Source organism: Curtobacterium sp. RM9, assembly GCF_054956955.1.
Genome location: NZ_CM143271.1, coordinates 3,058,248 through 3,283,105 on the forward strand (window position 1 = coordinate 3,058,248; position 224,858 = coordinate 3,283,105).

The 224,858-nt window shown below is 71.8% G+C and carries 218 protein-coding genes (1 of these 218 only partly in view); 53 read left to right on the forward strand and 165 right to left on the reverse strand.

Features of this window, described 5'->3' with window-relative positions; translation table 11 throughout:
* Positions 1-2,026, reverse strand: partial view of a GH92 family glycosyl hydrolase gene (locus ACY3FI_RS14530; RefSeq protein ID WP_462548320.1) — the 5' portion only. It extends 437 nt beyond the left edge of the window; 2,026 of the gene's 2,463 nt are visible here — the first part of the coding sequence; the start codon lies at positions 2,024-2,026; the stop codon falls past the left edge of the window.
* Positions 2,027-2,638: 612 nt separating this feature from the next.
* Here ACY3FI_RS14530 and ACY3FI_RS14535 point away from each other — a divergent pair.
* Positions 2,639-3,808, forward strand: a complete 1,170-nt coding sequence (locus tag ACY3FI_RS14535; RefSeq protein WP_462548321.1) for a MalY/PatB family protein — start codon at positions 2,639-2,641, stop codon at positions 3,806-3,808.
* 78 nt (positions 3,809-3,886) lie between these two features.
* Here the strand turns inward: ACY3FI_RS14535 and nagB are convergent, their stop codons facing one another.
* Positions 3,887-4,672 (reverse strand): glucosamine-6-phosphate deaminase, encoded by a 786-nt coding sequence (gene nagB / locus ACY3FI_RS14540; protein ID WP_462548322.1) that lies wholly within the window; start codon positions 4,670-4,672, stop codon positions 3,887-3,889.
* Between the two features lie 59 nt (positions 4,673-4,731).
* Here nagB and ACY3FI_RS14545 point away from each other — a divergent pair, with 59 nt between their 5' ends.
* Positions 4,732-5,211, forward strand: a complete 480-nt coding sequence (locus tag ACY3FI_RS14545) for an NUDIX hydrolase (RefSeq protein ID WP_462548323.1) — start codon at positions 4,732-4,734, stop codon at positions 5,209-5,211.
* 200 nt (positions 5,212-5,411) lie between these two features.
* Here the strand turns inward: ACY3FI_RS14545 and ACY3FI_RS14550 are convergent, their stop codons facing one another.
* From ACY3FI_RS14550 to ACY3FI_RS14565, 4 genes are read right to left on the reverse strand one after another with little or no spacing between them, the layout of a single operon-like run.
* Positions 5,412-6,503 (reverse strand): ABC transporter ATP-binding protein, encoded by a 1,092-nt coding sequence (locus ACY3FI_RS14550; RefSeq protein ID WP_462548324.1) that lies wholly within the window; start codon positions 6,501-6,503, stop codon positions 5,412-5,414.
* Positions 6,500-7,372 (reverse strand): ABC transporter permease, encoded by an 873-nt coding sequence (locus tag ACY3FI_RS14555; protein ID WP_462548325.1) that lies wholly within the window; start codon positions 7,370-7,372, stop codon positions 6,500-6,502. The genes ACY3FI_RS14550 and ACY3FI_RS14555 overlap by 4 nt, the downstream gene beginning before the upstream one ends.
* The gene (locus ACY3FI_RS14560; RefSeq protein WP_462548326.1) at positions 7,369-8,364 is read right to left on the reverse strand and encodes an ABC transporter permease; all 996 of its coding nucleotides are present in this window, start codon (positions 8,362-8,364) and stop codon (positions 7,369-7,371) included. Before ACY3FI_RS14560 ends, ACY3FI_RS14555 begins: the two co-directional genes overlap by 4 nt.
* 5 nt (positions 8,365-8,369) lie before the next feature.
* Positions 8,370-9,512 (reverse strand): ABC transporter substrate-binding protein, encoded by a 1,143-nt coding sequence (locus tag ACY3FI_RS14565; protein ID WP_462548327.1) that lies wholly within the window; start codon positions 9,510-9,512, stop codon positions 8,370-8,372.
* A gap of 170 nt (positions 9,513-9,682) precedes the next feature.
* On the opposite strand from ACY3FI_RS14565, the gene ACY3FI_RS14570 reads away from it, so the two are divergent.
* Positions 9,683-10,120: a YdeI/OmpD-associated family protein gene (locus tag ACY3FI_RS14570; RefSeq protein WP_462548328.1), complete on the forward strand. Its 438-nt coding sequence runs from the start codon at positions 9,683-9,685 to the stop codon at positions 10,118-10,120.
* 123 nt (positions 10,121-10,243) lie between these two features.
* On the opposite strand, the gene ACY3FI_RS14575 is transcribed toward ACY3FI_RS14570, so the two are convergent.
* The 8 genes from ACY3FI_RS14575 to ACY3FI_RS14610 form a co-directional block, all read right to left on the reverse strand.
* A complete protein-coding gene (locus ACY3FI_RS14575) occupies positions 10,244-11,107 on the reverse strand; it encodes an NAD(P)H-hydrate dehydratase (protein ID WP_462548329.1) in 864 nt (287 codons plus the stop codon).
* Positions 11,097-11,837, reverse strand: a complete 741-nt coding sequence (locus ACY3FI_RS14580; RefSeq protein WP_462548330.1) for a histidine phosphatase family protein — start codon at positions 11,835-11,837, stop codon at positions 11,097-11,099. The genes ACY3FI_RS14575 and ACY3FI_RS14580 overlap by 11 nt, the downstream gene beginning before the upstream one ends.
* A gap of 184 nt (positions 11,838-12,021) precedes the next feature.
* On the reverse strand, positions 12,022-15,144 hold the full coding sequence (locus ACY3FI_RS14585) for an alpha-mannosidase (protein ID WP_462548331.1): 3,123 nt from the start codon (positions 15,142-15,144) through the stop codon (positions 12,022-12,024).
* Between the two features lie 60 nt (positions 15,145-15,204).
* The gene (locus tag ACY3FI_RS14590; protein ID WP_462548332.1) at positions 15,205-16,104 is read right to left on the reverse strand and encodes a carbohydrate ABC transporter permease; all 900 of its coding nucleotides are present in this window, start codon (positions 16,102-16,104) and stop codon (positions 15,205-15,207) included.
* A 2-nt stretch (positions 16,105-16,106) separates the two neighbouring features.
* On the reverse strand, positions 16,107-17,057 hold the full coding sequence (locus tag ACY3FI_RS14595) for a carbohydrate ABC transporter permease (protein ID WP_462548333.1): 951 nt from the start codon (positions 17,055-17,057) through the stop codon (positions 16,107-16,109).
* A 108-nt stretch (positions 17,058-17,165) separates the two neighbouring features.
* Entirely contained in the window at positions 17,166-18,527 is a 1,362-nt protein-coding gene (locus ACY3FI_RS14600) for an extracellular solute-binding protein (RefSeq protein ID WP_462548334.1), read from the reverse strand.
* A gap of 334 nt (positions 18,528-18,861) precedes the next feature.
* A complete protein-coding gene (locus ACY3FI_RS14605) occupies positions 18,862-19,719 on the reverse strand; it encodes a PhzF family phenazine biosynthesis protein (RefSeq protein ID WP_462548335.1) in 858 nt (285 codons plus the stop codon).
* Positions 19,716-20,306, reverse strand: a complete 591-nt coding sequence (locus tag ACY3FI_RS14610; RefSeq protein WP_462548336.1) for a DUF805 domain-containing protein — start codon at positions 20,304-20,306, stop codon at positions 19,716-19,718. The genes ACY3FI_RS14605 and ACY3FI_RS14610 overlap by 4 nt, the downstream gene beginning before the upstream one ends.
* A 214-nt stretch (positions 20,307-20,520) precedes the next feature.
* On the opposite strand from ACY3FI_RS14610, the gene ACY3FI_RS14615 reads away from it, so the two are divergent.
* Complete coding sequence (locus ACY3FI_RS14615; RefSeq protein ID WP_462548337.1) at positions 20,521-20,949, forward strand: hypothetical protein; 429 nt, start codon at positions 20,521-20,523, stop codon at positions 20,947-20,949.
* 52 nt (positions 20,950-21,001) lie between these two features.
* Here ACY3FI_RS14615 and ACY3FI_RS14620 read toward each other — a convergent pair whose 3' ends face one another.
* On the reverse strand, positions 21,002-22,333 hold the full coding sequence (locus ACY3FI_RS14620; RefSeq protein WP_462548338.1) for an ROK family transcriptional regulator: 1,332 nt from the start codon (positions 22,331-22,333) through the stop codon (positions 21,002-21,004).
* A gap of 97 nt (positions 22,334-22,430) precedes the next feature.
* Here ACY3FI_RS14620 and ACY3FI_RS14625 point away from each other — a divergent pair, with 97 nt between their 5' ends.
* Positions 22,431-22,889 (forward strand): GNAT family N-acetyltransferase, encoded by a 459-nt coding sequence (locus ACY3FI_RS14625; protein ID WP_462548339.1) that lies wholly within the window; start codon positions 22,431-22,433, stop codon positions 22,887-22,889.
* A complete protein-coding gene (locus tag ACY3FI_RS14630; RefSeq protein ID WP_462548340.1) occupies positions 22,886-23,263 on the forward strand; it encodes an MGMT family protein in 378 nt (125 codons plus the stop codon). The genes ACY3FI_RS14625 and ACY3FI_RS14630 overlap by 4 nt, the downstream gene beginning before the upstream one ends.
* Before the next feature lie 24 nt (positions 23,264-23,287).
* On the opposite strand, the gene ACY3FI_RS14635 is transcribed toward ACY3FI_RS14630, so the two are convergent.
* The 9 genes from ACY3FI_RS14635 to sucC all read right to left on the reverse strand — a co-directional run bounded on the left by ACY3FI_RS14635 (position 23,288) and on the right by sucC (position 37,519).
* Positions 23,288-23,713, reverse strand: coding sequence for a DUF805 domain-containing protein (locus ACY3FI_RS14635; RefSeq protein WP_462548341.1), 426 nt, complete (start codon positions 23,711-23,713; stop codon positions 23,288-23,290).
* 37 nt (positions 23,714-23,750) lie between these two features.
* A complete protein-coding gene (locus tag ACY3FI_RS14640; protein ID WP_462550371.1) occupies positions 23,751-25,559 on the reverse strand; it encodes an ABC transporter ATP-binding protein in 1,809 nt (602 codons plus the stop codon).
* Positions 25,560-25,669: 110 nt separating this feature from the next.
* Entirely contained in the window at positions 25,670-27,493 is a 1,824-nt protein-coding gene (locus ACY3FI_RS14645; RefSeq protein ID WP_462548342.1) for an ABC transporter ATP-binding protein, read from the reverse strand.
* 498 nt (positions 27,494-27,991) lie between these two features.
* Positions 27,992-29,614: a bifunctional phosphoribosylaminoimidazolecarboxamide formyltransferase/IMP cyclohydrolase gene (gene purH / locus ACY3FI_RS14650; RefSeq protein ID WP_462548343.1), complete on the reverse strand. Its 1,623-nt coding sequence runs from the start codon at positions 29,612-29,614 to the stop codon at positions 27,992-27,994.
* Positions 29,611-30,204, reverse strand: coding sequence for a phosphoribosylglycinamide formyltransferase (gene purN / locus ACY3FI_RS14655; protein WP_462548344.1), 594 nt, complete (start codon positions 30,202-30,204; stop codon positions 29,611-29,613). The genes purH and purN overlap by 4 nt, the downstream gene beginning before the upstream one ends.
* 45 nt (positions 30,205-30,249) lie before the next feature.
* On the reverse strand, positions 30,250-32,241 hold the full coding sequence (locus ACY3FI_RS14660) for a cell division protein PerM (protein ID WP_462548345.1): 1,992 nt from the start codon (positions 32,239-32,241) through the stop codon (positions 30,250-30,252).
* Positions 32,242-32,380: 139 nt separating this feature from the next.
* Positions 32,381-35,242, reverse strand: a complete 2,862-nt coding sequence (locus ACY3FI_RS14665) for an IPT/TIG domain-containing protein (protein ID WP_462548346.1) — start codon at positions 35,240-35,242, stop codon at positions 32,381-32,383.
* A 205-nt stretch (positions 35,243-35,447) separates the two neighbouring features.
* Entirely contained in the window at positions 35,448-36,335 is an 888-nt protein-coding gene (sucD, locus tag ACY3FI_RS14670) for a succinate--CoA ligase subunit alpha (RefSeq protein WP_462548347.1), read from the reverse strand.
* Positions 36,336-36,349: 14 nt separating this feature from the next.
* Positions 36,350-37,519: an ADP-forming succinate--CoA ligase subunit beta gene (sucC, locus tag ACY3FI_RS14675; protein WP_462548348.1), complete on the reverse strand. Its 1,170-nt coding sequence runs from the start codon at positions 37,517-37,519 to the stop codon at positions 36,350-36,352.
* Between the two features lie 256 nt (positions 37,520-37,775).
* Here sucC and ACY3FI_RS14680 point away from each other — a divergent pair, with 256 nt between their 5' ends.
* The 4 genes from ACY3FI_RS14680 (at position 37,776) to ACY3FI_RS14695 (ending at position 41,220) form a co-directional block, all read left to right on the forward strand.
* Positions 37,776-39,407 (forward strand): RecQ family ATP-dependent DNA helicase, encoded by a 1,632-nt coding sequence (locus tag ACY3FI_RS14680; RefSeq protein ID WP_462548349.1) that lies wholly within the window; start codon positions 37,776-37,778, stop codon positions 39,405-39,407.
* 255 nt (positions 39,408-39,662) lie between these two features.
* The gene (locus ACY3FI_RS14685) at positions 39,663-39,956 is read left to right on the forward strand and encodes a hypothetical protein (RefSeq protein WP_462548350.1); all 294 of its coding nucleotides are present in this window, start codon (positions 39,663-39,665) and stop codon (positions 39,954-39,956) included.
* A 50-nt stretch (positions 39,957-40,006) separates the two neighbouring features.
* On the forward strand, positions 40,007-40,372 hold the full coding sequence (locus tag ACY3FI_RS14690; protein WP_462548351.1) for a hypothetical protein: 366 nt from the start codon (positions 40,007-40,009) through the stop codon (positions 40,370-40,372).
* A 23-nt stretch (positions 40,373-40,395) separates the two neighbouring features.
* On the forward strand, positions 40,396-41,220 hold the full coding sequence (locus tag ACY3FI_RS14695) for an oxygenase MpaB family protein (RefSeq protein ID WP_462548352.1): 825 nt from the start codon (positions 40,396-40,398) through the stop codon (positions 41,218-41,220).
* On the opposite strand, the gene ACY3FI_RS14700 is transcribed toward ACY3FI_RS14695, so the two are convergent.
* Positions 41,193-41,702 carry an FHA domain-containing protein gene (locus ACY3FI_RS14700; protein ID WP_462548353.1) on the reverse strand — a complete coding sequence of 170 codons (510 nt, stop codon included), beginning with the start codon at positions 41,700-41,702 and terminating at the stop codon, positions 41,193-41,195. The genes ACY3FI_RS14695 and ACY3FI_RS14700 overlap by 28 nt on opposite strands.
* Before the next feature lie 118 nt (positions 41,703-41,820).
* Between ACY3FI_RS14700 and ACY3FI_RS14705 the strand changes: the two genes are divergently transcribed.
* The 5 genes from ACY3FI_RS14705 (at position 41,821) to ACY3FI_RS14725 (ending at position 48,816) form a co-directional block, all read left to right on the forward strand.
* Positions 41,821-42,114, forward strand: a complete 294-nt coding sequence (locus tag ACY3FI_RS14705; protein WP_058725445.1) for a WXG100 family type VII secretion target — start codon at positions 41,821-41,823, stop codon at positions 42,112-42,114.
* A 56-nt stretch (positions 42,115-42,170) separates the two neighbouring features.
* Entirely contained in the window at positions 42,171-42,914 is a 744-nt protein-coding gene (locus ACY3FI_RS14710; RefSeq protein WP_462548354.1) for a hypothetical protein, read from the forward strand.
* Positions 42,915-43,157: 243 nt separating this feature from the next.
* Complete coding sequence (locus tag ACY3FI_RS14715) at positions 43,158-47,531, forward strand: type VII secretion EssC family protein (RefSeq protein WP_462548355.1); 4,374 nt, start codon at positions 43,158-43,160, stop codon at positions 47,529-47,531.
* 84 nt (positions 47,532-47,615) lie between these two features.
* Positions 47,616-48,254, forward strand: coding sequence for a pyridoxal 5'-phosphate synthase (locus tag ACY3FI_RS14720; RefSeq protein ID WP_462548356.1), 639 nt, complete (start codon positions 47,616-47,618; stop codon positions 48,252-48,254).
* A gap of 67 nt (positions 48,255-48,321) precedes the next feature.
* Positions 48,322-48,816 carry a GNAT family N-acetyltransferase gene (locus ACY3FI_RS14725; RefSeq protein ID WP_462548357.1) on the forward strand — a complete coding sequence of 165 codons (495 nt, stop codon included), beginning with the start codon at positions 48,322-48,324 and terminating at the stop codon, positions 48,814-48,816.
* On the opposite strand, the gene ACY3FI_RS14730 is transcribed toward ACY3FI_RS14725, so the two are convergent.
* Both ACY3FI_RS14730 and ACY3FI_RS14735 read right to left on the reverse strand, forming a co-directional pair.
* A complete protein-coding gene (locus ACY3FI_RS14730) occupies positions 48,813-51,263 on the reverse strand; it encodes an ATP-dependent helicase (protein WP_462548358.1) in 2,451 nt (816 codons plus the stop codon). The genes ACY3FI_RS14725 and ACY3FI_RS14730 overlap by 4 nt on opposite strands.
* Before the next feature lie 40 nt (positions 51,264-51,303).
* Positions 51,304-52,320: a glycerophosphodiester phosphodiesterase family protein gene (locus ACY3FI_RS14735; protein ID WP_462548359.1), complete on the reverse strand. Its 1,017-nt coding sequence runs from the start codon at positions 52,318-52,320 to the stop codon at positions 51,304-51,306.
* A 316-nt stretch (positions 52,321-52,636) separates the two neighbouring features.
* Here ACY3FI_RS14735 and ACY3FI_RS14740 point away from each other — a divergent pair, with 316 nt between their 5' ends.
* Complete coding sequence (locus tag ACY3FI_RS14740; RefSeq protein WP_462548360.1) at positions 52,637-53,509, forward strand: Bax inhibitor-1/YccA family protein; 873 nt, start codon at positions 52,637-52,639, stop codon at positions 53,507-53,509.
* 293 nt (positions 53,510-53,802) lie between these two features.
* Here ACY3FI_RS14740 and guaA read toward each other — a convergent pair whose 3' ends face one another.
* From guaA to ACY3FI_RS14765, 5 genes are read right to left on the reverse strand one after another with little or no spacing between them, the layout of a single operon-like run.
* On the reverse strand, positions 53,803-55,398 hold the full coding sequence (gene guaA / locus ACY3FI_RS14745) for a glutamine-hydrolyzing GMP synthase (protein ID WP_462548362.1): 1,596 nt from the start codon (positions 55,396-55,398) through the stop codon (positions 53,803-53,805).
* Positions 55,395-55,841 (reverse strand): DUF3817 domain-containing protein, encoded by a 447-nt coding sequence (locus ACY3FI_RS14750; RefSeq protein WP_071292490.1) that lies wholly within the window; start codon positions 55,839-55,841, stop codon positions 55,395-55,397. Before ACY3FI_RS14750 ends, guaA begins: the two co-directional genes overlap by 4 nt.
* A gap of 10 nt (positions 55,842-55,851) precedes the next feature.
* A complete protein-coding gene (locus ACY3FI_RS14755) occupies positions 55,852-56,631 on the reverse strand; it encodes an SURF1 family cytochrome oxidase biogenesis protein (RefSeq protein WP_462548364.1) in 780 nt (259 codons plus the stop codon).
* 5 nt (positions 56,632-56,636) lie between these two features.
* Positions 56,637-58,157, reverse strand: a complete 1,521-nt coding sequence (locus tag ACY3FI_RS14760; RefSeq protein WP_462548365.1) for a cation:proton antiporter — start codon at positions 58,155-58,157, stop codon at positions 56,637-56,639.
* A gap of 3 nt (positions 58,158-58,160) precedes the next feature.
* Complete coding sequence (locus ACY3FI_RS14765; RefSeq protein ID WP_462548366.1) at positions 58,161-58,691, reverse strand: cation:proton antiporter regulatory subunit; 531 nt, start codon at positions 58,689-58,691, stop codon at positions 58,161-58,163.
* Positions 58,692-58,803: 112 nt separating this feature from the next.
* Between ACY3FI_RS14765 and ACY3FI_RS14770 the strand changes: the two genes are divergently transcribed.
* Complete coding sequence (locus ACY3FI_RS14770) at positions 58,804-59,295, forward strand: hypothetical protein (protein WP_462548367.1); 492 nt, start codon at positions 58,804-58,806, stop codon at positions 59,293-59,295.
* Positions 59,296-59,349: 54 nt separating this feature from the next.
* Here the strand turns inward: ACY3FI_RS14770 and ACY3FI_RS14775 are convergent, their stop codons facing one another.
* From ACY3FI_RS14775 to ACY3FI_RS14805, 7 genes are all read right to left on the reverse strand, one after another.
* The gene (locus ACY3FI_RS14775) at positions 59,350-61,239 is read right to left on the reverse strand and encodes a glycerol-3-phosphate dehydrogenase/oxidase (RefSeq protein WP_462548368.1); all 1,890 of its coding nucleotides are present in this window, start codon (positions 61,237-61,239) and stop codon (positions 59,350-59,352) included.
* A gap of 60 nt (positions 61,240-61,299) precedes the next feature.
* Positions 61,300-62,421, reverse strand: a complete 1,122-nt coding sequence (locus ACY3FI_RS14780) for a GuaB3 family IMP dehydrogenase-related protein (RefSeq protein WP_462548369.1) — start codon at positions 62,419-62,421, stop codon at positions 61,300-61,302.
* A gap of 103 nt (positions 62,422-62,524) precedes the next feature.
* Entirely contained in the window at positions 62,525-62,707 is a 183-nt protein-coding gene (locus tag ACY3FI_RS14785) for a hypothetical protein (protein ID WP_462548370.1), read from the reverse strand.
* A 190-nt stretch (positions 62,708-62,897) separates the two neighbouring features.
* A complete protein-coding gene (locus ACY3FI_RS14790) occupies positions 62,898-63,722 on the reverse strand; it encodes an ABC transporter ATP-binding protein (protein WP_462548371.1) in 825 nt (274 codons plus the stop codon).
* Positions 63,719-64,606, reverse strand: coding sequence for an ABC transporter ATP-binding protein (locus tag ACY3FI_RS14795; RefSeq protein ID WP_462548372.1), 888 nt, complete (start codon positions 64,604-64,606; stop codon positions 63,719-63,721). Before ACY3FI_RS14795 ends, ACY3FI_RS14790 begins: the two co-directional genes overlap by 4 nt.
* Positions 64,599-65,585: a branched-chain amino acid ABC transporter permease gene (locus tag ACY3FI_RS14800; protein ID WP_462548373.1), complete on the reverse strand. Its 987-nt coding sequence runs from the start codon at positions 65,583-65,585 to the stop codon at positions 64,599-64,601. The genes ACY3FI_RS14795 and ACY3FI_RS14800 overlap by 8 nt, the downstream gene beginning before the upstream one ends.
* Positions 65,586-65,597: 12 nt before the next feature.
* On the reverse strand, positions 65,598-66,962 hold the full coding sequence (locus ACY3FI_RS14805) for a branched-chain amino acid ABC transporter permease (RefSeq protein WP_462548374.1): 1,365 nt from the start codon (positions 66,960-66,962) through the stop codon (positions 65,598-65,600).
* A gap of 338 nt (positions 66,963-67,300) precedes the next feature.
* On the opposite strand from ACY3FI_RS14805, the gene guaB reads away from it, so the two are divergent.
* Positions 67,301-68,803: an IMP dehydrogenase gene (gene guaB, locus ACY3FI_RS14810; RefSeq protein WP_462548375.1), complete on the forward strand. Its 1,503-nt coding sequence runs from the start codon at positions 67,301-67,303 to the stop codon at positions 68,801-68,803.
* Between the two features lie 74 nt (positions 68,804-68,877).
* Here the strand turns inward: guaB and ACY3FI_RS14815 are convergent, their stop codons facing one another.
* Entirely contained in the window at positions 68,878-69,696 is an 819-nt protein-coding gene (locus ACY3FI_RS14815; RefSeq protein WP_462548376.1) for an SDR family oxidoreductase, read from the reverse strand.
* Positions 69,697-69,957: 261 nt separating this feature from the next.
* Between ACY3FI_RS14815 and ACY3FI_RS14820 the strand changes: the two genes are divergently transcribed.
* Positions 69,958-71,292, forward strand: a complete 1,335-nt coding sequence (locus tag ACY3FI_RS14820; protein ID WP_462548377.1) for an ABC transporter substrate-binding protein — start codon at positions 69,958-69,960, stop codon at positions 71,290-71,292.
* 165 nt (positions 71,293-71,457) lie between these two features.
* On the opposite strand, the gene rarD is transcribed toward ACY3FI_RS14820, so the two are convergent.
* Both rarD and groES read right to left on the reverse strand, forming a co-directional pair.
* Entirely contained in the window at positions 71,458-72,420 is a 963-nt protein-coding gene (rarD, locus tag ACY3FI_RS14825; RefSeq protein WP_462548378.1) for an EamA family transporter RarD, read from the reverse strand.
* 140 nt (positions 72,421-72,560) lie between these two features.
* Positions 72,561-72,857 carry a co-chaperone GroES gene (gene groES / locus ACY3FI_RS14830; RefSeq protein ID WP_071260016.1) on the reverse strand — a complete coding sequence of 99 codons (297 nt, stop codon included), beginning with the start codon at positions 72,855-72,857 and terminating at the stop codon, positions 72,561-72,563.
* A 161-nt stretch (positions 72,858-73,018) separates the two neighbouring features.
* Here groES and ACY3FI_RS14835 point away from each other — a divergent pair, with 161 nt between their 5' ends.
* Positions 73,019-74,221, forward strand: coding sequence for a class I SAM-dependent methyltransferase (locus ACY3FI_RS14835; RefSeq protein ID WP_462548379.1), 1,203 nt, complete (start codon positions 73,019-73,021; stop codon positions 74,219-74,221).
* A gap of 100 nt (positions 74,222-74,321) precedes the next feature.
* Here the strand turns inward: ACY3FI_RS14835 and ACY3FI_RS14840 are convergent, their stop codons facing one another.
* The 9 genes from ACY3FI_RS14840 to glmS form a co-directional block, all read right to left on the reverse strand.
* A complete protein-coding gene (locus ACY3FI_RS14840; RefSeq protein ID WP_462548380.1) occupies positions 74,322-75,056 on the reverse strand; it encodes a DUF4190 domain-containing protein in 735 nt (244 codons plus the stop codon).
* 220 nt (positions 75,057-75,276) lie between these two features.
* Positions 75,277-76,332, reverse strand: coding sequence for a tRNA (adenosine(37)-N6)-threonylcarbamoyltransferase complex transferase subunit TsaD (tsaD, locus tag ACY3FI_RS14845; RefSeq protein WP_462548381.1), 1,056 nt, complete (start codon positions 76,330-76,332; stop codon positions 75,277-75,279).
* Positions 76,319-76,852 (reverse strand): ribosomal protein S18-alanine N-acetyltransferase, encoded by a 534-nt coding sequence (gene rimI / locus ACY3FI_RS14850; protein ID WP_462548382.1) that lies wholly within the window; start codon positions 76,850-76,852, stop codon positions 76,319-76,321. Before rimI ends, tsaD begins: the two co-directional genes overlap by 14 nt.
* Positions 76,849-77,475, reverse strand: coding sequence for a tRNA (adenosine(37)-N6)-threonylcarbamoyltransferase complex dimerization subunit type 1 TsaB (gene tsaB / locus ACY3FI_RS14855; protein WP_462548383.1), 627 nt, complete (start codon positions 77,473-77,475; stop codon positions 76,849-76,851). The genes rimI and tsaB overlap by 4 nt, the downstream gene beginning before the upstream one ends.
* Positions 77,476-77,493: 18 nt before the next feature.
* Positions 77,494-77,949, reverse strand: a complete 456-nt coding sequence (tsaE, locus tag ACY3FI_RS14860; protein ID WP_462550372.1) for a tRNA (adenosine(37)-N6)-threonylcarbamoyltransferase complex ATPase subunit type 1 TsaE — start codon at positions 77,947-77,949, stop codon at positions 77,494-77,496.
* 47 nt (positions 77,950-77,996) lie between these two features.
* A complete protein-coding gene (alr, locus tag ACY3FI_RS14865; protein WP_462548384.1) occupies positions 77,997-79,157 on the reverse strand; it encodes an alanine racemase in 1,161 nt (386 codons plus the stop codon).
* The gene (gene alr, locus ACY3FI_RS14870; RefSeq protein WP_462548385.1) at positions 79,154-80,257 is read right to left on the reverse strand and encodes an alanine racemase; all 1,104 of its coding nucleotides are present in this window, start codon (positions 80,255-80,257) and stop codon (positions 79,154-79,156) included. Before alr (ACY3FI_RS14870) ends, alr (ACY3FI_RS14865) begins: the two co-directional genes overlap by 4 nt.
* Positions 80,254-80,628, reverse strand: a complete 375-nt coding sequence (locus ACY3FI_RS14875) for a holo-ACP synthase (RefSeq protein WP_462548386.1) — start codon at positions 80,626-80,628, stop codon at positions 80,254-80,256. The genes alr (ACY3FI_RS14870) and ACY3FI_RS14875 overlap by 4 nt, the downstream gene beginning before the upstream one ends.
* A 7-nt stretch (positions 80,629-80,635) precedes the next feature.
* Complete coding sequence (glmS, locus tag ACY3FI_RS14880; protein WP_462548387.1) at positions 80,636-82,483, reverse strand: glutamine--fructose-6-phosphate transaminase (isomerizing); 1,848 nt, start codon at positions 82,481-82,483, stop codon at positions 80,636-80,638.
* A 70-nt stretch (positions 82,484-82,553) separates the two neighbouring features.
* Here glmS and ACY3FI_RS14885 point away from each other — a divergent pair, with 70 nt between their 5' ends.
* The gene (locus tag ACY3FI_RS14885; RefSeq protein WP_462548388.1) at positions 82,554-83,039 is read left to right on the forward strand and encodes a glutathione peroxidase; all 486 of its coding nucleotides are present in this window, start codon (positions 82,554-82,556) and stop codon (positions 83,037-83,039) included.
* Between the two features lie 121 nt (positions 83,040-83,160).
* On the forward strand, positions 83,161-84,105 hold the full coding sequence (coaA, locus tag ACY3FI_RS14890) for a type I pantothenate kinase (RefSeq protein WP_462548389.1): 945 nt from the start codon (positions 83,161-83,163) through the stop codon (positions 84,103-84,105).
* 110 nt (positions 84,106-84,215) lie between these two features.
* Here coaA and glmM read toward each other — a convergent pair whose 3' ends face one another.
* From glmM to ACY3FI_RS14940, 10 genes are all read right to left on the reverse strand, one after another.
* On the reverse strand, positions 84,216-85,592 hold the full coding sequence (gene glmM, locus ACY3FI_RS14895; RefSeq protein WP_462548390.1) for a phosphoglucosamine mutase: 1,377 nt from the start codon (positions 85,590-85,592) through the stop codon (positions 84,216-84,218).
* Positions 85,593-85,614: 22 nt separating this feature from the next.
* Complete coding sequence (rpsI, locus tag ACY3FI_RS14900; protein WP_462548391.1) at positions 85,615-86,100, reverse strand: 30S ribosomal protein S9; 486 nt, start codon at positions 86,098-86,100, stop codon at positions 85,615-85,617.
* A gap of 38 nt (positions 86,101-86,138) precedes the next feature.
* The gene (gene rplM, locus ACY3FI_RS14905; protein ID WP_462548392.1) at positions 86,139-86,585 is read right to left on the reverse strand and encodes a 50S ribosomal protein L13; all 447 of its coding nucleotides are present in this window, start codon (positions 86,583-86,585) and stop codon (positions 86,139-86,141) included.
* 239 nt (positions 86,586-86,824) lie between these two features.
* Complete coding sequence (locus ACY3FI_RS14910) at positions 86,825-89,515, reverse strand: ExeM/NucH family extracellular endonuclease (protein WP_462548393.1); 2,691 nt, start codon at positions 89,513-89,515, stop codon at positions 86,825-86,827.
* 157 nt (positions 89,516-89,672) lie between these two features.
* A complete protein-coding gene (locus tag ACY3FI_RS14915) occupies positions 89,673-89,867 on the reverse strand; it encodes a hypothetical protein (protein WP_462548394.1) in 195 nt (64 codons plus the stop codon).
* A gap of 56 nt (positions 89,868-89,923) precedes the next feature.
* On the reverse strand, positions 89,924-90,634 hold the full coding sequence (locus tag ACY3FI_RS14920; protein ID WP_462548395.1) for a hypothetical protein: 711 nt from the start codon (positions 90,632-90,634) through the stop codon (positions 89,924-89,926).
* Positions 90,628-91,440: an ABC transporter ATP-binding protein gene (locus tag ACY3FI_RS14925; protein WP_462548396.1), complete on the reverse strand. Its 813-nt coding sequence runs from the start codon at positions 91,438-91,440 to the stop codon at positions 90,628-90,630. Before ACY3FI_RS14925 ends, ACY3FI_RS14920 begins: the two co-directional genes overlap by 7 nt.
* Positions 91,441-91,559: 119 nt before the next feature.
* Entirely contained in the window at positions 91,560-92,000 is a 441-nt protein-coding gene (locus tag ACY3FI_RS14930) for a hypothetical protein (protein ID WP_462548397.1), read from the reverse strand.
* A gap of 80 nt (positions 92,001-92,080) precedes the next feature.
* A complete protein-coding gene (locus ACY3FI_RS14935) occupies positions 92,081-92,824 on the reverse strand; it encodes an MBL fold metallo-hydrolase (protein ID WP_462548399.1) in 744 nt (247 codons plus the stop codon).
* Positions 92,821-93,723 carry a tRNA pseudouridine synthase A gene (locus ACY3FI_RS14940; protein ID WP_462548400.1) on the reverse strand — a complete coding sequence of 301 codons (903 nt, stop codon included), beginning with the start codon at positions 93,721-93,723 and terminating at the stop codon, positions 92,821-92,823. Before ACY3FI_RS14940 ends, ACY3FI_RS14935 begins: the two co-directional genes overlap by 4 nt.
* An 89-nt stretch (positions 93,724-93,812) precedes the next feature.
* Between ACY3FI_RS14940 and ACY3FI_RS14945 the strand changes: the two genes are divergently transcribed.
* Together ACY3FI_RS14945 and ACY3FI_RS14950 are read left to right on the forward strand one after the other, a co-directional pair.
* A complete protein-coding gene (locus ACY3FI_RS14945; protein WP_462548401.1) occupies positions 93,813-94,805 on the forward strand; it encodes an ATP-binding cassette domain-containing protein in 993 nt (330 codons plus the stop codon).
* A complete protein-coding gene (locus tag ACY3FI_RS14950) occupies positions 94,802-95,626 on the forward strand; it encodes an ABC transporter permease (RefSeq protein WP_462548402.1) in 825 nt (274 codons plus the stop codon). The genes ACY3FI_RS14945 and ACY3FI_RS14950 overlap by 4 nt, the downstream gene beginning before the upstream one ends.
* Here the strand turns inward: ACY3FI_RS14950 and ACY3FI_RS14955 are convergent.
* Positions 95,608-98,811 (reverse strand): AfsR/SARP family transcriptional regulator, encoded by a 3,204-nt coding sequence (locus ACY3FI_RS14955; protein WP_462548404.1) that lies wholly within the window; start codon positions 98,809-98,811, stop codon positions 95,608-95,610. The two genes, ACY3FI_RS14950 and ACY3FI_RS14955, sit on opposite strands and share 19 nt — an antisense overlap.
* Before the next feature lie 81 nt (positions 98,812-98,892).
* On the opposite strand from ACY3FI_RS14955, the gene ACY3FI_RS14960 reads away from it, so the two are divergent.
* Complete coding sequence (locus ACY3FI_RS14960) at positions 98,893-100,044, forward strand: hypothetical protein (RefSeq protein ID WP_462548405.1); 1,152 nt, start codon at positions 98,893-98,895, stop codon at positions 100,042-100,044.
* Positions 100,045-100,144: 100 nt separating this feature from the next.
* On the opposite strand, the gene ACY3FI_RS14965 is transcribed toward ACY3FI_RS14960, so the two are convergent.
* The 7 genes from ACY3FI_RS14965 to infA form a co-directional block, all read right to left on the reverse strand.
* Positions 100,145-101,257: an FUSC family protein gene (locus ACY3FI_RS14965; RefSeq protein ID WP_462548406.1), complete on the reverse strand. Its 1,113-nt coding sequence runs from the start codon at positions 101,255-101,257 to the stop codon at positions 100,145-100,147.
* Positions 101,258-101,424: 167 nt separating this feature from the next.
* Complete coding sequence (gene rplQ / locus ACY3FI_RS14970) at positions 101,425-102,000, reverse strand: 50S ribosomal protein L17 (protein ID WP_462548407.1); 576 nt, start codon at positions 101,998-102,000, stop codon at positions 101,425-101,427.
* Between the two features lie 63 nt (positions 102,001-102,063).
* The gene (locus tag ACY3FI_RS14975; protein ID WP_462548408.1) at positions 102,064-103,059 is read right to left on the reverse strand and encodes a DNA-directed RNA polymerase subunit alpha; all 996 of its coding nucleotides are present in this window, start codon (positions 103,057-103,059) and stop codon (positions 102,064-102,066) included.
* Between the two features lie 208 nt (positions 103,060-103,267).
* The gene (rpsK, locus tag ACY3FI_RS14980; RefSeq protein ID WP_017885507.1) at positions 103,268-103,666 is read right to left on the reverse strand and encodes a 30S ribosomal protein S11; all 399 of its coding nucleotides are present in this window, start codon (positions 103,664-103,666) and stop codon (positions 103,268-103,270) included.
* Positions 103,667-103,675: 9 nt separating this feature from the next.
* Positions 103,676-104,050 carry a 30S ribosomal protein S13 gene (rpsM, locus tag ACY3FI_RS14985; protein ID WP_058728274.1) on the reverse strand — a complete coding sequence of 125 codons (375 nt, stop codon included), beginning with the start codon at positions 104,048-104,050 and terminating at the stop codon, positions 103,676-103,678.
* A gap of 148 nt (positions 104,051-104,198) precedes the next feature.
* A complete protein-coding gene (gene rpmJ / locus ACY3FI_RS14990; protein ID WP_022903266.1) occupies positions 104,199-104,315 on the reverse strand; it encodes a 50S ribosomal protein L36 in 117 nt (38 codons plus the stop codon).
* Between the two features lie 70 nt (positions 104,316-104,385).
* Positions 104,386-104,607 (reverse strand): translation initiation factor IF-1, encoded by a 222-nt coding sequence (infA, locus tag ACY3FI_RS14995; protein ID WP_017885509.1) that lies wholly within the window; start codon positions 104,605-104,607, stop codon positions 104,386-104,388.
* 297 nt (positions 104,608-104,904) lie between these two features.
* Between infA and ACY3FI_RS15000 the strand changes: the two genes are divergently transcribed.
* On the forward strand, positions 104,905-106,200 hold the full coding sequence (locus tag ACY3FI_RS15000) for an LCP family protein (protein ID WP_462548410.1): 1,296 nt from the start codon (positions 104,905-104,907) through the stop codon (positions 106,198-106,200).
* 434 nt (positions 106,201-106,634) lie between these two features.
* Here ACY3FI_RS15000 and map read toward each other — a convergent pair whose 3' ends face one another.
* From map to ACY3FI_RS15220, 44 genes are all read right to left on the reverse strand, one after another.
* A complete protein-coding gene (map, locus tag ACY3FI_RS15005; protein ID WP_462550373.1) occupies positions 106,635-107,414 on the reverse strand; it encodes a type I methionyl aminopeptidase in 780 nt (259 codons plus the stop codon).
* Positions 107,415-107,474: 60 nt separating this feature from the next.
* A complete protein-coding gene (locus tag ACY3FI_RS15010; RefSeq protein WP_462548411.1) occupies positions 107,475-108,065 on the reverse strand; it encodes an adenylate kinase in 591 nt (196 codons plus the stop codon).
* A complete protein-coding gene (gene secY, locus ACY3FI_RS15015) occupies positions 108,062-109,384 on the reverse strand; it encodes a preprotein translocase subunit SecY (RefSeq protein WP_462548412.1) in 1,323 nt (440 codons plus the stop codon). The genes ACY3FI_RS15010 and secY overlap by 4 nt, the downstream gene beginning before the upstream one ends.
* Positions 109,385-109,528: 144 nt before the next feature.
* A complete protein-coding gene (rplO, locus tag ACY3FI_RS15020; RefSeq protein ID WP_069712812.1) occupies positions 109,529-109,993 on the reverse strand; it encodes a 50S ribosomal protein L15 in 465 nt (154 codons plus the stop codon).
* Positions 109,990-110,175 (reverse strand): 50S ribosomal protein L30, encoded by a 186-nt coding sequence (gene rpmD / locus ACY3FI_RS15025; RefSeq protein WP_031273241.1) that lies wholly within the window; start codon positions 110,173-110,175, stop codon positions 109,990-109,992. The genes rplO and rpmD overlap by 4 nt, the downstream gene beginning before the upstream one ends.
* A complete protein-coding gene (rpsE, locus tag ACY3FI_RS15030; RefSeq protein WP_462548413.1) occupies positions 110,175-110,960 on the reverse strand; it encodes a 30S ribosomal protein S5 in 786 nt (261 codons plus the stop codon). Before rpsE ends, rpmD begins: the two co-directional genes overlap by 1 nt.
* Positions 110,957-111,328, reverse strand: a complete 372-nt coding sequence (gene rplR, locus ACY3FI_RS15035; protein ID WP_462548414.1) for a 50S ribosomal protein L18 — start codon at positions 111,326-111,328, stop codon at positions 110,957-110,959. The genes rpsE and rplR overlap by 4 nt, the downstream gene beginning before the upstream one ends.
* 2 nt (positions 111,329-111,330) lie before the next feature.
* The gene (gene rplF, locus ACY3FI_RS15040; RefSeq protein WP_462548415.1) at positions 111,331-111,867 is read right to left on the reverse strand and encodes a 50S ribosomal protein L6; all 537 of its coding nucleotides are present in this window, start codon (positions 111,865-111,867) and stop codon (positions 111,331-111,333) included.
* A 6-nt stretch (positions 111,868-111,873) separates the two neighbouring features.
* Positions 111,874-112,272, reverse strand: a complete 399-nt coding sequence (rpsH, locus tag ACY3FI_RS15045; protein WP_065960021.1) for a 30S ribosomal protein S8 — start codon at positions 112,270-112,272, stop codon at positions 111,874-111,876.
* A gap of 153 nt (positions 112,273-112,425) precedes the next feature.
* Positions 112,426-113,016 carry a 50S ribosomal protein L5 gene (gene rplE, locus ACY3FI_RS15050; RefSeq protein WP_462548416.1) on the reverse strand — a complete coding sequence of 197 codons (591 nt, stop codon included), beginning with the start codon at positions 113,014-113,016 and terminating at the stop codon, positions 112,426-112,428.
* On the reverse strand, positions 113,016-113,375 hold the full coding sequence (rplX, locus tag ACY3FI_RS15055; protein WP_462548417.1) for a 50S ribosomal protein L24: 360 nt from the start codon (positions 113,373-113,375) through the stop codon (positions 113,016-113,018). The genes rplE and rplX overlap by 1 nt, the downstream gene beginning before the upstream one ends.
* Positions 113,376-113,378: 3 nt before the next feature.
* Positions 113,379-113,747 (reverse strand): 50S ribosomal protein L14, encoded by a 369-nt coding sequence (rplN, locus tag ACY3FI_RS15060; RefSeq protein ID WP_017885523.1) that lies wholly within the window; start codon positions 113,745-113,747, stop codon positions 113,379-113,381.
* A 31-nt stretch (positions 113,748-113,778) separates the two neighbouring features.
* Complete coding sequence (gene rpsQ, locus ACY3FI_RS15065; protein ID WP_066657023.1) at positions 113,779-114,063, reverse strand: 30S ribosomal protein S17; 285 nt, start codon at positions 114,061-114,063, stop codon at positions 113,779-113,781.
* On the reverse strand, positions 114,063-114,383 hold the full coding sequence (rpmC, locus tag ACY3FI_RS15070) for a 50S ribosomal protein L29 (protein ID WP_065960029.1): 321 nt from the start codon (positions 114,381-114,383) through the stop codon (positions 114,063-114,065). The genes rpsQ and rpmC overlap by 1 nt, the downstream gene beginning before the upstream one ends.
* A complete protein-coding gene (gene rplP, locus ACY3FI_RS15075) occupies positions 114,383-114,802 on the reverse strand; it encodes a 50S ribosomal protein L16 (protein WP_065960031.1) in 420 nt (139 codons plus the stop codon). The genes rpmC and rplP overlap by 1 nt, the downstream gene beginning before the upstream one ends.
* 2 nt (positions 114,803-114,804) lie before the next feature.
* Positions 114,805-115,611 (reverse strand): 30S ribosomal protein S3, encoded by an 807-nt coding sequence (gene rpsC / locus ACY3FI_RS15080; RefSeq protein WP_462548418.1) that lies wholly within the window; start codon positions 115,609-115,611, stop codon positions 114,805-114,807.
* A complete protein-coding gene (gene rplV / locus ACY3FI_RS15085) occupies positions 115,611-116,003 on the reverse strand; it encodes a 50S ribosomal protein L22 (protein WP_198656993.1) in 393 nt (130 codons plus the stop codon). Before rplV ends, rpsC begins: the two co-directional genes overlap by 1 nt.
* A 26-nt stretch (positions 116,004-116,029) precedes the next feature.
* Positions 116,030-116,311: a 30S ribosomal protein S19 gene (gene rpsS / locus ACY3FI_RS15090; RefSeq protein ID WP_017885529.1), complete on the reverse strand. Its 282-nt coding sequence runs from the start codon at positions 116,309-116,311 to the stop codon at positions 116,030-116,032.
* 11 nt (positions 116,312-116,322) lie between these two features.
* Complete coding sequence (rplB, locus tag ACY3FI_RS15095) at positions 116,323-117,162, reverse strand: 50S ribosomal protein L2 (RefSeq protein ID WP_058728264.1); 840 nt, start codon at positions 117,160-117,162, stop codon at positions 116,323-116,325.
* Between the two features lie 18 nt (positions 117,163-117,180).
* Positions 117,181-117,480, reverse strand: a complete 300-nt coding sequence (gene rplW, locus ACY3FI_RS15100) for a 50S ribosomal protein L23 (RefSeq protein WP_065960036.1) — start codon at positions 117,478-117,480, stop codon at positions 117,181-117,183.
* Positions 117,477-118,136, reverse strand: a complete 660-nt coding sequence (rplD, locus tag ACY3FI_RS15105; protein WP_462548419.1) for a 50S ribosomal protein L4 — start codon at positions 118,134-118,136, stop codon at positions 117,477-117,479. Before rplD ends, rplW begins: the two co-directional genes overlap by 4 nt.
* Positions 118,137-118,138: 2 nt before the next feature.
* Positions 118,139-118,792 (reverse strand): 50S ribosomal protein L3, encoded by a 654-nt coding sequence (gene rplC, locus ACY3FI_RS15110; protein ID WP_022906340.1) that lies wholly within the window; start codon positions 118,790-118,792, stop codon positions 118,139-118,141.
* 13 nt (positions 118,793-118,805) lie between these two features.
* Positions 118,806-119,114: a 30S ribosomal protein S10 gene (gene rpsJ, locus ACY3FI_RS15115; protein ID WP_022903286.1), complete on the reverse strand. Its 309-nt coding sequence runs from the start codon at positions 119,112-119,114 to the stop codon at positions 118,806-118,808.
* A 519-nt stretch (positions 119,115-119,633) separates the two neighbouring features.
* Positions 119,634-120,446, reverse strand: a complete 813-nt coding sequence (locus ACY3FI_RS15120) for a DarT ssDNA thymidine ADP-ribosyltransferase family protein (protein ID WP_462548420.1) — start codon at positions 120,444-120,446, stop codon at positions 119,634-119,636.
* Between the two features lie 82 nt (positions 120,447-120,528).
* Complete coding sequence (locus ACY3FI_RS15125) at positions 120,529-121,506, reverse strand: DNA topoisomerase IB (RefSeq protein ID WP_462548421.1); 978 nt, start codon at positions 121,504-121,506, stop codon at positions 120,529-120,531.
* A 135-nt stretch (positions 121,507-121,641) separates the two neighbouring features.
* Positions 121,642-122,829 carry an elongation factor Tu gene (gene tuf, locus ACY3FI_RS15130; protein ID WP_462548422.1) on the reverse strand — a complete coding sequence of 396 codons (1,188 nt, stop codon included), beginning with the start codon at positions 122,827-122,829 and terminating at the stop codon, positions 121,642-121,644.
* Between the two features lie 134 nt (positions 122,830-122,963).
* Positions 122,964-125,078, reverse strand: a complete 2,115-nt coding sequence (gene fusA, locus ACY3FI_RS15135) for an elongation factor G (protein ID WP_462548423.1) — start codon at positions 125,076-125,078, stop codon at positions 122,964-122,966.
* Positions 125,079-125,178: 100 nt separating this feature from the next.
* Positions 125,179-125,649 carry a 30S ribosomal protein S7 gene (gene rpsG, locus ACY3FI_RS15140; RefSeq protein WP_022903294.1) on the reverse strand — a complete coding sequence of 157 codons (471 nt, stop codon included), beginning with the start codon at positions 125,647-125,649 and terminating at the stop codon, positions 125,179-125,181.
* Between the two features lie 4 nt (positions 125,650-125,653).
* Entirely contained in the window at positions 125,654-126,022 is a 369-nt protein-coding gene (gene rpsL / locus ACY3FI_RS15145) for a 30S ribosomal protein S12 (RefSeq protein WP_071292552.1), read from the reverse strand.
* Between the two features lie 382 nt (positions 126,023-126,404).
* The gene (locus ACY3FI_RS15150; protein ID WP_462548424.1) at positions 126,405-127,544 is read right to left on the reverse strand and encodes a hypothetical protein; all 1,140 of its coding nucleotides are present in this window, start codon (positions 127,542-127,544) and stop codon (positions 126,405-126,407) included.
* Between the two features lie 35 nt (positions 127,545-127,579).
* Positions 127,580-128,122, reverse strand: coding sequence for a DUF6121 family protein (locus ACY3FI_RS15155; RefSeq protein ID WP_462548425.1), 543 nt, complete (start codon positions 128,120-128,122; stop codon positions 127,580-127,582).
* 24 nt (positions 128,123-128,146) lie between these two features.
* Complete coding sequence (locus ACY3FI_RS15160) at positions 128,147-128,797, reverse strand: CBU_0592 family membrane protein (RefSeq protein WP_462548426.1); 651 nt, start codon at positions 128,795-128,797, stop codon at positions 128,147-128,149.
* A gap of 164 nt (positions 128,798-128,961) precedes the next feature.
* On the reverse strand, positions 128,962-129,774 hold the full coding sequence (locus tag ACY3FI_RS15165) for a hypothetical protein (RefSeq protein WP_462548427.1): 813 nt from the start codon (positions 129,772-129,774) through the stop codon (positions 128,962-128,964).
* Positions 129,771-130,517 (reverse strand): PilN family protein, encoded by a 747-nt coding sequence (locus tag ACY3FI_RS15170; protein WP_462548428.1) that lies wholly within the window; start codon positions 130,515-130,517, stop codon positions 129,771-129,773. The genes ACY3FI_RS15165 and ACY3FI_RS15170 overlap by 4 nt, the downstream gene beginning before the upstream one ends.
* The gene (gene pilM, locus ACY3FI_RS15175; RefSeq protein WP_462548429.1) at positions 130,514-131,569 is read right to left on the reverse strand and encodes a type IV pilus assembly protein PilM; all 1,056 of its coding nucleotides are present in this window, start codon (positions 131,567-131,569) and stop codon (positions 130,514-130,516) included. Before pilM ends, ACY3FI_RS15170 begins: the two co-directional genes overlap by 4 nt.
* A 21-nt stretch (positions 131,570-131,590) precedes the next feature.
* On the reverse strand, positions 131,591-132,436 hold the full coding sequence (locus ACY3FI_RS15180; protein WP_462548430.1) for a prepilin peptidase: 846 nt from the start codon (positions 132,434-132,436) through the stop codon (positions 131,591-131,593).
* The gene (locus ACY3FI_RS15185; protein ID WP_462548431.1) at positions 132,427-134,226 is read right to left on the reverse strand and encodes a hypothetical protein; all 1,800 of its coding nucleotides are present in this window, start codon (positions 134,224-134,226) and stop codon (positions 132,427-132,429) included. The genes ACY3FI_RS15180 and ACY3FI_RS15185 overlap by 10 nt, the downstream gene beginning before the upstream one ends.
* The gene (locus ACY3FI_RS15190) at positions 134,223-134,915 is read right to left on the reverse strand and encodes a PulJ/GspJ family protein (protein ID WP_462548432.1); all 693 of its coding nucleotides are present in this window, start codon (positions 134,913-134,915) and stop codon (positions 134,223-134,225) included. Before ACY3FI_RS15190 ends, ACY3FI_RS15185 begins: the two co-directional genes overlap by 4 nt.
* Positions 134,912-136,297, reverse strand: a complete 1,386-nt coding sequence (locus ACY3FI_RS15195) for a type IV pilus modification PilV family protein (RefSeq protein ID WP_462548433.1) — start codon at positions 136,295-136,297, stop codon at positions 134,912-134,914. Before ACY3FI_RS15195 ends, ACY3FI_RS15190 begins: the two co-directional genes overlap by 4 nt.
* Positions 136,298-136,365: 68 nt before the next feature.
* On the reverse strand, positions 136,366-136,860 hold the full coding sequence (locus ACY3FI_RS15200) for a prepilin-type N-terminal cleavage/methylation domain-containing protein (RefSeq protein WP_462548434.1): 495 nt from the start codon (positions 136,858-136,860) through the stop codon (positions 136,366-136,368).
* Positions 136,861-137,052: 192 nt separating this feature from the next.
* Positions 137,053-138,276 carry a type II secretion system F family protein gene (locus ACY3FI_RS15205; protein ID WP_462548435.1) on the reverse strand — a complete coding sequence of 408 codons (1,224 nt, stop codon included), beginning with the start codon at positions 138,274-138,276 and terminating at the stop codon, positions 137,053-137,055.
* Complete coding sequence (locus tag ACY3FI_RS15210) at positions 138,276-139,979, reverse strand: type IV pilus twitching motility protein PilT (protein WP_462548436.1); 1,704 nt, start codon at positions 139,977-139,979, stop codon at positions 138,276-138,278. The genes ACY3FI_RS15205 and ACY3FI_RS15210 overlap by 1 nt, the downstream gene beginning before the upstream one ends.
* A 17-nt stretch (positions 139,980-139,996) precedes the next feature.
* Positions 139,997-141,667 carry a GspE/PulE family protein gene (locus tag ACY3FI_RS15215; RefSeq protein WP_462548437.1) on the reverse strand — a complete coding sequence of 557 codons (1,671 nt, stop codon included), beginning with the start codon at positions 141,665-141,667 and terminating at the stop codon, positions 139,997-139,999.
* Between the two features lie 181 nt (positions 141,668-141,848).
* Positions 141,849-142,874 carry a GNAT family N-acetyltransferase gene (locus tag ACY3FI_RS15220; protein ID WP_462548438.1) on the reverse strand — a complete coding sequence of 342 codons (1,026 nt, stop codon included), beginning with the start codon at positions 142,872-142,874 and terminating at the stop codon, positions 141,849-141,851.
* Positions 142,875-142,975: 101 nt separating this feature from the next.
* On the opposite strand from ACY3FI_RS15220, the gene ACY3FI_RS15225 reads away from it, so the two are divergent.
* Entirely contained in the window at positions 142,976-143,371 is a 396-nt protein-coding gene (locus tag ACY3FI_RS15225; protein WP_462548439.1) for a VOC family protein, read from the forward strand.
* 128 nt (positions 143,372-143,499) lie between these two features.
* Here the strand turns inward: ACY3FI_RS15225 and ACY3FI_RS15230 are convergent, their stop codons facing one another.
* The 6 genes from ACY3FI_RS15230 to ACY3FI_RS15255 form a co-directional block, all read right to left on the reverse strand.
* Positions 143,500-147,381 (reverse strand): DNA-directed RNA polymerase subunit beta', encoded by a 3,882-nt coding sequence (locus tag ACY3FI_RS15230; protein ID WP_462548440.1) that lies wholly within the window; start codon positions 147,379-147,381, stop codon positions 143,500-143,502.
* 47 nt (positions 147,382-147,428) lie between these two features.
* Positions 147,429-150,917: a DNA-directed RNA polymerase subunit beta gene (gene rpoB / locus ACY3FI_RS15235; protein WP_462548441.1), complete on the reverse strand. Its 3,489-nt coding sequence runs from the start codon at positions 150,915-150,917 to the stop codon at positions 147,429-147,431.
* Positions 150,918-151,283: 366 nt separating this feature from the next.
* Positions 151,284-151,802: a hypothetical protein gene (locus tag ACY3FI_RS15240; protein ID WP_462548442.1), complete on the reverse strand. Its 519-nt coding sequence runs from the start codon at positions 151,800-151,802 to the stop codon at positions 151,284-151,286.
* A 307-nt stretch (positions 151,803-152,109) separates the two neighbouring features.
* Positions 152,110-152,787 (reverse strand): response regulator transcription factor, encoded by a 678-nt coding sequence (locus ACY3FI_RS15245; RefSeq protein WP_462548443.1) that lies wholly within the window; start codon positions 152,785-152,787, stop codon positions 152,110-152,112.
* Positions 152,784-154,001: a sensor histidine kinase gene (locus tag ACY3FI_RS15250; RefSeq protein ID WP_462548444.1), complete on the reverse strand. Its 1,218-nt coding sequence runs from the start codon at positions 153,999-154,001 to the stop codon at positions 152,784-152,786. Before ACY3FI_RS15250 ends, ACY3FI_RS15245 begins: the two co-directional genes overlap by 4 nt.
* Complete coding sequence (locus tag ACY3FI_RS15255) at positions 153,998-154,513, reverse strand: hypothetical protein (RefSeq protein ID WP_462548445.1); 516 nt, start codon at positions 154,511-154,513, stop codon at positions 153,998-154,000. The genes ACY3FI_RS15250 and ACY3FI_RS15255 overlap by 4 nt, the downstream gene beginning before the upstream one ends.
* A 133-nt stretch (positions 154,514-154,646) precedes the next feature.
* Here ACY3FI_RS15255 and ACY3FI_RS15260 point away from each other — a divergent pair, with 133 nt between their 5' ends.
* From ACY3FI_RS15260 to ACY3FI_RS15285, 6 genes are all read left to right on the forward strand, one after another.
* Positions 154,647-155,489 carry a spermidine synthase gene (locus tag ACY3FI_RS15260; protein WP_462548446.1) on the forward strand — a complete coding sequence of 281 codons (843 nt, stop codon included), beginning with the start codon at positions 154,647-154,649 and terminating at the stop codon, positions 155,487-155,489.
* A 189-nt stretch (positions 155,490-155,678) separates the two neighbouring features.
* Positions 155,679-156,476: a DUF5336 domain-containing protein gene (locus ACY3FI_RS15265; protein WP_462548447.1), complete on the forward strand. Its 798-nt coding sequence runs from the start codon at positions 155,679-155,681 to the stop codon at positions 156,474-156,476.
* 122 nt (positions 156,477-156,598) lie between these two features.
* Positions 156,599-157,444, forward strand: a complete 846-nt coding sequence (locus ACY3FI_RS15270) for a hypothetical protein (RefSeq protein WP_462548448.1) — start codon at positions 156,599-156,601, stop codon at positions 157,442-157,444.
* On the forward strand, positions 157,441-157,914 hold the full coding sequence (locus ACY3FI_RS15275; RefSeq protein WP_462548449.1) for a SprT-like domain-containing protein: 474 nt from the start codon (positions 157,441-157,443) through the stop codon (positions 157,912-157,914). The genes ACY3FI_RS15270 and ACY3FI_RS15275 overlap by 4 nt, the downstream gene beginning before the upstream one ends.
* Positions 157,915-157,961: 47 nt before the next feature.
* On the forward strand, positions 157,962-158,669 hold the full coding sequence (locus tag ACY3FI_RS15280; RefSeq protein ID WP_462548450.1) for a CGNR zinc finger domain-containing protein: 708 nt from the start codon (positions 157,962-157,964) through the stop codon (positions 158,667-158,669).
* 64 nt (positions 158,670-158,733) lie between these two features.
* Entirely contained in the window at positions 158,734-159,987 is a 1,254-nt protein-coding gene (locus ACY3FI_RS15285; protein ID WP_462548451.1) for an Nramp family divalent metal transporter, read from the forward strand.
* A gap of 51 nt (positions 159,988-160,038) precedes the next feature.
* Here ACY3FI_RS15285 and ACY3FI_RS15290 read toward each other — a convergent pair whose 3' ends face one another.
* Together ACY3FI_RS15290 and ACY3FI_RS15295 are read right to left on the reverse strand one after the other, a co-directional pair.
* Positions 160,039-160,341, reverse strand: coding sequence for a DUF427 domain-containing protein (locus ACY3FI_RS15290; protein WP_462548452.1), 303 nt, complete (start codon positions 160,339-160,341; stop codon positions 160,039-160,041).
* 73 nt (positions 160,342-160,414) lie between these two features.
* On the reverse strand, positions 160,415-161,023 hold the full coding sequence (locus ACY3FI_RS15295; RefSeq protein WP_462548453.1) for a 2-phosphosulfolactate phosphatase: 609 nt from the start codon (positions 161,021-161,023) through the stop codon (positions 160,415-160,417).
* A 97-nt stretch (positions 161,024-161,120) separates the two neighbouring features.
* Between ACY3FI_RS15295 and ACY3FI_RS15300 the strand changes: the two genes are divergently transcribed.
* The 4 genes from ACY3FI_RS15300 to ACY3FI_RS15315 all read left to right on the forward strand — a co-directional run bounded on the left by ACY3FI_RS15300 (position 161,121) and on the right by ACY3FI_RS15315 (position 163,457).
* Positions 161,121-161,753: a GNAT family N-acetyltransferase gene (locus ACY3FI_RS15300; RefSeq protein WP_462548454.1), complete on the forward strand. Its 633-nt coding sequence runs from the start codon at positions 161,121-161,123 to the stop codon at positions 161,751-161,753.
* Positions 161,754-161,835: 82 nt separating this feature from the next.
* The gene (locus tag ACY3FI_RS15305; protein WP_462548455.1) at positions 161,836-162,318 is read left to right on the forward strand and encodes a hypothetical protein; all 483 of its coding nucleotides are present in this window, start codon (positions 161,836-161,838) and stop codon (positions 162,316-162,318) included.
* A gap of 139 nt (positions 162,319-162,457) precedes the next feature.
* Complete coding sequence (locus ACY3FI_RS15310) at positions 162,458-163,027, forward strand: DUF1684 domain-containing protein (RefSeq protein WP_462550374.1); 570 nt, start codon at positions 162,458-162,460, stop codon at positions 163,025-163,027.
* Between the two features lie 64 nt (positions 163,028-163,091).
* Positions 163,092-163,457, forward strand: coding sequence for a GntR family transcriptional regulator (locus ACY3FI_RS15315; protein ID WP_462548457.1), 366 nt, complete (start codon positions 163,092-163,094; stop codon positions 163,455-163,457).
* Positions 163,458-163,624: 167 nt separating this feature from the next.
* Here ACY3FI_RS15315 and ACY3FI_RS15320 read toward each other — a convergent pair whose 3' ends face one another.
* Positions 163,625-164,572, reverse strand: a complete 948-nt coding sequence (locus ACY3FI_RS15320) for an endo alpha-1,4 polygalactosaminidase (protein ID WP_462548458.1) — start codon at positions 164,570-164,572, stop codon at positions 163,625-163,627.
* Positions 164,573-164,844: 272 nt separating this feature from the next.
* On the opposite strand from ACY3FI_RS15320, the gene ACY3FI_RS15325 reads away from it, so the two are divergent.
* Positions 164,845-166,512: a DEAD/DEAH box helicase gene (locus ACY3FI_RS15325; RefSeq protein ID WP_462548459.1), complete on the forward strand. Its 1,668-nt coding sequence runs from the start codon at positions 164,845-164,847 to the stop codon at positions 166,510-166,512.
* A 216-nt stretch (positions 166,513-166,728) separates the two neighbouring features.
* Positions 166,729-166,929, forward strand: coding sequence for a CsbD family protein (locus tag ACY3FI_RS15330; protein ID WP_289473467.1), 201 nt, complete (start codon positions 166,729-166,731; stop codon positions 166,927-166,929).
* 110 nt (positions 166,930-167,039) lie between these two features.
* Here the strand turns inward: ACY3FI_RS15330 and ACY3FI_RS15335 are convergent, their stop codons facing one another.
* Positions 167,040-167,582, reverse strand: coding sequence for an NUDIX hydrolase family protein (locus ACY3FI_RS15335; protein ID WP_462548460.1), 543 nt, complete (start codon positions 167,580-167,582; stop codon positions 167,040-167,042).
* A gap of 73 nt (positions 167,583-167,655) precedes the next feature.
* On the opposite strand from ACY3FI_RS15335, the gene ACY3FI_RS15340 reads away from it, so the two are divergent.
* On the forward strand, positions 167,656-168,276 hold the full coding sequence (locus ACY3FI_RS15340) for an alpha/beta hydrolase (protein WP_462548461.1): 621 nt from the start codon (positions 167,656-167,658) through the stop codon (positions 168,274-168,276).
* Positions 168,277-168,458: 182 nt separating this feature from the next.
* Here ACY3FI_RS15340 and ACY3FI_RS15345 read toward each other — a convergent pair whose 3' ends face one another.
* Complete coding sequence (locus ACY3FI_RS15345; RefSeq protein WP_462548463.1) at positions 168,459-169,106, reverse strand: PadR family transcriptional regulator; 648 nt, start codon at positions 169,104-169,106, stop codon at positions 168,459-168,461.
* Positions 169,107-169,257: 151 nt separating this feature from the next.
* Between ACY3FI_RS15345 and ACY3FI_RS15350 the strand changes: the two genes are divergently transcribed.
* Both ACY3FI_RS15350 and ACY3FI_RS15355 read left to right on the forward strand, forming a co-directional pair.
* Positions 169,258-174,006, forward strand: a complete 4,749-nt coding sequence (locus ACY3FI_RS15350) for an ATP-dependent helicase (RefSeq protein ID WP_462548464.1) — start codon at positions 169,258-169,260, stop codon at positions 174,004-174,006.
* Positions 173,999-174,778 carry an Fpg/Nei family DNA glycosylase gene (locus ACY3FI_RS15355; RefSeq protein WP_462548465.1) on the forward strand — a complete coding sequence of 260 codons (780 nt, stop codon included), beginning with the start codon at positions 173,999-174,001 and terminating at the stop codon, positions 174,776-174,778. The genes ACY3FI_RS15350 and ACY3FI_RS15355 overlap by 8 nt, the downstream gene beginning before the upstream one ends.
* Positions 174,779-174,803: 25 nt before the next feature.
* Here ACY3FI_RS15355 and ACY3FI_RS15360 read toward each other — a convergent pair whose 3' ends face one another.
* Both ACY3FI_RS15360 and ACY3FI_RS15365 read right to left on the reverse strand, forming a co-directional pair.
* The gene (locus tag ACY3FI_RS15360; RefSeq protein WP_462548466.1) at positions 174,804-175,301 is read right to left on the reverse strand and encodes a hypothetical protein; all 498 of its coding nucleotides are present in this window, start codon (positions 175,299-175,301) and stop codon (positions 174,804-174,806) included.
* Between the two features lie 150 nt (positions 175,302-175,451).
* Positions 175,452-176,498, reverse strand: a complete 1,047-nt coding sequence (locus tag ACY3FI_RS15365) for an aldo/keto reductase (protein ID WP_462548467.1) — start codon at positions 176,496-176,498, stop codon at positions 175,452-175,454.
* A 122-nt stretch (positions 176,499-176,620) separates the two neighbouring features.
* On the opposite strand from ACY3FI_RS15365, the gene ACY3FI_RS15370 reads away from it, so the two are divergent.
* Positions 176,621-177,184: a TetR/AcrR family transcriptional regulator gene (locus ACY3FI_RS15370; RefSeq protein ID WP_462548468.1), complete on the forward strand. Its 564-nt coding sequence runs from the start codon at positions 176,621-176,623 to the stop codon at positions 177,182-177,184.
* Between the two features lie 11 nt (positions 177,185-177,195).
* Here ACY3FI_RS15370 and ACY3FI_RS15375 read toward each other — a convergent pair whose 3' ends face one another.
* A complete protein-coding gene (locus ACY3FI_RS15375) occupies positions 177,196-178,116 on the reverse strand; it encodes a LysR family transcriptional regulator ArgP (RefSeq protein ID WP_462548469.1) in 921 nt (306 codons plus the stop codon).
* A gap of 70 nt (positions 178,117-178,186) precedes the next feature.
* Here ACY3FI_RS15375 and ACY3FI_RS15380 point away from each other — a divergent pair, with 70 nt between their 5' ends.
* A complete protein-coding gene (locus ACY3FI_RS15380; protein ID WP_462548470.1) occupies positions 178,187-179,098 on the forward strand; it encodes a LysE/ArgO family amino acid transporter in 912 nt (303 codons plus the stop codon).
* A 125-nt stretch (positions 179,099-179,223) separates the two neighbouring features.
* Here ACY3FI_RS15380 and ACY3FI_RS15385 read toward each other — a convergent pair whose 3' ends face one another.
* The 3 genes from ACY3FI_RS15385 to ACY3FI_RS15395 all read right to left on the reverse strand — a co-directional run bounded on the left by ACY3FI_RS15385 (position 179,224) and on the right by ACY3FI_RS15395 (position 182,617).
* Entirely contained in the window at positions 179,224-180,699 is a 1,476-nt protein-coding gene (locus ACY3FI_RS15385; RefSeq protein WP_462548471.1) for an APC family permease, read from the reverse strand.
* A 194-nt stretch (positions 180,700-180,893) separates the two neighbouring features.
* The gene (locus tag ACY3FI_RS15390; protein ID WP_462548472.1) at positions 180,894-181,766 is read right to left on the reverse strand and encodes an HAD family hydrolase; all 873 of its coding nucleotides are present in this window, start codon (positions 181,764-181,766) and stop codon (positions 180,894-180,896) included.
* A gap of 35 nt (positions 181,767-181,801) precedes the next feature.
* Positions 181,802-182,617, reverse strand: coding sequence for an alpha/beta fold hydrolase (locus tag ACY3FI_RS15395; RefSeq protein WP_462548473.1), 816 nt, complete (start codon positions 182,615-182,617; stop codon positions 181,802-181,804).
* A gap of 173 nt (positions 182,618-182,790) precedes the next feature.
* Between ACY3FI_RS15395 and ACY3FI_RS15400 the strand changes: the two genes are divergently transcribed.
* On the forward strand, positions 182,791-183,339 hold the full coding sequence (locus tag ACY3FI_RS15400) for a hypothetical protein (protein WP_462548474.1): 549 nt from the start codon (positions 182,791-182,793) through the stop codon (positions 183,337-183,339).
* A gap of 9 nt (positions 183,340-183,348) precedes the next feature.
* The gene (locus tag ACY3FI_RS15405; RefSeq protein WP_462548475.1) at positions 183,349-183,942 is read left to right on the forward strand and encodes a TetR/AcrR family transcriptional regulator; all 594 of its coding nucleotides are present in this window, start codon (positions 183,349-183,351) and stop codon (positions 183,940-183,942) included.
* Between the two features lie 57 nt (positions 183,943-183,999).
* Here ACY3FI_RS15405 and ACY3FI_RS15410 read toward each other — a convergent pair whose 3' ends face one another.
* Together ACY3FI_RS15410 and ACY3FI_RS15415 are read right to left on the reverse strand one after the other, a co-directional pair.
* Complete coding sequence (locus ACY3FI_RS15410; RefSeq protein ID WP_462548476.1) at positions 184,000-184,512, reverse strand: methylated-DNA--[protein]-cysteine S-methyltransferase; 513 nt, start codon at positions 184,510-184,512, stop codon at positions 184,000-184,002.
* 21 nt (positions 184,513-184,533) lie between these two features.
* The gene (locus tag ACY3FI_RS15415) at positions 184,534-186,135 is read right to left on the reverse strand and encodes a DNA-3-methyladenine glycosylase 2 family protein (protein ID WP_462548477.1); all 1,602 of its coding nucleotides are present in this window, start codon (positions 186,133-186,135) and stop codon (positions 184,534-184,536) included.
* A gap of 152 nt (positions 186,136-186,287) precedes the next feature.
* On the opposite strand from ACY3FI_RS15415, the gene ACY3FI_RS15420 reads away from it, so the two are divergent.
* Positions 186,288-186,833 carry a molybdenum cofactor biosysynthesis protein gene (locus tag ACY3FI_RS15420; RefSeq protein WP_462550375.1) on the forward strand — a complete coding sequence of 182 codons (546 nt, stop codon included), beginning with the start codon at positions 186,288-186,290 and terminating at the stop codon, positions 186,831-186,833.
* 41 nt (positions 186,834-186,874) lie between these two features.
* Here the strand turns inward: ACY3FI_RS15420 and ACY3FI_RS15425 are convergent, their stop codons facing one another.
* The 7 genes from ACY3FI_RS15425 to folE form a co-directional block, all read right to left on the reverse strand.
* Positions 186,875-187,420, reverse strand: coding sequence for a type 1 glutamine amidotransferase domain-containing protein (locus ACY3FI_RS15425; protein ID WP_462548479.1), 546 nt, complete (start codon positions 187,418-187,420; stop codon positions 186,875-186,877).
* 109 nt (positions 187,421-187,529) lie between these two features.
* Complete coding sequence (locus ACY3FI_RS15430; protein ID WP_462548481.1) at positions 187,530-188,183, reverse strand: HAD-IA family hydrolase; 654 nt, start codon at positions 188,181-188,183, stop codon at positions 187,530-187,532.
* A 10-nt stretch (positions 188,184-188,193) separates the two neighbouring features.
* Positions 188,194-188,391 carry a hypothetical protein gene (locus ACY3FI_RS15435; protein ID WP_462548482.1) on the reverse strand — a complete coding sequence of 66 codons (198 nt, stop codon included), beginning with the start codon at positions 188,389-188,391 and terminating at the stop codon, positions 188,194-188,196.
* Positions 188,388-189,101 carry a hypothetical protein gene (locus ACY3FI_RS15440; RefSeq protein ID WP_462548483.1) on the reverse strand — a complete coding sequence of 238 codons (714 nt, stop codon included), beginning with the start codon at positions 189,099-189,101 and terminating at the stop codon, positions 188,388-188,390. Before ACY3FI_RS15440 ends, ACY3FI_RS15435 begins: the two co-directional genes overlap by 4 nt.
* A 44-nt stretch (positions 189,102-189,145) precedes the next feature.
* The gene (locus ACY3FI_RS15445; RefSeq protein ID WP_462548484.1) at positions 189,146-189,895 is read right to left on the reverse strand and encodes a pyrimidine reductase family protein; all 750 of its coding nucleotides are present in this window, start codon (positions 189,893-189,895) and stop codon (positions 189,146-189,148) included.
* Positions 189,892-190,830, reverse strand: a complete 939-nt coding sequence (folP, locus tag ACY3FI_RS15450) for a dihydropteroate synthase (RefSeq protein WP_462548485.1) — start codon at positions 190,828-190,830, stop codon at positions 189,892-189,894. Before folP ends, ACY3FI_RS15445 begins: the two co-directional genes overlap by 4 nt.
* A complete protein-coding gene (folE, locus tag ACY3FI_RS15455) occupies positions 190,827-191,450 on the reverse strand; it encodes a GTP cyclohydrolase I (protein ID WP_462548486.1) in 624 nt (207 codons plus the stop codon). Before folE ends, folP begins: the two co-directional genes overlap by 4 nt.
* Before the next feature lie 146 nt (positions 191,451-191,596).
* On the opposite strand from folE, the gene ACY3FI_RS15460 reads away from it, so the two are divergent.
* On the forward strand, positions 191,597-193,069 hold the full coding sequence (locus ACY3FI_RS15460; RefSeq protein ID WP_462548487.1) for an NCS2 family permease: 1,473 nt from the start codon (positions 191,597-191,599) through the stop codon (positions 193,067-193,069).
* A gap of 130 nt (positions 193,070-193,199) precedes the next feature.
* Here the strand turns inward: ACY3FI_RS15460 and ACY3FI_RS15465 are convergent, their stop codons facing one another.
* The 3 genes from ACY3FI_RS15465 to ACY3FI_RS15475 are packed head-to-tail and all read right to left on the reverse strand — an operon-like array spanning position 193,200 to position 195,556.
* Positions 193,200-193,664 (reverse strand): hypothetical protein, encoded by a 465-nt coding sequence (locus tag ACY3FI_RS15465; RefSeq protein WP_462548488.1) that lies wholly within the window; start codon positions 193,662-193,664, stop codon positions 193,200-193,202.
* A 39-nt stretch (positions 193,665-193,703) separates the two neighbouring features.
* Entirely contained in the window at positions 193,704-194,987 is a 1,284-nt protein-coding gene (locus tag ACY3FI_RS15470) for an MFS transporter (protein ID WP_462548489.1), read from the reverse strand.
* Complete coding sequence (locus tag ACY3FI_RS15475; RefSeq protein WP_462548490.1) at positions 194,984-195,556, reverse strand: ArsR/SmtB family transcription factor; 573 nt, start codon at positions 195,554-195,556, stop codon at positions 194,984-194,986. The genes ACY3FI_RS15470 and ACY3FI_RS15475 overlap by 4 nt, the downstream gene beginning before the upstream one ends.
* Before the next feature lie 97 nt (positions 195,557-195,653).
* Here ACY3FI_RS15475 and ACY3FI_RS15480 point away from each other — a divergent pair, with 97 nt between their 5' ends.
* The gene (locus tag ACY3FI_RS15480) at positions 195,654-196,169 is read left to right on the forward strand and encodes a DUF1697 domain-containing protein (RefSeq protein ID WP_462548491.1); all 516 of its coding nucleotides are present in this window, start codon (positions 195,654-195,656) and stop codon (positions 196,167-196,169) included.
* Between the two features lie 9 nt (positions 196,170-196,178).
* Here the strand turns inward: ACY3FI_RS15480 and budC are convergent, their stop codons facing one another.
* The 3 genes from budC to ACY3FI_RS15495 form a co-directional block, all read right to left on the reverse strand.
* On the reverse strand, positions 196,179-196,946 hold the full coding sequence (budC, locus tag ACY3FI_RS15485; RefSeq protein ID WP_462548492.1) for a meso-2,3-butanediol dehydrogenase: 768 nt from the start codon (positions 196,944-196,946) through the stop codon (positions 196,179-196,181).
* A gap of 182 nt (positions 196,947-197,128) precedes the next feature.
* Positions 197,129-199,639: a glycoside hydrolase family 65 protein gene (locus tag ACY3FI_RS15490; RefSeq protein WP_462548493.1), complete on the reverse strand. Its 2,511-nt coding sequence runs from the start codon at positions 199,637-199,639 to the stop codon at positions 197,129-197,131.
* Positions 199,636-200,397 carry an HAD family hydrolase gene (locus ACY3FI_RS15495; RefSeq protein WP_462548495.1) on the reverse strand — a complete coding sequence of 254 codons (762 nt, stop codon included), beginning with the start codon at positions 200,395-200,397 and terminating at the stop codon, positions 199,636-199,638. The genes ACY3FI_RS15490 and ACY3FI_RS15495 overlap by 4 nt, the downstream gene beginning before the upstream one ends.
* 199 nt (positions 200,398-200,596) lie before the next feature.
* Between ACY3FI_RS15495 and ACY3FI_RS15500 the strand changes: the two genes are divergently transcribed.
* On the forward strand, positions 200,597-201,952 hold the full coding sequence (locus tag ACY3FI_RS15500; RefSeq protein ID WP_462548496.1) for an APC family permease: 1,356 nt from the start codon (positions 200,597-200,599) through the stop codon (positions 201,950-201,952).
* 76 nt (positions 201,953-202,028) lie between these two features.
* On the opposite strand, the gene ACY3FI_RS15505 is transcribed toward ACY3FI_RS15500, so the two are convergent.
* The 13 genes from ACY3FI_RS15505 to ACY3FI_RS15565 all read right to left on the reverse strand — a co-directional run bounded on the left by ACY3FI_RS15505 (position 202,029) and on the right by ACY3FI_RS15565 (position 216,032).
* On the reverse strand, positions 202,029-202,751 hold the full coding sequence (locus ACY3FI_RS15505) for an alpha/beta hydrolase (protein ID WP_462548497.1): 723 nt from the start codon (positions 202,749-202,751) through the stop codon (positions 202,029-202,031).
* Positions 202,748-203,833 carry a GNAT family N-acetyltransferase gene (locus ACY3FI_RS15510; protein WP_462548498.1) on the reverse strand — a complete coding sequence of 362 codons (1,086 nt, stop codon included), beginning with the start codon at positions 203,831-203,833 and terminating at the stop codon, positions 202,748-202,750. Before ACY3FI_RS15510 ends, ACY3FI_RS15505 begins: the two co-directional genes overlap by 4 nt.
* Positions 203,834-203,871: 38 nt before the next feature.
* Entirely contained in the window at positions 203,872-206,010 is a 2,139-nt protein-coding gene (locus ACY3FI_RS15515) for an ArnT family glycosyltransferase (RefSeq protein WP_462548499.1), read from the reverse strand.
* Positions 206,011-206,141: 131 nt separating this feature from the next.
* The gene (locus tag ACY3FI_RS15520) at positions 206,142-206,663 is read right to left on the reverse strand and encodes a helix-turn-helix domain-containing protein (RefSeq protein ID WP_462548500.1); all 522 of its coding nucleotides are present in this window, start codon (positions 206,661-206,663) and stop codon (positions 206,142-206,144) included.
* A gap of 96 nt (positions 206,664-206,759) precedes the next feature.
* On the reverse strand, positions 206,760-207,461 hold the full coding sequence (locus ACY3FI_RS15525) for a response regulator (RefSeq protein ID WP_462548501.1): 702 nt from the start codon (positions 207,459-207,461) through the stop codon (positions 206,760-206,762).
* The gene (locus ACY3FI_RS15530; RefSeq protein WP_462548502.1) at positions 207,458-209,950 is read right to left on the reverse strand and encodes an ATP-binding protein; all 2,493 of its coding nucleotides are present in this window, start codon (positions 209,948-209,950) and stop codon (positions 207,458-207,460) included. The genes ACY3FI_RS15525 and ACY3FI_RS15530 overlap by 4 nt, the downstream gene beginning before the upstream one ends.
* A 53-nt stretch (positions 209,951-210,003) precedes the next feature.
* Positions 210,004-210,606 carry a potassium-transporting ATPase subunit KdpC gene (gene kdpC, locus ACY3FI_RS15535; RefSeq protein ID WP_462548503.1) on the reverse strand — a complete coding sequence of 201 codons (603 nt, stop codon included), beginning with the start codon at positions 210,604-210,606 and terminating at the stop codon, positions 210,004-210,006.
* Between the two features lie 2 nt (positions 210,607-210,608).
* Positions 210,609-212,729 carry a potassium-transporting ATPase subunit KdpB gene (gene kdpB, locus ACY3FI_RS15540; RefSeq protein WP_462548504.1) on the reverse strand — a complete coding sequence of 707 codons (2,121 nt, stop codon included), beginning with the start codon at positions 212,727-212,729 and terminating at the stop codon, positions 210,609-210,611.
* Positions 212,726-214,408 (reverse strand): potassium-transporting ATPase subunit KdpA, encoded by a 1,683-nt coding sequence (gene kdpA / locus ACY3FI_RS15545; RefSeq protein ID WP_462548505.1) that lies wholly within the window; start codon positions 214,406-214,408, stop codon positions 212,726-212,728. Before kdpA ends, kdpB begins: the two co-directional genes overlap by 4 nt.
* Positions 214,408-214,497 carry a potassium-transporting ATPase subunit F gene (locus tag ACY3FI_RS15550; protein WP_462548506.1) on the reverse strand — a complete coding sequence of 30 codons (90 nt, stop codon included), beginning with the start codon at positions 214,495-214,497 and terminating at the stop codon, positions 214,408-214,410. The genes kdpA and ACY3FI_RS15550 overlap by 1 nt, the downstream gene beginning before the upstream one ends.
* A complete protein-coding gene (locus tag ACY3FI_RS15555) occupies positions 214,494-214,631 on the reverse strand; it encodes a hypothetical protein (RefSeq protein WP_462548507.1) in 138 nt (45 codons plus the stop codon). Before ACY3FI_RS15555 ends, ACY3FI_RS15550 begins: the two co-directional genes overlap by 4 nt.
* A 139-nt stretch (positions 214,632-214,770) precedes the next feature.
* Positions 214,771-215,193, reverse strand: coding sequence for a hypothetical protein (locus tag ACY3FI_RS15560; RefSeq protein ID WP_462548508.1), 423 nt, complete (start codon positions 215,191-215,193; stop codon positions 214,771-214,773).
* A gap of 29 nt (positions 215,194-215,222) precedes the next feature.
* The gene (locus ACY3FI_RS15565) at positions 215,223-216,032 is read right to left on the reverse strand and encodes a putative RNA methyltransferase (protein ID WP_462548509.1); all 810 of its coding nucleotides are present in this window, start codon (positions 216,030-216,032) and stop codon (positions 215,223-215,225) included.
* Between the two features lie 34 nt (positions 216,033-216,066).
* Between ACY3FI_RS15565 and ACY3FI_RS15570 the strand changes: the two genes are divergently transcribed.
* Positions 216,067-216,822 (forward strand): SDR family NAD(P)-dependent oxidoreductase, encoded by a 756-nt coding sequence (locus ACY3FI_RS15570; protein ID WP_462548510.1) that lies wholly within the window; start codon positions 216,067-216,069, stop codon positions 216,820-216,822.
* A gap of 5 nt (positions 216,823-216,827) precedes the next feature.
* On the opposite strand, the gene ACY3FI_RS15575 is transcribed toward ACY3FI_RS15570, so the two are convergent.
* From ACY3FI_RS15575 to ACY3FI_RS15590, 4 genes are all read right to left on the reverse strand, one after another.
* A complete protein-coding gene (locus ACY3FI_RS15575; RefSeq protein WP_462548511.1) occupies positions 216,828-217,481 on the reverse strand; it encodes a hypothetical protein in 654 nt (217 codons plus the stop codon).
* Between the two features lie 85 nt (positions 217,482-217,566).
* Positions 217,567-218,559: an alpha/beta hydrolase gene (locus ACY3FI_RS15580; RefSeq protein ID WP_462548512.1), complete on the reverse strand. Its 993-nt coding sequence runs from the start codon at positions 218,557-218,559 to the stop codon at positions 217,567-217,569.
* Between the two features lie 43 nt (positions 218,560-218,602).
* Positions 218,603-219,328: an alpha/beta fold hydrolase gene (locus ACY3FI_RS15585; RefSeq protein ID WP_462548513.1), complete on the reverse strand. Its 726-nt coding sequence runs from the start codon at positions 219,326-219,328 to the stop codon at positions 218,603-218,605.
* A 150-nt stretch (positions 219,329-219,478) separates the two neighbouring features.
* Entirely contained in the window at positions 219,479-220,201 is a 723-nt protein-coding gene (locus ACY3FI_RS15590) for an alpha/beta fold hydrolase (protein ID WP_462548514.1), read from the reverse strand.
* Positions 220,202-220,381: 180 nt separating this feature from the next.
* Between ACY3FI_RS15590 and ACY3FI_RS15595 the strand changes: the two genes are divergently transcribed.
* Positions 220,382-221,320, forward strand: a complete 939-nt coding sequence (locus ACY3FI_RS15595) for an aldo/keto reductase (RefSeq protein WP_462548515.1) — start codon at positions 220,382-220,384, stop codon at positions 221,318-221,320.
* A gap of 79 nt (positions 221,321-221,399) precedes the next feature.
* Complete coding sequence (locus ACY3FI_RS15600) at positions 221,400-222,500, forward strand: acyltransferase family protein (RefSeq protein ID WP_462548516.1); 1,101 nt, start codon at positions 221,400-221,402, stop codon at positions 222,498-222,500.
* Positions 222,501-222,503: 3 nt separating this feature from the next.
* On the opposite strand, the gene ACY3FI_RS15605 is transcribed toward ACY3FI_RS15600, so the two are convergent.
* The 3 genes from ACY3FI_RS15605 to ACY3FI_RS15615 all read right to left on the reverse strand — a co-directional run bounded on the left by ACY3FI_RS15605 (position 222,504) and on the right by ACY3FI_RS15615 (position 224,795).
* The gene (locus ACY3FI_RS15605; protein ID WP_462548517.1) at positions 222,504-222,707 is read right to left on the reverse strand and encodes a hypothetical protein; all 204 of its coding nucleotides are present in this window, start codon (positions 222,705-222,707) and stop codon (positions 222,504-222,506) included.
* A gap of 98 nt (positions 222,708-222,805) precedes the next feature.
* A complete protein-coding gene (locus ACY3FI_RS15610; RefSeq protein ID WP_462548518.1) occupies positions 222,806-223,039 on the reverse strand; it encodes a hypothetical protein in 234 nt (77 codons plus the stop codon).
* A gap of 64 nt (positions 223,040-223,103) precedes the next feature.
* A complete protein-coding gene (locus tag ACY3FI_RS15615; RefSeq protein ID WP_462548519.1) occupies positions 223,104-224,795 on the reverse strand; it encodes a serine/threonine-protein kinase in 1,692 nt (563 codons plus the stop codon).
* Positions 224,796-224,858 lie beyond the last annotated feature (63 nt).

The window sequence follows — 224,858 nt, forward strand, 5'->3', positions numbered from 1 at the left end:
TGTCCGGCTCGTTCGTCGGGTCGAACTTCGTGGCGTCACCGCCGGTCACGGCCCAGTTGCCGGAAGCGTCGTGGAAGAAGGCGTCGAGCCGGGCGACCGCCTGCTCGTCCCCACCGAGTGCCGTCGACAGGCCGCTGACGTCCTGCGGGACGAGCCACGTGTACTGCGCGCTCGTGCCCTGTGCGAAGCCGGTCCCCGTCGAGGGTGACCATCCCGGCGTCCACGTGCCGTCGGCCTGCCGCGCGGCCTGGTACCCGACGGCAGCGTTGAACGTGTTCCGCCAGTACGTGCCGCGCTCGGCGAACATCCGGGCGTCGCGGCTCTTGCCGAGCGCGGTCGCCCAGTACCCGAGGGCGCTGTCCGCGATCGAGTCCTCGAGGGTCTCGGCCGCACCGCCCCAGCACGAGCAGTCGTCGTTCGCCGCGTAGTGCCGCTGCAGGTACTCGTCGAGCGCCGGGCGCTGCGCCAGGCACTGCCCCGGACAGCCGATGTCGCTCTCGGCGTCGGCGTTCTGCACCGTCGCCTGCTTCCGGAGCGAGGCGTACGCCGCCTGCACGTCGAAGTTGCGGACGCCCATCGCGTACCAGGTGGCGAGCGTCGCCGCGGAGGGGTCGCCCGTCATCACGTGCGTCGGGGCGCCGAGGTGCAGCCACCGGTCCCAGATGCCGCCGTTCTGCTCGGCGAACCGGAGCATCGACTGCGCCATGTCGCCGGCGACGTCCGGCCGGAGCAGGGCGAGCAGCTGGACCTGCGCCCGGTACTGGTCCCAGCCGGAGTACGTCCCGTAGACGGCGCCCTGCCCGCGGTCCATCCGGTGCACGCGGAGGTCCGGACCGAGGTACCGGCCGTCGCGGTCGTTCAGCGTGTTCGGCTGCATGAGCGCGTGGTAGACGGACGTGTAGAGCTGCGTGGTCCGGTCCGCGGTGCCGCCTCCGACGCTGATGCGGGAGAGCTCACGGTTCCAGGAGGCGCGGGTCGCCGCCGCCACGCCGGCGACGGTCGCGCGCTTGCCCACCTCGGCATCGCGGTTGGCCACCGCGCCGGCGGCGCTCACGTACGAGATGCCGATGCGCGCGTGCACCGTCGCGCCGCGACGCGCGTCGAACCCGACCCACGCGCCGGAGCCGCGTCCGGCACGGTCGGCGCCGGTGAGGTACCCCTCCCCGCCGGATGAGGACGTGCCTCCAGGGCGGACCGTGCCGTCCTGCCAGGTGCCGGTGCTCGCGAACGGCCGGTCGAAGGTGGCTGTGAAGTACAGGCGGTAGTAGCTGCGGCGGTCCGGGTTCGTCGCGCCCCCGCCGTTGGCGCGGCGGCTGCAGAAGCCGCCGGTCAGCACGCTGCCGCTCACCGTCCGGGTGCGAGCGTCGACGGTGGTGGTCGCGGCCTCGCTGCCGTTGATCGAGTTCGACGTGCGGAAGAGCAGGTTCGCGGCCGAGCCCGCGGGGAACACGAACTCGCCGACACCGGCCCGGGTCGTCACCGCGAGGTCCGTGCGGACGCCGTTGTCGAGCTGGACGGCGTACCGGCCGGGGCTCGCGGACTCCCGGTCGTGCGAGTAGCCCGAGGCGTAGACCGCGTCGGTCGTGTCCGCGGAGGGCGAGGTCGTGACGGGCGTCGTGATCGGCATGATCGGGACGTCACCGGCGGCACCGGGCGCGCATCCGGCGCCGTTGAGGTGCGTCAGGCTGAAGCCGCGGAGTCGGTCCACGTCGTACGAGTAGCCGTTCGCGACCGGGGTCGACGTCTGATCCCCCGCCGTGCCCGTCGGGCTCCACTGCATCATGCCGAAGGGCGCCGTCGCTCCCGGCCAGGTGTTGCCGTCGCCGCTCGTGCCGATGAACGGGTCGACGTACCGAGCGGGGTCGGCCGTCGGTCGGCCCGGCGGCGTGGCCTCGGCCGGGGTGGCGACGACCGCGGTGCCGAGGAGCGCGGCGACCGCGGCGGCCGCGGCGATCGGGACCGGCCAGCGTCGCGACGGGGAGACGGGCTGGCGGAGCGGGCGACGGTGCACGCGGAGTCGGTTCACGAGGGCGACGGTAGCCCCCTCGGACGGGGGACGTGCGCCGGGTCGCCGAGCGCTCCCGTGCTGTTCACCCGGGGTTCGGATCGACGCCGGTCCTGCGATGCTGGAGGCATGGACCTTCCGGAGCTGGTTCGCCGCTGGCGCGGACGATCGACCCGTCCCAGGCGGTCGCGGCTCCTCGACGCGCAGTGTCCGACGTGCGGGCACCCGTGGACGGAGCACGCGGGCAGCGGGTTGGACGCCGACCGGGCCGGCACGTGCGGGGAGTGCGTGTACGAGGTCGAACACGGCGAAGCCGACCCCGGGCGCGGGTGCAGGTCGCCGGCACCGGAGGAGTTGCGCGACCGCTCCTGAGCCGAGCGGCCGAGCGCGGACCCGACGTCAGAGGGAGTCGAGGACGCCGGCGAGCGGCCGCACGCCCCATCGCCACACCCAGAGGAGACGCACGGGCCACCACGCTGGCGCCTCCGCGTCAGCGCGGCGGCGGAGGACCCGGCGGCGCTCGTGACGAGACCACCTGGTCGCGACGTGGTGTCCGCCCTGCCCCTGCTGCCGTCGTCCGGTCACGACTCCGGACCGTAGCAGCCACCGGAGCGTGCTGCGAGGATGGGGCGCATGAGCGTCATGGTCTCCGCGTTCGATGCCGCACGCAGCCGCACGAGCGAGAAGTACACCGCCTACCCTGCCGACGTCCTGCCGATGTTCGTCGCCGAGATGGACTGCTCGCTCGCCGAGCCGGTGCGCGACGCCCTCGTGGCCGCGGTCACGAACGGCGACACCGGGTACGTCGGCCACGGCCGGGCCCTCCCCGACGCCTTCGCCGACTTCGCGGCCGACCGGTGGGGGTGGCACGTCGACCCGGACCTCGTGCGGACCACCACGGACGTGTCCGTCGCCGCGGTGGAGGTCCTGCGCCGGGTGATCGAGCCCGGCGACCAGGTCGTCATCATGCCGCCGGTGTACCCGCCGTTCTGGGAGTACGTGACCGAGGCCGGTGGCGCCGTCACCGAGGTCCCGCTGGTCGCGCCCGACGGCCCTGCCGACCCGTACGACACGACGGCGGGGTGGCGGATCGACCTCGACGGCGTCCGCGCCGCCTTCGCCGAGGGCGCCCGGACCGTCCTGCTCTGCAACCCGCACAACCCGCTCGGCCTCGTGCACGCACGCGAGGACCTCGTGGCCCTCGCCCGGCTCGCCGAGGAGTGGGGCGCGGTCGTGGTGTCCGACGAGATCCACGGGCCACTCGTGCACGCGGATGCGGTGTTCACGCCGTTCCTCGACTCCTGCCCAGAGGCTGCGGCGGTCGGCGTCGCGCTGACGAGTGCGAGCAAGGCGTGGAACCTGGCGGGGACGAAGTGCGCGCTGATGGTCGGCGCATCCGAGCGGGCCCGCGGGTGGTTCGACGGGCTGCCGGGCGAGGTCGTCGAGCGGACCGGGATCCTCGGCTACACGGCGAGCGTCGCGGCGTTCCGTGAGGGCGGCCCCTGGCTCGCGTCGCTCCTCACCGAGCTCGCGGAGAACCGACGGACCCTGGCGGAGCGGCTCGGCGACGTGCTGCCCGGTGCGGGGTACCGGCAGCCGCATGCCTCGTACCTGGCGTGGCTCGACCTGCGTGCGCTGCCGTTCGGCGACGACCCGGCACCGCTGCTGGTGGACCGGGCGAAGGTCGCACTGTCGAACGGGCGGGACTTCGGTCGGCAGGGCGTCGGGCACGTGCGGCTCAACTTCGGGTGCTCGGCGGAGACCCTCGACGAGGCACTCGGGCGCCTGGCGACCGCCCGCTGACGGGACGCAGCAGCCCTGCACCGACCGCGCGCCGCCGGAGGCCGCGGGGCGGACCCGCCCCGCGCCTCCAGACCGGACCTACTCGAACCGCTGCCACTCCGGCTTGTTGGCGTAGGTGTACCGGTAGTAGTCGGCGAGCCGGAGGCCGGCGGCGGCCTCCTCGTCGACGACGACCGTCGCGTGCTGGTGCAGCTGCAGGGCCGATCCGGGCACGAAGGACGACAGCGGCCCCTCGACGGCGGCGGCGACGGCGTCGGCCTTCGCGGACCCCTGGGCGACGAGGACGAGCTCGCCTGCTTCGAGGATCGTGCCGAGCCCCTGCGTCATGCAGTGCGTCGGCACCTGGTCGGGCGAGTCGAAGAACCGGGCGTTGGCCTCGCGCGTCGAGGGGGCGAGCGTCTTGATGCGCGTGCGCGAGGCGAACGACGACGTCGGCTCGTTGAACCCGATGTGCCCGTTCGCGCCGATGCCGAGGATCTGCACGTCGACACCGCCGGCGGCACGGATCGCGGCGTCGTACTCCTTCGCGGCGAACTCGAGGTCACCGGCGCGGCCGTCCGGCACCCGGACCCGGGACGGGTCGAACCCGAGCGGCGCGACGACGTCGCGGGCGATGACGCTCGCGTACGACTCGGGGTGCTCCAGCGGGATGCCGACGTACTCGTCGAGGGCGAACCCGCGGGCCTGCGCGAACGAGATCTCACCCGCCTCGACACGACGGCGCAGGTCGGCGTAGATGCCCTGCGGGCTGGACCCGGTGGCGAGCCCGATGACGGCGGACGGCTTCTTCGCGACGACGGAGGCGATCTTGGCCGCGGCGACGCGACCGACCTCGTCCGGCGTGGGCAGGATGATGATCTCCACGCGCACAGCCTACTGGTCATGACCACTTCCCGACAGGCGGGGATCGGTACCGTTGGGGCATGCCGACGCCAGACTTCGTCCTGTCCCTCCGCGAGGCGATCGGGCACGACCCGATCTGGATGACCGGCATCACCGCCGTCGTCACGCGCGGCTCGGGAGCCGACCGCGAGCTGCTCGTCGTCCGCCGGTCGGACACGGGCGCACTGACCCCGGTCACGGGCATCGTCGACCCGGGCGAGGAGCCGGCGGTCGCGGCCGAGCGCGAGGTCCTCGAGGAAGCCGACGTCGTCGCGGTCGCGGAGCGCCTGGCGTGGGTGCACGTCCTGCCGGCGATGACCTACCCGAACGGCGACCAGGCGCAGTACCTCGACCTGGTGTTCGCCTGCCGGTACGTGTCCGGGGAGCCGTTCCCGGCCGACGGGGAGAACACGGAGGCGTTCTGGGCCCGGCTCGACGCGCTGCCCGAGATGGGTGCCGACATGCGCGCACGGGTCGAGGCGGCCCTGTCCGACGAGGCGGGCGCGCGCTTCGAGCGCTGACCCGCTGCGCGGCGGTCGGGAGGCGCGGGGCGGGGCCGCCACGCACCTCCCGTCCGGCGGGCGGGCGCGTCCACTTCCCCGCGGCGGCTGTGGTGGCGGCGTCTTCACGGCCTCAGCGACACTTCACGGGACCTGCGGCCCGTGAACTGTCGCTGAGCGCGTGAAGTGGGTCGACCCGCGGCGCGCGCGGCACCGGCCCGCTACGCGAGCGGTGCGACCGCGACGGGCGCGCCGCGCAGGCGCACGGCGACCGCCTCGCCCGCGGCACGCCGGTCGCCGATCTCGTGCTGCACGGTCACGACGGTGTCGTCGTCGAGCCGGACCGTGGTGCGTCGGATCGAGCCGAGGAAGCTCGAGGACACCACCGTGCCGGTGATGCCCTCCGGCGCGAACACGACGTCCTCGGGGCGGACGTAGGCGAGCACCGGCCCGTCGGGCACCGCGCACGCGAGGGCCGGCACGCGGAACCCGTACACGAAGACGTCGTCGCCACGCAGGTCCCCCCGGAGGCGGTTCGACTGCCCGACGAAGTCCGCGGTGAAGGCGGACGACGGGGAGCGGTAGAGCTCCTCGGGGGTGCCGATCTGCTCGATGTCCCCGTCGTGCATCACGGCGATGCGGTCGGAGACGGCGAGCGCTTCCTCCTGGTCGTGGGTGACGAACACCGTCGTGATGCCGAGGTCGCTTTGGATGCGCCGGATCTCGTCGCGCAGGGACACCCGCACCTTGGCGTCGAGGGCGGACAGCGGTTCGTCGAGCAGGAGCACGCGCGGCCGGGTGACGAGCGCCCGGGCCAGTGCGACGCGCTGCTGCTGGCCACCGGAGAGCTGGTGCGGGTACCGGTCCGCGAAGTCGGCGAGGTGCACCATGTCCAGCGCGTCCACCACCCGCTCGCGTCGGGCGGCGGCGGGGACCTTCCGCATCTCGAGGCCGAAGGCGACGTTCTGCCGCACGGTCATGTGCGGGAACAGTGAGTACTGCTGGAACACCATGCCGATGTCGCGGCGGTTCACCGGGACGGCGCTGACGTCCGACCCGTCGATGCGGATCGTGCCGGCGTCGATGGCCTCGAGGCCGGCGAGCGCCCGGAGCGCGGTGGTCTTGCCGCAGCCGGACGGCCCGAGGAGCGAGACGAACTCGCCGGGCTCGACCCGGAGAGTCAGGCCGGCGAGGGCGCGGTGGGGGCCGTAGTGCTTCTCGACGCCGACGAGCTCGACGGTCGCGCCCTCGGTGGCTCCATCGGTGGCGCCCTCGGTGGCGAGTGAGGCTGAGGCGGAAGTGGTGACGGTCATGCGGACTCCTTGGTGCGGCCGCGGCGGGCGACGCCGACGCGACCGATGACGACGAGCAGCAGGAAGCCGAACACGAGGGCCGCGAGCGAGAAGATCGCGGCGACGTACGGGTCGGTCCCCTGCACGAGCACGAGCGCCGTCTGGAACGTCGTGCGCGAGAGGAACGAGGCGAGGGTGTACTCGCCGAGGACCACCGTGATGGTCAGGAAGCACGCCGCCGTGATCCCCCGGCGGAGGTTCGGCAGGAGCACCCGCCACGTGACGGTCCACCACGAGGCACCGAGCGACCGGGCGGCCTCGGACAGCACCGTGACGTCCACCGACGTCAGCGCGGCGGCGATCGGCCGGAACGCGAAGGGCAGCGACACGATGCCGATCGCGAAGGCCAGCGTCCACGATCCCGAGCCGAGCAGCTGCGCGACGACCTGGTACACCGGGATGAACCCGACGACGAGGACGACCAGGGGCACGGTGATCGGCACGAGACAGACGAACTCGAGCACCCGGCGCAGGCGGGGGTAGCGCAGTGCCGTGATGACCTGCGCGGGCAGGAGCACGAGCAGCACGATCGCGACGGTGAGGACCGCGATCACGAGCGAGGCGCCGAGGCCGTCGAACACCGGCTGGTAGGTCGCCGCGTTCACCGGGTCCCCGAGCGCGGTGTAGTGCGCGAGCGTCAGGCCGCCGTCCGTGCCCTGGCGGAAGGTGAACTGTGCGAGGGCGACGAGCGGGACGGCGAACACGAGGCCGACCAGCGTGAGCACGATCGCGGCGGTGACCCGGGACGGGGCCGCGCCGAACCGGGGGACGCGCCCCGTGCCTCCAGGCCGTCGCGACCGGACCGCGGCCGCACCGCTCACGGCGGTCATCGCTGCCACCGCGCTGCCCGGCGCTGCAGGAGCGAGTACGCCCCCATCACGACCGCCATCACCACGACCATGCCGAGGGCGAGCACCCCGGCGACGTTCTGCAGGCCGATGATCGTCTCGCTCGTGAGCTGCGCGCGGATCGTGAGCGGGACGATGCCGCCCTGCGAGATGAGTGCCGCGGCCGTGGCGAACGACGAGAAGCCGTTCGCGAAGAGCAGGAGCAGCGACCCCCAGAACGCCGGGGCGAGCACGGGCAACGCGATCCGACGCCAGTACGTGGCGCGGGAGGCGCCGAGCGTGGCGGCGGCTTCGCCCCACTGGGCCTTCACGCCCTCGAGTGCGGGCATGAACGTGAGGACCATGAGCGGCACCTGGAAGTAGACGTAGGGGATGACGAGCCCGGGGACCGTGTAGAGGAACGCCCCGTTCGCGTTGAGGTCGACGTGGAAGGTCGAGACGAGCCACGTCGTGACGAGCCCCTGCACGCCGATCGTCGCGATGAACGCGAAGGCGAGCATGACGCCGCCGAACTGGGCGAGCACGCTCGCGGCCGAGTCGATCATCGAGCGGACGAGCCCGTCCGGACGGAGCGCGGCGAGGGCCCAGCACACGACGGCCCCGACCACCGCGCCGATCACGGCGGAGACGGCGGAGAGCCCGAACGACCCGACGAAGGCGCTGCGCACCGACGGGTCGGCGAAGGCGGCGAGGTTGGCCAGGGTGAACACGCCGTCGCCGGTCGTGAAGCCGCTGCCGACGGCGATCACGGCGGGGACGGCGAGGAAGAGCAGGACGTACGCGGCGAAGGGCGTGAGGCCGAGCCACGCCAGGCCGGTGCGGCGGCGCCGGACACGGGGTCCGGCGCCGCGGCTGACGGCGGCATCGACGGCGGGCGGCGCGACGGGTGCCGCGCTGGTGGCTGCGGGGACCGGCGCCGCGGTGCCCGCGCCGGGGGCGAGTGCGCTGCCGCCCGGTGCCGATGCTGTGGTCATGCTGCTCAGGACCCCATCGTCGAGGACCACTTGGACGCCAGCACCTTCGCGGCCTCGGTCACCTGCGCGTCGGTGAGCTCGACGGTGTCCTTCGGCATGCCGCCGGCCGCCTCGAGGGCGCTCTTGTCGACCTTCCCCGACTGCTGCATCGCCGCGAGGGTGGACGGGAAGGCGCCGGCCTGCAGGTACAGGTTCTGTGCGTCCGGGCTGGCGATGTACTCCTGCCAGAGGCGCGCGGCCGCCGGGTGCGGAGCGTCCTTGTTGATCGCCTGCGAGTAGTAGGAGCCGAGCGCCTGCCCCTCGGGGACGACGGTCTTCCAGTGCTTGTTCCCGGAGGCTCCGGCTGCGGGACCCCACGCCAGGTTGTTGTAGGACCACTGGACGACGACCGGGGTCTCACCGGAGGCGACCGTCGCCTGCGACGGCAGGACATTCTGGAAGTTGCCCGCCTCCTTGAGCTTGCCGAAGAACGTCACGCCGGGGGTGATGTCGTCCGCCGAGCCGCCGTTCTCCAGCGCCGCGAGGTACACCGCGGACGCGGCCTGGTTCGCCTGCGTCGGGTCGCCGGCGATCGAGACCTTGCCCTTGTACTCGCTGCCGAGCAGGTCGTTCAGGTCCTTCGGGGCGTCGGTGATCTTCGACGAGTCGTAGCCGATCGACATGAGGCCCGTGTAGTCGCGGGTCCATGCGCCCTTCTCGTCCTTCAGGGTGTCGGGGATGTCCGACCAGTTCGCCACCTTGTAGTCGGTGAGCAGATCGAGGTTCTGCTGCATGACCGCGTTGCCGAGGTCGAGGACGTCGGGCGCGGTCGACTGGCCCTTCTGCGACTTCACGGCGGCGACCTCGTCGGCGCTCGAACCGTTCGGGTTCGCCGAGTTGATCGTGATGCCGTACTTCTTCGTGAAGCCGTCGATGATCTTGCCGTAGTTCGCCCACGTCGGCGGGAGCGCGATGACGTTGAGCTGACCCTCGGCCTTCGCGGCCTGCACGAGGGCGTCCATGCCGCCGGCGGACTCGGCGCTGGTGGCGGTCTTCCAGTCGGTGTCGCCCTTCGTGGTGCTCGCCGAGCTGGTGGCGGAGCACCCGGCGAGGGTGACGACGGCGGCGGCGGCGAGGGCGATGCCGGCCAGGGAGCGCTTGTGCTGCACGGGGTGTGCCTTTCGGGGAGGACGGCCCGGAGTTCCGGTTCGGGACGATCGTGGACGCGGTCGGTTTCCCGTTCGTGCTGCATCGGTGAACGCTGGCGGAACAGCGGGTGCGGCTGTACGGTTTCGCTGTCTACGGGCGCGTGGTCGCGTCCGCCGGTCTGGAGGCACGCATGCGGTTCACGACGACGGTGTTGCAAGCGCGGAAGACGGCCACCGGACTGCCGGTCCCGTCTGAGGTCGTCGAGGCGCTCGGCTCCGGGAAGCGCCCCGCGGTGGTCGTCACGATCGACGGCGGCTACACCTACCGGTCCACGGTCGGGGTGATGGGAGAGCAGTTCCTCGTCCCGCTGTCAGCAGCGCACCGCGAGGCATCGGGCGTGGGAGCCGGGGACACAGTCGAGGTCACGCTCGAGGTCGATGCCCTGCCGAGGACGGTCGAGCTGCCCCCGGACGTCGAGGCGGCGTTCGACGCGGCCGGGGTCCGCGCGGCGTTCGACACGCTGTCGGGCTCACGGCAGCGGGCGCTGGTCGAGCCGGTGGAGCAGGCGAAGGCCCCGGAGACCCGCGCCCGCCGCATCGAGAAGGCCGTCGCGACGCTGCGCGGGTAGCGCGGGCGCGCGGGCGCGTCGCGGGCTCTTCCGGGCGTACCGAGTCGGATCGGGCGTACTCGGTCGAGTCTTCCGACCAGGCACGCCCGATCTCGCTTGCCAGCGCGGTCGTTCCGGGAAGGATCAGCCGCCGAGTTCGACGAGCACGCGCGGGATCTCGGTGAGCAGCTCGCTCGCCAGGTACCCCAGCGGCCCCACCTGCACCGCCAACCGGTCCCCGGCCGCGGCGTGCACGTACGACGCCCACGCCGCCGCCTGCGCCGGCTCGGCCCCGCGTGCGAGGAGTCCCACCACCACGCCCGAGAGCACGTCCCCGCTGCCGCTCGTCCCGAGCCCACCGGCTCCGGTGCCCTTCACCCACACCCTGCCGTCCGGCGCAGCGATGACGTCGGACAGAGCGACCACGGCACCGAAGCGTTCGGCGATCTCCCGCGCGTCCGCGACGTCGTCGTCACCGCACTCGCGGCCGAGCAGTCGCTCCGCTTCACCGCTGTTCGGCGTCATCACGAGGCGTCCGCGCAACGGCGCAAGACGGTCCTCGACGTCGGCGGCGACCCCGAGCGCGAACGCGTCCAGCACCACGAGGGTGTCCTCCCCGACGACGTCGGCGAGCCGTGCGACGAGGTCTCGCGCGCCGTCGGGTTCGTCGAGCCCCGGGCCGACGAGGACGGCGTCCGACGACCGGGCGACGTCGGCGATGGCTTCGAGTGCGCCGACCGCGACGTGCCCGTCGGCGTCCTCGTCGAGCGGTTCGACGCCGGACTCCGGTACCGCGACCGCGACCTCGTGTGCGACGCTCCGGGCCACCGCGAGCGTCAGCCGCCCGGCGCCGACGCGGAGTGCGGCGAGGGCCGAGAGCATCGCGGCCCCCGGGGTGCGGGCGGCACCGCCGATGACGAGCACCTGCCCGCGGCCGTACTTGCCAGCTCCGGGCTCGGGGAGCGCCCACTCGCGGAGGACGTTCGGGGTGATCGGTTCAGCTGACACGGGCGTCGTCCTTCCGGCCGCTGTGCTCGGTGATCTCGCTGTCGTCGAGGTGGCCCACCGCGGAGAACTCCTCGAGCGTCCACGGCTGACCGGCTCCGGCTCGTCGGAGCCGCGTGAGCGAGGCGTTCGCGACGGTGTGCGTCGCGGCGAAGTCCATCAGCGCCGGTTCGTCGAGGTCGGTGCAGACCGCCATCATGAGCATCACGACCGCGTCGTGCGCGGCCACCACGAGCCGCTCGGTGTCGTCGAGGCGGTCGACGTCGACGAGCAGCGACCGGAGCCGGAGCATGACGTCCGCCCAGGACTCGCCGCCCGCGGGCCGGTGGTAGTACTTGCCGAGCCACTGCCGGCGCCGTTCCTCGTCCGGGTACCGTTGCTGCACGCCGCGGCGGGTGAGGAGGTCGAGCACGCCGAGTTCGCGGTCGCGGAGCCGCTCGTCGACACGCTTCGACGGCTCGACGATGCCGCCCGTCTCGAGGGCGATGCCGATCGTCTGCTGCGCCCGCAGGTACGGCGACACCCACAGCGCGACGGGCACGTCGGTCATGCCACGGTCGGCGAGCTCCCGGCCGAGGGCGCGGGACTGCTCCTCGCCGAGGGGGCTCAACGGGACGTCCGCGTCGCGGTGCCCGGCGTCGATCACCTCGGCACCCTCGGCGTCGGCGCGAGCCGCCGCGACGTTCGCTTCGGACTCCCCGTGGCGGACCAGCCAGATCTCCGTGACAGCCATTGCGCCACGCTAACGTCCGGAGCCTGGACCGGTTCACCGTCAGGCCACCCGGGCCCGCCACCCGGGCCCGCCACCCGGGCCCGCCGCCCGCCGCCGAGCACGCGCACCCGCACCCGGCACCGGCACCCGAGCGGCACCGGCCGGGACGCACCCGAGTCCCGACTGGCACCGCGGTCTCCGCCCGCTACGCCCGCCGCACGCGCAACGTCACGATCTCGAACGGCCGCAACGTCAGCACGACCGGCTCCCCCGTCTCCCACGAGCCGCCCTCGACGGGCCGCTCGAGCAGGTCGACGGTCTGCACCGACGCGACGTCGAACCCGAGGTTGACGCCGACGTCCGACGCCCGTCCGCCCGAGGCCTCGTAGAGCCGCACGACGACGTCGCCGGAGCGGTCCTCCGCGAGCTTGACGGCCTCGACGAACACCTGCGGCGACGACACCGTGACGATCGGCTCCACGATGGCCGAGCCCGGCACCGTCCGCACCGGCAGGTTGAGTCGGTAGCCGGAGTCCGCCGCGTCGAGCACCGAGGCGCCGGTCCGGAGCACGGTGTGGAACACGTGGTGCCCCTGGTCGGCGTCCGGGTCCGGGAACGTCGGCGCCCGCAGCAGCGACTCGCGCACGAGGGTGGTCGTCCCGCCGTCCTCCCGTGTCGAGCGCGTGATGTCGTGCCCGTACGTGGAGTCGTTCGCGACGGCGACACCGAAGCCGGGCTCCGCGACGTGCACCCATCGATGTGCGCTCGTCTCGAAGCGAGCCATGTCCCACGAGGTGTTCTGGTGCGTCGGCCGGTCGATGTGGCCGAACTGGATCTCGCTCGACGCCGACGCCGCGCGGACGTCGAGCGGGAACGCGAGCTTGAGGAGCTTCTGGTGCTCGTGCCACTCGACCTCGGTCTCGATGTGCAGCTCGGGCTGCCCGGCGACCGCGGAGTAGCGGGTCGTGATCGACGAGTCCCCGAACGGCCGTGTCACCACCACCGAGGAACCGTCCGCCTCGACGCTCGTCGCGGCCAGGACCGTCCCGTTCCGCTGGTACGCACGGTCGATGTCCCACGCCTCCCACTGGTTCGGGGTGTCCCGGAAGACCGTGTACTGGGCGGCGACGAGTCCCGGCGCGACGGCGTCGCGGCCGCTGGCGTGGTCGACGAACGAGACGACGTGGCCGTCCGCGTCGATCGTCGCGGTGACGACGCCGGTGTCGAGGACGAAGCGGTCGCCCCGCCGCTCGGGAGGCACGGCACCAGCAGACGAGGCCGGCGAACCACCCAGGGCGGTCACCCCTCCAGCCGCGACCGGCGCCGCGTTGAAGCGCACGACCGTCCCGACCTCGGCGCTGCCGCCGGTCCCGAGCGCACCCGGGTCCCGCGGGGCGTCGAGCACGCTGCCGGAATCCCCGGCGAGCGCGGTCGCGGACGCGCCGACCCCGGCGAGCGCCGGCGCCCCACCGCTCGCGAGCGCACGCGTCGAGGACCCGATCAGCCCCTCCAGGACCCCCGCCACGCGGGCGTACTCGGCCTCGGCGTTCTCGTACACCCAGGCGATCGACGACCCCGGCAGGATGTCGTGGAACTGCTGCAGGAGCACGGTGTGCCACACGGACTCGAGCTCGTCGTAGGGGTACTCGACGCCGAGTCGGACGGCGGCGGTCGCCGCCCAGAGCTCGGCCTCACGGAGCAGGTGCTCGGAGCGTCGGTTGCCCTGCTTCGTGCGGATCTGCGACGTGTACGTGCCGCGGTGGAACTCGAGGTACATCTCGCCGGACCACACGGCCGGCGTGGGCAGCGCTGCCTCGAGCTCCTCGAACACCTCGGCGGGGGTGCCGAGGTCGACCCGGGGCGACCCGTCGAGGTCGTGCTGGCGTCGGGCGGCGGCGACCATCTCACGGGTGGGACCGCCACCGCCGTCACCGAAGCCGTAGAGCAGCATCGAGGTGTTCGCGACGCCGCGCTCCTTGTTCTGCCGCTCCCCGCGGTGCAGGTCGGCCGGCGAGACGTCGGAGTTGTAGGTGTCCGCCGGGGGCAGGTGCGTCAGGACCCGGGAGCCGTCGATGCCCTCCCAGAGGAACGAGGTGTGCGGGATGACGTTCGTCTCGTTCCACGAGGGCTTCTGTGTGACGAACCACTTCGAGCCCGCCGCGCGCACGATCTGCGGCAGGGCGCCGGTGTAGCCGAACGAGTCGGGCAGCCAGGCCTCGGTGGTGTCGATGCCGAACTCCTCGAGGAACAGCCGCTTGCCGGCGACGAACTGCCGTGCGAGGGCCTCGCCACCGGGCAGGTTCGTGTCCGACTCGACCCACATGCCGCCGACCGGGATCCACCGGCCCTCGGCCACGCGCTGCTTGATGCGTGCCCAGATCGACGGGTAGCCGTCACGGATCCACGCGTACTGCTGCGCGGACGAGCAGGCGAAGGTGAAGTCCGGGTCCTGGTCCATCAGGTCGAGGACGTTCGAGAACGTCCTGGCGCACTTGCGGATGGTCTCGCGCACCGGCCAGAGCCAGGCGGAGTCGATGTGCGCGTGCCCGACGGCGACGGCCCGGTGTGCGGCGGCGCTCGCGGGGACGGCGAGCGCCGGGGCGAGGACCGCGCGCGCGGCGGCCGCGGTTCCGGCGACGTCGTCGGGGTCGAGCGCGTCGGCCGCCCGTTCGAGCACACGGAGGACGTCCGCTCCGCGGGTGCCGTCGGTGGGCAGCTCGGCCATCAGCCCCCGGAGCACCCAGACGTCCTGCTGCAGCTCCCACACGGTGTCGTCGCGCTCGACGATCTCGAGGGCACGGAGCCGGTAGATCGGGGTGTCGCCCGCGGTGGAGCGGGACCCGAGCGGGGTCTTCCCCTGGAAGTCGTCGCCGCCGATGTCCGGGTTCGCCGCGGCCTCGACGTAGACCTCGAACGAGCCGCCGGGGCCGACTTCGAGGGGGATGGTGTCGTTGCGCGGCTCGATGCCCTTGATCGTCGAGCCGTCCGGCCGCCAGGCGAGCCCTTCGGCCTGGAAACCGGGCTGGCGCTTCGAGAAGCCGAGGTCGACCCGGAGTTCGACGGTCGTGTCCGGCGCCGTCCCGAAGTCGGACGGCACGGTGCCGCGGACCCGGAACCAGGTGGTCCCCCACGGGCGGCCGCCCCAGGCGCTGCCGACCGCGAACGGCGTGTACTCGGCGACGACGGCCACGTCGAAGGGCACGGGCTCGTCCGGCACCTCCCACGCGTCGATCGTGACGGGCGCGGAGCGGCGGAGGACGGCCGGGTCGATGCGGTCCCGTACGAGACGGGCGATCCGGGCTTCGACGAGGGGTTCGTCGTGGTGCATGGAGGTGGTTCCTTTCCAGCAGGGACGGTCGGGCGCAGGGCCCGGGGAGCGTGGTCGGGATCAGCCCTTGATGCCGCCGGCGAGGGCGTTGCCGCCGCCGAGGCCACGGGAGACGATGACGTAGAGGGCGATGACGGGCACGGAGTAGACGATCGAGAACGCGGCGAGCTGCCCGTACGCGACCGCTCCGTTCTGCCCGAAGAAGTTGAAGATGCTCACGGCGGCGGGCACCTTGTCCGGCGAGAGGAGCAGCACGAAGGGGACGAAGAAGTTCCCCCAGGCCTGGATGAACACGAAGATGAAGACGACGGCGATGCCCGGACGCATGAGCGGGACGACGATCCGGGTCAGCGTCGTGAACATCGAGGCGCCGTCGGTCCACGCCGCCTCCTCCAACGAGATCGGCACCGAGTCCATGAAGTTCTTGGCCATCCAGATCGCCATCGGCAGGCTCGTCGCGGCGAGGAAGAAGATGCACCCCCAGATGTTGTCGATGAGGTTCAGCGAGACGAAGAGCGCGTAGACGGGCACCATCATCGCCGTGATGGGCAGGCCGGTGCCGAACAGGATGCTGTACAGGAACGGCTTGTTCACGCGCATCTTGTAGCGGGACAGCGGGTACGCCGCGAGCAGTGCGAACACCACCGTGACCACGGCGGTGCCACCGGAGAGCAGCAGGCTGTTCGCGAGGGGGATGAAGGACAGCTCCGGTGTCAGCACCTTCGCGAAGTTGTCGAGCGTGAACTGCGTCGGGACCTTCACGGACAGCGAGGCCTGCGTGTCGAACGAGGCGAGCACGAGCCAGAGCAGCGGCACCGCGAAGCACACGGCGATCACGAGCAGCACGACGTTCGAGACCCAGCGCATCGTGCGGCCACGGGGTGACGTCATGTGCATCGAACCCGGTGCGGTCACCGAGCGGGTGGCGTTGGCGACGGGTCGGTCAGCGGTGAGGGCCATGGTCAGTCCACCTCCGGCTTGAGTGCCTTGATGTAGATGATCGAGAAGACCGCACCGACCACGAGCAGGATCGTCGCGATCGCCGTGCCGAAGCCGAGCTGCGAGAACTTGAACGCCTCCTGGTACGCCAGGATCGGCAGGGTCGACGAGTTCGTGCCGGGCCCACCGCCCGTCATCACGAAGATGAGCGTGAAGACCGACAGCGTCTGCAGCGTGGTGAGCATGAGGTTCGTCGAGATCGAGCGGCGGATGACGGGCAGCGTGATGTACACGAGCCGCTGCCAGCCGGTGGCGCCGTCGACCTCGGCGGACTCGGTGATCTCCTCGGGCACCTCCTGCACGGCGGCGGAGTACACGAGCATCGAGAACGCGGTGCCGCGCCAGATGTTCGCGAGGATCACGGCGAGCATCGGGTACGTGTACAACCAGTTCGCCCCGGTGATGCCGATGGACGCCAGGAACGTGTTGAGCGTGCCCTCGTCGTTGAAGAAGGCGTAGGCGGCGAACGAGGCGACGATCTCCGGCAGCACCCAGGCCGCCACGACGAAGGTGCCGACGATCGCCCGGACGGCTTTGTTCGCGCTGCGCATCAGGAGCGCGAGGCCGAGGCCGAGCACGTTCTGCCCCACCACCGCCGAGGCGAAGAGGAACACGATCGTCAGGATGACGGACTTCGGGAAGTCCGGGTCGCCGAACAGCTCGACGTAGTTCTGGAAGCCGACGAACTGCTGGTTGGCCGCGTCGACGCCGGTCAGGGCCGAGTTGGTGAACGACCCGTAGAACGAGGACAGGACGGGGCCGAGCAGGAAGACGATGAGCAGGACGACCGCGGGGAGCAGCGGGACGACGCGCGTCGCGTTCCGCGGTCGGCGCCGCTTGCGCGGCACGGGAGGGTCGGTGCGCTTCGGCGCACCGGGCGCCGACAGCGTCGGCGCGAGGGGGGTGCTGGACACGGGTGGTCGCCTTCCGGGTGCGGCAGGGGTTCCGAAGGTGGGGAGGAACGGTCAGGAGGCGCGGTGCGGTGTGGCACCGCGCCTCCAGTCCGTCAGGTGGTCGCGCCGCTAGCCGGCGTCGACCGTCTTGTCCTTGCCGACCACGCCCTCGACGGCCTGGTCGTAGACCTTCGCGGCTTCCTTGGGCGACTGCTGCCCGGTCATCACCGACTCCATCGCGACCTGGATCGCGTTCGAGACCTGCGAGTAGTCACTCGTCGCCGGACGGAAGTTGGTGTGTTCCACCAGCCCCGAGAAGAACTTGAAGGTCGGGTTGGCGTCCGTGTAGGCCGGGTCCTCCGCGACGTCCTTGCGCACGGCGATCTGGCTGTTCTCGGTGTCGTACTTCAGCGAGCCGTCCTTGTTCAGGAACGTCGTGATGAAGTCGAACGCCGCCTTCGGGTTCTTCGACTTCGCGCCGACCGCGAGCGTCCACCCGCCGGACATCGAGTTGTAGCCGGGCGCCTGGCCGTTCTGCGTGGGCATCGGTGCCTGACCCATCACGTCGTTCCACTCGGGCCACGGTGCGGTGCCGGACTTCAGCCAGGTGCCGGACTGCCACGAGCCGTCGAGGTCGATCGCGAGCTTGCCCTCGGGCAGCCACGTCTGCGCGATCGTCGTGCCGACGTTGGTGTCGAGCGCCTGCTGCGGTGTCGGGCCGAGGCCGCCCTGGTAGACGTCCTTCACGAACTGCAGCGAGTCCTGGAACTGCTTCGAGCCCACCACCCACTTCTTGTCCTTGTAGAGGGTGTTGCCGTCGCCGTCCGCGCCGTAGAGCAGCATCTCGAAGCCCTGCATGGTCGAGGCCTCGCCCTGCGCCTTGCCGGAGTAGATGTTGAACGGGATGACGTTCGGGTCCTTCTCCTTGATGGACTTGGCCGCGGAGAGCACGTCGTCCCAGGTCTTCGGCTCCCACGGAACGGGCAGACCGACCTTCTTGAAGACGTCCTTGTTGTACCAGAGGGCCCGGGTGTCGGTCCCCATCGGGACGCCGTAGATCTTGCCGTCGTCACCCTGTCCGGCCTGCTTGGCGTTGTCGTAGAACTGGTCCCACTCGCTCCACTTGTCGGTGTACGCGTCGAGCGGCAGCAGGTAGCCGGCTTCGGCGTCCGCCTTGACGAGGAAGGTGTCCTCGTACATGACGTCCGGCGCGGTGGCCGGCGCCTTGTTCATCAGCGCGAGCTTCGTGTAGTAGTCGTTGCCCTGCGCCTGGATCGGGACGAGGGTGACGTTCTTGCCGGGGTTCGCCTTCTCGTACTCCTTCTTGACGACCTTCATCTGGGCGTCGAGCTGCTGGAAGGCGCCGAACTTCTGGTAGGCGATCTTGATCGTGTCGCTCGAGGCAGAGCCCGAGCTGGAACAACCCGCCAGCCCGACCGCGGCGACTGCCACGGCTGCGAGGCCGGCGATGATTCGGGTGCGGCGTTTCATCGGTGCTCCTTTGCACGGGATGTCCGCGGACTCCGACGCCCGCGCGCAGGATTAGTCCACCGTATGGACTTATCCGTGTCAAGAGTTTTCCGTCACGGATCGGCCACGGTGCGCCGGGGGCGGCGGGGGCCGGGCACGGGCCCGCGCCCGCGCCCGGCGGGACGCTCGCCGGCGCGGTGCGGCGGGCACGATCGGGACGCTCGCCGGGGCGGTGCGGCGGGCACGATCGGGCGTACCCGGCCAGAACGGGCGTACCTGGCCGTTCCGGACCACCAGGTACGCCCGGAACACCTTCCGATCGCGCCCGTTCTGGGAAGGAACGAGCGCCCGGACCTCAGGCGATGCGGGTCGCTCCGCCGCGCACCGTCACGCCGCCGGACGCCGGGACGTCGACGAGCAGCACGCTCGGCCGCCCGACGTGCCGCCCCTGCCGGATCACCACGCGGTCCCCCGCTGACACCGCGCCGACCTCGCGGAGGTACGCGCCCGTCGCGGCCGCGGCCGACCCGGTCGCCGGGTCCTCGGTGATCCGCCCGGCCGGGAACAGGTTCCGCGCCTCGTACTCCAGCGCGCCCGTCCGGTGCAGCACCGTGACCGTCCCGGCCCATCCCGCCTCCCGCTTGAGTTCGGCGAGCCGCACCGGATCGAACCGGAACTGGTGGAACAGGTCCTCGTCCTCGAGCACGACGACCGGGTGCCGGTTGCCGGCAGAGCTCTCGAGCACGGGGAACCCCGGCGCGACGTCTTCGTCGACCAACCCGAGCAACGCGGACAGCTGCGCACGGAGCTCCGGCGCGAGGGGCCGCACCGAGGGCTCGACGCTCGTCATCGCGACCTGCACGACGCCGTCGGCGTCGAGGGTCGTCACGAGCGGCACGGCACCTGCGGCGGTCGTGACCATCGACGCGCCGATGCCGTCCCGCTCGGCGAGGGCGACCGCGGTAGCGACGGTCGCGTGCCCGCAGAACGGCACCTCGGCCGCGGGCGAGAAGTACCGGAGGTGCACGCCGGCCGGGGTCCGACCGACGACGAACGCCGTCTCCGGGTAGGCCACCCGCTGCGCGACCGCGAGCATCTCCGCGTCGGTCATCGCACCGGCGTCGAGGACCACCCCGGCGGGGTTGCCGCCGCCGGGCGCCGCGGCGAACGCGGTGTAGCGGAGGATCTCGGGACCGGGCTGCTCGGTGCTCACCCTCCGACGGTAGCGCGCGGCTCCCCCGGGTCGAGCGGGCCGCCCGGCGTCGCGTGGCCTGCATCGGCGTCGGCGTCCGCGTCCGCGTCCGCGTCGAAGCGTGCGCCCCGCTCGTCGGACGGCAGCGCGAGGAACACCACCAGCGCCACGTTGCCGATCGGCACCGCGGACAGCAGCGTCCACCACCCCGAGCGGTTCGTGTCGTGCAGCCGACGCACGGCGAGCGCGATCCACGGCAGTGCGGTCACGACGAGGACCGCGGTCGCGAGGCCGAGCCCGACCTTCGCCACGGGCGGCAGCGACCCGAGCAGGTACCCCCACACCGGGAAGGGGTTGAACGACGTGAACGCCCGCTCGAGGGTCGCCTGCTCGGACGGGCTCGGCACCTCGGGACGGAACGTCAGGAGCCCGATCGCCCAGGGGATCTGCGCCGCCTGGCCGAGGATGAACGACCACAGCGCCCACCACCAGAACTCGGCTCGGGCCGCTCGTCCGCGGAAGACGACCGCGCCGCGCCAGAAGCGGCCGAACGACGCGGTGAAGGTGGCCTGGTGCCACGGGACGCCGACGGGAGGCTGAGGCTGCATCCGTCCTGTCTACCGGACGGCGCTGAGGAGTCCTCACGCGAACGGCGACCGACGGCGACCGCCCGGCCGCCGCTCGGCGGCCGCTCGCGGGGACCTGGAGGCACGTGGCGGTCCGGCACCGCGCCTCCTGTCCGCCGTCCGGTCCCGACTCCTCCCAGTGGCGGTCGGCAGGATGGTCCGGACCACGCGACCGCGTTCGGTCGGAGAGGACACCGTGTCGGACACCACCAACCACGAGGGCCTGCGAGCCATGATCGACCGTGCCGGGCGGATCACGGCCGAGGAGGCCGAGGCGCTCGACGTCACCTGGAAGGCCGACGAGGCCATCCTGCTGCCGGAGCCGAGTGCGTCGCTCGCCATCCAGGGCGGCGCGGACGGCCGGATGGTGACGAACGCCGAACTCGTCGCAGCCTGGCAGCACGCGCTCGATGCCGCCGGCGCAGCAGGACGGGTCGAGGAGATCGAGGCGGCGCAGGAGGCCGGGCGCGCGGTGCGGCACGGGCACGCACACCTGCGGGACCGCGCCGGTGCGGAGGAGGCCGTCCGCTCGGCGGTCCTCGCGACCGGCGTGCGGGACCTCGTGTCGGACGACGAGTACGCGACGCTCACGGCAGCGTGGCGGAAGGTGCTCGGCGACGCCTGACCCTCAGCGCCGAGGCCGGGTTCGGGACCGGACGACCCGTCCCGGGCCGGCCTCAGTGGCGGATGAGCAGCGCGCTGGCCCGGGGCGAGAGCGCGGCGTCGAGCACGAGGCAGGCCGCCCCGACCGCTGCCACGTCGGCCCCGCGACCGCTGTCCTCGACCGCGATCGGGTGCTTCGGCACGAGGAGCGGCGAACCGACGATCGCCTCGCGCGCGGCGGGCAGCGCGGCAGTCGCGATCCGTGACCAGAACGGGCCGCCGAACACGACGCGGTCGATGTCGAGCAGGTTGACGATGAGCACGACGGCGTTGCCCATCACGGTGCCTGCATCGCGCGCGAGCCCGACGGCCGCGTGGTCCCCGGCCTCGATCGCGGCGCCGAGGGCGTCCCAGGCACGATCCACCCCGGCGAGACCGTCGACGTCGGCGGTCCCCGCGGCGCCCGCGCTGCCCGGCGCACGAGCGGCAGCCTGCGCACCGGCACCGGCACCCGCGTCCGAGTGGACGTCCGCCCCGCCGAGCACCAGCCCCCGCCCCCGCGCCGTCTGCACGAGCCGGTCCGGTGCGACGGCCGCGCCGACCTCGCCGCGGGTGCCCGCGCCGTCCGGTGTCCCCGCGAGCGCCCCCTGCTCGACCATGATGTGCCCCGCGTCGCCCGCGTTGGACCCGACCCCGCGCACGGGCTCGTGGTCGACGACCAGGCCGACGCCGAAGCCGGTCCCGTAGTAGACGAACGCGAAGTTCCGCGTCGAGGACTCCCCCGCCAGGAACATCTCGCCGACGACCGCGGCCGTGACGTCCTTCTCGAGGAGCACCGGGTAGCCGGTCGCCTCGGCGAGCGCGTCGCGCAACGGCACGTCCCGCCAGCGGGGCAGGAAGGGCGGGTCGAGCACGACGCCGGCATCGACGTCGATCGGCCCGGGGCTGGCGATCCCGACCCCGAGCACCGCCTCGACGTCCACCCCGGCGTCCACGACGAGGCCGTCGATCGCGGTCGCGATGGTGCGGACGACCTCCGACGGGTCGACGGCGGAGGGTGTCGACGTCGTCGTCTCCGCGACGACGGTGCCGGCGAGGTCGAGCAGCACGTAGGTGACGACCGCGGGGTCGACGTGCACGCCGACGGCGTACCGGCTGGCGGCCTCGAGTCGGAGGATGGTGCGCGGCTTCCCCCTGCCGGCGACGACCGTGCCGGACTCGACGATCATCCCCGCCTCGATGAGGAACCGCGTGACGTTCGAGACGGTCTGCGCGCTGAGGCCGGTGCGCGCGGCGAGCTCGACACGACTCAGGCCGTCGGGCGAGCGGCGGACGGCGTCGAGCACCACGGTTCGGTTGAACCCGCCGATCGACGGCAGGTTCGCCCCCCGCCGATGGTCCGCCATGCCGCGACACTACCGCGGTCGACGACTCGGCAACGGTGCGGTGACGTTCTCGCCGCGCGCTGGCCCCCGGACGGGTCGCACCGTTAGCCTGAGCGACATGACGGACCTCCGCCTCGAACCACTCTCCGCGTCGACCGCCGCCGCGGCCAACTCGCTGACGCTCAAGCCGGGCCAGGAGCAGTTCGTGCAGCCGACCACCTACGCCGTGGCCGAGTCGGACGTGAAGCCGAGCTCGGCGTGGACCCGGGTGGTCCTCGACGGTGACGAGGTCGTCGGCATGATCATCGGCACGTTCGACGCCGACAACGCGGAGGAAGAGCTCCGGAGCGCGATCTGGCGGGTCAACGTCTCCGCGTCGGCGCAGGGGCGAGGCGTCGGACGCTTCGCGGTGCACGGCCTGGCGGAGGAAGCCCGGAGCCGCGGGTTCGAGCGGCTGACCGTCGTGTACGAGCCCGGCGGCGACGACAGCCCCGAGGCGTTCTTCCGGGCGGTCGGCTTCGAGGTCGTGCGCGAGACGCAGTACGGCGACCACTACGCGGTGCTGACCCTGGCGTGACCGACGCCGAGGACCCCGGCGCACCCGACGCCGAGGACTCCGACCCACCCGACGCCGAGGACTTCGGCGCCGCCGTCGCCGAGGTGGTCCGGAGCATCCCGTCCGGTCGCGTGATGACCTACGGCGACGTCGCCGCGGTGCTCGGCTCCCGGGCGTCCCGCGCGGTCGGCAAGGTGATGGCCCACGAGGGCTCGGACCTGCCGTGGTGGCGCGTGGTCCGGTCCGGTGGGCTGCCACCGGTCCGGCACGAGGCGCGGGCGCTCGAGATGTACCGGGTCGAGGGGACGCCCGTCGTGCAGGGGCGCTCGGCCTGGAGGCTCGACATGCGTCGAGCGCGCTGGTCACCGCTCACGGACGCGGACGACCCGACCTGAGGCGCCCGACCCGACGACCAGCGGTCACGCGTCGAAGCGTGCGCCCTTCGGGTTCGAGGGCAGCAGTGCCATCACGAACAGCACGAGCGAGCCGATCCCGACCACCACGTGCAGGAACTGCCAGAAGCCGGAGAGGTTCGCGTCGTGCAGGCGGCGGGCACCGAGTGCGAGCGAGCCGATCAGCGTGACGAGTCCCCACAGCACGAAGAGGTAGGACCCGACCGGGTTCTCGAGCACCGGGGCGTCCGGCGTGAAGACCTGCGGCACGAGCTGCAGCACGAGCCCGATCGCGAACGACGTGATCCACCACCACCAGTACTCGGAGCGCGACGCCCGCCCGGTGAACACGGTGTACTTGCGCCAGAAGCGCCGCAGGGCCTCGGCGAAGGGGGCGCCGGGGAAGGGTGCGCGCAGCGGCACGCCGCCGGGCTGCACGTCGTCGTTGGTCATGACCCAAGCCAACCACGAGCGTGCAGCCCGTCCGGCGCTACACGAGCGAGTCGCGCCAGGCCGCGTGCAGTTGGGCGAACCGTCCGGTGCCGGCGATGAGGTCCGACGGCGTGCCGTCCTCGACGATCCGTCCGTACTCCATCACGAGCACGCGGTGGGCGATCGCGACCGTCGACAACCGGTGCGCGATGATCACCGCGGTGCGGTCGGCGAGCAGGGTCTCGAGGCCCTCCTGCACGAGCCGCTCGGACGGGATGTCGAGCGACGCCGTCGCCTCGTCGAGGATGAGCACCTTCGGGTCCGCGATGAACGCCCGGGCGAAGGACAGCAGCTGCCGCTGCCCCGCCGACACCCGGCCGCCGCGCTTGTTCACGTCGGTGTCGTACCCGTCCGGCAGCGCCGCGATGAACTCGTGCGCGCCGACCGCACGTGCCGCCGCCTCGATCTCGGCACGGGACGCCCCGGGCTTGCCGAGCGCGATGTTGTCCGCCACGGTGCCGGAGAACAGGTAGGCCTCCTGCGTCACCATGACGATCGCGCGTCGCATGTCCTTCGGGTCGAGGTCGCGCAGGTCCACGCCGTCGAGCTGCACCGACCCGGTCGTCGGGTCGTAGAAGCGCGCCATGAGCTTGGCGAGCGTCGACTTGCCGGCGCCGGTCGACCCGACGAGGGCGATGGTCTGCCCCGCGGGGATGTGCAGGTCGAACTCCGGGAGCACGACCTTGCCGGCGTTGTACGAGAACTCGACCCCGTCGAAGTCCATCCGTCCGGTGGCGTCCGGCAGCCGCACGGGCTTCACCGGGTCCGGCACGCTCGGCCGCTCCTCGAGGACGCCGGAGATCTTCTCCATGGCCGCCGAGGCCGACTGGTACCCGTTGTAGAACATCGCGAGTTCCTGCGCCGGGTCGAAGAACCGCTTGGCGTACAGCGCGACCGCGAGCAGCGCACCGACCTCGAGCGACCCGCCGACGATCCGGAAGCCGCCGACGATGACGACCGCCGCGAGCGTCGCGTTGCCGATGAGCACGAGCACGGGGTCGAAGGTCCCGAACAGGTTGAACACCTTCGTGTTCGCCACCCGGTACTGCTCGACGTAGCCGCCGTACTCGTCGCGGTTGCGGGACTCCTTCCGGAACGCCTGCACGGCGCGGATGCCGGTCATCGTCTCGACGAAGTGCACGATGACCCGCGCCGACGTGGTGCGGGTGGCGCGGAACAGCGTCTGCGACCGCGTCTGGAACCAGCGGATCAGGAACCACAGCGGCACGAGGGACAGCGCGAGCACGAGACCGGACGTCGGGTCGAGCACCACGAGGGCGATCGCCGTGAACACCATGTAGAGCACGCCCTGGATGAGCTGGTTCAGCCCGGAGTCGAGCAGCTCGCGGATCGAGTCGAGGTCGCTCGTCTGGCGGGAGATGATCCGGCCGGACGTGTACGTCTCGTGGAACTCGAGCGAGAGCCGCTGCGTGTGCAGGAACACCCGCTTCCGCAGGTCGAACAGGATGGCCTGGCTGATCCGCGCCGCGAGCACGGTGTACCACGCCGTGAGCACGGCACCGAGGATCGCCACCACGACGTAGGTGGCGACGACGCCGAACGCGGGCACCCAGTCGTTCTCGTCGAGCACCGCGGGCAGGGCGTTGTCGATGCCCCAGGCGATCAGTGCCGGGCCGGCGACGGTGCCGGCGGTGGAGACCACCACGACGACACCGAGCCAGACGAGGCGCAGCTTGAGCGGCGCCGCGAGCGAACCGAGCAGGGCGAGGGAGCGGCGCCGCAGGCGCTTGCTCTCCGCCTTCGTGTAGTCCTGGCGCTCCTCGCCGCGCACGCCCAGGGTGGTGATCGACGCGGTGATCGGCGCGGCAGCCTGCGCGTCCGCAGCCTCGTCGAGGACGGCATCCGCGCCTCCCGGGCCGGCTGCCGTGTCGACGGGCGGGTACTGGTCCTGCTGGCTCATGCCATCGCCTCCTCTCGGGCGGGTGCGTCGTCCTCGTCGAGCGAGGAGATGACGTAGCGGTAGTGCTCGTTGGTGGCCATCAGCTCCGAGTGGGTGCCGACGGCGGTGATCCGGCCGTTCTCCATGAGCGCCACGCGGTCGGCGAGCGTCACGGTGGACGGACGGTGGGCGACGATCAACGACGTCGTGTCCGCGAGGACACGACGCAGACCGGCCTCGACGCGTGCCTCGGTGTCGACGTCGAGCGCGGACAGCGGGTCGTCGAGCACGAGCACCGCCGGCCGCGCGGCGATCGCCCGGGCGAGCGCCAGGCGCTGCCGCTGACCACCGGAGAGCGACAGGCCCTCCTCACCGACCCGGGTGTCGACGCCCTCGGGCAGGTCGTCGACGAACGACGCCTGCGCGATGTCGAGCGCCTCGCGCATGATCCGCTCCGCCTCGTCGCCGGACAGGTCCGGACGCCCGAGCAGCACGTTGTCACGGACCGACGTCGAGAACAGCGTGGCGTCCTCGAAGGCGACCGCGACGTGCCGACGCAGCTCCGCGCGGGTGAGCCGCCGGATGTCGACGCCGTCGATCGTGACCGATCCCCCGGTCACGTCGTACAGGCGCGGGACGAGCGCGAGCAGCGTCGTCTTGCCGCTGCCGGTCAGCCCGACGAGCGCCATCGTCTCGCCCGGTTCGAGCCGCAGCTCGACGCCGTTCACCAGGTCCGGGTACTGCGCCGGGGAGTCCTGGTACCGGAAGTGCACGTCGTTGAACGCGAGTGCACCGTGCGGCTCGGCGATGGTCTCCGGCTCGGTCGGCTCCTGGATGGTGTTCTCGGAGTCCATCACCTCGAAGAAGCGGTCGACCGCCGTGCGGGTGTCGAACGTCATCGACAGGAAGAAGCCGATCGACTCGATCGGGAACCGCAGCACCGTCGCGGTCGCGAAGAACGCGAAGAGCTGGCCGACCGTCATCTCGCCCTGCGAGGCGAGCCAGATGCCGGCGAGCAGGCAGAGCGCGAAGGCGACGTCGGGCACGAGCAGCAGCCACAGCCAGATGCTCGCGATGGCCTTCGCCTTCTCGATCTCGGTGCCGCGCAGCGCCTCGGCCTGCTCGCTGAACTCCTCGAGCTTGCTGCGGCCGCGACCGAACGCCTTGAGCACGCGGATGCCGTGCACCGACTGCTCGACGCTCGTCGCGAGGTCGCCGACCTGGTCCTGGCTGCGCCGTGCGACGACGGAGTACTTCCGCTCGAACAGCAGCGCGGTCACCCAGATCGGGATGCAGGCCACCAGGAAGATGAGCCCGAGCAGCCACCCGAAGGTGAACAGGACCACGAAGCCGACCGCGATCGTGACGATGTTCACCACGAGCAGGACGACACCGAAGGCCAGCCACCGTCGGATCAGCGACAGGTCGGACACCGAGCGGGAGAGCAGCTGCCCGGACTCCCAGCGGTCGTGGAACGACACCGGCAGGTCCTGCAGCTTGGCGTACAGCGCGTTGCGCATGCTCGACTCGATGCGGGTCGAGGGGCGCATCACGAGCCGACGGCGCGAGGCGATGAAGAACGCCTCGAGCGCCCCGAGCGCGAGCACGGCGAGGCCGGCCGGCCAGATCTGCGAGGCGTCGCGCGACGACAGCGGGCCGTCGACGAGCCACTGCAGCACGTAGGGGATGGCGAGCGCCACGAGGGAGGCGCCCATCGCCGCCGCCACACCGCTGAGCAGGCGCCAGCGGTAGGGCTTGACGTACGGCGAGATGCGCGCGATCGCGCGCAGGGTCGAGGGTCGGTCGGTGGACGGGCGCGCCTGGTCTGGCGTCTTGGACATGCGTGCGTCCTCGTGCGTCGTGCCGGGTCCCCCGGGTCGGCTCTGGGCCGGTCTGGAGGCTCGGTGTCCGTTGCGTGGTGGTCGTCGGCCGAGCGGGCGGCCGGGTCCGGACCCGTCCTCACCCCTGGCGGGGCGGGTGCGGCCGGTCGGCGGCTCGCCGCCGCTGAGGCGGCGTCGGTTCGGTCGGAGTGCTCCCGGCGGACGGCTCGTCCTCCGGGGTCTGCGTGGTCGGGCTGTGGGAGCAGCCCTACGCGGCCAGCGGTGCCGGGACCGTCGCCGGTCGTGCGTCGGGAGCGGTCCCCACGACGGCTCCGACGTCCGCACGGCCGATCGTCGCCGCGGTCATGGTCGTCGTGTCCATCGTCACTCCAGTCGTCGTCGTCGTCACCGTTGTGTCCGCGGTGCCGCCGGTCCGGAGGGATCGTCGGTGTCTGCCGCGGAGCCTTACAGACTATTCACGGTCCTCCGTGCCGCGCAACGGGTCCGAGGTAGATCGACTCAGTGGAAGAAGTGTCGCTCGCCCGTGAGGTACATCGTCACGCCGGCAGCCTGGGCCGCCGCGATCACCTCGTCGTCGCGGACGCTGCCCCCGGGCTGCGCCACGGCGCGGACCCCGGCGTCGAGCAGCACCTGCAGCCCGTCGGCGAACGGGAAGAACGCGTCCGACGCCGCGACGCTGCCCGCGGCACGCTCGCCCGCTCGCTGCACCGCGAGGTGGCACGAGTCGACGCGGTTGACCTGGCCCATGCCCACGCCGACGCTCGCCCCCTGGTTCGCCAGCAGGATGCCGTTCGACTTCACCGCGCGGCTCGCCTTCCACGCGAACGCCAGGTCGGCCAGGGTCTGCTCGTCCGCCGGCTCGCCCGCCACCAGGGTCCAGGTGGACTGGTCGAAGGCGGTGAAGCGGTCGGCGTCCTGCACGAGGAAGCCGCCGGAGATCTGCTTGACCTCGCGCTCGGCGAGGGCGAAGTCGGCCGGCAGCGTGAGCAGGCGGATGTTCTTCTTGCGGGACAGGATCTCGACCGCCTCGGGGTCGAAGCCCGGCGCGACGACCACCTCGGTGAAGATGTCGGCGACGGTCTCGGCCATCGTCCTGGTGACCGGACGGTTCGCGGCGATCACCCCGCCGAACGCCGACAGCGGGTCGCAGGCGTGGGCGGCCGCGTGCGCCGACGCGATCGGGTCGGCGGCGTCCACCGGGGCGACCGCGATGCCGCACGGGTTCGCGTGCTTGATGATCGCCACGGCCGGTTCGTCGAAGTCGTAGGCGGCACGGACCGCCGCGTCGGCGTCGACGTAGTTGTTGTACGACATCTCCTTGCCGTGCAGCTGCGTCGCCTGTGCGATGCCGGTCCCCCCGGCCTGTGTGTAGAGCGCAGCGGCCTGGTGGGCGTTCTCGCCGTAGCGGAGCGTCGCCGCGAGGTCGGCGCGGAACGCGAGCGTCGCGTCGAAGGAGCCGGGGGTCTCGACGTCGCTCGCCGCGGTCTGCTCGACGACGTCGGTCGCGAAGTAGCTCGCCACCGCGGTGTCGTACGCGGCGGTGTGCGCGAAGGCCTGCGCCGCGAGCCGCTTGCGGAGCGCGAGGGTCGTGCCGCCGGCGCGGACGGCCTCGACGACCTCGGCGTAGGCGGACGGCGAGACGACGATCGCCACGTTCGGGTGGTTCTTCGCCGACGCGCGGACCATGGCCGGGCCGCCGATGTCGACGTTCTCGACGACGGTCGCGGCGTCGGCGCCCGAGGCCACCGTCTCGACGAACGGGTAGAGGTTCACGACCACGAGCTCGAACGGCGCGATGCCCAGGTCGGCGAGCTGCTGCTCGTGCGACTCGAGACGCAGGTCGGCGAGCAGGCCCGCGTGCACGGACGGGTGCAGCGTCTTCACGCGACCGTCGAGCGACTCCGGGAAGCCGGTCACACTCGCGACGTCGGTCACCTGGTACCCGGCGTCGCGGATCGTCTGCGCCGTGGAGCCCGTCGAGACGAGCTCGACGCCCGCGTCGGCGAGCGCTCCGGCGAGCTCGAGCAGGCCGGACTTGTCGCTCACCGAGATGAGCGCGCGACGCACGGGCACGACGTCCCGGTCGCGGTACAGGCTGGGGTCGGCTGCGTGCACGCTCATGCGCTCGGGGTGCCCTTCAGGTCGGTGGTGCCGTTGGCGATGTCGAGGATGGTCTGGATGAGGAGCCGTCGCTCGACGGGCTTGATGCGGTCGTGGAGCGTCGACTCGGAGTCGCCCGGCAGCACCGGCACACGCTCCTGCGCGAGGATCGGGCCGCTGTCGACGCCGTCGTCGACCTGGATGACGCTCGCGCCGGTCTCGGTGACGCCGGCCGCGAGGGCGTCCCGCACGCCGTGCGCGCCGGGGAACTCGGGCAGGTACGCCGGGTGGGTGTTGATGATCGCGGGGCCGAACTCCGAAACCACGGCAGGCGGCAGCAGGCGCATGAGGCCGGACAGCACGAGCAGGTCCGGGGTCCACGTGCGGATCTGCGCGGCGAGCTCGGCACCCCACTCCGCACGCGTGGCGAAGCGCGAGAACGGCACCGTGAAGGTGGGGATCCCGTACTCCTCGCCGAGACCGAGGCCCTCGGCGTCGCGGTCGGCTCCGATGGCGACGACCCGTGCCGGGTACTCGGCGTCGAGGGTCGCGTCGAGGAGGGCCCGGAGGTTCGAGCCGGTACCGGAGATCAGGACGACCAGTTCGAGCACGGTGACAACCCTACCGGCGACCGGGTGGTGTGCGACGGCCGTGCGTCAGCGTCGGTCGGACGGCTTCCGCCACCAGGGCAGCTCGTCCTCGGGGATCTGGTCGGTGCGGTCCCACGTCGGGGCCCCCTGGGCACCCGACGGCCGAGGTGCGGGAGCGTCGGCGTCGGCGTCGGCGTCGTCCCGCCCGGCGACGAACTCCTCGGTGCTCCACGGGAACGCGGGCTGTGCGTCGGTGTGCTCCGGGTCGGAGTCCGTCGGAGCGGAGGTCGCCGCCGGTGCCCCCTCGTCGTGGACGGCGTCAGCACCGGTCACGCGGTCGCGGAGCCCCTCCGCACGGTCGCGGAGACCGTCGGCGGCACCGCGCAGCCGGTCCCGGAGGGCTCCGCCACGCCCCGCACCGGCGCGGGGAACGGGGGCGTCGGCGAGCCGGTCGGCGGCGACCACGTCGGTGCGCGCCCACTCGGGCAGCGGGACGTCCGTCTCGGCGTGCACCGGTGCGGGGACGACGGACGGGGCGCTGCCCGGGGCGGCGTCGGCGGTGGTCGGGCTGCCGGTAGCGAGGGGCCCACCGGCGGGAGACCCGTCCGGATCGCCGGGGTGGACGCCCGCGCTGGTCGGCTCCCCGTGCGCCTCCTCGACCACGAAGCGGTGCACCTCGGTGGTGCGCCCGGCCCCGGCCTCGTCGAGCGCGGCGAGCAGCGATCCCGTCCGGAGATCGTCGGCGTCCGACCGGGCGTCGGCGTCGGACCGGGCGTCGGCGTCCGCCGAGCCCTCGTCCTCGTCCCCGTGCCAGCGCTCGCGACCGAAGCCACCAGCGGGCAGCCGGACGAGGTCGCTCCCGATCGCCAGGGCCACCGCTGCCGGCAGGCCGACCTCGAGCGCCGCGAACGCGCCGACGACGAACGCGTGCGGTCCGACGTCGGCGAGCCGTCCGGGGCCGAACGACCCCGACGTGAGCCAGGCGGTCCCGCCCGCGAGCAGCCCGGCGACGACACCCGCGGCGATGCCGCCGAGTGCCCGGTGCAGCGCGGTGTCGGCGCTGCCCAGCGCGCGGACGAGCCGCGGGCGGAGGAGACCGCCGACCACGAACCCGGCGATCACCGGCACGAGGACCCAGACGAGCCCGAAGGTGTGCCCCGAGGCGGGCAGCGCGCCGAACACCGGCAGCCCGGGGATCGGGCCGAGGACGGTGCCGACCGGCGAGACGCTCGACCCGGTGCCGATCGCGAACCCGGGGCCGACGATCCAGGCGACCGCCCAGCCCACGAAGTCCGGCAGGAAGGCGAGCTGTCCGACGGTGAGCGCGATGCCGCCGACGACCCCCGCGTGCGAGCGCTCGTAGAGCGCGATGACCTCGGCGAACGAGGTGAACAGCAGGAGGGTGACGACGATCCCGGCGACCGCGACCACCGCGGCGGTGGCGGCGGTCCCGGCACGGAGTCCGAACCCGACGACGGCGCGCCAGACGGCGGGGACGCGGTCGACCTGGTCGAGCACGCGCTGCGTGAGGGCGTCGGCGGGCAGGCCGCGACGGCGTCGGCACACCTCGGAGGTGACGAGGGCGGGGACGCCGAACCAGAGTGCGGGCAACACGACGGCCTGCCAGACGACGGCGTCGACCGCGGCGGTCCTCGTCGACAACGCGACGGCGAGTCCGAGGACCGCGACCGCGGCGGTACCGACGACCAGGCCGGTCGTGCGGTGCTCGGTCTCCGCGAACCGTCGTCCGGCGCGTCCGCCGAGCCAGGCGGTGACCATCGCGAACCCGAGGGCGGCGAGCGTGACGTGGATCGGGTCCGCGGCGCCGCTCACCCCGGACGACTTCGCGAGGGCCGAGCCGAGCACGAAGGACACGTCCACGCCGTGCCCGACGAGCCAGACGCTGCCCGCGGCGGTCCAGAAGACGTCCCAGTCGACCTGGAGTCCGTACTCGAACCCCCAGAGCAGCGTCAGCGGCACGACGGCGATCCCGAGGCCGACACCGACCGTCACGACCGCCTCGATCGCGGCGAGCAGTGCGGTTCCCAGGCGGTTCATCGCAGCGAGGATACGTCCCGCCGTCGCCGCCGCGACCTCGCCGCGCGGCCGGCCCGGAGACTCAGGCCGGGCGCAGACGGACGGGAGGCGCGGTGCCAGCCGGCACCGCGCCTCCCGTCCGACCCGTGGTCGCGTCCTGTCAGCGAGCCGTCCGACGGCGGCGAGCGGCCACCAGCACCCCGAAACCGAGGAACAGCAGGAGCCCGCCCGCGGCGAGCGGTCCGCTGACGTCTGCGCCGGTGAACGCGAGGGCGCCAGGCGCCGTCGGTCCGGACGCGCTGCCCGGCGCCGACGCAGGCGGCATCGACCCGATGACGGGCTGCACCGGCCCCACTGCCGACAGGCCGGTGACGACGCCGGAGCGGTCGACGGCGAACCAGAGGTGCGCCGCACGGTCGCCGGCGGTGACGACGAGCTCGTGGCTCCCTGCCTCGAGTGCGGGCAGCGTGACCTCCTGGTCGAGGGACCCGGTGGCGTCGGTGGTCCCGGTGAACAGCGTGGTCGGCGTCGAGTGCACGACGGCCGTGACGGCCTCGCCCGCTGCGAAGCCGGACGCCACGATCCGCACCCGGGCACCCACGACGCGGTCGCCCTGGTCGAAGGCCGGGTCGAGCACGAGGGCGGGGGTGGTCTCGTAGGTGAACGACTGCGCGGCCGTCGCCGAGCCCCAGCGGTTCGTGACGGTGACGTCCACCGCGTCACCCGCGGCACGCGCGGCGGCGACGGGCACGACCACGGACAGGGAGCCGGCGGTGTTCGTCGCCGTCGTGTCGACCGATGCGTCCACGCCGCCGACGGTCACGGTGGCCCCGGTGAGGTCGGTGCCGGTGACCGTGACGGTCTGGCCGGCATGGCCCGACGCCGGGGATACTGCGGTCACGGTCGGCGCGGACGACGCGACCACCAGGCCGACCTCGACCGAACCGCGGTAGCCGTCGGCTCCGGTCGCGGTCACCGTGACGTCGAAGGTGCCCTGCTCGGTCGGCGTGCCGGCGAGCGTGCCGTTCTCGGCGAGTGTCAACCCGTCCGGCAGCGAGCCGGCGGTGATCGAGAAGCGGTGCGTGGCGCTCTGGTCACCGGACGCCGCGAACTCCTGCGAGTACGGCTCCCCCTGCTTGCCGTCGGGCAGCGTCCCGGGCGTGACGGTGACGACCGGGGCCGAGTAGGTGAACCGGGCAGCTGCGGAGGTGGCGCTCGGCCCGCCGGCCGACGTGACCACCACGTCGACCGGGCCCGGCTCGGTCGCACGGGGGCTGGTCGCGGTGATCGAGGTCGGGGAGTCGACGACGGCGGTGACCGTGGTGTCCCCGAACGAGACCGTCGTGGGTCCGGAGAACCCCGTCCCGGTGATGGTCACGTCGGTGCCGCCGGAGACGGAGCCCGACGCCGGCGTGATGCTGCTGACGGTCGGCACGGGTTCGGCCACCACGAGGGCGTAGCTCCGTGATCCCCGTGTGCCGTCGACGTCCGAGGAGTTGGCCGTGGCGGTGAACGTGAACGCCCCCGCCACGGTGGGCGTCCCGATCAGTCTGCCGAGCGGCGAGAGCGTCACACCCGGCGGCAGGGTTCCGGCCGTGACGGAGAAGGCGTACGGCGAGGTGCTCCCACTCGCAGTGAGCGTCTGGTCGTACGCCACACCGGACGTCGCCGAGGCGAGGGTCGCCGGACTGACGACGACCGTCGCCGGCTGGACGGTGACCTGGTCACCCGGACCGGTCGCGCTCGTGCCGCTCGGGTTCGTGACGCGGACGTCGACGGTGCTCGCGGGCAGGGCGGCGGAGATCGACGCCGTGATCGAGGTGTCGGACACGACCGTGAAGGAGCCGGCCGGGTAGCTGCCGAAGGAGACGCCGGTCGTGCCGGTGAACCCGTTGCCCGCGATCGTGACGGGGTACCCCCGCTGCACCGTTCCGGGGCTGACCGAGGAGACCGTCGGCGCCGGCGTGTACGTGAAGGCCCCGACCACCGGGTAGGAGAGACCGCTGACCATCCGGACGTCGACCCGCTGCGCGCCGTACAGAGGCTGCGGCTGCGCCGGGACCGTGGCCACGATCTCGGTCTCCGAGGACGACTGCACCGGCGCGCGGACGCCGGCCACGGACACGGAGGCTCCCTGGAGACCCGACCCGGTGATGGTGATCCGGTCTCCCGGGAAGCCCGAGGCGGGCGACACGAGGGTGAGCTTGGACGGCCAGGAGAACGTGACGGAGCCGTTGCCACCGTGGTTCGCAACGGCACCGCTGAGGGCGCCCGCGAAGTACGACCCGCCGCCACCGCCACCGCCGGCGCCGCCGTTCGCGAACTGTCCGGCACCGCCACCGCTGTAGCCGCCGCCGCCGCCGCCAGCGACCGAGCTGGACGCCCCGCCACCGCCGAACCCGCCGGCCCGTCCACCGGCACCACCGGCGCCACCGGCGGCGAGGGAGGCGCCCGCGCCCTGTCCGGTCCCGCCGCTGAGCAGACCGCCGCCGCCGGCGCTGGACGCGCCCGAGCCGCCGGACCCGCCGGTCCCACCGGCGCCGCCGCCGTTGTCGCCGGTCACGCCCGCCGTGGTGGTCGAGGCGGCGAAGCCGTACCGGTTCGAGCCGGTGCCGCCGCCGCCACCGGCGACCGCGAGGATGCCGGCCTGGTCGGGGGTCGTGTAGATGAACGAACCGCCACCACCGCCGCCACCGCTCGAGTACTGCTGTCCGTTGGCACCCATGGTGCCGACGAGGATGTTCAGCTGCTGACCCGGGATGACCGACAGCGTGCCCGTCAGTTCGGCACCAGCGGCACCGGCGCCGTAGCCGGCGCCACCCTGCGCACCCGCGATGTCGACGTAGATCTCGGAGACACCGGGAGGGACCGTGAAGGTCTGCACATTGCCGGAGGCCGGGAAGCCCTGTGAGTCGTCCTGCGACGCGGCGGACGCCGGGATGGCCGTGCCGACGAGTGCGGCCCCGGCGATGGTGCCGAGGGCGATGCCGGCCGCGAGCGCGCGTGAACGGAGTGCGTGCATGGAGTTCGGGTCTCTCGTTCTGTGGACGATGCGCGCTCATCCTGGCAGTCGGGGACGGCGCACCCAGCGGCCCGCGTACCCCCAGAACGAGGCGACTGCGGACAGTGGACAGCGCCAGGAGTAACGGCGGGAGGAAGACGGACGGGAGGCGCGGTGCCAGCCGGCACCGCGCCTCCCGTCCGACCCGTGGTCGCGTCGTGTGCCGCTAGCGCGCGGCGACCACCTCGCGAAGCAGCGCGGCCGTCTCGGACGGCGTCTTGCCGACCTTCACGCCCGCCGCTTCGAGCGCCTGCTTCTTCGCCTCTGCGGTACCGGCGGATCCGGAGACGATCGCACCGGCGTGGCCCATGGTCTTGCCCTCGGGGGCGGTGAAGCCCGCGACGTACCCGACGACCGGCTTCGTGACGTGCGCCTTGATGTAGTCGGCCGCGCGCTCCTCGGCGTCGCCGCCGATCTCGCCGATCATCACGATCGCCTCGGTCTCGGGGTCGGCCTCGAACGCGGCGAGCGCATCGATGTGCGTCGTCCCGATGACCGGGTCGCCGCCGATGCCGATGGCGGTCGAGAAGCCCAGGTCACGGAGCTCGTACATCATCTGGTAGGTCAGCGTGCCGGACTTCGAGACCAGGCCGATCGGGCCCTTGCCGGTGATCGTCGCCGGGGTGATGCCGACGAGCGACTCCCCCGGCGTGATGATGCCGGGGCAGTTCGGGCCGATGATGCGGGTCTTGCCGCCGAGGGCCTTCGCGTGCGCCCAGAAGGCGGCGGAGTCCTGCACGGGGATGCCCTCGGTGATCACGACGACGAGCGGGATCTCGGCGTCGATGGCCTCCATCACGGCGTCCTTCGCGAACGCCGGCGGGACGAAGACGATCGAGACGTCGGCACCGGTGGTGTCGATGGCCTCGCGCACCGAGCCGAACACCGGCAGCTCGACGTCACCGTGCGTGACGGTCGTACCCGCCTTGCGGGCGTTCACGCCACCGACGACCTGCGTGCCGGCCTTGAGCATGAGCGCGGTGTGCTTCGTGCCCTCGCCGCCGGTGATGCCCTGGACGATGACCTTCGAGTCCTTGTTGAGGAAGATCGACATTGCTCTGGTGCTCCTTACGCCGCGGCCGCGGCGAGCTCGGCGGCCTGCTCGGCCGCATCGTCCATGGTCTCGGCGACGGTGACGAGCGGGTGCGCCGCCTCCGCCAGGATCCGACGTCCCTCGTCCACGTTGTTGCCGTCGAGGCGGACGACGAGCGGCTTGGTGGCCGCGTCGCCGAGGATGCCGAGCGCGGCGACGATGCCGTTCGCGACGGCGTCGCAGGCGGTGATGCCGCCGAAGACGTTGACGAAGACGCTCTTCACCTGCGGGTCACCGAGGATGACGTCGAGGCCGTTCGCCATGACCTCGGCCGAGGCGCCGCCGCCGATGTCGAGGAAGTTCGCGGGCTTCACGCCGCCGTGGCGCTCACCGGCGTAGGCGACGACGTCGAGCGTCGACATGACGAGCCCAGCGCCGTTGCCGATCACGCCGACCTCGCCGTCGAGCTTCACGTAGTTCAGGCCGTGCTGCTTCGCCTTCGCCTCGAGCGGGTCCTCGCTCGCGGTGTCCTCGAGGTCCTTGTGCGCCTCGTGGCGGAAGTCGGCGTTCTCGTCGAGCGAGACCTTGCCGTCGAGCGCGAGGATCTGACCGTCGCCGGTCCGGACGAGCGGGTTCACCTCGACGAGGGTGGCGTCCTCGCCCGCGAAGACGTCGTACAGCTTCACGAAGACGTCAGCGACCTGGTCCTGGAGCCCGGAGGGGAAGCCCGCCTGACGTGCGATGTCGAGCGCCGCCTCCTTGTTGATGCCGGTGAGGGGGTTCACCTCGACGCGCGCGAGCGCCTCGGGCTTCTCGACCGCGAGCTGCTCGATCTCCATGCCGCCCTCGACGCTGACGAGCGACAGGTACGAGCGGTTCGCCCGGTCGAGCAGCACCGAGAAGTAGAACTCCTCGGCGATGTCGGCGCCCTGGGCGACCATCACGCGCTGCACCGTGTGTCCCTTGATGTCGAGGCCGAGGATCGCCTTCGCGTGCTCGTACGCCTCGTCCGGGGTCTTCGCGACCTTCACACCGCCGGCCTTGCCGCGACCGCCGACCTTCACCTGCGCCTTGACGACGACCACGCCGCCGATCCGCTCGGCGGCCGCCTTCGCCTCCTCGGGGGTGTCGGCGGTGATGCCCTGCAGCACAGGGACGCCGTAGGACTCGAAGAGGTCCCTGGCCTGGTACTCGAAAAGATCCACGCTGTTCTTCTTCCCGCACGGTTCGTGCGATCGGCATCGGTCATCGGGTCGCACTCACCATCGAGGGTCGCTCGATGTCGAGACAACGGCCGCGCCCACCATACCGCCGCCGGGTGGACGGCTCACCGGGCCGGACGACCGGCTCCCGGTCCGGGCGGCCGGCTCCCCCCGGTCCGGGCGACTGGTCCCTCGGTCCGGGTGGCCGGGGGACGCAGTGCCGAGCGACCCACCAGCGAGCGACGGGCACGGTCGACGGGTGGACAAGCAACTCCGTACCCGTACCGCCGACGTCTTCGGCTGGACCCTGCACCCCGAGCAGGAGCAGGTCGTCGACGCCGTGCTCGACGGCCGCGACGCCCTGGCGCTCATGCCGACGGGCTCCGGGAAGTCCGCGATCTACCAGGTCGCAGCCCTCGCCCTCGACGGCGCGGTCGTCGTCGTCTCGCCGCTCGTCGCCCTGCAGGAGGACCAGGTCGTCGGCATCGAGGACCACCCGGACGCACCCCGCGCGGTCACGATCAACGCCACCCGCGGCGCACGCGAACTCACCGACGCCTGGGACGCGGTCGCCTCCGGCGAGGCCCGCTACGTCTTCCTCGCCCCCGAGCAGCTCGCGAAGGACGAGGTCGTCGACCGCCTCCGCGAGGCCGGCGTCGCCCTCGTCACCGTCGACGAGGCGCACTGCGTGTCGAGCTGGGGCCACGACTTCCGCCCCGACTACCTCGTGCTCGGCGAGGTGATCGAACGGCTCGGGCGCCCCCCGGTCCTCGCGATGACCGCCACCGGGTCCGCGCCCGTGCGCGCCGAGATCGTCGAGCGGCTCGGCATGCGCGACCCGCTCGTCGTCGCCACCGGCTTCGACCGGCCGAACCTGCGCTTCGAGGTGGTCCGGCACGCGGACGACGAGTCGAAGCGCGAGGCCGTGGTGGAACAGGTCGTCGGGCTCGAGGGAGTCGGCATCGTCTACGTCGCCACCCGCGCCGAGACCCTGGTCTACGCGGACGAACTCGTGGAGAGCGGCCGCCGGGCGAAGGGCTACCACGCCGGTCTCCGTGTCCGCGACCGCGAGCAGGTGCACCACGAGTTCCTCGACGGCGACCTCGACGTGGTCGTCGCCACGAGCGCGTTCGGCATGGGGATCGACAAGCCCGACGTCCGGTTCGTCGTGCACGCCGACGTCCCCGAGTCCGTCGACGCCTACTACCAGGAGGTCGGTCGTGCCGGGCGCGACGGTGACGTCGGGCTCGCCACCATGCACTACCGCGCCGAGGACCTCGGACTCCGCCGCTTCTTCGCGTCCGGCTCGCCGCGACCCGCGTCGCTCCGTGCCGTGTTCGACGCCGTCCCCGCCGACGGATCCCTGGCCCGGTCGGAGCTCGCCGAGCGCTCCGGACTGGCCGCGCGCACCGCGGGACGGTCGGCCAACGCGCTCGTCGACGCCGGCGCGCTCGACGACGGCGAGGACGGCCTGCGCCGTCGACCGGACGGCCCGACCGACGCCGATGCGGCGGCCGACCTCGCGAAGGCGCAGGCGAAGGAGCGCGAGGAGATCGAGGAGTCCCGGATCGCGATGATGCGCCGGTTCGCCGAGACGTCCGGCTGCCGCCGGCAGTTCCTGCTGGGGTACTTCGGCGACGAGCTCGCCGAGCCCTGCGGCAACTGCGACACCTGCACGTCCGGGACCGCCTACGACGACGACGCCCACGGAGCGGACGGGGCGAACGACGACGCCTGGCCGCCGGAGTCGCCGGTCGAGCACGCACAGTGGGGCCGCGGCACCGTGATGAGCACCGAGGACGACCGCGTGACGGTGTTCTTCGAGTCCGCCGGGTACAAGACGCTCGGCCTGGCCGACGTCGAGGAGCGGCACCTGCTCGAGCGCGTCTGACCGGTGCCCGTGCAGGGGAAGGCGCGGTCGCTCGACCACCCGTCGGCGACCGCGCTCCACTCCCCCGAGCACGGGAAGTGTGCCTCGCTCCCGTGACCCGGAGGTGGCCCGCAGGTGAACACCGTGCGAAGCGGCCAGGCCCGGGCAGCACGGCGTCCGCGCCAAGCGCCCGGGGACCTGGCGGCCCGCGCACCGAGCCGAGGACGTCCGCAGCCACGAGGCGTACACAGGAAGCCCCCGACGGAAGGACACCGCATGAGCGACCCCGGCATCAGCCCGGTCGACGACTTCGACTCGCAGCAGCGCCGCGAGGACGACATCGACCGCGAACACGTGGGCCCGTACGAGGTCGACGAGTCCGAGGACTCCCTCGAGACAGTGACCAACGACGCGGTCGCCGGTGAGACGGTCGACCCGCAGCCGGGCGACGGCACCGACGACGGCCCCACCGGAGGCGCGCCGGTCGAGGGCTCGCCGGACCTGTGGGAGCACGACTCCGACGAGGACGGCCGCAACCTCGCGACCGAGGACGGCTCCGGCCCCCTCTGACGAGCACCTCGTCCCCACGACCGCGGAGCACGGCCCAGTACGATCGGGCCGTGCTCCGCGTCGTCCGTGACCGCCTCCGCCGCATGCCCGCGGTGGCCCGGCTGGTCGCCCTCGCGGCACTGCTCCTGGTCGCCGCCGCCGCGCACACCGGTGTGCAGTCCGGCGCGGGCGCCGTCTGGCTCCCGCTCCTCGTCGCCGGCGTCGCGCTCGCGGTGGTGTCCGGAGCCGTCGCACACGCCTGGCCGCTGCCCGCCGTGTGGCTGGTGGTCACGCTGCTCGCCGCGAGCGGCTCGCCGGAGGTCCGGCCCGGCTGGCTCGTCCCCGCCCTGGCCAGCGGCGGCCTCGCCCTCGCTGCCGCCCTCGCGTTCGACCTCGCACCCCGCCGACGGACGCGACGTCGCGGGGGTCGACGGTGACCCGCCGACGGTCTGGAGGCGCGGTGCCGGACGTGCCTCGCGCCTCCCGTCCGGTGGGCGGTCGCGTCCACGACCGCGCCCTCCGTCGACTGCTGGCCGACAGCACGCCGGTCGCGGCCGGTGGCCGCGCCATCCTGCTGCAGATCGCCGACCCGGTCGTGGCTGCCGGCGTCCGCCGGCACTCCGACTTCGCCCGGCGGCCGCAGCAGCGGCTCGCCCACACGCTGATGTTCGTCTACGCCGTCGTCATCGGCAGCGAGGCGGACGCCGCGACGGCCGCCGCGTTCGTGCACCGCGCGCACCGGCCGGTCGCGGGTGCCGACGACGTCGCCCGGCAGCGGTGGGTGGCCGCCACGCTGTTCGACTCCGCCCGCGCCACCCACGCCCTGCTCGCCGAGCCGCTCGCACCCGACGTCGCCGAGGCGGTCCTGCGGGCGTACGCACCCATCGCCACCGCACTGCGCGTGCCCGAGGACGGCTGGTTCGACTCCGTCGCCGACTTCGACCGGTACTGGGCGGCGACCCTGCCGACGCTCGACGTGACCGACGACGCCCGCGGGGTCGTGCGCGACCTGCTGCACCCGCGGTTCGCGCCGCTGTGGGTGCGCGCGGCGATGCCGCTCGTCCGGGTGGTGACCGTCGGCATGCTGCCCGAGCAACTGCGGACGGCGTACGGCTTCGCGTGGGGGCCGCGCGAACGGCGGCGCTTCCGGCGGGTCGTGCGTGCGGTCCGCGTCGCGCGCGCACTCGTCCCGGGGTGGGCGCTGCGCCTGCCCGGGCCGCTGCTGCTCCGTGCGATGCGGCGGGTCGGGCGACGTGCTCAGCCAGCGAGGACGCGGACGGCGTAGTCGCCCACCATCACCACGTCGCCGGGCCGTGCCACGACCTGCGCGCCGCCGATGCTCGCCTCCTGCGCCCCCGACGCCCGCACCACGACCGTGCCGTTCGCCGAGCCGAGGTCCTCGACGACCAGGCCGCCGTCGCCCGTCGGACGCAGGGCGGCGTGCTCACGCGACACCGAGCGCCCAGGGTCGTCCAGCAGCACGGCGCGCCGGCCGGGGACGGTGGGGACACGACGGCCGAGCACCACCGGGTGGTCCAACGGGACCACCTCGCCGGGACCGACCTCGAGCACGAGCCGCGGGACGACGCCGATCGTGGGGAGTGCGTACTCCGACCGCACCTCGGTGTCCGGTGTGCGGTCGGACGCCGGCGCAGACGGCAGCACCCACGCCCGGGACAGGTACCCGGCCTCGCGGTCCCGCGTGACCTCGGCGCTCGTCACCACGGGCCGGTGCGGCGTCTCCTCGTCCTTCCGACGTCGAGCCACGGCCTCCCCCTCGTCCACTTCCTCGTCCGAACCGGTGCGAGATGCAACCGGATCAAGTATGGTCGAAACGGCCGGGGGGCTCCCGGTACATCAGATACCGCATCGGGAGGGTATGCACATGGCAAACGTCAACGTCACCTACGACGATCTCCGCAACCAGGCTTCGCAGCTGCGCAACGGCCAGAAGGCCATCGAGGACCAGCTCAGCCAGCTCAAGAGCCAGATCGACAACCTCGTCTCGTCGGGGTACGTCACCGACAAGTCGTCGAAGGCCTTCGACGCCACCTACTCGGAGTTCAACTCCGGTGCCACGCAGACGATCCAGGCGATCGACGGCATGGCCGGCTTCCTCGAGAGCGCGGCGAACACGCTCGAGTCGACCGACGAGCAGCTCGCCTCCAGCATCGGCTGAGAGCGGGACTCGACGGTGATGGCCGGTGCCCACGGGCGCCGGCCATCGCTCTCGGTGTGACGGGACGGAACGCACTGCCGCGGCAGCCGCGGAGGCGAGCATCGACTCGTCGGCGTGCGGCGCTGCGAGCGAGGAGTTCGCCAACGACAGGAACATCCGGCGGCGTCGTCTCCAGGAGTCGATCGAGGCCGTGGCCGAGAAGGGGAGAACTCCTGGTGGGACTCGAGTTCGACTACGTCGATGCGTGGACGAAGTTCGTCGAGGGCGACCCGCTCGCGACCGCGCGCGCTGCGACCGCGAACGTGGTCAGCCACCTCCACGGGCCCGTTCCGAAGCGTCTCGAAGCATCACTGCAGAGGGCCATGACCGAACTGGCTCGACTCCGCGACGACGTCGATGCTCACGACTTCTTCGTCCTGACGACCGACACTCCGGTGGTCGAGCTGCTCGCGTACACGGTCGTCCAGTACTTCCCCGGACTCGATGCTGCCGGCCGAGCGGTCGACGACGCGCTCGTGCCGCTCGCCGAACGGACCATCGATCCCGATGTGACGACCGTCACGACGGCGCTCGGTCGCGCGACGCGGATCCTCGACCGGACGGAGACGCCCGCTCGCTCGATCCTGCGACGCGCGGTCCCCTCCACGACGATCCGCTGGGTCCAGCCCGTCGAGCAACTCCCGGATCCGCTGACCGCGGTTCTGACCACCTTCATCCCGAAGCGGGCGGACGAGGCGTTCACTGCGCCCTTGGTGGATCGGTTCGCACTCGGGCTGCTGGTCACTCCGGACCCAGCGTGACGAGGACGGAAGAGCACGGCACTGCGACCACCGTGTCTGCTCCGTGACCGCGTACCCGGCTGGACGAACAGGCGTTCCTGCACCGCGCCTCCAGTCCGTCCTCATTCCCACGAGCCGGACGCGACCAGGCCCGCTCGCCGCGGGAACCTGCGAGAATCGACGCATGAGCGGCAGCACGACGCTGCGGGGGGCCTCGTCGGGGCGCTCTGCGACGACCACGGACCACAGCACGGAGCACTCCGCGTGCGCGTGACCTTCACCGCCGCGCACCTGCCGTCCGGTGCCTCGGCCGACTTCGTCGTCGAGTGCGACGAGGACACGCTCCTCGGTGAGGTCGTCGAGGTCGTGGCCCGGCGTCTCGGACAGGGGGCCGCGCCGGTCGTCGACGTCGCGGTCGACGCCGTGCCGACGACCCCGCACGCCCGGGTCGGCGACGGTGTGCTCCTCGAGGGCGCACGCCTGACCTTCGGGGGCCCGGCTCCGGTGCTCCCGCTGCCGGACGACCTGCCGAGCGTCCGGATCGTCGGCGGCCCCGGTGCGGGCACCGTCGTGGTGCTCGACGCGGGCATCGCGCACGTGGGGTCGGCCCCGGACGCCACGGTCCGGCTGCCAGACCGATCCGCGCCCGACTACGCCGCGGTGCTGCGGCTCGACCTCAACCGGCACTTCACGGTGGTCCCGACCCAGGGGTCGCGGGTCCTCGTCGACCGCACCGAGATCGACACCGAGACGCCGGTCGGACCGGGCAGCATCGTCACCATCGGCGACACGCTGCTCTCCGTCGCGGTGCCGGACGCGGACCGCGCAGCGATCACCCTGACGCCGGGGGGCGGTTCCCTCGACTACACGCGACCGCCGCGCCTGCTGCCGGAGGAGAACCCGACGGTCTTCAAGCTGCCGGCCGCTCCCGGACAGCAGAGCCGTCGCTCCATCCCCATCATCGCCGCGCTCGCCCCGCTCGGCATGGCGGCCGTGATGATCTCGATCTTCCACAACGTCGCGTACCTCGCGTTCGGGCTGATGTCGCCGATCATCATGTTCGGCAACGCCTGGTGGGACCGTCGGAACGGCAAGAAGACGCACCGGCAGCGCGTCGCAGAGTACGAGGAGACCAAGAAGGCGGTCGAGGCGGACGCCCTGGAGGCAGTGGTGCGGTACCAGCGCGAGCTGCGGACGAGCGCCCCCGACCCGGCGACCGTCCTCGACGTCGCGGTGCGACGTCGCGCCCGGCTGTGGGAGCGCCGTCGCACCGACCCCGACTACCTGACGCTCCGCGTCGGCACCGCGGACGTCCCGTCCGGGGTGGTGCTGGAGGACCTCTCCGCGTTGGAACACCGACGCGCGGTCGACAAGCTGGCAGAGGACGTGCCGGTGGTCGTCGACCTCGCCGAACGAGGCGTGGTCGGCGTCGCCGGTCGCGAGGAACACACCCGACACCTGACGTCGTGGTTCGTCGCGCAGCTCGCGGTGCTGCAGAGTCCCCGCGACACGCAGTTCGTGGTGCTGACCGACGCGCAGTCGGCGGAGGAGTGGGCGTGGACCCGCTGGGTCCCGCAGGCACGTCCGGGCTTCGGGCAGGACGCGGTCATCGCGATCGGCAACGACGCGGAGTCCCTCGGAGCACGCGTGGCGGAGCTCGGGCAGCTCATCGACGTGCGGCAGCGGGCGATGCGCGAGTCGAACATGCGAGGCGTCCCGGGTCCCGACGTCGTCGTGGTGCTGGACGGTGCCCGGAGACTCCGCGCGCTCCCCGGCCTCATCCGGATCCTCAAGGAGGGACCGGGCGTCGGCGTCCGCGCGATCTGCATCGAGGGCGAGGCGCGGCTCCTTCCCGAGGAGTGCTCGGTCGTCGTGACCGTCGGTGCCGAACGCATCCGGGTCGCGGCCCAGCGGCAGGCGACCATCGCGGACGTGCGCCCCGACCGGATCCCGGACGGCTGGTTCGAGACCGTCGCCCGGGCCCTGGCACCGATGGTCGACGCCGACGACGAGAGCGACGCCGGTGGGCTCCCGACGGCATCCCGCCTGCTGGACGTCATGCTGCTCGAACCGCCGACGGCGAGGGCGATCACCGGCAAGTGGAGTGCCCGGCCGCGCACCACCGAGGTGGTCGTCGGTGAGAGTCTCGACGGCCCGTTCGCGTTCGACCTCCGGCGGGACGGTCCACACGGGCTGGTCGCCGGCACGACCGGCTCTGGCAAGTCCGAGTTGCTGCAGACGATCGTCGCGTCGCTCGCGGCGACCAACACGCCCGAGGGGATGAACTTCGTCCTCATCGACTACAAGGGCGGCGCAGCCTTCCGCGACTTCGCGCCCCTGCCGCACACCGTCGGGATGGTGACCGACCTCGACACCCACCTCGTCGAGCGCGCCCTCGAGTCGCTCGGCGCCGAGCTCCGTCGCCGCGAGCACCTGCTCGCCGATGCCGCGGCAAAGGACATCGAGGACTACGTCGAACGGCTCGGCCGGGGTGAGCCGCTCCCGCCGATGCCGCGGCTGCTCATCGTGATCGACGAGTTCGCGAGTCTCGTGCGCGAGCTCCCGGACTTCGTCACCGGTCTCGTGAACATCGCGCAGCGCGGTCGCTCGCTCGGCATCCACCTGATCCTCGCCACGCAGCGCCCGACGGGCGTGGTGTCGAACGACATCCGGGCGAACACCAACCTCCGCATCGCGCTGCGCGTGACGGACTCCAGCGAGAGCACCGACGTCATCGACGCCGGCGACGCGGCGCAGATCCAGAAGAGCACGCCGGGCCGCGGCTACATCCGCCTCGGCGCGGGCGCGCTGCTGCCGTTCCAGTCCGGCCGGGTCGGCGGTCGCCGACCGGGCCTGACGTCGGACCGCCGCCGTTCCGTCTGGGTCGGCTCCGTCGCGTGGTCCTCGCTCGGGACGACACCGCCGACGCCGCCTCGGTCCGAGGAACAGCGCGCCGACGACCGCACCGACCTGCAGGAGCTCGTTGCGGCCGTGACCGAGGCGTCCTCGACGCTCGGCGGTCCGGCACCGTACCGACCGTGGCTCGACGCGCTGCCGGAGACGCTGCTCTTCACCGACGTCAACGACACGGCGTGGGAACTCGACCAGGGCGGTTCGGCGGACGCACGGGTCAGTCCGCTCCCGTTCGCCCTCCAGGACTTCCCCGCGGAGCAGGCACAGCGCGTGCGGAGCCTCGACCTCGACTCCGACGGACACCTGTCCGTCATCGGGGCACCCCGGAGCGGCCGGTCGCAGGTGCTCAGGACGATCGCCGCGGCGATCGCGCGCAACACGTCCACCGCTGACGTGCACCTGTACGCGCTCGACTGCGGCAACGGCGCGCTGTTGCCGATGCAGGCACTCCCGCACACGGGTGCCGTGGTGCAGCGCGTGCAGACGGAGCGCGCGCAACGGCTCCTCACGAAGCTGACCCAGGAGCTGGCGCGGCGGCAGCAGGTACTCGCCGACGGTGGGTTCGCGAGCATCGTCGAGCAGCGTGCGGCGGCGGTCTCGCCGACCGGCCGGCTCCCCCACGTCGTCTTCATGCTCGACCGGTGGGAGGGCTTCGTCGGGTCGCTCGGTGAGCTCGACCACGGCGCACCGACCGACCAGGTGATGACCCTGCTGCGCGAGGGCGCGAGCGTCGGCATCCACGTGGTCATGACGGGCGACCGGCAGCTGCTGTCCAGCCGCATGGCCACCCTGGTGGAGGACAAGCTGGTCCTGCGCCTGTCGGACCGGGCCGACTACGGGCTGGCGTCCCTCAACCCGCGGAAGCTACCGGAACAGGTCCCGGACGGTCGGGCCTTCGCGTCCGAGACGGGTACCGAGACGCAGGTGGCGCTGCTCGCGGCTGCCGGCACCGGCCAGTCGCAGGCGGCGGCGATCACCGCCCTCGCGACCTTCGCGACCGAGCGCGACCGCGGCGTCGAACGTGCTCGTCGACCGTTCCGCGTCGATCAGCTCTCCGGGCCCGTGCCCTTCGACCGGGCGTGGGAGATGCGGACGGACGATGCCGCCCTGTTCGCCCTCGTCGGCGTCGGTGGCGACGACCTCGCCGCCGTCGGCCCCGACCTGGCGGCCGCCGGCTCGTTCGTCGTCGGTGGGCCGCCGAAGTCCGGCCGGAGCAGCGTGCTGCTGTCGATCACCCGCTCGGTGCTGCGTGGGGGCGGCGAGGTCGTGCTCGTCACCCCGCGCCAGTCACCGCTCCGGTCCCTCGCGGACGAGCCCGGCGTGCTCGCATCCCACGAGGGGGCCGACCTCACAGAGGACCTCCTCGCCCCGTGGTTCGACGGGCAGCCCGGTCGGCGCGTGCTCGTGATCGACGATGCCGAGCTCGTCAAGGACGCACCGGCGAAGTCGTGGCTGCAGGGCTTCGTCAAGCGTGCGGCAGACCGCGGGCAGGCGATCGTGGCGGGTGGCTCGACCGCCGAGTTCGGGGTCGGCTTCACCGGCTGGCAGGTCGACATGAAGCGTGCGCGCTCGGGTGCGCTGCTCAGCCCGCAGGCGATCACCGAGGGAGACCTGCTCGGGTTGCGGCTGCCCCGGAGCAGCATCGTGGACCGCGTGCAGGTGGGTTCAGCGATCGTGCACCTCGGCGACGGCGAGCTGGTTTCGGTGCAGGTCCCGACGCCCTGACGACCGGTCGTCCGTACGCCGTCGCGCGTCCGGCGTCCCCCGCCGACCTGGACGTGGACCGGCCGAGCGCGGTTGGCTGGGGGCATGTCCGCTTCGCTGTCCGGTGACGACTCCCTGCTCCTGCCCGAGTTCGACGCCCCGCCCGCCTCGCCGATCGACCTCGCCCGGAAGTGGCTCGACGACGCCGCCGAGCGAGAGGTGTCCGAGCCCATGTCGATGACGTTCGCGACCGCGGGATCCGACGGCCGGGTCAGCGCGCGCACCGTCGACGTCAAGCGCCTCGACGACCGTGGGCTCGTGTTCGGCACCTCGACACTCAGCCCGAAGGGGCGGCAGCTCGGGGAGAACCCGCACGCCGCACTGCAGGTCTACTGGCGCGAGACGATGCAGCAGCTCCGGTTCGAGGGCCGCGCCGTGCAGCTCTCCGACGCCGAGTCCGATGCCCTCTTCGCCGACCGGTCCCCGAAGTCCCGCGCGGCGACCGCGATCGCCGACCAGTCCGCGGTGCTCGAGCCCCGGACGCTGCAGGACCTCATCGACGACGCGAACGTGCTCCTCGACGAGTCCGACGACGACGTGCCCCGCCCCGACGGGTGGGTGGCGTGGCGGTTGGAGCCGGACGTGGTGGAGTTCTGGCACGGCAGCCGCGACCGGATGCACCGGCGCCTGCAGTACGCGCACGCCGCCGGCGGCGCCTGGGACGTCGCGCGGTTGCAGCCGTAGGACGACGCGCGGGCCCCGCCGGGCCTCGTCGCGTGGCCGGCCGTCGACACCGCGGTAGCGTCGACGGATGGGGACCACACCCGCGCTCACCGTCCGGCCGGCCGACGTGCAGGACGCCGACGCGATCGCCGCCGTGCACGTGCAGGCCTGGCGCGAGGCGTACGCGCACCTGCTGCCGCCGGCGTTCCTCGCAGCACTCGACGTCGATGCAAGGGCCGCTCGGTGGCGCGGGATCATCGCCGAACCGGACGTCGACGTGCTGGTGGCGACGGTCGACGACGCGGTCGTCGGCTGGACGTCTGCCGGCCCCGGACGCGACGTTCCGCTCGTCCGGGACCGCGAGCTGGAGGGCATCTACGTCCTCGCCGCGCACCACGGTTCCGGCGCCGGACAGGCGTTGCTCGATGCCGTGCTCGGCACCGCGCCCGCGTTCCTCTGGGTCGCCGAGGGCAATCCCCGTGCCGAGGCGTTCTACCGACGCAACGGCTTCGCGCGTGACGGCGCGGTCAAGCACGAACCGATCGGACCGCACGGCCTCGACGCGGTCCGGATGGTCCGCTAGAGCTTGTCGATCGGCGCGATCTTGATGAGTAGCTTCTTGCGTCCCGCCGAGTCGAACGCGATCTCGGCGATCCGCTTCGCGCCCTGACCGGTGACCGCCGACACCGTCCCCTCGCCGAAGTCGACGTGCTTGATCCGGTCGCCGGCCACGAGTTCCATGTCACCGTTGTCGCGGACCTGTCCGGACACCCGGTTCGCCCACTCGGTCTTGGGTCGGGTCTTCGCCGCCGCGGCCGCTCGGTCGTAGGAGCCGCCGCCGAAGCCGCCGCCTCCGCGGTACCCACCGCCGCCCGATCCACCACCGAGACCACCCCGGCGGGCGTTCAACGCGCGGGGCTCGGTGCCGCCGCGGCTGTTCGCCATGCCCGGCGACTGCTTCCACTCGATGAGCCCCTCGGGGATCTCCTGCAGGAAGCGGGAGGGCATCGCCACGTTCACGTCGCCGAACTGCGCGCGGGTCATCGCCAGCGACAGGAAGAGCGACTTCTTCGCCCGGGTGATGCCGACGTAGAACAGCCGGCGCTCCTCGGCCGGGCCGCCCGGTTCGTTCGCGGACATCCGGTGCGGCAGCAGGTCCTCCTCGACGCCGGTGAGGAACACCGCGTCGTACTCGAGGCCCTTCGCCGTGTGCAGCGTCATGAGCGACACCGTGCCGGACGAGTCGTCGAGCTCGTCCGCCGCCGCGACGAGGGAGACCTCGGTCAGGAAGTCGGACAGCGTGCCCTCGGGGTTGTTCTTCTGGAACTCGCGCGTCACCGCGACGAGCTCGTCGATGTTGTCCGCGCGGGCGGCGTCCTGCGCGTCGGGCGACTTCCGCAGGTTCTCGAGCAGGCCCGACCCGTCGAGCAGCTGCGTGAGGGTGTCGACCACGGGCTGCGTCTGCGCCCGCGAGGCGACGTCGTCGAGCAGGGCCGCGAACGCCGTGATCGCGTTCCGTACCTTCGGGCCGAAGCCGAGCTCCTCCGCATGCCGGAGCGCGTCGCGCATCGTCGTGTCGTGCTCGTCGGCGAACCGCTGCAGGGTGGTCTCGGTCACGGCACCGATGCCGCGCTTCGGCACGTTGAGGATGCGGCGCAGGGCCAGCGGGTCGGCCGGGTTGGCGACGGTGATCAGGTACGCCATCGCGTCCTTGATCTCGGCGCGCTCGTAGAACTTCGTGCCGCCGAGCACCCGGTACGGGATCGCCGACCGGATGAAGATCTCCTCGAGCGCACGGGTCTGCGAGTTCGTCCGGTAGAAGACGGCCATGTCGCGGTAGGACATGCCGTCCTCGTGCAGCCGCTGGATCTCGTCCGCGACGAACTGTGCCTCGTCGTGGCCGGTGTACCCGGTGAAGCCGACGATCTTGTCCCCGGCCCCGACGTCGGTGAACAGGTTCTTCGCCTGCCGGTCGAAGTTGTTCGCGATCACCGCGTTGGCGGCGTCGAGGATCGTCTGGGTCGACCGGTAGTTCTGCTCGAGCAGGATCACCTTCGAGTTCGGGAAGTCCCGCTCGAACTCGACGATGTTCCGGATGTCGGCACCGCGGAAGGCGTAGATCGACTGGTCCGAGTCGCCGACGACGGTGAGCGACGCCGGGGCGATCGACCCGTCGGCCTCACGCATCCGGGCGACGTGCTGCCCGGCGTCCTCGAGCCTGTCGACCTGCTCGACGGGGACCGGGCGCGTGAGCTCGCGGATGAGCGAGTACTGCGCGTGGTTCGTGTCCTGGTACTCGTCGACCAGGATGAACCGGAAGCGACGCTGGTACAGCGCCGCCACCTCGGGGAAGGCACGGAACAGGAAGACCGTCTGCCCGATCAGGTCGTCGAAGTCGAAGGCGTTCGCCCGGCGCAGCTCGTTCGTGTACCGCCGGAAGACCTCCGTGAACATGACCTCTTGTGGGTCGTTCGCGTTGATGTTCCGGGCGTAGGTGTCGATGTCCTGCAGCTCGTTCTTGAGCTTCGAGATCTTCGAGGCCGCCGCACCGACGGTCAGCCCGAGCGAGTCGGCCTCGAGCTCCTTGATGATCCGCTTGAGCAGGGCCCTCGAGTCGGCGGAGTCGTAGATCGTGAACGACTGCGCGAACCCGAAGCGCTCGGCCTCGCGCCGGAGGATGCGCACGCACGCCGAGTGGAACGTGGAGATCCACATGCCCTCGGCCGCCTGCCCGACGAGGGCCTGCACGCGCTCGCGCATCTCGGCCGCGGCCTTGTTCGTGAACGTGATCGCCAGGATCTGCGACGGCCAGGCCTCGCGGTTGGCGAGCAGCAGTGCGATGCGGCGGGTGAGGACGCTGGTCTTGCCTGATCCCGCGCCCGCGACGATGAGCAGGGACTCACCGCGGTACTCGACGGCTTCCTTCTGCTGGGGGTTGAGACCCACGGTGAAGGGGTCGTCGTACCCGCCGGCGCGGTTGCCCGCGCCCGGCTCGGGGGACTGGTCGAAGGGGTCGAGCACGATCGTCATGACCGGGCCAGTCTAGGCGCGCCCCCCGACACCCCGACCCTCAGTCGCCCTGCAGGCCGCCGACGACCGCCCGTGCCCGCAGCGCCAGGTCCGGGTGGTCCGCGAACACGCCGTCGACCCCGGTCCGCACGACCGAGGTGAACCACCGCTCCCAGTCCCCGTACGCAGCGACGTCGCCCCCGCGTCGCAGTGGTCCGGGCAGGAACCGGTTCTCCGGACGGAGCGTCCAGGTGTACACGGCGAGCCCGGCGGCGTGGGCTCTGTCGACGATCGCGCTCCGCACCGGCCGCGGGTCGTCGACGGCGCGGGTGTCGGTCCCGGCCATGAGCGTGCGCAGGTCGACGCTGACGCCGTGGAACTCGTCGGCGGACGCCGCGAGCGCAGCGTCGGTCCGCTCGTCGGCGTAGGTGGGAGCCGCCGATCCGTGGGCGGCGACCTCGTCTGCGGCGCTGCCCCGCGCCTCCTGGAGGTACACGAGCCGACCACCCGTGCCGAGTGCGGCGAGCTGCCGGAGCGGGGTCTTCTCGAACGACTCGATCGTGAGCCGCTCGTCCCCACGCCACCCGGCGGCACCGAGCACGTCGTCGAGCAGCCGCGGCATCGGGAAGCCGGCCTGCTCGAAGAAGGTGGCGTGCTTCACCTCGGCGACGAGGCCGACGGGTCGGGGCGCCGCGTCGAGGACGCCGAGCAGGTCCTCGAGCCGGAGCACGCCTTCTTCACCGTCGTGCGCAGCGGACTCCGGGCGGAGGGCGGGGAGTCGTTCACGGACCCGCAGGGTGCGGACCTCGTCCCACGTCATGTCCTCGGTGAACCACCCGGTGACGGCCTGCCCGTCGATCGTCTTCGTCGTCCGCAGGTGGGCGAACTCGGGCCGGTCGGCCACGTCCGTCGTGCCCGAGACCTCGTTCTCGTGCCGGAGGACGAGCACGCCGTCCTTCGTCGGTACGAGGTCCGGCTCGATCGCGTCCGCACCGAGCTGCACGGCCAGTTCGTACGCGCTCCGGGAGTGCTCGGGGCGGTGGCCGGAGGCGCCGCGGTGTGCGATCACGAGGGTCATGGGCCGTACCGTAGCGGTCCGGTCCTGCCGACCGGTGACCGGCCGGTGACGCTGTGGACACGTCTGGTCGGCTCGGTCGCGCTGGTCATGTGGTTCCCCCGAGCACCGCCTGGAGGTGCGGACCGCGCGGTCCCGTCGGCTCGCCGCCGACGGTCGGCTGGCTCCCGACCGGCTCGGGGCGCGCATGCAGCCCGCAGCCCTAGGCTCGGCGTGTCGGACCCCGTCGGGTCCGCTTCCGCTCGCCGCGAATCCTCAGCCTTCCGCGACCGAGCGCACCTAGGCTGAGAGGACTCGAATCTCCAAGGAAGAGGACACCATGGCCTTCAAGCCCGGTTTCGACCAGTCCCCCGCCTTCAACGACCAGGGCCGAGGCGCCTGGAGCGCCGGTGCCGGTCAGCAGCAGGCGGGCTGGGGTCAGACCCCGAAGCAGGGGCAGTACCCGCAGCAGGCCGGCATGACGCCCGAGCAGCTGCAGTACATGTACGACCGCCCGGCAGCCAGCACCGTCGACACCGACCGCATGTCGTACGAGGACACGATCGTCAAGACGCTCCTCGCGTTCGCCGTGCTCGTCGTCGGTGCCGTGGCCGGCTGGAACCTGCCCCCGATGGTGTGGATCGTCGGCGCGATCGTCGGTTTCGTGCTCGCGCTCGTGAACACGTTCAAGAAGAAGCCGTCGCCGGCCCTCGTGCTGGCCTACTCGTTCTTCGAGGGCCTCTTCGTCGGTGGCATCTCCGGCGCGTACAACTCCGCGTTCGACGGCATAGTCACGCAGGCCGTCTTCGGCACGCTCGGCGTCTTCGCGGTCACGCTGCTGCTCTTCCTCTCCGGCAAGGTCCGCGCGACGCCGAAGGCCACCCGGTTCTTCCTCGTCGCGATCGTCGGGTACATGGCGTTCTCGCTCGTGAACCTCGTCCTCATGTGGACCGGTGTGACGCAGAGCGCGTTCGGGCTCCTCGGCGTGACGCTGTTCGGCATCCCGCTCGGCGTCCTGATCGGCATCTTCGTGGTGGTCATGGCGGCGTACTCGCTGGTCCTCGACTTCGACCAGATCAAGACCGGCGTGCAGCGCGGCGCCCCGAAGATCTACGCGTGGACGGCGGCCTTCGGGCTCATCGTCACCCTCGTGTGGCTCTACCTCGAGATCCTGCGCATCCTCGCGATCATCGCGAGCAGCCAGCGCAACTAGCGGCTCCACATCGACGGCCCCGGCGGACTCCGCCGGGGCCGTCGTCGTTCCCGGAGTCCCCCGCGCCCATCCCGAGCGGGCAGGATCCGTCACGCTCGGCGCAAGCGAGCGACGGGAATCGCCCGGACAACGATCCGCACGCGGCGTGTTGTGCACACTCGACGGCCCGCAGGATCCGGCGCGACGCGAGCGGGCGGCAGGTGGGCGGACGCACGGTCGACGACCGGCACGGGGCAGGACGACGACGGGCCCGGCACGCCGTGCGTGCCGGGCCCGTCAGGGTCACCGGGAGGTCACTCCCACTCGATGGTCCCCGGCGGCTTGCTCGTGACGTCGAGCACCACACGGTTCACCTCGGGCACCTCGTTGGTGATCCGGTTCGAGATCTTCGCGAGGGTGTCGTACGGCAGGCGGGTCCAGTCGGCGGTCATGGCGTCCTCGGAGGACACCGGACGCAGCACGATCGGGTGGCCGTAGGTGCGGCCGTCACCCTGGACCCCCACCGACCGGACGTCGGCGAGCAGGACGACCGGGCACTGCCAGATCTCCTCGTCGAGCCCGGCGGCGGTGAGCTCCTCGCGCGCGATCGCGTCGGCTGCACGGAGCAGCTCGAGGCGGTCCTTCGTGACCTCGCCGACGATGCGGATGCCGAGACCCGGGCCCGGGAACGGCTGCCGGCCGACGATCACCTCGGGCAGGCCGAGCTCGCGGCCGACGGCGCGGACCTCGTCCTTGAACAGGGTGCGCAGCGGCTCGACGAGCTCGAACGTCATGTCCTCGGGCAGGCCGCCGACGTTGTGGTGCGACTTGATGTTGGCGGTGCCGGAACCCCCGCCGGACTCGACGACGTCGGGGTAGAGCGTGCCCTGGACGAGGAACTTCACCTCGCCCGAGTCGGAGTCCGACCCCGCGGCGTCCGCGCGGGCCTCGAGCACGAGGGCCTCGGCCGCCGCCTCGAACGTGCGGATGAACTCGCGACCGATGATCTTGCGCTTCTGCTCGGGGTCGCTCACGCCGGCGAGGGCGTCGAGGAACTGCTGCTCGGCGTCGACCGTGACGAGGCGGACGCCTGTCGAGGCGACGTAGTCCTCTTCGACCTGCTTCCGCTCGTCGGCACGGAGGAGTCCGTGGTCGACGAACACGCAGGTGAGCTGGTCGCCGACGGCCTTGTGCACGATGGCAGCGGCCACGGCGGAGTCGACGCCACCGGACAGGCCGGCGATGACCCGTGCGGAGCCGACCTGCGCGCGGATCCGCTCGACCTGCTCCTCGATGACGTTCGCGGAGTTCCAGTCGCCGGGCAGGCCGGCGGCACGGTGCAGGAAGTTCTCGAGCACGGCCTGGCCGTACACCGAGTGCTTGACCTCGGGGTGCCACTGCACGCCGTAGAGCTTGCGCTCGTCGGACGCGAACGCGGCGACCGGGGTCGAGGCGCTGGAGGCGAGGACCTCGAAGCCCTCGGGGGCCTTGGCCACCGAGTCGCCGTGCGACATCCAGGTGACCTGCGACTCGGGCTGGTCGCCGAGCAGGGTGCTCGTGCCGGAGGCGAGCGTGACGTCGGTCGCGCCGTACTCGCGCAGACCGGTGTGGGCGACCTCGCCACCGAGCGACTTCGCCATGGCCTGGAAGCCGTAGCAGATGCCCAGCACGGGGACGCCGAGGTCGAGGATGTCGCCGTCGAGTGACGGGGCGCCGTCCTCGTACACCGAGGAGGGACCGCCGGAGAGCACGATCGCCGCCGGGTCCTTCTCGCGGACCTCGTCCGCTGTGATGGAGTGCGGGACGATCTCGCTGTAGACGTTCGCCTCGCGGACCCGACGCGCGATGAGCTGCGCGTACTGGGCTCCGAAGTCGACGACGAGGACGGGACGCTGGTCGGTCTCGCTCACCGAGCGGCCTCCTTCTCACGCTGCTGGGCAGCGGTCAGCTCGTGGTAGGTGTCCATGGCCTTCTGCTGCATGCGGTGCTCGACCACGAAGGACATGAACGGGATGATGCCGCCGAGGGCGATGAGCAGGAAGCGCGACGGCCTCCAGCGCATGATGCTCCACAGGCGGAAGTCCGTGAACAGGTAGAGCACGTAGAGCCAGCCGTGCGCGATGAGGATCGCGATCGACAGGTTGAACGTGCCGGGGGCTTCACCGGCGGTGCCGTTCGGCACGAAGAACGGGCCGTTGCCGAGCTGCATCTCGAGCTGCAGCGGCGTGTACTTGATGATCACCTCGATGACGAGGGCGAGCAGCAGCACACCGGTGATGTAGGCCGAGACCCGGTACCACTTGACGGCTCCCGGGATCTTCGGGATGTCACGGGTGCGGACGGTCAGGGCCATGCGCCCCATCCTACCGTCGGTCGACGAGGGCCCCGTCGACGCTGCGAGCAGCTTCACGACGGTCCTCTTCCTCGCGCTCCCAGGCGTCCTTCACGAAGCGGTACCAGAGGAACACGGCGAACCCGGCGAACACGACCCACTCGATCGCGTAGAAGAGGTTCAGCCAGTCGAACTGGATGTCGCGCGTCGGCGCACGGTCGGCGATGGTGCCGAGGTCGGCGGCCTCCGCGGTGGACCCGTCGGCGACGACGTACCCGAGGTACATCCGGTCGTCGAACGCCTTCCAGGTGTTCACGAACCGCGCCGGAGCGACGGCCGAGTACTCGCCCTGGTCGTACTTGTCCTGGTCGGGCGACTCGGCCGGGTAGTACCGTCCCTGCACCGTGACCTCGTCACCGTCGGCCAGTCGGTCCCCGCCCGCCACGGCCTCGGCGCGCCGGTCGGACCAGCCGATCACGACGGGCAGGCTCGCCCCGCTGTCGGCGTCGACGAGGTGCCCCACGGTCTGGAAGGTGCCGCCTCCGGAGCGGCCGGTCAGGACGGTCGTGTCACCGGCGACGAACCGCCCGGTGACCGTGGTCTTCTGGCCGGCTATCTGCTCGGTCGCGGGCTGCTCGGGACCGGTGACCTGGTCGAGCGTCTTCCGGGTCTCGGTGGTCTCGGGGAGCGGCTTGCCGTTGGCGATGCTCCGTTCGAGCTGCCACTTGCCCAGTCCGGCGAACACCGCCGCGAGCACGAGCGCCAGCACGAGCAGCGCGATCCACTTCGGTCGTCGGGCAACGGCCCACATCTGTATCAGTACTCCGGGTCACGCTGGCGGACCGGGCGCTTCGGACGCTCGGCGGGGATCTCGACCGACGCCGTCACCGGGTCGTCGGTCGCGGCCTCCGTGCCCCCATTGTCGCGCTCTTCCCTGCCCGCCGCCTCCACGAGGGCGAACTCCTCCGCGAACTGCCGGTCGCGCTCGGCACGACGAGCCGCGGCTGCGGCGTCCTGGTCGGCGACCCCGGCCTCGGCGGCGGTGTCGATCGCCTCGTCGAGCGCCGGTCCGGCGGGGATCCCTCCCACGGTGCCGACGACGCCGACGCCGGAGCGGCCGGCACCGGAGCGGCCGAGCCGCGCGCGGAGGCGCTGGCGCAGCCGCGCCACCCGGGCCGGGCGCACCACGAGGCGGCCGATGCGGTCCGAGTTCACGGCGAGCAGCGGCCCCAGGACGGCCATGACGAGGACGTAGAGGCCCGCGAAGGCGGTGATCCGCGCCTCCAGACCGGCGGCTGCCGAGAGCGTCGCGAGGATCAGCGCGAACTCGCCGCGGTTCACCAGGATGACCGCGGTGTTGATGCCCTGCTGGACGTTGAAGCCGTTCATGCGGGCGACGATCTGCCCGGCGACGGCGTTCAGCACGACGGTCATGCCGATCGCGCCGAGGACCGGCCAGAGCACCTCACCGAAGGTCGACAGGTCGAGGCCGAGGCCGAAGTTCACGAAGAAGAACGCCGCGAACACGTCGCGCATCGGGAGCGCGAGCTGCTCGATCCGGTCACGGTAGCGGGTGGCTCCGCAGAGCAGGCCGATCACGAACGCGCCGATCGCGTCGGTCACGCCGAGCAGGTCACCGATGCCGCCGAACATCACCGCGAGCCCGAAGAACAGCACCGTGAAGAGCTCGTCGTCGCGGGTGGCGAAGATCTTCGAGACCCACTTGCCGGCGAACCGGGCGAGCGTGAACATCACGACAAGGAACCCGAACGCCAGTCCGAGCTTGCCGACCACGGCCCAGATGTTGGTGTCGCCGGACAGCACGACCGAGACGATCGCCAGGTAGATGGCGATGAAGACGTCCTCGATGACGGTGACGCCGAGGATCATCGGCGTCTCGTCGTTCGCCAGCCGCCGCAGCTCGATGAGGAGCTTCGTGACGATCGCGCTCGACGACGTCGCCGTCATGCCCGCGATGATCAGGGCCTCGCGCGTCCCCCAGCCGAGCGAGAACCCGAAGGCGAACCCGATGCCCATGTTGATGGCGACGTACGTGCCACCGGAGACCAGGAGCTTCCCGGCGTTGCCGTAGAACTCCTCCTGGTCGAACTCCAGCCCCAGGTTGAAGAGCAGGAGGATGAGTCCGAACGTCGCGATGAGCTCGATCGTGTGGGACTCGACGTTGAGGCCGATCCACGGGGTGTGCGGGCTCGCGATGAGCCCGACCACCATGTAGATCGGGATGGCGGGCAGACCGATGGTCTTGCCCAGGCGTCCGAGGACGTAGGCGATGATGAACAGGCCGCCGATGGTCAGCAGCTCACCACCCAGGTGCACCGGCTAGCTCCCGGGCGGCGCCTCGGCGGCCGTGGCCACCAGCTGTCCGCTGCGGTAGAAGGAGAACGCCTTGGCGACCTTCTCGGGAGCACCGGCGACCACGATGGTGTCTCCGGGGAACACGACGAAGTCCGGCGAGGGAGCGGGGTTGGCGCTGTCGCCGCGGACGACCGCGACGACCGTCAGACCGATGAAGCCCGAGTCGTGCAGGTCCCCGAGGGGCTTGCCGGCGATCGCGTCCTCGTAGTCGACGCTGAACCAGTCGATCGACAGTCCGGGGATCTCGTCGAGCTTGTCGAGGCCCTCGGTGATCCGGGTGCCGCCGAGCAGTTCGGCGAGGGTGTGCGCCTCGTCCTCGCTCAGGCGGAGCGAGACCTTCTCGGACTTGTCCGCGCCGTCGGAGACGTCCGCGAACGAGATGAGGTCGGAGTGCCCCGACCGGTGCGTGATGACACCACACTTGCCACCGTCGTCGGTGTAGAAGCTGTGCAGCACGCCGACTCCGGGGAGTTTGACGCGATGGACGTCGACCATGATGGCTCCCTTGATGAGTACCCCGATGATAACCACCGGGCCCGTCCGCGCATTCCGCTGGTCATCCCGCCGGTGGACGCGGTGGGCGTCGACGGCTCGGTACCGTCGCGGCATGCACGCTCGGATCGTGGTCTCCCTCGCCGGCCTCGCGGTCGTCACCGTCTACGCCGCGTTCCTGGCGCTGCGCGCACTGGTGCTCGACCCGCTCGCGGCCGTGCCCGGGCGGTCGCTCGCGCAGATCTACGCCCGCGTCGACGCGGCCGGCATGAGCACGGCGCAGGACGTCGCGGGCGTGCTCGTCACCGCGGGGATCGGTGTCACCCTCGCGGTCGGCGTCGCGGTGCTCGGCCTCCGGCAGCGGATGCCCGTGCCCGTCGTCGCCGTCTGCCACCTCGCCCTGCTCGCGTTCGGTGCGGCGGCGACGTTCCAGTCCGGCTTCTTCCTCGGCATGGACGTCGCGGATGCCTTCGGCATCGGCGGCGACGACCACGGGCCGTCCGGCCCGGTGCTGCTCGGCACGAGCCTGGTCGCGCTGGTCGCGATCCCGGTCGTGCTGCTGACCGCGATGGTGCAGACCCTGCGCCGGTCGCGCACCGCGGGCTGACGGCGGACGGGAGGCGCGTGACGGGCCCCGCCACGCGCCTCCTGTCCGTCTTCCCTACTTCGGTTCGCTCGTCTTCTCGCCGATGACCTGCTCATCGGAGGCCTTCGCGCCCTCGGCGCCGCTCGACCGTCCCCCGCCGACGACCACGTCGTCCTCGTCGAAGCCGAACGCGATGTCCGGCGCCTCGAGGCGCACGCGGTCCGCGGACTCGTCGTCGGGCTGGAGCTGGGACTCCCGCTCGGCCGCCACGCGCTTGAGGTAGTTCGCCACCTCGTGCTCGGTGGTCTCCTGGTCCCAGCCGAGCACGTCCGCCATCAGCCTCGCCGCGACGGGGGCGGCCGACTCGCCGCGGTCCCACGCCTCGATCGAGATCCGGGTGCGGCGGGCGAGCACGTCCTCCAGGTGCAGGGCGCCCTCGTGCGAGGCGGCGTAGACGACCTCGGCGCCGATGTAGTCGTCGGCCTGGGGCAGCGGCTCGGCGAGGGACGGGTCCTGCTTCACCAGCTGCAGGACCTCGGTGGCGAGGGTGCCGTACCGGTTCAGCAGGTGCTCGATCCGGACCTTGTGCAGGCCGAACGTCCGCGCGGTGCGCCCGCGGCGGTTCCAGGCGGCCGGGTACCCCTCCGCGCCGAGCAGCGGGATGTCCTCGGTCGTGGACGCCGGGATCTTGCCGTCCATCGCCGCGACGGCCTCGTCGATCGCGTCCTTGCCCATCACCCGGTAGGTGGTCCACTTGCCACCAGCGACGACGACCAGCCCCGGCACGGTGTGCGCGACGACGTGCTCGCGGCTGAGCTGCGACGTCTGGTCCGACTCCCCGGCGAGGAGCGGACGGAGTCCGGCGTAGACGCCCTCGACGTCCTCGCGGGTGAGCGGCACCGCGAGCACCTTGTTGACGTGCTCGAGGATGTAGTCGATGTCCGCCGCGGTCGCCGCCGGGTGCGCCTTGTCGAGGTACCAGTCGGTGTCCGTCGTGCCCACGAGCCAGTGCCGACCCCACGGGATGACGAACAGGACGCTCTTCTCGGTGCGCAGGATCATGCCGGTGTTCGACTGGAACCGGTCGCGGGGGATCACGAGGTGCACGCCCTTCGACGCGCGGACCTTGAACTGACCCCGGGTGCCGACCATCGCCTGGGTGTCGTCCGTCCACACGCCCGTCGCGTTCACGACCTGCTTCGCCCGGATGTCGAACCGCTCGCCGGTCTGGATGTCGTGCGCGTGTGCCCCGACCACCCGCTCGCCGACCTTGATGAAGCCCTCGATCCGGATCCGGGCGGCCGCGTGCGCCCCGTACGACGCCGCCGTGCGGACGAGCGACGCGACGTAGCGGGCGTCGTCGACCTGGGCGTCGTAGTACGTCATGCCGCCGACGAAGGCGTCCTTCTTGAGCCCCGGCATGTTCCGGAGGACCTGCTTGCGGCTGAGGTGCCGGTGGTGCGGCACGCCGGGCGGACGACCGCCGGACCAGCTGAAGACGTCGTACATCGCCATGCCGATGCCGATGTAGAAGCGCTCCCACACGCGGTGGTTGAGCGGGTAGAGGAAGCGCACGGGCTTCACCAGGTGCGGGGCGATGCGCTGCAGCAGCAGCCCGCGTTCGATCAGGGCCTCGCGCACGAGGGCGAAGTTGAGCTGCTCGAGGTAGCGGATGCCGCCGTGCACGAGCTTCGACGACCGGCTCGACGTACCGGAGCCCCAGTCGCGCGCCTCGACGATGCCGACGCTCAGGCCACGGGTGACGGCGTCGAGCGCGCTGCCCGCACCGACGATCCCGCCACCGACGACGAGGACGTCGAGCTCCTTCGTCTTCATGGTCTCGATCGCGGCCGCACGTTCGTCGGGGCCGAGCTTCGCCGACGGGTCGAACCCCACCCCCGGCCCGGCCGTCTCCGGCCGCGCTGGTCGGGTCGCGCTGGACGTGCTGCTGCTGGTCTTCGCCATGGTCGCCTCCGTGCACCGCGGCGCCGGGGCGTCACCCGGTTCGGTGCCCGGGTGCCAGCGTCAGTGCTGGTGGTACGGCGCCACGACCACTTCTACTCGCTGGAACTCCTTGACGTCGGAGTAACCGGTCGTCGCCATCGACCGACGCAGCGCGCCGACGATGTTCGCCCGGCCGTCCCAGCTCGGCGTCGGGCCGTTCAGGACGTCGGCGAGCGGCGCGATCGTGCCGACCTCGACCCGACGGCCACGCGGCAGCTCCGGGTGGTGCGCCTCGGCACCCCAGTGGAACCCGCCGCCGGGGGCCTCGGTCGCACGGGCCAGCGCCGTGCCGAGCATGACCGCGTCGGCGCCCATCGCGATGGCCTTCACGACGTCGCCCGCGGTGTCGAGCCCGCCGTCGGCGATGACGTGCACGTACCGGCCGCCGGACTCGTCCATGTAGTCGCGTCGGGCGCCGGCGACGTCGGCCACCGCGGTCGCCATCGGGGCGTGGATGCCGAGGGCCGCGCGGGTCGTGGAGGCTGCACCGCCACCGAACCCGACGAGCACGCCCGCGGCACCGGTCCGCATGAGGTGCAGCGCGGCGGTGTAGGTCGAGGCGCCGCCGACGATCACCGGGACGTCGAGCTCGTAGATGAACTTCTTGAGGTTGAGCGGCTCGGTCTCCTGCGAGACGTGCTCGGCCGAGACCGTCGTGCCGCGGATGACGAAGAGGTCGACCCCGGCGTCGACGACCGTCTGCGAGAACTCCTGCGTGCGCTGCGGGCTGAGCGAGCCGGCGACCGGCACCCCGGCCGCACGGATCTCGGCGAGGCGCGCGGTGATCAGCTCGGCCTTGACCGGCTCGGAGTAGATCTCCTGCATGCGCTTCGTGACGTTGCCGTCGGTGAGCGTCTTGATCTCGTCGTAGAAGGGCGTCGGGTCCTCGTAGCGGGTCCACAGGCCCTCGAGGTCGAGGACGCCCAGCACACCGAGCTTCCCCATCTGGATGACCGTCGCGGGGGATGCGACCGAGTCCATCGGCGCGGAGAGGATCGGCGCCGCGAACGTGAACGCGTCGATCGACCACTGCACGCTGACGTCCTGCGGGTCACGCGTCCGCCTGGAGGGGACCACCGCGATGTCGTCGAAGGCGTACGCCCGACGTCCGCGCTTGCCTGCACCGATCTCGACTTCGCTCACCCGGCAAGCCTAGCGGTCGTGCCCCCCGGGTGACCCGGGCGGTCGGTCCAGCGCGGCCGGTCCGACGGGGTCGCTCCAGCGTGTCCGGTGCAGCGTGGCCGGTTCAGCGCGGTCGACGACGGCGTCGCCGGAGCCCACGCAGCACGAGGCCGAGCAGGAGCGCCAGCACCACGAGGACGACCAGCAGCGCGGCGGCGACCTTCACGAGCAGTGCGGCACCGACGAAGAGCGCGGCGAACACGAGCCAGACGAGGGCGTCGAGCACGAGGGGGCCGGAGGTTCGCACGTGCGGAACGGTACCCGAACCGTTCGACGTGCACCGCGCCTCCAGACCGGACCAGGGCACGGGGCGGACGTGAGCCGCCCCGCTCCCCCGGGAAGAGGAGCGGGGCCGTGCGGCGCTGAGCGACCACGCACGACCCCGCTCGGTCGCGAGTACCACCCCCACAGCGGTACCCGCAGTCGACGTGGACCGCTCAGCGGTCCGCGTCGACGTCCTTGGCGAGCGTTCCCAGGTACAGCTCGATGACCTTCGGGTCGTCGGCGAGTTCCCGCCCGGTGCCCGAGTACGCGTTCCTCCCCTGGTCGAGCACGTACCCACGATCGCAGATCTGCAGACAGCGCCTGGCGTTCTGCTCGACCATGATGATCGACACCCCGGCCTTGTTGATCCGGCGCGTGCGGATGAAGGTCTCGTCCTGGCGCACCGGCGACAGCCCCGCGGAGGGCTCGTCGAGCAGCAGCACCTTCGGGTCCATCATCAGCGCCCGGGCCATCGCGACCGACTGCCGCTCACCGCCCGACAGCGAGCCCGCACGCTGGGTGCGGCGCTGCCCGAGGACGGGGAACAGGTCGTAGATGACCTCGAGCCGCTCCGCGAACTTCTTCGGCCGGAGGTACAGGCCCATCTGCAGGTTCTCCTCGATGGAGAGCGAGGGGAACACGTTGTTCGTCTGCGGGACGAAGCCGACGCCGGCCTGCACGAGCTTGTTCGCCTTGAGGTTCGTGATGTCCTCGCCCTGCAGGCGGACCGAGCCCTCGCGGATGGAGACCAGGCCGAACAGCGCCTTGAGGAGCGTCGACTTGCCGGCGCCGTTCGGGCCGATGATGCCGATGAGCTCGCCCGGGTAGCAGTCGAGGTCACAGCCGTTCAGGATGTTCACGCCGGGCAGGTAGCCCGCCACGAGGTTCTTCGCGGTGAGGACCGGTTCGCCGCGGTCGATCGTCGCGGTCGCGCCGGTCGCGCTCGTCACCGGACTGGAGGCGCGGGGCGCGTCCGCTGCGTTGGTTGCGTCGGTCATCGGGTCGCCTCCTGCTCGTCTTCTTCCGCTACTTCCTCGGCCAGCTCCTCGTAGGTCTCCTCGGTGAGGAGCGAGTCGTCGCCCAGGTCGGTGTCGTGGTGGGCGCCGAGGTACGCGTCGATGACGGCCTTGTCGTCCATCACGGTGTCGGCCGGTCCCTCGGCGACGACCTTGCCCTCCGCCATCACGACCACCCAGTCCGAGATGTGCCGGACCATGTGCATGTCGTGCTCGACGAAGAGGACGGTCATGCCGTCGTCGCGCAGCGACTTGATGTGCCCGAGCAGCGACTGGGTGAGCGCCGGGTTCACGCCCGCCATCGGCTCGTCGAGCATGATCATCGTCGGGTCGGACATGAGCGCCCGCGCCATCTCGAGGAGCTTGCGCTGCCCGCCGGACAGCGAGCCCGCGTAGTCGTCCTTCTTCTCGAGGAGCTTGAAGCGCTCGAGCAGGTCCTCGGCCTTCGCGGTGATCGCCTGCTCGCGCTTGGCCCAGACCGGCTTGACCAGGGCAGCGAAGAAGTTCTCCCCGGGCTGGTCCCGCGCGCCGAGGAGCATGTTCTGCATCACGGTGAGCCGGCTCAGCGCCTTGGTGAGCTGGAACGTGCGGACCATGCCCTTGTTCGCGATGTGCGTCGCACTCGTCTTCTGCAGCGTGTCGCCGTTGAAGCGGGTCGTCGCGCCGGGGCTCGGCTTGTCGAACCCGGTCAGCAGGTTGAAGAACGTCGTCTTGCCGGCGCCGTTCGGACCGATGAGGGCGGTGATGGTGCCGCGCTGCACCTCGAGGTGGTCCACGTCGACCGCGGTCATGCCGCCGAAGTGCCGGGTGACGCCGTCGACCGTCAGGATCGGGTTGGTCTTCGTGTGGGTGTAGGTGTCAGACACTGAACGACAGCTCCTTCTTGTTGCCCAGGAGTCCCTGTGGCCGGAACACGATGAGGAGCATGAGCGCGACGCCGACGAGCACGTAGGAGAACTGCTCCGCCTGCTGCGCGTTCATGATCGAGTCGGGGATGAAGTCCCCCGCGAGGGTGCGGATGAAGAGGCGGAGGACGAAGAACAGGATCGACCCGAGCACGGGGCCGAACACGGTCGCGGCGCCGCCGAGGATGAGCGCGGTCCAGATGAAGAACGTCATCGAACGGCCCATCGCGTCCGGCTGGACCGAACTCGGCAGGACGTAGATGATGCCGCCGAGGGCCCCGAGCGCACCGCCGAAGACGAGCGCCTGCATCTTGTACGAGTAGACGTTCTTGCCCAGGGAGCGGACGGCGTCCTCGTCCTCGCGGATGGCCTTCACGACACGACCCCACGGGCTGCGCATGAGCAGGAACAGCACCAGGGTGAAGAGCGCCACGAGGCCCCAGGCCGCGATGCGGATCCACCAGCCGTTGACGCCGTTGTTCGAGTACGAGAACCACAGGATGCTCGTGGTGCCGTCGGGCAGCGGGCTGAGGGCGTTGAACGGGTCGCGGTAGGCCGACCCGGCGATGCCGTTCGAACCGCCGGTCGTGGTCGTGAGCAGCGACGACCGCCCGACCATGCGGATGATCTCCGCGCCGGAGATCGTGACGATCGCCAGGTAGTCGCCGCGCAACCGCAGTGTCGGGATGCCGAGGATGATCGCGAAGACGATCGCGACGGCGAGGGCGACGAGCACCGCGACGACGAACGGCAGGCCGTTCGTGATCGAGATGGCGAAGCCGTAGGCGCCGAGCAGCAGGAAGGCCGCCTGCCCCATGTTGATGAGGCCGGTGAGCCCGAAGTGCACGTTGAGGCCGATCGCGGCGAGGGCGAACGCCGCCGTGGTCGGGGCGAGGGCCTCCTGCGTCAACGACGACAGCAGGTTCAGGATGTAGTCCATGTCGGTGCTCCCTTAGCCGATGCGCTCGGCGCGGCCGAAGATGCCCTGCGGCCGGAACAGCAGGATCAGGATGAGGATGACGAGGGCCGTGGCGTACTTGAAGTCACCAGGCAGCACGAGGTTCGTGAGCTCGACGACGACGCCGATGATCATCGACCCGGCGAGGGCGCCGTAGGCGGTGCCCAGGCCACCGAGGGTGACCGAGGCGAACATGAGCAGGAGCAGCTGGAGGCCGGTCTGCCAGTTCACACCGTTGAGCACGAGCCCGAGCATCACGCCGGACAGGCCCGCGAGGCCGGCGGCGAGCGTCCACACGAACCGGATCACCCGGTCGACGTCGATGCCGGACGCCGCGGCGAGCGCCGGGTTGTCGGACACCGCGCGGGTGGCCCGGCCGAAGCGGGTCTTCGCGAGGAAGAGTCCGGTGCCCACGAGCACCACGAGGGCGATGGCCATCGCGACGTAGGACTGCACCGTCAGGGTGAGCCCGGCGAAGGTGACCGTCTCCGGATTGCCCTGCTGGATGCGGACCGTCGAGGCGCCGAAGAAGTACTGGAAGGCGTACTGGGCGGCGATCGAGAGGCCGATCGTCACGATCATGAGCTGCGTCAGACTGATCCGGCGGCGGCGCAGCGGCCGCCAGATCGCCGCATCCTGCAGGTACCCGGTCGCCGCGCACAGGAGCGTCACCACGATGCCGGTCAGCCAGATGTTCCACCCGAGCTGGTTCGCGAACGTGTACGCCAGCAGACCGCCGAGGGTGACCTGCTCGCCGTGCGAGAAGCTCGACAGGCCCGTGGTGCCGTAGATGAGCGAGAGGCCGACCGAGGCGAGGGCGATGAGCAGCCCGAGCCGGATGCCGGACGCGAACTGCTGCCAGGCCCGCGCCGCCGAGAAGCTCGACGTGTCGGCGGTGGTCGTGGCGCCCTTCTGGTCGGAGAGCTGGAAGATCTGCCCGACGTTGGCGTTGAGCGTCGCGTTCACCTTCCGCTCGGCGTCCGCGGCGTTGGTGAGGTACTGACCCTTCGGCAGCGAGCCCTGGTCGACGCTCACCGTGTACTGCCCGGCGGTCGTGACCGTGACGGCCCAGCGCCCGGCGTCGTCGGTCGTCGCGGTCTGGGCGAACCCGCCGGGACCGGCGACGTCGACGGCGATGCCCTCGGCCGGCTTCCGCTCGGAGTCGAGGATCGTGCCCCGGATGCACCCGTTGGTCGGGCTGACGGTGCAGGGTCCGCTGCTCGCCGGGGCGGTCGTCGCTCCCCCGCTCGGGCTGGCACTGCTGGTCGGGCTGGTCGTCGCCCCCTGGGCCGAGGGCGACACTGCCCAGTCGACCGCGAAGGTGGCGAGGAAAGCGAGGAAGAGTACTGCGGCGAGCACCAGGCGGCTGCGGCCTGGAGCTCCACGGCGGAATCTGCGCAGCAGCGCCGACCCCGGGGGAGTGATGGAACCCACGGATGAGCCTCTCGTTCGGATGTCCGTGACCATATGGATTTTTTGTGTCCCCCGTGTTTCCAGCACGTCTCGCGCACAAATCGTGCTGCAACCGTGACCGATCCGCACGAATTCGCCGTCCGGCCGGTACAGGACGCTCGACGGCCGGTGGACTGCCGACGCGCAGGAATGGCGCGCGTGACGCGCGCGTTACCATGGCCCATCGGGAACTCGCCGTCGCGTTGCCGGTTGCCACCACTTCACCTCGCCCACGAAGGGGACCCATGGACCAGCCGGATCCGTTCGGATTCATCGGACTCACGTACGACGACGTCATGCTCCTGCCCGGACACACCGACGTCATCCCGAGCGAGGCGTCCACGACGTCGCGGCTCACCAAGCGCATCCAGGTGCACGTCCCGCTGCTCTCCGCGGCGATGGACACCGTCACCGAGGCCCGGATGGCGATCGCCATGGCGCGCCAGGGCGGCATCGGCATCCTGCACCGCAACATGTCCATCGAGGACCAGGCGGCGTACGTCGACAAGGTGAAGCGCTCGGAGTCGGGCATGATCACCAACCCGGTCACCACCAGCCCCGACGCGACCGTCGCCGACGTGGACGCCGTCTGCGGCCAGTTCCGCGTGTCCGGCCTGCCGGTCGTCGAGGCGGACGGCACGCTCGTCGGCATCATCACGAACCGCGACATGCGCTTCGTCGCCCCGTTCGAGATGGCGACCACGCTCGTGCGCGACGTCATGACCAAGGCGCCGCTCATCACCGCGGCCGAGGGCATCGACCCCGAAGAGGCCGTCGCGATCTTCGCCCAGCACAAGATCGAGAAGCTGCCGCTCGTCGACCCGGACGGCAAGCTCCGCGGGCTCATCACCGTCAAGGACTTCGACAAGAGCGAGAAGTACCCGGACGCCACGAAGGACGACGAGGGCCGCCTGCGCGTCGGTGCCGCCATCGGGTTCTTCGGCGACGCGTGGCAGCGTGCCGAGGCCCTGCGCGACGCCGGTGTCGACGTGCTCGTCGTCGACACCGCCAACGGCGAGAGCGAGGGCGTGCTCGACATGGTCCGTCGCCTGAAGGCCGACCCGTCGTTCGCCGGCATCGACGTCATCGGCGGCAACGTCGCGACCCGCCAGGGTGCACAGGCACTCATCGACGCCGGTGTCGACGCCGTCAAGGTGGGCGTCGGCCCGGGTTCGATCTGCACCACGCGCGTCGTCGCCGGTGTCGGCGTCCCGCAGGTCACCGCCGTGTACGAGGCGTCGCTCGCCGCGCGCGAGGCGGGCGTGCCGGTCATCGCCGACGGCGGCCTGCAGTACTCGGGCGACATCGCGAAGGCGCTCGTCGCCGGGGCGGACACCGTCATGCTCGGCTCGCTCCTCGCCGGCACCGACGAGTCCCCCGGTGACCTGGTCTTCGTCGGCGGCAAGCAGTACAAGGCGTACCGCGGGATGGGCTCCCTCGGCGCACTGCAGACCCGCGGCGAGAAGACCTCGTACTCGAAGGACCGCTACTTCCAGGCCGACGTCCCCTCGGACGAGAAGCTCATCCCCGAGGGCATCGAGGGCCAGGTGCCCTACCGCGGCTCGGTGGCGAACGCCGTGTACCAGCTCGTCGGCGGCCTGCGGCAGTCGATGTTCTACGTCGGCGGTCGGACGGTGCCGGAGCTCAAGGCCCGCGGCAAGTTCGTCCGCATCACCGCCGCGGGGCTCAAGGAGTCGCACCCGCACGACATCAAGATGGTCGTCGAGGCACCGAACTACCGCGGCTAGCGCGCACCCGCACGACACGAGACGCCCCGTCCACTCCGGACGGGGCGTCTCGTCGTTCCGCGTGCTGGTCGGGTCTAGGCGCTGCGCCAGTCGTCGCTCGTGATGTGGCTGCCGCCGTGCGGGCCCATCTGGAGCATGCCGCCGTCCACGGGCAGGGACACCCCGGTGATGTACGACGACGCCGGCGAGGCCAGGAACGCCACCGCAGCGGCGATCTCCCACGCGTTCCCGGGCCGGCCGAGCGGCACCCCGGGGCGGGAGATGGTGTGTGGGTCCTCGTCCTCGGCGCCGGTCATCCGGGTCGCGATCTCCCCCGGTGCCACCGCGTTCGCCGTGATGCCGTGCTCCGCCAGCTCGATCGCGATCGTCTTGAGCAGACCGCCGAGGCCGTGCTTCGCGGCGTCGTACGCGCTCGACCCGTACCGGGGCTGGTGCTCGTGCACACTCGTGATGCCGATGATCCGGCCGCCGGTGCCCTGCGCGACCATGCGCCGAGCGGCTGCCTGGATCGTCACGAACGCCCCGTCGAGGTCGGTGGCGACGGTGTGCCGCCACTGCTCGAGCGTGATGTCGAGGAAGGGCGCGTTGTCCCCGGTCCCGGCGTCGGCCACGAACACGTCGACGCCGCCGAGCTGTCCGGCGAGGTCGTCGATCACCGCCGCTGCCTCGTCGAGACGGGTCACGTCGATCTGTGCCACGAACGCCTGGCGACCGGCGGCACGGATCTCGGCTGCGGTCTCCTCGGCGCGTTCGGGCTCGGACAGGTAGGTGATGCCGACGTCCATGCCGGCGGCCGCGAGGGCCACGGCGGTCGCCTTGCCGATGCCGGACTCGGCGCCGGTGACGATCGCGCGAGTGGGGCGGAAGGTGGTGGTCGAGGAGGGGTCGCTCATGTCCCGGGACGGTACGCCGCGCGCTCCTGCGGACCGACCAGCGTCCGCGCCCGACGACCACGACCGTCCGGACGGACTCCTCATCAGGGGTTCCGTGAGGTCCCTCAGCATTCGTCACAGGTGTGTAACGAAACGTTCCTGATCACATCTCGGACACACGGGCGAAACACATCGGCCCTAGTTTTCTCGCAATCCCACGCGGAGGAGACCGCGCTCGACCCGATGCGGTTCGCGCCTCCGCGCAGAGAAAGGGCTCCACGGATGATCAGAACCACCCGTGCCACCACGGCACTGGCAGTGGCGGGAGCGGCAGCGCTCCTCCTCGCCGCCTGTTCCACCACCAGCGGCGCCTCGCCGTCCTCCTCCGCCTCGAGCGGCGGCGGGAAGAAGGACCCCGCGGCGAGCTGCAAGGCGCCCGACAGCCCGGGCACCGACGCGCTCAAGATCGGCACGATCCTGCCGCTCACCGGCTCCCTCGCGTACCTGAACCCGCCCGCCGAGTCCGGTGTGGGCCTCGCGGTCAAGGACATCAACGCGGCCGGCGGCGTGCTCGACAAGGACGTCACGATCGACCCGGCCACCGACTCGGGCGACAGCAACGACATGACCGTTTCGAGCTCGGCCGCGACGAAGCTCGTCAACGCGAAGGTCCCGGTCGTCATCGGTGCGGAGTCCTCCAGCGTCACGCTGAACGTCATCGACCAGCTCACGAGCAACTGCATCGTCCAGATCTCCCCCGCCAACACGGCGACCGACCTCTCCGGCTACTCGTCGCACTACTTCCGCACCGCTCCGCCGGACTCCGTGCAGGGTTCCGCGCTCGGCCAGCTCGTCACCGGTGACGGCAACGCCAAGGTCGCGTTCCTCGTCTTCAACGACACGTACGGCACCGGCCTCCGGAACACCGTGCAGAAGGCCGTCGAGGACTCCGGCGGACAGGTCGTCTACGGCGGTAAGGGCAAGGGCCAGGAGTTCCCGCCCGGACAGACCACCTTCTCGTCCGAGGTGACCGCGGCACTCGCCGCCAAGCCCGACGCGATCGTGATCCTGGCGTTCGACGAGACGAAGTCGATCATCCCCGAGCTCAAGTCGCAGAACGCCGACATGAAGAAGATCTACATGTCGGACGGCAACACCGCCGACTACTCGAAGGACTTCGACAAGGGCACCCTGACCGGTGCGCAGGGCACCATCCCGGGCGCCTCGCCGAAGGACGACTTCAAGAAGCAGCTCGCCGACTTCTACAAGCAGTCGTCCGGCAAGGACCTCGCCGACTACTCGTACGCGGCGGAGTCCTACGACGCCACCGTGCTCGCCGCCCTCGCCGCGGTGAAGGGCAAGGGCACCGACTCGGGCACCATCCAGAAGAACATGGCTGCGGTGTCGGGCGCGGACGGCGGCACCGAGTGCGCCACGTTCAAGGCCTGCAAGGACATCCTCGACAAGGGCGAGGACATCCACTACACCGGCCCGTCGGGCATCGGTCCGTTCAACGCCAAGAACGACCCGTCGAGCGCCTACATCGGCATCTACAAGTTCGACGGTGACAACAAGCCCGTGTACCAGACCGCCATCCAGGGCTCGGTCGCGAAGTAACACCGCACGGTCGTCTGGGCCCGAGTCTCGTCTCCGTGGAGGCGAGACTCGGGCCCAGCGTCATGTCCCGGGGGCAGGAGCGCAAGGAGTGTCGCCCAGCGCGAGACTCGGGGCCCGCCACTTCGGCCCACCCCACCTCCGATCTGAAGGCGCGCCCCGCCTCCGTCAGGCCGGTTCGGCCGCCGCGGGTGCGAGCGTCCGGCGCCGCGCTGCCCGGGCCGCCGCGAACGAGTCGACCGTGAGCACCACGAGCGCGACCCACACGATCCCGAAGCCGATCCACCGAGCGGGCGGCATCGCCTCGTGTTGCACGACCACGCCGACCAGCAGCTGCATCACCGGGGCGAGGTACTGCGTCAGCCCGAGCGTCGACAGGCTCACCCGCCGCGCCGACGACGCGAAGAGCAGCAGCGGGACCGCCGTCGCCGGTCCGGTCAGCACCGTGACGAGCACGTGCGGCCACCCCTCGTGGGTGAAGGTCACCCCACCGCCGAGGCCCGTCACCCCGAGCACGACGAGCGCGCCGACCGCGATCGGCAGCAGCCAGACCGTCTCGAGCGTCAGGCCGCTCAGCGCGTCGACCGTGCCGCCGACGCGCTTCTTCACGAGGCCGTAGCAGCCGAACGAGAACGCCAGCACGAGTGCGATCCACGGCACCTGCCCGTAGCCGACCGCGATCACCACGACGGCGACGACGCTGATGCCGACCGCGGCCCACTGCGCCGGCCGGAGTCGTTCACGGAGCACCACGACGCCGAGGGCGATCGTGACGAGCGGGTTGATGAAGTACCCGAGGGCGGCCTCGACGGTGTGGCCGGTCGTCGTCGCCGCGACGTACACCGTCCAGTTCACCAGGATGAGCACCGCCGCGAGGCCCATCACGAGCATCACCCGACGCTGCGCCATCAGGGAGCGGGTGCGCAGCCACGAGCGGGTCACTGCGATCGCCACGGCGCAGAAGACCAGGCCGAAGACGATGCGCCACGCCACGATCTCGAACGCGCCGGCGGGGGCCATCGCGGCGAAGAGCAGGGGCATGAGGCCCCACAGCCCGTACGCGACGATCGCCTGCACGACGCCGACGGATGCCTCGCTGCGTGCCGGCCGTGCCGGAGTCGGTTCACTCACGGAACCATCCTAGGAAGGCGCGCCGACGCTGCGGGCGGGCACCGCGCCTCCCGTCCGGTCCGCGCACGCACGCGCGCTGCGGACGCGCGAACGCCCCGCCGGCCGGAGCCGAACGGGGCGTTCTCGTCAGGGAGCTGTGATCAGCTGACGACGACCGCGAGCACGTCGCGAGCCGAGAGGACCAGCAGGTCCTCGCCCGAGTACTTGACCTCGGTGCCGCCGTACTTCGAGTAGATGACCTTGTCGCCCACGGCGACGTCGAGCGGGACGCGGTTGCCGTTGTCGTCGATGCGACCCGGACCCACGGCGACGACCTCGCCCTCCTGGGGCTTCTCCTTCGCGGTGTCCGGGATGACCAGACCGGAAGCGGTGGTCTGCTCCGCCTCGACCTGGCGGATGACGATGCGATCCTCGAGCGGCTTGATGCTGACGGCCACGGTGACCTCTTCTTTCTCGGTACAGACTCGGTACAGATGAAAACCGGGTTGGCACTACGCACAGGAGAGTGCCAACGCCAACTCTAGGGGCTTCTCTGGCACTCGGTCAATCCGAGTGCCAGCACGCGTCGGCCCCGGCGACGACCTGCGAGGATCGTCGGGTGGAAGCCGCCGACCTCGCACAGCTGCTCACCCCCGCGGGGATGGCACTCCTCGACCGTACGCCAGCCGTCTCTGACGGTGGTGAGATCGTGCGCGTCGTCTCCCGGCTCCGCGCCGAGGGGCACGACCCGGCGCTCGTCGCCGCGGTGCTCACCCAGGCGAAGCTCCGACAGAAGGCCCGCGGGAAGTTCGGGGACTTCGCCGCCCGCATGCTCTTCACGGAGGCCGGACTCGAGCAGGCGACGCGCCTCCAGGTCGCCGCGCAGCACGCCGGGCGCTTCGCGGCCGCCGGCATCACGCGGGTCGCCGACCTCGGGTGCGGCATCGGTGGGGACGCCCTCGCGATGGCGGCGCTCGACCTCGAGGTCACCGCGGTCGACCGCGACGAGGTGACGGCGGCCGTCGCGACGCACAACCTCGCCCCGTGGCCGAACGCACGCGTGGAGCTCGGCGACGCCGCGTCGTTCGACCTCGCACGCGTCGACGGCGTCTGGATGGACCCGGCTCGCCGCACCGCCGGACACTCGGACACCCGCCGCATCGCCGACCCGGACGACTGGTCGCCCTCGCTCGACACCGTGTTCGCGGCCGCGACGACGACCCCGACGGGCGTCAAGCTCGGGCCCGGCGTCGACCGCGACCTCATCCCGGACACCGCCGAGGCGCAGTGGGTCTCCGTCGACCGCGAGGTCGTCGAGCTCGCCCTCTGGTTCGGCCCCCTCGCCCGCCCCGGCGTGCGCCGTGCCGCCACCGTCATCGGCGCCCACGGCATCGCCGAGCTGACCGGTGCCGCTGACGCTCCCGACGAGGAGGTCGGCCCGCTCGGCGCCTACCTCTACGAACCCGACGGGGCGGTCATCCGGGCGCGGCTCATCGGCGACCTCGCCCGGTCGCTCGACGGCACGATGCTGTCCGAGGGGATCGCCTACGTCACCTCGGACCGGGCCGTGCAGACGCCCTTCGCGCAGGGGTTCCGGGTGATCGACACGATGCCGCTCGACGTCAAGAAGCTGGCCGCACGCCTGGCCGCAGACGGCATCGGCACCGTCGAGATCAAGAAGCGCGGGGTCGACGTCGACCCGGCGCAGTTCCGGAAGCGGTTGCGGTTGCGGGGGACGGGTCGCGTCACGCTGGTGCTCACCCGCCTGGAGGGACGGCACACCGCGATCCTGTGCGAGCGGCTCACCGACGTGGCCGGGTGAGGCGCGGGGCGCTGCTTGCGGCGGTCAGTACCGCGGGAAGGACAGACCGCCGCGGAACACCCGCGGCGGTCTGTCGCTCCCGCGACCATGTCGCGGCGGCTCAGCCGATGAGGGCGCCGAGCGCTCCCGAGTCGGAACCGTAGTCGTAGTCGGAGTAGGAGGGGCCCGCGGCAGCGAACGCGAAGATGGCGATGATCCAGAGGATCCACACGCCGGTCATGACCCAGCCGGCGATGATGCCGGTCAGCGCCAGACCCCGGCCGGACTCCCCGGTCTGCTTGATCTTGCCGAGGGCGAGGTGCCCGAGGATCGCGCCGGCAGGGCCGAGCAGGATCGCCATGAAGAAGAAGGGCACCGCGGCGAGGCCGAACACGATCGACAGGACCGCCAACGTGTTCGTCTTCGGGCGCTGGGCGTACGGCTGGTAGCCGGCAGCGGCGTAGGCGTTGTACGGGGCCTGCTGCGGCTGCGCGTACGGGTTGCCCTGCTGCGGCTGGCCGTACGGGTTGCTCTGCTGCTGTCCGTAGGGGTTGCTCTGCTGCTGCTGCGCGTACGGGTTGCCCTGCTGGCCGTAGGGGTTGCTCTGCTGCGGCTGCGCGTACGGGTTGCCCTGCTGCTGGCCGTACGGGTCCTGCTGCTGGCCGGGCGCCGCGTACGGGTTGCCGGGGGCGCTGTGCCCGCCGGTCGCGCCCTGCGCTGCAGCCCCCTGACCGGACTGCGCCCACGGGTCGCTCGCCTGCTGCCCGGACTGCTGGGGCTGTTCCGGGGTCGACCCGCCACCGGATGCGCCTTCAGGCGTCTCGCCCGGCTTCGGCCACTGGTTCTGATCGGACACCGTCCACCCCTCTCGGCACCGGCTGGTCGATGCCCTGTGAATCCTCCCACACGCACCCACGCACCGACCGGCCAGCACTCGCTCGCGACTTCACGCCCTCTGCGACACCTCACGCGCCCGCTGCCCCGTGAACTGTCGCTGACGCCGTGAGCGCACCCGCGCCGACGGCACCACCGCTGGCGGCGGCGCTGGGGCGCGGCGGCGCGGCGCAGCCGGCGCGTCAGACCTGGACGGTCGTGACCGGCAGCGTCGAGTCCGCCGCGAGCCCGAGGTCGCTCGGCGCGTGCCCCTCCGCCACCAGCCGGGCCCCGATCGCCGCGATCATCGCCCCGTTGTCCGTGCACAGGTCGAGCGGCGGGATCCGCAGCTCGACCCCGGCCGCCGCACACCGCTCCTCCGCCACCGAGCGCAGTCGCGCGTTCGCGACCACCCCGCCGCCGAGCAGCAGCCGGTCCACGCCGGTGTCCCGGCAGGCGTTGAGCGCCTTCGTCAGGAGCACGTCGACCACGGCCTCGCGGAAGCTCGCGGCGACGTCGGCCACGGGGACGTCGCGCCCCTCGTCACGGCACTTCTCGACCCAGCGCGCCACGGCGGTCTTCAGCCCGGAGAACGAGAAGTCGTAGCGGTGCGCCGCCATGTCCTTCGGCAGCGTCAGCCCTCGGGGGAATCGGATCGCCCTCGGGTCGCCCTCGGCAGCAGCCCGGTCGATCTGCGGACCGCCGGGGTAGGGCAGACCGAGCAGCCGCGCGACCTTGTCGAACGCCTCCCCCGCCGCGTCGTCGATCGTCTCGCCGAGCAGCTCGACGTCACCCACGAGGTCCCGCACGAGCAACAGCGAGGTGTGCCCGCCGGAGACGAGGAGCGCGACCGTCGGCAGCTCGATGTCGCTGCCGTCCGCGCGCAGGACGTCCGCGCCGACGTGTCCGACGAGGTGGTTCACGCCGTACAGCGGCTTGCCGGTGGCCACGGCGAGCGCCTTCGCCGCGCCGACCCCGACCATGAGCGCGCCGGCGAGCCCGGGGCCCGCGGTGACGGCGACCGCGTCGAGCTCGTCGAGCGTCACGCCGGCGCGGTCGAGCGCCTCGTGCAGCGTCGGGGTCATCGCCTCGAGGTGGGCCCGCGCGGCGACCTCGGGCACGACGCCGCCGTAGCGGGCGTGCTCCTCCATGCTCGAGGCGATCACGTTCGCGAGCAGGGTGCCGCCGCGGACGATCCCCACACCGGTCTCGTCGCAGCTCGTCTCGATGCCGAGCACCAGGGGTTCAGTCGCGCTCACCGAGGGTCTCCTGTCCGATGGGTCCGGGGCCGGTCGACGAGGGCGCGAGCTCCGCCCGCATCACCCACGCGTCGACGCCGTCCGGCTGGTAGTAGCGGGGTCGGACGGCGATCCGCTCGAACCCGAACGCGACGTACATCGCCTGCGCGACGGGGTTGTCCGCGCGGACCTCGAGGAAGACCTCGTGCACGCTGCGACGACGGGCCTCGTCGAGCAGCTCGGTGAGCAGCACCCGGCCGAGCCCACGCCCCCGCTGGTCCGCTGCGACCGCGATGGTCTGGACGTCGGCGACCGGGTTGCCCGCGAGCGAGGACAGCCCGGCGTAGCCGACGACCGTCGGCGCCCCGTCCTCGGTGGTCTCCACGACGACGTAGTACCCGTGCGGCGACCACAGCTCGCCGGCCATCTGCGACGCCGACCATGCGTCCGTGGGGAACGACGCTTGCTCCAGCCACATGACGTCATCGAGGTCCTGCGGCACCGCACGGCGCAGCCGCAGCCCCTCCGGCAGTGCGCTCACCGGACGACCCGCTTCGGGGCTCCCGGCATCGTCACGTCGGGATCGCGCAGGTAGAGCGGGGTGTCGTCGGCGAAGGGCGCGCCGGAGGCGAGCCGGTCCGCGGCGAGCGCCCCGAGCCTCCAGGCCGGGATGGTCGCGACCGTCGCGCGGTCCCAGCCCACCGCCTCCGGACTGGAGGCGCGGATCGCCTCGTCGAGGTCCGCCGGCTTGGCGAGACCCGGACCCGCGACCCGCGTGCCGTCCGCCGCGTAGGCGCTCCAGTAGACCTCGCGCCGGCGCGCGTCCGTCAGGACGACGACCGGGCCGTCGTGCCCGAGGTCGGCCGCGACCGCGTCGTGGCTGACGAGGGGCAGGACGGGCACGCCGCGCGCAGCGGCGAAGGTACGGGCGGCGGCGATGCCGACGCGGAGTCCGGTGAAGGGGCCCGGGCCCATGCCCGCCACGACCCCCGTGACGCCGGCACCGGTGATGCCGGCCTCGGCGAGGACCTCGGCGAGGAACGGGCCGACCACCTCGGCGTGCCGGCGGCTGTCCTCGGTGCTGCGCTCGGCGACGGCCTGGCCGGTGGCGGGGTCGACGACGGCCACGGAGGTCCCGGCGGAGGTGTCGATGGCGAGCAGCACCCGTCCATCGTAGGCGCGCTAGACGACCGCGTCGGCCCAGCGCGGGCCCGTCCCCGTGACGACGACGCGGCGCGGCTCGTCCGGCACGTCGTCCGGGTCGAGGTCGTCGGCGACGTCCGCCCCTGCCCCGGTCGCACGGACGATCTCGACGTCGAGGATGCTGTCCGACACCCCGTCGACGAACCCTCGTCCCCACTCGACGACGACGATCGCACCGTCCCAGTCGAGGTCGAGGTCGTCGAGCTCCACCGGGTCGCTCAGGCGGTAGGCGTCGACGTGCACGAGGTCCGGCCCGGCCGTCGTCGGGTGGGTGCGGGCGAGCACGAACGTCGGGCTGGAGACCTGTCCCCGCGCCCCGAGCGCCGCACCGAGGCCGCGCGTCAGGGTCGTCTTGCCGGCCCCGAGCGGACCGGTGAGCACGACGAGGTCCCCGGCCCGCAGGACCGCGGCGAGCCGGGCCCCGAGCGCCGCCATCTCGTCGGTGGAGGCGACTGCGGTGTCGAGGAGCACGCGGCCCTCGGTCACGGCTCGCTCCGCAGGTACTCGCCGACCCGCCCTTCGACGCTGTGCCCCTGGTAGACGCGCGGCACGCGGGCGCCGATGCGGCAGACGATCTCCTCGCCGATGGTGCCGAGGGCATCGCCCCACTCGAGCACGGTGAGTTCGTCGCGCTCCCCGGTGCCGAAGAGCACGACGGTGTCGCCCACCTGCACCTCGTCGTCGCCGACGTCGACCAGGAACTGGTCCATCGCGACGCGGCCGGCGATCGGGTAGCGGGTGCCGCCGATCGTGACCTCGATCCGGCCCTGCGCGAGCCGGGGCACCCCGTCCGCGTAGCCGACTGGCACGAGCGCGAGGGTGGTCTCGGTGGCGGTCCGGTACGTGTAGTCGTACGAGACCCCGGTGCCGAGCGGCACGCGCTTCGTCTTGGCGACGGAGGCGGTGAGCGTCATCACGGGTTCGAGCCCGAGGTCCGCCGCGGAGACCCCGTCCGCGCCGGGGATGCCGAACAGGTTCGCGCCCATCCGGACCATGTCCTTGCGGAACTCCTTGCGCTCGAGCCCGGCGAGCGAGGCGGCGACGTGCTCCATCGGGACGTCGAGCCCGAGGTCCTCGGCCTGCTCCACCGCGGCGTCGAACACGGCCACCGCGGCGGAGTCGTCGGCGTCGGAGGCCTCGGCCAGGTGGGTGTACGCGGCGACGACCTCGATGCGGCCCGCACGCTGCGCCTCGACCGCCAGGGTCACCAGTTCGGGCCAGGTCTCCGCGGTCGCACCGTCGCGGTGCAGGCCGGAGTCGACGCCGAGGTGCACACGCGCCGGTCGCTGGTCGACGGCGTCGATCACCCGCTGCAGCTCGGCGGCGTTCGAGACGCCGAGGTCCACCGCCGAGTCCACGGCGTCGCGGAAGTCGAGCGCCGGGTCGTGCTGCCACGTGAAGAGGTGCACGTCCTCACCGACGCCGATCGACCGGAGGCGCAGGGCCGCGGGGACGGTCAGCACGCCGATCCACCGCACCCCGGCGTCGACCGCGGCGAGCGCGATGGGCTCGAGCCCGTGGCCGTAGGCATCGGCCTTCATGATCGCCATGACCTCGACCGGGTCCATCCAGTCGCGGACCAGGTCGAGGTTGGCCCGGTACGCGTCGAGGTCGATCTCGGCGCGGCGCAGCGGCGCGTTCACGTCGTCCTCCGTTCCACGCTGCGGCCGACCCGGGCGACCACCTCGTAGTTGATCGTGTCGATCGCGGCCGCCCACTCCTCGACCGCGGGGTCGCCCGCCGCAGGGTCGCCCCAGAGCACGGCCTCGTCGCCGACCCGGACGTCCGCGTCGCCGATGTCGACGTGCATGGCGTTCATCGCGACCCGCCCCACGACGGGGAAGCGGCGGTCGCCGATCCGGACCGAGACGTGGCCCCCGAGCCCGCGGTCGAAGCCGTCCGCGTACCCGAGCCCGATCACCGCGAGGCGGGTGTCGGCCTCGGCTCGCCAGGTGTAGCCGTAGCTGACGCCCTCGCCCGAACGGACCGGCACGGTGCGGAGGACGGCTGCCGTCACGCGCATCGCGGGCCGGAGTCCGAGATCGGCGGCGGTGCGGTCGGGGAAGGGGCTCAGCCCGTACAGCGCGAGTCCGACCCGGGCGACGTCGTGCCGGGTCTCCGGGACGGCGAGGCTCGCGGCGCTGGCGGCGAGGTGGACCATGTCGGGCACGATGCCGTTCACGGCGAGGCCGTCGAGCGCGCGCTGCAGTGCGGCGTCCTGGTCGAGGTCGTCCGAGCGCGAGGCGTTCGACAGGTGCGACATCACGCCCTCGACCCGGGTGCGCGCGCCGGACCGGACGAGCCGGCCGGCGGTGTCGAACAGCTCCGCCCACTCGGACTCGACGGCGCCGTTGCGGCTCAGGCCGGTGTCGACACAGACGTGCACGGCGGGGACGTCGGAGTCCGCTGCGGCGGCGAGCTGGGAGACGCTCGACACCGCGGGGGTGATGTCCCACTGCGCTGCACGGCGGAAGTCCTCGTCGGGCGCGTGCAGCCACGCGAGGATGCGGACGCCCTCGTCGATGCCGGCCCGTCGGAGCGCGATTCCCTCGTCGATGTCGGCGACGCCGAGCCACTCCGCGCCGGCGTCCACGAACGCCCGGGCCGCCTCGGCCGCGCCGTGCCCGTACCCGTTCGCCTTGACGACCGCGATGACCCCGGCCGGGGCGACCTGCTCGGCGACGGTCGCGTAGTTCGCGATCAAGGCCTCGCGGTCGACCGTGATCCCGGTGAACCCGCTCACGATTGCTTCCCTTCGATGACCACGAACGCCGTCGCGATCCCTCCATCGTGCGACAGCGACAGGTGCACGCTCGACACCCCGCGCCGGTCAGCGACGTCCTGCGCGCCGCGCCGGAGGGTGAGCGACGGGTTCCGCTGGTCGTCCGACACGACCTCGAGGTCCTGCCAGCTCAGCCCCGCGCTCGACCCGAAGGCCTTGATGAGCGCCTCCTTCGCGGCGAACCGGGCCGCCAGCGACGCGACCGGCCGCGGCTCCCCGTCGCGGAGGAGCTCCGACGGGGTGAACAGCCGCGTCCGCATCGCCGGCGTCCGGTCGAGCACCCGCTCGAACCGCGCCAGGTCGACCACGTCGACCCCGATGCCGATGATCACGGGACGCCTACTCGACGGTGACCGACTTCGCGAGGTTGCGCGGCTGGTCGACGTCGAGGCCCTTGGCCGCGGCGAGCTCCATGCCGAACATGTGCAGCGGCGCGACGGCGAGCAGCGGCTCGAACAGCGGCGTCGCGAGCGGGATGCGCAGGACCTCGTCCGCGAAGGGCAGCACGGCGGCGTCGCCCTCTTCGGCGATGGCGATGACGCGGGCACCGCGGGCGCGGATCTCCTGGATGTTCGAGACGACCTTCGGGTGCAGCGAACGCGGGTCGCGCGGGGACGGCACGATGACGAAGACGATCTGGCCCGGCTCGATCAGGGCGATCGGCCCGTGCTTGAGCTCACCGGCAGCGAAGCCCTCGGCGTGGATGTACGCGAGCTCCTTCAGCTTGAGCGCACCCTCGAGCGCGATCGGGTAGCCGACGTGGCGGCCGAGGAACAGCACGCTCCGGGTGTCCGCCATCCAGCGGGCGAGGTCCTTGATGCCGGACGCGTCGTCGATCGTCTGCTGCAGCTTCGGGGCGAGGCCCTCGAGCTCGGCGACCTGCTCGGCGATCTGCTCGGCCGTCAGCGTGCCACGGAGCATGGCGAGGTGGAGCCCGAGCAGGTAGAGCGCGACACCCTGGGCGATGAAGGCCTTCGTCGAGGCCACGGCGACCTCGGGCCCGGCGTGCGTGTAGATCACGGCGTCGGACTCGCGCGGGATCGTCGCGCCCTGGGTGTTGCAGATCGAGAGCACCTGGGCACCCTGCTCGCGGGCGTACTTGACGGCCATGAGCGTGTCCATCGTCTCGCCGGACTGGCTGATCGAGACGACGAGCGTGCGGTCGTCGAGCACCGGGTCGCGGTAGCGGAACTCGTGCGCGAGTTCGACCTCGACCGGCACGCGGGCCCACTGCTCGATGGCGTACTTGCCGAGGATGCCGGCGTACGCCGCCGTGCCACAGGCGATCACGATCACGCGGTCGACACGGGCGAGCCGGTCGGCGATCGGGTCGAGGTCGGTCAGCGTGACGGCGCCGTCGTGCACGCGGCCGAGGATCGTCTTCGCGACGGCCTCGGGCTCCTCGCTGATCTCCTTCGCCATGAAGGACGACCAGCCGCCCTTGTCGGCCGCCGAGGCGTCCCAGTTCACCTCGAACTCGCTCGGCGTCGCCGGGGTGCCGTCGAAGTGGATGACGTCGACGCCGTCGGGACGGATCGTGGCGATCTCGTCCTGCCCGATGGCGAGGGCGCGCTGCGTGTACGCCACGAACGCGGCGACGTCGGAACCCATGAAGTTCTCGCCGTCGCCGAGACCGACCACGAGCGGGGAGTTGCGCCGAGCACCGACCACGACGCCGGGCTGGTCGGCGTGCACGACGAGGAGCGTGAACGCGCCCTCGAGCCGCTGCACGGCCTGCTGCATGGCGGCCGTCAGGTCGCCGGTGGCGCGGAAGGCCTTCCCCACCAGGTGCGCGGCGACCTCGGAGTCGGTCTCGCTGGCGAACTCGACGCCCTCGGCCACCAGCTCGTCGCGCAGCGAGGAAAAGTTCTCGATGATGCCGTTGTGGATGAGGGCGAGCTTGCCGCCGTCGGCCAGGTGCGGGTGCGCGTTGCCGTCGGTCGGGCCGCCGTGCGTCGCCCAGCGGGTGTGCCCGATGCCGGTGCTGCCGTCCGCGATGGGGTTCGACTCGAGCTCGTCGACGAGGGCCTGGAGCTTGCCCGCCTTCTTCGCGGAGACGAGGTCACCCGGTCGGTCGACCACGGCGATGCCCGCCGAGTCGTAGCCGCGGTACTCGAGCCGACGGAGACCACCGAGGAGCACGTCCTGGCTGCTGTTGCTGCCGACGTAGCCGACGATTCCACACATGGCTCCGATCCTACGGTCTGCCTGGGGAGCAACCCTGCATGCCAGCAGAAGTGGGGATACCGTTTGGCACATGGGACGCTTCGACGACATCGGGATCACGACGCTGCACGGTGAGCAGACCACCTTCGGGCAGTACGCCGACAAGGCCGTGCTCGTGGTGAACGTCGCGTCGCGCTGTGGTCTCGCGCCCCAGTACGAGCAGCTCGAGGCGCTGCAGAAGGAGTACGGCCCCCGCGGCTTCACCGTCCTCGGGTTCCCGAGCAACCAGTTCCTGCAGGAGCTCGGCTCGTCCGAGGCCATCGACGAGTACTGCTCCACCACGTGGGGCGTCACGTTCCCGATGTCCGAGAAGGTCAAGGTCAACGGCAAGGGCGCGCACCCGCTCTACCAGGCGCTCAAGGAGACCCCCGACGCGTCCGGCAAGGCCGGCCGGGTGAGCTGGAACTTCGAGAAGTTCCTCGTCGCCCCCGACGGCACCGTCACCCGCTTCCGTCCCACCACGAAGCCGGACGCCCCCGAGGTCGTCGCCGCCATCGAGGCGGCCCTGCCCGCCTGACCCACCCGCCCGCACGACCGGTCGCGTCCTGTGGACACGCACCGTGCTCCGGACGGGAGGCGCGGATCACCGCAGCCGGTCGCCTCACCTGCGCCGCGCCTCCCGTCGGTACGCTCGTGCCATGCCGATCACGGAAGCCACCGTCGCGCACCCGACCCCGTTCGTGGAGATCCCGCGCGACGAGTGGTCCCAGCTCGCGCCGAAGGAGCACCTGTCGCTCACCGAGACCGAGATCGTGCAGCTGCGCGGTCTCGGCGACCGGCTCGACATGCAGGAGGTGCAGGAGGTCTACCTGCCCCTGTCCCGCCTCCTGACCCTCTACGCGGCCGGCGCGCGCAACCTTCACGCCGAGACCAGCCGGTTCCTCGGCGAACGGGCCGGTCGCACCCCGTTCGTGATCGGCGTCGCCGGCTCGGTGGCGGTCGGCAAGTCCACCGTCGCGCGTCTGCTCCGTGAGCTGACGAAGCGCTGGCCGGACACCCCGCGCGTGGAGCTCGTGACGACCGACGGGTTCCTCTACCCGAACGCCGAGCTCGAACGGCGCGGGATCATGGACCGCAAGGGCTTTCCGGAGTCCTACGACCGACGGGCGCTGCTGCGGTTCGTCAGCCAGGTGAAGAGCGGAGCCGCCGAGGTCCGGGCGCCGTTCTACTCGCACCTCGTCTACGACATCGTGCCCGACGCCGAGATCGTCGTGCGGCAGCCGGACGTCCTCATCGTCGAGGGGCTGAACGTGCTCGCGCCGCCGGTGCACGGGCGGTTGGCGCTGTCCGACCTGTTCGACTTCACCATCTACGTCGACGCGAAGACGAAGGACATCGAGTCCTGGTACGTCGACCGGTTCCTGGCCCTGCAGGAGGAGGCGTTCGCGAGCCCGGACTCCTTCTTCCACCGGTTCGCCTCGCTCTCCCGCGAGGACGCCGTGCAGACCGCGACCGAGGTCTGGCGAGCGATCAACGAGCCGAACCTCATCGAGAACGTGCTGCCCACGCGCTCCCGGGCGACCCTCGTGCTGAAGAAGGGCGCGAACCACAAGGTGAACTCGGTGCTGCTCCGCAAGATCTGACGCGGGCGCGTCGCAGGCCAGGTCGACGTCGCACCCCCAGACGAACGACGCACCCCGGTGGACCGGGGTGCGTCGTTCGTGACGGGGTGCGGAGCACCGGGCGGCTCGTCCTATGCGGCGTCCTCGGTCGTCAGCCGGTCGCGCACGACGTCGACGAGCTCGTCGGCGACGCGCTGGGCGTCCTCCTGCGAGGCCGCCTCGACCATCACACGGACGACGGGCTCGGTGCCGGACGGCCGGAGCAGCACACGGCCGGAGTCCCCCAGCGCGTCCGTCGCCGCGGCGATCGCGTCCTGCACGCCCTGGTCGTCGAGGCCGTGCCGGTCGACGCCGCGCACGTTCACGAGCACCTGCGGGAACACGGTCATGCACGAGGCGAGCTCCTGCAGGCTCCTGCCCGTGCGGGCCATCTCGGCGACGAGGTGCAGCCCGGTGAGGATGCCGTCGCCGGTGGTCGCGAACTCCTGGAAGATGATGTGGCCGGACTGCTCGCCGCCGAGCGAGAACCCGCCCTCGTTCATCTTCTCGAGCACGTAGCGGTCGCCGACGCCGGTCTCGAGCACCGTGATGCCCGCGTCCGCCATGGCCCGCTTCAGCCCGAGGTTCGACATGACCGTCGCGACGAGGGTGTCGTCGACGAGCTCCCCGCGCTCCTGCAGCGACAGCGCGAGGATCGCCATGATCTGGTCGCCGTCGATCGCGTTGCCGGCGGCGTCCACCGCGAGGCAACGGTCGGCGTCACCGTCGTGGGCGATCCCGACGTCGGCCCCGTGCTCGAGCACCGCGCGGGCGAGGTTGTCGATGTGCGTGGAGCCCACACCGTCGTTGATGTTCATGCCGTCCGGGTCGGCGCCGATCAGCGTGACCTGCGCACCGGCGTTGACGAACACCTCGGGTGAGACGCCCGCGGCGGCCCCGTTGGCGCAGTCGAGCACGACGTGGATCCCGTCGAGCCGGTTCGGCAGCGTGCCGAGCAGGTGGACGACGTAGCGGTCCTCGGCGTCGGCGAAGCGCGTGATGCGGCCGACGTCACCCCCGGTCGGCGTCGGCGCGGACTGGTCGTGCATGGCCGCTTCGATGCGGTCCTCGACCTCGTCGGGCAGCTTGCGGCCGCCCGTGGCGAAGAACTTGATCCCGTTGTCGGGTGCGGGGTTGTGCGACGCGGAGATCATCACGCCGAAGTCGGCGTCGACGTCCGCGACGAGGAACGCCGCAGCGGGGGTGGGGATGACCCCGGCGTCGAGCACGTCGACGCCGGCGGAGGCGAGCCCGGCCGCGACCGCGGCACCGAGGAACTCGCCGGAGACGCGCGGGTCGCGCGCCAGGACCGCACGGGGGCGCGGTCGACCGGACGCCCGGCGGGCGTCCGCATGGTGTCCGTGCGTGAGCACGGCCGCGCTGGCCTGGGCGAGACCCAGAGCCAGCGCGGCCGTCAGCTCGCCGTTGGCGAGGCCACGAACACCGTCGGTACCGAACAGACGCGGCATTGCGATCGGGTTCGTCGAGCGACTAGCGCTTCGAGAACTGCGACGCCTTGCGGGCCTTCTTGAGACCGGCCTTCTTGCGCTCGATGACGCGGGCGTCACGGGTGAGGAAGCCGGCCTTCTTGAGGGTGGCGCGGTTGTTCTCGCGGTCGATCTCGTTCAGCGCACGCGCGATGGCGAGGCGGAGCGCACCGGCCTGACCCGAGGGGCCGCCACCCGTGATGCGGGCGGTGACGTCGTAGGCGCCGAGGAGCTCGAGCACCTTGAACGGGTCGTTGATGAGCTGCTGGTGCAGCTTGTTCGGGAAGTAGTCCTCGAGGGTGCGACCGTTCACCTTGAACTCGCCGCCACCGGGGACGAGGCGCACGCGGGCGATGGCCTCCTTGCGGCGCCCGACGGCACCGCCCGAGACGTTGAGGATCTGACGGGGAGCGGCCTCGGCAGCGGCGGGTGCGCTCTCCGTGGTGAAGCTCTCCGGGGTCTGGTCGAGGGAATCAGCGATCTGAGCCATGAGTGTTTTCTGTGTCCTTGAAGTCGTCGTGGCCGGAACTACTGTGCGACCTGGTCGAAGGTGTACGCCTTGGGCTGCTGCGCGGCGTGCGGGTGCTCGGCGCCGGCGTAGACCTTCAGCTTCTTGAGCTGCTCACGGCCGAGGGTGTTCTTCGGCAGCATGCCGCGGATCGCCTTCTCGACGGCGCGGGTCGGGTGCTTCTCGAGCATCTCCGGGTAGGAGGTCGCCGTGAGGCCGCCCGGGTAGCCCGAGTGGCGGAAGTAGACCTTCTTGGCGAGCTTGGAGCCGGTGAGGGCGACCTTGTCCGCGTTCACGATGATGACGTAGTCACCCATGTCCATGTGCTGGGCGAAGGTGGCCTTGTGCTTGCCGCGCAGGAGCGCCGCGGCGTGGGTGGCGAGACGGCCGAGGACGACGTCGGTCGCGTCGATGACGATCCAGTCGTGCTGGACGTCTGCCGGCTTCGGGGAGAACGTACGAGTCACAGGAGTGCTGCTTTCGTGTCGAGGTGAGGAGTCCGTGAATCCCGCTCCGGTGGGTGTTCCGCTGGCGATGCCGGTGGAACGGCCCGGTGGAGGGCTCATCTGACTGTCCGGCGCACGGGGCGCACAGACCAAGGTGAGAGCCTACCCGACGCGACTCGCGTTGTCGAACGTGGTCCGGGACGGACTGGAGGCGCGGTGCCAGCCGGCACCGCGCCTCCAGTCCTCATCGGGTCACGCGGTCAGCCGAACAGGCCCCGCAACCACGCGACGAAGGCCAGCACGCTGGCGATCGCGTCCGCGATCGCACCGCCGGTGCCGTGCCCACCGCCGTGACCGCCGCCGTTGCCGTTGCCCGGCTTGCCGACGCCCGGCAGGTCGATGCCGACCAGGATCGGGTCGTGGTCGCTCGCGCGGTACACGTCGTCGCGGTAGAGGTCGGTGACGTTGTAGTCGTACCGGCTGTACTCCAGGCCCACCGACTCGACCGAGTTGATGTTCCAGATGTCCACGCCCGTCACGGTCGCGAGCGCGGCCTCGGAGGCGAAGACGTGGTCGAGCGACCCGCTCAGACCACCGAAGACGTACGACCACTCGGTCGGGTCCTGGGTCGGCCCGAGGTCGGTGTAGCCGGCCTGGTCGAGGGCGACCACCGGGTCCTCCTGGCTGTAGGCGTTGAAGTCACCGATCATGAACACCTTGTCGGTGCCGGCCTGCCGCTGCATCGCCGTCGAGAACGTGACGAGCGCCTTCGCCTGTGCGACGCGGGAGGCGTTCGAGCCGCCCTGGCCGTCACCCTGGTCGGCGTCCGCTCCCGTGCCGGACCCCTTCGACTTGAAGTGGTTCGCGATGACCAGGAAGGTGTCCTGCTTCTTCGGCTTGTCCGCGCCCTTCCCCTTGCCGGGCTTCTCGACGACCGGCGCGAAGGCCTGGGCGAGCGGCTGGCGGGCGTTCGCGAACGCGGCGGAGTCGGTCAGGATCGTCGACCCGCCGACCGGCTGCACGCGGTCCTTCTTGTAGATGATCGCGAGACGGATGACGTCCTCGCTCGCGGGGAGCTTCGCCGGGGACTTCGCGAACGCCCAGGTGTCCTTGCCGGTGGCCGCGTTCAGGGCGCCCACGAGCGTCGCCACGGCCGCGTCGCGGTCCTGACCGAAGCGCGCCGAGTTCTCGATCTCCTCGAGGGAGACGACGTCGGCGCCGAGCGCGTTGATCGCCTCGACGATCTTCACCTGCTGACGGGCGAGGTCGTCGGCGTTCGCGGCGCCGCGGGCATCGCAGCCGCCGCGGACCGTCACCGGGTCGCCGTCGCGGTCCGTGTAGTAGGTGCAGCCGGTGAGCTGGTCGCCGGTGGTCGGGAAGTAGTTGAGCACGTTGAACCCGGCGAGGCGGACGTCGCCGCCGACGTTCTCCGGGGCGGCGGTCCGCACCGCCGAGAACGACGCGGGCAGCTCGGCCGCCGGGGTCGCACCCGTGATCGGGGTGGTCGGCTGGAACTTCCACGAGTCGTTGCGGTGGTCGAGCACGACGGGCTTCGTGAACGTCGCCGTGGCGCCGACCGTGACCGGGCCCTGGGTGAGCCACGAGACCGGGATCGACTGGTTCGCGGCGCTGAGGAAGTTCGTGCTCGCGCCGTCGTCGAGCGTCACCGAGCGGCTCGCGTTGTCGGCCGCCACGGCTGCCGCCTCGGCGCTGCCCGGACGGGCGACCTCGGTCGGCTGGACGAGGCGCTGCTTCCCGCTCGCCAGCACGATCTCGCCGTACTGGTTCGTCGTGTAGTTGTCCGCGACGGTGTAGTCGCCCTGCGGTGCGACGAGCATGCTCTCGAGCGACTCGCGCTGCGCGTCGCTCCGCGGGAGCGTCAGCGTCGCCGGGACGGGCTGTACGACGCCGGCGGCCGGGAGCTTCGTGAGCCCCGCGGCCGTCGGGACGGTGAGCTCGGTCAGGCCGTTGTACTCCGAGACGGTGCCGGTGAGGCGGACGGCGTCGCCGATCGCGACGCTGCCGACCGTGGCCGACGAGAACACGAAGACGGCGTCCGATGCGGTGTGCGTGGCCAGGTCGATCGCCCCGCCGGTGCCCGCGGTCTGGATCGTGTAGCCGTTGAACCCGCCGGTCGGGTAGACCGCCGTGACGACGCCGTCGGTGGTCACGGTCCCACCGACGAACGGCGAAACGGCCCCGGTGCCCTGCAGCTGCGCAACGGTGACCTGCTCGGCCGGTGTCGCGGGCTCGGTCGGCTCGGACGGCTCCGTCGGTTCCGTCGGGTCGGTCGGCTGACCCGCGGTGTCGCCGGCTGCGTTCTCCGGGGTGACCGACGACCCGAGGCGGAAGTCCGCCGCGTTCGAGTCGGTGTCGGTCGTGCCCGCGCGGGTCAGGGCGTCCGGCACCGAGTTCGCCGTGCCGGTCGGTGCCGGGGCGGTCTCCGAGGTGTTCGAGGTGCCGTAGCCGAGCAGGTCCACCACGCCGGCGGTCCCGGTCGTGACCGATCCGGTCGGCAGCGTCAGCGCGGTGGCCTGGTCGGCGAGGACGAGGGTCCCGGCGGATCCGGACGGGTTGAGCCCGGTGACGGCGTCGGGCTCGGGCAGCGCGGCGCCGTTCGTGCCGTTCGATCCCATCTGCACGAGGTACGTGCCGTGGGCCGGGACGGATCCGGCGAGCCTGCCGACCGACGGGGCGCCGGTGCCGGTCGCCGAGCGGTACTGGACAGACCAGCCGTCGACGGTGACGGGGGCGTCGGTCGGGTTCGCGAGCTCGACGAACTTGTTCGTGAAGGGCTGGTTCGCGCTCCCGCCCTTGAGGTAGGCCTCGGCGATGACGAGGCCGGTGCCGGTGGGGTCCGCGCTGGCGGAGGAGACGGAGACGAGTGGTGCGGCGACGATGGACGCGGCGACCGTGGCGCACAACACGGTGCGCCCGACGAGCTTCGGCATGCTGACCTTCGGTGAGGGGTCGTGGACCCTCGAACGCTACCGACCTGCGGGGGTGCTCAGGTTTCGCGCAGGTGAACTCCTCGTTCCACCCCCGTCCGGGGTGCGCCGACAGGGCGACGCCGCGGCACGCGTGAGCCGCCTCGGCACACCCAGTCCGTCAGCGATCAGCCAGGACGCGGACGAGTGCGACGAGCGACGCGATCACGAGCCAACCTGCCACCTGCCCCCTCCGCTCGGCCAGGACCAGCCCACCGGCCCCCGCCGCCAGGGCGACCATGCACGCGACAGCTCGTACCGCCCCGCTCTGGCCGGTCACACCCACCGTGAGGACGGCGAGGGTTGCGACGATCACGAGGCAGACGCTGGCTCGGCGCCGGGCGCTCCGTCTCCGTTCATTGGTCCGCACCATCACTGCGCTCGTTTCGATCGGTACCAACCGAGTACGAACGGCAGGACGATCCACAGGACGGCAGCGGTCAGAGCGGGGCCGATGGGCCCCGAACCGGTCAGTGCCGACTGGACGGAACTGAACTGCAGGTACTGCCCGACCGGATCCACGAAGCTCAACGACGTGTCCACGACCAGCACGACGAGCACGCACCCGACGAGTCCGAGCGCCAGGGACCGCACACTCGCTCCGACCCCGAGCCCGAATGCACCAGAAGTGATCGCGAGGGTCGAGAGCTCTGCGACAGCGCTTCCAGCTCCGCCGAGGGTTGCGTGACCCCCGAGGACGAGACTCACGCCGGTACACGACAAGGCGATCACGACGGTGGCGAGCACGAGTCCGACGACGAAAAAGGCACCAGCGGCCGCGCGAGCAAGATAAGCCCTTCCTCGCGGGATTCCGGCGGTGATCGCGTCGCGCTCGCTGCCACCTTCGGGATCCCCGACCCCGACGACCACTCCGACGACGGCACACGCAAGCGCCGCCGGGAGACCCGTGGTGACGATGACCTCTCCGACTCCGAACTCCGCCGCCCGCGTCACGACGGAGGTGGCCAGAGCACCGGCCGCAGTCACCAGCGCCGCGAGCGCACTCCAGCCGACGATGGCCGCGCGGGTGTCGGTCCGCTTCCGGACTTCGATGACGGTGAGCCGCCCGAACCCGATCACCACGACACCTCCGCGAGGCACTCGCCGGTGACTGCGGTCTGGTACAGCGAGTGCAACGAGTCCGTGACCAGTTCTGCGTTGTCGACGTCCATACCGAGATGCACGGCGATCCGCACGACATCGGCGACGGCGGCCTCAGCCACCACCCGCCCCTGCTCGACTCGAGCTGCGATGCCCCGCTGCCGCAGAGCGTCGAGCAGCTGCCCCGGCGCGGCGACGACCACCCGGCTCAGGCGCTGCGAGGGCTCCCGCAGGGGACGCAGCTCCACCACGCTTCCCTGACTCATCACGATCGCCGCATCGACGAGCGGTTCGAGCTCTTCGAGGAAGTGACTCGAGACGACGACCGTGACACCGTCCTGCCTGAGAGCGCGGAGGACCGACCTCATGAACGCCATTCCATCGGGGTCGAGACCGTTCATCGGCTCGTCGAGCAAGACCAGCATGGGCTGTCCGATGAGCGCTGCAGCCAGCGAGAGCCGCACCTTCATCCCGAGCGAGAGCGCACCTACGCGACGCCGCATGATCGAACCGAGACCGACGCGAGCTGCGACCAGGGCGACATCGTCGATCGGGAGGCCGAGGTAGTCGGCGCGCAGTCGGAGTGTCTCTTCGACAGTGCGGCCAGGGTGCAGCTTCAGGTCGCTGAACACTGTCCCGACCGGCGACCCTCGTTGCCAAGGAGCTCCGGCCAGCTCTCCGCTGTCGAGCGTCAGCAGTCCGGCGAGGACGCTCAGGAGCGAGGACTTGCCGGCACCGTTCGGCCCGATCAGGCCGTAGACGTGCCCCGGCTCGAGCTGCAGTGTCACCGATCGCAGACGAGGGCGTGAGCGGCCGCGGACCCCGGCGTCGAGGAGTTCGACCATCGAGCACTTCCTTCCGTTGGAGGGAGCGGGCCGGTGGGCCGACCCGCTCCCTTGTCGATCGATCAACCGAAGAAGTAGTTCCAGAGCGCTGAGAAGATCTCGTTGATGCCCCCCTGAGCAACGAAGGAGATCCCGGCGCGGATCCAGCTGGCAAGGCCGTTCCACCAGTTCTTGAACGAGTTGAAGCCACCGCGGACGGCGTTCTTCATCGCAGGGACGATCGACGGTGCATTCTGCTTGATCCAGTCGATGATCGGTTTGATCGGGATACCACGCCGACCGTCTCCGGGAGCCTCCGTCGGCACCGGTGACGGCAGGACGGATCCGACGCTCGTGCCGAGAGCACGGTCGCCAGCGCTTGTCTGCACGACCAGCGCCGCCGATGTCGTGCGGACATCGGGTGTGGTGAGCGTCTGCGCGGAGGCGACCGTGCCTCCGACCGGCGCGAGCAGTGCCCCGACGACGATGCCGCTCGTGATCGCTGCGATCCGGATGGACTTCATGTGTTCCCCACTTCCTGTCAGGAGTTCTGACGGGAACACACTGGCACACAGTGTTTCAGTATTTCAAGACCTTGCACCGGTCAGGGAACGGGCACCCACTCGCTCCCCACCCGGTGCACCGCGGGGCCGTGCCCCGGCAGCACGATCTCCGGGATCGGCAGCGCCCGTGCCGACTCGAGCGCCGTCCGCTGGTCCGCGGTGAAGAACGGCGTGATCATCCGCGGACGCGGTGCCCACGACGCGGGCTGCGTGTCGTGGTGCGTGACCACCGCGTCCCCGGTGACGATCGCTCCGGCAGCGGGCAGCAGGTACGCCGTGGACCCGACGGTGTGCCCGACGGCGGGGAACGGCGTGATCGCCCGCCCGGCGAACGAGGCGCCGGTGAACGCCTGCGCCGTCGGCACGAGCACGGGCCGGAGCGCGTCGGAGCGGATCGCCCGCGCGAGCCACCGGAGGGTGCGCGGGGCCGCGAGCCGCCCGCCGATCTCCGCCGGGGTCACCTGCTGCCGGTGCGGCCCGCGCACGTTGTCGAGTTCGTCGGCGTGCGCGAGGACCTGGACGTCCGGGTGCTGGCGCAGGATGCCCGGGATCCCGCCGACGTGGTCGACGTGCCCGTGCGTGACGTAGACGCGACGCAGGTCGGCGACGTCGTGCCCGGCGTACCGCACGGTGTCGAGCACGAGGTCGGCGTCCGCGGGGTAGCCGGCGTCGATGAGCGCGACGCCGTCCTCCTCGGCGAGGACGACCCAGTTCGACACCGGTCCCTCGACGAAGACGACCCCGGGGGCGACGGAGACGACGGACCGGGGTTCGCGGGAGCTCATGCCCCGACGGTACCGGCGCCCGGCTCGTCGTCGGACCGGCGCGCGCGGGTCTGGGTCGCCCGCGCCGCGAGCTCGTCGTCCGCCGGGTAGCCGACCTCGGTGAGGGTCAGCCCGATCGCGGGCGCGACCTTGAAGGCGCTCGTGCGCTGCTGGGCGACGCGCAGCTCCTCGAGCTGCTCCGGCCCGAAGCGCCCCTCCCCCACCGCCATGGTCGCCCCGACCATCGCCCGCACCATCGAGTGGCAGAAGGCGTCGGCCTGGAGGCGCGCCACCAGCACACCGTCCGGCTCGCGGTCCCAGCGGAACTCCTGCAACGTCCGGATGGTCGTCGCCCCCTCGCGCGGCTTGCAGAACGTCGCGAAGTCGTGCAGCCCCAGCAACCGCAGCGCACCGCGCTCCATCGCCGCCGGGTCGAGCCGCGCCGGGTGCCAGAGCGTGTGCCCACGCCGTCGTGGATCGCGCGGGGCGTCGACGTCCGCGACCCGGTACTCGTAGCGCCGCCAGAGCGGGGAGAAGCGGGCGTCGAACCCGGCGGGCGCGACCGTCGCCCGCCGGACCACGACGTCTCCCTCGGGAGCGGCGATGCCGTTCACCCGCCGGACCAGCCCGTCGAGCGAGGTCCGCGGCGGCCCGTCCGGCGACGACCGGCGCGGTCGGGTGAGGGCGCCCCACTGGTCGGGCGTCAGGTCGAGGTGGGCGACCTGCCCGGTGGCGTGCACCCCGGCGTCGGTGCGCCCCGCGACGGTGAGCAGCGGCGGCTCCCCCCAGCGCGTGAAGACGGTGGCGAGGGCGGTCTCGAGCGCGCCCTGCACGGTGCGGAGCCCGGGCTGCCGGGCCCACCCGGCGAAGGCCGCGCCGTCGTAGGCGATGTCGAGCCGCAGGCGCACCGTCTCACTCACACCCCCACGCTACCGACGTCAGCGCCGCGTCAGTGCCGCGTGAGTGCCGGGCGGCAGCATCGTCCTCGACATCGACGAAAGGAACCGCGATGACCACTGCACCACTGGCGGTCGAGGCCGTCGGCCTCGTGAAGACCTTCGGCACGAACCGCGCCGTGGACGGCGTCGACCTCCGTGTGGAGGCCGGCACGGTGTACGGCGTGCTCGGCCCGAACGGCGCCGGCAAGACGACGACCATCTCCATGCTCGCGACGCTCCTCCGTCCGGACGGCGGCGAGGCCCGCGTGTTCGGCCACGACGTCCGGCGCGAACCCCAGCAGGTCCGGAGCCTGATCGGCGTGACCGGGCAGTACGCCAGCGTCGACGAGACCCTCAGCGCGACGGAGAACCTCGTCGTGTTCGCCCGGCTGCTCGGGCTGTCCCGCGCCGATTCGAAGCGGAAGGCGGGCGAGCTGCTCGAGCGCTTCGCCCTGACCGAGGCGGCGTCCCGTCCCCTCAAGGCCTTCTCCGGCGGCATGCGTCGTCGGCTCGACCTCGCCGCGAGCCTCATCGCGCAGCCGCCGCTCATCTTCCTCGACGAGCCGACGACGGGGCTCGATCCGCGGACACGTGCGCAGATGTGGGACACCATCCGGGAGCTCGTCGCGACCGGCTCGACCGTCGTGCTCACCACGCAGTACCTCGACGAGGCGGACCAGCTCGCGGACCGCATCGCCGTGATCGACCACGGCCGGGTGGTCGCCGAGGGCACCGCGGACGAGCTGAAGGCGTCGATCGGCACGGCGTCGCTGCAGCTCCGGCTCGTCGACCCGCTGCGACTCGACGCGGCGCGCACCCTCGTCCGCACCACCCTCGGCACCGAGGCCGTCGCGAGCCCGGAGGGCTCCCGCATCACCGCGCCGATGACCGACCCCGACCGCGTGACGGACCTCCTCGTGGCGTTCCGCGAGGCCGGCGTCTCCCTCGCCGAGATGAGCGTGCAGAAGCCCACGCTCGACGAGGTCTTCCTCACGATCACCGGCACGCCGACCGCCCACGCGGACGCCGCCGACCAGCACGCGCTCGAAGGGAGCGTCGCATGACCACCCTCACCACACCCGACCGCACGGCGGTCCACCCCCGCCCCGGTGTCGGTGGCACCGGCCTCGCGGCCACCGTCCGGCAGTCGTTCACGATGGCGTACCGCGGGTTGATCAAGGTCCGTCGCACGCCGGAGCAGCTGTTCGACGTCACGCTCATGCCGATCGTCTTCACCGTGATGTTCACGTACATCTTCGGCGGCGCGATCGCGGGGAACGTCGGCGCCTACCTGCCGATCATCATCCCCGGCATCCTCGTGCAGACGAACATCACCTCGTCGATCGTCACGGGCGTGCAGCTCCGCGAGGACATGGACAAGGGCGTGTTCGACCGCTTCCGGTCGCTGCCGATCGCCCGGATCGCCCCGCTCGCCGGCGCCCTGCTCGCCGACACCGTGCGGTACGCGATCGCGACGACGATCACCTTCACGGTGGGGATCATCATGGGGCTGCGACCCGCGGGCGGCGTCGGTTCGGTGCTCCTCGCCGGGCTGCTCGTCGTCGTCGTCGCCTGGGCGATCAGCTGGGTGTTCGCGTACTTCGGCGTGGTCGCCCGCACCGCGTCGAGCGTCTCGGGCATCTCGAACCTGGTGCTCTTCCCGCTGACGTTCCTGTCGAACGCGTTCGTCCCCGCGGACACGCTGCCGGACTGGCTGCGCTGGTTCTCCGAGGTGAACCCGATCTCGCACCTCATCACGGCCGTGCGCGACCTCGTGAACCACGGCACGGTGGGCGGCGACCTCTGGCTCAGCCTGCTCGGTGCCGCCGTGGTCGTGGCGGTCTTCGCCCCGCTGACGGTGCGCGCCTACATGCGGAAGGCGTAGCGCAGCTCCCCGAGCAGTGCGAGCGTCTGCGTGACGGCCTCGGCCCGGTCCCAGCCGGCCGAGGCCGTCTCGGCGTCCGCGAGCCGCTGTTCCCCGACGACCGCGGCGAGCACCGGACGGACCCGGGCGTGTGCCAGCACGGCGAAGTCCTGCCGCGAGCCGAACCGCGTCGCGACCGCCCAGCACCGGGCCGCCTCGTCCGTCAGTCCGACGCGTGCCGCGGCGATCGCGAGCCCGACCATGGCGGTCCCGACGACCGGCAGGTCCGGCCACGTCGTCTCCAGCCGGAGCTGCACGATCGTCCCGACACGGATGCGGTCCGCCACGGCGCGTTCGTCGTCCTGGAGGCGCGGCGCGCCCCCGTCGGACCGGCTCGCCGCCGCCTCGTCCACGGCAGCGATCAGGGTGGCGCCCGCCATCACCGTCCAGTGCGGCGTGCGCCGGCGCGCCCGCAGCGCGAGGTCCCACGCCGACCGGTAGACCGCGGCGGCTCGCTCCGGATCGCCCTCGGTCCGCGCACACTCGGCGGTGATCGCGGCGGCGAGGACGTCGATCTGGGCGCGGTCGTCGTCGAACGCACCCCTCGCCGCCGGCGGACGGTCGCGGAGGTCGGCGGCGACGGCACGCGCACGGGCGGTGTCCCCGGTCGCTGCCGCGGCGAGCCCGACCGTCCAGCTGATCTCCCAGAGGTCGTCGTCGGCGCCGAACCGTTCGAGCTGCACCCGGGCGGTCTCCGCCGCGGCGAGCGCCTCGGCGTACCGGCCGTTCTGCGCCGAGAGCTGCGTGGTGGTGACGGCGCCGGAGCCGGTCGTCCAGGCGTCGCCGGTCACCACCGAGAGCTCCTGCGCGCGGACCGCGTAGCGGAGGGCGGCCGCGGGCTCCCCGCCGTTCTCGGCGAGCGGGGCGCTGACCATGTTCGCCATGCCCGCGACCGCGGGGTCCGGGTCCGCGCGGAAGCGTTCGAGCAGCGCGGAGCCCTCCGCCGGCCGGCCGAGGGTGAGCAGCATCGCCCACTGCGCGTCGAGCGGCGGGTGGCCGCTTCCGCCGGAACGCCGGAGGCGCCGCAGCGTCGAGATCGCCCTGGCCGTGGTGCGCCGGTCGGTGAAGGCCGCCGAGGCGCCGCACACGACGAGCCCGGCGACGGTCGCCGCCCGGTCCGCCTCGGCCGGGACGCGCGACCGGAGGGCGTCGACCACGTCGGGCGCGATCGCCACGACCTCGCCGTGGGCGCCGCGGAGCGTCCAGTAGCCGCCGAGGGCGGCGAACACGTGCGCGACGGTCGGCACGTCGTCGTCGCGGAGCGCCCAGCGGAGGAGCGTGACGAGGTTGTCGGACTCGCGGCGGACGTCGTCGAACGCCGTGACCTGGCCCGGGCCGAACAGCGTGAAGAGGTTCCGCGTGCTGGCGGTCTCCCGACCCCAGACGGTCATCGCCGTGCGCACCTCGGCCGTCGCGCCGCGCTCGTCGAGCCGAGCGGCGCCGAACTCGCGGACGGTCTCGAGCAGCCGGTAGCGCACGGGCTGCCCCTCGGACTCGACGAGCTGCACGAGCGACTGCTCCACGAGTTCGGCGAGGTCGTCGAGCGCGTCCCCACGGCGCCCGGCCGGTGCGACGGCTTCGGCCGCATCCACCGCGACGCCGTCGGGGAAGAGTGCGAGCCGGGTCAGCAGGTCCTGCGCGCCGGCGTCGAGCAGTCGCCAGCTCCACTCGATCACCGCGAGCAGGGTGCGGTGCCGTTCGGGAGCGCTCCGGTCCCCGCCGCGGAGCAGGGCGAACCGGTCGTCGAGGCGTCGTTCCACCTCGTCCACGGACATCCCCCGGATGCGCGCGGCGGCGAGCTCGATCGCGAGCGGCGAGCCGTCCAGCCGCGTGCAGATGCGGCGGACGGCGTCCACCGGCAGGACCGCCCCCGGCCGCGCGGCCCGTGCCCGCTCGGTGAACAGCCGGACCGCGGCCCCGTCGGCCTCGACGGGCAGGGGTGCGAGCGGCGCGACGACCTCGCCGGCGATCGCGAGCGGTGCCCTCGAGGTCGTGAGCACCCGGAGCTCCGGGTCGGCGGCGAGCAGGTCGGCGGCGAGCGCGGCAACCCCGTCGACGAGGTGCTCGCAGTTGTCGAGCACGAGGACGGTGGGTCCGTCGCCGAGCGCCCGGACCACCCGGCCGGTCACGTCGGCGACCACCACGTCCCGGAGCGTGCGGGCCGACCGCACCTCGGCGATGCCGAGCAGCGCGGCGAGCGCGGGCACGACGTCCTCGGCCGCGCCGAGCGGGGCGAGCTCGACGACGACCACGGCCGTGGTGGGCGGCAGCCCGGCGGCGACCGCCTGCGCGAGGCGGGTCTTGCCGAGCCCACCCGCACCGAGGATCGTGACGAGGCGGTTCTGGGACAGCAGGTCGGTGACGGCGGCGAGGTCCGCCTCCCGTCCGACCAGCGTGTTCGGCGCGGCCCGCAGCCCGATCCGCCGGGCCGTCCCGACGGCCGGGACGGAGCGGCGGAGCAGCTCGGCGTTGAGCCGGACGAGGTCGGCCGAGGGGTCCGCGCCGAGCTCCTCGACGAGTCGGTCGCGGTGCGCGGCGAAGACCGCGAGCGCCTCGCTCGTCCGGCCGGCGGCGTCGAGCGCACGCATGCAGCCCGACACGGCGAGTTCGTCGAACGGGTCCGCCGTCGCCTCCGCGAGCCACACCGTCGCCGCGGCCTGCGCGTCGCCGGCGTCGAGGAGGAGGCCGGCGAGCCGTCGTCCGAGCGAGCGCCGCACCGCTGACGCCCGTTCGGCCAGCGCCGTGCCGGTCTCGCCGTCCACGTCCGCTCCCGGCTCACCCCGCCAGGCGTCGAGCGCGGCGCGGACCACCTCGACGTCGTCGCTCGTGGCGGCCCGTTCGGCGTGCAGGAGGTCGATCTCGTCGTCGCCGAGCGCGTACCCGGTGCTCGTCGAGACCACGAGGCCCGCGGCCGTGCTGCGCCGGAGCCGGGACACGAGCGTCTGCAGCGCCGCTCGGGCGCCCCGCGGCCGGTCGGTGGGCCAGAGCTCGTGGATGAGCGCATCGGTCGTCACGGCGTGACCGCGGGCGAGGACCAGCGCGACAACGAAGACCCGTGTGAGCGCTCCGGAGAGGGCGACGGAACCGCCGTCCGGGCCCGCGACCGTCACCGGTCCGAGCACGGCGATGCGGGAGGCGGGCGGCACGCTCGGAGTCTACGGACGACCGATGCCGGATCGTGACGAGCGGGGCGGTGCGGGCGCGGTCCACGACCGTAGCCTGAGCACATGCACACCATCACGAGGGGGGTCGTGACCGCGGGCATCGTCCTCGCCGCGGTCGTGTCGATCACGGGTTGCGGCGCCGGTGCGCCTGCTCCGGCGACGACCGACGATGCCGGCACGGCGACGAGCGACGCGACGACGACGAGCAGTCCCGAGGCCGGCGCTGGGACCGTCGACTTCGGCCCCGGGCCGGCCGGCTCCGGCGCCCTGGGGTGTGCCGCGCTCCTGCCGGCCGACCTCGTCGGTGCGGTCGTCCCCGGCTCCCGCGTGGTCGACGTGCTCACCGACACGGGGCACATCGCGGGGTCCGAGGCCTTCCTCCCCGCTGCCGGCGGCGTGACGTGTGACAGCTCGAACGGGGTCGCACCGCTCGACGACCACGTGCCCGGTCGCCGTGACGACCCGGTGTTCGAGGGCGTCCGGCTCACGGTCCTGCCTGCCGGTGCGGACGCCCTCGCCGAGCACCGGGAGTTCGACGGTGGCGGTACGGCCACCGCGTGTGCCGCGAGTGACGCCGCCCGGGTGTACTGCGGTGCCGAGGCCCTGGCCGGGTCCGCCTGGGTGAGCCTCAGCGCGACCCGCCTGCAGGACGACGACGCGGCCGTGCCCGAGCAGGTCCAGCCGGGCTTCGACGCGCTGCTCGCGGCGGTCGTCGCGCGGGTCGCCGCGTCCCCGGTCGGCACGGACCGCGGCGACGGCGCCGCCGCTGACGACGGATCGATCACGAAGTGCGACGCGACGAACGTCAACGCCTCGACGAGCACGACGCTCGAGGTCGGACCGTTCCCGAACAGCAGCACCGCCCCGGAGACGACCGACTTCGCGCGGAACCGGGTCGGTGGCGACTCCTGCGTCTTCGTCAGCGGTGACGATGCGACCGGGTACGTCAGGGCCGGCGCGCTCTACACCCACCTGCCCGACGGCGGGTGGATGGCCGAGCGGCGACTCGGGGCCGGGACGATCCAGCGCGGCCACCGACTCGACCTCGAGGGGCTCGGCACCGGCGACGCCGCGTGGCGGACCTGCGACGAGACGGCCTGCTCGGTGGACGTCGTGCACGACGGCGACTGGACCCACTGGCTGCTCTTCACCGACGTCGCGCCGAACACCTCGTCGGCGATCGAGCGGTGGGTCCGGGCGTCCTTCACCGCCTGACGGCGATGCACCGACCGCCGGGCGATGCACCGACCGCCGCGCGCGGGCCCGGGCCGGGCCGGCCCGGCGACGGCGAGCCGCCTCGTTGGCCGCTGCCGCCTCAGCGGCCCGAGCCGTCCGGTCCCGTCTCGGTGTCCACGTCCGCCGTCGCACGACGCTCGGACTCCAGGATGCCCCGGAGGGCCACGATCGCGCTGGCCGTGACGGCGACGTGCGACGGGTCCGACCTGCTCGCGTCGAGGGCGCGCTCCAGGTCCTCGAGCGCACGCCCGCCCTCGTCGTCCGCACACTCACCCCGCACGACGCACGCGACCTGGCGCAACGCGGCTGCCAGCGGCTCGGCGAACGAGGGGTCCGGGCGGCCGATGGCGTCGGCGACCGGTCCGGAGCGCGCGACGACCTCGGTGAGGTCGGTCGTGTACCAGGCGGCTCGTTCCAGGGCCCGGAACCGGGCGCCGTCCGTGGCGAGGCGCGCCCGCGATCCGCGGAGCACGCCGCGCGGGTTGAACCGACGGCTCTCCTGGGCGACGGACACCCGGTCGCGCACGTCCGCGATCGCCTTGTCGAGCCGCTCCTGCTGCCGGTCCCACGCCCGCGTGTCCGGCTCCCCCTCGTCGAGCACGGCGGCGAGGTCGTCGAGGTGCTGGGCCAGTACGGTGTTCACCTGGTCGATGCGGCGCTCGGCGTCCCAGAAGTGCAGCGGCGGGACGACGATGAAGTTCACCGCGAGGCCGATCGCGATGCCGATCGCCATCTGCACGACGTAGGCGAACGAGTACCCCTCGGCGTCGTGCCCGCCGACGAGCAGCACGAACAGCGCCGCCATCGGCACCCACGAGTACCCCTCGCCGAGGACCCGGAACCCGCTGACGAGCACCCCGAGGCCGACCGCGAGGGCGACGGCGATCACGCCCGGGTCTCCGACGAGCATCGTGACACCGGCGATCAGGATGCCGAGCGTGATCCCGACGAGGGTCTGCAGGCCGGCACGGAGCCCGGCGAACACGGTGGTCCGCATCGCGACGATCGCACCGAGCGGCGCGTAGTACGGGTACTCCGCGGCGACCCCGGGCACGTGCTGCGCCAGTGTCCACGCGATCGTGGCGGCCAGCGCCGCCTTCGCGGCGAGCAGCAGCCGCGGCTGGGTGCCGGAGTCACGGCTCCACTGCCAGACGCGGCGCCCTGCGCCCGTGATCCGCTCTGCTCGTGCCATCGCCGCGGTCACGGTACGCGGGTGGCGCTGGGAGGAGGGCCGGGAGGCGCGGGGCGGCGCCGCCACGCGCCTCCACGCCGACGGCCGGTCACCCCCACCGCGGCGCCCGGACGCAGGAGAAGCCCCCGCGACAGCGTCGCGGGGGCTTCTCCGTGGTGGTGCGGGACCTACTTGGCGTCGTCCGACTTCTCGGCGGCGTCGGCCTCGACCTCAGCAGCGGCGTCGGTCTCGGTCTCCTCGGCGACGGGAGCCGACTCCTCGGTGGTCTCGGTCTCCTCGACCGGGGCCTCCTCGGCGGTCTCGGTCTCCTCGACCGACACGGTCTCGACCGGCGCAGCCGCGGCCGGGGCCGCGTCGCGCTTCACCGACGCGGGCGTGCCCGAGACCGGCTCGAGCACGAGCTCGATCGACGCGAGGGGAGCGTTGTCGCCCTTGCGGAAACCGAGCTTCGTGATGCGGGTGTAACCGCCCTGGCGGTCCTCGACCTGCGGCGCGATCTCGGTGAACAGCGTGTGCACGACGGACTTGTCGCGCAGCTGGGCGATCACACGACGACGAGCGTGCAGGTCGCCACGCTTCGCGAACGTGATCAGACGCTCGGCGACGGGACGGAGGCGCTTGGCCTTCGTCTCGGTGGTCGTGATGCGACCGTGCGTGAAGAGGGCGTTGGCGAGGTTGCTCAGGAGCAGGCGCTCGTGGGCGGGGCCGCCACCGAGGCGGGGGCCCTTGGTGGGCTTCGGCATGTCAGTTCTCCAGTGGTGATGGTGGTGCGCGCTGACTCAGCGCGCTTGCGCGTCAGCGCGAGGTCAGTTGTTGGACTCGTCCTCGTCGTACCCGCTGTAGAAGTGGGCGCCGTCGAATCCGGGGACGGTGTCCTTGAGGGACAGGCCGAGCTCGGTGAGCTTGTCCTTGACCTCGTCCACCGACTTCTGACCGAAGTTGCGGATGTTCATGAGCTGCGTCTCCGACAGGGCGACGAGCTCGGACACCGTGTTGATGCCCTCCCGCTTGAGGCAGTTGTAGCTGCGCACCGACAGGTCGAGGTCCTCGATCGGGGTCTGCAGCTCGTTCGAGAGCACCGCGTCGACCGGCGCCGGGCCGATCTCGATGCCCTCGGCCGCCGTGTTCAGCTCGCGAGCGAGACCGAACAGCTCGACCAGCGTGCGACCAGCCGACGCGATGGCGTCGCGCGGCGAGATCGCCGGCTTCGACTCCACGTCGACGACCAGGCGGTCGAAGTCCGTGCGCTCACCGGCACGCGTCGCCTCGACGCGGTAGGTGACCTTGAGGACCGGCGAGTAGATCGAGTCGATCGGGATCTGACCGGCCTCGCTGAACTCGGAACGGTTCTGCGTCGCCGAGACGTAGCCACGGCCGCGCTCGATGGTGAGCTCGAGCTCGAAGCGCGCGGTGTCGTTCAGGGTCGCGATGACGAGGTCCGGGTTGTGGATCTCGACACCGGCCGGGGCGGAGATGTCCGCCGCGGTGACCTGACCGGCACCCTGCTTGCGCAGGTACGCGGTGATCGGCTCGTCGTGCTCGCTGGAGACGACGAGGCTCTTGATGTTGAGGATGATCTCGGTGACGTCTTCCTTGACACCGGGGACGGTGCTGAACTCGTGGAGGACGCCGTCGATGCGGATGCTGGTGACAGCCGCGCCGGGGATCGAGGAGAGGAGCGTGCGGCGCAGCGAGTTGCCGAGGGTGTAACCGAAGCCCGGCTCGAGCGGCTCGATGACGAAGCGCGAGCGGAACTCGGAGATCGGCTCCTCGGTCAGGGTGGGGCGCTGTGCAATGAGCACTGTGGGATTCCTTTCGGCGGAGTGTCCGCTATATGACACTCGGCGGTACGACGGGGCCGCTGGGGTCCCGACGGGTCTGTTGAGTTGTGATCACGCGCACAGGACGGCCGCGAGGGCCAGCGGTGCGCGATCGAACGACCAGGAATGGCCGCGGGCCCTGCCCGGCCCCGTCAGGGGACGAGCAGGGCGCGGCCGGTTGCTCCTCGCGTCAGACGCGGCGGCGCTTCGGCGGACGGCAGCCGTTGTGCGCCTGCGGCGTGACGTCGTTGATCGAGCCCACCTCGAGGCCGGCGGCCTGGAGCGAGCGGATCGCCGTCTCGCGGCCCGAGCCCGGACCCTTGACGAAGACGTCGACCTTCTTCACGCCGTGCTCCTGCGCCTGACGCGCGGCGGACTCGGCGGCGAGCTGCGCCGCGAACGGCGTCGACTTGCGCGAACCCTTGAAGCCCACGGCACCCGAGGACGCCCAGCTGAGGACGGCACCCGACGGGTCGGTGATGCTGACGATGGTGTTGTTGAACGTGCTCTTGATGTGGGCCTGGCCCACGGCGACGTTCTTCTTCTCCTTGCGGCGCGGCTTGCGCGCGGCAGTCTTGGGGGTAGCCATGATGATCTCCTATCGGGCCTTCTTCTTGCCTGCCACGGTGCGCTTCGGTCCCTTGCGGGTACGCGCGTTGGTCTTGGTGCGCTGACCACGCACCGGGAGACCACGACGGTGGCGGAGACCCTCGTAGCTACCGATCTCGACCTTGCGGCGGATGTCGGCGGCGACCTCGCGGCGGAGGTCACCCTCCACCTTGAAGTTGCCCTCGATGAAGTCACGGAGGGCGACGAGCTGGTCGTCGGTCAGGTCCTTGACGCGGATGTCACCGGAGATACCGGTCTCGGCGAGTGCCTGGACCGCGCGGGTACGGCCGACGCCGTAGATGTACGTGAGTGCGATCTCCACGCGCTTCTCGCGCGGGATGTCGACGCCTGCTAGACGTGCCATGTGCTGGCTGCTCCTGTTGTCGATGGAGGTGTGGCGCAGTGCCGGTGCCCGGGCCTCCGCCCCGAGGTGTCCCCCCGTTCACGGCGTGAGCCGGACCGGAGTTCTGGTACTGCGTGTTCGGTGTTGAGTTGTGGGTCCTGCTGGGAGCTCAGCCCTGGCGCTGCTTGTGGCGCGGGTTGCTCTTGCAGATCACCATGACGCGGCCCTTCCGGCGGATCACTCGGCAGTGCTCGCAGATGGGCTTGACGCTGGGGTTGACCTTCATGGTTGTTTCCTCGTGCTCGCTGGCTTCGTGCCCGGCGGGTTCGCCGAGCCGTTCCTTTCCAGCTCGCGGATCACTTGTAGCGGTAGACGATCCGGCCGCGGGTCAGGTCGTACGGGCTCAGCTCCACGATCACGCGGTCCTCGGGGAGGATGCGGATGTAGTGCTGGCGCATCTTCCCGGAGATGTGCGCGAGGACCTTGTGTCCGTTGGTCAGCTCAACGCGGAACATCGCGTTGGGCAGAGCTTCGAGCACCGAGCCCTCGATCTCGATGACGCCGTCTTTCTTGGCCATAGCCTCACTGTCGCTTGGTTGGATTACCGGTGTGATCCCCGAGCCGGTCTGCGGGTCGGGCGCCACGCCCGTAGGGGCACAGCACACCAAAGATCGATCCTATGTGGTAAACCCAGGATTGCCAAGTGGAGTCGACCGGTGCGCCCGTCGGAGTGCCCACGTCTGGGGCTTCTCAGCGGCGTCTGCACGTTCCACAGTGGTTTGTCGGCCCCTTGCGGGTCGGCTCCCGTCGCCGGCCCCTAGCGTGACCCGATCACCGTCCGAGCCGCCTGCGCCGGACCACCGAACGGAGACCACGTGCCCGACGCCACCCGACGACCCCTTGCCCGCCACGGACGCCTCCCCCGGCATCGCGGCTGGGGGACGCTCGCGGCGGTCGTCGCCTCGGCCGTCGCGGTCGTGCTCGTCAGCGGCACGAGCGTCGCCGCCATCGCCGGGGCCCAGCTCGCCGCCGCACCGCACACGGTGGCCCTCAGCGCCGACGACCAGAACACCGCGAAGACCGCCGACATCAGCGCCATCAAGGGCGGCGCGAACATCCTGCTCATCGGCAGCGACACCCGCGTCGGGCAGTTCGACTCCGACGAGGACGTCGAGGGCGCACGCAACGACGTCACCATGCTCATCCACCTCTCGGCCGACCACCAGCAGCTCACCGCGGTCAGCTTCCCGCGCGACCTGATGGTGCCGATCCCGGCGTGCACGAACCCGCAGACGCGGACCACGTACCCGGCATCCTCGTCGGCGCAGTTCAACACCGCGCTCGGCAACGGCGGGGTCTCCTGCGTGGTCGACACCGTCGAGAACCTGACCGGCCTGAGCATCCCGTACGCCGGGCTCATCACGTTCGACGGCGTCATCGAGATGTCGAACGCGCTCGGCGGCGTGGACGTCTGCGTCGCCCAGCCGATCAACGACACCTACACGGGCCTCCACCTCACCGCGGGGTCTCACACGCTCGAGGGGTCCGACGCCCTGGCCTTCCTCCGCACCCGGCACGGCGTCGGCGACGGGAGCGACCTCGCCCGGATCAGCTCGCAGCAGGTGTTCCTGTCCGCCCTGCTCCGCAAGGTCACCGCGGACGGCACGCTGTCCAACCCCCTCACGCTCTACAAGCTCGCGGGCGCCGCGCTGTCGAACATGACACTGTCGGACGGCCTGGCGCAGGCGAAGACCCTCGTGTCCCTCGCCAGCGCGCTGCGCGGGATGAGCACCTCGAACATGCTCTTCGTGCAGTACCCGGTCGCCGACGACCCGGCGGACAGCGCCCGTGTCGTCGTCGACCAGGAGGCAGCGCACACCCTGAACGTCGCGCTGCAGAACGACCAGCGGACCTCGCTCGGCGACTCGTCCACGGGGCGGGCGTCGAAGGAGGCGGCGGGGACGTCGTCGGGGACGGGCACCTCGTCCGGGACGTCCTCGGCGGGCACTGCCGCGGGCTCCGGATCGGCGTCGGCCACGCCGACCCGCGCTCCCGGCGCCACGTCCGGCAGCGGCACGGGTACCAGCGCGACCACGAGCACGCCGACCGCGCTCCCCTCGTCCATCACCGGGCAGAGCGCGTCCGAGCAGACCTGCTCGGTCGGCAACTGACCCGCTGCAACCGGAGCGCGTCTCAGCGCGCTCGAGTCTCGCCCCCTGCGACACCGTTCGCGGCCTGACACCCGAGGACCGTCGTGCAGCGCGAGTCTCGGCCCCGGCCGGCCGCCGCCTGCGCCCGACGGCCGTCGCGTGGCGCGAGACTCGGCCTCAGCGACACGACTGGCGGCCGGACGCGCGAGGACCGTCGCGTCGCGCGAGACTCGGCCCCGGGTGCCGGGTGCCGAGCGCGAGACTCGGCCACCGTGGATGCGAGGCGCGCACGCGGACCGCAGCCGGCGCGGACGACGGGTCACGCGCGGTGGGCGCGACCGGCGGACGGGTGTGCCCGGCGGGGCGGAGGGGACCCGTGCCTCCAGGCCGACGACGCCGGACGGAGGCGCCCGAGCGACCGTGCCCGGATCACCGGGCCGTCTGCCGGAGCCGCGCTATGGGATCGGTACGGGCGTCACGCCGAGCGGGACGAGGCCCGATGCCCCGCCGTCCGCGGCGGTGAGCACCCAGATGCCGCCGGCGTGCACGGCGACGCTGTGCTCCCAGTGCGCAGCATCCGAACCGTCGAGGGTCCGGACGGTCCAGTCGTCGTCGTCCGTCGAGCTGTCGATCGTCCCCGCGGTCACCATCGGCTCGATCGCGACGACCAGGCCGGGCCGGACCGCCGGGCCGGCACCGCGCACACGGTAGTTGAACACGGGCGGGTCCTCGTGCATGGAGCGACCGATGCCGTGTCCGGTGAAGTCCTCGACGATGCCCCATCGACCGGTCTCGTCGATGGCGTCCTCGACGGCCGAGCCCACCTCGTGCAGGTTCTTCGCGTGCGCCAACGCGGCGATCCCGTGCCAGAGTCCACGCTCGGTCGTGTCCGCGAGCGTCTGGCGTGCGGCGGACACCGCGGCGTCGCCGCCGGGCACCACCGTCGTGAAGGCGCTGTCGCCGTTCCAGCCGTCGACCTCGGCGCCGGCGTCCACCGAGACGACGTCGCCGGGCTGGAGGACACGCTCGCCGGGGATCCCGTGCACGATCTCGTCGTTCACCGAGACGCACAGCGTGTGCCGGTAGCCGGGCACGAGCTGGAAGTTCGGGATCCCGCCGCCGTCACGGATGGTCCGCTCGGCGATCGCGTCGAGCTCACCCGTGGTGATGCCGGGACGGATCGCCTTGCGGACGGCATCGAGTGCCGCAGCGGTGAGCAGACCGGGCCGGACCATCGCGCGGAGCTCGTCCGGCGTCTTGTAGATCGACGGCTTGCGGAAGCGGACCACGTCGGTTCAGACCGCTGCGGTGAGCCCGCGCGCGGTCAGGGCCGCCTGGATGCGGTCGCCGACCTCGTCGATCGAGCCGAGGCCGTCGACGTCGAGCACCAGGCCACGCTCACCGTAGGCGGCGACGATCGGTGCCGTCTGCTCGGTGTAGACCTCCTGGCGACGACGGATCGTCTCCTCGTTGTCGTCGCTGCGACCCTGGTCCTCGGCGCGCTTGAGCAGCCGGCCGACGAGCTCGTCCTGGTCGGCGACGAGCTGCACCACCGCGTCGATGCCCGTCCCCTGCTCCGCGAGCAGGCCGTCGAGGTACTCGACCTGGCCGACGGTGCGCGGGTAGCCGTCGAGCAGGAAGCCCTGCTCGGCGTCCGACTCGGCGAGGCGCGACTTCACGAGCTCGTTCGTCAGCGAGTCCGGCACGTAGTCGCCGGCGTCCATGATCGCCTTGGCCTGCACGCCGAGCGGCGTCCCCTCGGCCACGTTCTTGCGGAAGATGTCGCCCGTGGAGATCGCGGGGATGCCGAACGACTCGGCGATGCGACCGGCCTGGGTGCCCTTCCCCGCTCCGGGAGGTCCGACGATGATGAGACGTGCGCTCAACGGAGAAGCCCTTCGTAGTGACGTTGCTGCAGCTGCGAGTCGATCTGCTTCACGGTCTCGAGACCGACACCCACGATGATGAGGATGCTCGCGCCACCGAACGGGAAGTTCTGGTTCGCGCCGAACAGCGCCAGTGCTGCCAGCGGGATGAGCGCGATGAGACCGAGGTAGAGCGAGCCGGGCAACGTCACCCGGGTCAGGACGTAGTCGAGGTACTCGGCCGTCGGACGACCGGCCCGGATGCCCGGGATGAAGCCGCCGTACTTCTTCATGTTGTCGGCGACCTCTTCGGGGTTGAAGGTGATCGCGACGTAGAAGTAGGTGAACCCGACGATGAGCAGGAAGTACAGGACCATGTAGAACCAGTTGTCACCCGAGGTCAGGTTGTTCTGGATCCAGGTCACCCACGCCGCCGGCGCGGAGCCGTCGGAGGGCTGGTTGAACTGCGCGACCAGGGCCGGCAGGTAGAGCAGCGACGAGGCGAAGATGACGGGCACGACCCCGGCCATGTTCACCTTGATCGGGATGTACGTGTTGTTGCCGCCGTACGTGCGGCGTCCCACCATGCGCTTGGCGTACTGCACGGGGATCCGCCGCTGCGACTGCTCGACGAACACGACGGCCATCATGATGACCAGGCCGACGAGGATCACGAAGAGGAAGAGCTCGAAGGACTGCGACTGCTCGATGGCCCAGAGCGCCGACGGGAACTGCGCCGCGATCGACGTGAAGATGAGCAACGACATGCCGTTGCCGATGCCGCGCTCGGTGACGAGCTCGCCCATCCACATGATGAGACCGGTACCGGCGGTCAGCGTGACGACCATGAGCATGATCGCGTACCAGCTCGTGTTCGAGATGATCGACGAGCAGGAGGCCGAGGCGTTCGTGCCGAACAGGGCGCCGGAGCGGGCGACCGTGATGAGCGTCGTGGACTGCAGCACGCCGAGCGCGATGGTGAGGTAGCGCGTGTACTGCGTCAGCTTCGCCTGGCCGGACTGGCCCTCCTTGTAGAGGGCATCGAAGTGCGGGATCACGACGCGCAGGAGCTGCACGATGATCGACGACGTGATGTACGGCATGATGCCGAGCGCGAAGACCGAGAGCTTCAGCAGCGCGCCGCCGGAGAAGAGGTTGATGAGGTCGTAGAGCCCGCCGGAGGACGAAGCGCTCGCCAGGCAGGACTGGACCGCGGCGTAGTCGACGAACGGCGCGGGGATGTACGACCCGAGCCGGAACAGCGCGATGATCGCGAGGGTGAAGCCGATCTTCTTGCGAAGATCTGGGGTGCGCATGATGCGCGCGACCGCTCTGAACACGAGGACTCCGAACTTCTGGACCGGCGGCCTGCTCAGGCCGTCACGGTGTCGGTCGGCAGCGCCGACCAGACCGACGGACGCCGGCCACTGTCAAGGAAACCGTAACGGCGGCCCGTGCGCAAACGCACGGGCCGCCGACGGGGGTTACTGGGAGACGGTGCCGCCAGCAGCCGCGATCTTCTCGGCGGCGGACGCCGAGACCTTGTCGACCGAGACCGTGAGCTTCACGCTGATGTCACCCTGACCGAGAACCTTGACCTTCTCGTTCTTGCGGACGGCGCCCTTGGCGACCAGGTCCGCAACGGTGACGTCGCCACCGTTCGGATAGAGCTCCGCGATCTTGTCCAGGTTCACGACCTGGTACTCGACGCGGAACGGGTTCTTGAACCCGCGCAGCTTCGGGGTGCGCATGTGCAGCGGCATCTGCCCACCCTCGAAGCCGACCTTGACCTGGTAGCGGGCCTTCTGACCCTTGGTGCCACGGCCGGCCGTCTTGCCCTTCGAGCCCTCACCGCGACCCACACGGGTGCGGTCCTTCTTGGCGCCCGCTGCGGGGCGGAGGTGGTGCAGCTTCAGCACCTGCACGCGCTCGTTCTTCTCGTCGCTCATGCGTCGACCTCCTCGACCTTCACGAGGTGCGCCACCGTCGCGATGTACCCACGGTTCTGGGCGTTGTCCTCACGCAGGACCGTACGGCCGATGCGCTTGAGGCCCAGGCTGCGCAGGGTGTCGCGCTGGTACTGCTTCTCGCTGATAACGGACTTCGTCTGCGTGATCTTCAGCATCGCCATCACGCACCTGCCTTCTCGGTCGCGGCACGCAGGGCTGCGGCCTCGGCGTGGAGCAGGCGAGCCGGGACGACCCGGTCGACGTCGAGGCCACGACGGCTCGCGACCGCACGGGGCTCCTCGAGCTGCTGCAGCGCCTCGACGGTCGCGTGCACGATGTTGATGGTGTTCGACGAGCCGAGCGACTTGCTCAGGACGTCGTGGATGCCGGCGCACTCGAGCACGGCGCGGACCGGACCACCGGCGATGACACCGGTACCGGCAGCGGCCGGACGCAGGAGCACGACACCGGCAGCGGCCTCACCCTGCACCGGGTGCGGGATGGTGTTGCCGACGCGGGGGACGCGGAAGAAGTTCTTCTTCGCCTCCTCGACGCCCTTCGAGATCGCGGTCGGGACTTCCTTCGCCTTGCCGTAGCCGACACCGACGAGGCCGTTGCCGTCACCGACGACGACGAGCGCCGTGAAGCTGAAGCGACGACCACCCTTGACGACCTTCGAGACGCGGTTGATGGTCACCACGCGCTCGAGGAACTGGCTGTCGGCACCGCGGTTGTTGCGGTCGCGGCCCTGCTGACGGTCACGTCCACCACCACGACGGCCGCGCTGGTCGGCGTTGTCGCGGTTGTTCGACGCGGAGCCCGCGGCGGTCTCGACCGGGCGCTCGGCGACGGGAGCGGCTTCCGCTTCCTTGCCGGTCGCGGCCTTGGCCGCAGTCGCGGTCTCGGTCTCGGTCTCGGTCGCAGTCTCGGTCTCGGCCGCTTCGTTGTTGTTCGCGATGTCGCTCACAGGTTCAGCCCTCCTTCACGGGCACCATCGGCGATCGCGGCGACGCGACCGGCGTACTTGCTACCACCGCGGTCGAAGACCACGGCCTCGACGCCGGCGGCCTTCGCGCGCTCGGCGAGGAGCTCGCCGACGCGACGGGCCTTGGCCGTCTTGTCGCCGTCGAACGAACGGAGGTCGGCCTCCATCGTCGACGCGCTGGCCAGCGTGTGGCCCTTCGCGTCGTCGATGACCTGGACGAACACGTGACGCGACGACCGGGTGACAGCGAGACGCGGACGCGACTCGGTGCCGGTGATCTTCTTGCGGAGACGGTTGTGACGGCGCGCCTTGGCGGCCGACTTGCTCTTTCCTCGGATACCGAGAGCCATGATCACTTACCTGACTTTCCGGCCTTGCGGCGCACGATCTCGCCGGCGTAGCGGACACCCTTGCCCTTGTAGGGCTCGGGCTTGCGCAGCTTGCGGATGTTGGCAGCCACCTCGCCGACGGCCTGCTTGTCGATGCCCGACACGGTGAGCTTGTTGTTGCCCTCGACGGCGAAGCTGATGCCCGCCGGCGGCTCGACCGTGATGGGGTGGGAGTAGCCGAGCGCGAACTCGACGTTGCTGCCCTTCGCCTGCACGCGGTAACCGGTGCCGACGACCTCGAGGCCCTTGGAGTAGCCCTGGGTCACGCCGAGGATGTTGTTGGCGATGAGGGTGCGGGTCAGGCCGTGCAGCGCACGCGAGCTGCGCTCGTCGTCCGGACGGGTGACGAGGACCTGGTTCTCCTCGACCTTGGCCTGGATGGGCTCCGCGACGACGAGCGCGAGCTCGCCCTTCGGGCCCTTGACCGCGACGTTCTGGCCGTCGATGGAGACGGTCACACCCGCGGGGATGTCAATGGGGAGACGTCCGATACGAGACATTGTCGATCACCACACGTAGGCGAGGACTTCCCCACCCACGCCCTTCTGCTCGGCTTCACGGTCGGTGAGCAGTCCCGACGAGGTCGAGAGGATCGCCACGCCGAGGCCACCGAGGACCTGGGGGAGCTCCGTCGACTTCGCGTAGACCCGGAGACCGGGCTTCGAGACGCGCTTGATGCCGGCGATCGAACGCTCGCGCTCGGGGCCGTACTTGAGGTCGATCGTGAGGGTCTGCCCGACGCGGGCGTCCTCGATCTTCCACTCGCTGATGTAACCCTCGCGCTTGAGGATCTCGGCGATGTTCTTCTTCAGCTTGGAGCTGGGCAGCGAGACGGCGTCGTGGTGCGCCGAGTTCGCGTTCCGCAATCTGGTCAGCATGTCTGCGACCGGATCGGTCATCGTCATGATGGTCGTCCATTCTTCGCCTGGTTTCGACACCCGTTCCACGAATGCCGACCTGAGCGATCGGGTGACCCCGGGGCGGTTCCCCGGAGTCGGTGTGTTCGTGCGTGCGGGCCGGAGGACGTGAATCCTCCGGCCCGCAACGCCCGGACTAGCTTAGACCGTCTGGTCGGCCGAACGGAACGGGAAGCCGAGCTGGCGGAGCAGCGCGCGGCCCTCGTCGTCCGTCTTCGCGGTGGTCACGACGGTGATGTCGAAGCCACGCACGCGGTCGATGCGGTCCTGGTCGATCTCGTGGAACATCGACTGCTCCGTGAGACCGAACGTGTAGTTGCCGTTCCCGTCGAACTGCTTGTCGCTCAGACCGCGGAAGTCGCGGATGCGGGGCAGTGCGAGGGTGACGAGGCGGTCGATGAACTCCCACGCGCGGTCACCGCGGAGGGTGACGTGCGCGCCGATGGCCTGGCCCTCGCGCAGCTTGAACTGCGCGATGGACTTGCGGGCCTTGGTCACGACCGGCTTCTGACCCGTGATCGCCGTGAGGTCCTTGACGGCCCCGTCGATGATCTTCGAGTCGCGAGCGGCCTCACCGACACCGGTGTTCACGACGACCTTGACCAGGCCGGGGACCTGGTTGACGTTCGCGTAGCCGAACTGCTCGGTGAGGGCAGCCTTGATCTCGTTCTTGTACTTCTGCTTGAGGCGCGGCTCGACCTTGGTCTCCGGCGCGGCAGTCGTGTCGGTCATCAGAGCTTCTCACCCGACTTCTTGGCGTAGCGGACGCGGACGGTCTTGGTGACGCCGTCCTTCTCCACCTCTTCGTTGCGGAAACCGACGCGGGTCGGCTTCCCGGTCTTCGGGTCGACGATCGCGACGTTCGAGACGTGGATCGGAGCCTCGTGCTGCTCGATGCCACCGGTCTTCGAACCGCGCTGCGTCTGGCCGACGCGGACGTGCTTCGTGACGAAGTTCACGCCCTCGACGACGACCCGGTTCTTGTCCTTGAGGACCTCGATGACCTTGCCCTGCTTGCCACGGTCGCCGCCACGCTCCTGCTTGGCGCCCGTGATGACCTGGACGAGGTCACCCTTCTTGATGTTCGCCATGGCTTACAGCACCTCCGGCGCGAGCGAGATGATCTTCATGAACTTCTTGTCACGGAGCTCACGACCGACCGGACCGAAGATGCGCGTACCGCGCGGGTCGCCGTCGGCCTTGAGGATCACTGCCGCGTTCTCGTCGAACTTGATGTAGGAGCCGTCCTGACGACGGGTCTCCTTCTTGGTGCGAACGATGACCGCCTTGACGACGTCACCCTTCTTCACGTTGCCGCCGGGGATGGCGTCCTTCACCGTGGCGACGATGACGTCACCGAGACCGGCGTAGCGACGACCCGAGCCACCGAGCACGCGGATGGTCAAGATCTCCTTGGCACCCGTGTTGTCGGCGACCTTCAGGCGGGATTCCTGCTGAATCACTGCTGTCTCCTATTCCGAAGCAGGCCGGGGCCTACTTGGCCTTCTCGAGGATCTCGACCAGGCGCCAGCGCTTGGAGGCGCTGAGGGGACGGGTCTCGCTGATCACGACGAGGTCGCCGACACCGGCGGTGCCGAGCTCGTCGTGCGCCTTCACCTTGGACGTGCGGCGGATGATCTTGCCGTAGAGCGCGTGCTTCACGCGGTCCTCGACCTCGACCACGATGGTCTTGTCCATCTTGTCGCTCGTCACGTAGCCGCGACGGGTCTTGCGGTAGCCGCGGGTCGAGGCGGCGGAGTTGTTCTCTTCGTTCGCCATCAGTTCTCCTCGGCGGTAGCGGCCTCGGTCGACTCGGCGGGCTTGTCAGCCTTCTTCGTCGTCTTCTTGGCCTTGGTGGCGGTCTCGACGGGCGCGGGGGTGGCACGGATGCCGAGCTCGCGCTCACGGAGGACCGTGTAGATGCGTGCGATGTCGCGCTTGACGGCACGGAGACGACCGTGGCTCTCCAGCTGGCCGGTGGCCGACTGGAAGCGGAGGTTGAAGAGTTCCTCCTTGGCCTTCTTCAGCTCGTCAGCGAGACGCTCGTTCTCGAAGGTGTCGAGCTCCGTCGGACGGAGCTCCTTGGAACCGATCGCCATTATGCGTCGCCCTCCTCGCGCTTGATGATGCGTGCCTTGAGGGGCAGCTTGTGGATTGCACGGGTCAGCGCCTCGCGAGCGATGTCCTCGCTGACGCCGGAGAGCTCGAAGAGCACACGACCCGGCTTGACGTTGGCGACCCACCACTCGGGCGAGCCCTTACCGGAACCCATGCGGGTCTCAGCCGGCTTCTTGGTGAGCGGACGGTCCGGGTAGATGTTGATCCACACCTTGCCGCCACGCTTGATGTGACGCGTCATGGCGATACGAGCGGACTCGATCTGACGGTTGGTCACGTACGCCGGGGTGAGGGCCTGGATGCCGTAGTCGCCGAAGCTGACCTTGGTACCACCGGTGGCCTGACCCGAGCGCTTCGGGTGGTGCTGCTTGCGGTGCTTGACTCGACGGGGAATAAGCATGGTTACGCCTCAACTCCTGCGCCGGCCGGCGCGTCCTGCGGGGCCTGCTGCTGGCGGCCGCCGCGGTCGCCGCCACGGCGGTCCCCACGGTCGCCGCGCTCGCCACGCGGGCCGCCACGACGCTCGGGGCGCGACGAACGCTGGTTCGCCTGCTCGCGAGCGAGCTCCTTGTTCGTGATGTCGCCCTTGTAGATCCAGACCTTCACGCCGATGCGGCCGAACGTGGTCCGGGCCTCGTAGAAGCCGTAGTCGATGTTCGCGCGGAGCGTGTGCAGGGGCACACGGCCCTCGCGGTAGAACTCCGAGCGCGACATCTCGGCGCCGCCGAGACGACCCGACACCTGGATGCGGACACCCTTGGCGCCGGCGCGCTGTGCACCCTGCAGGCCCTTGCGCATGGCGCGACGGAACGCGACACGAGCGGAGAGCTGCTCGGCGATGCCCTGCGCGACGAGCTGGGCCTCGGTCTCGGGGTTCTTGACCTCGAGGATGTTGAGCTGGATCTGCTTCTTGGTGAGCTTCTCGAGCTCGCTGCGGACGCGCTCCGCCTCGGCGCCGCGGCGGCCGATGACGATGCCCGGACGCGCCGTGTGGATGTCCACGCGGACACGGTCACGGGTGCGCTCGAGCTCGATGCGGGCGACGCCGGCGCGGTCGAGGGTCTTCTTCAGGTACTCGCGCACCTTGATGTCCTCGGCCACGTAGTCGGCGTAGCGCTGACCGGCCTTCTTGCTGTCGGTGAACCAGTGCGAGACGTGGTCCGTCGTGATCCCGAGACGGAAGCCGTACGGGTTGACCTTCTGGCCCATTACTTGCTCGCCTTCTTGCTCGTCGCGGCGACCTCGGCCTCTTCCGGCGTCGCGAGGACGACCGTGATGTGGCTGGTGCGCTTGTTGATGCGGAAGGCGCGGCCCTGGGCACGCGGCTGGAACCGCTTCAGGGTCGTGCCCTCGTCGACGAAGACGCGGCTCACGTAGAGGTCGCGCTCGTCGAGGAAGCTGTTCGTCGAGTCCGCCTTGACACGTGCGTTCGCGATCGCCGAGGCGACCAGCTTGTACACGGGCTCCGAAGCGCCCTGGGGGGCGAACTTCAGGATGGCGAGCGCCTCGTGGGCCTGCTTGCCGCGGATCAGCTCGATGACGCGACGGGCCTTCTGAGGCGTGACGCGGATGTGTCGCACGCGTGCGATCGACTCCACCATTTCGTTCCTCCTTCAGCGTCCCCGCGTTAGCGGCGACGGCCCTTCTTGTCGTCCTTCACGTGACCACGGAAGGTGCGGGTCGGCGCGAACTCGCCGAGCTTGTGACCGACCATCGACTCGGTGACGAACACCGGGATGTGCTTGCGGCCGTCGTGCACGGCGATCGTGTGCCCGAGCATGTTCGGGACGATCATCGAGCGACGCGACCAGGTGCGGATCACGTTCTTGGTGTTGGCCTCGTTCTGCGTGACGACCTTGCGGAGCAGGTGCTCGTCGACGAAGGGGCCCTTCTTCAGACTGCGTGGCATCTTCTGAACTCCTACTTGCGCTTCTTGCCGGCGTTACGGCGACGGACGATGAGCTTGTCGCTCGGCTTGTTCGGCTTGCGCGTCCGGCCCTCGGCCTGACCCCACGGGCTGACCGGGTGACGACCACCGGAGGTCTTGCCCTCACCACCACCGTGCGGGTGGTCGACCGGGTTCATCGCGACACCACGCACGGTCGGGCGGACGCCCTTCCAGCGCATGCGGCCGGCCTTGCCCCAGTTGATGTTGGACTGCTCGGCGTTGCCGACCTCGCCGATGGTGGCGCGGCAGCGGGCGTCGACGTTGCGGACCTCGCCCGACGGCAGACGGAGCTGCGCGTAGGGGCCGTCCTTCGCGACGAGACGCACCGAGGCACCGGCGGAGCGGGCCATCTTGGCGCCGCCACCGGGGCGGAGCTCGATCGCGTGGATGACGGTACCGACCGGGATGTTGCGCAGCGGCAGGTTGTTGCCGGGCTTGATGTCGGCGCCGGGGCCCTGCTCGATGACGTCGCCCTGCTTGAGCTTGTTCGGCGCGATGATGTAACGCTTCGTGCCGTCCACGTAGTGCAGGAGCGCGATGCGCGCGGTGCGGTTCGGGTCGTACTCGATGTGTGCGACCTTGGCGTCCACGCCGTCCTTGTCGTGACGACGGAAGTCGATCACGCGGTACTGGCGCTTGTGGCCACCACCGATGTGACGGGTGGTGATGCGGCCCGAGCTGTTGCGGCCACCGGTCTTCGGCAGCGGACGAAGCAGCGACTTCTCCGGCGTCGAACGGGTGATCTCAGCGAAGTCGGCGACCGACGAGCCGCGACGACCGGGGGTCGTCGGCTTGTAGTTACGAATAGCCATGATTTATCCCTCTGGTCCTCAGCCGACAGCCGTGAAGATGTCGATCGAACCGGACTTGAGCGTCACGATGGCGCGCTTGGTGTCCTTGCGCTTGCCCATGCCGAACTTGGTGCGACGGGTCTTGCCCGGGCGGTTCAGCGTGTTGATGCTCGCGACCTTGACGTCGAAGATCTTCTCGATGGCGAGCTTGATCTCGGTCTTGTTCGAGCGGGGGTCCACGATGAACGTGTACTTGCCCTGGTCGATCAGGCCGTAGCTCTTCTCCGAGACGACCGGCGAGATGATGATGTCGCGCGGGTCCTTGTTGAAGCCGCTCATGCGGAGATCTCCTTCGCGGTCTTCGACGCGATGAAGGCGTCGAGTGCGCTCTTGCTGAAGACGAGGGCGTCGGACTTGAGCACGTCGTAGGCGTTGAGCTGGCCGTACGAGAGCGCGTGGACACCCGGCAGGTTGCGGATCGACTTGAGCGTGAGCTCGTCGTCCGACTCGAGCACGACGAGCACGTTCTTGACGGGCGCGACCTTCTCGATGAGCGTGCGAGCGGTCTTCGTCGAGGGCACCTCGGCCGTGACGAAGGACTCCACAGCGGAGATGCGGCCACCGCGGGCGCGGTCCGAGAGCGAGCCGAGCAGAGCCGCGGCGATCATCTTCTTCGGGGTGCGCTGCGAGTAGTCGCGCGGGGTCGGTCCGTGGACGACGCCACCGCCGGTGTGCTCCGGAGCGCGGACCGAACCCTGACGGGAACGGCCGGTGCCCTTCTGCTTGAACGGCTTGCGACCAGCACCGCGGACCTCGCCGCGGTTCTTGGTCTTGTGGGTGCCCTGACGCGCGGCGGCGAGCTGCGCGGTGACGACCTGGTGGATCAGCGGGACGTTCGTCTCGACGTCGAAGAGCTCGGCGGGCAGCTCGATGCTGCCGGCGACGGCTCCGGTCGCGTCGAGGACGTCGATCGTGGTTGCGGTCTCGGTGGCCATGATCACTTACCCTTCACGGCGGTGCGGACGAAGACGGAGCGGCCACGAGCACCGGGGACGGCGCCCTTGACGAGCAGCAGACCCTTCTCGGCGTCGACGGCGTGCACCGTGAGGTTGAGGACGGTCACGCGCTCGCCACCCATCCGACCGGCCATGCGCATGCCCTTGAAGACGCGCGACGGGGTCGACGAAGCACCGATCGAGCCGGGCTTGCGGTGGTTGCGGTGCGCACCGTGCGAAGCGGACACACCGGCGAAGCCGTGGCGCTTCATGACACCGGCGAAGCCCTTGCCCTTCGACGTCCCGACGACGTCGACCTTCTGGCCGGCCTCGAAGGTGTCGACGGTGAGCTCCTGGCCGAGCGAGTACTCGGCGGAGTCGTTCGTGCGGATCTCGGTGAGGGTGCGACGCGGGGTCACACCAGCAGCCTCGAAGTGGCCAGCGGCCGGCTTGTTGACCTTGCGCGGGTCGATCGCACCGGCGGCGATCTGGATCGCCTCGTAGCCGTCGCGCTCGACGTTGCGGATCTGGGTGACCACGTTCGGGCCGACCTCGATCACGGTGACGGGGATGAACTTGTTGTTCTCGTCCCACACCTGGGTCATCCCGAGCTTCTTGCCGAGGAGGCCCTTGACGGTCTTGGTTGAGTTCGCCATCAGTCCAGCCCCCTTACAGCTTGATCTCGATGTTGACGTCTGCCGGGAGGTCGAGTCGCATGAGCGAGTCGACGGCCTTCGGCGTCGGGTCGACGATGTCGATGACCCGCTTGTGCGTGCGCTTCTCGAAGTGCTCGCGCGAGTCCTTGTACTTGTGGGGAGAACGGATCACGGTGACCACGTTCTTCTCGGTGGGGAGCGGCACCGGGCCGACCACGGTCGCACCGGCACGGGTCACCGTGTCGACGATCTTCCGGGCCGACGTGTCGATGACCTCGTGGTCGTACGACTTGAGCCGGATGCGGATCTTCTGTCCCGCCATGTGTCTCTCTGTCCTCTCTGCGCCGCGCACCCTCGGGCCGCCTGACGCCGCCGTCACCGTGCATTCCTGCAGGGCTTGGCTGTTTTCCTGAACCAACCGGCCGCATCCACGGGGGATGACCGCTGTTCTCCTGTCAACCGCGCAGGGCGACCGTGGCCGTCCAGCGTGGGCATGTCGCTTCCCCCGCACCCGGACACAGCTGTGGCCAGGCGCTCACGAGGGACTCGATCGTGTTCTGCTGCCTGCGGCCCAACCCAGCTCCGCTGAACGGAGGGGTTGTGCACTGCCAGAGCAGTGATCCTGCGCGCGCGAACGCCCGCGGGATTTCGGAACCGGACAAGTCTCGCACAGGCACGGCGTTCCGTGCAACCCGGGCGTGTCGCGATCCCTCGGCGTGTCGGGACCGGCCCACTCCCCCGGAACGGCGGGGATCGGCGGCCTGGAGGCGCGGATCGCCCCCGACACGACAGCGCACCCTCCCGACGTGGTCGGGCGGGTGCGCTGACGGGTGCTCGGCGGCTACTCGGCGTCGGTCACCGGGGGCACGAACCACGGCGGGAAGACCGCGACCCGGGGTGCGTGTCCGCGGTGCTCGGCGAGCAGCGACTTGACCTGCTGGCGGACCCGGTCGTTCGGCACGCCGACGACCGCGACCGAGGTGAACGGCACACGCGGCCCGGCGAGCAGCTCGAGGCCGTGCATCTCCGGATCGGTGAAGTCCGTCCGCCGGATCAGGTTCGTCGCGGCCTCGGGACCGACGGCGAAGCGGACGTCCTCGGCCTCGGCGTCCTGGTCCGCCACGATCACGGACGCGCCGAACGCCGACACGGGGACCACGAGCACGACGTACTCGGTGGCCCGGGTGCGGCGCGCGGCGTCGGACCAGCGTTCACCCTCGGCACCGCGGCGCAGCTCGTCCCAACGGGTGGCGTCGGGCGAGAGGGTGAAGGGGACGTGTCCGGACACAGGCCCGCCGTCCGGCGCTGTGGCTTCGGCGCGGGCGGCACGGGTCGCCGTGGAGGCCACGTCGACCGCGGGAGTGGCGGTGTCGGCGGCGAGGATCGCACCCTCGGCGACGATCGCCGCGAGGTTGTCGACGTGGGTGGCGTGGTGGGCTCGGAGGGCACCGAAGTCACGCGGTTCGGGCAGCTCGGGCGCCGCCGGGGAGCGGAGCGAGGACGACGAGCCGACGGGGCCCGGGGTGCTGCGGAGGGAGGTGGTGATGCGGGTCCGGCGCGGGGCCGGGGTGGGAGCTGCCGGCGCCTCGCGCTGGCGGGGGGCGCAGATGTCGCAGAGTTCGGTGGGGAAACCGTGGATGCACTCGTCGGTCACGACTGGTGAGGGTCCTTCCGTGCCCGGGTGGGGGTGGTCGGGCACGAGGACCAACCGTACGTCATCGCCGCGTGCTGCGTGGTCACTGGCGGTACAGCAGCGCGCGGACCTCGGACTCAGCGGCGTGCAGCCGGTCCGGGTCGATCGTCTCGCCGTGGTCGTAGGCATCGAGCAGGCGCGGGTCGATGTAGCTCTGTCGACACACGGTCGGGGTGTTGCCGAGCTCCTCGCTGGCGGCCTTCACGGCGTGCGAGACGGCCTTCTTCCGCTTGGCCTGGGACGACAACGGGCCGGTCTTGGCGAGGTCGACGGCCGCCGCGACCGTGCCGTGCAGCGTCCGGAAGTCCTTCGCGGTGAACTCGTCCCCCGCGCGCTCCTTCACGTACTCGTTGATGTCCTCTGCCGCCAGGGGCTCCCACTCGGCACCGCGACGTTCGCGGAACGAGAGCAGCCGGGCGTTCGGCCCCCGCCGCTTCATGCCCGCGATGACCTTCGCGAGGTCGGCGTCGTGGATCGTGGACGACCATTCCTGCCCGCTCTTGCCCGGGAAGTCGAGCTCGATGTCGTCACCGGAGACGTGTGCGTGCGCGCAGAGCAGCGTCGACAGTCCGCGGCTGCCGTGCTCGGTCGCGTACCGCTCCGATCCGACCCGGAGCGACCCCTGGTCGAGCATGCGGAACGCGGCTGCGAGCGCTCGGCGGCGGTCCGGCTCAGGCCGTCGGAGGTCCTGCGTCACCATCCGACGCGCGGCGGGCAGGGACTCGGCGAGGGCGAGTGCACGGTCGTACTTGATCTTGTCCATCCGCTCGCGCCAGCCCGGGTGGTACATGTACTGACGGCGCCCCGCTCCGTCGATGCCGGTCGCGAGGATGTGCCCGTTCTCGTACGGCGAGATCCACACGTCGTCCCACGCCGGTGGGATGACGAGCTCGTCGAGTCGCTGGCGCACCTCGGGCTCGGTGACGGTGGCGCCGTCCGGGTCGCGGTATGAGTACCCGCGGCCACTCCGGACGCGGTGGTAGCCGCGACCGTTGGTCGCAGAGCGGCGGAGACGTGTCACGTCGACGATGCAACTCGCCCCCGCCTGGGACACGACCAGGGACGGGCGGCAGGACCGGGCCGTCGCGCTCGTCATGGGAACGCAGAAGCGGGGCCGGACCCGAAGGTCCGACCCCGCTGACGCAGGTAACCGGAGTTACTTGACGATCTCCTCGACCGTACCGGCGCCGACCGTACGACCACCCTCACGGATGGCGAAACGGAGGCCGGCCTCCATGGCGATCGGCTGGATCAGCTCGACGGCCATCGACACGGTGTCGCCGGGCATGACCATCTCGGTGCCCTCGGGCAGCGTGATGACGCCGGTGACGTCCGTGGTGCGGAAGTAGAACTGCGGGCGGTAGTTCGCGTAGAACGGGTTGTGACGCCCGCCCTCTTCCTTCGTCAGGATGTACGCGTTCGCCTTGAACTCGGTGTGCGGCGTGACCGAACCCGGCTTCACGACGACCTGGCCGCGCTCCACGTCCTCGCGCTTGAGGCCACGGATGAGCAGACCGGTGTTGTCACCAGCCTCGGCCTTGTCGAGCAGCTTGCGGAACATCTCGATGCCCGTGACCGTGGTCTTCTGCGTCGGGCGGATGCCGACGATCTCGACCTCGGAGTTCAGGTCGAGCGTGCCACGCTCGACACGGCCGGTGACGACCGTGCCACGACCGGTGATCGTGAAGACGTCCTCGATCGGCATCAGGAACGGCTGGTCGGTGGCGCGCACCGGGTCCGGAACGCTCTCGTCGACGGCGGACATGAGGTCCTGGACGGACTTGACCCACTTCTCGTCGCCCTCGAGCGCCTTGAGCGCCGAGACCTGCACGACGGGGGCGTCCTCGTCGAACTCCTGCGAGCCGAGGAGCTCACGGACCTCGAGCTCGACGAGCTCCAGGATCTCCTCGTCGTCCACCATGTCGGACTTGTTCAGCGCGACGACGATGTAGGGGACGCCGACCTGGCGGGCGAGCAGCACGTGCTCACGCGTCTGGGGCATCGGGCCGTCGGTGGCGGCGACCACGAGGATCGCGCCGTCCATCTGCGCCGCACCGGTGATCATGTTCTTCACGTAGTCAGCGTGACCAGGAGCGTCGACGTGCGCGTAGTGGCGCTTCTCGGTCTGGTACTCGACGTGGGAGATGTTGATCGTGATGCCGCGGTCGCGCTCCTCGGGAGCGCTGTCGATCTGTGCGAAGTCACGGGCCTCGTTGAGGTCCGGGTACTGGTCGTGCAGAACCTTGGTGATCGCCGCCGTGAGCGTGGTCTTGCCGTGGTCGACGTGACCGATGGTTCCGATGTTGACGTGCGGCTTGGTCCGCTCGAACTTGGCCTTGGCCACTGTGGGTCCTCCTCAGGACTCGGAGAGCATGCCCCCGGTCGAGACCGTTGGCGTGCAGGGTGTGTGTCTAACTGTACTTGGTGGCGAGGGGCCCGTCGCCGGGCACCCCCGCCTGTGGGGAGAACGCCGGAGCGTTACTCTCCGCTGTTCTTCGCGATGATCTCCTCGGCGACCTTGGCCGGGACCTGGCTGTAGGTCTCGAAGGTCATCGAGTAGACCGCACGACCAGAGGTCTTGGACCGCAGGTCCCCGACGTAGCCGAACATCTCGGACAGCGGCACGCTCGCGCGGACCACCTTGACGCCCGAGGCGTCCTCCATCGAGGCGATCTGGCCACGACGGGAGTTGAGGTCACCGATCACGTCGCCCATGTACTCCTCCGGAGTACGCACCTCGACGGCCATGATCGGCTCGAGGATGGCGGGGCCGGCCTTGCGGGCGGCCTCCTTGTAGGCGATGGAACCGGCGATCTTGAACGCCATCTCGGACGAGTCGACGTCGTGCGCCGCGCCGTCCTTGAGGATGGCCTTCACGCCGACGGTCGGGTACCCGGCGAGGATGCCGACCTGCATGGCGTCCTGGATACCGGCGTCGACCGACGGGATGTACTCACGCGGGACGCGACCACCGGTGACGGCGTTCTCGAACTCGTAGACCTTCTCGGCCGTGACTTCCATCGGCTCGAGGGCGATCTGCACCTTCGCGAACTGGCCGGAACCACCGGTCTGCTTCTTGTGCGTGTAGTCGTAGCGCTCGACGACCTTGGTCAGCGTCTCGCGGTAGGCCACCTGGGGCTTGCCGACGCTGGCCTCGACCTTGAACTCGCGCTTCATGCGGTCGACGAGGATGTCGAGGTGGAGCTCGCCCATGCCCTTGATCGTCGTCTGACCGGTCTCGGCGTTGAGCTCGACGCGGAACGTCGGGTCCTCTTCAGCGAGCTTCTGGATGGCCGTGGAGAGCTTCTCCTGGTCGGCCTTCGTGTTCGGCTCGATGGCGACCTCGATGACCGGCTCCGGGAACGTCATCGACTCGAGGACGACCTGGTTGGTCGGGTCGCACAGGGTGTCACCGGTGGTGGTGTCCTTGAGGCCGATGACCGCGTAGATGTGGCCGGCGGTCACGTTGTCGACCGGGTTCTCCTTGTTGGAGTGCATCTGGAAGATCTTGCCGATGCGCTCCTTCTTGCCCTTGGTCGAGTTGATGACCTGTGCACCGGACTCGATCGAGCCGGAGTACACGCGGACGTAGGTGAGGCGACCGAAGAAGGGGTGCACCGCGACCTTGAACGCCAGGGCCGAGAACGGCTCCGACGCGTCGGGCTTGCGGATGATCTCCTTCTCCTCGTCCTTGACGTCGTGGCCGATCATCGGCGGCACGTCGAGCGGGGACGGGAGGTAGTCGATGACCGCGTCGAGCATCGGCTGGACGCCGCGGTTCTTGAAGGCCGAGCCACAGAGGACGGGGTAGACCTCGGAAGCGATCGTGAGCTTGCGGATCGCGCCCTTGATCTCGTCCTTGGTGAGCTCCTCGCCGCCGAAGAACTTCTCGAGCAGGGCGTCGTCGGTCTCGGCGACGCGCTCGATCAGCTTGGCGCGGTACTCCTCGGCACGGGCCTGGAGGTCAGCGGGGATCTCCTGGACCTCGTACTGGGCGCCCATGGTCACGTCGCCCTTGGCGTCGCCGGGCCAGACCTTGGCGTGCATCTCGATCAGGTCGATGATGCCGACGAAGTCGTTCTCAGCGCCGATCGGGAGCTGGAGCACGAGCGGCTCCGCACCCAGGCGGTTGATGATGGTGTCGACGGTGAAGTAGAAGTCGGCACCGAGCTTGTCCATCTTGTTGACGAAGCAGATGCGCGGGACGTCGTACTTGTCCGCCTGGCGCCACACCGTCTCGGACTGGGGCTCGACGCCCTCCTTGCCGTCGAAGACGGCGACCGCACCGTCGAGGACGCGGAGCGAACGCTCCACCTCGACCGTGAAGTCCACGTGACCGGGGGTGTCGATGATGTTGATCTGGTTGTTGTCCCAGAAGCAGGTCGTCGCGGCCGACGTGATCGTGATGCCGCGCTCCTGCTCCTGCGCCATCCAGTCCATCGTCGCGGCGCCGTCGTGGACCTCACCGATCTTGTGCGTGATGCCCGTGTAGAACAGGATGCGCTCGGTCGTCGTGGTCTTGCCGGCATCGATGTGCGCCATGATGCCGATGTTGCGGACCTTGTTCAGGTCGGTGAGCACGTCCTGTGCCACAGGGTTCCTCCGGAAGAGTTGTAGGAGAGGTTGGCGTCCGTCCGGGCGCCGGGGTTCATGACCGCCGACGCCCGGACGGTACCGGGACTACCAGCCGGAATTACCAGCGGTAGTGGGCGAAGGCCTTGTTCGACTCGGCCATCTTGTGCGTGTCCTCACGGCGCTTGACCGCGGCACCGAGACCGTTCGACGCGTCGAGGATCTCGTTCATGAGACGCTCGGTCATCGTCTTCTCGCGGCGGGCCTTGGCGTACGAGGTCAGCCAGCGGAGCGCGAGGGTGTTCGCGCGGTGCGGCTTGACCTCGACGGGGACCTGGTAGGTCGAGCCACCGACGCGGCGGCTGCGGACCTCGAGGGTCGGACGGACGTTGTCGAGCGCCTTCTTGAGCGTCGCGACCGCATCCTGCTGGTTCTTGGCGGAGACGCCCTCGAGTGCACCGTAGACGATGCGCTCGGCGAGGCCCTTCTTGCCGTCCAGCAGGATCTTGTTCACGAGCTGCGAGACGATCGGCGCGCCGTAGACCGGGTCTGCGACGACGGGACGCTTGGGAGCGGGACCCTTACGAGGCATTGACTCAACCCTTCTTCGCGCCGTAGCGGCTACGTGCCTGCTTACGGTTCTTCACGGCCTGCGTGTCGAGCGCACCGCGGATGATCTTGTAGCGGACACCGGGCAGGTCCTTCACACGACCGCCGCGGACGAGCACCATCGAGTGCTCCTGGAGGTTGTGGCCCTCACCGGGGATGTAGGCCGTGACCTCGGTGCCGTTCGAGAGCTTGACACGAGCGACCTTGCGCAGTGCCGAGTTCGGCTTCTTGGGGGTGGTGGTGTAGACGCGGGTGCACACACCACGCTGCTGGGGGTTCGCCTTGAGGGCGGGTGCCTTGGTCTTGGTGACCTTCGGCGACCGACCCTTGCGAACGAGCTGCTGGATAGTAGGCAACTGTTCTCCTGGTTCTTCGCTCGTGCTCTCCGGCCGGCGCGTTCCGCCGGCTTCCTCGTCCCACGCTGACCACCGCCTGACGGCGGGGGTTCGATGGGGGACGGATGCCCGGCGAGGCAATCGGCCGCACCGGGTTTCGGGCGCGCCCGTGGGCGCACACCCGAAAGAGACTACCTCCGTGACGGGGCGAAATCAATCCGGGCGCGTCGCCCTGGAGGCTCGTCCCGACCGCCCTGAGCGAACGCGCCCAGGCGGGCGGTCCCGCTGCGCGCGGGGCGCGACGCGTGGCGCGCCGCGCCGACGGCGACCGGCCCGCACACGGTCGCCTGCGAGGCGGGCGGGCACCGCGCCTCCAGGTCGGTGGACCGGTCGGGGGCCGCCGTCAGGAACCGGTGTCGCTGGATCCGTTGCCGATCGCCGACCGGAACGTCGCTCCACGGTCGGTGAACCCGGTGATCGTGCCGCTCGCGTTCACGTTCATCGGACCGGCCGACGCGGTCCCGACCCCGCCGGGACCGGAGATGTCCGCCGTGAACGTCGCCCGACCCGCGGTGGTCGTCGTCACCGACCAGCCGTCCGACAGCCAGGCACCGACGGTCACCGTCGGCCGGGACTGCAGCGTCCACTTCTGGTTCGTGTACGTGTACGCCGGGTCCTCGCCGTAGGCATAGAAGCTGCATCCCGCCGGGGCCGCGTCGGAGGAGGCGATGCACCCGTCCACCCACGCGTCCACGGCGGCCTTCGCGGCCTGCTGCCCCGCTGCGGTCAGCGCCGCGGTGAGCTGCACCGGACTCGAGGACGTCCCGCCGAACCCGGTGACCGTCGCCGTCGTCGGCTCGGCCGCGTACCACTTGCCGCCGTCGAGGGCGACGGCGTAGGTGCCGGGCAGCGCGCGCAGGCGCAGCGAACCGTCCGTCGTGCTCGTGGCCGCACGTCCGCCCACCGTGACCGCCGCGGAGGCCGGGCCGCGGACGGCGACGTCGACGCTGCCGAGGGTCGGCGGCTCGAGCTCCCACACGGGCAGGACGCCCCAGTCCGACCCCGTGCGGTCGAGCGTGAAGGTCGAGGAGACGTCGCGGCCGTCCTGCCGGAGGTAGGCGGTCACCGTCGCGGTGTCGCCGTCCGTGCGGGTCGCGGCGATGCGGTACCCGGTCACGCGGCCCGTCGCGGCGGCGTACCCCGCGTCGGTCAGGAGCAGGTCGTCCTTGCCGTGCTCGATCCCCGCGGCGTCGAGGGCGTCGTCCACGTGTCCGGCCGTGAGGTCGTCGAGGAAGGCACGGACCGGACGGTCGGCGGCGTGCGTGGCCGAGCCGACCGACCAGGCGACCACACCGCCGACGAGGAGCAGCACCAGCGCGGCCCCGCCGGCGACCAGTCCGACGAGCGTGCGGCGCCGCAGCCTCCGGCGGGAGCGCGGCCCGGTCGCTACCGCGGCGGGCTCGTGCGTGCCGCTGATCGAGGTGACGTCCGGGACGGACCCCCACCCGTCACGGTGCTCGTCGGCCGGCTGCTGGTCGGTCATCGGTCCCCCGTCGTGCTGGTACGTGCCCGCCGATCCTACCGCCGGGCCCCGTCCTCACCCGGGCCGCGGCCGTGCGTCCCGGACGCCGAGGACGTGCCCGTGGAGCCGGCCGTGCGGGTCGGGCCCGTGGGCGGGGCGGGACTCGTCGGACCGGCGGCCGCCGCCCCGCGCGCCTGGTGCCTGGCCACGGCGATCGCGCCGATGACACTGAGGAGCGCCACGACCACCGAGCTCACCACGAACGGCCCCAGTGCCGAACCCGCGGGGAACACGAGCAGCTCGGTCGCGTCGCCCCGGACGAGGGCGTAGCCGACCGCGCCGACGCCGAGCATCACGAGGTACACCGCGGCCGCGGCGACGAGGGCCGTGACGCCGGGGTTGCCCTCACGGGCGCCGGTGACGGTCGCGAGGAACACCACGACCGCGGCGGCCACGACCATGGCAGGCCCCAGGTACGGCGTGGCGTCGGGCTGGCTGATCGGCTCGACGTCCGCGAGGAGCGCCTCGAACCCGGTCACGGCGATCACGAGCGCCACGAAGAGCACGGACGTCATCGTCGCGAGCAACCAGCGGGACATGAGGCGATCGTATCGCCGGGCGGGTCAGGCGGTGGCGGAGTCCGCGTGGTGAGGCCGGGACGGTGCGAGCGCGTCCGTGTGCTCGGCGTCGGCGGGCTCGCCGTCCGCGCGGTCCTGGTGCTCGGCGTCCGCGTGGTCTCGCTGCTCGGCGTCGGCATGCTCCCGCGCCGCGGCCACCAGGGCCAGCGCGATGGTCGCCGTGATGACCGGGAGGGACTCCGTCATCGGGGCGGCAGCGGTCGGGGCGGCGTCCGCCTCGGCGGTCGCGTGCGTCGCGGCGGTCTGGAGGCGCGGGGCCGCGTCCGTCTCGGCGGGTGCGTCGGTCTCGTGGTCGCGCAGCGCGGGCCCCACGACCGGCAGCACCGCGGTCGTCGCCGGCGGCTCGACGGAGCGTGTGGGTTCCTCGACGGCGACCGGGAGGCCCCGCGCGGCCCTGCGACGGGCACGGGCCATCTTGACGAGGACGACGACCGCGACGATCGCCCAGATGCCGTTCACGATCGTGGACGGGATCGCGTGGTGCGCCGCGACGTTGATCGCGACCGCCACGCCGCCGACGAGGTTGAACGACTGGTACACCGGGCCGTTCGGGAGCCTGCCGGTCGAGAACAAGATGTAACCAGCCAGGACAGTTACGGCTCCGAACCAGCCGAGGAACTCCACGATTCCGTTCAACACGCGCGACTCCGGGCACGACGATCGACGCCCGGTTCGTGCCGGTCGTCGGAGGGGGTGGTGAGCAGCCACGAGCGTGGCGTCGGGAGCATCGTAGGCACAGCGCCGGGCGACGCGGAAGCGGGGGCGGCGTGGCGCGGCACACCCACTTCGTGGGGGTCCGGTCAGCCCTGGGCGGAGGTGCTCGTGGCGGGGGTGGTGGGGGCGGTCGAAGCCGGTCCCGACCCCTGCGAGGCCTGTGCCGCCGCAGCGTCGGACAGGACGTAGATGTACCCGGACAGCGTCCAGGTCGTCGAGCCCGAGCCGGCCGTGGCAGCCGCACCATCGGCCGGTGTCGCGTCGTCAGCGGCAGTGTCATCGCGCGTCGACTTGATGTCGTCGACGAGGAACAGCCGGTCGCCGTCCTGCATGCCGGACGTGAACGCGAGCGCCTGCTCGAACGACCCGGTCACGCCGATGCTGATCGCGATCGTGGAGAAGTTCGAGGCGGTGATCTGCGCGTCCGTCGCCGGAGTGGCGGCGGCCGGGGCGGAGGGCGTGGCAGACGCCGTCGGTGCGGGCGTCGCCGCACCGGACGCGCCGGTGGCGGGCTCGGTCGACGCTGCTGCCGCAGGGGCGGCGGCCTCGGGCGGCGTGTACGCGGCGGCCCACGAGGTCGTGATGCCGCCGACCGTCACGCCCGCTGCCGCCGCAACGCGGTCGACCTCCTTGTAGAACGACGCGGTGTCCGCCGAGGACGGGATCGAGGTCGCGAGGGCATCCGCCTCCCGCTGCATCGCGGGGAGCTTCGCGGACTGGGCTGCGAGTCGCGCGAGCTCCGTGCGGTACCCGTCGTTCGTGGCGTCGATCGTGCGCTGCTGCTCGCGGTTCGCCGAGGCCGATGCGAGCTGCGGCTGGACACCGAGGAAGAATCCGCCGGCGAGCAGCACCACGCCGATCGCGAGCGCGATCACGAGGTGCAGTCGGTTCCTGGTCATCGCTTCTGCTCCGTGTACTTGCCGTCGAACGCGCGGTCGTCGATGTGCATGGTCATGTTGACCGTGTAGTGCCCGGAGCTCGTGTCGAGGGTCACCGAGTTGGCGTTGGCGTCGACGAACCCGTCGAGGTCGCGCACGCGATCGAGCCAGTCCGGGATCGAGGGGAGCGTCGGACTGTCCGCCTCGAAGGAGAGGGTCGCGACACGGGCGCCCTGCAGCGGCGTCGTCGGCTGGTCGTAGTTCTCGAGAGGGGACGCCGAGTCGACCGTGACGCCGATGATCGACACCCCCGTGGGCAGCGAGCCCTGCACGTTCGTGAGGTAGGCGCTCCAGTCGATCTCCGTCGAACCGCCGACCTTCTGGGCCGCTTCGGCCAGCGCGGTCCGGGACTCGAGGTCACGCACGGACGCGTACTGCCCCTGCTGCTGGAGCAGCGTCGTGCCTTCGTCCTGCGCGTTCCGGAGCTCCCGGGCTGAGGACATGCTGTCCAACGTCGAGGCGCCCACGCCGAGCGCGACGATCGCCCCGACCACGGCGACCCCGAACCACGCCCGACGGACCGTGGCACGCTGCCGGCGGTCGACGAGCACCTCGGCGGGGAGGAGGTCGGCGCGCGGGATGCCGCCCACGACGAGCGCTCCCTTGCCGGGGGCCTTCGGGACGGTGCTCGCGCCGGTCGCGCCAGCCGAGCGCTTCATCCCGCCACGACCCGCCCTCGCAGGCTTCGTGAGTGTCTCCGTCATGCTGCTCGTCCTCCTGCTGCGAGCCCCCAGGCGACCGCGAGGGACGCCCCGCGCTGTTCGAACACGCTTGCCTCGACGCCGCGAGCTCGACGGGCTCCGACGAAGGCGTCGCCGAAGTCGATCGGGGCACCGGTCGCGTCGCCGAGGGCCTCGCGGAAGCCGTCGAGTGCGCTGCCGGCGCCGGCGAGCACGATCCGTCCCACCGGCTGCCCCTCGCCCTTGGTGTTGGTGAAGTAGTTCAGGGTGTTGCGGATGCTCGCGATGAGTTCGTGGGCCGCCTCGCGGACGACGGCCGCGGCGCGCTGGTCGTCCGGTGTCTGCGCACGGGCGCCCATGCCGATGTACCGCTTCACGGTCTCGGCCTGCTCGTGGGGGATCTCGAGGCGCACGGCGATCTGCTTCGTCATCTCATCCCCGCCCGTCGGGATGATCCGCACGAAGTTGGGGACCCCGTCGATGCTGATGACGACCGTGCTGGTGTTGCCGCCGACCTCGACGAGGGCGACGGTCCCGGCGGCCGACCCCTGCGGCGTGAGCACCCGGCTGAGGGCGAACGGGATGAGGTCGACGCCGACCGGGTTCAGGCCGGCGAGCTGCACGGCACGGACGTTGGCCAGGACAGCGTCCTTGACCGCGGCGACGAGCAGGCCGTGGACCACGGGGCCTGCTTCGCCGACGCCCTCGCCGGTGGGGTAGAAGTCGAGGATCGCATCGCCGACCGGGACCGGCAGCAGGTCCTGCACCTGGAAGGGCAGCGACTCCCGGATCTGGGCCAGCGGTGCCCGGGGTACGGTCAGGTCACGGGAGAGCACCCGCTGGTTGCCCATGCCGAGCGCGACGTCCTTGGTCTTGAAGCGGCCGATCGCCCACAACTGGCGGAGGACCCCGGCGATCGTGTTCGTCTCGAGCACTTCGCCGCGCTGGGTGGAGCCCTCGGGGAGCGGCACCTCCGCGATGCGCTCGATCGAGGGGGCGCCCTTCCGCGCGTGCGCGACCTCGACGGCGCGCACGGAGTCGCTGCCGATGTCGATGCCGACGACGTTGCTCGTCATGGTGTTCGCTTCCTCTGTTGCTCAGGTGAGGCCAATGAGGCCGGTGTAGGCGTGCCAGATCGGGTCGCCGCCGAGGATGCCGAGCCAGGCTCCGGCGAGCATCCACGGGCCGAACGGGATCCCGCTGCCGCGTCGAGCACGACCGGTGGCGATGAGCCCGATCGCGAAGATAGCTCCGAGCGCGAACCCGCCGAAAGCTCCCACTGCGAGGGGTCCCCATCCGAGGTACGCGAGGACGAGGCCGAGCACACCGGCCAGCTTCACGTCACCGAGGCCCATGCCACCGGGCACTGCGAGTGCGAGGCCGAGGTACACCACGAAGAGCACGGCCATGCCGACCACCGCGCGCAGCAGTGCCCACCAGTCCCCGGTCGCCGCTGAGGTCGCCGTGAGCAGGAGTGCCAGGACGGCGTAGGCGGGCAGCACGATGCGGTCCGGGAGCCGGTGCGTGTCGAGGTCGATCAGCGCCAGGGCGACGGTGATGGCCATGAGGTACAGGAGCGCGACGAGTACCCCGGCTGTCGGGACGACCGACGTGCCGGTGACGACCGCACGGGCGACCACGACGGCCGCGACGAGGGCGAAGAGCGCCGCGGTGGCGGCCTCCACCAGCGGGTACCGAGCCGAGATGCGGGAGCCGCAGTCTCGGCACGCGCCCCGCAGGACGAGCCAGGAGAGGACCGGCACGTTGTCGATCCCGCGGATCGCGTGACCGCACTGCGGGCAGGCGCTCGCCGGACGGACGACGGAGAGCCCCGCCGGGACGCGGTACACGACGACGTTGAGGAACGAGCCGATGAGGAGGCCGAACACGCCGGCGAGACCCGTCACCGCGACGGCGACCTGCTGCACGGCGATCACACGCACACCCCGGCCTTCTTCACGCAGTCGCCGGCCGTCGTGTACGCCGGTGAGACCTCGGCCATGGTCGTCACGCCGTAGGTCGTGGTGACCGGGTTGAGGAAGCTCGGCGGCGCCGAGTGCTTCAGGCGTGCGTCGTAGGCGTAGGCCTTGACGTACCCGTTCGACCCCTGTCGGACGATGCCGCGGAACTTCTGGGCGATCGCGCCGTAGATGGTCAGGGTCCCTCGGTCTCCGCCGTACCCGGAGTTCTGTACCTGGAAGGTGTGCGCGGCGGAGATGATCGCGGCGTCGACCTCGCGGTCGGTGTCGCCGAGCATCGAGACGTAGCACGTGCTGTTGTATCCACACCCGACGGCCTTGATCGGGTTCCAGATCATGACCGCGTTGGTCGCGGTGAGGCCGAGCATGTCCGACCCGCGGTCTGCGTAGGTGAGGTCACCGGTGACGTAGAGGTAGTTCTCGGCCGCGACGGTCACCTGCCCGTCGAGCACACCGTGCACGAAGGCGTCTCCCGATCGCGTGCCGTAGCTGCACGGCGAGGTGCTGAGCTGCTTCTCGCCCGCACGCGGGTAGCCCACACCGTTGCCCGTGCCGGTCGTCACGTTGCACTGGTCGGCCAACTTCGACGTCGAGACGGCGTTCGCGTCGCCGGACTGCGGGACGTTCTGCACGTAGACCAGGTTGTTTGCCGGCACCTTGACCGTGGCACCGCCCGCCGAGCCGAGCTGACCCGGGCCCGTCCCGGGCATCCCGCAGTCCGCGGTGTTCCGCCCGTTCGCGACGTTCGTGGCGTCGGTCTGTGTGAACAGCGACCGCGGCGACAGCACGGTCATCGTGCCGTCGGCGTTGAAGGTGATGTCCGTCGGCCCGGTGTAGAGGCAGCCGGGGCTCCGCGTGGCGGTCGCCGGGGTGTTGTACTGCGTCGCGACCTTCTGCTGCGCGTTGGTGGACGGCATGCCGATCGTCGAGGTGAAGGCCGGCTGCGTGATGCCCGTCGGGAAGCGCTGCCCGGTGCAGCTCGAGCCGTTCGAGTCGACCTTGGCGTACCGCAGGCCGGACGTCGGGTTCGACGTCGTGATCTGGCTCGTGAACGTCGCTTGGCAGATCCGCATGGTGTCGTTCGAGTGCGCGGGTCCGTCGATCGTGTCGCCACCGCTGAACGCGATCTCCCCGCAGAGGTTGCCGCTCGCGGTGGGACGGTTCTCCCAGGCGTGCTTCACGCACGTCTTCGGGTCGGCGCCGCTCATCACCGGGTCCTGGATCTCGTAGTCCGTGAAGTAGAGGAAGTCGATGAAGCCCTGCTGGCGGATGCTCGCGACCACCGAGCGCACCGCCGAGCCGACCTTGCCGGTCGCGCGGAGCCGCACGACCCCGGTGTCGTAGTACTTCGACGCGTCGACCTCGTAGCGGTAGAACGACTTCCCGTCTCCGCCGGGGACGGTCGCCCAGGTCCCCGCCGTGCCCGTGCCGAAGGCAGGGTTCGCCGCGCCGCCGGTCGGCAGCGTCACGGACGCGCTCGTCGCGGAGAAGGGCGCTGCCGGGTTGCCGAACTGGGTGTAGCCGGTGTCGTTCGAGAGACGCGCCTCGTAGTCCTGCACCCCCGCGTACGCCGCGCTCAGCGCCGCGTTCCAGTCGGAGTCGGTCGACGACTTCTTGATGCCGGCGACGGCGACCGAGGTCGCCGTCGCGATCATGAACACCACGACGGTGCCGAAGATCACGGCGATCGCGAGGGCCATCCCACGGTCGTCGCGGAGGGCGTCGAGGTGGAACCACTTCCGCTGCCGGATCACGTGGAGGCTCCCGTCGGTTCGAGGAGGTTCGGCAGCCCGATCGTGTTCTGCAGGGTGATGCCGTTCTTCAGGGTGCTCGCGGACGACGACGTCCGCAGGGTGACCGTGACGAAGGCGATCTGCCCCGTCTGGTCGGTGGTCAGGAAGCCCGCTGCGTTCGGGGGGAGCGCGACCCGGTCGGCTGTCAGGTACTGGAAGACCGGGGTGCCACCGCTGGCGGGGACCTCGATCGAGGAAGCGATGGTGGAGGTCGTGCCGGCCGTCGTGAACGTGAAGTAGGCGTTGTCGGTCGTGCTGCCGGGGACGACCTTCTCGGTCAGCACCCCGTCCGCGCCGACGGTGAAGGTCACCTGCTGTGGCGTCGCATCGCGACCCGTCGCGACGAGCGTTGTGAACTGCATCGACGACTGTCCCGCGGACAGGAAGGCCGGGCTGTCGCTCGCCCCGACGCGCGGGTTGTCCGCCGCCGCCCGCACCTTGCGGACGATCTCGTTGAGGGCGTTCGACGCCGTCCGGCTGTTCTGGTCACGGGCGGCCGCGAAGGTCGTCGCGCGCGTGATCGAGTAGAAGGTGCCGCCGACGATCGCGAGCAGCACCGCGAACAGCCCCATCGCCACGAGCAGCTCGATGAGGGTGAGCCCGTCGTCGCGGCGCTCGCCTGCGACGAGTCCGCGGAGGCGCCGGATCACGGCTTCACCCGAGGGTCGAGCGTGACCGAACCGCTGTTCAGGATGACGCCCACGATGCCCTTCGCCGTCACGTTGACCGGGAAGGAGCTCGCGGACGTCTGACTCGTGATCGACCACGTGCCGTACGGCAGCGCGAGCGTGACGTCGATCGTGCCCGACGTCCCGGTCGCCGCCCGGGTGAACCCGTAGGTCTGCCCGACGCGGCACCCGGGGTCGCCGCCGGCCGGGCTGGCGGTCGTCGCCGTGAGGATGGTGACGTTCTTGTTGATCGTGACCGTCACGAGGCCCATCGGCACCTTCGCTGTGAGCTGGTCCGGCGACACCGACGGCGTCGGGGTCTTCCCGACCCGTCCGTCGGCCGCGGTCGGCCACATCGTCGGATCGGTTGACAGGCAGCTCTTCGTGTTCGTCGTGGTGTCCGCGTTGGTGGCGTTCGAGTTGTAGACGCCCGGGTAGACGACGTAGCCGGAACCGATCGGGCTGAGGTACTGCGTCGCGGCCGTGCCACCGGCGGTGAAGGTGCCGTACGTGCTGACGAACGACGTGACGAGGTCGTTCGGCAGCAGCGCTCCGGAGCCGTTGCTCGCGTACTGCATCGCGACGGCGATGGCTGGGTCGTAGTTGAACGAGGCGCCGCTGGACTGCCCCTCCTTCACGACCACGGTCTTCGTCGGCGCGGCGGCCTGGTCCTGGTCACGGAACTGCTGTCCCGCGGGCGGAGAGAGGGTCACGGTGTAGGTGCCCGGGATGACCTTGATGGCGACGGTGCAGCCGTCCGGGTTCGTCACGTCCGGCTGCGTCGCGAGTCCCTGGGCCTTGTTGCCCGCGACGTCGGTCGACGGGGCGATGACCGCACGGACGCCGCCGACCCCGCCGCTGCCGGTGATCGACTGGACCTGCACCAGGATCGTCCCGAGCGACGGGTCGTTGATCTTCGTCGACGGTGAGAACACCGTCTCCTGCTTCACGGGAGCAGCGGACCCCATACCGGGCCACGTCACCGTGATGTGCACGTTGAGGAAGAGGAGTTGGGCGGAACCGCCGGTCGCGGAGGCGGAACAGCGGTTCGTCGTGCCGTCCGTGTACTGCCAGTCGAGCGTCCGCTTGACCGTGTACGTCCGGCCGTCGACCACGGGCCGGGTGGTCTGTCCGGCCATGCCGGTGATGTCGTTCTGCGCGTCGATGCGCGCCGTGTCGATGGCGCCCGCAGCGAGGTTCGAGGCCTGGGTGCGGGCGGAGTTGTCGGAGGTGATGCCCATCACGGCGACGACCCCCGCGAGGGCACCGGCGATGATGATGCCGAAGACGGTGATCGCGATGATGACCTCGACGAGCGTGAAGCCCTCGTCGGACGTCCTCAGCCGTTCCCGGATCCTGCGCATCGTTCCACCTCCTGACGTCGTCGGGTACGACGGAGGGGGCCGATCGCTCGGCCCCCTCCGATCAGTTGCTAGCTCGCGGCGACGAAGGCGCCGGCGCTCGAGCAGGTGCCGGCCTTCACGCCGGCGGTCTCGGTGGCTGCGAACTTCTTGCCCGTCGTGCTCTCGCCCTGCACGCAGAAGGTGTTGGCCGTGGTGCCCTTGGTGTAGGTGAGCGTCTTCTCGGCGTCCGACCAGGTGACACCCGCGTCAGACCAGGTCTGACCACCGGTGGATGCCGCGGCCGTGACCCCAGCCGAGGTGGTGATCGTCGCGCTGTCCGGGAGCTTGTTGCTGTTCTGCGACGAGGTGCTCACGACGGCCGTCTTGAAGTTGGAGACGTCGTTCTGCACGCCCGAGTCACGCGCGTTGTTCTGCACACCCAGGTACACCGGGATGGCGATCGCGGCGAGGATGCCGATGATGATGACGACGACGAGGAGCTCGATGAGCGTGAAGCCCTTGTCGTTCTCTTCGAGGAGACCCTTGCGGCGAGCGTTCAGCTTGCCCATGAGAGCTGCGTACATGGTGTTCCACTCTTTCGGGAAATGATGATCGGAAAGTGTTTCGGGGCTGTGCTCTGCCGCCGTCGTCAAGCGTATGCACGGCACTTTCGGGGCATAATCCCGAGAACGGGGGGTCGGGGCACAAGAAAATGCCCCCAGAAGCGGGGGCACTTTCCGCCGAACCACCCCCGACCGAGGCACGACCGCCGGACGTCAGTGGATGAGCGACGTGATCTTGAAGATCGGCAGGTAGAGCGCCACGATCATGCCGCCCACGACCACGCCGAGGAATGCGATGAGCAACGGCTCGATGAGCGAGGTCAAGGCTTCGGTGGTCGATTCGACCTCGTTGTCGTAGAAGTCGGCGATCTTCTCGAGCATGATCTCGAGCGAACCGGCGTCCTCGCCGACCGCGACCATCTGCGAGACCATTTCTGGGAACACTTTCTCGGAACCGAGCGGTTCGGCGATCGACTGGCCTTTCCGAACCGATTCCGCAACGCGTTCGAGCGCATTCTGTACGACGAAGTTGTTCGACACTTCTCCGACGATCTGCAGTGCCTGCAGGATGGGGACGCCGGCACCGATCATGTTCGAGAAGTTCCGAGCGAACCGTGCAATCACGATCTTCCTGCTCAGCTCACCGAACACCGGCAGCTTGAGGCGGATGGGGTCCACGAAGCCGCGGACCCGGTCGGTGTTCTTGTTGGCACGCCACCAGAGCCAGCCGAGCACGATCGCGACGAGCAGGATCGGGCCGACCCAGACCATCGCGTGCGAGGCGTAGACGAGGAGCATCGTCGGCAGCGGGAGCTGCCCGCCGAGCGACGAGAACATCTTCTGGAAGATCGGCACGATGAAGACGAGCATCACGACGACCGCGACGAGTGACATCACGAGGACGACGACCGGGTAGGTCATCGCCGACTTGATCGTCGAGCGGAGCTTGTGCTCCTTCTCGAAGTTCGTCGCGATCGAGTCCATGGCCTGGTCGAGGAAGCCGCCGGTCTCGCCCGCCCGGATCATGTTGATCATGATCGGGGGGAACTCCACGGGGTGCTGCGCGACCGCGTCCGAGAACGAGACACCGCGCTCGACGTCGTCCCGCACCTTGCCGAGGACGGTTTTGAGCTTCTTGTTCTCCGTCTGGTCCGCCAGGATCGACAGCGCTCGGAGCAGCGACAGCCCCGAGGACAGCATCGTCGAGGCCTGCCGCGACATGATCGCGAGGTCCTTGAGCCCGACGCCCTTCTCGAACCCGGGGATCTTGATCTCCGTCTGCAGCCCGGTGCCGGGCTTCGCCTCGCTGATCGCGATCGGCGAGACCCCCATGCCCTTGAGGCGCTGCGCGACCGCACCCTCGCTCGCGGCGTCGAGGCGCCCCTTGACGAGCTTGCCGGCCCCGTCGCGGCCGCGGTAGTCGAAGGCGAGTGACATCAGTGGCCTCCCGAGTACTTGTCGCCGAAGTCGATCTCGGACGCGGCGATGGCGGCGGCGGACGAGTCGGACGGCGACTCGACGCGCTGCACGAGGCGGTCGAAGCCCTCGAGGTCGTGGACCTTCTCCATCGCGGCCTTGCGGGTGATGGTGCCGACGTTGACGAGCTCGGCGAGGTCCTGGTCCATCGTGTGCATGCCCATGTCGCGCCCGGCCTGCATGGCGGAGGTGATCTGGTAGGTCTTGCCCTCGCGCACGAGGTTGCCGATGGCCGGCGTGGTCTTCATGATCTCGGTCGCGACGACGCGGCCGGCCCCGTTCGCCTTCGGTACGAGCGTCTGGCAGACGACGCCCTCGAGCGTCGACGCGAGCTGCGTCCGGATCTGGCCCTGCTGGTGCGGCGGGAAGACGTCGATGACGCGGTCGATCGTCCCCGGCGCGCTCTGCGTGTGCAGGGTCGCGAACACGAGGTGCCCGGTCTCCGCGGCGGTGAGCGCGACGGAGATGGTCTCGAGGTCGCGGAGCTCGCCGATGAGGATCACGTCGGGGTCCTGGCGGAGCACGTGCTTGAGCGCGGCGGCGAACGAGTGCGTGTCCGCGCCGACCTCGCGCTGGTTGATGATCGCCTTCTTGTGCTCGTGCATGAACTCGATCGGGTCCTCGACCGTCACGATGTGGTCGGCGCGGGTCTCGTTGACGAGGTCGATCAGGGCGGCGAGGGTGGTCGACTTGCCGGAGCCGGTCGGCCCGGTGACGAGCACGAGACCGCGCGGCAGCTTGGCGAAGTCGCCGACGTACTCGGGGATCCCGAGCTGCTTGAGCGTCTTGATCTTGGTCGGGATGATGCGGAACGCCGCGCCCCAGTTGCCGCGCTGCTGGTAGTAGTTCACGCGGAAGCGGAACTCGGGCGAGAGCGAGTACGCGAAGTCGAGCTCCTGCTCGTGGTCGAACTGACCGGCCTGCTCGGGGCTCAGGAGGGTCTTCAGGGCGGCGATGACCTTGTTCCGCGCCCAGGGGCCACCGGGGACGGCGGGGCGGAGCGAGCCGTCGACGCGCACGGTCGGCGCGGCGTCGGCGGTGAGGTGCAGGTCCGACGCGCCCTGGTACACGACCTGTGCGAGCGCGGTGATGAGGTCGGGGTCGGCGACCTCGCGGGCGTGGCGGGTGAAGTTGATCTCGGCCTGGCCGTCGGGTGCGGGCGCGTAGGTGCTCGCTGCGCGCGCGGCCGGGAGGAACGTGGCCGGGGCTGCGTGCACGACCGGCAGGTGCTCGGTCGGCTGCTCCGCGTAGCCGTACGAGGCGGTCGACGGCGGGACGGCTGCGGGCGGCGTCGCCGGCGCGGCCTGCGGCTGCGCCACCGGCACCGCGACGGGCTCGCCGGCGGGCGCGCCCCAGGACCCGGCCGCCACGGTCTGTCCGGACGGTGCGGGCGAGGAGCCCGACGAGGCGGGCGGAGCGGACGGCCCGGCCGGCGCCGCCCAGGCCGCCACGTCGTCGGACAGGTCGTACACGGACGATGCCGGCGCGGGGGTGATCGTCGGCTCGGTCGTCGGGGACACGGTCGGCGAGACGGGCTGCTGCGCGGCCGCTGCGGCGAGACGCGCGGCACGACGGCCGCCGATCTCGTTGCCCGGGCGCCCCGGGTGCCAGCCCGCGACGGGCTCGTCCCCGGGCACGGAGATGTCGTAGACGGACTCGGTCATCGTTCCACTCCCTGCGCCTACGCGACCACGCGCAGGATCTCGTCGACGCTCGTCAGTCCGAGCTTGACCTTCTCCCACCCGTCCTGCCGGAGGGTGAGCATGCCCTGCTGCTGGGCGACGCGGCTGATCTCGGCGCTCGAGGCGCGCGCGACGGCGAGGCGTTCGATCTCCTCGGTCACGGTCATCACCTCGTGCAGCGCGATGCGTCCGCGGTACCCGGTGTTCGAGCAGACCGCGCAGCCGACCGGGCCGAAGAACTCCGGCACGTCGGCGTCCTCGCCAGGCAGGAAGCCGAGCGTCACGAGCTGCGCGGGCGCGTACTGGGCAGGCGCCTTGCACCGGTCGCAGAGGCGTCGAGCGAGGCGCTGGGCGACCACCGCGTCGAGCGCCGACCCGACGAGGAACGGCTCGATGTCCATCTCGGTCAGCCGGGTGATCGCCGACGGGGCGTCGTTCGTGTGGAGCGTCGAGAGGACGAGGTGGCCGGTGAGCGACGCCTCGATGGCGATCTGGGCCGTCTCGTGGTCGCGGATCTCACCGAGGAGCACGACGTCGGGGTCGGAGCGCAGGATCGACCGCAGCGCCGACGCGAACGTCAGGCCGGCCTTCGGGTTGACCTGCACCTGGTTGATGCCCGCCATCCGGTACTCGACCGGGTCCTCGACGGTGATGACGTTGATCTCGGGCTTGGCGACGGCGTTCAGCGTCGTGTAGAGCGTCGTCGACTTGCCGGAACCGGTCGGCCCGGTGACGAGGATCATGCCGTACGGCTTCGAGTAGGAGCGCTGGTACGCCTGGAAGTTCTGCTCGAGGAGGTTGAGGTCCTTGAGGGTCAGCGACGTGTTCGTGTTGTCGAGGATCCGCATGACGACCTTCTCGCCCCACACCGTCGGCAGCGTCGCCACGCGGAGGTCGATCTGGCGGCCTCCGTGCCGCACCGACATGCGGCCGTCCTGCGGCTTGCGACGCTCGGCGATGTCGATGTCGCTCATGATCTTGAGTCGGCTGATCACGCCGTTCTGGATGTTCTTCGGTGCCGGGGTCATCTCGTGCAGCACGCCGTCGATGCGGTACCGGACGCGGACCTCGTGCTCACCCGGCTCGATGTGGATGTCCGATGCGTGGTCCTGGATCGCCTGGGAGACGAGGAGGTTCACGAAGCGGACGATCGGGACGTCGTCGAGCGAGCCGTCGGTCAGGTCGGCCTGCTGCTGCGCCTGCGCCCCGGCCTCCTCCTCGAGCGAGGAGGTCAGGTCGTTCAGCTCGTCGTCGGCCCGGAGGTAGCGGTCGAGCGCAGCGAGGAGGTCTCGCTCGTCGACCTGCAGCGGCTTCACGGAGCGGCCGGAGGCGGTCCGCGCGTCGTCGATCGCAAGGACGTTCGTCGGGTTCACCATCGCGAGCACGAGGGTCTCCCCCTCGAACCCGATGCCGAGCACGCCATGGCGCCGGCAGAGGGCGGCGGGGAGCATCGACACCGCGGTGCCGTCGACCGGGTAGTCCGTCAGCGGCACCGTCTTCGAGTTGTTCGACGCGGCACGCGCGGTGATGTACTGGGCCTCGCTGACGAGGCCCTGGTCGACGAGGGAGCGGATCGACCGGTCGTCGATCTCCTCGTCGCCGGTCATCGAGTCGAGGTGCTCGATCGGCAGGGCGCCGTTGAGGATGAGGATCTCGGAGAGCGTGGCCATGCCCGGGACCTCCTTCGGGTCGCGCGCGGAACGTGGGGGTTCGCGCCGCAGCGATTCGGCGCTGGTCCACGCTACGTCCGACGCGTTCCGCCCCCGCAGTCCCACAACGAGGGGGCGGGGCGGGATCCGGTGGCCCCAGTGCAGGGGTACCCGCGGGTATCGGATCGACCGTCCGGGTGCCTCAGAGCTCGAGCGCGGCCGTGACGTGCACCGGCCCGGCGACGAACCCGAGGCGCTCGTAGATGCGTCCGGCACCGCTCGGGTTCTCGGCGTCGACGTGCAGGACCGCGGCGGACAGCCCGGCCGTCCGCATCGCGTCGAGCGCTGCGCCGAGCACCACGGGCGCCAGCCCACGACCGCGCTCGGCCCGGACGACGCCGACCCAGTGCACGTAGCCGAACGACCGACCGCGCGCAGCGAAGGCATCCGGATCGACCTCGACGATCGCGAATGCCACGATCGTGCCGTCCGGTCCGAGCACCACCCGGGCGAGGTCGAGCCGGCTCTTGGCCGCGGTGAGGAAGCCGCGCCAGTCGGACGCCACCATCGGCTGCGAGCCCCAGTGGTCGCGGAAGGCGTCGTTCTTGGCGCGCCGGAGCGGCTCGACGTCGTCGGTGGTCGCCGCACGGACGGTGTACCCGTCGGGCAGCGGCGGTCGGGCTGCCACGGACTCCGGCCGGTCGAGGGGTGCCTCCATGTCGAGCCACCGGCGCACCGGGACCAGTCCGGCGTGCGCCGCGAGCCGGAGCGCACCCGTACCGTCGGCGGCACCGACCTCGAGCGTGGCGGGCAGGTCGAGGTCGAGCGTCGCCAGGCGCTGGCGGGCGCGACCGACCTGCCACGCGAGGACCCGTCGGCCGATGCCGCGGTCTCGGAACGCGGGGTGGACCCGCCCCTCGAGCACGGCACGCGCCGCGGTGACCCGGGAGGGGACGTCGACCACGATCCCTGCTGCCTGCACATGTCCGTCAGCATCCACGCCCACGAGGGTGTCCCGGGCGAGGTCCATCCCCTCGGTGGACAGCATGCGCGCCACGTCGTCCGTGGAGGGACGAGCGTGCGGGTCGTCCACCGCGGCACAGGCCACCGCGAGCGCGTGCACCGCGCCGAGGTCCGCCGCCGTCGCTGCGCGGAACGTCAGGCCGCCGACCGGGGTCGGGAGGGCGAGGTGGGCAGGGGCCGTGATCCGTTCGCGCAGCGTCGCCATCCGCCCAGCCTGCCAGGCCGACGGGCGAAGGGGGGCGCCGGACCCCGCGGACCCCGCAGAACACCCTCGACGTGCACGCCCGGTCGGGGACATGATGGGGCATGGACATCACGAGCGTGACCGTGGGGCTGCCCGTCACCGACATCGAGGCGTCCTGCCTCTGGTACGGCGCGGTCTTCGAGCGCACCGAACCGGACCTCGAACCCGAGGACGGCATCGCCGAGTACGAGGTCGGCGGCATCTGGATCCAGCTCTACGAGGACGAGGCCGCCGAGGAGAACCCGGTCAGTGTCCGCTTCGGCGTCGACGACGTCCGCGCCCAGCACGCCCGGATCGGCGCGCTCGGCATCGACATCGGCCCCGTCGAGTGCGTCGACGGGGCCGTCGACTGGTTCGACGTCCGCGACCCCGACGGCAACGTCCTCAGCCTCTTCTCGCTCGTCGACGAGACGGGCCGCGGCACCGGCCGCGGCACCGGGCGCGACCGCACGGTGTAGCCGCCACCACGCGACGGACGGGAGGCACGGTGCCAGCCCGCACCGTGCCTCCCGTCCGTCTCGGGTGACGACACGACGAAGGCCCCGCCTCCTTGCGGAGACGGGGCCTTCGTGGGATCACATCAGGCTCAGTTGTAGGTGCCCGGGGTGAAGTCGTCCGACGAGAAGCTGTCGAAGTCGACGAAGCTCAGGTCCGCGTCCGAGAACGAGGAGTCGTCGGCGAAGATGCGGTTGGGGTACCGCTCCGCCTTGGCTTCCTCGGTCGCGGCGACGTCCACGTCCCGGTACCGGCTGAGGCCCGTCCCCGCGGGGATGAGCTTACCGATGATGACGTTCTCCTTGAGGCCGACGAGGTGGTCCTGCTTGCCCTCCATGGCCGCCTGCGTGAGGACGCGGGTGGTCTCCTGGAAGGACGCGGCGGACAGCCACGACTCGGTCGCGAGGGACGCCTTGGTGATGCCCATGACCTCCTGGCGAGCGGAAGCGGTCTTGCGACCCTCCTGCAGCGCCGCACGGTTGATCGCGTTGTAGCGCGACCGGTCGACGAGCTCACCCGGCAGCAGGTCGGTGTCGGCGTGGTCGACGACCGTGACCTTGCGGAGCATCTGACGCACGATGACCTCGATGTGCTTGTCGTGGATCGGCACGCCCTGCGAGCCGTACACGTCCTGCACACCGTTGACGAGGTGCTTCTGGACCTCGCGCACACCCTTGACCCGCAGGACCTCCTTCGGGTCGACCGTGCCGGCGATGAACTGCTCGCCGAGCTCGACGTGCTGGCCGTCCTCGATGAGGAGCGTCGCACGCTTGAGCACCGGGTAGATGAACGGCTCGTCGCCGTTGTCCGGGGTCAGGATGATGCGACGACCCTTGTCGGTGTCCTCGATCGTGACGCGACCCGGGCCCTCGGCGATCGGGGACGCACCCTTCGGGGTGCGCGCCTCGAACAGCTCGGTGACACGCGGCAGACCCTGGGTGATGTCGTCGGCGGACGCCGAACCACCCGTGTGGAAGGTACGCATCGTCAGCTGGGTACCGGGCTCACCGATGGACTGGGCGGCGATGATGCCGACCGCCTCGCCGATGTCGACGAGGTTGCCCGTGGCCAGCGAACGGCCGTAGCACTGCGCGCAGACACCGACGGCCGACTCGCAGGTCAGGACCGAGCGCACCTTGATGCTCTCGACACCGGCCTCGAGCAGCGTGTCCAGCAGGACGTCACCGACGTCCGAACCGGCCTCGGCGACGACCGTGCCCTTCGCGTCCACGGCCTCGGTGGCCAGGGTGCGGGAGTACACGGTGTTCTCGACGCGCGGGTCGCGGACGAGCTTGCCGTCGGCACCCACGGTCGCGATCGGCAGCTCGAGGCCACGCGTCGTCCCGCAGTCGTCCTCACGGATGATGACGTCCTGCGACACGTCGACGAGACGACGGGTCAGGTAGCCCGAGTCGGCCGTACGGAGAGCCGTGTCGGCCAGACCCTTGCGGGCACCGTGCGTGGCGATGAAGTACTCCGCCACGGTCAGGCCCTCGCGGTACGAGTTGATGATCGGTCGGGCGATGATCTCGCCCTTCGGGTTGTTCACCAGACCACGCATACCGGCGATGTTGCGCACCTGCAGCCAGTTACCACGAGCACCCGACGACACCATGCGGTTGATGGTGTTGTCGACCGGGAAGTTGTCGCGCATCTCCTGCGCGATCTCGTTCGTGGCCTCGGTCCAGATCTTGATCAGGTCGGCGCGGCGCTCCGCGTCGGTGATCAGACCCTTGTCGAACTCGCCCTGCACCTTGGCGGCCTGGATCTCGTAGCCCGCGATGATCTCCTTCTTGCGAGGAGGCGTCACGACGTCGGAGAGCGCCACGGTGACACCGGAGCGCGTGCCCCAGTAGAAGCCCGCGTCCTTGATCCGGTCCAGCGCGGCGGCCGTCTCGGTCTTGGAGTACCGCTCGGCGAGGTCGTTGACGATCGCGGAGAGGGTGCCCTTGTCGGTGACGCGCTGGACGAACGGGTAGTCCGCCGGCAGCGTCTCGTTGAAGAGCGCACGACCCAGGGTGGTCTCGAGCAGGATCGGCTGACCGACCTCGTAGCCCTCGGGAGCCTCGCCCTCGGCGAAGTGGACACCCGTCATGCGGATCTTCACCATCGCGTTGAGGTGCAGCGTGTTCTGGTCCTTCGCGAGGATCGCCTCGGCGACGGACGAGAACGCACGGCCCTCACCGGTCGCACCCTCGCGCACCGTCGTCAGGTGGTGCAGACCGATGATCATGTCCTGTGCGGGCAGGGTCACCGGACGGCCGTCCGACGGCTTGAGGATGTTGTTCGACGCCAGCATGAGGATGCGGGCCTCGGCCTGCGCCTCGACCGACAGCGGCAGGTGCACGGCCATCTGGTCGCCGTCGAAGTCCGCGTTGAACGCAGCACAGACGAGCGGGTGGAGCTGGATGGCCTTGCCCTCGACGAGCTGCGGCTCGAACGCCTGGATGCCCAGACGGTGCAGGGTCGGCGCGCGGTTCAGCAGCACGGGGCGCTCGCGGATGATCTCCTCGAGCACGTCCCACACCTGCGGACGCGAACGCTCGACCATGCGCTTGGCCGACTTGATGTTCTGCGCGTGCGACAGGTCGATGAGGCGCTTGATGACGAACGGCTTGAACAGCTCGAGCGCCATCTGCTTCGGCAGACCGCACTGGTGCAGCTTGAGCTGCGGGCCGACGATGATGACCGAACGGCCCGAGTAGTCGACGCGCTTGCCGAGCAGGTTCTGGCGGAAACGACCCTGCTTGCCCTTGAGCATGTCGCTCAGGGACTTCAGGGCGCGGTTGCCGGTACCCGTGACCGGACGACCACGACGACCGTTGTCGAACAGCGCGTCGACCGCTTCCTGCAGCATGCGCTTCTCGTTGTTCACGATGATCTCGGGGGCACCGAGGTCGAGCAGGCGGCGGAGACGGTTGTTGCGGTTGATCACACGACGGTAGAGGTCGTTGAGGTCCGAGGTGGCGAAGCGGCCACCGTCGAGCTGCACCATCGGGCGCAGCTCCGGCGGGATGACCGGCACGACATCGAGCACCATCGCGGCCGGCGAGTTGCCGGTGGCGAGGAAGGAGCTGACGACGCGCAGGCGCTTGATCGCGCGGATCTTCTTCTGGCCCTTGCCCTCGGCGATCTGCAGACGCAGTGCCTCGGCCTCGGCGGCCAGGTCGAACGCCTCGAGGCGCAGCTTGATCGCCTCGGCGCCCATGTAGGCGTCGAAGTAGATCCCGAAGCGGTCCTGGAGCTCGTGGAACACGGCGTCCTCGGGCTTGAGGTCGCCGACCTTGAGGTTGCGGAAGTCCTCCCACACGCGCTCGAGGCGGGTGATGTCCTCGTCGAAGGACTTGCGGACCTGGGACATCTCCTTCTCGGCGGTGTCCTTGGTCCGGCGCTTCACGTCGGCCTTGGCACCCTCTTCCTCGAGCGCCGCGAGGTCGTCCTCGAGCTTCTTGAGGCGGTCCGCGATGATCGAGTCGCGCTGACCCTCGAGGTTCTTGATCTCGAGGCGCATCTCGTTCTCGAGACCGGGCATGTCGGCGTGACGGCCCTCTTCATCGATGTCGATGATCATGTACGCCGCGAAGTAGATGACCTTCTCGAGGTCCTTCGGCGCCATGTCGAGGAGGTACCCGAGGCGCGACGGGACGCCCTTGAAGTACCAGATGTGCGTGACGGGCGCGGCGAGCTCGATGTGGCCCATGCGCTCGCGGCGGACCGAGGACTTGGTGACCTCGACGCCGCAGCGCTCGCACACGATGCCCTTGAACCGGACGCGCTTGTACTTGCCGCAGGCGCACTCCCAGTCGCGGGACGGACCGAAGATCTGCTCACCGAACAGACCGTCCTTCTCGGGCTTGAGGGTGCGGTAGTTGATCGTCTCCGGCTTCTTGACCTCGCCGTACGACCACTGACGGATGTCCTCGGCGGTTGCGAGGCCGATCCGGATGGCGTCAAATGACGTTGCTTCGAGCAATGTTCTTCTCTCTTGCTGAGTTCGAAACGTGTTCGGTACGGGCGGGATCAGATGTCGTCGACGGACGACGACTCGAACCGCGAGGAGATGTTGATGCCGAGCTCTTCAGCGGCACGGAAGACCTCGTCGTCCGTGTCGCGGAGGCTGACCGCCTGGCCGTCCGCCGAGAGGACCTCGACGTTCAGGCAGAGCGACTGCATCTCCTTCATGAGGACCTTGAACGACTCCGGGATGCCGGGCTCCTGGATGTTCTCGCCCTTGACGATCGCCTCGTAGACCTTCACGCGGCCGAGGATGTCGTCGGACTTGATCGTCAGGAGCTCCTGGAGGGCGTACGCGGCGCCGTACGCCTCGAGCGCCCACACCTCCATCTCGCCGAAGCGCTGTCCACCGAACTGCGCCTTACCACCCAGCGGCTGCTGCGTGATCATCGAGTACGGGCCGGTCGAACGGGCGTGGATCTTGTCGTCGACCAGGTGGTGCAGCTTGAGGATGTACATGTAGCCGACCGACACGGGCTCCGGGAACGGCTCGCCGGAGCGGCCGTCGAAGAGCTGCGCCTTGCCGGAGGACCCGATCAGGCGCTCCCCGTCACGGTTCGGGAGCGTGGAGTCGAGGAGGCCCTCGATCTCACGCTCGTACGCACCGTCGAACACCGGGGTCGCGACCTTCGTGCCGGGCTCGGCGCTGTGGGCGGCCTCGGGGAGGGCGGACGCCCACTCCTGGATGCCCTCGACGTTCCAGCCCTGCTTCGCGAGCCACCCGAGGTGGATCTCGAGGACCTGGCCGAAGTTCATGCGGCCGGGGACGCCGAGCGGGTTCAGCACGATGTCGACCGGGGTGCCGTCCGCGAGGAACGGCATGTCCTCGACCGGCAGGATCGTCGAGATGACGCCCTTGTTGCCGTGACGACCGGCGAGCTTGTCGCCCGCGGTGATCTTGCGCTTCTGGGCGATGTAGACGACCACGCGCTGGTTGACGCCCGAGCCGAGCTCGTCGTCGCCGTCCTGCGAGTCGAACACCTTGACGCCGATGATCGTGCCCTCTTCACCGTGGGGCACCTTCAGCGAGGTGTCGCGCACCTCGCGCGACTTCTCGTTGAAGATCGCGCGGAGCAGGCGCTCCTCGGCGGAGAGCTCGGTCTCGCCCTTCGGCGTGACCTTGCCGACCAGGATGTCGCCGGGGCGGACCTCGGCACCGATGCGGATGATGCCGCGCTCGTCGAGGTCGGCCAGGAGGTCCGGGCTGACGTTCGGGAGGTCGCGGGTGATCTCCTCCTTGCCGAGCTTCGTGTCACGGGCGTCGACCTCGTACTCCTCGATGTGGATCGAGGAGAGCGTGTCGTCCTTCACGAGGTTCTGCGACAGGATCATCGCGTCCTCGTAGTTGTAGCCCTCCCACGGCATGAACGCGACGAGGAGGTTCTTGCCGAGCGCGAGCTCGCCGTTCTCCGTCGCGGGGCCGTCGGCGATGACCTCGCCCTGCTCCACGCGCTCGCCTGCGGAGACGATGACGCGGTGGTTGTAGCTCGTGCCCTGGTTGGAGCGGTCGAACTTGCGCAGGTAGTAGGTCTGCGTGCCGCCCTCGTCGAGCTGCAGGGTCACGGCGTCGGCCGAGACCTCGGAGACCACACCGGCCTTGTCGGCGGTGACGACGTCACCGGCGTCGATCGCGGTGTAGCCCTCCATGCCGGTGCCGACGAGCGGCGACTCGGAACGGAGCAGCGGGACGGCCTGACGCTGCATGTTCGCACCCATGAGGGCGCGGTTCGCGTCGTCGTGCTCGAGGAACGGGATGAGCGAGGTCGCGACCGACACCATCTGGCGCGGCGAGACGTCCATGTAGTCGACCTCGTCCTTGCCGACGAGCTCGACCTCGCCGCCCTTCTTCCGCACGAGGACCTTGTCGTCCTGGAAGTGGAAGGAGTCGGTGAGGGGCGCGTTGGCCTGGGCGACGACGAAGTCGTCCTCCTCGGAAGCCGTGAGGTAGTCGATGGTCGTGGTGACCTGACCGTTCACGACGCGACGGTACGGCGTCTCGATGAAGCCGAAGGAGTTGATCCGACCGAACGACGCGAGCGAACCGATCAGGCCGATGTTCGGGCCTTCCGGGGTCTCGATCGGGCACATGCGGCCGTAGTGCGACGGGTGGACGTCACGGACCTCGACGCCGGCGCGCTCACGGGAGAGACCACCCGGGCCGAGGGCCGACAGACGACGCTTGTGCGTCAGGCCCGCGAGCGGGTTGTTCTGGTCCATGAACTGCGACAGCTGGGAGGTCCCGAAGAACTCCTTGATCGCGGCGACGACGGGACGCACGTTGATGAGCGTCTGCGGCGTGATGGCCTCGATGTCCTGCGTGGTCATGCGCTCGCGGACGACGCGCTCCATGCGGGACAGACCCGTGCGGACCTGGTTCTGGATGAGCTCGCCGACGGCGCGGATGCGGCGGTTGCCGAAGTGGTCGATGTCGTCCACGTCGAGGCGCAGCTGCACCGGCTCACCGTCGCGGACACCGTCGAGCGTGGTCTTCTCGGCGTGCAGCGAGACGAGGTACTTGATCGTGCGGACGATGTCCTGCACGGTCAGGACCGAGTCGCTCAGCGGCGCGTCGATGCCCAGCTTGCGGTTGACCTTGTAGCGGCCGACCTTCGCGAGGTCGTAGCGCTTCGGGTTGAAGAAGAAGTTGTCGAGGAGCGCACGCGCGGCCTCGGCGGCGACCTGCTCGCCCGGACGCAGCTTGCGGTAGATGTCCTTGAGCGCCTCTTCCTTCGTGAGGATGGCGTCCTTCTCGAGGGTCGACTCGATCGAGGCGAAGCCCTGGAACTCCTCCATGATCTCTTCGCTCGTCATGCCGAGCGCCTTCAGGAAGACCGTGACCGACTGCTTGCGCTTGCGGTCGATGCGGACGCCGACCTGGTCGCGCTTGTCGATCTCGAACTCGAGCCACGCACCGCGCGACGGGATCACGCGAGCGGAGTAGATGTCCTTGTCGGACGTCTTCTCCTGCTGGCGCTCGAAGTACACGCCGGGCGAACGGACGAGCTGCGAGACGACGACGCGCTCGGTGCCGTTGATGATGAACGTGCCACGCTCGGTCATGAGCGGGAAGTCGCCCATGAAGACCGTCTGCGTCTTGATCTCACCGGTCATGTGGTTCATGAACTCGGCGTTGACGTAGAGCGGGGCCGCGTAGGTCTTGCCACGCTCCTTGCACTCGTCGATCGAGTACTTCGGGTCCTCGAGCTCGGGCGACGTGAAGCCGAGCTGCATGGTCTCGCCGAGGTCCTCGATCGGGGAGATCTCCTCGAAGATCTCCTCGAGGCCGGAGTGCAGCGCGAGGTCGGTACGACCCTGCTCCTGCCCCTCGGCGAGGCGGGCCTTCCAGACGTCGTTGCCGACGAGCCAGTCGAAGCTCTCCGTCTGGAGGGCGAGCAGATCAGGAACCGTGAGGGTGTCCGTGATCTTGGCGAACGAGAGTCGCGAGTGGTTGCGACCGTTCTTGGGGTTGGTGGATGCGTTGGGCGCAGCAGCCAAGGGTGTGACCTCCGGTAGGCCCCGTCGGGCCGGTACTGACGAGCAGCACGTAGGTGAGTGGATTGATCGCTCGGCGCGACCCCGGGGTGATCACCGCACGACGGGCAGGACACGTCCAGCCGGTACACGACCGGACGGATCGACCTGTGCGATGATCGGTGAGCGGGACCCGCCGCCATATACGGGACCGGCTTCACCAGGGCGCGTGTTCGACCGCAATATGACGACACACGGATGCCAGGGAGCGCGAACTGTCATCATAGGTCGCCCCCGTGCGCGCTGTCCAGTCCTTACTTGACCGGATTCGGCATCGGCGTGTATAAGTCGCTCCGACACGCCGACATTCCCGTCGGCGGGCACGCGGCGTCAGCGCAGCGCGCGGATCGCCGACTCCGGCCGCCGCGTCCGGACGAAGGTCACACGCCCCCGGTCGTCGGTGAGTTCCAGCCCGGTCCCGGGGCTCAGGATGAGTGCGCGCGTGCCCCGGCGGACCCGCAGTCCGAGTCCGCCGTACGTCGCGGCGTCGGCCTCGACGAGCCGGACGTCGGCGATGCGGGAGCGGGCGATCCGCCGGTCGGGCAGGGGCCGGAAGTGCAGGACGACGGCCGACCGCGTCACGGTGAGGCCCGACCGTGCGACGAGGAGCAGGAAGCCCGCGACGACGGCGACCAGCGCGGGGACGAGCAGGGCGGTCTCGGGGGCGTCGCCGGGCCAGCCGAGGACCGCCGCGGCGAGCGCTCCGCCGCCGAGCAGCAGGACGGCGCCGACGGCGCGCATCCAGGTGGGGGCGACCTCGCGCTCGTCGTGCAGGGGCGCGGGGGGCGGGCTGACGACGCTCGAACGGGTCGGCCAGGCGGTGGTGGGGATGCTCACGGTGTCGGTCACGGGGTGCTCCTGCGGCGTGGGGGCCGGTCGACGCGCGGCGGACGGCGCCGCGCGCGTGGGATCGAGGCCGGGCGACGCTGGCAGGACTCGGGTGCGGCGCGCGGACGTCCGGGACCGGGCACGCCGGCGACGCGCAGGCTCGGGCGGTGGGGGTCGCTCGCGGCACGTCGCGGTCACGCCGACGGCCGGATCCGCACGCTGTGGGGGTGCGCGGGTCGACGGCCGCGGGTGACGACGAGGTGAACGGTAGGCGACGTTCCTTGGCGTCTGCTGTCCGTCGATGCAGACGCATCGAACTCCGGGAGCGCTACGGACGCAGGACGAGGGCGACGGCCTCCGCGCGCGACCGGACCCCGAGCTTCGCGAACACCTGGTTCACGTACGACTTCACCGTCGGCACGGTCAGGAACAGCTCGGCGGCGATCTCCGGGTTGGTCCGACCGTCGGCGATCCGTTCGAGCACGTCCGCCTCGCGCGGCGTCAGCCCGGGGAACCGCTCGCGCACCCCCGGCGGGACCGCACCGTCGGCCGCCGCGACCGCTCGGCCCGGCTCCGCTGCCGGGGGTGCGCCGAGCTGCGCCACGAGCCGCGCCCCGACCGACGCGTCGAACGTCGCCTGCCCGGAGGCCACCGCTCGGATCGCCGTCGCGATCTCGGCACGGCCGGCGTCCTTCGTCAGGTAGCCACGGGCCCCCGCCCGGAGTGCGGTCACGATGGAGTCGTCGTCGGCGTAGGTCGTGAGCACGAGCACCGCAGTCGCCGGGTGCTCGGCGGCGATGCGGGCGGTCGCGGTCGGTCCGTCGACGCCCGGCATCCGCAGGTCCATGAGCACGACGTCCGGTCGCTCCCGCGCCACGAGGTCGAGCGCCTCGGCCCCGTCGGACGCCTCGCCGACCACCTGCAGGTCCGGGACCAGGGAGAGCACCGTGACGAGACCGTCCCGCACGATCGCCTGGTCGTCGACGACGAGCACACGGACGGTCATCGCGTGTCCTCCGCGGCGGACACGCTCGCCGTCGGCAGGCGCACCACCACGACGAAGACCTCGTCCGCCCGGCCCGCCTCGACGGTGGCATCGCCCAGCTCGGCGATCCGCTCGCGCATCCCGCGCAGCCCCTGCCCGACGTCGGCCAGCGGGTTCGAGACGGACACGGACACGGCGGAGCCGTCCCGGGTGACGGACAGGGTCACGGGGCGGCCGGGCGCGTGCCTGCGGGCGTTGCTGAGCGCCTCCCGGACGACCTGGACCACGGCGGCGCGGTGCGCCGCGTCGAGGTCGGTGAGCGTCGTGTCCCCGTGCGTGACGACGGTCCCGCCGAACGCGCGGTGCGCGTCGACGAGGGCGGCGATGCCGTCGTCGGCCGGCCTGGAGGAACGTCCCGCCTCCGCCACCACCGGCACGTCCGCCACGGCGTCGGTCCCGGGCGCGGGGTCCTCCCGCAGCGTCCGCACCGCCCGGCGCGCCTCGGCGAGCCCGTCCGCCGCGAGGGTCCTGGCCTCCCCCGCCCGACGCGTCGCGTCCTCGACCCGGCCGGCCTCGAGGAGCGCCTCGACCGCGTCGAGCTGCAGCACGAGGCCGCCGAGCGAGTGTGCGAGCACGTCGTGCACGTCGCGTGCCGCCCGCGCCCGGTCGGCGAGGAGCACGGCGCGCTGCTGCTCACGCTCGGCCTCGCGAGCCCGGTCCTCGGCGAGGCGGAACTGTCGCCGGCTGAACCCGACCAGGACCCCGAGGAGCAGTCCGCCGGCCGTGCCGAGGACGAACTGCACGGAGACCTGCGACGAGGCGGCCGTGACGGCGACGACGACCACGGCGACGAGCGCGGCGACCGCCCCCGTCCACACCGGCAGCTGCGGGGCGACGCCGAGCGAGACGATGCCGAGGATCACCGGAACGACCATGAGCGACCCGGTCGGCACGACCACGAGCGACCCCGCCGCGACCATGACGACCGCGCCGGCGAGGACGAGGCGCGGGGGTCTGGCGTACTCGCGGACGGCCCAGGCGGCGAGCGCCACGGCCCCGAGCGCCCAGACCCAGGCCGGGTGGTGCAGGCCGATCCCGTTCCGGGTGAACCAGAACGCAACGACGAGGATGCCGATCGCGTTGAGGCCGCCGGAGACGCTCCGGGCGGGCCGGCCGCCCGCAGCGGGCCGCCCCCCGCGGAGGTCGGACCGTGCGGGCTCGGTGCGCAGCGTCACCGGACCATCATGCCCCGGCGCCCGGCGCCGGCCTCGGCGCGGGGGATCCGCTGGTCGAGGACCACGGCGCGGGCGGCCCGGTTCAGTGCGAGGACGAGCAGGATCGTGCCGGTCGAGGTGAGCAGGTGTGCGCCGAGGTGACCGCCGAGGACGTCGAGGCCGATCCGGACGGCGATCAGGAGGACCCAGAGTCCGGCCCCGGTCCAGCCGGTGCGGGCCTGCAGCGTGCGGCCCTCGTCGTCCGGGGTGTCGACGGTCCGGAAGCGGGTGATGCGCCCCATCGTGAGGCCGACCGCGACCGTGACGAGCGCCTCGAGGCCGAGGAACACGACGTCCGCGGTGGTGATCGTGGCCGCCGACCGGGCGAGCACGACGACGCCGACGACGGCCAGCACGAGCGGCGTCCGCCAGATCCGGGCCGGGTCGAGGGACCGCCAGGTGGCCTGGCGGTACGCGAGGAAGGCGACGAGGGCGATCCCGATGATGACGTTGGCGACGAGCTGGACCGACATGGGGTCCCTCCTGGTTCGTGGACCGGCGGGGACTCCCGACCGGGTGCTCCCAGCCTCGTGAGCGGCCCGCTCCCGGCCCACCACCCACGGGTGGGGAACGGGTGGTGACCGGCGGTGGTGTTCCATTGGGGACATGGCTGATGCGTTCGACGGGTTCCGGATCGGTGCGGGGTACGCGGCTGTGGAGCCGGACCGGCACCGGCCGGGGTCCTTCACGCTCGTGGTGGACGGGACGCCGCAGTCCCACGTTGACCTCGAGGACCCGACGCACCTGGCGTTCGAGTACATCCGCCGGATCGGGCACGCGATCGACCTGCTGCCGCCCGGCCCGATCACGGCGCTGCACCTCGGTGCCGGAGCGCTGACGCTCCCCCGCTACGTCGCGGTGACCCGGCCGGGCTCGCGGCAGCAGGTCGTCGAGCTGGAACGGGACCTCGTCGAGCACGTGCGCGACGTGCTGCCGTTCCCCCGCGGGGCCTCCATCCGGGTGCGCTACGGCGACGCGCGCGAGGTCCTCGGCAAACTGCCGAACGGCCTGCGCGGCACGGTGGACCTGGCGGTCGTCGACGTGTTCGGTGGCTCACAGATCCCGGCGCACGTGACGAGCGTCGAGTTCTACCGCGAGGTGGCGGCGTTCCTCTCCCCCACCGGCATCGTGGCGGTGAACGTCGCGGACGGCGCCGGACTCGCGTTCGCCCGGGGGCAGGCGTCGACGCTGCAGTCCGTGCTGCCGTCGGTCGCGGCGGTCGCGGACACCGGGATGCTCAAGGGCCGTCGGTTCGGGAACATCGTGCTGCTCGGCTCACCGACGGACCTGCCCGTGGCCGAGATGCCGCGGCGGTACTCCTCGGACCCGATGCCGGCGAAGGTCGTGCACGGGGCCGAGCTCCGGGCGTTCATCGCCGGAGCACCGATCGTCACCGACCAGACGGCCGTCGCGTCGCCCGAGCCGAACCGCAGCGTCTTCGGGGGCTGAGCCACGGGCGGCGCCCCGCGCCCGACGCGACCCACAGCGGACGGGAGGCGCGGTGCGGGTCGGCACCGCGCCTCCCGGCCGGTGGGCGGTCGCGTCCAGCCCGACCGGGTCCGGACGCGCTGCGGGTGCGGCTGCCAGAATGGGGGACACGACCGCGCGACCGCGCGAGGCGAACGAGGGAGTCCCCTGATGACCAACGACCGGAGCAACGAGGACCGCGACGGCCGGACGCCGGAGTGGGGCGAGGCGTCGCAGCAGCGCCCCGCCGACGAGCCGCGCTACGGCGAGCGCGCCGAGACCGCGTCGACGCAGTACGGGGAGCCGCAGTCCGGCCACCAGCAGTACGGCGACCAGCCGCGGTACGGCGAGCAGCAGCAGTACGGGCAGCAGCCGCAGTACGGCGAGCAGCAGCAGTACGGGCAGCAGCAGTCGGGCGACCACCAGTACGGCCAGCAGGGTCAGGCCCCGTCGTGGGACCGCTCGGACCACGACCGACACGACGGCCACCAGCACCACGCCGCCGCGGCAGCCGCGGGGAACGCCCCGGCCTGGCAGCAGTACGACCAGCCGAAGCGCAAGAAGAAGACCATCGGCGTCGTCGCCTTCGTGCTCGGGCTGCTGTCCCTCGTGCTCGGCGTCGTCGGCGGGGCGATCGTCGGCCACGCGCTCGGCAACTCGGACTTCCTCCAGAGCGTCGCGCAGAACGGCGGGACCACGACCTTCGACCAGCAGGAAGCCACGCGGCGACTGATGGACGACCCGGCCGCGCTCTCGCAGATGGGCGGCGGCCTCGTCGCCATCGGTGTCGGTGCGGTCCTCGGCCTCTGGGCGCTCGTCCAGGGCATCATCGCCGCCGTCACCGCCCGTGGGCGCGGGTGGGGCATCTTCGCGATCGTGCTCGCCGTGGTCGCGACCATCGCCACGGTCGTCGCGTACATCACGGTCGCGGTGACCGCCGCGGGTGCGGCGACCGGCACCGGTTCCTGACGCCGCCCCGGCGTCCCCGGACGGCCCGTCGTGCTCCGGCACGGCGGGCCGTCCCGCGTTCTCGTACCCCCCGTGCGCGTGGCACCGCTCGCTCTCGGCAGCGCGCGGTTACCCTCGAACCGATGTCCCTCCCGCCCGACGACCGCCAGCAGCCCGACAGCACCGACCGTGCCCGGGAGCCGCGCCATGCCGCCCCCGTGACCGCCGGTGTCAGCCCGGGCAGCACCTTCGCGCCGATCAGCCTCCGGCCCGCCGTCGACGCCGATGCCGTGCACCAGCGGCTGCGCGACCTCGGCCAGAGCCGCAGCACCGAGGCGCTCGCCGAACGTGCCGAGCTCCTCCGCCTGCTCGGACGGTTGGACGAGGCCCTCGTCGTCGCGGAGGAGGTCTTCCGCCTGACGATGTTCACCGGCGAGCGGTCCGACAAGGTCGCCGCCCGCATCCGCCGCGCGCACGTCCTGCACGACCTCGGCCGGTACGAGCGCGCCGCCACCGAGTCCGCGATGGCCCGGGACACCGCCCGCACCGAGGAGTGGCCGGAGCTCGAGGGCGCCGCCGCCGAGCTCGAGGGGTGGTCGCTGTTCGAGCTCTCGCGGTTCGACGAGGCCCGCTCCGCGCTGTCCCGCGCCTACCAGGCGTTCCGGCAGGCCGGCGCTCCGTCCGAGCGCACCGAGGCACTGCGCACCGCCGTCGAGGCCGCGCTCCGGGCCTCCGTCGCCGCCCAGCCCGCCGCCGCCGACGACAAGCCCCGCACCGCGCGCGAGATCGCCGCCCGCCGGGCTGAGGACGACGAGCCCGCTGTCCGCGTCGCCGAGCCGGTCAAGCAGGTCCCGCCGATCCGCCGCCGCGTGCTCGGGGCTCCCGACGCCGCGCGCACCGACGCCGACGACATCTGGGGCCGCATCGCCGCACGGGCGTCCCAGCAGGGCCAGGCCGGCCGTGACGAACCGGGGCGCGACGAGCGGTGACCACGCTCGAGGCGGTCCGGACGCGGGCCGAGCACCTCATGGCCGAGCACCTCGGCCGCGCGTGGTCCTTCGCGTTCGACCACGCCAAGACCCGCGCGGGCCAGTGCGACTTCAGCCGGAGGCGCATCACCGTGAGCCGACACCTCGCCGTGCGCTCCACCGACGCCGACGTCGACCAGGTGCTCCTGCACGAGATCGCCCACGCGCTCGCCGGACCCCGTGCCGGCCACGGTCCCGCCTGGCGCCGGACCGCCGCCGCCCTCGGGTACACCGGGTCGCGGCTGCACGACGGGCCGATCGCGAGCGACCTCGCACCGTGGATCGGCACGTGCCCGGCGGGCCACGAGCACCACCGCTACCGGACCCCCACCAGGCCCCTCGCCTGCGCCCGCTGCTCCCGGCGCTACGACAGCCGGAACGCGATCACCTGGGTCAGACGCTCCGACGCGGGCGGACGAGCTACCGCATGATCGGCGCCGTCGGTGGAGGCGCGCCGGTAACCGGTTAGCCTGGACGGATGCACACGGGGCAGCACATCCGCACGGACGCCGGTTCCACGTGGTTCTTCGACGCCGGACGGATCGCCCTCGACTTCGCACACACCGGCGGGTTCGCCGACGACCCGGACGGCCGACGCCCGCGCGGCCACCTCGGGGAGCTCCTCGCCACCCCCGCCGACCTCGACGAGTGGCTCGGCGACCACACCGAGCCGATCGACGTCGGCGCGACCGCCCGCGAGCTGCAGGACGCCCGCGCGCTCCGTGCCGCGATCGCCCGACTCGCCAGCGCGGCTGCTCCTGCCCCGCCGACGTCAGCGGCCGCTTCCGCCGCGGAGCGCACTGCGGTCGCCGCGGGGCTCCGCGCCGGGACCGGCCGGACACGGCCCGCACCCGACGACATCGACACCGTGAACCTGTTCGCCGCCCTGCCGGACGTGCCGCCGAGCCTCCCGGGCGGCCGGCGTCGGGCCGGGGCCAACCGGGTCCGCCTGGCGCAGGCGCTGTCCAGCGTCGCCCGTGACGCCGTGGCCCTGTTCACCGAGGTCGGGTTCGACGACGTCGCGGCCGACGGGCAGCCGACGCGGCTCAGCCGCTGTTCGGCCGAGGACTGCGGGCTCGTGTTCTACGACTCCTCGCGGGGTGGGACGCGGCGCTGGTGCTCGATGCAGCGCTGTGGGAACCGGGCGAAGGTGCGCGCACACCGGGCACGACGCGCGGCGGGCTGAGCAGGCGCGTAACCCTCCCGAATTCCTGGATTCGGTGCGCCGAATCCTCTGGCATGCTGGGCGCATGACCGAGACCGCGACCCCGCCCCGCGCCCCCGGCCGGACGCCACGGAAGCGGGCCGCCGGCCTGACGCTGCTCGGCCCGGCCTTCGTCGCGGCCATCGCCTACGTCGATCCCGGCAACGTCGCCGCGAACCTGACCGCAGGTGCGAAGTACGGCTACCTGCTGCTCTGGGTGCTCGTCGCGGCGAACGCCAGCGCCGTGGTCGTGCAGTACCTGTCCGCCAAGCTCGGCGTCGTGACGGGGCGGTCGCTGCCCGAGCACCTCGGGCTCCGGATGCGCCGTGCACCGCGGCTGCTCTTCTGGGCGCAGGCGGAGGTCGTGGCGGCGGCCACCGACGTCGCCGAGGTCATCGGTGGGGCGCTCGCGCTGCACCTGCTGTTCGGGCTGCCGCTGGTCGCGGGCGGAGCGATCACGGGTGTGGTGTCGATGCTGCTGCTCACGCTGCACAGCCGCCGCGGGACCCGGACCTTCGAGGCCGTGGTCACGACCATGCTGGCGGTCCTGACGGTCGGCTTCTGCGCGGGCCTGCTGTTCGCCCCGGTGGCCCCGGCGGAGCTGCTCGGCGGACTGGTCCCGCGGTTCGAGGGCTCCGAGTCGGTGATGCTCGCGGCCTCCATGCTCGGCGCGACGGTGATGCCGCACGCCGTGTACCTGCACTCGGCGCTCGCGCGCGACCGGCACGGCGACGTCCAGGCCGGCCCGGAGCGCCGCCGGGTGCTCGTCGCGACGCGGTGGGACGTGGCACTCGCGCTCGTCGTCGCCGGCGGCGTGAACGTCTGCATGCTCGTGCTCGCCGCGGCGACGCTGCCGGGCGCCGACGGCACCGACACGATCCCCGGGGCACAGCAGGCGATCGCCACGAACGTGGGCCCGGTCGTCGGGGTGCTCTTCGCCGTGGGGCTGCTCGCGTCCGGGCTGGCCTCGACCTCGGTGGGCTGCATGGCCGGCGCCGAGATCATGCACGGTCTGCTGCACGTGCGGGTGCCGCTCGTCGTCCGACGGCTCGTGACGCTGGTGCCGGCACTCGTGCTGCTGGCGGTCGGCGCCGACCCGACGATGCTGCTCGTGGTGAGCCAGGTGGTGCTGAGCTTCGGGATCGCCTTCGCGATCGTGCCGCTCGTGGTCTACACGTCGCGGCGGAGCGTGATGGGCACGGACGTCAACGCCGTGGCCACGCGCGTGGTGGCCGCGGTCATCGCACTCGTCATCGTGGCGCTCAACGTGACACTGGTCGCGCTCACCCTCGCGGGGTGAACGCGACCAGTGGGACACGTCCGCGCATCGAGCGCGCGGCGGCGACGGGCGTCAGTCGACGACCGTGACGTCCTTCCAGAACGCGACGTAGCCCGAGTAGTCCTTGCCGACGCGGTCGAACGACGAGGGGATCGGCGTCGGGTACGACCACGCGCGGTCCTGCAGCGCCTGCCCGTCCACGTTCACCGTGTAGTACTGCGTGTCGCCCTTCCACGGGCAGTGGTACGCCGTGGGGCTCTCCGTGAGGAGGTCGGTGTGCACGCTCGACGGCGGGAAGTACCAGTTGCCCTCGATCTGGATGAGGTCCTCCTGGGGGGCCTCGGCGATGACGGTGTCCCCGACGACTGCCTTCATGGTGCGCTCCTTCGCTCTGGGCCGGGACGGCGCCCGGCGGTGACCGGGCCCTCGCCCGGTACGGTCCCGAACGCTACGCGCGGACCCCGGATTCCCGCAGGACGACGAGCTCGTCCCCCGCGGCGAGCGCGTCGCGGACGGTGTCCGGTCGGAGGGCGCCGGCCGCCTCGGAGGCGCTGACGAGGTGCCGGACGGCCCGCCGCAGGCCGGTGTACGCGGCGCAGGCGGCCGCTGCCTCGGGCGAGGTGTGGTCGATGCCGACCTCGGTCAGCGCGTCGACGACCGCGCCGGCCGCGAGCAGGTCCTCGACCGCGAAGCCCGGTGCTTCCGGCACGTCGGTGGCCTCGCCCGCCGCCTCGGCCGCGTCCGCGGTGGGCGCGTGGTCGAGTCCGGCGGCCACGATCGCGACCACGCAGCGGTCACCACGCTCGGCCTGGAGGCGCGTCACCCGCCCGGCGACCGCCGCCGCGTTGCCGAGGTGGCCGAGCACGACCTCCGGCCCGGCCGGCAGCGACGCGGTCACCGCCCGCAGGGTACGTGCGCGAGCGCCAGCGTCCTGTGCCCCGACGGCGGGGAGGACGTCCACCCACACCACGAGGTGCGCGTCCTGCGCGATCCGCTGGGCACCGGCGCTCCCCCACCCGAAGCGGACCTGGTACTTCTCCTGCGCACGTGCTGCCACGCCCGACACGATAGCCGCCGACCACCGCGGCGATCTCCTCCACAGACGTCCGGCACCCGGCCGATCCGGAGGCCGGACGACCGTAGGATTCCTTCTCATGGAGATCGACCCCGTTCCCACCCTGACCGGCGACCGCGTCACGCTCGAACCCCTCGGCGCCGAGCACGCGGACGACCTGCGCACGGCGGTGACCGACGGGGACCTCTGGCGGACCTGGTACACCTCGGTGCCGTCCCCGGCGGGGGTCGAGGCCGAGATCGACCGACGCCTCGCCGAGCACGCAGCGGGCCGCATGGTGCCGTTCGCGGTGCGGGACCGCCCCACCGGCCGCGTGGTCGGGTCGACGACGTTCATGAACATCGACTCCGGCAACCGCCGCGTCGAGATCGGGCACACGTTCCTCGCCCGGTCGGCACAGCGCACGGGCATCAACACCGAGGCGAAGCTGCTGCTGCTCTCGCACGCGTTCGAGGTCTGGCAGTGCATCGCGGTCGAGTTCCGGACGCACTGGCACAACCTGCAGTCCCGCACGGCGATCGCGGCCCTCGGCGCGAAGCAGGACGGCGTGCTGCGGAACCACTCGATCGGGCGGGACGGCACCCTGCGCGACACGGTGGTCTTCTCGATCACCGCGTCGGAGTGGCCGACCGTCCGGCTCTCGCTGAGCGAGCGGCTCCGCCGCCACGACCGCGCCGAGGGCTCCCGCCGGCGCGCGGCCCGGCACGCCTGACCCGGGCACGCCCGACCCCGACCCCGGGCACGACGGCCGGCGCGGACCGCTGCTCGCAGCCTCCGCGAGTACGGTCCGGTCCATGCACGTGGGTCTCCGGATCGTCCTCGATGCGCCGGTCGACGCCGTGCGCGACGCCCTCCTCTCGCCGTCCGTGATGGTCGCCGTCACGAAGCCGTTCCTCGTCTACCGCTCCCGGGACCCGCAGGGGTTCCCGGACCGGTGGACGCCGGGGCAGCCGCACCCGATCACCGCGTCCGCCTTCGGCATCGTGCCGAGCGGCGACACGCACGTCGACATCGACCTCTACTCGGTGGAGGGCGTGCTCGTGCAGCGCGACAACGGCGGCGGCGTGACGGGCCTGTTCGCCCGGATGGACATGCGGCACCGGATGGCGGCGGAGGACCTCGGGGACGGGCGGACCCTGCTCGTCGACCGACTCACCTACCGGATGCGCCCGCGGGTGCTCGGTGCCCTGCTCTGGCCGGGGATGTGGGTGATCTGGCAGTGGCGGGCCGCACGGATGCGCGCACTGGCACCGGGCTGGGGAGCCGACCGCCCCTGACGGCGGGCCGACGAACCAGGGTGAGCCGTGCCTCCCGGCCGGTGCGCGACGGGCGTACGCTCGCACCGTGAGCCAGACCGAGGAGCCCGGGACCCAGGACCGCGTGCACAGCACGCTCGCGACGGTGGACTGGCGGCGCATGACGTTCGACCTGTACCGGCGGGTGCGAGCGACGAGCGACCCGGAGACCGCGCACGCGCTGTGGCGGGAGACACGGGACGCGATGTTCGGCGACCACCCGGCGAGCCCGCTCCTCGACGAGGACGCCCGCGACTTCGAGTCGCTCCCCGTCCCGGACTACGACCCGGCCTGGCGGTTCCACGCGACCGTCGAGGACGCGGACCCGCTCGCGATGGACGTCGAGACGGGCACCGACGGCGTCGTGCACTTCGACCGGCTCGGCGTGGTGGACCTGCCGGGCGTCGGGACGCTCGACGTGTGGTCGCACGGCGGCTACGCCGGCGGGGTGTTCATCCCCGTCAAGGACGCCAGCGCGGGGAAGGCCCGCGGGACGTACGGCGGCGGACGCTACCTGCTCGACACCATCAAGGGCGCCGACCTCGGCGGCGACGGCCGCGAGCTCGTGCTCGACCTCAACTTCGCGTACAACCCCTCGTGCGCGTACGACCCCGCGTGGGCGTGCCCGCTGGCCCCGCCCGGCAACACCGTCGCCGTGCCGATCCCGGTCGGCGAGCAGTACGACTTCTGACCGGACACCGCGCCACACGCCGGTGAGCGGTGCGCTCGGGCGCGACCCGTCCTAGGGTTGTCCCATGTCGTCGACGGGACTCGTGGCACTGGACGCCGGCGGGAGCGTGCCGCCGTACGAGCAGGTGCGGTCGCAGATCGCCGCGCAGATCACGGCGGGCTACCTGGTGGACGGGGAGCGGCTGCCGAGCGTGCGCGGGCTCGCGGACGAGCTGGGGCTCGCCGCCGGGACGGTCGCGAAGGCGTACCAGCTCCTCGAGGAGGCCGGGCTCGTGCACACCGCACGCGGCGCCGGGACCCGGGTGGTGCGTCCGGCCGAGGTGCCGAGCGCGGTGTCCGACGCGGCGCGTGCGCTCGCGGTGGCGGCCCGCGGGGCGGGGCTGTCGGCGGACCAGGCGGCGACGGCGTTGCGCGAGGCCTGGCCGGCCTGAGCCGCGGCACGCGGCTGCGCGGGGCGTTCGTCGCGCGCGGGTGCGCGGGGCGTTCGTCGCGCGCGCGGGTGCGCGGGGCGTTCGTCGCGCGCGCGGGTGCGCGGCGCGTTCGTCGCGGATCGTCGCGCCCTCGGGTGCAGCCCGTGCGGGCGCGTGGCGGCCCGCGCTCAGCAGTGCTCGAACACGTACGCGTCGTCGGTCGGCGGCACGAGGTCCCGGTCGCGCAGGATCGTCATCGCCGGTCGGTCGTCGTCCGCACACACCGCCGACCACCCGTCGCCGACCTGGTCCGAGTACTCGACGTCGATCACGGCGTCGCCGTAGGTCTCCGTGTACGCACCGCACTCCCGGTAGTGCACGCACTCCTCCGCCACCACGAAGTCGAACCCCGTCCGCTCGCGCCCCGCGGCCCCGAGCTGTGGGGTGTTCTTCTGCCCCACCGCGAGTCCGTGCTCGTGCCCGACCGCCACGAGGGTCCGGGCGAGCGCGAGGTTGCCCGCGCGGGTGAGCGCGCCGTGGGACCGCGTCCACGAGTCGAGGTTGTCGAACTCCACGGCGTCGAACCCACGGTCCGCGCACCGTGCGATGGAGCGCGTCAGCACGGCGACGATCTCGGTGCGCTTCGCGGCGGTCGTCGTGTCGAGGAGCATCTCGTCCGGCCAGCCGGGGTCGGACACCGGGTCGCCGTCGGCGTCGCGCAGGACGGCGTCGGGGTGGTCGTCGAGCCAGGCGTCGGCCTCCTCGGGCTGCGTCTGGAACCCGTTGACGTAGCAGATGCCGTACGTGCCCGCGGCGGGGTGCTCGGTGCTGTCCCGCTCGACGATGGTGACGCCGGCGGGCGGGGTGTACGCGCCGCCGAGCTGGTAGTCGGGCAGGCCGTCGGTCGGCAGCGGGCGGACGTGCACGGCGCGCGTGCCCACCGCCGTCGGCGGGGTCGCCCCCGTCGCCCCCGTCGCCCCCGTCGCCCCCGTCGCCTCCGTCGCCTCCGTCGCCTCCGTCGCCGACGGGGTGCCCGCACCGCCGGCGGCAGCACCGTCCGCCGCGGTGCAGCCGGCCGTCCCGAGGACCGCGACGGCGACGAGGACGACGGGCAGCAGGACGGGACGACGACGCACGAGCGGCATCCTCGCACGCGCACGGCGAACGGACACTCCCCCGGTCCGTGGGGTCGCACGCTATGCTGGAGGTACTCGAGGCGCCGATCGCCTCGTGCGTCGTACGGACGCCCCGAACTCCCGACCGTCATCCGGTCGATGATCGCGCACCTCCCGAAGGTGCCAGGCTCTCTGCTGCGGCGACCGCGTCAGCCTCCGCTGACGCGGGGTTCCCGCCCGCGCGCCACATGCCAGCGCGCCCACGGCCGGCCTCGCCGGCTCGAAAGGTCACCATGACCAACCAGGACATCCGTTTCTCCGACCTCGGCGTCCCCGCGCCGATGGCTCAGGTCCTCGCCCAGCAGGGCAAGGAGACCGCCTTCCCGATCCAGGCCGACACCCTGCCCGACTCGTTGCAGGGCAAGGACGTGCTCGGCCGTGGCCGCACCGGCTCCGGCAAGACCATCGCCTTCGCGATCCCGCTGGCCGCCCGTCTCGCCGCGAGCCGCCGTCCCCGTCGCGCCGGTCGCCCCCGCGCCCTCGTGCTCGCCCCGACCCGTGAGCTCGCGACGCAGATCGACGCGACCCTCGCGCCGCTCGCGAAGTCGATGGGCCTCAACACCACGACGATCTTCGGCGGCGTGGGCCAGGGCCGCCAGGTCGACGCGCTCCGCGGTGGCGTCGACGTCGTCGTCGCCTGCCCGGGTCGCCTCGCCGACCTCATGCAGCAGGGGCACGTCAGCCTCGGCGACATCGAGGTCACCGTCCTCGACGAGGCCGACCACATGGCCGACATGGGCTTCCTGCCCGGTGTGACGAAGATCATGCAGGCGACGCCGGAGAAGGGGCAGCGACTGCTGTTCTCCGCGACGCTCGACAACGGCGTGGACAAGCTCGTCAAGAAGTTCCTGCACGACCCGGTGATGCACTCCGTCGACGACGAGACCAGCCCGGTCGAGGCGATGACGCACCACCTGTTCGAGGCCGCCGACGCCGACGCCAAGAAGGACCTCGTCCGCGCGCTCGCCTCGGGCACCGGTCGCCGCATCCTCTTCATGCGGACGAAGCACCACGCCAAGCGCCTCGCGAAGCAGCTCAGCAGCCAGGGCATCCCGGCCGTCGACCTGCAGGGCAACCTGTCGCAGGGTGCCCGTGAGCGCAACCTCGCCAAGTTCTCCTCCGGCGAGGCCCTCGTGCTCGTCGCCACCGACGTCGCCGCCCGCGGTGTGCACGTCGACCACGTCGAGCTCGTCGTGCACGTCGACCCGCCGACCGAGCACAAGGCGTACCTGCACCGCTCGGGCCGCACCGCGCGTGCCGGTTCCTCCGGTGACGTCGTCACGATCACGCTGCCGGCCGAGCGCCGCGACGTCGCGCAGATGATGCGTGCCGCCGCGATCAAGGTCACGCCGCAGCAGGTCACCGCGACCTCCCCGGCCGTCACCGCGCTCGTCGGCGAGGTCGCTCCGATCCGTCACGTCGAGGAGGCCCCGGTCCAGCAGCAGCGCCAGCGCCAGCCGCGTGCGGCCGAGTCCGCCGGCGACGCAGCCGGACGTCGCCGTGGTCGCGGTGGCCGTTCGGGAGGCGCGGGGCAGTCCGCGCAGACCGCTCCCGCCGCCGGGTCCACCGGTGGGCGTCGCGGTGGTCGCGCCGAGCAGGCGGGTCGCGCCGAGCAGGCCGGCGGCGAGCAGCGCCGCGGGCAGGGCGCCGGTGGCGGTCAGCGTCGTGGCGGTCAGGGTGCCGGCGCCGGTGCGGGAGCCGCGACGGGTGGCCAGCGCCGCTCGGGTGGCAGCCGTCGGGCGTCGAGCGACGTCGTGCGCGGTGGGTCCGCTCCGGTGTGGTCCTCCGAGGGTGGCTACGCGGCCGGCCGCAGCGCTGCCGGTGAGTCGGGCGGCGCTCGTCGCCGTCAGGGCGGCTCGCGCCGTGTCTCCCGTCCGGCGGGCGCGGCCGACCGCCACTGACCTCTGCTCGTCACCGAGCAGTCCGCGGTCGTCCTCGACCGTTGCGCGAGAGCGACAGATCCCCGTCGGAGTCCGGCGGGGATCTGTCGTATCGGCGTCCCCGCCCGGAACCTGGACGCCGGGTGCGAGGCGGCAGGCCCCGGAGCGTAGGTTCTCCTTCACCGAAGGCCGCGCGAGTGGCCGACGGGGAATCGTCCGTCGTTGGAAGGAGACCGTATGGCTGGCAGCGAAGAGAACCACACCGGCGAGAAGCTCGGCGGGAAGCTCAAGGAGGGCGTCGGCAACCTCACCGGCAACGACAAGCTGAAGGCCGAGGGTCAGACCGACCAGGCCAAGGCGTCGGCCAAGCAGGGCGTCGACGACGTGAAGGACGCGGCGCACGGCGTCGCGGACAGCCTCCGCGACGAGAAGCACTGAAGCCCGGTCACCGACCGCGCTGCGAAGCCCCCGGATCCGATCGGATCCGGGGGCTTCGTCGTGTGCGGGAAGTCGTGTGCGGGGAGTCGTGTGCGGGGAGGAGCTCCGGGTCAGTGCAGGGCGCCGACGGACGCCAGGCCCGCGCGGAGCAGGGTGCCGCGACCGCCTTCCATCTCGTCGGCGACGGCGTCGGACGCGGCCTCGATCGGGCTCATCCACGTGAGCTCGAGGGCGTCCTGGCGCGGCTCGCACGTGCCCGTGACCGGCACGACGTACGCGAGGGAGATCGCATGCTGCCGCTCGTCGGTGAACACCGATGCGCCGGGCAGCGGGAAGTACTCGGCCACGGTGAAGGGCGTCGGGCTCGACGGGAGCTGCGGGAAGGCCATCGGCCCGAGGTCCTTCTCGAGGTGCCGGAAGAGCGCCGTGCGGATCGACTCGCCGAACATCACCCGCCCGGAGACGAGCGTGCGCGCGATGGACCCGCTCGGCGAGACGCGGAGCAGGACGCCGACCTCGGTCACGACGCCGAGGCCGTCGGTCCGGACGGGGATCGCCTCGACGTAGCAGATCGGCAGTCGACGACGGACGCTCGCGAGCTCCTCGTCGGACAGCCAGCCGGAGTCGGGGTCGGGGGTGCGCAGCGAGGCCATGCACCGTGTCTACCAGTCGCCGCGGCGAGTTCGGCGCACGGCGCGTCCGCTGTGGACGGCTACGGTCGTCCACATGATCGATGCGGACGTCGTGCAGTGGACCCGACCGGCGGAGGAACGGCGCGGCACCCCGCTGCTCGTCGCGATGCACGGGGTGGGGTCGCACGAGCGGGACCTGCTCGGCCTCGCACCCGCGCTGCCGTCGGCGTGGACGGTCGCGTCGCTGCGGGCGCCGCTGCCGTGGGGTCAGGGGTTCTCCTGGTACCCGCTCGGCACACCGGGGTCACCCGAGTCCGGACCCGTGGACGCCGCGGCGGAGGCCGTGCTCGCGTGGGTCGACGCCGTGGCGGCCGACCATCCGCGGATCGGGTTGCTCGGGTTCTCGCAGGGCGGGTCGATGGCGCTGCAGCTCCTGCGCGCCCGGCCGTCGGGCTTCGCGTTCGCCGTGTCCCTGTCCGGCTTCGTGGTGCCGGGCGTGCCGGACTCCCGCGACGAGGCGGTCGCGGCCGTGCGTCCCCGGGTGTTCCTCGGGCACGGGGACCTCGACCCGGTGATCCCGGCGGAGGCCACCGCGCGGACGCAGGCGTGGGCGGCGGCGCACACGGACGTGACGGACCGCACCTACGCGGGGCTGCCTCACGCGGTGTCGGCCGCGGAGCTGGCCGACGTGGCCGCGTTCATCGCGGCCGGGTGATCCGAGCCTCGCCCGGCGTGCGCCGAGACTCGCGCTGTGCGACCGGTCTCGCGATCGCCGACGCGTGATCCGTCGGTCAGTCCGAGTCTCGGGGTGGCGGTGACGGACAGACGGACGGGAGGCGCGGTGCCGGCCGGCACCGCGCCTCCCGTCCGATGGTGGGCACGTCGTGACCTGCGCCGCTAGTCGGCGAGGATCTGCAGCAGGTCCTTGCGGAGCTGGTCGACCTTCGCGGTCGCGGCCTGCGTCTGCTCGTCGGTCGCGCTCGTCCGGTACATGTGCAGGACGCCCATGGTCTTCCGGAGCGCCTCGACGAACGCGCGCTGCGTGTCCGGCATGCCGGGCGCCGCGAACGCCGCAGCGATCTCGTCCGCCTTCGTCTCGGCCTCGGCCCTGCCGGCGTCGGTGAGCTCGAAGAGGGTCTTGCGGCCGTCGCCCGTGGAGACGACGAGGTCCTCGTCCACGAGCTGCTGGAGCGTCGGGTAGACCGAGCCCGGGCTCGGCTTCCAGGCACCGCCGGTGCGTTCGGCGATGGTCTTGATGACCGCGTAGCCGTTCTGCGGGCCCTCGGCGAGGAGACCGAGGATCGCGAGGCGGACGTCGCCGCGCCGACGACGCTCGCGGCCGAAGCCCGGTCCGCCGAACCCCGGACCGAAGCCCGGGCCGCCGAAGCCGGGGCCACCGAAGCCGGGACCGAAGCCCCGTCCGCCGTGGTCGTGGTCGCCGCGGTCGCGACCGGGGAAGCCGGCGCCGTGGTGGTGCCGGGCGCCGCCGAAGCGCGGGCCCCGGCGGGAGGTGGTGCTGTTCGAGTCATCGTACATGGGGTGCATGACGATCTCCTTTCCTGTCGGTGAGAAGTGGACTCGCGATCCGTACGAGCCGTATCGCGATGTGTTAACGATAGATCGGTAACTATCGGCTTGTCAAGGGGTACGCGCGCTGGGCCCGCTGTCGGTGGCTCCGGGCAGGATGGGACGGACCATGACGGACGTGCTCGAGCGCTTCTCCCCCGCGACCGCGGCGTGGTTCCGCGGCGCCTTCCCCGCCCCGACGCCCGCGCAGGCCGGAGCGTGGGACGCGATCTCGACCGGGCAGCACGCGCTCGTCATCGCGCCGACCGGGTCGGGCAAGACCCTGGCGTCGTTCCTGTGGTCGATCGACCGGCTCATCAGCGCGGACGACCGGCCGCCCGCGAAGCAGCGCACCCGGGTGCTCTACGTCTCGCCGCTCAAGGCCCTCGGCGTCGACGTCGAACGGAACCTGCGGAGCCCCCTGGTCGGCATCACCCAGACGGCCCGGCGGCTCGGCACCGAACCGCCCGAGGTCACGGTCGGGGTCCGCAGCGGTGACACGCCCTCGTCCGACCGACAGCGGCTCCTCCGCCAGCCGCCGGACATCCTCATCACCACGCCGGAGTCGCTGTACCTCATGCTCACCTCGCAGGCGCGCGAGACCCTGGTGAACGTCGACACCGTCATCGTGGACGAGGTGCACGCGGTCGCCTCGACGAAGCGCGGCGCCCACCTGGCGGTCTCGCTCGAGCGCCTCGACGACCTGCTCGAGAAGCCCGTCCAGCGGATCGGCCTCTCCGCGACGGTCCGCCCTCCGGAAGAGGTCGCCCGGTTCCTCGGCGGTCGCGCCCCGGTGTCGATCATCGCGCCGCCGGCGCAGAAGACCTTCGACCTCCGCGTGGTCGTGCCCGTCGACGACATGACCGAGCTCGGCGCACCCCCGGTCGGCGCCGACGCGACCGAGGCCCCGGCGAACGGGTCCATCTGGCCGCACGTCGAGGAACGCGTGGTCGACCTCATCGAGGAGCACCGTTCGACGATCGTCTTCGCGAACTCCCGACGGCTCGCCGAACGGCTGACCGCCCGGCTCAACGAGATCCACGAGGAGCGGGTGCTCGCAGCGTCCGAGGGGGCGGTCGTCGGCGCTGCCGCGGTCGGCGCCGGCGCTGCCGGAGGTGGTGCTGCCGGCGTCGTCTCCCAGTCACCGGGGCGGGCCTCGGCGCATGCGCCCGTCGCCCAGCCGAAGCGCCCGCCGGCCCAGCTCGTCGGGCCGTCCGGGCAGACCGAGGGCGGTGGCTCCGACCCGGCCGTCCCCGTGCTCGCCCGGGCGCACCACGGCTCGGTGTCGAAGGACCAGCGCGCCATCATCGAGGACGACCTGAAGTCCGGACGACTCCGGTGCGTCGTCGCGACCAGCTCACTCGAGCTCGGCATCGACATGGGCGAGGTCGACCTCGTCGTGCAGGTCGAGGCACCGCCCTCCGTCGCGAGCGGCCTGCAGCGCGTCGGACGCGCTGGGCACCAGGTCGGCGAGATCTCCCGCGGCGTCCTCTTCCCGAAACACCGGGCCGACCTCGTCAACAGCGCCGTCACCGTCGAGCGGATGGTGGCCGGCGAGATCGAGTCGATCTCCGTGCCGGCGAACCCGCTCGACGTCCTCGCGCAGCACACCGTCGCGGCGGGTGCGATCGACACCGTCGACGTCGAGCACTGGTTCGACCTCGTCCGTCGCAGCGCGCCGTTCAGCGGCCTGCCCCGGTCGGCGTTCGAGGCGACGCTCGACCTCGTCACCGGGCGCTACCCGAGCGACGAGTTCGCCGAACTCCGGCCGCGCCTGGTCTGGGACCGCGTGCACGGCACCCTGACCGGACGCCCCGGGGCCCAACGGCTCGCGGTCACGAGCGGTGGCACCATCCCCGACCGCGGCATGTTCGGCGTGTTCATGGTCGGCGAGAAGGCCTCGCGCGTCGGCGAGCTCGACGAGGAGATGGTCTACGAGTCCCGCGTGGGCGACGTCTTCGCGCTCGGCGCCACGAGCTGGCGGATCGAGGAGATCACGCACGACCGGGTGCTGGTCAGCCCCGCGTTCGGGCAGCCGGGGCGGGTGCCGTTCTGGAAGGGCGACGGCATCGGCCGACCCGCGGAGCTCGGTCGCGCGACCGGGGCGTTCGTGCGCGAGGTCGAGGGCGCCTCGGACGAGGACGCCCGCGCCCGCGTCGCCGCCGGCGGACTCGACGAGCGCGCCGTCACGAACCTGCTCACCTTCCTCCGCGAGCAGCGCGCCGCGACCGGGCACGTGCCGAACGACACGACCCTCGTGGTCGAACGCTTCCGCGACGAACTCGGCGACTGGCGCCTGATCCTGCACTCGCCGTACGGCATGCAGGTGCACGCGCCGTGGGCCCTCGCGGTCGGGGCGCGCCTGCGCGAGCGGCACGGCATCGACGGCGACGCGATGGCGGCCGACGACGGCATCGTGGTGCGGATCCCCGAGACCGACGCCGAGCCGCCCGGGGCCGACCTGTTCGTCTTCGAGCGCGACGACCTCGAAGCCGTCGTCACGGACGAGGTCGGCGGCTCCGCGCTCTTCGCCGCACGCTTCCGCGAGTGCGCGGCGCGGGCGCTCCTGCTGCCGCGCCGGAACCCGGGTCAGCGGTCCCCGCTCTGGCAACAGCGACAGCGGGCCTCCCAGCTGCTCGAGGTCGCGCAGAAGTACCCGACGTTCCCGATCGTGCTCGAGACCGTGCGCGAGGTGCTGCAGGACGTGTACGACGTCCCCGCCCTGCTCGGCATCTCGGACCGGATCGCGGAACGCCGCATCCGGCTCGTGGAGACCCAGACCGAGCAGCCGTCGCCGTTCGCCCGGTCGATCCTGTTCGGCTACGTCGCCGCGTTCATGTACGAGGGCGACTCCCCGCTCGCCGAGCGCCGGGCCGCGGCGCTGTCCCTCGACTCGACCCTGCTCGGCGAGCTGCTCGGCCGTGCCGAACTCCGCGAGCTGCTCGACCCGGCGGTCATCGCCTCCGTCGAGCGCGACCTGCAGCGCCTCTCGCCGGACCGTCGCGCCCGCGACGCCGAGGGCGTCGTCGACGTGCTGCGGCTCGTCGGCGCCCTCGAGACCGACGAGGTCGTGGCCCGGAGCTGGGCGGCCGACGCACCGGACGGCGCCGCGACGGTGCGGACGGCGCTCGACGCGCTGGAACGCGATCGTCGGGTGCTCTCCTTCTCGCAGGGCGGCACGACGCGGTGGTCGGTGATCGAGGACGCCTCCCGGCTCCGCGACGCGCTCGGCGTGCCGCTGCCGATCGGCGTCCCGACGGCGTTCGTCGAGCCGGTCGCCGACCCCCTCGGCGACCTGGTCGGCCGGTACGCCCGCTCGCACGGGCCGTTCTCGGCACAGGACGCCGCGACCCGGCTCGGGCTCGGCATCGCGGTCGTGCAGGACACGCTGCGCCGGCTGGTGGCCGACCGGCGGGTCGTCGAGGGCGAGTTCCGGCCCGACCGCCAGGGCGCGGAGTGGTGCGACGCCGAGGTGCTCCGCCGCATCCGGACGAAGTCGCTCGCGGCGCTGCGGCACGAGGTCGAGCCGGTCTCACCGGACACGCTCGCGCGGTTCCTGCCGGCGTGGCAGCACGTGCAGGCACCCGGTACACGGGGCGGGCTGCGGGGCGTCGACGGCGTCCTCCAGGTCATCGACCAGCTGTCGGGCGTCGCACTGCCGGCGAGCGCGTGGGAGACACTCGTGCTGCCGTCCCGCGTCAGCGACTACTCGACGAGCATGCTCGACGAGCTCACCGCGACGGGCGAGGTGCTCTGGTCCGGCGCGGGCACGCTCCCCGGCAACGACGGCTGGGTCCGACTGCACCTCGCCGACACCGCGGACACGACGCTGGCCGAACCGGCGGGCGACGAGACCACCGAACTGCAGCGGGACGTGCTCGGCGCGCTCGCTGGTGGCGGTGCGTACTTCTTCCGGCAGCTCGGGCAGGCGGTCGGCAGCACGGACGACCAGGCGCTGACCACGGCGCTGTGGGACCTCGTCTGGGACGGGCAGATCACGAACGACACGTTCGCCCCGCTCCGCGCGATGCTCGGCGGGAAGGCGAAGAGCAGCAGCGCCGCCCCCCGCGCCCGGGCGTACCGCGGTCGTCGGCGTCCCACGCTGCCGTCGCAGTCCGGCCCACCGTCCGTCGGCGGCCGCTGGTCCCTCCTGCCGCTGGCGCAGTCCGATGCAACCGTCCGGGCCGCCGCGACGGCCGAGCAGCTCCTCGAGCGGTACGGGGTCGTCACGCGCGGTGCCGTGCAGGTCGAGGGCGTCCGCGGCGGCTTCGCGGGCGTCTACCGTGTGCTCTCCCGCTTCGAGGAGTCCGGGCGCGCTCGTCGGGGCTACTTCGTCGAGGGGCTCGGCGCCGCGCAGTTCGCGACCGGGCCGACCGTCGACCGACTCCGGACGTACGCCCGCGACCTCGACGAGGACGAACGCGCCGACCCGGACCGGCAGCGCGTGGCCCTCACGCTCGCGGCCACCGATCCCGCGAACCCGTTCGGGGCGTCCCTGCCCTGGCCGAACGACGCCGCGGCGGACAGCGCCCCCGGGCCGGACGACGACCGCTCCGACGGCGACACGGCGGCGGCGAAGGGCACCACCGGCGGCCGCGGACACCGGCCTGGGCGCAAGGCCGGCGCACTCGTGACGATCGTCGACGGCGACCTCGCCGTGTACGTCGAGCGCGGCGGGAAGTCGGTGCTCACCTTCACCGACGACCCGGCCGCCCTCGCCGCTGCGGCGGCGTCGATCGCCGGCATCGTGCGGACCGGTCTCCGGAAGCTCGCGGTCGAGCGGGTGGACGGCGACTTCGTGCTCGAGACACCGCTCGGCAGCGCGTTGCGCGAGGCCGGCTTCACGGCGACACCGCAGGGGATCCGACTCCGTGCCTGAGGGTGACACCGTCTTCCGCGCCGCGCGACGGCTGCACACGGCACTCGCGGGCAAGGTCCTGACGCGCAGTGACTTCCGAGTGCCGGCGTTCGCCACGCTCGACCTCGTCGGACGCACCGTCGACGAGGTCGTCCCCCGGGGCAAGCACCTGCTCCACCGGATCGGCGACCTCACCGTGCACTCGCACCTCAAGATGGAGGGCAGGTGGGACGTCTACGCACCGGGTGAGCGCTGGCGGCGGCCGTCGCACCAGGCACGTGCGGTGCTCGACGCGGCGGACGTCTCGACGGTCGGCTTCACGCTCGGTGTGCTCGAGGTGGTACCCCGTGACCAGGAGTCCGAGGTGGTCGGCCACCTCGGACCCGACCTCCTCGGTCCGGACTGGGATGCCGACCTGGCGCTCGAGAACCTGCTGCGGGACCCTGAGCGGCCGGTCGGGCTGGCCCTGCTCGACCAGCGCGTGCTCGCCGGTCTCGGCAACGTCTACCGCAACGAGCTCTGCTTCCTGCGCGGGGTGCTCCCGACGCGTCCGGTCGGTCAGGTGCACGATCCCGCCCGGACGATCGCGCTCGCCAGCCGACTCATCACGATGAACCGCGACCGCAGCCACCGGGTGACGACCGGCGTCGACCGACCGGGCCGCCGCTTCTGGGTCTACGGCCGGGCGGGCAAGCCGTGCCTGCGGTGCGGGACGCCGATCCGGTCGGGTGAGCTCGGCGACTCCGAGCTCACCCTGCGCGACACCTACTGGTGCCCGCGCTGCCAGACCTGATCGTCGACCAGGACGATCCCTCGGGTCAGCGGTCGCTCGCCTCGACGACGCAGCTCTCGACCTGCTTCGCGGCGTCGGACCCGGCGCTGAACGTGCTCGGCGCCGGCGACGCCGACTTCGACTCGTCGGCGGTGGCGTCCTTCGCCGCCTTGTTGACGGCGTAGAGCGGGCCGTCGAAGTCGTCGGCCTTCGGGTCGCTCGTGGTCGCCCACACGGTGACCTCGTCGTCGTTCGGGTCGTTGCTGTCCGCAGGGACGATCGTGGCGCCGAGGTACCAACCGCCGTCACCCTTCTGGATGTTCGCGAACTCGGTCGTGTCGTGGGGGCCGACGGCCGTGCCGATCGCGTCCACGGCCGCCTTCGACGCCACGTCGCACTGGGCGGACTGGGACTTCTCCTCGGAACCGGGGACCTTGCCGACCGGGTCGATGTTCTGCGCGCCGCCGGGGTCGCAGGCGGTGAGCAGGAGGGCGATGGTGGCAGCACCGATCAGCGCCGAGGCGGTCTTCGCTCGCATGTCCATGCCCAGGACGGTAGGCGTCCGGTCGTGCCGGGGCGCTCAGGTGGGCCGCTCGACGCGCTCGACGTGCTCGATGTGCTCGATGTGCTCGAAGCCGGCACGATCGGCTCCGGGTCGACTGCCCGGACCCGGTCGATGCCGCCGCGGCCGCGATCAGGCGGGACGGTCGGACGCCGGGCGTTCGGCGACGGGGCGGCGGCGGAGGCCCGGCACGAGGAGCGCCGGCGGCTCGTACTGCTGGTCGAGCCGCGAGACGTCGGTCCCCGGCGGCACGATGGCGTCGATGCGGTCGAGCACCTCGTCGGAGAGCGTGACGTCGGCCCCGGCGAGCAGGTCGTCGAGCTGCTCCATGGAGCGCGGACCGATCAGCGCGCTCGTGACGCCGGGGTGTGCGGTCGCGAAGGCCAGCGCCAGGTGCGTCATCCGGATGCCGGTCTCCTCGGACAGTGCCACGACCTGCTCGATCGCGTCGATGCGCCGTTCGTCCTGGTTGTGCCGGAACATCCCGACGCGGGCGAGGTCGCTCGCCTGACCGCGACGGAAGCGCCCGGTCAGCATGCCGCCGGCGAGTGGGCTCCAGACGAGGGCGCCCATGCCGTAGCGCTGCGCGGTCGGCAGGACCTCGCGCTCGATGCCCCGGTTCAGGATCGAGTAGGTCGGCTGCTCGGTCCGGAAGCGCTCGAGCCCGCGGCGCTCCGCGATCCACTGCGCCTCGACCTGCATGGAGGCGGGGAACTCGGACGTGCCGATCGCCCGGACCTTGCCGCTCCGCACGAGGTCGGTGAGCGCGGACAGCGTCTCCTCGAGGTCGACCGTGTCGTCGGGTCGGTGCGCCTGGTACACGTCGATGTGGTCGGTCTGCAGGCGACGGAGGGAGTCCTCGACGGCGGACGTGATCCAGCGACGGGAGTTCCCACGGCGGTTCGGGTCGTCGCCCATCGGTCCGTTGAACTTCGTGGCGAGGACGACGTCGTCGCGCCGTCCCTTGATCGCCTTGCCGACCAGCACCTCGGACCCGCCCTGCGAGTACCGGTCCGCGGTGTCGATGAGGTTGATGCCGGCGTCGAGCGCGCGGTGGACGATGCGGATCGAGTCCTGCTCGTCGCTGTTGCCGAAGGAGCCGTCGGTGCCGAGCATCATGGCGCCGAGCGCGAAGGGGCTGACCTGGATGCCGGTCCGGCCGAGGGTGCGGTAGTGCATGTGCGATGCCTCCTGTCAGTGGCGTCCCGGTCGCCGGTGCCGTATCGTGGACCGAAGTGGAACGCTCTTCCGGAACTATACGGAACGCTGTTCCGTTTACGCAAGACCCGATCGGAGGACCCATGCGCGCCGACGCCCAGCGCAACGCCGACGCATTGACCGACGCCGCCCGTACGGTGTTCGCCGAGCAGGGCGTCGACGCTCCCGCGAAGGTCATCGCGGACCGGGCCGGTGTCGGCGTCGGCACGCTCTACCGACGGTTCCCACAGCGGTCGGACCTCGTCGTGGCCGTGTTCCGACAGGCCGTCGAGGACTGCGCCGCCGCGGCCGACGAGCTGCGCGCCGAGCACGAGCCGGACGAGGCCCTCGCCCGGTGGCTCCGGCGCTTCACGGGGTTCGTGGCCACCAAGCGCGGGCTCGCGGCAGCGCTGCAGTCCGGCGACCCGGCGTTCGAGGGTCTGCACCCGTACTTCATCGGCCGGCTCGGCGGCGCCCTGACCGGGCTCCTGGACGACGCCGTCGCAGCGGGCACCGTCCGGGCCGACCTCGACGCCGAGCAGCTGCTCCGGGCCGCCGCCGACCTGTCGCACGGGGCGCCGACGGTCGAGCAGAGCCAGCACCTCGTCGGCCTGCTCGTCGACGGGCTGCGGTGGCGCGCGTCCATGCCGGCAGCTACCCCCGCCTGACGCCGCGCTCGTCAGCCGGGCAGCGGGTGCAGTCGCTCCGCGGCGACCGCTCGGACCGCCTCGGTCACCCGCTCGAGGAGTGGCGACGCGAGGTTCCACCGCTGCCACCACAGCGCGACGTCTGCGCGACGTCCGGGTGTGAGCTCGACCAGCTCCCCGCGGTCGAGTGCGTCGAGGCACTGCGCCTCGGGGAGCATGCCCCACCCGAAGCCGAGCGTGACGGCGCGCGCGAAGTCGGCCGAGGTCGGGACGAAGTGCCGCGGCCCACGTGGCGCGTGGCCGAGGACCCGGCGCAGGTAGCCCTGCTGCAGGTCGTCGGCGCGGTCGTAGTCGACGAGGGGCACCCGGTCCATGCGCTCGGCCGTCCGCTGCTCGGAGCCGAGCTCGGGCAGGTAGCGGGCCACGAACGCGGGCGAGGCCACCGCGCGGTAGCGGTCGACGCCGAGCGCCACCGAGGAGCAGCCCTGCACGGGGTCCGCCTCGGCCGTCACCGCCGCCATCACGGTGCCGGCGCGCAGGAGCTCGGCGGTGCGGTCCTGGTCTTCGCGGTGCAGGTCGAAGACCACCTCGGTGTCGACCCGGACGAGTGCGAGGGCGTCGAGGAACCAGGTGCCCAGCGAGTCCGCGTTCACGGCGAGCGGGATCGACGGCACCGTCGGCGCTCCGGTGTCCGCGCCGACCCCGAGCGCCCTGGCTGTCTCGTCCTCGAGCAGTCGGGCCTGCCGAGCGTGCCGGAGGACCACCTCGCCGTCGCCGGTCGGGGCGACCGGGGTGCTGCGCTGCAGGAGCACCCGTCCGAGCTGCTCCTCCATCGCCTTGATCCGCTGCGACACCGCGGAGGGCGTGATCGAGAGCGCCCGGGCTGCAGCATCGAGGGTGCCGTGGTCGACGGCGGCGAGGAGGGTCTCGAGGTGGTCCCGCTGCAACCGCATGCAGCACAGCTTACGCAGCGTCAGGAACGTGAGCTGGCCTGTCGCCGCACGTCGCCGTAGCGTCGGAGCCGTGACCGCTCTCCTCCCCCTGCTCGCCGGCCTCGGCACCGGCCTCGCGCTCATCGTGGCCATCGGCGTGCAGAACACCTACCTGCTCCGGCTCGCCGTGAGCGCGGGCCTCCGGGTCGTCGCGGCGGCCGTCGTCGTGTGCGCGGTGTCCGACGCGGTGCTCATCATCGCGGGCGTGCTCGGCGTGGGTGTCGTGGTCGAACGGTTCCCGGTGGCGCTCCTGGTGGTGCGGTTCGTCGGCGCGGCGTTCCTGGTGACGTACGGGGTCCTCGCCGCTCGACGCGCGATCCGGCCGTCCGGTGCGGCCATGCGGGTCGAGCGGACCGCGGACGACGACGGGGCGCCGAGCACGGCGACTGCCGGCACCGGGGCACCGAGCACGGCTGCCGACGCCGGGCGGGGGCCGGCCGGCGTGATCGCACCCCCGCACGGACGTCGCACCCCGGCACAGCGGAGTGCGACGTCGGTCGCGGGGTGCGACGCGGCGACCGCCGGAGCAGCGGGGAGCACCGCAGCCGGCACGGCGGAGGCGACCACGGCGGTGGACGCGACCACGCACCCGGATGCGGCGGCGGGGCGGACGCGCACCGCGCCTCCAGACCGGACCGTGCCGAGCACCCCGACCATGCGCGCCGCGATCGTGACCATGCTCGTCTTCACGTGGGCGAACCCGCACGTGTACCTGGACACCCTGGTGTTCCTGGGCTCCGTCGCGAACCAGCAGGGGCCGGCGGACCGCTGGTGGTGGACGGCCGGTGCCGTCGCGGCGAGCTGCCTCTGGTTCGGGGCGCTCGGGTTCGGCGGTCGTCTGCTGCGGCCGCTCTTCGCGAGGCCGACGACGTGGCGGGTGTTCGACGGCCTCGTGGCGGTCGTGATGCTCGGCTTCGGCGCCGCGCTCGCCCTCGGCGCGTAGGCGCCGCGCTGGCGCTCGCCCTCGGTGCGGAGGCGCCGCGCTCGAGGACACCGCGGAACGGACACAGCACCGCGGATCACCGCGGTGCTGTGTCCGGAACCTGGTTCCGGGGGCAGGAGTCGCCGCTACTGCAGGCCCTTGCCCACCCGGCTGTGCCGACGGCTGTAGCCGAAGTAGACCGCGAAGCCGATGGCCAGCCACACGATGAACCGCAGCCACGTCTCGACCTCGAGGTTGAGCATCAGCCAGAAGCACAGCACCGCCGAGAGGATCGGCAGCACCGGCACCCACGGCACCCGGAAGGCGCGCGGGGCGTCCGGACGCGTCTTGCGCAGCACCACGATGCCGATCGACACGAGCACGAACGCGGACAGCGTGCCGATGTTGATCATGCCCTCGAGCTTGTCGACGGCGGTGAAGCCGGCGATGAACGCGACGACGACACCCGCGACGACCTGCACGCGGACCGGGGTCTGCGTCTTCGGGTTCGTCTTCGAGAACCAGCGGGGCAGCAGGCCGTCGCGGCTCATCGAGAACACGATGCGGGACAGGCCGAGCAGCAGCACCATGACGACCGTGGTCAGCCCGATGAGCGACCCGATCGCGATGATGCCGGCAGCCCAGGGCAGGCCGACGATGTCGAACGCGGACGCCAACGAGGGCGCGTCCTCCTGCGCCAGGCGCTGGTAGGAAACCATCCCGGTGATGACGATGCTGACGCCGACGTAGAGCAGGGTCACGATGCCGAGGCCGATGAAGATGCCGCGCGGCAGGGTCTTCTGCGGGTTCTCGGTCTCCTCGGCGCTGGTCGCGACGACGTCGAACCCGATGAACGCGAAGAACACGAGCGACGCCGCGGCGAGCAGCCCGAAGACGCCGTACTGCGCGGGGGCCTGGCCGGTGACGAAGGAGACGAGCGACTGCGTGAGCACGCCGCCGTCGGCGCCCTTGGCGGGCTCGGCCGGCGGGACGAAGGGCGTGAAGTTCGCGGCCTTGACGAAGAACGCGCCGGCGACGATGACGAAGACGACGATCGCGACCTTGATCACGGTGATGACGGCCGAGACGCGGGACGACAGGCGCGTGCCGAACGCGAGCAGCACCGTGAAGACGCCGACGATGAGCACCGGACCCCACGTGAACGCGATCGGGCCGAGCTGGATCGTCGAGGGCAGGTCGATGCCGAACACCCCGAACGCGGTGCTCAGGTAGATGCCCCAGTACTTCGCGATGACGGCGCTCGCGGTGAGGGTCTCGAGGATGAGGTCCCACCCGACGATCCACGCGAGCAGCTCGCCCATCGTCGCGTAGGTGAACGTGTAGGCGGAGCCGGCGACCGGGATCGTCGAGGCGAACTCGGCGTAGCACATGATCGCCAGGCCGCAGGTGACGGCGGCGAGCAGGAACGAGATGATGACGCTCGGGCCGGCGAAGTTCGCGGCGGCGTTCGCGCCGACCGAGAAGATCCCGGCGCCGACCGCGACCGCGATGCCCATCGCGGCGATGTCGAACGTCTTGAGGGACCGTTTCAGTGAACGGCCCTGCTCCTCGGAGTCGGCGAGGGAGGCCTCGATCGACTTGATGCGGAGGGGTGATGCCATGGGGGATCCCGTCATCGTCTGGCGGTGGACCCCGTGAGGGTACTGGTGTACCACCCCGGCTCGCAAACGGTGCGGGCCCGGCATGCGCGCGTGACCCTCCGGACGGGAGGCGCGGTGCGGGTTGCGCGCTCGGGCGCGGTCCCGCCGTCGGCGCGGGTCAGACCCGCGGCGCCCGGCCCCGCCGTCGGCGCGGGTCAGACCCCGCGGCGCCAGTCGGCCAGGAAGCGCGCGCCCGCCTCGTCGTGGATGACGCCCTCCGGGGCCGTGAGCACGGGGTACGGCGTCTCCGGCACCCCGTCGGCCGGTCGGACGTCGACGTGCGCGACGTCGTACCCGTTCGCGTGCAGCCAGTCCGCCATCGCGTAGTCACTGCGCGAGTCGCCCATCGTGCGCCAGGCGAGCGGGAGCTCCCCGTCCTGGGCGAGCAGCTCGAGGGAGCGCTCGGCCCCCAGGTCCTTGCCCGACCGGTCCGACTCGACGTCGGTGGAGATGATCGTCGGGTCGATGCGCCACTGCACGGCTCCGTCCGCGTCCGGGCGCACGTCGTCGAGTCGACGGACACCGAGTCCGCGACGCTCGAGGGCGGCCATCGCCTCCGCGTCGAACTCCGGCTGCCGGGCGAGGTACGTGGCGTTCGGGACCTCGACGCGCTGCTCGACCGAGACCATCGCGCGCTTCGTCTCGTCGAAGAACACCAGGTCGGCGTACTCGGACCGGACGAGCTCCCGCATCTCGTCCGCGTAGTCCCGCGGCAGCGCGAGGTCGTCGGCGACGGTCAGCGCACCCATGCCGCCCTCGTGCTCCGGCCCGATCGAGCACCACACGGCGCCCTTCTCGCAGACGGCGTGCACCCGGCTGCCCGCGGGCAGTCCCCCGGCGAGGAGCGGTCCGACGACCTCCTGCCGGATGAAGGCGTCGCTGCGGCCGGTGTTGAAGACGACCGGGATGCCCTCGGCGGCGAGCGCCACGAGGTCCGCGACGATGGCGGGGATCGCGATGGTCCGGGAGACGGGGCTCGCGATGGGGCCGTCGACGTCGAGGAGGAGGCCGAGCCGGGGTGCAGTCACCCGACCATCCTCGCAGGAGGACGGCCCGCGCTGCGTCAGCGGTGGGGGATGCGGGCGAGGAACCGGTCGAGCAGCTGGCCGAGCACCGGCGGCTCCGGCACGTGCCCCTGGCCGGGGACCTCGGCGTACTCGGACCCGGGCACGGCCTCGACCACGGCCATCGCCGCCTGCCGCATCCAGGTCGCGCCCGTGGTGCCCGCGGCGACGAGCACCGGGACCCCGACCGCTCCCGCGACGCGCTCCGGGAGCGCGAGGCCGTTCATCACCCGGACGTCCCGGCTGAGCACGTGCGCGTCGGCGACGAGCGACCGCCACACGCGCACCCGGAGGCGGACCGCCCCCACGACGCCCATCGGCAACCCGAGCACCTGCGCCAGGAAGGCCCGCACCGCCTGTGCGCGTCGACCGGCCGCGACGTGCTCGTCGAGGACGTCGGCGAAGACCACGTCGTCGGCGTGCGGGTCCACCGTCGCGCGGTACGGCGGTTCCCAGAGCACGGCGGCGGCGAGCGGCACGCCACCTGCCAGGCCCCGCAGCACGAGGCCCGCGCCGACGCAGATGCCGAGCGCGGCCACGGGCTCGTCGAGTTCGGCGACGACGGCGGCGAGGTCCTCGACCTCGCGCTCGATCGTCCACGTTGGGCCGTCCCCGCTCGCCCCCCGACCACGTCGGTCGTAGGTGAGCACGCGGTAGCGCGTCCGGAGTTCGGTCGCGAGCCGTTCGAGGTACGGCGTGCCGTGGTGGTCCCAGGCACCGCCCACGACGACGAGCGCGGGGCCGTCGCCGCCGTCCGAGACCGCGAGCGGGGTCCCGTCGGCGGAGCGCACCGTGCGGTCGACGTGATGGTCCATGTTGTCCTCGTGGGCGTTCGTGCTGCGCCAGGCCGTGGATCGGACCGGGGTTCTGCGGTGTTCCGAGTGTCCCAGTGCTGCTCGGCCGTGTCTCCCCCCGGTTCCAGGGGCAGACCCGGCGCACGTGTGTCATGCTGTTATGAGTACACCTGTACTCAAACAAGGGGGACTCCGTGCTGCTGCTCGCCATCGTGACCTGCGAGGTGGCCTTCTGGGTCGCCGTCGTCGGGGGCCTCTCCGCCAGGTACCTGCTCAAACGACCGCGGCTGGGCGTCGGGCTGCTCGTGCTCGCTCCGGTCGTCGACGTGGTCCTGCTCGCCCTGGTGACCGTCGACCTGCTCGGCGGCGGGACCGCGTCGTGGCACCACGGACTCGCGGCGGTCTACATCGGCGTCTCGGTCGCGTACGGACACCGGATGATCGCCTGGGCGGACGTCCGGTTCGCCCACTGGTTCCGCGGTGGTCCGGCCCCGGAGCGGCTGTCCGGACGCCGGTACACCGCGCGGTGCTGGGGGGACGTGCTGCGGACCGGGGCGGCAGCGCTCGTCGCCGGCGGGATCATCGGTGCGCTCGTCCTGCTGGTCGGCGACCCGGACCGGACCGCGGAACTGCAGGGGGCCGTCGCGGTGCTCGGCGTCGTCCTGGTCGTCGAGGTGCTGTGGGCCATCAGCTACACGCTCTGGCCACGGAAGCACGTCGCCCCGACTGCCACCCACCCCTAGGCTGAGCCGGTGCCCCGCCGCGTCGACCCCGAGGAGCGCTCCGCCCTCGTCACGACGGCGTGCCTGCGGATCCTCGAGCGCGACGGTCTCGCGGCGCTGTCGGTCCGGAACGTCGCTGACGAGTCCGGCATCGCCCCCGCCTCGCTCCGGCGGCTGTTCCCGTCGCAGGAGGCACTCCGCGAACACTGTCTGACGACGATCGAGACGCGGGTCGCCGCCCGGATCACCGCGCTCCGCTCGTCGGGCCGCACCCTCGCCGAGGAGATCGTCGCCCAGCTGCTCCCGCTCGACGCGACCCGCCGGACCGAGATCGCCGCGCAGGTGCAGCTCGGGGTGCTGGCCCGGACGGACCAGGGGCTCGCCGCGACCGCACGGCGCCTGAACGCCGGCGTGGGCCGGGCCTGCGCGGCCGCCCTCACCGTGCTCGCCGAGGCGGACGCGGTGGCGAGCGACCGGTCGGCGGCCGACGAGGCCGACCGGCTGCACGCCCTGGTCGACGGCCTGGCCGTGGAGAGCACGTGGGACCCGGGGTCGCGGACGCCGGAACGCGTGCTCGCCCTGGTGGCGCTGCACCTGGACGGCCTCCGCGCGCCGCTGGGCTGAGGTCGCCGCTCCGGGTCCGGGGGCTCGGCTCAGGGCTCAGGGCTCAGGGCTCAGGGCTCAGACGAGCGCCGTGCTGCCCACCGACTCGCGCTCGAGCAGCGATCGCTTGACGTCGAGGCCCCAGGCGAACCCGCCGAGCGACCCGTCCGAGCGCAGCACCCGGTGGCAGGGGACGAAGAGGGCGGGTGCGTTCCGCGCGCAGACGCTCGCCGCGGCCCGCACGGCCTCGGGTCGGCCCATCGCCGCCGCGAACTCGGTGTAGGTCAACACCGCGCCCGCCGGGACCTGCCGGAGCTGCCGCCACCCCTCGGTGAAGAGCTCCGTGCCGAACTGTCGGACGGGCACCTGCATGGCGTGCTCGACCTCGCCCGCGTAGAAGGCGTCGACGGCCCCGGCGGCGCGGACCGTGCCCGAGCCGATCTGCTCCGGGCGGTGCCGGGCAGCGAGCCGCCCCACGATGCGCTCCGCCGAGTCGGTCCAACCCGAGGCGAGGACCCGGCCCTGCGCGTCCTCGAGCACGGTGAACGGTCCGTCGGGGGTGTCGAGCGTCTGGATGGTGGCGTCGGTCATGGTGGTCCTTCCGGTGGTCGGTCAGCTCGTGTGCGTGGCGCGGTCGACGATCGGGCGCCAGCAGTGCATCGTCAGGTAGCTCCGCCACGGGGCCACCTGCTCCGACCGTAGGGAGAGCTCGCGCACGGTGCCGGGCAGCCCGAGTTCCTGTGCACCGTTGCGGACCGCGAGGTCACTGTGCAGGAAGACGTCGGGGTGGTGCCGGACCCGCAGCGCGACGTAGTCGGCGGTCCACGGCCCGATGCCCTTGACCGCGAGGAGCCCGGACCGCAGGTCGTCGAGCGACTGCCCGGCGTCCACCACGAGCGACCCGTCGGCGAGCGCTCTAGCGACCCGCGCGATCGTGTCCACCCGCGCCGCCGGGCCGCGCAGGACCTCGTGCCCGCGGTCCGCGATGGCCTGTGCGGTCGGGAAGAGGCGGGCCGCCGCAGGCTCCGACCCGGCCGCGGCAGTCTCCGCCGCAGCCGCCGCAGCCGCCGCGGGGTCGGCCCCGGCCGTCACCGTCGAGGCGGCCGCCGCGATCGGCTCCGGCACCGGCTCACCCAGCGCCGCCACGAGCCGCGTCTGCGCCGTCCGGGCCGCCGCCACGGAGACCTGCTGCCCGATGAGGGTGCGGAACACGATCTCGTGCGGGTCCACCGCGCCGGGCAGCCGGATGCCGGGCACCCGCTCGACGGCGTCGACGAGCTCCGGCACGGTCCGGAGCACCGCGTCGACGGCGACCGGGTCCGCGTCGAGGTCGAAGAGCGACCGCACCCGCGCCACGAGTGCCGGGAGGTCGGAGAGCGAGGTGACCCGCACGCGCAGGTCGAGCCCGGTCCCCCGGCCGGCCGCGTCGGGGACGGCCACCGACGCGGAGAGGTGCGCCGCGCCTCCAGGCAGGGAGCAGAACCGCCCGTACGAGGTGACCCGCCCCGAGGCGTCCCGACCCACCTGCTCCAGCCCCGGCAGGGCGTGCAGCGCGTGCCAGTCGAGCAGGCCCTGGCCGTCGAACGGCGCCCGAGCCGGGAGGTGCAGGTGCAGGTCGCCGTCCGTGCTCGTCCGCGGCGACCGTCGGGCGCGCAGCTCGGTGGGGGTCGTCGAGAAGACCTCGCGCACCGTGTCGTTGAACTGGCGGACGCTCGCGAAGCCGGCGGCGAAGGCGACGTCGGCGACCGGCAGGTCCGACGCGGTCAGCAGGGTGCGCGCGGTCTGCGCGCGGTGCGCCCGGCTGAGTGCCTTCGGCCCGGCGCCGAGCTCGGCGGTCATGATCCGGTTGAGCTGCCGTTCGGAGTAACCGACGCGGGCCGCGAGCCCGGGGACGCCGTCGCGCTCGACCACGCCGTCGAGGACGAGGCGCATCGCTCGACCGGCGACGTCCTCGCGCACGTCCCACTCGGGGCTGCCGGGGGTCGCCTCGGGGAGGCAGCGCTTGCACGCGCGGAAGCCGGCGAGGTGGGCGGCCGCGCTCGTCCGGTAGAACGTGACGCCGGTCGCGCGCGGCGTCCGCGCGGGGCAGGACGGTCGGCAGTAGATGCCGGTCGAGTGCACGGCCGTGACGAACTGGCCGTCGAACCGGGCGTCGCGGGAGGCGACGGCGCGGTAGCGCTCGGCGTGCCGGGGGTCGGGGGCGGTGCTGGTCACGAGGGTCAGCCTGACACGTGGCACCGACAGGCACTGGCGGGAATCGGACGGGGCAGCGGGTGCGGCGGTGGGGGCTGGTCCGGTCCGCCGCGGGGCCGGGGCGACGGCCTGGAGGCGCGGCTAGCGTGGACGCCGTGACCAGCGTCGACGACATGGCCGGCCCCGACGACCTCCCCTGCCGCACCGAGGTCGTCGTCGAGATGCTGCTCGCGTCGCACCGGCACCGCTACGAGGGACGTCCAGCCGACGGTGCGCTGCCGACCGAGGGACCGGAGCTGCACGACCGGATCGAGCTGCGGGCCGGACTCGGCATCGTGGGGGACCGCTACTTCGCGGCGCGGGCGCACGTGCACGCCACGGTCACCGTGATCGGGGCCGAGGGGCTCGAGGAGGTCGGGCGGGCCCTCGGCACGACGATCGACCCCGCGGCCACCCGGCGGAACGTCGTGCTCCGCGGGGCCGACGTCGAGGCGCTCCGCGGTCAGCCGTTCTCGCTCGAGAGCCCGGGTGCCGGCGGTCCGGTGCTGTTCCGCGGCCACCGCCCGGCGAACCCGTGCGCGTGGATGGACCACGAGGTCGCACCCGGGGCCTTCCGGGCGATGCGCGGCCTCGGCGGGGTGCGGTGCGACCCGGAGTCCGACGGTGTGCTGCTGCTCGGCCCGGCGGTGCTCCGCACGACACAGCCCGTCGCACGCTGACCAGGGTCAGGCGGACGGGCTGTGCTGCGTGCGGTCGGGCGTCAGGCCGTCAGCGCGTGCTCGATCGCGTCGACGAACGCGGGCAGGTCGTCCGGGTTGCGCGAGGTGATGAAGCCACCGTCGACCTGGACCTCCTGGTCGACCCACTCGGCGCCGGCGTTCCGGACGTCGGTCTGCAGCGAGGGGAACGAGGTGATGGTCCTGCCCTGCAGGACACCGGCCTCGATGAGGGTCCACGGGCCATGGCAGATCGCCGCGACCGGCTTGCCCGCCTCGGCGAACGCCTTGACGAGGGCGACCGCGTCGGAGTCCTGGCGGATCGTGTCCGCGTTGATCGTGCCACCGGGGACGACCAGCGCATCGTAGTCACCAGCGCCGCTGACACTGCCGATGGTGGTGTCGACGGACACCGACTTGCCCGGGTCCTTGTCGCCGACGAGGGTCTCGATCGAACCGGACTCCTGCGCGGCGACGGTCACGTCCGCACCGCGTTCACGGAGCTGGTCGGTGGGGACGACGATCTCGTCCTGCTCCACGCCGTAGTTCGTCGCGATGACGAGGATCTTCTTGCCGTCGAGGGCTGCCATGGTCGCTCCTTCCGCGGCCCGGTGGTTCCGGCCGCAGGATCCACGGTCGTCGGGCGGCGCTGGGCGCGTTCGCAGTCGCCAGGCTCCGCTCAGCTTCGCGCTGCCCCGCTCAGCCGCGGATGCGGAAAGCGGATCCCTCGCGCGTGACCTCGAGCCCGGCGTACCCCGCGATGCGCGGCAGTCCCTCGGTCACGGGCGCCTCCAGCGTGCCGACGACGACGGTCGTGGCACCGGAGGCGACGGCGGCCTCGACGCCCGCGGGCGCGTCCTCGAACGCCAGGCACTGCTCCGGCGGGACCCCGAGCAGTGCGGCGCCGCGGAGGTAGCCCTCGGGGTGCGGCTTGCTGCGCGCGGCGTCCTCGGACGGCACGAGCGCCTCGGGCACCGGGACCCCGGCGGCGATCATCCGCTTGACCGCGAGCTCGCGCGGCGCACTGGTGACGAGCGCGATCGGGACGCCGGCGTCGACGAGGCGCTGCACGAAGGCGGCGGCGCCGGGCACCTCGACGATGCCCTCGGTGTAGTCGATCTCGGCGGCGATCATCGTCTCGACGATGACCTGCTGCTCCTCGGGGGTGAGGTGCGGCAGGAAGCGCTGCACGGTGTCGATCGTCTGGCGGCCGTGCGAGAAGCCGAGGATCTCGACGGGGTCGATGCCGTGCGCGGCGCCGAAGCGGCTCCAGGCGGCCTCGACCACCGTGGTCGAGTCCACGAGGGTCCCGTCCATGTCGAACAGCACCCCGGACACCACGACGTCGATCACACCTGCGACCCTAGCGCCCGCTCCCCCTCCGGAGCACGGCGACCAGCGCCAGAACGAGCGCAACGACGAGCAGCAGGGTGGCCGTCAGCCACACCGCGATCGAGACCGGCCGCAACACCGGGACGACCTGCCCACCGACCACGACCAGTGCCGCACAGAGCGAGAGGACTGCGGGCGCCCGGCCGCGGCGCTGCTGCATGCCGCTCATCCGCGGATCGCGTAGCCGGCGCAGAAGGAGATCGTCCCGCTCGTCGCCGCTCCCGCGGCGGTGAGGCACGCGATGCAACCGATGCCGACCGTGACGAGACACCCCGCCGAGCAGGCGATGGTGAGCGCCGTGATGGCCCAGGCAGCGACGCCCGCGTTGTTGAGACAGGATGTGAACCGGCTCCACCACGTCGAACGAGCGACCGGTGCAGCCGTGACGACCTGATCGTGCTGCGCGATCCCGTCGACCCAGGTCTGGAGGCGACCGGCGTCAGCAGAACGCGGGGTGAGGACCAGCTCGCTCCAGGCAGTGATCCGTGCGCCTGCAACGGCAGCGGTGACGCTGGACTCGGAGAGGATCCCAGCTCCCTCGACGAAGGGGATGCGGAGGATCACCGTGTCCGGGCTCGCGAAGGCCTGCGCCCGAGCGAGGTCGAGGTCGATCCCGCTGGCGGTGGAGATCTGCGCGTGCTCCCAAGCTGCGACGGCACCGGATGTCTCCCCCTCGGAGAGCGGCCGCAACTCGTCGGCCAGGCCGACCAGGTGCCGGACGCTCCGTCCGGTTGGAGCGCCCGACGACGTGGCCGAGCCGCCGGTCGCCGCCAGCGCGGTCTGTGGCGCCGTGAGGAAGGCGGCTGTCAGCGCGACCAGGGCCGTCGCCGTGAGGACGAACCGACTGTGCCGGAGGGGAGTCTGGGTCAGTGCGTTCATGATCGAACAGTACTGATGTTCCACATGTCACCACAAGGGGTGAGTCACTCCGTCACGCGGACCCACCGCGTCAGCAGCACCCCGCCGTCGCCGAGCAGCACGTGCGCGGGCCGCATCCGCCGGAGCTCCGGCGACGACCCCGTCGCGATGCGCGGCCCCTCCCCGCCCTCGAGCGACGGGTCGATCGTCAGCGTCAGCTCGTCCACCGCGTCCGCCGCCACGAGCGCCCCGAGGAACGACGGCCCGCCCTCGCAGTGGATCCGGTCGAGCCCGCGCGACGCGAGCGCGGAACGGAGGGCACCGACGTCGACGCCGTCGTCCCCGCACGCCACCACGTCGGCGACCTCGGCCAGCGCGCGCCCCGACGAGGAGTCAGCACCGGACGACGAAGTGAGCACGACCGGCCGGACCGGCGCCTCGGTGAACACCCGCGAGGAGGCCTCCAGCGACGCCGAGTTCGTCACGATCGCGAACACCGGGTGGTCGGGCAGCCCGTGCTCGCGACGCCAGGCGACGTCCGCGTCGTGCAGCACCATCGGGCCGTACTCCTCCTGCCGCACGGTCCCCGCGGCGACGAGCACCACGTCGGCCGTCCGGCGGAGCAGGTCGAACACCCGCAGGTCGTCGTCGCCGCCGAGCGACGCGGTGCGACCGGAAGCCGACGCGGAACCGTCCAGCGTCGCGACGAAGTTCACGCGCAGCCACAGACCGTCCGCCACGTCCGCGGCGTACAGGTCGAGCAGGTCGTCGTCGGACAGGTCCGCGATCGACGTCGGCAGGGACGGGGTGCTCACGTGTTGTGCCTCGCTTCCAGGGGTTCGCGCCAGCCGAGGACGGCCTCGACCATGTGCATCGCGTCGACGCTCTCGACGACGTCGTGCATCCGGACGATCCGTGCCCCGAGCATCGCGCTGACCGTCGCGGCGGCGAGGGACCCGGACAGGCGCGAGCCGCGGGGACGCCCGAGCGACTCCCCCACGAAGTCCTTGTTCGACACCGCGGCGAGCACCGGGTACCCGAGCGCGACGACCTCGGGCAGCCGCCGGGTGAGCTCGAGGGTGTGCACCGTGTTCTTGTTGAGGTCGTGCCCGGGGTCGACGACGATCCGGGAGTCCGGGATGCCCGCGGCGAGCGCCCGGTCGACGCGCTCGCGCAGGAAGTCGACGACCGAGACCGTGACGTCGTCGTACGTCGGCGGTGCGGGCAGCTCCTGCCGCGGTGGCGCGATCGAGTGCGTGATGACGATGGTGGCATCGGAGTCCGCGACGACCGCCGCCATCCGCGGGTCGGAGAGTCCGGTGGTGTCGTTCACGACGCTCGCGCCGGCCGCGATCGTCGCCGCGGCGACCTCGGGCCGGAACGTGTCGACCGAGATCACGACGTCGGACTCCTGCGCGAGCTGGGACACGACGGGCAGGACCCGGTCGAGCTCGTCGTCGGCGGAGAGCTCGGGACCCGGTGCGAACTTGACCCCGCCGATGTCGACCCAGTCGGCGCCCTGCTCGGCGGCGCGTACGGCGGCCTCGACGGCACGGTCGAGGGCGAACGTCGCTCCCTTGTCGTGGAACGAGTCCGGCGTGCGGTTCACGATGGCCATGACGGCGATGCGGTGGTCGAAGTCGAAGGTGCGGCGGCCGATGGTCCGGACCGGGTGTCGCAGGTCCGGCACGACCCAGCCGGGTGCGGTCGGGTCGGACGGGAGGCGCGGGGCCCGATGCTCGCTCGTCACGCGTCCGCCCCGTGGTCGCCCCCGGCCGCCCCGGCAGCGCCGACGCCCGCACCGATGAGCGCGATCGCCTCGGTCCGACCGGCAGCGTCCGCCAGACTCCCGGTCGCCGCGACGGTCACCGTCGAGGAGCCGGACTGCCGCTCACCGCGGGTCGTCACGCACTGGTGGGTCGCGTCGAGCACGACGAGCACGCCGGCTGCGTCGAGGCCCTCGGCGACGGCCTCGGCGACCTGCTCCCCCAGGCGCTCCTGCAGCTGCGGACGTGAGGCGACGGCGTCGAGCACCCGGGACAGCGTGCCGAGGCCGATGAGCTGTCGTCCGGGCGCGTAGGCGAGGTGCGCGACGCCGATGAACGGCAGCAGGTGGTGCTCGCACATCGATCGGAAGCGGACGTCGCGGACGACGACGAGTTGTCCACGCTCCCCGTCCTCGGAGTGCACGGCACCGGACCGGGCGATCTCGGTGGCGTCGACCCCGATGCCCGCGAAGTACTCGCCGTAGGAGTCGGCCACCCGGGCCGGCGTGCGGGCGAGCTCGGGGCGGTCCGGGTCGTCGCCGACGGCGAGCAGCAGCTCTCGGACGGCGGCCTCGATCCGCGCGCGGTCCAGACGTTCGTTCACGTGCTCATCCAACACCGTCCCTGGCCGCAGAACGCGACCAGCTCGGGACGGTGCCGTACCCCGCCGAGGCGATCCGCGCCTCCAGACCGGTGCCGCGCAGCGACACGCGCGACGCGTGTACTCCCAGCCTTCTGTAAACTCCTTCGGTGAGCGCCCAGCAGACCGACACCCCGCCCCGGAACCGCTTCGCATCCGGCCTCGACCGCTTCTTCTCGATCACCCAGCGTGGTTCGAGCATCCCCCGTGAGGTCCGTGGCGGCCTCGTCTCCTTCGTGACGATGGCCTACATCGTCATCCTCAACCCCCTGATCCTCGGCGGGTTCAGCCAGGACCAGGCACCGCACGACGTCGTCGGCGGCTGGCTGCAGAACGCCCAGGTCGCTGCCGCGACCGGCCTGGTGGCCGGTGTGATGACGATCGCGATGGGCCTCATCGCGAACCTGCCGTTCGGCATCGCCGCGGGCCTCGGCATCAACTCGTTCCTGGCCGTGAGCGTCGTGCACCAGGTGACCTGGGCGGAGGCGATGGGCCTCGTCGTCATCAACGGCGTCGTGATCGTCATCCTGGCGCTGACCGGCATCCGGACGATGATCTTCACGGCGGTCCCCGCGCAGCTCAAGGCCGCGATCACGGTCGGCATCGGCCTGTTCATCGCGTTCATCGGGCTCGTCGACTCGGGGTTCGTCCGCACCACGAAGAACGCCTCGCCGCCGCTGCAGCTCGGTGAGGACGGCTCCGTCGCGGCCCTCCCGACGATCGTGTTCCTGATCGGCCTCGTGATCATCGGCACGCTCATGGCCCGCAAGGTCCGCGGCGCGCTCCTCATCGGCATCGTCGGCACCACGATCATCGCGATCGTCCTGCAGGCGTTCCTGAAGGTCCCGACCTCGGTGGACTCCCCGACGGGCTGGAACCTCAACGCCCCGGGGCTGCCGAGCGCGCTGTTCGCCGTGCCGGACCTGTCGCTCGTCGGGCACGCGGACGTCTTCGGCGCCTTCACCCGCATCGGCCCGATCGCCGCGTCGATGCTCGTCTTCACGCTCGTCTTCACGAACTTCTTCGACGCGATGGGCACCATGACCGGGCTCGCGAAGGCCGCCGGCGTCGCGCACCCGGACGGCACGTTCCCCCGCCTGAAGTCGGCGCTCGTCGTCGAGGGTGCCGGCGCGATCGCCGGTGGTGGCGCCTCGGTGTCGTCGAACACGGTCTTCATCGACTCGGCGTCCGGCATCGGCGAGGGCGCCCGCACGGGCATGGCCTCCGTCGTCACCGGTCTGCTGTTCCTGGCGTCGATGTTCCTCACGCCGCTGACGCAGGTCGTCCCGCTCGAGGTCGCCGCCGCCGGGCTCGTCGTCGTCGGTGCGCTCATGGTGGCGCAGGTGAAGGACATCGACTGGACGGACTTCGGCGCCGCGCTGCCGGCGTTCCTGACGATCGTCGTGATGCCGCTGACCTACTCGATCGCGAACGGCATCGGCGCGGGCTTCATCAGCTGGGTGCTCATCAAGCTGCTGTCCGGCCGTGGCCGCGAGGTCTCGTGGCTGCTGTACGTCGTCGCCGCGGGCTTCCTGCTGTACTTCGCGCGCGGTCCGCTCGAGGCGCTGCTCGGCGTCGGGTAGCGGAGGAGGGCCGCACCCGTTCCGTTCCGCGGAAGCGACAGACCACGGCGAACCGTTCGCCGGGATCTGTCGCTTTCGTGCATCAGGAGGCTTGGCCCATCCGGACCAGCCCCGGTCTGGAGGCGCGGGGTCAGTCCCGCAGGTCGGCCGGCTTGGCCTCGTGGCGACGTCGGCCCGGGGTGCGCCGGTCTTCCTTCATGCTCGCCTCGTACAGGTGGCGCTTCCCGCCGACGAGCTGGTCGCGGGCGGTCTGCTCGAGCTCCTTCGCGAGGGCGTAGTAGTTGTCGTCGTAGTCCTCGACGATCTGGAACGTCCAGCGCCCGTCGATCACGTTGCGCCCCACGAGCTCGGTGTCGATCCGCTCCGCGAGCTCGGTGTGGCCCGCCTTCCGGAGCTGCTCGACGGCCTCGCCGAGGTTCAGGTCCGCCGTGCCGGTCAGCCGGTGGAACCCGTAGAGCAGGCCCCGGGCGTGCTCGAGCACCTCGACCGCTGCCGACAGCGTGCCCAGCGCCTCCACCGTGGCCTCGGACACCCCCTCGGGTACCACGTGTGCGTCGTCGGGGCCCTGTCCGTCTTCGTTCCGCTCGTCCGTCATGCTCCTCGTCTACCGGAGCACTGCTCGGCCCGCTCCGAGCTACTGCGCTGCGTCAGCGCCGACGGCCTCCGTGCGGGGTCCGCTCGGCGGGACGGCCGGGGCCCGGCGCTCCATCAGCCGCCACGACCCGCCGAGCAGCGGCGAGAGCGTCACGACCGTGTAGACCACGGCGACCACCCCGAACGTCGCCGTCACGCCGATGCCGTCCGCCGCGATGCCACCGAAGAGCCCACCGAGCGGGATGCCCGCCCAGGATCCGGCCGAGAGCAACCCGAAGACCCGTGCCCGCATGTGTGACGGGATGCGCTCGAGCTCGACCGCCCCGAGGATGGGGTTCAGTGCTCCCGCCGCGAAGCCGGAGAGCACGCACGCGCCGAGCACCCACGGCAGCCCGAGGCCGAGCGCCGGCACGGCGAGCGAGGGGCCGCCGGCCAGGACGAAGCAGACCACGAAGGTGATCCGGCGCGGCACCCGGTGCGCCACGTACCCGAACGCGAGCGACCCGAGGAAGGCTGCGCCACCGAAGGTCCCGCTGACGATGCCGAGCGCCTGCGCACCGCCGAGCACCCGGTCGGCGTAGAGCGGCAGCAGCGCCGTCGACCGCGCCGCGTCGAGCAGGTTCGTGACGAGCACGAGCGCGATGACCAGCCGGAACAGCGGGTCGCGCACGCAGAAGCGCAGGCCGGCGCCGAGGTCGCGCCAGTACCCGGCTGACGGTTCGGCAGGCTCAGCGTCGGGCGCGGGCGTCACGACGGCGCCGCGGAGCGTCAGCGCTGCGAGCAGGGCAGCCGCCCCGAACACCGCGGCGGTCACGGCCAGCGCGGGCAGCGGTCCGACCGCCCCGACGAGGAGCCCGGCGGCCGGGGCACCGAGCAGCACGGAGAACCGGACCGACGCCTCGAAGTGCCCGACGGCGCGCTCGAGCGGGATGCCCGCAGCGGTCGCGAACCCGGGCAGGAGCACGCGCCGACCGGACTCCCCCGGGGTGTCGAACAGCCCGCCGAGGAACACGAGGAGGAGCAGTGCCCACGCGGGCAACTCGGCCGTCCACGCGAGGAGCGGGATCGCGAGCAGCGTCAGCGCGCTGACGACGTCCGACACGATGCTCGACCGGACGAAGCCGATCCGCTCGACGAGGACCCCGCCGAACGCGCCACCGAGGACGATCGGGACGGTCGCTGCGAACGCCGCGATGCCGACGTCGGTCGCGGAGCCGCCACGGGAGAGGACGACGAACGGCACGGCGATGGTCGTCGCCACGTTGCCCGTCCGTGAGACGACCTGCACCGCGAGGAGCGACCGCAGCCGCCAGTGCGCGTTCACGGCCGCGCCGACCGGTAGCTCTGCACGACGGCGGTGACGCGTTCGGAGCCGTCGCCGGGCTCGTGGTCGGTGCTCACCGCCTCCCAGCGGTCGAGCACCCCCTGCAGCTCCGCGCCGAGGTCCCGCAGCTCGTCGACCGTGAGCCGGAGCGCCCGGTCGCCGCTGTTCGACGCCGCCACCCACTCCCGCCCGAGCACCGGCACGTGGTCGATGAACGCCGTGTACTCGGCCGCGTACGCCTGCGCGACGGTGTGGTCGAGCGCGGTCGCGGCGAGCATCCGGTCGGGGTCGTCGAACGCGTCCGCGAGGTTCCACGACGTGTGCTGCGCGACCGCCCGCCACCAGCGCTCGCGCCGGTCGGTGCCGTGCTCCGGCGCGGGCTCGATGAACCCCGCGTCCGCCAGCCGCCGGCAGTGGTAGCTGATCGTCCCCGGCGCCTCGTCGACCTGCTCGCCGAGCATCGCCGCGGTCTGCGGACCACCGGTCCGGAGCAGGCCGACGAGTCGCAGCCGGGTCGGGTGGGCGAGTGCGCGCATCTGCGCGGCCTCGTCGAGTCGCTGGACGTCCATGCTGCGACCCTAGATGCACAAGACCCGTTGCGCAATGGATCTTGCGGATTGTATGGGAGGCTCACCCCGACTCCGCAGGGCGCGCTACGGTTCGGACATGGCCAGGTGGGTCGCGCTGCTGCGCGGGGTGAACGTCAACGGGATCACGATCACGAGCGCTGCACTCGCCGCGCTCTTCCGGGAGCTCAGGTACACCGACGTGCGGACGGTCCTCGCCTCCGGCAACGTCGTGTTCACCGCGGCGGATGGCGGCGGCGCCCTCAAGGGCACGATCGAGCAGGCCCTCCGCGACCGCTTCGGGTACGACGCCTGGATCGTCCTCGTGCCGCACGAGCGCCTCGCCGCGGTCCTCGACGGGTTCCCCTTCGACTCCGCCCCGGACCGGCACGACTACGTCGTCTTCGGGTCGGACGAGGCCGCACTCGACGACCTCGTGGCCGACCTCGACACCGACGACGCGGTGGAGCGCGTCGCACGCGGGGACGGCGTCGTCTACTGGTCCTGTCCGAAGGGGTCGAGCACGGACACCGTGTTCGCCAAGCGGGCCGGCGCCGCACGCTTCAAGCGCACGACGACGACCCGCAACGCGAACACCCTCCGCAAGCTCCTCTGAGCAGGACGGTCAGGACTGGGCGGGCTGCCCGTTGCTCGCGGTCGTCCCGCCGTCCACCGGCACCACGGCGCCCGTGATGTAGCTCGCCGCATCGCTCGCGAGGAACAGCACCGCGGCCGCGACCTCCTCCGACCGGCCACCGCGGCCGAGGGACACACGGTCGGCGAAGGCGTGCTGGAGCTCCTCGTCCTCCGCCTGCTGCTCGGTCATGTCGGTCCAGATGAGACCGGGCGCGACGGCGTTCACGCGGACGCCGAACTGCCCGTTGTCGAGCGCCGCCGCCTTGGTGAAGTTCGTCACGCCGCCCTTCGCCGCGTTGTACGGGCTCATCCGCCAGTCGGCGTCCATGCCCGACACCGACGAGGTGTTGACGACGGACCCCTTCGTCTCCCGGAGGAACGGCAGCGCCGCCCGGGTGCCGTAGAACACGCTCGACAGGTCGGTCTCGATCACCCGGTGCCACTCGTCCGGCTCGATGTCGGTGATGTCTCCCGAGGTGAACGTGCCGGCGTTGTTCACGAGCACGTCGATGCGGTCCCACCGGTCCACCGCGTCGGACACGATCGTCTCCCACGCCGCCGGGTCCGCGACGTCTGCCTGGAGCGCGACCGCCCGACCGGTCGGCAGCGAGTCGGCGACCGCTCGTACCTTGTCCTCGACGCTGTCCACCAGGAGCACATCGGCGCCTTCGTCGACGAACGCCCGTGCGGTGGCCTCGCCGATGCCCGACCCCGCGCCCGTGACGATCGCGACCTTGCCCTCGAACCGCTTGTCCATGTGTGTCTCCTCTCGCTGCACGACCTGTGCCGCAGGAGACTCCGTCGGCCCGGGGGCACGGAGGACCACGGTGCCCGCACCCACCTGGAGACGCACGGAGGCGCGGTGCAGGCGGACCCGCACCGCGCCTCCAGACCGGCGGACCGAACCGGCCCCCGGGGGCTGGGCGGACCGGCGTCGGGTCAGCCGGAGGTCTCGTCGACCTCGAACTCACGGCTGAGCGAGATCGTCGGGATCGACGCGGTGATCACGGAGCCGTCCGCGCGCAGCGTGCCCTGGATGTCGCTCGTCGTCGGGGCGTGTCCAGACATCCGCGGCCCGTGGTGCGGCATCGGCACGACGACCGGCTCGCCGGGCACGACGTCCCACTGCTGGTTGTGCACCCAGGCCGTGAAGCCGGCACCCGTCTCGACCGTGAAGGTCATCGTCTCCTCGACCAGGTCGACGCGGACGCGGGAGCCGTGCACCGTGATCCGGTAGGTCAGGCGTTCCCAGTCCTTCGGCAGACGCGGGTTGAAGGTCATCCGACCGCCGTGGTCGCGCATGCCGCCGAACCCGTTCACCAGAGCACCCCAGATGCCGCCGGTCGACGCGATGTGCACGCCGTCCGAGGTGTTGCCGTGCAGGTCGGCGAGGTCGACGTACAGCGCGGTCTGGAAGTACTGCGCCGCGAGGTCGTGGTACCCGACCTCGGCCGCCATGATCGACTGCACGACCGCGGACAGGGTCGAGTCGCCCGTCGTCAGCGCGTCGTAGTAGTCGAAGTCGCGGCGCTTCTCGGCGGCGGTGAACTCGTGCCCCTGCAGGAAGAGCGCCAGCACCACGTCGGCCTGCTTGAGCACCTGGAACCGGTAGATCACCAGCGGGTGGTAGTGCAGCAGGAGCGGGCGCTTGGAGTCGGGCGTGTGCTCGAGGTCCCAGAGCTCCTTGTCGAGGAACTGGGCGTCCTGCGGGTGGATGCCGCGGTGCGGGTCGAAGGGGATCTCCATCGACTCGGCGGCGTGCTCCCACTCGACGACCTCGTCCGCGTCGAGCCCGGTCCGGCGCACCATGCGGCCGTACTCCTCCGGGTCGTCGACCGCGAGCTCGCGGCAGGCGTTCACGGCGAACCAGAGGTTCGCCCGCGCCATCACGTTCGTGTAGAGGTTGTCGTCGACGACGGTCGTGTACTCGTCGGGGCCGGTGACACCGTCGATGTGGAACTTCTTGTCGCCGTTCGAGCGCCAGAAGCCGAGGTCCGACCAGAGGCGGGCGGTCTCGACGAGGATGTCGATCGCGCCGCGCTTCAGGAACTCGGTGTCGCCGGACGCCCGCACGTACTGCATGAGGGCATGGGCGATGTCCGCGTCGATGTGGTACTGCGCGGTGCCCGCGGCGTAGTAGGCCGAGGACTCTTCGCCGTTGATCGTCCGCCACGGGAACAGAGCGCCCCGCTGGTTGAGCTCGCGTGCCCGGGAGCGTGCCGCGTCGAGCATGTTGTAGCGGAACCGGAGGGCGTTCCGGGCGACGATCGGCGCCGTGTAGGACAGGAACGGCAGGACGTAGATCTCCATGTCCCAGAAGTAGTGGCCGCCGTACCCGGAGCCCGTGACGCCCTTCGCCGCGATGCCGTGCCCGTCGGTCCGGGCGGTCGCCTGCGCCAGCATGAAGAGGTTCCACCGGACGGCCTGCTGGATCTCCGGCTGCCCGGCGATCTCGACGTCGCTGCGGGTCCAGTAGTCGTCCATCCAGGCGCGCTGCTTCGCGAAGGTCTCGTCGACCGTCTCGGCGCGAGCACGGTCGAGCGTGCGGTCGCAGCGGTCGGCGAGCTCACGCGCGGGGACGCCGCGAGAGGTGTGGTACACCATCTGCTTCACGAGGCGGATCGGCTTGCCCGCCCGTGCCTGCACCCGGTAGACGTGCTTGGCGAGGTCGTCCTCGATGGAGGAGGACTCGTCCCAGGAGTTCTCGGTCTCGAGGTGGTGCTCGACGCCGACGCAGATCGTCATGCCGGAGCTGGCCGCCTGGTAGCCGAGCAGGGAACGCCCGCCCGTGCTGCGCTTGAGCTTCGGCTCGAGCACGCGCTCGTGGAACGCCTCGGCCTTGCGCGGATCGAAGGCGTTCGCCGCGGCACGCATGCCCGCGTGGTACTCGTCCTGCACGTCCTGCCGGTTGAGGATCTGGCTCGACAGCAGGATCGAGGCGTCGCCGTCGAGGACGGTGACCTCGTAGTCGATGACGGCGAGGTGCCGGTCGGTGAAGGACACCAGACGACGGGAGCGGATGAGCACCCGCTTGCCGGAGGGCGTCGACCACTCGGTCTCGCGGTAGAGGAACCCGCCCCGGAAGTCGAGCCGCCGGGTGTGCCGGAGGATGTCGGCCTCGGCGAGGACGAGCGGCTCGTCGTCGACGTACAGCCGGATCACCTTGGCGTCGGGCGCGTTGATGATCGTCTGCCCGGTCTTGGCGAAGCCGAAGGCGTCCTCGGCGTGCCGGATCGGCCAGGTCTCGTGGAAACCGTTGACGTACGTGCCGTACTGCACACCGCCGCGGCCCTCGTCGAGGTTGCCGCGCAGGCCCAGGTACCCGTTGCCGACGGCGAAGTTCGTCTCCGCGACGCCCTGCTCGTCGGGCGCGTACTCGGTCTCGACGAGTGCCCACTCGTCGACCGGGTAGCGCACGCGGTCGAGGGGGTCCGTGGTGATGGGGTTCATGCTGCTCCGTGGGAGGGGAGGTCGGGCAGGAGCTCCGCGAGGTCGGTGACGACGACGTCGGCGCCGTGGGCGCGGAGGGCGTCGGCCCCGGCGCCGCGGTCGACGCCGACGACGAGCCCGAAGGCACCGTTCCGGCCGGCCTCGACCCCGCTGGTGGCGTCCTCGACCACGACGCACTCGTCGGCGGTCAGGCCGAAGCGGCTCGCGGCGTCGAGGTAGGTGTCCGGTGCGGGCTTGCCGGCGAGGCCGTCCTGCCGCGCGACGAGACCGTCGACGACGACCGGGAACCGCTCGAGGATGCCCGCGGTGCGCAGGACCTGCGTCGCGTTGGCCGAGCTCGACACGACGGCCACGGACAACCCCGCGTCGATCGCCGCGACGAGGAACGCCAGGGAGCCCGGGTACGGCTCGACCCCGTGTTCGGCGAGCTCCGCCGTGAACTCGGCGTTCTTCCGGTTGCCGAGCCCGCACACCGTGTCGGCGTCGGGGTCGTCGTCCGGGGTGCCCTCGGCCAGGTCGATGCCACGCGAGGCGAGCAGCGAGCGGACGCCGTCGTACCGCGGCTTGCCGTCGACGTACGCGTAGTAGTCCTGCTCGGTGTACGGGTCGGCCCCGTGCGCCGCGAGGTACGGCGTGAACAGTCGGCTCCACGCGCGCATGTGCACGTCCGCCGTGGGGGTGAGGACGCCGTCGAGGTCGAACAGGAGCGCTCGCTGGTCAGCGAGTCGCGCGGGGGTGCGCCGGGCCGGCGTCGTCATCTGCAGCCTTCCGGTGGGGCGGTCGTGATGAGTGCTCCCGACGAGTCTAGGACCGCTCCAGCACCCGTACCCAGGCGCGCCGCGGCCTGTGCAGGGAGTTCACGAACCGTCTCCGGTGCAGGACGCCCGCGCTGCCCGGATCACCTGAGCGACCGCGCAGACGGCCGCGCGGACCCTGGTCGCGACGGAAGGCACCACCATGACCAGCGACACCGCGGCACCCCCGCAGCACGGCGAGGGCTCGAAGCTCCGTCAGGCGATCACCGGCCCCCTGCTCTACCTGTTCATCCTCGGCGACGTCCTCGGTGCCGGCATCTACGCCCTGATGGGCACCCTCTCGAAGGACGTCGGCGGCGCACTCTGGGCACCGCTCGTCCTCGCGCTGCTCCTCGCCCTGCTCACCGCCGGGTCCTACGCCGAGCTCGTCACCAAGTACCCGAAGGCCGGCGGCGCCGCGGTGTTCGCCGAGCGTGCGTACAAGACACCGATCGTGTCGTTCCTCGTCGGCTTCAGCATGCTCGCCGCCGGTGTCACGAGCGCCGCGGGGCTCTCGCTCGCCTTCGCCGGGGACTACCTCGGCACGTTCGTCGACCTGCCGCCGGTCCCGACCGCGATCGTGTTCCTCGCGCTCATCGCCTGCCTGAACGCCCGCGGCATCTCGGACTCGTTGAAGAGCAACGTCGTGATGACGATCATCGAGGTCTCCGGCCTCGTCATCGTGATCGTGGTCGTCGCGGTGATGCTCGGCGGCGGCGGGGGCGACGTCTCCCGGATCGGCGCCTTCCCGGCCGACGCGAACCCCGCGCTCGCGACCCTCAGCGCCGCGATCGTCGCGTACTACTCGTTCGTCGGCTTCGAGACCTCGGCCAACGTCGCCGAGGAGGTCCGCGAACCCCGCCGCGTCTACCCGAAGGCCCTGTTCGGTGCGCTCGCCACCGCGGGCGTCGTCTACGTGCTCGTCGCCCTGGCCAGCTCGATCGCCCTCCCGGCATCGGAGCTGTCCGAGTCGAGCGGCCCCCTGCTCGCTGTGGTCTCCGCGACCGGCGTGCCGATCCCGGACTGGGTGTTCAGCCTCATCGCCCTCGTCGCGGTCGCGAACGGGGCGCTCCTCACGATGATCATGTCGAGCCGCGTGACCTACGGCATGGCCGAGCAGCGGCTCCTGCCGGCCGTCCTCTCCAAGGTGCTGCCGAACCGCCGTACCCCGTGGGTCGCGATCGTCGCCACGACCGTGGTCGCGATGCTCCTGACGCTGGTCGGGGACGTCGGCACGCTCGCCGAGACCGTCGTGCTCCTGCTCCTGTTCGTCTTCATCTCGACGAACGTCGCGGTGCTGGTGCTGCGCAAGGACGAGGTGGAGCACGACCACTTCCGGGTCTGGACGTGGGTGCCGGTGCTCGGTGTCGGGTCCTGCATCCTGCTGCTGACGCAGCAGAGCGGGCAGGTCTGGCTGTACGCCGCGCTGCTGCTGGCCGTCGGCGTGGTGCTGTACTTCGTCGCGCGGGCAACGGGACGCCGGAGCGGTCGTGACCACGAGGCGGGCCGCATCCACTGACGCCCTGCGGGCGAGGAGCGACGGACGGGAGGCGCGGTGCCAGCTGGCACCGCGCCTCCCGTCCGTGTGGAGCCGGTCAGGGCAGCGTCGCCACCCAGCGCTCGATCGCATCGCTGATCTGCTGCCGGGCCGCAGCACGCGAGATCGTGGCCGTCCGGTCGCCCGGCTGGTCGCCGTACGCCCCGAAGTCGGCGTGGTTCGCGCCCTCGACCTCGGTCATCGTCGCCGTGGACGGCAGGAGGTGCCGCGCCGCGTCGACCTTCGCGGGCGTGGACAGCCCGTCGCGTGACCCCGAGACGCTGAGCACCCGGATGTACGACCGACTGATGTCGTTCGCGCAGTAGCTGCCGAGCAGGAGCAGGCCGTCGGCGTCCGGCGCGAGCTGGCAGGCCCGCACCCCACCGAGCGAGTGGCCGCCGACCGCCCAGGTGGCGACGTCGGGGGCGTGCGCCTCGAAGACGGACAGGGGTCGGGTGTCGAAGAACGCCAGGTGCAGCGTCGGCTTCGTGATGACGACCGTCGTGCCCGCGGCGACGACCTGCCGGAAGGTCGCCATGTAGGCGTACGGATCCACCTTCGCGCCGGGGATGAACACGAGGCCCTTCCCGTCGGCGGCCCCGGTGGGGGTCAGCACCACGCTGTCACCGGCGTCGCGCACCGCGACCCGGTCGTCCCGCCAGACCTGGAGCGCCGCGCTGCGGGTGCCCTGCATGACCGTGTTCGCCCAGACACCGAAGACCACGGCGACGAGGACCAGCACGGCGACGGTCCAGGAGGTCCAGCGGAGTGCGCGCTTCATCGTCGGTCTCCCTCGGGCCGTCGGGCCGTCACGGTCAGCCAGCGCTCCTCGGCACCGGCGCGGGTGGTCTCACGGACGACGACGTCGGCCCAGCCGGCCGCGGTGACGACGGCGGCGAGCGCCCCGGGCGACCAGTAGGTGAAGTGCCGCGCATCGTCGAGCTTCCGGTCGCTCCAGCCCGCGCCGTCGCCGTGCTTCACGGTGGCGGCGAGCACCCCGCCGGGACGCACTGCGGTGCGCGCGCGCCCGAGCACGGGGCCGAGGGCGTCGCGGCCGACGTGCAGCAGCACGGCGTTCGCGAACACGGCGTCGTACGGGCCGCCCCAGTCCTCGTCGCGGAGGTCGAGGACCCGGGCGTCGTGCCCCTCGGCGCGGAGCCGGTCGACGAACGCGAGGGCTCCGTCGGTGCGGTCGACGCGGAGCCCGGCGGCCTCGAGCGCGAGGGCGTCCCGCCCGGGGCCGGAGCCGAGCTCGAGCACGTGTGCGCCCGACCGCACCAGTGCGACGAGGTCGTCGACCAGGCCGGCACGGTGGCCGTCGGTGCGCTCGGCGTAGCGGTCGGCCCCACGCTCGTAGGCGAGCAGCGTGCGCTCGGGCGCCAGGTCGCGGCGCATCACGGTCTCGCGGCGGCCGTCCGGCAACAGGTCGCCGGGCTCGTCCGTCGCGGTGAACCCGGCCCGTTCGTACACGCGGCGGGCCCGGTCGTTGTCCGGCATCACCGAGAGCCGGACGTCGACGGCGCCGTGCTCGGCGGCCCACCGGGCGATCGCCTCGACGAGCAGGTCGGCGACCCCGCGACCGCGCCCTGCGGGGTCGACCCACATCGAGATGAGCTCGACGTGCGCGGGGTCGTCCGGGTCCGGGACGCCGGAGGCCGTGCCGAGGGGGCGGTCCCCCTCGACCACGAGGAGGTCGAGCGCCCCCGGCAGCGACAGACGCGTCCGCCACCGGTGCTCGGGTGCGTCCTGCCAGTCGGCGAGCCGCGAGCCGAACGCCTCGGGCGCCCCGGCGAGCGCGGCCAGACGGACCGGGCGCCACTCGGCCCAGTCGTCGGCCGTCAGGCGGCGCAGTGCGATCGTCACGCGACGACGCTACCGCCGTCCGACGGCTCCCGGCCCGGTCATCGACCATCTGTGGAGAGGTCGTAGACCGTCACGCCGCCGATGGTCTGCGCCTCGTGGTGCGCTTCGACCCAGCTCGTGATCTCCGACGCGGCGTCGCTGCCGCTGCTCGCGCTGCCGCCGCCGGACGAGCCCGCGACGAACCAGTGGACCGCCCCGTCGGCGACGTCCTGTCGGAACTCGGCGAGGGTCGGTGCGGGATCGGTGCCGTTGTACCCGCCGATCGCCATCACGGGGTCGCCGGTGGCGAGCTGGTAGGTCGCGGCACTGTTCGAGCCGACGGTCGCTGCAGCCCAGGTGTACGAGTCAGCGTCCTCGGACAGGGCGGTGACGAGCGCGTCGGCGACCTCGGTGGACCCGCCCAGGAGGCTCGCCCCGCCTCCGTCGGTCGCGCCCGCCCCGGTGCCGGTTCCGTTCCCGGGGCCCGCCCCGGTGCCGGTTCCGTTCCCGGGGCCCGTGCCGGTGCCGGTGCCGGTGCCGGTGCCGCCGGGGGCCGTGCCGTTCGGCGGTGTGCCGTCGGCCGCGCCGTTCGGCGCCCGGCCGCCCTGCCCGCCAGGTCCGGCCTGCCCGCCCTGCCCGCCTGGACCCCCCTGGCCGCCGCGGCCCGCGCCGCCGCCGAACCCGCCGCCCGAGACGCTCGGCCCCGCGGTCGGCAGCGCCCCGGTGTGCCCGACCGTGGTGGTCTGCACCGAGAACGCCGTCGGCCCGAGGAGCGTCACCACGAGCACGGACGCCACCGTCGCCCTCGACAGGGTCCGGCCACGCGGCGGCAGGACGACGAGCACGGCCCCGACGACCGTCGCCGCGAGCACCACCCAGCGGATCCACGGCTGCCACGACGACGCCTCGGACAGGAGCCGGAACGACCACGCCCCGGTGACGACCACCGCGACCGCGGCGACGATCCGCCAGCCGAGCGCGCCGCGGCGCTGCCACAGCAGTCCGGCACCGATGCCGACCAGACCGGCGACGTACGGCGCGAGGGCGATCGTGTAGTACGGGTGGAAGATCCCGCCCATGAAGCTGAAGACCAGTCCGGTCACGAGCAGCGACGTCCCGAGCACGAGCACGGTCGCGAGTCGCGGGTCGGTCCGCCTCCGGAAGCCGATCGCGACGAGCGACGCCACGAGCAGCAGGAGCGCCGTCGGGAGCAGCCACGTGATCTGCGTCGCGAACTCCGACCCGAACAGCCGCGTGATGCCGGTCGACCCCCACGAGCCGGCGCCCGTCGCGCCGCCGGGGACCACGCTGCCGGTCTCGTCGCCGGTGACCCGGCCGAGGCCGTTGTAGCCGAAGGTCAGTTCGAGGAAGCTGTTCGTCTGCGAGCCGCCGATGTACGGCCGCGACGACGCCGGGACGAGTTCGACGATCGCCACCCACCAGCCGGCCGACACCACCACGGCGAGCGCCGCCGCCAGCAGGTGCCCGACCCGGCGGAGCACCGGGCGGGGCGAGGCGTACAGGTACACGGAGACGAGTGGCGGCAGGACGAGGAAGGCCTGCAGCTGCTTCGTGAGGAACCCGAGACCGACGAGCACCCCGGCCCAGACCACCCAGCGCATCCGACCGGACTCGATGCCGCGCAGCGTGAGGGCGATCGCGCCGACCATGAGGAGCGTGAGCAGGGCGTCCGGGTTGTCGTAGCGGAACATCAGGGTCGCGACGGGGGTGCTGGCCAGGGCGGCGCCGGCGACGAGGGCCGCCCCCGCCGAGAAGCGCCGCCGCACGATCCGGTACAGGACCGCGACCGCCGCGACACCCATCAGCGCCTGCGGCACGAGGAGCGACCACGAGTTCAGCCCGAACAGCCGGACGGAGATGCCGATCACCCACAGGAACGCCGGCGGCTTGTCGACCGTGATCGCGTTCGCGGCGTCGGACGAGCCGTAGAAGAACGCCTCCCAGCTCTGGCTGCCGGCCTGCACGGCGGCGGCGTAGAACGCGTTCGCCCACCCGTTCACGCCGAGGTCCACGACGTACAGCACCCCGGTCGCCAGGAGCAGCCCGAGGAACGCCGGACGCTCCCACCGTGCGGCGTCGGCGCGCCCCCGGACGAGGCGGAGGAGTCGGCTGCGGAGGGCGCTGCCGTGCACGGGTGGCAGCAGGCGTGCGGTCCCGGTGGGCGTGGTCTCGGTCATGCCCCGAGGGTCGGATGCCCGGGTGCGAGGACCGTCGCGGGACCCTTGGACGGAGCTAAGGGCCGAGCGTCCGGGGACCGACGGCGACGCGACGGAGGAGGGTGCGCCTCCCGACCGGTGCGGCCGCCGCGTCAGCGTGCGGCACGCGGCTTCCGGTCGACCGCCCGCGACAGCGGGTACCGGCGGTCGAGGCGCGGGCCGACGACCGAGTCGAGCAGGAAGCGCCCGGCCAGCCGACCGACCGCCCAGTAGGCACCCACGAGCAGGAACACCAGCGGCGACCAGACGTGCAGGACCACGAGCAGCACCGTGAGCACGCCGAGGCCGATGCCGACCCCGGTGTACAGCGACCGGTACCCGGCGACCGCTCGGTCCCGCGCCGCCTGCTCGTCCGCCGTCGCCGCGGCGGTCGCCTCGTTCCGCTCGTCGAGCCCGCGGACCCCCGCGTCGAGTGCCGCCTGGTCCTCCGTCGCGAACAGCTCTCGCACCGGCACGTCGAGCGCCCGGGCGATCGCGGAGAGGGTCTCGAGGCTGGCGTCGTTGCCGGACTCGACGCGCTGGACGGTCCGGACGGCGATCCCGCTCGTCTCGGCGAGGCGTTCCTGGGTGAGGCCCCGCTCACGGCGGAGGAGGGCGATTCGCATCTCGTTCATGGTGCCGAGCCTAGGAACGGCGCGGGTGACAGCACCACGACACGGACCCGACAGGCACCCGCCACCTGCACGACGCGGGCCTGACAGGTGCCCGCATCAGGCGCCGGCCGGGGTGAACCGGTAGCCCATCCCGGACTCGGTGACGAGGAACCGCGGGTGCGAGGGGTCCGGTTCGAGCTTCCGCCGGAGCTGCGCCATGTAGAGGCGGAGGTACCCGGAGTCGCTGCCGTGCGACGGTCCCCACACCTCGGTGAGCAGCATCTCGCGGGTCATCAGCCGGTCCGGGTTCGTGACGAGGACCTCGAGCAGCCGCCACTCCGTCGGGGTGAGCCGGATCGCGGGCCCGGATGCCGGCGTGACCTGCTTCGCGACGAGGTCGACCACGAGGTCGCCGATCGCCACCGACGGTGCGGCACCGGAGGACGCCGCGACGGCTGCCTGCCGTCGGCCGAACGCGCGGAGCCGGGCGAGGAGCTCGTCCATCTGGAACGGCTTCGTCACGTAGTCGTCGGCGCCGGCGTCGAGCGCGTCGACCTTGTCGGACGAGTCCGTCCGCCCGGAGAGCACGAGCACCGGAACCTGCGACCACGCCCGGATGCCCTCGAGCACCCCGATGCCGTCGAGCCGCGGCATGCCGAGGTCGAGCAGCACGATGTCGGGCCGCTCGGTGATGACGGCGTCGAGGGCCTCGCGGCCGTCGCGTGCGGTGACGACCTCGTACCCCCGGGCGGTCAGCGTGACGGCGAGCGCCCGGACGAGCTGTGCGTCGTCGTCGGCGATCAGGACCTTCGTGCTCATCGGACCTCCACGCCCACGTGTCCCGCGATCGGCAGCCGGACGACGACGGTGAGTCCGCCGCCGGGGGTGTCGTCGACCTCGATGGTGCCGCCCATGCCCTCGGTGAACCCGCGCGCGAGCGCCAGGCCGAGCCCGAGGCCGGTGTCGTTGTCGGTGTCGCCGAGCCGCTGGAACGGCTGGAACACCTCGCCGCGTCGGTCCTCGGGGATGCCCGGCCCGTGGTCGGCGACGCGGAGTTCGACGCCGCCGGCGAAGGCGCTCGCCGCGATCCGCACGCGGGTGCCGTCGGGTGCGTACCGCTGCGCGTTCGCGAGCAGGTTCACGACGACGCGCTGCAGGAGCACGGCGTCGGCGAGCACCGGCGGCAGGTCGGCCGGCAGGTCGAGGTCGACGTCGTCCGGACCGAGCTCGAGTTCGTCGAGCGCGGGGGCGACGACGGTCTCGAGGGCGATGGGCACGGGGGTGACGGCGAGCACCCCGGCCTGCACCCTGCTGACGTCGAGCAGGTCGGCCAGCAGCACCGCGAGCTGACCGAGGCTCTCGTCGGCGGTGGCGAGCAGCGCCTCCCGGTCGGCCCGCGACAGCTCGAGGTCGGGTGCCCGCAGCGTCTGCACGGCGGCGGAGGCTGCGGCGATCGGCCGCCGCACGTCGTGCCCGACGGCCGCGAGGATCGCGCTGCGGACCCGGTCCGCCGCGGCGATCCGTTCGGCCGCCCCGGCGGTGCGGGTCAGCTCGCGGTGCTCGACCGCGGCGTCGACCTGCTGCTCGACGACGCGGAGCAGTCGGCGCTGGGTCGGGTCGTCGGGTGCGCCGGCGAACTCGAGCAGGGCACCGGACGGCAGGCGCGTGGCGGCGTCCGCCGTCTCGCCGAACGTCCCGGACGTGGCCGGCACCTCGTCCCCCTGCCGGATCCGCACGCCGGTGAAGCCGAACGCCTCGCGGGTCCGGTCGACCAGCGCCTGCAGGGCGTCGTCCCCCCGGAGGACGCTGCCGGCGATCCCGACGAGGAGGCCGGACTCCGCGGCGGCACGCTTGGCCGTCCGCGACCGTCGGGCCGAGCGGTCCACGACGAAGCTGACGAGCACCGCGCTGATGACGTACATGACGAGCGCGACGAGGTGCCAGGGCTGCTGCACGGTGACCATGTGCAGGGGTTGCACGAAGAAGAAGTCGAGGCTCAGCCCGGACAGCACGGCGGTGAACACGGCGGGCCACATGCCGCCGGTGAGCGCGACCACGAGCACGAGCAGCTGGTACGCGAGCACGTCGACCGTGATGGCGTCCGGGTCGTTCGTGAAGGACAGCAGCCAGGTCAGCAGCGGACCGAGGGTGAGCGAGATCGCGAAGGCGGCGGCGATCCGGCTGGGGGACAGGCTGCCGCCGAGCTTCGGCAGGGCGAAGCCGCCGCCGGCGCGCTCGTGCGTGACGACGTGCACGTCGATGTCGCCGGACTCGCGGATGACGGTGTTGCCGATGCCCGGACCGGTGAGCGCGGCCGCCAACCGGCTGCGCCGGCTGACGCCGATGACGATCTGCGTGGCGTCGATCGACCGGGCGAACCGGACGAGCGTGCCGGGCACGTCGTCGCCGACGACCTGGTGGTAGGTGCCGCCGAGCTGCTCGAGGAGGGTGCGCTGCTTGCCGAGCGCTCCGGGGTGCCGTTCCCGCAGGCCGTCGTTCGTCGTGATGTGCACGGCGGCGAGTTCCCCGCCCGCGCTCCGGGCTGCGATGCGTGCGCCGCGGCGCAGCAGGGTCTCGCCCTCGGGCCCGCCGGTCAGGGCGACGAGGACGCGCTCGCGGGTCTCCCACCGCCGCGCGATGCCGTGTTCGGCGCGGTAGGCCTTGAGCGCGTCGTCGACCTCGTCGGCGAGCCACAGCAGCGCGATCTCGCGGAGGGCGGTCAGGTTGCCGAGGCGGAAGTAGTTCGACAGGGCGGCGTCGATCCGGGCGGCCGGGTACACGAGCCCGTCGGAGAGCCGCTCGCGCAGGGCCGCCGGTGCGAGGTCGACGACCTCGATCTGGTCGGCCGTGCGGACCACCGCGTCCGGGACGGTCTCGCGCTGCACGGTGCCGGTGATCTCGCGGACGACGTCGCCGAGGGACTGCATGTGCTGGATGTTCACCGTCGAGATGACGCTGATGCCGGCGGCGAGCAGCGCCTCGACGTCCTGCCAGCGCTTCTCGTGCACGCTGCCGGGGGCGTTCGTGTGCGCGAGCTCGTCGACCAGCGCGACGTCGGGGGCCCGGGCGACGACGGCGTCGAGGTCCATGTCGTCCAGCTCGACCCCGCGGTGCTCGACGGTGCGGCGGGGGACGACCTCGAGCCCGTCCACGAGGGCGGCGGTGGCGGCGCGCTCGTGCGTCTCCACGACGGCGACCACGACGTCCCGGCCCTCGGCCCGGAGCCGCTGGCCCTCCTCGAGCATCGTGTAGGTCTTGCCGACGCCGGGGGCCGCACCCAGCAGGACCCGTAGCTTGCCGCGCTTCACGTGCTCATCCTCCCGCGTTCGTCGTGGTGGTGTCGGTTCCGAGGGAGCGGGCGTCAGCGCGACGCCGCCGCGAGCGCCAGGTTGAGTTCGAGCACGTTCACGACCGGCTCGCCGAGGAACCCGAGCTGCCGGCCCTCGGTGTGCTGCGCGACGAGTGACCGGACGGTGTCGACGCTGAGCCCGCGGGCGTCGGCGACCCGGGACACCTGCTGCATCGCGTACTCGGGGCTGATGTCCGGGTCGAGACCGGAGCCCGAGGCCGTCACCGCGTCCGCCGGCACCTGCGACACCGGGACCCCGTCCGCCTCCGCGATCGCCGCGCGGCGCTCCTCGATCGCGGCGACCAGGTCGGGGTTGTTCGGCCCGAGGTTCGAGCCGGACGAGGCGTTCGCGTCGTAGCCGTCCTCACCGGCGGCACTCGGGCGGGACTGGAACCAGCGGTCGGCACCCTTCCCGGCGAAGGACTGTCCGATCAGGGACGAACCCACGACCGTGGCGGACGAGTCGGTGACCGGCGAGCCGTTCGCCTGGTCGTGGAACGCCGCTTGGCCGACCCCCCAGACGGCGAGCGGGTACCCCACGCCGAGGACGACGGTGGCGAGCAGGGTGAGGCGGACGGCGACGCCCGCGGAACGGAAGGTGGAACGAACGGTCATGATCAGAATCCCGGGATGAGACCGACGACGAGGTCGATGAGCTTGATGCCGATGAAGGGGACGATGACGCCGCCGAGCCCGTAGACGAGCAGGTTGCGGCCGAGGATCGACGACGCCGAGGCGGCGCGGTAGCGGACGCCGCGCAGCGACAGCGGGATGAGCGCGACGATGACGAGCGCGTTGAAGACCACCGCGGACAGGATCGCGGACGAGGGGCTGTGCAGGCCCATGACGTTGAGCGCCGCGAGGCCGGGGAACGCCGCCTGGAACATCGCCGGGATGATCGCGAAGTACTTCGCGACGTCGTTGGCGATCGAGAAGGTGGTGAGCGCGCCGCGGGTGATGAGGAGCTGCTTGCCGATCCGGACGACGTCGATGAGCTTCGTCGGGTCCGAGTCGAGGTCGACCATGTTGCCGGCCTCCTTCGCGGCCGTGGTGCCGGTGTTCATCGCGACGCCGACGTCCGCCTGTGCCAGGGCCGGAGCGTCGTTGGTGCCGTCACCGGTCATCGCGACGAGGTTGCCGCCCTCCTGCTCCTTGCGGATGTAGGCGAGCTTGTCCTCCGGCGTGGCCTCGGCGAGGAAGTCGTCGACGCCGGCCTCGGCGGCGATCGCGGCGGCGGTGCGGGGGTTGTCGCCCGTGATCATCACCGTGCGGATGCCCATCGACCGCAGTTCCGCGAAGCGTGCGGCCATGCCGTCCTTCACGACGTCCTTGAGGTGCACGACGCCGAGCAGCGAGACGCTCCCGGTGGCGGTCCGACGTCCCACGACGAGCGGCGTGCCGCCCTGGTCCGAGATCTCGGCGACCGCGCCGTCGATCGCGGCGATCACGCCCGTGTCGGACGCACCGCCCGCAGCAGCCCAGGCGAGCACCGCCGCGGCGGCACCCTTGCGGACGGCGGAGCCGTCGGCGAGGTCGACGCCCGACATCCGGGTCTGCGCGGTGAACGGCACCTCGACGGCGCCGGCGGGCAGGCCGGGTGCGACGCCGGACTCCGCTGCGAGGGAGACGATCGAGCGCCCCTCGGGGGTCCCGTCCGCGGCACTGGACAGCGTGGCCGCCTCCATGAGCTCGTGCTCGGTCACCCCGGGCACCGGCACCACGCGGGAGGCCCGGCGGTTGCCGTACGTGATCGTGCCGGTCTTGTCGAGGAGCAGCGTGGTGATGTCCCCGGCGGCCTCGACCGCACGCCCGGACATCGCGAGCACGTTGTGCTGGACGAGCCGGTCCATGCCGGCGATGCCGATCGCCGAGAGGAGCGCGCCGATGGTGGTCGGGATGAGGCAGACGAGCAGGGCGATCAGCACCGGCACGCTGACGGTCGCGCCGACGAGCCCCGCGATCGGCTGCATCGTCAGGCAGACGACCACGAACACGATCGACAGCGACGCGAGCAGGATGTTCAGCGCGATCTCGTTCGGCGTCTTCTGCCGGGCAGCACCCTCGACGAGCCGGATCATCCGGTCGATGAAGGTCTCACCGGGGGTCGAGGTGATCCGCACCACGATCCGGTCGGACAGCACGCGGGTGCCGCCCGTCACGGCGCTGCGGTCGCCACCGGACTCGCGGATGACCGGAGCCGACTCGCCCGTCACCGCGGACTCGTCGACGCTCGCGATGCCGTCGATGACGTCCCCGTCACCGGGGATCACCTCGCCGGCCACCACCACGACGACGTCGCCCTTGGCGAGGTCGACGGACGCGATCTCCTCGGTCGCGTTCCCGAGGGCGGCCGCGTCGGCGGTGTCGTACCCGAGGACGCGGCGGGCGCTGGTGGTCGAGCGGGTCTTCCGCAGCGTGTCGGCCTGGGCCTTGCCCCGGCCCTCCGCCACGGCCTCCGCCAGGTTCGCGAAGACGACGGTGAGCCACAGCCACACCGCGATGGCGGTGGTGAAGACGGACGGCTCGACGAAGGCGGTCACCGTGGTGAGCGCGGCACCGACCTCGACGATGAACATCACCGGGTTGCGCCACATCAGGCGCGGGTCCAGCTTGCGGAGGGCGCCCGGGAGGCCCGCCACCAGTTGGCGGGGCCCGAAGGCGGACGAGCGCGTGGCCGGCCGGGAGGCGCTGGTCGCCTCGTGCTCGTCCGTCGCGGTGGTCGGGTGGTCGGTCTTCATCGTGCGAGCCCTTCGGCGAGCGGCCCCAGTGCGAGCACCGGGAAGTAGGTGAGTGCGGTGACGATGACGGTGACCGCACCGAGCAGCCCGATGAACAGCGGGCGGTGGGTGGGCAGCGTGCCGACGGTCTCCGGCACGCGGTCCTGCGAGGCGAGTGACCCGGCGAGCGCCAGGACGAACACCATCGGCACGAAGCGGCCGAGCAGCATCACGACACCGAGCGTGGAGTTCATCCACGTCGTGTTCGCCGTCAGGCCGCCGAACGCCGAGCCGTTGTTGTTCGCGCCCGAGGTGAAGGCGTAGAGCAGCTCGGACAGCCCGTGGTTGCCCGGGTTGAAGATGCTCGTGCCGAGGACCTGCTCCCGCACGCCCGGGATCACCAGGGACAGCGCCGTGGCGAGCAGCACGAGCGTCGGCGTGACGAGGATGTAGAGCGCCGCGAAGGTCATCTCCCGCGCCCGGATCTTCTTGCCGAGGTACTCCGGCGTCCGGCCGACGAGCAGGCCGCCGATGAACACCGTGATGACGGCGAGCACGAGCATGCCGTAGAGGCCGGAGCCGACACCGCCGGGGGTGACCTCGCCGAGCATCATGTTGAGCATCGCCATCATGCCGCCGATCGGCGTGAAGCTGTCGAACATGCCGTTCACCGCGCCCGTCGACGTCGCGGTGGACGTGGTGCCGAAGAGCGTCGTGCCGAGGATGCCGAAGCGCATCTCCTTGCCCTCCATCGCGGCGCCCGCGAGGGAGGTGGCGCTGCCCGCCCCGCCGAGCTCGGCGATCGACATCACCGAGAGTGAGACGAGGAAGATCGCGCCCATCACGGCGAGGATCGCGTACCCCTGACGGTCGTCCCCGACGAGCCGGCCGAAGGTGCGGGGCAGCGAGAACGGGATGACGAGCATGAGGAAGACCTCGACGAGGTTCGTCCACGCCTGCGGGTTCTCGAACGGGTGCGCCGAGTTCGCGTTGAAGTAGCCACCACCGTTCGTGCCGAGTTCCTTGATCGCCTCCTGCGAGGCGACGAACCCGTCCGGGACGTGCTGGGTCCCGCCGAGGAGCGTCGTGACGTCGGTCCCGCTCCCCCACGACTGGACCACACCACCGGCGACCAGGACGATCGCGAAGACGAACGCCCCCGGCAGCAGCAGGCGACCGGTGCCGCGCACCACGTCGACCCAGACGTTGCCGAGCGTGCCCGACTTCCGACGGGCGAACCCGCGGACCAGGGCGACGGCGACCGCGAGGCCGACCGCGGCGGACAGGAAGTTCTGCACCGCGAGGCCCGCCATCTGCACGCTGTAGCCCACCGTCGCCTCGGGCGAGTAGGACTGCCAGTTCGTGTTCGCGACGAACGACGCCGCGGTGTTGAACGCGAGCGCCGGTCCGACGGCCGGCAGCCCGAGGTCACCGGGCAGCACCACCTGGATGCGCTGGAGCAGGTAGACGAGCAGGAGCCCGACGACGCTGAACAGCAGCACGCCGCGCAGGTACGCGGGCCAGGACTGCTCGGCGTCCGGGTCGACCCCGATGACGCGGTAGACCAGGCGCTCGACGCGAGCGTGCTTCGTGGGCGTGTAGACGCGCGCCATCCAGTCACCGACCGGGCGGTAGGCGACGACGAGCAGCAGGACGAGGGTGGCGACCTGGGCGATGCCGGCCCACACGTCCGCGCTCATCAGAACCGCTCCGGCCGCACGAGCGCCCACACGAGGTAGACGACCGCGGCGATGCCGAGGACGGCGGCGGCGATGGTGACGGCGATCACAGCCGCTCCACCCCCTTGGCGATGAGTGCCACCACGCCGAACACGGCGAGGACACCGGCGACGACGAAGACGTCGAACACGAGGGACTCCAGAGGTTCTTCCGTGCCCGCGCCGGGTGACGCGGACCGCACCATGAGTGGTGCCGAACCGATGCTGGGTCCTGCGCCGCGCCTCCAGGCCGGCCCTAACGGAATCCTGACGCCGCCCTGCCGGACGCATGCGCCCCGCTAACGCCCGCCCGCGCGAGCCCGGCCTTCGGTGCCGGGCGGTGGGCTAGGGCGCGACGACCCGGAAGTCCGCGAACGGACCGGCGCAGCTGGCGTCGGCCGGGCAGGTCGAGTAGTCCCAGTTCTCGATCCCGAACACCGCGTCCCCGACCGGGAAGTCGGCGGGCAACGTCACCGATGCCGACCACGACCGGTCGAGCGGCTCGTCCGAGCGGACCGTCGTGTGCCGGGCGTCCTCGACGGGCGGGTACGCGGCGACCTCCCAGCCCTCCTCGGGCACGGGGACGTCGGGGCACCCGTCCGTGACGGACAGCGTGACGACGTCTCCGGGGTGCGCGGTCCGCGGGGACACCTCGAAGCGGGGGACGCAGCCGGCCCGGTCACCGCCGGACGACGTCACGGTGCACCCGCTCAGCACCCCGGCCGTCAGCACCAGCACGACCCCCGTCACGATCCCCCGTGTCCGCATGCTGCGAGCGTAGTGAGCACACCAGCGCGTCAGGAAGCCCGCGTCCAGGTGCTCACCGTCACGGCCGCGGTCACCGACGTCGCCGCGAACACCGTGCCCGGGTCGACGTGGTGGTGGCTCGGCCCCATGTGCACGACGTCGTGCACGTCCTCCGCGTCGAGGTCCATCGTCCAGGTGAGGTCCTCGGCGGAACGCGGCACGAACGACGGTGTCAACGAGTCGTGCAGCCGCCGCTCCTTCTCCGGGTCGACGCTGATGGTGGCCGCCGCGAGCTCGCCGAGGTGCCCGGTGCGCGGGGTGACCACGACGAGGACGCCCTCGGGGTGCAGGACCCGCGCGTACTCGGACTGGTTGCGGGGCGCGAACACGTCGAGGACGACCGCGGCGGCTCCGTCGACGACCGGCAGGCGCCCGGTCACGTCCCCGACGACCGCCCCGGCGCGCTCGTGGATGCGCGCGGCACGCCGGATCGCCACTGCGGACAGGTCGAGCGCGACACCGAGCCGCGGCGTCGCGTCGAGCACGTGCGCGAGGTACGTCCCCGGGCCGGAGCCGACGTCGAGCACCACCCCGGGGGCGGTGACCTCCGACGCGACCGCGGCGAGCGCCCGCTCCACCGGGGCGTAGTGCCCGCGGCCGAGGAACCGCAGCCGGGCGTCGACCATCGCCGGGGTGTCCGCGGTGAGTGCCCGTCGCTTGGCCGGGAGCAGCGTGAGGTGGCCCTGCTTCGCCTCGTCGTACCGGTGCCCGGTGGGACACCCGACCTGACCGCCGTCGACCCGGTCGAGGGGCTCGGCGCAGACGGGGCACGCGAGCACGGGGAGGAGGTCGTCGCGCACGGGTCCAGGGTACGGGCGTCGGTACCCTGACCGGATGTCGCTGCAGCAGCTCTTCGGCCTCGACGGACGCACCGCCCTCGTCACCGGCGGCAGCTCGGGCATCGGCCGGGCGATCGCCGGGGCGCTGGCCGACGCCGGCGCACACGTCGTGGTCGCGGCACGGACGGCCTCGGCGGTGGACGACACGGTCACGGCCCTCCGGGGCGCCGGCGGCTCGGCCGAGGGCATCCGGGCAGACCTCGGCACGCGGGCCGGGGCGCACGCCCTCGCCGACGCCGTGGGCGCGGTGGACGTGCTCGTCAACTCGGCCGGGATCAACCTGCGGCCGCCGATGCCGGACCTCGACGAGGACACGTGGGACGCCACGATGGCGGTCAACCTCGACGCCCCGTTCGTGCTCGGGCAGCGGCTCGCGCCGGGGATGGCGGCGCGCGGGTACGGCCGGATCGTCTCGATCAGCTCGCAGCAGGCGCACCGCCCGTTCGCGTCGAGCGGCGCCTACGGGGTGTCGAAGGCCGCCCTGGAGGCGCTGGCCCGGTCCCAGGCGGAGGCGTGGTCCGCGCAGGGGGTTACCTCGAACGTCCTCGTGCCCGGGTTCGTCCGCACCCCGCTCAACGAGCGGCTGTCCTCGGACCCGGCGACCGTGGAGCGGCTCGCGGCACGCACCCTGGTCGGTCGGAACGGACTGGCGTCGGACTTCGCCGCGGCGGCGGTGTTCCTCGCCGGCCCGGGCTCGTCCTACGTGACGGGACAGTCGATCGCGGTCGACGGCGGCTTCTCGGTGCACTGAGCCCGTCAGCGCGCCGCGGCGAGCGCCCGGGAGAGCTGCGCGTACCGCCGCTCCTGGTACAGCCCGTGCAGCACCGCGAGGACGACGGCCACGACCACCCCGACCGCGACGGCCGCCGCAGCCACCGCCACCTGGGCGAGCAGCAGCGCGACCCCGGCCCCCGCCACGATCGAGTTCACGACGGCGATGGCCGTCGACAGCGTGAAGAACACCCCGCGCCAGGACGCCCGTCGTCCGATGTCGAGCATCTCGTTCGGCGCGTGCGGCCCGCGGGGCGCCGGGAAGTACCGGTCGGCTCCGGGCAGCAGCCGCCGGTAGTACGCGCGGATCCGCTGGATCGAGTCGAGGGCGGCGACGTCCTCGAGGGAGGTCTCGACGAGCCGTTCGTACGTGAACACACCGAGGACGACCACGACGGGGATCACCACGGCGAGGTAGCCGAGCGCGTAGCCGGTGCCGCTCAGGAAGCCGAACGCGACCAGGGCGCTGGACAGCGTGGTCAGGTAGATGGACGCGCGGGTGCTCGACTCCGACACGGTGATGCTGCGCGCCGACTCGAGCACGAAGTGCTCGGTGAGCAGCGCGTTGTAGAAGGCGCCCGGGCGGTCGGCGAGCGCGTCGACCGACGCCTCCGCGTCGGGGAGCGGTTCCTGCGTCATCGGGTCTCCTCGCGTGACGACGGTGGACGACCGGGAGGCGCGGTGCGCGTCGGACGCGCACCGCGCCTCCCGGGTCGGTGTCGGTCTAGACCGACAGGACGGTGCGCAGGTGCGCGACGGCCTGGGCGACGGCCGCCTTCGCGGCGTTCGTGTCGTGCATCGAGTTGACCATCACGAAGTCGTGGATGATGCCCGCGTAGCGGACCTGGGTCACCTCGACGCCCGCGCGGCGGAGCTTGGCGGCGAACGCCTCGCCCTCGTCGCGCAGCACGTCGGCCTCGCCGTTGACGACGAGGGTCGGCGGGAAGAACGCGAGCTGCTCCTCGGTGGCACGCAGCGGCGACGCGGTGATCTCCGCGCGCTGGGCCTCGTCGGTCGTGTACTGGTCCCAGAACCACTGCATGCCCTCGCGGGCCAGGAAGTACCCGGTCGCGAACTCGTGGTACGAGTCGGTGTCGAAGGAGGCGTCCGTGACCGGGTAGAAGAGCACGGCGCCCGCGAAGGACACGTCCCCGCGCTCGTGCCCCATGAGGTTCAGCGCGATGGCCATGTTGCCGCCGACCGAGTCGCCCGCGATCGCGACACGGCTCGTGTCGAGGCCCTCGTCGGCACCGTGCTGGAACACCCACTGCGCGACCGCGTACGACTGCTCGTTCTGCGTCGGGTACTGCTGCTCCGGCGCCCGGTCGTACTCCGGGAACACGACGGCGGCACCGACGCCCACGGCGAGGTCGCGGACGAGGCGGTCGTGGGTGTGCGCGTCACCGAAGACCCAGCCGGCGCCGTGCGTGTAGACGACGACGGGCAGCGGCCCGGTGGCGCCCTTCGGCTTCACGATCCGGGTGCGGACCGAGCCCGTGGGGCCGCCCTCGACGGTGATCCACTCGTCGTCCACCTCGGGCTTCCAGATCTCCTCGTCCTGCACGCCGTCGACGGCGGCGCGGCCGTCGGCGGGCGCGAGCTGGAACAGGAACGGGGGCTTCGCGGTGGCCTCGACGAAGGCCTGGGCGGCGGGCTCGAGCGCGACGCCCTTCGGGTTCGCGCCGGTCTGCTCGTCGGTGGCGGCGGTGTCGGTCATGGTTCCTCCTGGGATGACGGGGACGGGTCGGTGGTGTGCGGCGTCAGGCGTCGACGGACGCGGTCTCGCGGACGGCCGTCTCGATGACGTCGGCGACCTCGGCCGGGTGCGTGTGCATGACGAGGTGCGGGGCGTCGAGCTCGGTCACGGCGCGCAGCCCGGCACGCTGGTACCCGAAGCGCTCGACGTCGGGGTTGATGGTGTGGTCGGCGGCGGAGACGATGCCCCAGCCCGGCGTGGTCCTCCACGCGGCGACCGAGGCCGGTTCGCCGAACGCCGCGCCGGAGAGCGGGCGCTGTGACACGGCGAGGACCTCGGCGACCGCGGGGTCGACGCCCGCGGCGAAGATGCTCGGGAACGACTCGACGACGACGGACACGTCGGTGCCGTCCTCGGCACCGGCGACCGGGTACGGCGTGTACACGAGGGCCGCGGCCAGGTCGGAGTCGGGGAAGCCGCCCTGCAGCTGCCCGAGGCTCTCGCCCTCCTCGAGCACGTAGCCGGAGACGAACACGAGGCCGACGACGTTCTCGGCGGCGCCCGCGACGGTGATCACGGCACCGCCGTAGGAGTGGCCGGCGAGCACGACCGGGCCGTCGACGTGCTCGACGACCGCGCGGACCGAGGCGGCGTCCTCGGCGAGGCTGCGGTTGTAGACGGGCGGGACGATCACGGTGTGCCCGCGGTCGAGCAGCTGACGGGTGACGGGTGCCCAGCTCGCGGAGTCGGCGAAGGCGCCGTGGACGAGGACGATGGTGGTGCCGGTCATGACGGTCTCCTTGTGCGTTCGGGTGCGGTGCGTGGCCGCCGGTGCGGCGGCCCGTGACGAGCGTGATCGGTCGGGGCCGCCGCTGTCCTGTCCCTGCCGTGCCCCCTCAGTGCGACGGGTCGGGTCGACGGAGCGTGGCGCGGCAGCGGGTCAGCGCACCGGAGCGACGTGGTCGACGGCCTGCAGGATCGTCGCGGCGACCGCGTCCGGCCGCGACACCGCGAGGGCGTGCGACGCGTCCTCGAGCTCCGCGACCCCGCGGAACGGGCCGCGGTCCGCCATCCAGCGGTGGGCCTCGACCGGGATGTTCCGGTCCGCGCTGCCGAACACCGACCAGGACGGCACGTGCTGCCACGCGACCTCGTCGACCGTGAGGGCACCGCCGAGCGCGGCCTCGGTGACCGGGCGCTGCGCGACGGCCATGTGCCGTGCGGTGGCCGCGGGCACGTCCTCGGCGAACTGGTGCCGGAAGCGGTCCGCGGCGATGCGGAACTCCACGCCGCCGTCGGCGAGCGGGGTCGGCACGAGCGTCTCCCCGAGCGTGCTGCCCTCGAACCGGCCGGCCAGGTCGCCGGCGCTCTCGCCGGTCGCGGGGACGAACGCGCCGACGTACACGAGGGCCCGCACGTCGGCGATCGCGGGCGCGGCCTCGGTCAGCACCATGCCGCCGTAGGAGTGCCCGACGAGCACGGTCGGGCCACCGAGCGAGCGGACGAGGTCGACCAGGGCCCGTGCGTCCGACACGACGCCGCGCAGCGGGTTCGCGAAGGCGACGGCCTCCACGCCGCGGGCGTCGAGGAGGTCGACGACGCCGTCCCAGCTCGAGGAGTCGGCGAAGGCGCCGTGGACGAGGACGACGGTGGGTGCGGACATGACGACTCCTGTCGATCGCTGCTCCGGGCGGTCCGGTGCGCTCGTCAGGACGCTAGGGAGGATCGGTGCGCGCTGTCCTGACCCTGCGAGGACCCCTCGGGCGTCCCTCGGCCACGAGGACGGCTGGCGGGTACGGACAGGGCCTGCCTGTCCCCCGTGCCCGGTGGCAGGATCGTCGCCGTGAAGACACTGGAGTTGCCACAGACGGACCTCACCGCATCCGACGTCGTCGTCGGCCTGATGCGGATCACCGACATGAGCGACGAGGACATCCGCGCGCTGTACGCGGCCTCGCGGGACGCCGGGGTGACCATGTTCGACCACGCCGCGGTGTACGGCGGCTGGCACGGCTGCGAGGCACGCTTCGGCGAGGCCGTCACGCTCTCGCCGTCCGAGCGCGACGAGATCGTGTTGCAGACGAAGGTCGGCATCCGCCCCACGCCGAACGGCGCCTACTTCGACTTCTCGTACGAGCACATCATCGAGTCCGTGCACGACTCGCTGGAGGCGCTCCGCACGGACCACGTCGACGTGCTGCTCCTGCACCGTCCCGACGCCCTCGTCGAGCCGGAGGAGGTCGCGAAGGCGTTCGACGAGCTGCACGCCGCCGGCAAGGTGCACCACTTCGGGGTGTCGAACCACACGCCCGGCCAGGTCGCCCTGCTCGAGCAACACGTCCGGCAGCCGCTCGCGTTCAACCAGGTGCAGCTCAGCATCACCCACGCGAATGTCATCGCGCAGGGCCTGACCGCGAACATGGCCGGGCTCGACCAGTCGATCGACCGCGACAACGACATCCTCAACTCGGCGCGGCTGAAGGGCGTGACGCTGCAGGCGTGGTCGCCGTTCCAGAAGGGCTTCTTCGACGGCGTGTTCCTCGGCGACCGGGAGCAGTACGCCGAGCTGAACGACGTGCTCGACGAGGTCGCCGCCGCGCACGGCGTCACGCCGACCGGGATCGCGGTGGCGTGGATCACCCGGCACCCCGCGCACTTCCAGGTCGTCCTCGGCACCACGAACCCCCAGCGGGTCCGCGACTCGGCCGCCGGCTCCGACGTCGCGCTGTCGCGTGAGGAGTGGTACCGCATCTTCACCGCGGCCGGGCACACGGTCCCCTGACCGCCCGATCGGGGTCCCGTCGCTCGGGCGGGACCCCCGGTCCGTGACTGCGACGCGCCCGAGCGGGTAGATTCTCCTGGTGCCTCCGATCCCAACCGGACCCCGTCTCGACCGGCTCACGTCGCTCCGGTTCTTCGCGGCCCTCCTCGTCGTCGGGAACCACAGCACCCGCGACCTCGCCTACGTCCCGCACATCAGCGAGCTCCTCGTCTCCGGCACGGTCGGTGTGACGTTCTTCTTCACGCTCTCCGGGTTCGTCCTCACGTGGTCGCACCGCGACGGGGACACCCCGGTCGCCTTCTACCGCCGGCGGTTCGCCCGCATCTACCCGATCCACCTCGTGACCTGGGTCGTCGCGTTCCCGGTGCTCGTGCTCGCCGGGACCGCGATCACGGCGAAGAGCGCGGTCACCAACCTGTTCCTCGTGCAGTCGTGGGTCCCCGACCCGAACGTCTACTTCGGCATGAACGCCCCGAGCTGGTCTCTCTCGGCGGAGGTCTTCTTCTACCTGCTCTTCCCGTTCGTGATCCCGCTCCTGCTCCGCGCGCCGAAGCCCGCGCTCTGGGCGGCCCTGGTGGTCCTGGTGCTCGGGAACATCGTGGCGGCGACCCGGATCAGCGAGATGCTCGCTCCGGAGCCGAACCGCTTCGTCTTCTACATCCTCCCCGCGTACGGGCTCCTGTCGTTCCTGTGCGGAGCCGTCCTCGCGCGGCTGGTGAAGCTCGGGCTCCGGGTCGACGTCCCCGTCTGGGCGGCCGTGCTCCTCGCCGCCTGCGGGTACCTGCTCGCCCACTTCGACAGCCACCGCATCGGCGGCATCGGGCACGGCATCGAGAACGCGGTGTTCCTGCCGTTCATCCTGATCCTGCTCGGATCGGCGGCCGCCGCCGACCTGCGGCTGCAACCCGGGTGGCTGACGAAGCCCTTCGCCCTCAAGCTGGGCGAGTGGTCGTTCGCCCTCTACATGACGCACTGGCTGCTCGTGCAGGCACTCGCTGCCGTGCTGCCGGAGCTCGACGGGCTGCCGCTCGTCGTCCGGTTGCTCGTGCAGGCGGCCTTCCTGGTCCTCGCGGTCGCGGTCTCGGCGCTGGTGTACAACCTCGTCGAGCGTCCGCTGGAGAAGCGTCTGCGCGGCTCACGCCCCCGCCCCACGATGGACACGACCGCCCTCGTCCCCTGAGGGTCAGCCCTCCCGCGCCGGAGCGCTCGGGACGCTGACGTCCACCGGGGACACCCGGGTCGGGTCGGCCGTGGCGCCGCGCACCACGTCGAACGAGATGCCCAGCGCCGCGGCGGTGTCCTCGTCGAGGGGCAGACCGTCCTCGTCGGCCTGGTCCTCGGGGACGGCGCGGCCCTGGGATGGATCGAAGGAGTTCGCGATCGACATGCGGACGAGCATGCCGCTCGCGCCCGTGCAGCCCCTCTGAAACGCCGATGAGCGTCCGATCAGGACCCCCGCCGGCCACGCAGCAGGGGTCCGGCCGCTCAGCCGAGGTCGTCGGGGTGCAGCCGCTCCCCCGCCTGCGGGCGTCGGAAGACCGGGCCTCCGCCGGCTTCGTCCTCGTCCTCGTGCCCGACCGGCGAGACGGAGGGGTCGACCGCGTCCTCGCCGACGTCGGCGCCGCGGTCCTCCTCGATCTCGAGTTCGGAGGCGTCCGAACCGTCCACGGGGACGTCGGCGCCGGGCTGCTCGGGATCGAACGGTGTGCTCATCGACATGGCACGAGGATGCTCCGACGAGGTGAACGCCGGGTCAACGGTGTCCATCCGCCGCGCTGACCGCTCAGCCCTTGCCCTTGTTGTGCCCGGGCGCACCGCCGGACTTGCCCGGCCCACCGTTCGGTCCGCTGCCCGGCCCGGTACCGGAACCGGTGGTCGTGTCGACCGCCGGGGCGACGTCCTGCGGGGTCTGCACCGGGTTGGTCACCGGGCTGCTCGGCTGCGGCCCGACGCTCGGGTCGTCGACCGGGTTGCTCGGCTGCTGCTCGGGCTCGCTCGGCTGGTCCGCAGGCTCGCTCGGCTGCTGCGCCGGCTCGCTCGGCTGCTGCGCGGGCTCGCTCGGCTGCTGCGCGGGCTCGCTCGGTGCCTGCGACGGCTCGGTCGACTGCTGGTCGCTCGGGGCGGTGCTGCTCGACTCCGTCGGCGTCGGGGTGCCGCGGCCGTTCAGGGCGAACAGGGCCGCCACGATGCCCGCCAGGACGAGGACGCCGACGACGACCGCGACGATGACCGGGCCGCGCCGACGACGGCGCTCGTCCGGGTCGCCCGTCCCCGGGCCGCGGCCGGCGCCACCGCCCACGCCGCCCCCGCCGGGTCGACCGGCCGCCGCACCACCGGCTGCGCCCGCTGCCCCGGATCCGCCGGCAGGTCCGCCGGACTGGGCACCGAACACCGTCGTCGCGACGTCGTCGGAGCCGCCCCGCTGCACGCCCATCGCCCGGGTGGCCGCGTCCGGTCCGCCGGTCGTCGGCATCGCCCGGGTCGCAGCGTCGGCGCCGTCGCCGGGCGCCTGTCCCGCCGCCATCGCCTGGGTCGGCACGTCGGCCTGCGCGGCGCGGTCGGTCCCGGCTGCCGCGAGGCCCGCGGCGGCCCCGAGTCCGGCCGCCCCGGCTGCGGCAGCGGGCGTGAACGACCCCGGCGCGGCGGGCAGGAGCTGGGTCGCGGGCGACTCGTCGGCACGGCCGAGGGCGCGGAGCCGCCGCGCCGCCTCCTCCGCCGTGGGCCGCTCGTCCGGGTCCTGCGACGTCATGACGTGCAGGAGCGTGCGCCAGGCGGTCGGCAGGTGCTGGTCGATCTCGGGGCCACGGGTGAGCCGGGCGGTCGCGGACTCCACCGCGCTGCCCGGGAACGGCTTGCGGGCGGTCAGGCACTCGAGCAGCATCAGGCCGAGCGAGTAGACGTCCGCCTTGCCGGTCGTCGGGCGCGCGAGCACCTGCTCCGGGGCGAGGTACGCCGCGGTGCCCATCACCGTGCCGGTCCCCGTGACCCGGGCGGCGTCGCGGAGCAGGGCGATGCCGAAGTCGGCGAGCTTGACGTGCTCGCCGTCGGACTCGAGGAGCACGTTCGCGGGCTTCACGTCCCGGTGCACGATCCCCTGCGCGTGCGCCGCCGTCAGACCGTCCGCGACCTGCGCGCCGACCCGGGCGGTGGTCGCCGGGTCGAGCGGCCCCTCCTGGAGCCGGGTGGCCAGGTCACTGCCCGGCACGAGCTCCATGACGAGGTAGGAGTCCCCGTCGGCGTCGTCGAGCGCGGCGTCGTACAGGGTGACGAGCGCGGGGCTCCGGAGCGCGGCGAGGGTGTGGATCTCGGCCTCGGCCCGTGCTCGTTCGCCGTGGTCGACCGCGCCGGTGCGGAAGACCTTGACGGCGACCTCGCGGCCGAGCTGCTCGTCGACCGCCCGGTAGACCGACGCCATCCCGCCGTGCCCGAGCGTGCCCGTGACGCGGTACCTGCCGCCGAAGACCCGTTCTGCCATGCCGAGCAACCTACCGGGGCGACCTGACGGGGCGTGCACCGGGGGCCGGCACGGGGCCGCGCA

What these genes read in the sequence shown, in the direction of transcription:
- rplB (WP_058728264.1), bottom strand. Translation starts at nt 117,162, where the DNA reads ATGGCTATTCGTAACTACAAGCCGACGACCCCCGGTCGTCGCGGCTCG.
- ACY3FI_RS14885 (WP_462548388.1), top strand. Translation starts at nt 82,554, where the DNA reads ATGGGACGCTTCGACGACATCGGGATCACGACGCTGCACGGTGAGCAG.
- ACY3FI_RS14610 (WP_462548336.1), bottom strand. Translation starts at nt 20,306, where the DNA reads ATGCAGCCTCAGCCTCCCGTCGGCGTCCCGTGGCACCAGGCCACCTTC.
- ACY3FI_RS14770 (WP_462548367.1), top strand. Translation starts at nt 58,804, where the DNA reads ATGCACGCTCGGATCGTGGTCTCCCTCGCCGGCCTCGCGGTCGTCACC.
- ACY3FI_RS15340 (WP_462548461.1), top strand. Translation starts at nt 167,656, where the DNA reads ATGATCGATGCGGACGTCGTGCAGTGGACCCGACCGGCGGAGGAACGG.
- ACY3FI_RS15570 (WP_462548510.1), top strand. Translation starts at nt 216,067, where the DNA reads ATGTCGCTGCAGCAGCTCTTCGGCCTCGACGGACGCACCGCCCTCGTC.
- rpsM (WP_058728274.1), bottom strand. Translation starts at nt 104,050, where the DNA reads ATGGCACGTCTAGCAGGCGTCGACATCCCGCGCGAGAAGCGCGTGGAG.
- tsaE (WP_462550372.1), bottom strand. Translation starts at nt 77,949, where the DNA reads ATGGCGGCGCTCGGGGCCCGGCTCGCCGCGGTCCTGCGGGCCGGGGAC.
- ACY3FI_RS14545 (WP_462548323.1), top strand. Translation starts at nt 4,732, where the DNA reads ATGCCGACGCCAGACTTCGTCCTGTCCCTCCGCGAGGCGATCGGGCAC.
- ACY3FI_RS14965 (WP_462548406.1), bottom strand. Translation starts at nt 101,257, where the DNA reads ATGGCACGAGCAGAGCGGATCACGGGCGCAGGGCGCCGCGTCTGGCAG.
- rplO (WP_069712812.1), bottom strand. Translation starts at nt 109,993, where the DNA reads ATGAGCGACGAGAAGAACGAGCGCGTGCAGGTGCTGAAGCTGCACCAC.
- ACY3FI_RS14550 (WP_462548324.1), bottom strand. Translation starts at nt 6,503, where the DNA reads ATGACCGTCACCACTTCCGCCTCAGCCTCACTCGCCACCGAGGGCGCC.
- ACY3FI_RS15585 (WP_462548513.1), bottom strand. Translation starts at nt 219,328, where the DNA reads ATGACCGGCACCACCATCGTCCTCGTCCACGGCGCCTTCGCCGACTCC.
- ACY3FI_RS14935 (WP_462548399.1), bottom strand. Translation starts at nt 92,824, where the DNA reads ATGAGCTCCCGCGAACCCCGGTCCGTCGTCTCCGTCGCCCCCGGGGTC.
- ACY3FI_RS15325 (WP_462548459.1), top strand. Translation starts at nt 164,845, where the DNA reads ATGACCAACCAGGACATCCGTTTCTCCGACCTCGGCGTCCCCGCGCCG.
- ACY3FI_RS15270 (WP_462548448.1), top strand. Translation starts at nt 156,599, where the DNA reads ATGTCCCTCCCGCCCGACGACCGCCAGCAGCCCGACAGCACCGACCGT.
- ACY3FI_RS15315 (WP_462548457.1), top strand. Translation starts at nt 163,092, where the DNA reads ATGTCGTCGACGGGACTCGTGGCACTGGACGCCGGCGGGAGCGTGCCG.
- ACY3FI_RS14725 (WP_462548357.1), top strand. Translation starts at nt 48,322, where the DNA reads ATGGGGACCACACCCGCGCTCACCGTCCGGCCGGCCGACGTGCAGGAC.
- rplQ (WP_462548407.1), bottom strand. Translation starts at nt 102,000, where the DNA reads ATGCCGAAGCCCACCAAGGGCCCCCGCCTCGGTGGCGGCCCCGCCCAC.
- ACY3FI_RS14570 (WP_462548328.1), top strand. Translation starts at nt 9,683, where the DNA reads ATGCGGTTCACGACGACGGTGTTGCAAGCGCGGAAGACGGCCACCGGA.
- ACY3FI_RS15440 (WP_462548483.1), bottom strand. Translation starts at nt 189,101, where the DNA reads ATGAACGCACTGACCCAGACTCCCCTCCGGCACAGTCGGTTCGTCCTC.
- rplP (WP_065960031.1), bottom strand. Translation starts at nt 114,802, where the DNA reads ATGCTTATTCCCCGTCGAGTCAAGCACCGCAAGCAGCACCACCCGAAG.
- rpsI (WP_462548391.1), bottom strand. Translation starts at nt 86,100, where the DNA reads ATGGCTCAGATCGCTGATTCCCTCGACCAGACCCCGGAGAGCTTCACC.
- ACY3FI_RS14685 (WP_462548350.1), top strand. Translation starts at nt 39,663, where the DNA reads ATGAGCGACCCCGGCATCAGCCCGGTCGACGACTTCGACTCGCAGCAG.
- ACY3FI_RS14735 (WP_462548359.1), bottom strand. Translation starts at nt 52,320, where the DNA reads ATGACCCTCGTGATCGCACACCGCGGCGCCTCCGGCCACCGCCCCGAG.
- ACY3FI_RS14620 (WP_462548338.1), bottom strand. Translation starts at nt 22,333, where the DNA reads ATGGCGGACCATCGGCGGGGGGCGAACCTGCCGTCGATCGGCGGGTTC.
- ACY3FI_RS15505 (WP_462548497.1), bottom strand. Translation starts at nt 202,751, where the DNA reads ATGAAGCGCGCACTCCGCTGGACCTCCTGGACCGTCGCCGTGCTGGTC.
- rpsH (WP_065960021.1), bottom strand. Translation starts at nt 112,272, where the DNA reads ATGACGATGACCGATCCGGTCGCAGACATGCTGACCAGATTGCGGAAC.
- ACY3FI_RS14645 (WP_462548342.1), bottom strand. Translation starts at nt 27,493, where the DNA reads ATGTCCAAGACGCCAGACCAGGCGCGCCCGTCCACCGACCGACCCTCG.
- ACY3FI_RS15210 (WP_462548436.1), bottom strand. Translation starts at nt 139,979, where the DNA reads ATGACCGAGTCCGTCTACGACATCTCCGTGCCCGGGGACGAGCCCGTC.
- ACY3FI_RS15245 (WP_462548443.1), bottom strand. Translation starts at nt 152,787, where the DNA reads ATGACCGTCCGTGTGCTCGTCGTCGACGACCAGGCGATCGTGCGGGAC.
- ACY3FI_RS15265 (WP_462548447.1), top strand. Translation starts at nt 155,679, where the DNA reads ATGACCAACGACCGGAGCAACGAGGACCGCGACGGCCGGACGCCGGAG.
- rplE (WP_462548416.1), bottom strand. Translation starts at nt 113,016, where the DNA reads ATGACCGACACGACTGCCGCGCCGGAGACCAAGGTCGAGCCGCGCCTC.
- ACY3FI_RS15255 (WP_462548445.1), bottom strand. Translation starts at nt 154,513, where the DNA reads ATGTCGGTCCAGCTCGTCGCCAACGTCATCATCGGGATCGCCCTCGTC.
- ACY3FI_RS15350 (WP_462548464.1), top strand. Translation starts at nt 169,258, where the DNA reads ATGACGGACGTGCTCGAGCGCTTCTCCCCCGCGACCGCGGCGTGGTTC.
- ACY3FI_RS15375 (WP_462548469.1), bottom strand. Translation starts at nt 178,116, where the DNA reads ATGCGGTTGCAGCGGGACCACCTCGAGACCCTCCTCGCCGCCGTCGAC.
- rplX (WP_462548417.1), bottom strand. Translation starts at nt 113,375, where the DNA reads ATGGCGAACATCAAGAAGGGTGACCTCGTCCAGGTCATCACGGGCGCC.
- ACY3FI_RS15610 (WP_462548518.1), bottom strand. Translation starts at nt 223,039, where the DNA reads ATGTCGATGAGCACACCGTTCGATCCCGAGCAGCCCGGCGCCGACGTC.
- ACY3FI_RS14950 (WP_462548402.1), top strand. Translation starts at nt 94,802, where the DNA reads ATGACCACCCTCACCACACCCGACCGCACGGCGGTCCACCCCCGCCCC.
- ACY3FI_RS14800 (WP_462548373.1), bottom strand. Translation starts at nt 65,585, where the DNA reads ATGGACTACATCCTGAACCTGCTGTCGTCGTTGACGCAGGAGGCCCTC.
- coaA (WP_462548389.1), top strand. Translation starts at nt 83,161, where the DNA reads ATGCCGATCACGGAAGCCACCGTCGCGCACCCGACCCCGTTCGTGGAG.
- ACY3FI_RS15335 (WP_462548460.1), bottom strand. Translation starts at nt 167,582, where the DNA reads ATGGCCTCGCTGCGCACCCCCGACCCCGACTCCGGCTGGCTGTCCGAC.
- ACY3FI_RS15580 (WP_462548512.1), bottom strand. Translation starts at nt 218,559, where the DNA reads ATGACCGACACCGCCGCCACCGACGAGCAGACCGGCGCGAACCCGAAG.
- ACY3FI_RS15205 (WP_462548435.1), bottom strand. Translation starts at nt 138,276, where the DNA reads ATGTCACTCGCCTTCGACTACCGCGGCCGCGACGGGGCCGGCAAGCTC.
- rpmD (WP_031273241.1), bottom strand. Translation starts at nt 110,175, where the DNA reads ATGGCGATGCTGAAGATCACGCAGACGAAGTCCGTTATCAGCGAGAAG.
- ACY3FI_RS15200 (WP_462548434.1), bottom strand. Translation starts at nt 136,860, where the DNA reads ATGTACGCAGCTCTCATGGGCAAGCTGAACGCTCGCCGCAAGGGTCTC.
- ACY3FI_RS15365 (WP_462548467.1), bottom strand. Translation starts at nt 176,498, where the DNA reads ATGCACTACCGCACCCTCGGCCGGACCGGCATCCAGGTCAGCCCCTTC.
- ACY3FI_RS15165 (WP_462548427.1), bottom strand. Translation starts at nt 129,774, where the DNA reads ATGACCAGGAACCGACTGCACCTCGTGATCGCGCTCGCGATCGGCGTG.
- ACY3FI_RS15525 (WP_462548501.1), bottom strand. Translation starts at nt 207,461, where the DNA reads ATGAGCACGAAGGTCCTGATCGCCGACGACGACGCACAGCTCGTCCGG.
- ACY3FI_RS15280 (WP_462548450.1), top strand. Translation starts at nt 157,962, where the DNA reads ATGCACACGGGGCAGCACATCCGCACGGACGCCGGTTCCACGTGGTTC.
- ACY3FI_RS15220 (WP_462548438.1), bottom strand. Translation starts at nt 142,874, where the DNA reads ATGGCGACGCTGCGCGAACGGATCACGGCCCCTGCCCACCTCGCCCTC.
- ACY3FI_RS14765 (WP_462548366.1), bottom strand. Translation starts at nt 58,691, where the DNA reads ATGGTCGACGTCCATCGCGTCAAACTCCCCGGAGTCGGCGTGCTGCAC.
- ACY3FI_RS14930 (WP_462548397.1), bottom strand. Translation starts at nt 92,000, where the DNA reads ATGAAGTCCATCCGGATCGCAGCGATCACGAGCGGCATCGTCGTCGGG.
- ACY3FI_RS15420 (WP_462550375.1), top strand. Translation starts at nt 186,288, where the DNA reads ATGGCCGGCCCCGACGACCTCCCCTGCCGCACCGAGGTCGTCGTCGAG.
- ACY3FI_RS15215 (WP_462548437.1), bottom strand. Translation starts at nt 141,667, where the DNA reads ATGGCCACGCTCTCCGAGATCCTCATCCTCAACGGCGCCCTGCCGATC.
- ACY3FI_RS14635 (WP_462548341.1), bottom strand. Translation starts at nt 23,713, where the DNA reads ATGACCAACGACGACGTGCAGCCCGGCGGCGTGCCGCTGCGCGCACCC.
- map (WP_462550373.1), bottom strand. Translation starts at nt 107,414, where the DNA reads ATGGTCCGGCCCGGTCTGCTCACCGCTGCGGCACTCGATGCCGTCCGC.
- ACY3FI_RS15310 (WP_462550374.1), top strand. Translation starts at nt 162,458, where the DNA reads ATGACGTTCGACCTGTACCGGCGGGTGCGAGCGACGAGCGACCCGGAG.
- ACY3FI_RS14750 (WP_071292490.1), bottom strand. Translation starts at nt 55,841, where the DNA reads ATGGCCCTGACCGTCCGCACCCGTGACATCCCGAAGATCCCGGGAGCC.
- kdpC (WP_462548503.1), bottom strand. Translation starts at nt 210,606, where the DNA reads ATGACCGTTCGTTCCACCTTCCGTTCCGCGGGCGTCGCCGTCCGCCTC.
- rplF (WP_462548415.1), bottom strand. Translation starts at nt 111,867, where the DNA reads ATGTCTCGTATCGGACGTCTCCCCATTGACATCCCCGCGGGTGTGACC.
- ACY3FI_RS15305 (WP_462548455.1), top strand. Translation starts at nt 161,836, where the DNA reads ATGCACGTGGGTCTCCGGATCGTCCTCGATGCGCCGGTCGACGCCGTG.
- rpsS (WP_017885529.1), bottom strand. Translation starts at nt 116,311, where the DNA reads ATGCCACGCAGTCTGAAGAAGGGCCCCTTCGTCGACGAGCACCTGCTC.
- ACY3FI_RS14730 (WP_462548358.1), bottom strand. Translation starts at nt 51,263, where the DNA reads ATGACGATCGTGCTCGACCCCTTCGACCAGTCCCCCGAGCCGGGCGCG.
- kdpA (WP_462548505.1), bottom strand. Translation starts at nt 214,408, where the DNA reads ATGAGCGCGGACGTGTGGGCCGGCATCGCCCAGGTCGCCACCCTCGTC.
- ACY3FI_RS15345 (WP_462548463.1), bottom strand. Translation starts at nt 169,106, where the DNA reads ATGCACCCCATGTACGATGACTCGAACAGCACCACCTCCCGCCGGGGC.
- ACY3FI_RS15555 (WP_462548507.1), bottom strand. Translation starts at nt 214,631, where the DNA reads ATGGTGCGGTCCGCGTCACCCGGCGCGGGCACGGAAGAACCTCTGGAG.
- ACY3FI_RS14580 (WP_462548330.1), bottom strand. Translation starts at nt 11,837, where the DNA reads ATGGCTGTCACGGAGATCTGGCTGGTCCGCCACGGGGAGTCCGAAGCG.
- ACY3FI_RS15615 (WP_462548519.1), bottom strand. Translation starts at nt 224,795, where the DNA reads ATGGCAGAACGGGTCTTCGGCGGCAGGTACCGCGTCACGGGCACGCTC.
- ACY3FI_RS15170 (WP_462548428.1), bottom strand. Translation starts at nt 130,517, where the DNA reads ATGACGGAGACACTCACGAAGCCTGCGAGGGCGGGTCGTGGCGGGATG.
- infA (WP_017885509.1), bottom strand. Translation starts at nt 104,607, where the DNA reads ATGGCCAAGAAAGACGGCGTCATCGAGATCGAGGGCTCGGTGCTCGAA.
- ACY3FI_RS14555 (WP_462548325.1), bottom strand. Translation starts at nt 7,372, where the DNA reads ATGACCGCCGTGAGCGGTGCGGCCGCGGTCCGGTCGCGACGGCCTGGA.
- budC (WP_462548492.1), bottom strand. Translation starts at nt 196,946, where the DNA reads ATGGACAAGCGGTTCGAGGGCAAGGTCGCGATCGTCACGGGCGCGGGG.
- ACY3FI_RS14815 (WP_462548376.1), bottom strand. Translation starts at nt 69,696, where the DNA reads ATGAGCGACCCCTCCTCGACCACCACCTTCCGCCCCACTCGCGCGATC.
- rplV (WP_198656993.1), bottom strand. Translation starts at nt 116,003, where the DNA reads ATGGTGGAGTCGATCGCACGCGTGCGACACATCCGCGTCACGCCTCAG.
- ACY3FI_RS14590 (WP_462548332.1), bottom strand. Translation starts at nt 16,104, where the DNA reads ATGGCCCTCACCGCTGACCGACCCGTCGCCAACGCCACCCGCTCGGTG.
- ACY3FI_RS15225 (WP_462548439.1), top strand. Translation starts at nt 142,976, where the DNA reads ATGGACATCACGAGCGTGACCGTGGGGCTGCCCGTCACCGACATCGAG.
- ACY3FI_RS15330 (WP_289473467.1), top strand. Translation starts at nt 166,729, where the DNA reads ATGGCTGGCAGCGAAGAGAACCACACCGGCGAGAAGCTCGGCGGGAAG.
- ACY3FI_RS15465 (WP_462548488.1), bottom strand. Translation starts at nt 193,664, where the DNA reads ATGACGGACGAGCGGAACGAAGACGGACAGGGCCCCGACGACGCACAC.
- ACY3FI_RS14660 (WP_462548345.1), bottom strand. Translation starts at nt 32,241, where the DNA reads ATGAACCGCCTGGGAACCGCACTGCTCGCCGCGATCGAGGCGGTCGTG.
- ACY3FI_RS14910 (WP_462548393.1), bottom strand. Translation starts at nt 89,515, where the DNA reads ATGCCGAAGCTCGTCGGGCGCACCGTGTTGTGCGCCACGGTCGCCGCG.
- ACY3FI_RS15515 (WP_462548499.1), bottom strand. Translation starts at nt 206,010, where the DNA reads ATGACCGAGACCACGCCCACCGGGACCGCACGCCTGCTGCCACCCGTG.
- rpsQ (WP_066657023.1), bottom strand. Translation starts at nt 114,063, where the DNA reads ATGGCGAACGAAGAGAACAACTCCGCCGCCTCGACCCGCGGCTACCGC.
- ACY3FI_RS14560 (WP_462548326.1), bottom strand. Translation starts at nt 8,364, where the DNA reads ATGACCACAGCATCGGCACCGGGCGGCAGCGCACTCGCCCCCGGCGCG.
- rplR (WP_462548414.1), bottom strand. Translation starts at nt 111,328, where the DNA reads ATGGCTCTCGGTATCCGAGGAAAGAGCAAGTCGGCCGCCAAGGCGCGC.
- ACY3FI_RS15435 (WP_462548482.1), bottom strand. Translation starts at nt 188,391, where the DNA reads ATGAGCGGCATGCAGCAGCGCCGCGGCCGGGCGCCCGCAGTCCTCTCG.
- guaB (WP_462548375.1), top strand. Translation starts at nt 67,301, where the DNA reads ATGGACCAGCCGGATCCGTTCGGATTCATCGGACTCACGTACGACGAC.
- rplC (WP_022906340.1), bottom strand. Translation starts at nt 118,792, where the DNA reads ATGGCGAACTCAACCAAGACCGTCAAGGGCCTCCTCGGCAAGAAGCTC.
- ACY3FI_RS15155 (WP_462548425.1), bottom strand. Translation starts at nt 128,122, where the DNA reads ATGTCCCGCTGGTTGCTCGCGACGATGACGTCCGTGCTCTTCGTGGCG.
- ACY3FI_RS14600 (WP_462548334.1), bottom strand. Translation starts at nt 18,527, where the DNA reads ATGAAACGCCGCACCCGAATCATCGCCGGCCTCGCAGCCGTGGCAGTC.
- ACY3FI_RS15480 (WP_462548491.1), top strand. Translation starts at nt 195,654, where the DNA reads ATGGCCAGGTGGGTCGCGCTGCTGCGCGGGGTGAACGTCAACGGGATC.
- ACY3FI_RS14585 (WP_462548331.1), bottom strand. Translation starts at nt 15,144, where the DNA reads ATGCACCACGACGAACCCCTCGTCGAAGCCCGGATCGCCCGTCTCGTA.
- ACY3FI_RS15260 (WP_462548446.1), top strand. Translation starts at nt 154,647, where the DNA reads ATGGCTGATGCGTTCGACGGGTTCCGGATCGGTGCGGGGTACGCGGCT.
- ACY3FI_RS15285 (WP_462548451.1), top strand. Translation starts at nt 158,734, where the DNA reads ATGACCGAGACCGCGACCCCGCCCCGCGCCCCCGGCCGGACGCCACGG.
- ACY3FI_RS14535 (WP_462548321.1), top strand. Translation starts at nt 2,639, where the DNA reads ATGAGCGTCATGGTCTCCGCGTTCGATGCCGCACGCAGCCGCACGAGC.
- purH (WP_462548343.1), bottom strand. Translation starts at nt 29,614, where the DNA reads ATGAGCGTGCACGCAGCCGACCCCAGCCTGTACCGCGACCGGGACGTC.
- ACY3FI_RS15290 (WP_462548452.1), bottom strand. Translation starts at nt 160,341, where the DNA reads ATGAAGGCAGTCGTCGGGGACACCGTCATCGCCGAGGCCCCCCAGGAG.
- ACY3FI_RS15575 (WP_462548511.1), bottom strand. Translation starts at nt 217,481, where the DNA reads ATGACGCAGGAACCGCTCCCCGACGCGGAGGCGTCGGTCGACGCGCTC.
- ACY3FI_RS15425 (WP_462548479.1), bottom strand. Translation starts at nt 187,420, where the DNA reads ATGGCAGCCCTCGACGGCAAGAAGATCCTCGTCATCGCGACGAACTAC.
- rpmC (WP_065960029.1), bottom strand. Translation starts at nt 114,383, where the DNA reads ATGGCGATCGGTTCCAAGGAGCTCCGTCCGACGGAGCTCGACACCTTC.
- ACY3FI_RS15490 (WP_462548493.1), bottom strand. Translation starts at nt 199,639, where the DNA reads ATGAACCCCATCACCACGGACCCCCTCGACCGCGTGCGCTACCCGGTC.
- ACY3FI_RS14755 (WP_462548364.1), bottom strand. Translation starts at nt 56,631, where the DNA reads ATGTGGGCCGTTGCCCGACGACCGAAGTGGATCGCGCTGCTCGTGCTG.
- pilM (WP_462548429.1), bottom strand. Translation starts at nt 131,569, where the DNA reads ATGACGAGCAACGTCGTCGGCATCGACATCGGCAGCGACTCCGTGCGC.
- ACY3FI_RS15560 (WP_462548508.1), bottom strand. Translation starts at nt 215,193, where the DNA reads ATGCGGACACGGGGGATCGTGACGGGGGTCGTGCTGGTGCTGACGGCC.
- ACY3FI_RS15605 (WP_462548517.1), bottom strand. Translation starts at nt 222,707, where the DNA reads ATGTCGATCGCGAACTCCTTCGATCCATCCCAGGGCCGCGCCGTCCCC.
- rpsJ (WP_022903286.1), bottom strand. Translation starts at nt 119,114, where the DNA reads ATGGCGGGACAGAAGATCCGCATCCGGCTCAAGTCGTACGACCACGAG.
- ACY3FI_RS15385 (WP_462548471.1), bottom strand. Translation starts at nt 180,699, where the DNA reads ATGGCATCACCCCTCCGCATCAAGTCGATCGAGGCCTCCCTCGCCGAC.
- rpsG (WP_022903294.1), bottom strand. Translation starts at nt 125,649, where the DNA reads ATGCCTCGTAAGGGTCCCGCTCCCAAGCGTCCCGTCGTCGCAGACCCG.
- rpsC (WP_462548418.1), bottom strand. Translation starts at nt 115,611, where the DNA reads ATGGGCCAGAAGGTCAACCCGTACGGCTTCCGTCTCGGGATCACGACG.
- ACY3FI_RS14960 (WP_462548405.1), top strand. Translation starts at nt 98,893, where the DNA reads ATGCACACCATCACGAGGGGGGTCGTGACCGCGGGCATCGTCCTCGCC.
- ACY3FI_RS14790 (WP_462548371.1), bottom strand. Translation starts at nt 63,722, where the DNA reads ATGACCGACGCAACCAACGCAGCGGACGCGCCCCGCGCCTCCAGTCCG.
- rpsK (WP_017885507.1), bottom strand. Translation starts at nt 103,666, where the DNA reads ATGGCTACCCCCAAGACTGCCGCGCGCAAGCCGCGCCGCAAGGAGAAG.
- glmM (WP_462548390.1), bottom strand. Translation starts at nt 85,592, where the DNA reads ATGCCGCGTCTGTTCGGTACCGACGGTGTTCGTGGCCTCGCCAACGGC.
- glmS (WP_462548387.1), bottom strand. Translation starts at nt 82,483, where the DNA reads ATGTGTGGAATCGTCGGCTACGTCGGCAGCAACAGCAGCCAGGACGTG.
- ACY3FI_RS14740 (WP_462548360.1), top strand. Translation starts at nt 52,637, where the DNA reads ATGGCCTTCAAGCCCGGTTTCGACCAGTCCCCCGCCTTCAACGACCAG.
- ACY3FI_RS14705 (WP_058725445.1), top strand. Translation starts at nt 41,821, where the DNA reads ATGGCAAACGTCAACGTCACCTACGACGATCTCCGCAACCAGGCTTCG.
- kdpB (WP_462548504.1), bottom strand. Translation starts at nt 212,729, where the DNA reads ATGAAGACCGACCACCCGACCACCGCGACGGACGAGCACGAGGCGACC.
- rplD (WP_462548419.1), bottom strand. Translation starts at nt 118,136, where the DNA reads ATGGCCACCGAGACCGCAACCACGATCGACGTCCTCGACGCGACCGGA.
- ACY3FI_RS14945 (WP_462548401.1), top strand. Translation starts at nt 93,813, where the DNA reads ATGACCACTGCACCACTGGCGGTCGAGGCCGTCGGCCTCGTGAAGACC.
- ACY3FI_RS14720 (WP_462548356.1), top strand. Translation starts at nt 47,616, where the DNA reads ATGTCCGCTTCGCTGTCCGGTGACGACTCCCTGCTCCTGCCCGAGTTC.
- rpmJ (WP_022903266.1), bottom strand. Translation starts at nt 104,315, where the DNA reads ATGAAGGTCAACCCCAGCGTCAAGCCCATCTGCGAGCACTGCCGAGTG.
- ACY3FI_RS15500 (WP_462548496.1), top strand. Translation starts at nt 200,597, where the DNA reads ATGACCAGCGACACCGCGGCACCCCCGCAGCACGGCGAGGGCTCGAAG.
- ACY3FI_RS15590 (WP_462548514.1), bottom strand. Translation starts at nt 220,201, where the DNA reads ATGTCCGCACCCACCGTCGTCCTCGTCCACGGCGCCTTCGCCGACTCC.
- ACY3FI_RS14820 (WP_462548377.1), top strand. Translation starts at nt 69,958, where the DNA reads ATGATCAGAACCACCCGTGCCACCACGGCACTGGCAGTGGCGGGAGCG.
- ACY3FI_RS15410 (WP_462548476.1), bottom strand. Translation starts at nt 184,512, where the DNA reads ATGACCGACGCCACCATCCAGACGCTCGACACCCCCGACGGACCGTTC.
- ACY3FI_RS15195 (WP_462548433.1), bottom strand. Translation starts at nt 136,297, where the DNA reads ATGCGCAGGATCCGGGAACGGCTGAGGACGTCCGACGAGGGCTTCACG.
- sucD (WP_462548347.1), bottom strand. Translation starts at nt 36,335, where the DNA reads ATGTCGATCTTCCTCAACAAGGACTCGAAGGTCATCGTCCAGGGCATC.
- ACY3FI_RS14625 (WP_462548339.1), top strand. Translation starts at nt 22,431, where the DNA reads ATGACGGACCTCCGCCTCGAACCACTCTCCGCGTCGACCGCCGCCGCG.
- rplW (WP_065960036.1), bottom strand. Translation starts at nt 117,480, where the DNA reads ATGAGCGGCTTCAACAAGGACCCGCGCGACATCATCATCTCGCCGGTC.
- ACY3FI_RS15370 (WP_462548468.1), top strand. Translation starts at nt 176,621, where the DNA reads ATGCGCGCCGACGCCCAGCGCAACGCCGACGCATTGACCGACGCCGCC.
- ACY3FI_RS14665 (WP_462548346.1), bottom strand. Translation starts at nt 35,242, where the DNA reads ATGCACGCACTCCGTTCACGCGCGCTCGCGGCCGGCATCGCCCTCGGC.
- ACY3FI_RS15520 (WP_462548500.1), bottom strand. Translation starts at nt 206,663, where the DNA reads ATGAACGAGATGCGAATCGCCCTCCTCCGCCGTGAGCGGGGCCTCACC.
- ACY3FI_RS15495 (WP_462548495.1), bottom strand. Translation starts at nt 200,397, where the DNA reads ATGACGACGCCGGCCCGGCGCACCCCCGCGCGACTCGCTGACCAGCGA.
- ACY3FI_RS15300 (WP_462548454.1), top strand. Translation starts at nt 161,121, where the DNA reads ATGGAGATCGACCCCGTTCCCACCCTGACCGGCGACCGCGTCACGCTC.
- ACY3FI_RS15395 (WP_462548473.1), bottom strand. Translation starts at nt 182,617, where the DNA reads ATGGACCATCACGTCGACCGCACGGTGCGCTCCGCCGACGGGACCCCG.
- ACY3FI_RS15150 (WP_462548424.1), bottom strand. Translation starts at nt 127,544, where the DNA reads ATGACCGACCAGCAGCCGGCCGACGAGCACCGTGACGGGTGGGGGTCC.
- ACY3FI_RS15475 (WP_462548490.1), bottom strand. Translation starts at nt 195,556, where the DNA reads ATGGACGTCCAGCGACTCGACGAGGCCGCGCAGATGCGCGCACTCGCC.
- ACY3FI_RS15360 (WP_462548466.1), bottom strand. Translation starts at nt 175,301, where the DNA reads ATGGACATGCGAGCGAAGACCGCCTCGGCGCTGATCGGTGCTGCCACC.
- ACY3FI_RS14775 (WP_462548368.1), bottom strand. Translation starts at nt 61,239, where the DNA reads ATGGCGAAGACCAGCAGCAGCACGTCCAGCGCGACCCGACCAGCGCGG.